We start from the raw sequence: 226,033 nt of genomic DNA, 5'->3' as shown, positions 1-226,033 counted from the left end.
TCCGAAGACCGGCGAGGTGCTCTCGACGATCCCGGCTCCCGGCAATGGCGGCGATTCCGGGCTCGCCTGGGCGGAGGGGACGCTTTGGGTGGGAGAGTATCGTGGCCGGAAGATCCATCAGATCGATCCGGAGACCGGCACGCTTCTTCGCAGCATCGAGTCCAACCGTTTCGTTACCGGGGTGACCTGGGTCGATGGCGAGCTCTGGCACGCTACCTGGGAAAGCGATGAGAGCGATGTCCGACGCATTGACCCCGAATCCGGACGGGTGCTGGAACGCATCGACATGCCGGCGGGCATAGGCGTATCGGGACTTGAGTCCGATGGCGCGGATCGGCTGTATTGTGGCGGTGGCAACAGTGGCAAGGTCCGTGCCATCCGCCGGCCCAGCGCCAGCCGGTGCTGATCTCTCCTTGTCCGGCGCCGGTGAAATTTCGCTGAAACCGTCTAATCCAATGTCCTGCGGAAGCGGCGGACAGCAATCAGCATGGCGACTGCCATCAGGCAGGCGAGGGCGATCGTGTCGTCGGCAAGGATCTCGATACTGGCGCCCTTCAGCATGATCGCCCTGACAATCCGGATATAATGGGTCAGCGGCAGGGCCTCGCCGATCCATTGCGCCCATTTCGGCATGCCGGCGAACGGAAACATGAAACCCGACAGCAGGATGTTCGGCAGGAAGAACATCATCGCCATCTGCATGGCCTGCAACTGATTGGCAGCGATCGTCGAGAAGGTGTAGCCGATCGACAGATTGGTGATGACAAAGAGCGTGGTCGCAGCCGCGAGCGAAGCCGGGTTGCCGAGGATTGGAATGCCGAAGACAAGCAGGCCGGCGGCAATAATAAGCAGCGACTGGACGAGGCCGATCAGCACATAGGGCGCAATCTTGCCCAGCATGATTTCCAGCGGCTTGATTGGCATGGAGAGCAGATTCTCCATTGTGCCGCGCTCGATCTCCCGGGTGACGGAGAGGGCCGTGAAGATCAGCAGCGTCATCGTCAGGATCGTGCCGAGCAGTCCGGGTACGATGTTCAGCGTCGATGAACCGGCCGGATTGTAACGGCGGTGCTGGACGATGGAGAAGGCGGGCTTGGTTGGTTCGGCGAACTCGACCTGCCTGTCGTTGGCGAGCGCCGACGTCACGATGCCGGAAAGCGCACCCAGCGCCGAGTTCGACGCGACCGGATCGGTGGCATCGGCAGCGACCAGCAGGGATGGCGTATCGCCGCGCCGAAGCGAGCGCTCGAAGCCGTTGGGGATCTCCACGACGAACAGGGCCTTGCCGGATTCCAGAAGCGAATCCATGTCTTCGGCTCGGGTGACGACATAACGGATCTGGAAGAAATCGGTATTCTCCAGCGCCGCCAGTATCGACCGGCCGACGTCGGTGTTCTCGCGCATCAGCACTGCGGTCGGCAGATTGTGCGGCGTCGTGTTGATTGCAAATCCGAAAAGGAACAACTGCATGATCGGCAAGGCGACCATCGTCGCCAGCGTTATGCGGTCACGGGTCATCTGGATGAATTCTTTGATGGTCATCGCCCAGAAGCGCCCGAATGAGATCCCGTTGCCGTTGTGATTGCCGTTCGCCGTTGTCGTCGTCATTGGAAATTGTCCTCCGAGCGGCGCATCAGATCGATGAAGGCATCCTCCAGCGTCGCTTCGCCCTCTTGCCACTTGAGATCGGACCGTTCTCGGTATGGCGCGATCGCTTTTTCAAGCGCCTTGGGGTCGCGGCCGGCAACATGCAGGCTGGTCCCGAAGGGCGCGACCATGTCGACACCCGGCTGGTTCTCGAGCTCGGCTTGGAGACGTTGCACGCCCGACCCGGAGGCGGTCCAAGTCACGAGACCGGTGCTCGCGATTACCTCGTCCACCGTTCCCTGCGCCAGCAGTTTGCCGTAGGCGATATAGGCGATCTCATGGCAGCGCTCTGCCTCGTCCATGTAGTGGGTGGAAACCAGCACCGAGAGACCGTCGGCGGCGAGCGCGTGTATCTCGTTCCAGAAATCCCGGCGGGCCTTTGGATCGACACCGGCTGTGGGCTCGTCGAGGAGAAGCAGAGCGGGGTCGGGTAGGATGCAGGCGCCGAGCGCGAGGCGCTGCTTCCAGCCGCCCGAGAGTTCTCCGGCAAGCTGCCCTTCGCGCCCTTTCAGGCCAAGACGCTCAATCGCGGCGCTTGCTTTGCCGCGAGCATCCGCCAAGCCGTAGACGCGGGCGACGAACTCAAGATTCTCCCGGATTGACAGATCCTGATAGAGCGAAAACTTCTGCGTCATGTAGCCGACGCGGCGGCGGATGCGATCGCTTTCGGTCAGAATGTCGAAACCCAGGCATGTGCCGTCGCCACTGTCCGGTGTCAGCAGGCCGCAGAGCATGCGGATCGTCGTCGTCTTGCCGGAGCCGTTCGGACCGAGAAAGCCGTGAATGCGGCCTTTCTTCACGGACATGGACAGATCGTCGACCACCTTTCGGCTTCCGAAACTTTTGGTGAGGTGATGGACGTCGATCACCGTTTCAGGAGTGTCGACCACCGTTGCCGTGTCGCTCATGGACTGGCTCCCGCGCTGACATGCACCGGCTGGCCAGGGCGCAGCGCGTTCGGATCGGTGGGGATCGCCTCGACGCGGTAGACGAGTTTGGCGCGCTCCTCGAGGCTGTAGATGACCGGGGGTGTATATTCGGCGGTCTTTGCGATGAAGCTGATCTTTGCATCGGTGGGCTGGCAGGCATTACAAGCGACGCGGATCGATTGACCCAGCGAGAACAACGCGATCTCGGTCTCGGGCACGAAGAAGCGGATGCGGACGTTTTCTGGCGGCAAGAGCGCGACAATCGGTCGGCCGGCAGGGACGACCTCGCCGGTGCGGTAGTAGATCGTTTCAATGCTGCCCGTTGCCGGAGCCGACACGAAGCGGCGCGCGAGCGCAGCTTCCGCCGAGGCTAGATCGGCCTTCGCCGCGGCGACGGCTTCCCTCGATTGGCGCAGCATTTCAACGCGGGCCGGCAGATTGGCAAGCGTGATCTGGCTGCGGACATTGTCGAGGACGGCGCGGTTGGCGGCTTCCGTGGCCGTCGCCGTATCGAGGGTCGCCTTCGTCGCAGTGCCGCGCTCGACGAGCACACGGGTGCGGTCGAGGTCTTGCGATGCCAGCTCCAGCCGGGCGATCGCCTCACGTTCGCTGGCGCGCAGCATGTCGATCTCTTCCGGCCGCTTTTGCTTGGCTTCGGCGAGCTCCAGTTCGGCCTGCAGGCGGGCCAGTGAAGCGCGTGCGGCGCCGACGGCGGCCTCCTCGCTCTGAGAATCCAGGCTGAAGAGCGGCGCACCGGGCGCAATTGCCTGGCCCTCGGCTACATCGAGCTTGACCACGCGGCCGCTCGTGTCAGCGCCGATGAACAGCGTGTCGGCCTCGATCCACCCCTGGTAGGCGCGCTGGGATCTGTCGGAGAAAAGGAGGGGCAGGGTGGCGAGCGCCACGGCGGCCACGATGACGACGATGAGGATCCGTTTCATATCGTGCCTCCTTCCGGCACGAAGAGCGTGTCAAGGAACGTGTCGAAGAGTTTCTGCGTATCGAGGTGCTCGTAGCCTTCGAAAAGCGTCGCCCAAATGATCGACATCACTGCCGGCGCCATAACCAGTTGCGGGACATCAGCGACAGCGGGATTGCGCAGTTCACCGCGCGCTGCGGCGCGGGCAAGCAGGACGCGTATGATCGCGAGGCCTTTGGTGATGATCTCGCGGTAATAGAATTCGGTCACAACGGGGAACATCGGACCCTCGGCGAGGATCAGCCGCAGCAGATGCCGGCGCTCCGTCTCCAGAACCTGGTGCTTGAAGAGCCCATAGAACATTGACACAGCGGCACGCGCCGGGATGGCCTCGTTCTGGACCATGCCGCCGACTTCACCGAGGAGAGGCGTCGCGATGCCAGACACAAGCTCGATGAAGAGCCGCTCCTTGTCGGGGAAATGCAGATAAACCGTGCCTTTGGCGATGCCGGCGCGGGCCGCGACATCCTCCATGCGGGTCGCGGCGAAACCGCGTTCCGCGAAGCAGGCGAAGGCGGCGGCCAAAATCTCGGCCCGACGCTGCTCCGGATCCCGTCTTTCTCGCTTTTTCTCTGGCATCGTTGCTGTTTTCTATTATGACTGACTGGACAGTCATTATCATTGTGCGTGCTTTTTTGCAAGAGAATATTGAACACGCCAGTGTTCCCGAGCCCACGCGGTTGGAGATTCAGGCGGCCGAGATAATCGGTTTCGGGTGCAAGGATGCTGTTGATCAACGCTGATCCGCACTGGATCGCGTTTTAGTATCGCCCCGAGTAGCGCTTCTCCACGAAATGGGCAGATAAAACGGTGTGTTGCCTTTTTGCGTTCCGAGGCGTCAAGTGCGTCAGGTAAGATGAAAGCAGCGTGGATTTTCCATGATCATTCAAGCTTGCATCAATGGCGCGCGGCCGATCGACTACCATCCAAAATTGCCTCTGACACCTGAGGCGATGGCAAGGGACGCAGCTAGGGCGGTGGCCGCAGGTGCTGCCGAACTCCACATTCATCCGCGGGGGATTGACGGGAGGGAGAGCCTCGCGGCGGTCGATGACACCATCGATGCGGTTCGGCGTGCCTGTCCTGGCTCGCTTCTCGGCGTGTCCACCGGCGCCTGGATTGAAGACGACGACCGGCGAACTCTGGAGGCCATTCGTCGCTGGAGTGTCCTGCCGGACTATGCGTCGGTGAACCTCTCGGAGAGCGACGCGCCGTCCATCATGGCATTGCTGCGTCAAAAAGGGATTGGGATCGAAGCCGGCCTAGCATCGGTTGCGGATGCCGAACGATACATCGGTCTGGAGGGGCATGAGCACGTTTTCCGCATCCTCGTTGAGCTCGATAACGAGGCGGACTTGCAAGCCGCAATCGATGTCGGCGAGGAGATAATCGCCAGGCTGCAGCGAGCCAATGTGCGCCGACCCATCCTTTTGCATGGTTTCGACGCCACGGTGTGGCCGTTCGTCCGGCTGGCGAAGGAGCGATGCTATTCCACACGCGTCGGTCTCGAGGATGGAAAACTTTTGCCAAGCGGGGAAGTGGCAGCAAACAACGCAGAGCTTGTCGCTGCCGCGGTTGCGATCTTTCGTGGTTAAAAGCTTCACCTGAGTTGCAAAATGCCGGCAAATATTAGAAGTTTGTTTTCAATCAGGGTAACAACCAGCCTTTTGTCGGAGGTCGCGGATGCCAACCTCCCAACCAACGGATCCGGCCAGTCACAAGGGTGCCCAAATCTGCCGGGGGTGCTGGGATCAGATGCACGTTCCCATCCCAATCCGCGGCCCGCTTGCACTGCCGTTTCGTATGTTTGGCGTCACCCGCAGCAAGATGAACCCCAATATCTGCACGATTTGCGAGCGGTCGTTTCGCTACGTCAAGAAACAGCGCCATGTTACTGCGACCGCAACCATCTTGTTTGCTGATATCAGAGGGTTCACTGCCCTCTCGGAGCATATCGAGCCGGTCAGGTTGAGTGAGATTGTCAGCCTGTTTCACGATCGATGTGCGCAAGCGATTTGGGCCCACGACGGTATCGTCAACAAGCAAATGGGCGACGGCTTGATGGCGATCTTCAATTTTCCGATCCTGAGAAGGGATCATGCCGCCGCTGCGGTTATGGCCGCGCTCGACATACAGCAACATTGCACAGCTGCGTTCGAAAGCCTCGATCGTGATCACACGTTCGGCGTCGGTGTCGGCATTCACACCGGCGAGGTCGAGATCGGTGAGTTTTCGAGCTTCCGCAGCGATTTCACGGCGATTGGCGGTGCTGTTAATCTTGCGTCGAGGCTGGAATCTCAAGCAGGGGCAGGCGAGATCGTCATGTCGCCGGAGTCCGCCGCTCAGGCCGCGCACCTTACATCCGCAGCGCATGTCCGTGCGCTTTCGCTGAAGGGTATTGAGCTGCCGGTACAGGCGAGCGTGCTGGTTCGGAGCTGATTTTTCGACTGCACAGCGGCAGATGGAGCCTTGCCAATTCGATGCCCAATGACGCCCCGCTCTCGATCAATGAGGAGCGCCAAACCACGAGCACCTGAAGGCAGGAGTTTCTTCCAAACGAAGCGAACGCGGCGAACAAGCCGAGCTTGTTATCGCCGCGGTAGCGATCTTCCGCACTTGACTTGAGCCAGCCTCGCGCTTGCCGCGCCCCGGCGCAATCAGCGTGGGCAGTTGGCGACGTATCGCCGGCCGTACCGATCGCGGTAGTAGCATTGGCCGGGCTGCCCGGCGACATTGCCGATGACGGCACCGGCGGCGCCACCTATGGCTGCGCCCACAGCGGCACCGCGGACGTTGCCGGTCGCCACGCCGCCGATAACCGCGCCCGAGGCTGCACCAATTCCCGCCCCTTGCTGGGTCGGCGTGCATCCGGCCATCATGGCTCCTGCCAGAAGCAGCAAAATCGATACGCGTTTCATTTTGTTTCCTTCCTGCTGAGTTTGTTCGCGCGACGGTAGATAGAGGCATTTCGGAAAAGACAATCGCTACGTTGCGTTCGCTGCTATTGCCGGCTTCTTTCGATCAACCGATGCTGGTGTCTCCATTGCCTATTGGATCGCTTGCGCCAATTAAGACTGGTTTCAACAGGAGCAGGGTCCGTCATGAATGAGCATGAAGAGAACATTCGCCGTCGTGCCTATGAGATCTGGGAGCAGGAGGGACGCCCTCACGGTCAGGATATGAAGCATTGGCTGCAGGCGTTCAAAGAGTTTGGCGAGCGCGTCGATGCGGCGAAGAAGCCGACCGTCAAGGTGAAATCCGCGAAACCGAAAACCGCAACGAAGTCCGCGGGTGAAAAGCCTGCCGCGAAGAAGACGAAAGCGGCCGAGATTGCAATAGCCGCGTCTCCCGCAAGCAAACCTCGTCGCTCACGCTCACCCAAGTCCGTCACGACGCATTAGATTTATCGGCTTTGAGCCAACGTGGTCCACGCGGCGTGTCCATTTATTCGGACATGGCGGTTGGGACCGTCAGCAATGGGCGGACGGCGAAGACGGAGGTGATCGCGCGCCGCCTCCGCCTCGGAACTGATTAGGCCAACACTTTGGCTTCCACAGCAGCTGCGACAAAGGCATCTCTGGCGGCTTCCAGGTGCGCGAGGTGGTTCATGGCCTCCACGCACCGGCGCTTGGCCGCCTCGACGTGCATGCTGCTTTGGAGCGGCCATCTGTGCTCCAGATACTCAACCGCTTCGGCCGGACCATGGATATATTCAGAGGGTCGTGTCCCAATCTGGATTGCCACGGGTGCCGCCCACGTTGGTTCGGTTGCGTGGCTGATCGTGTTCATGACGAACCTCCTCTCTGCCAACGAGCGATAAGCGGGATGTAGGTGTTTGCGTAAAACGATCAACCTGTCATGAGATCATGACTCGGTTGGGATGTTCATTCGCCGATCTGTTCGGGACATCAGTGGACGCTCGGGTATTTGGCCAACACGGCATAGTCCTCTGCCACGAGTTCACTGATCGCAATCAGAACCTCTTCGGCTGAGAAGCCGGAGGCGATTGTTGTTCGAATGAGCTCCTGGAGATCAGGTTCGATCACTTCCCGGCAGTCCTCTAGCCGTTCATCGGAAACCGTCAGGCTGTGCAGTTCTTCCATAGTTGATCCTTTCGCGGGATGGAGCTGCCGTCGAGAACACCCGACAGCAAGTATCTCTGAGAGCCTATCGGCTGGAGGAGCGCCGTCTCGGCGAGGCCAAAAGACCTTCGCGCTGCAGCTTCTTCCTGGCAGCCTTGCGCTGCCTGGCGATTGCCTGCGCTCGCTCGCGCACTCGCCGCTCCGACGGTTTTTCGTAGGATCGGCGTTCCTTCATTTCGCGGAAGAGTCCCTCGCGCTGCATCTTCTTTTTCAGTGCGCGCATGGCTTGTTCGACGTTGTTGTTTCTGACGATGACCTGCATCTTTTTCTCCTTGCAGAGTTGGGGTGCGTCTCAGCCAAGTTGCTGAGCGATCAGTTCCTGCAGTTCACGGCGCGTGAGAAGGCAGGGATAAGGTTTCCAGTTCTTGTCCGGGCGGCGAGCGGCGTCGTCGCGCTCGCGCGGACCCGCCGCTGGGGCGGCGGCGATATCGGTTTTGTTCAGTTGAAGTCCTTTGCCGCTCTTGCGGCATGCTCGACACGGCGCCGGTTTTCGATCACGCAGACCGGAGAAAAACGGCAAGACACGACGCGCGAGGCGTCGACCGTGTCAGGTTCGTATTTTTGGGTGACCGCCATAAGATGGGAACGCGAGCGACCCGTTGCAAGGCTTTGGTCCCGCGGACCTGTCATCCGTCCAGGAGCATCGCGTTTCGTCAACGGTCACATGCTTGATGTCATAGGTGCTGGGGGCTGGATCCGCCGCTCGCGGATTTTTGGCGAGGTCACCGCAAAACAAACGACGTGAGTTTTGCAGTGACCTCTTGATGACTAGGAAATGTAATCATCCAAGCGCATGCTACCTGAAGTGCAGCGATATGGAATTTATCGCATGCGTTAATCCACATATACTTTCGAAGCGGCAGCGAGTTGCGCGTGTAACCGCCATGAGCCTTTCGGGGGAATGTCGGATTTGAACGGTGGTACGGCGATCTGCCAGCAACCCCATTTTGTCTGATGCACCCGTCCGCCGTCATGGCTGCAGATGGTCCACATTCATCGCGGACATCCCAGGGGCGCCCACGCGGTCTATCGCTTAGATCAGTAAAGAATGTTTCCGCCACTCGCACTTGAACACAAAAATCGCATCCGATTAAATCGCAGATATGTTGACGTCGAGATTTGGTTCACGTATTTAAGGCGCATCCGATGTATTCGGACGCGATATAAATTAAGCGGAAAGGATTTCGCTATGTGGCACGGGAACAGGTCCATGCACTCAGCCCAATCGGCCGTCGCTGCCACGAACGTCGACGAACGCTCGATGGCTAGTGATCGTCCAAGCGTTGCCGAGGCCTACAGCGAGTTTTCGCGGGTGCTTGACCCATCCGTCTATGGGGCGTTGCCCGACGATTGGCTGATCGGGATGACCGATGTGGTCGACTCAACATTGGCGATCAAGTCGGGGCGCTACGAAGACGTCAATTATGCTGGTGCATCGGTGATCGCCGCCGTCGGAAACGCCTGGGGCAACTTTGATTTTCCCTTTGTGTTTCGCGGCGACGGGGCCGCGTTTGCACTGCCGCCTGACGGGATCATGACCGCGACTTCGGCGCTGCGGCAGGTGGTTGCCTTTGCCAGCGCCAATCTCAACCTGGCTCTTCGGGCAGGCTTGGTGCGTGTCGGCGAGATACGCGCCAACGGACGTGACGTGCGCATCGCGCACTATGCTGCCTCTGAAAACGCGACCTATGCGATGTTTGCCGGTGGTGGCCTCAAATGGGCGGAGCGTCAGATCAAGAACGGTCGATACCTGGTGAAGCCCGGCAGCTACACGACGAAACCCAATCTGACCGGCCTGACCTGCGATTGGGAGCCGTTCCCCAGCCAGAGGGGTGAGATCCTGTCGCTGCTGGTCGAGCCGGCCGAAGATAGAAGCCCGGAAGCCTTCGCATCATTGGCGAAGCGTGTCCTTTCCGTTCTGGACGCCGGGACGCGGCAAGCTCAACCCGTGTCGCGGGATACTGCCATCCCCAGGGATGGGGCCAGGTCAGTCGATCTCGAAAGCTGGTTGGCCGTCGCCTCCAGCTCGGACTTTCGCAAATATGACGATGGCCTGCGCCTCACGCTGGATTGCACGAGCGAACAAATCGAAGCGGTCGAGGCGATCCTCGTTGCAGCAAGGGCGCGAGGCGAGGTCAACTTCGGCCTGCATCGCCAGTCTCACGCCCTCATGACCTGCTTCGTGCCTTCGGGAAAGCCGGATTCTCATCTGCACTTTCTCGACGGAATGGGGGGTGGGTATGCCAAGGCAGCCGAGATGATGGAAGCAGCCGAGCTTTCGATGGCGTCATCACGGTAGGATAACCACTGCCGGATTGGGTGCAGTGCCTACCACCGAACCTCGCGCAATGCCGCGAACTGAGTGACCACTGCGCCCAATGGTAAAAATGTCTGCGGCCTTCAAGTCTCGTTAGTAACATCTATCACCTGAGCGCCGAACGCATCGACGCTCGCCGGCGGAGAGAATTCAATCCTTCGCATATCCGTCCTGCGTTGCCTTCAGGAGGTTGTTGCGTAGCCGCACCACGGACTTCTGGACGACCGGAAAGTCCTCGCCGAGGCCGGTTGCCTCGACCAGCGGCGCGCCGGGGTCCGCCGCGACGAGATCGCGTCCGGCTGCCGTCAGGCTCAATCTCACCTGCCGCTCGTCGGCGGGATCGCGTCTGCGTTGGATATAGCCCAAGGTTTCAAGTTTCTTGAGCATCGGCGTCAGCGTGTTTGATTCCAGGAAGAGCTTTTCGCCGAGCGTTCCCACGGTCTGGTCGTCCTTCTCGGAGAGGGCGACCATTGCGATGTATTGTGTGTAGGTCAGGTTCAGCTTGTCCAGGATCGGCTTGTATGCGCGGCCAAAGGCCAGATTTGCCGAGTAGACCGCGAAGCACAGAAAGTTCGAAAGCTTGTTGCTCTTGCTGTCGCTCTCGCCGGAAGAGGGCATCCCTGTCTCCGGGTTCTTGGCGGTTTTGGATGCGGACATGGGAGATCCTATTCGATTGTTCGTCATGTCTTTTATATAAATCGCATCCGATTAAATCGCAATGGTATTGACAGCGGGTTTTCATTGGCCTAATTAGATCGCATCCGATTGAAGCGGATACGAGTAGTTAGCGCAACCAGAAAGGATTGTACCATGACCGAGAAGCTCCTCTTTACCGGCAAGACCCACAACAAGGGTGGCCGCGACGGCTTCACACGCAGCAGCGATGGCGAGCTTGACCTTCAGTTGTCACAGCCGCACCCGGCCGCCGAACGCCTCTTCGGCGCTGCATGGTCTGCTTGCTTCATCGGCGCCATTGAGGTCGCTGCAGCGCAAAGAAAGATCAAGCTGCCCGTTGAGCCTGAGATTGACACGGAAATCGATCTGAACGCCGACGGTGGTTCATACTTCCTGCGCGCACGCTTGAACGTGAGCGTACCGGGCATCGAGCGTGATGTCGCGGAGGAACTCATCCACGCAGCGCATGAGATCTGCCCTTACTCCAAGGCAACGCGGGGCAACATCGACGTGGCGCTCACCCTCGTTTGACCAGGTGAGAAGGCTCTCTGCGAGAACCGATCCAAGGTATCGCCAACACCATCATGAAGCAGGATGCGCGCCGCCTTCAGTGAAAATCGTGGCCGCATCCCGAGCAACCTCAAGATGGAGGATGTCATGACAGCTCCAGCATCATCGATCACATGGCATAGCCTGCTTGGCTCCGCGGCGGTTGCCGGTGTCTTTGGCAACGGTAATCCAGCCAAGAGATTTCGAGAATTCACCGGGATTGAAGGAGAACAAGAATGCGTGACATCGTCGAATTGCAGTTCGATCTCACCCCTCCCACTCGGGAACTGATGCAGCAGCTTGTGGCGGACCTCAGCGAGGAGGATCGGCATCTGCTTTTGGAACATGGTGAGGAGGCGCCGTTCTGTGGTGTGTTTCTCCACGAGCGACGCGAGGGGCTTTATACCTGCCGGCTCTGTGGGCTTCCCCTGTTCAAGGCAGTTGCGAAATTCGAAAGTGGTACAGGCTGGCCGAGCTTCACTGCCCCGGCAGCCGACGACCACCTGCGGCGCGTTCGTGACACCCGGTACGGTATGCTCAGGACAGAAATCGTTTGTGCGCGTTGCGGCGCGCATCAGGGACATGTCTTTCCTGACGGCCCACCTCCTACAGGTGAGCGCTTCTGCATAAACTCGGGCTCGCTCGAATTCACCCCGAATGGACAGCCGCTTCCTGACAAGCTTGCACGTGGCCGTCCAGAAGGAGAGCCAGCACGATAGATGCGTGCCGTGCTTGAGCGCAATCGTCGGCGTCGAGACGGCGATTGCTCCGGCAAGCAGAGCACTTTTAACCGTTCATCAACGCTGATGGGCGACTTCCTCGCGATTTGTTGTAAATGGCGTGCAGCCTAGGCTGGAGATGATTGCGCTATGCATCGGTCCGGCTATTTTGGCCGCATCATCTCGGCGCTTGTGGCAACACTTCGCGCGCAATCGGGGCAGGGGTTATGAAGGCGGCGTTCCATATGACGTTGGGGTTTTTCGCAGTCCTTTTGCCGGCGACGGCTTTAGGCCAGTCAGGCGGTTGGCAATCCAACGGCAGTGGTACGAGCACGTGGCATGTGTCGCCATCGGAAGGTACCTGCAACGTCAGTCAGGCGCAGAACCGGGCCCGCCGCGCCGGCATCTACCGCACGGATCTTGTCTATCGCGACGAGAACGTTTTGACGCTGAGGGGATTGACCGAATGGGGCGATCGCCGCGAGATCACCTTCGCCAACATCCGCGGATGTCCTGAAGTCGGGTTTCAGGATATGCAGCAGAGCCAACCCGGACGGGCGCCGACCAACCGCTGACTTGACGTCGCGCCGCTCGCCAGCGTAACTGAGCGCGACGGTTCCCCGAGGACGACTCTGAGGGGATTAATAGGGAACACGGTGAGGACGACCCAAGAGGGACCAAAACCGTGGCTGCCCCCGCAACTGTAAGCGGATTGCCGCTCATCCAAGGGCCCTTGGGCCATGCCACTGCGACGAAGTCGCGGGAAGGCAGATGAAGGCATATATCCGTGAGCCAGGAGACCTGCCGTCAATCACGATCCAATCACCCGGGCGGGGATGCCCGGAAAGGAACAGACATGATTGACCTGCGCCTCCACCGACATAGAGCACACATCCGTCTCGATTGGGTTTTCCGCCGCTAGCGTTAGCGCGGCGTGCCGTCATTCTTAGCGGTTGCGCCGGCAATAAACGCTGGTTCCTTCCTCCCAATCGAGATCCCTATGCGTAAATTTCTTGCAGCCATTGCACTTGCCTTCGGCTTTGCCGGCTTGACAGCGCCAAGTCTCGCCGCCACCCAGTACCCATTGATCATCAACAATTGCGGCCGCGAGGTCGTCTTCGACAAGGCGCCGGCCAAGATCGTATCGATCGGTCAGGGGATGAGCGAAGTTCTTTTCTCGCTCGGGTTGGCGGATAGGATTGCCGGAACGGCAGTTTGGGTCGGCCCGGTCTTGCCGCAATATGCCGAAGTCAACGCCACGATCAAACGGCTTGCCGACAACGATCCGAGCTTTGAATCCGTCGTCGGACGGGAGCCGGATCTGGTTGCCGCCGAGTTTGAATGGCACGTCGGCCAACAGGGGTCTGTCGGCAAGCGAGAGCAATTTGCCGAACTCGGCATCAACACCTACATCGCGCCGGCGGATTGCGTCGCCAAGATCAATGCCGACAGCGGCGACGGCGTTCGCAAGGAACTGTTCACGATGGACCTGATCTATCGGGAGATCGCTGAACTTGCCGAAATCTTCGACATCAAGGAACGCGGCGATGCGCTCATTGCCGAACTGAGGCAGCGCGAAGCGCGGGCGGTCGCATCGGTTGCAGGCGCCGCTGCGAAGAACCTCCCGGTCGTCTTCTGGTTCTCCAGCAAGGAAGTCAACGGAGATGCATTCATCGCCGGAAAGAACAGCGCCCCTGCCTATATTCTGAAGACGCTCGATGCGCAGAATGTGGTTGCGACAGAGGAGGAGTGGCCGCTCGTCGGCTGGGAGACGATTGCGGAGGCCAATCCGGCTGTGATCGTTATCGCGACGATGGATCGGAGACGGTATGCGGCCGATGACCCTGCGGTAAAGCTCGACTTTCTGGCAAAAGATCCGGTCACGAGCCAACTCGATGCCGTCAGGAACAAGCGCTTTGTCATGATGGATGCCCAATCGATGAACCCGACGATCCGGACGATCGACGGCATCGAGATACTGGCGAAGGGCATCAATTCCTTCGGTCTGGCGCAGTGAGCGGCGCCGTTCTCAAGCAGCAGCAATGGTGGGCGCATGCTGCGCTCGTCATTGCTGCATTCTCCTTGCTCGCGCTGATGATCGGTCTTGCTGTTTCGATAGGGGAAATATCGATCCCGCTGGCGACGACCGCGAAGGCCGTGTCGAACCGCCTGTTCGGTTCGGTTTTCGAGCTTAGCCGCATTCATCAAGGCATCATCTGGGACTATAGATTGAGCCGTGCGTTGGTAGCTGCAAGTGCCGGGGCGTCCCTCGCGCTCAGCGGGGCAGTTCTGCAGGCATTGCTGCGCAACCCGCTAGCAGAACCCTATGTGCTCGGTGTTTCCGCAGGAGCCTCGACCGGCGCGGTTTGCGTGATGTTGCTCGGCTTCGGCTATGGTGTTCTGAGCCTGTCAGGTGGCGCGTTCATCGGCGCTGTTGTCGCATTCCTGCTCGTGGCCTTTCTTGCGGCAGGCGCCGGAGGTAGCAGCGAGCGCATCATTCTTTGCGGCGTCGCCGGGTCGCAACTCTTCAACGCAGTCACGTCCTATATCGTCACGACTTCGGCAAATGCCGAGCAGGCAAGGGGCGTCATGTTCTGGTTGCTTGGGTCGCTGAGCGGCGTCCGCTGGCCTGACGTCTATCTGGTCGTGCCGGTGACGATGTTCGGTTTCGCCGTTTCGCTGTTCCATGTGCGATCGTTGGATGCGTTCGTCTTCGGAACGGATGCAGCGGCATCGTTGGGCATTGCGGTCAGGCGCGTGCAGGTGGTGCTTCTTGGAACGACGGCGTTGATGACCGCAACCGTAGTCAGATGGTTGGCGCAATCGGTTTTGTCGGGATGGTCATCCCGCATGCCGCGAGGTTCCTCGTCGGGGCCAGGCATGATCGCCTGCTTCCGGCGACCATGTTCGGCGGCGGGATCTTCCTAATCGGTGCCGACATCATCTCGCGGATCATCATCCCGCAACAGGTCCTGCCGATCGGGGTCGTCACGGCCTTGTTCGGTACACCGGCCTTTGCGGTCATCCTGTATCGCGCTCGGAGGACCGCATGAGCATCAGGCTCGAAGATGTAAGCTTTGCAGCAGGCAACTCGCTGATCGTCAACGGCGTCAGCCTGACGGTGCAGACAGGAAAGGTTCTAGGCCTGCTCGGGCCGAACGGATCCGGCAAGTCGAGTCTGTTGCGGCTGATCTGTCGTTTGCGCAAGGTGCGCAGCGGTATTATCCGCCTGGGCGAGAGCGACGTTACGACCTTGGCGCGGAGCGATCTCGCGCGCCGCATTGCTTTCGTCGAGCAGCAGGCCACAACCGAGACGCAGTTGACGGCAAGGGATGTTGTACGCCTCGGTCGCACGCCACATCGCGGCGTCCTTTCACCCCTGGGAGTAAAGGACGATGCTGCAGTCGATGAGGCGCTGTCCCGCGTCGGCATGGAAGGCCGAGCGACGCAACTTTGGCAGACGCTCTCCGGCGGCGAGCGCCAGCGTGTCCATATCGCGCGTGCCCTTGCGCAGAGCCCGGCTGAACTACTCCTCGATGAACCGACGAACCACCTCGACATCCAGCATCAGCTCGAAATCCTGGGCCTGATTTCCAGGCTCGGCGTCACCTGTGTCATCGCCCTGCACGATCTCAACCTAGCCGCTATGTTCTGCGATCAACTGGCTGTTCTCCAGCAGGGTTCGGTCGTTGCGATCGGGACTCCGCAGCACGTTCTGACGCGGGATCTGATCGGCGACGTGTTCGGCGTGCAGGCGCATGTCGAGACGTCTCCGATTCATGGGCGATGCAACATTCAATACATTATCGCCTGACCGGCTTCTCAAGGAGAGGTGCGCGGCTGGGCTGGTCATCGAGCCTTGTCAGGGCGAGATGGAGCAGGCCTTCGGGCCAAGAGAGCTCGCCGAGAAACCGGCCTTCCCTACATGGGCGCCATTCAAGAACGGCGTATGCTACCGTAAAATACGTTGGGTGCTCCGCCCGATGCGCCTATGCTGCACCTGCTAACAAACATGTGTCTGACAGCGCGAGCTGTTCGTTCACAGAGTGGACGCAGAGCGAGAATACTATCCCGAGCATAGGAACTTGATCCTCGATGAGAGGGTGAACGAGGGAGCTTTGGCATGCGGTACTCTTCCTATCTTCCGGCGGCCGGTTTCGCCGCTCAGTTTGGCCCAGCCGGTCTTGCTTTCGATTATGCCTTGGATGCCGCTCAGCGCAGCGTGCTGTTCTGGGACGTCATGCGCAAGCGCGGCAACCAATACCGGGCTCATGCCGAAGCGACAGCGCCGCATGTTCTAAGCTTCACACCCGAAATTGTGCTCGATGGACGCACGCTTGAGCGGCCGGTCAACTACGCGCTGGTCCGGATTGTCCCGCCTGATGGAATAGAGGTTGACCAGACACGCCGACCGTTTGTTGTCGTCGATCCGAGAGCCGGACATGGGCCGGGCATCGGAGGGTTCAAAGCAGACAGCGAAATCGGCGTCGCGCTGAGAGCTGGGCATCCATGCTATTTCATCGGCTTCCTTCCCCAGCCGGTGCCCGGACAGACGATCGAAGACATTGCTCGAGCGGAAGCGATCTTTCTGGAGAAAGTCATTTCGCTGCATCCGCAGGCCGACGCCAAGCCCTGCGTGATCGGAAATTGCCAGGCGGGCTGGGCCGTCATGATGCTCGCTGCCATGCGCCCGGAACTCTTCGGATCGATTATCATTGCCGGCGCGCCGCTGTCCTATTGGGCTGGTGAGCGCGGCAAGTATCCGATGCGCTATACGGGCGGGTTGCTGGGTGGCAGCTGGCTCACCGCGTTGACAAGCGACCTTGGCCACGGACAGTTCGACGGCGCCTGGCTGGTTCAGAATTTCGAGAACCAGAATCCTGCCAACACGCTCTGGACCAAGCAGTATAATCTCTACTCGAAGATCGACACCGAAGCGCCGCGCTACCTCGGCTTCGAGGAATGGTGGGGCGGACACGTCAACCTGAATGCCGAAGAGATCCAGTTCATCGTCGATGAACTCTTCGTTGGCAACAATCTCGCGGCAGGTCGTATCGAGGCATCCAACGGCGAGGCAATCGATCTTCGCAACATTCGTGCGCCGATCGTGGTCTTCTGCTCCAAGGGGGATAACATCACGCCCCCCGCACAAGCGCTCGGGTGGATCCTGGATCTCTATGATGACGTAAACGAGATACGATCGCACGGGCAGACGATCGTTTACACCGTTCACGAAACCATCGGCCATCTCGGGATCTTCGTGTCCGCGAGCGTTGCCCGCAAGGAGCACGGGGAATTCTCCAGCAACATCGACCTGATCGATGCGTTGCCGCCAGGCCTCTATGAAGCGATTTTCGAAGCTAAGACCGATGAGACCATCGGCGGGGATCTCGTCGAGGGCGATTGGATCATGCGCTGCGAGGCAAGGACGCTCGATGATATCAGAGCGCTCGGCTGCAATAGCGCCGAGGACGACCGCCGCTTTGCGACTGTCGCCAAGGTGTCGGAAATCAACCTCTCGCTCTATCGGACGTTCCTCCAGCCTGTTGTCCGTGCGATGATGCCCGAATGGGCGGCCGATCGGTTGCGCGAAACGCATCCGCTCCGGCTGCAGTACGAGCTGTTTTCTGACGTCAATCCCCTGATGGCGCCGATTGCAGACCTTGCTGTCGATGTGACGGACGAGCGGCGCCCGGTTGCTGCGGACAATCCCTTCCTGGCGTTGGAGCAGGCATTCTCCCGGCAGATTGTTGCGGGGCTGGATGCATGGCGCGAAGGAATGGAGGCGTTGAGTGAGGCGACGTTCCTCTCCGTCTATGGTTCTCCGCTTTTGCAGGCGGCGGTCGGTATCGACCCGTCGGATACGAAGCCACACCGGCGTGCCAGCAAGACCGGACTCCATCGTCAGGTCCTCAGGACGAAGGTGGAGGAACTCAAGGCGCAGATCGGCAATGGCGGGCTTCGCGAAGGCCTAGCGCGCAGCCTGCTTTACGTCGCCATGGCAAGTGGCGCAGCCGATGAGCGTGGATTTGCCGCGATCCGGCGGATGCGGAGCGCCGAGAACGGAATGCCTGCAATGACGCTTTCGGAGTTCAAGGCGTTGATCCGTGATCAGTTCCTCATGCTGCTGATCGACGAGGAAGCTGCCGTGAATGCAATTCCCGGTCTATTGCCGGCAGAGGAGGATGTTCGCCGGGAAGCGCTTTCTTCCCTCCAGCAGGTTTTGAATGCGCGTGGGCCGCTTTCCGAAGAAGCCGAGCGGCGTTGGCAGCGGATCGTCGGGCTCTTTGATCTTTTGTCGGAGCCGCTTGCCGAACCTGCTTCGCCGCCGAAGAAACCAACGCCAGTCAAGGCCGTGAGGCGTGCAAACTAGCCAAAGGTTGCGCAAACGTCGGGGATTTGCCCTCGTCCTTCAACACGGAGCATGTGCAGATGTCGGATTTGGACAGCATTGATGAAGAAGCTGGTCGTCATCAGAAGTATGAGCGGCTGATCGCAAAGGCAAAGCAGGTCCCGCAGATGCGAACGGTCGTCGCCCATCCCTGCGACGAGACATCGCTGCGTGGAGCGGTCGAGGCGGCCGAGGTCGGGTTGATGCGTCCGATTCTTGTCGGGCCAGCAGAGAAGGTGCGCGCGGTCGCCCAGTCACACAACCTCGATATCTCGCCGTTCGAACTGGTCGACGTGCCACATAGCGATGCAGCGGCGGCCAGGGCAGTAGAGATCATCCGGGAGGGCGGTGCCGACCTCCTGATGAAGGGGAGCCTGCACACGGATGAACTCATGCGGGCCGTGACCTCGTCCACCACCGGACTTAGGACGGCGCGCCGGATCAGCCACGTGTTCGTCATGGATGTCCCGCACTATGCGGAAACGCTATTGATCACCGATGCCGCAATCAACATTGCGCCGGATCTCGATGCCAAGCGGGATATCATCCAGAATGCGATCGATCTCTTCACGCAGGTCGGCCTCGGCGTACCGCGGGTGGCGATCCTTTCGGCTGTCGAAACCGTCACGTCGAAGATACCCTCGACCATCGACGCAGCCGCTCTCTGCAAGATGGCCGAGCGCGGGCAGATCACGGGTGGCATTCTCGACGGTCCACTTGCTTTCGACAATGCGATCGACCCGGAAGCGGCAAGGATAAAGGGCATACAGTCGCCGGTTGCCGGACATGCCCAGATCCTGGTCGTGCCCAATCTCGAGGCCGGCAACATGCTGGCGAAGAACTTGACTTTCCTGGCACGGGCGGATGCGGCAGGCATCGTTCTCGGCGCGCGCGTGCCCATCATCCTGACATCCCGCGCGGATTCGGTCCGGGCGCGTCTTGCCTCCTGCGCCGTCGCAGTCTTGCTTGCCGATGCGCGTCGTCGCACCGCGCCGATACAGGGCGGTTGAAGCCATGGATACCATCCTCGTCGTGAATGCCGGTTCATCGAGCCTGAAGTTCGAAGTGTTTTCGGTCGCAAATTCGCTGGTACGGCTGATTAAGGGACAGATGGAAGGGATCGGAACCGCGCCGCACCTCGCCATCAAGAGCGCCGGCGGCGAGCGACTGGCGAACGAAAATTATCCGCTCGAAGCTGTTCCCAACCTGCCGGCGGCGATGCGTCTGGTCGGAGAATGGCTGCGGCAGAGGCAGGAGGGGCGGCTGATTGCCGTCGGTCACCGTGTTGTCCACGGCGGCCCCAACCATTCACGTCCGGCGCGCATCGATACGGAGTTGCTTCGCGAACTTGAGCAGTACGCGCCGCTGGCGCCTTTGCACCAGCCGAACAATCTCGCGCCGATCCGTGTGCTGCTGGAACGCCAGCCAGAGTTTCCGCAAATAGCGTGCTTCGACACGGCCTTTCATCGCGGCCATGACCCGATGACGGACCACTATGCGATTCCCCAACGTTATTTCGAGGAGGGCGTCCGCCGCTATGGCTTTCACGGCCTGTCCTATGAATATGTGGCCGGAAGGTTGACTGAGATCGCGCCCGCTGTCGGCAAGGGACGGGTTGTCGTTGCGCATCTTGGGAGCGGTGCATCGATGTGCGCGTTGCATCAGGGCGTGAGCGTCGAGAGTACCCTCGGCTTTACCGCGCTCGACGGCCTGCCGATGGGCACGCGATGCGGCCAGATCGATCCCGGTGTGCTGCTATACCTCCTCCAGCAGCATGGCATGACGGCACCACAACTGCAGGACCTCCTCTACAAGGAGTCAGGCCTCAAGGGGCTTTCCGGCATCAGCAACGACGTGCGCGACCTGCTTGCCAGCGACGAGGCCAGCGCGAGGCTCGCGCTTGACCATTTCGTCCATCGCATCGGCCTCAATGCTGGTGCATTGGCGGCTGTGCTCGGCGGGCTGGACGCCTTCGTTTTTACCGCTGGCGTCGGGGAAAATTCGCCGGTGATGCGTGCACGGATTGCAATGAAGCTGGAATGGCTTGGCGCCTTCCTCGATCCGGCGCGGAACGACGCCGGTGATTTGCTTGTCTCCAGCGACGACAGCAAGGTCGCCATCTATGTTGTGCCGACAGACGAGGAACTGATGATCGCGCGGCATACGCTCGCGCTTATCGCAGCATAGGTCGCGCCACGTGCAAGTTTTAGGGCTGAAGAGAGGGCTGACATGATTCCCGAGGTAAAAGCCAAGCTTCTCGAAGGAAAACGCGGACTGGTGGTCGGCATCGCGAACGATCAGTCGATCGCGTGGGGCTGTGCCAGAGCGTTTCGCGCCTTGGGCGCGGAGCTCGCGGTGACCTATCTCAACGACAAGGCCAAGCCCTATGTCGAGCCGTTGGCCGAGGCGCTCGAAGCGTCGATCTTCATGCCGCTGGACGTCGCAGTACCGGGACAGCTCGAGGCCGTTTTCGATCGTATTACGGAGCAATGGGGCGAACTCGATTTCGTTGTGCATTCAATCGCCTTCTCACCCAAAGATACGCTGCAGGGACGTGTCGTCGATGTGCCGCATGACGGCTTCCTGAAGACGATGGACGTCTCCTGCTGGTCGTTCATCCGCATGGCCCATCTCGCCGAACCGCTGATGAAACGCGGCGGCACGCTGTTCACGATGACCTACTACGGCAGCCAGATGGTGGTGAAGAACTACAATGTGATGGGTGTCGCCAAGGCGGCTCTCGAAAGCGCCGTTCGCTATATTGCCGCCGAACTTGGGCCTAAGGGCATACGCGTTCACGCCATCTCACCTGGCCCGCTGGCGACGCGTGCGGCGTCCGGCATCCCGGAATTCGACGAACTCCTGAGCAAGGCGCAGGAAACCGCCCCGACTCGCAGCCTCGTCTCCATCGATGACGTTGGTATGGCGACTGCTTTCCTGGCTCATGACGCGGCGAGATTGATGACGGGCGATACGATCTACATCGACGGCGGCTATCACATCATTGACTGATGCGATGCGTGCGGGTTGCTCTTCAAGGCAATGCACAAGCCCCAAGACCCGCCGCCTATGTGGCGACGGGTCCGGCACGGGCGTTCGGCAGCGTCAGGAATTGGCTGCGGCGGCGCGCTGTTTGCGGTATTGCACAGTGGGCAGACCGCCCCAGCCCCAATTGTCGAGATCGACTTCTTCGATGACGACATAGGTGGATTCAAGCGGCTTGTTGAGGACGTCGAGCAGCACTTGGCTGACGCCCTTGATGATCGCGGCCTTTTCCTCGGCCGTTACCGAATTGCGGTCGGGTGTGCTTCCCTCGCGGGTAACCTGTACAGTGACGATAGGCATTGTAGTCTCCAATGAAAGAGAATTGTTTGCGTCTTTGACGGCAGCCGCGCTGCTGCAGCGCAGCTGCTCCGTGGTGTGCTGGCTACCAGCGGCCGGCGTTCGCGCCGCCGTCGACATGCAGGATCTCGCCGGTGATGAAGCCCGCGGTCTCGAGATAGAGGACGGCGTCGACGACGTCGCGAATGTCGCCCATGCGGCCGACCGGATTTAGCCCGGCGAGTGCCGAATGCCTTTCGACCGGATGCATCGGTGTCTTGATAATCCCTGGAGAGACCGCGTTCACACGAACGCCGCTCTTCGAGAACTCCATCGCCAGCGACCGGGTGGCCGCGTTCAGACCCCCCTTGGTCAGGGAAGCAAGCACGGAGGGCACGCCAGCGATCGGCTGGTCGACGAGGCTGGTGGTGATGTTGATGATGTGGCCCGAACCCTGTTTCACCATCTCCGCGGCGACGCGCTGGGTGATGTGGAAGAAGCCGGCCACATTGACACCGAGGTTATGGTCGTAGTCTTCCTGGGTCATTTCGACGAACGGCTTGGCCAGGAAAACGCCGGCATTGTTCACCAGTGTGTCGATACGGCCGAAGCGATGAAGCGCCTCGCGGACAACGCGCTCGGCAGTTTCGGTCTTGCTGATATCGCCGGGGACGGCGAGGATGCCGCTGTCCGAACTGGGCTCGATCGACCGGGAGGTGGCGACGACGTGATAGTTCCGGTCGCGGTAGGCCCGCACCAATTCTGCGCCGATGCCTTGCGATGCGCCTGTTATAATGGCGACCTTCTGTTGCATGCTCATGATGTGATCCTTCCAATTGCCGCGGCCGTTGCATTGGGCCGCCCTACGCCCTCGGCGTTGGTGCAATTGATTTAGATCCGTTCTGTATCTGGGAGAATTGTCGATGATTGGACGACAATCAACCGAATTTCGGCATAATCAGGCGAGAGTGCCTGCAGCTGCCGCCATTTGCGCGAATTCAGAGCGTAGGCGAGGCGTTGCGAAATCCACGAAGGCGCGAACTTTCGGCACCGACATGCGGCCATGCGGCGCAAGCAGATGCACGGGCAGCGGTGGGTATTCGGCGTCGGCGAGGACGATCTTCAACCGTCCGTCGCGCACATAAGATGCGACATGGTAGGAATAGAGCCTCGTCAGGCCGCCGCCAGCAGCAGCGGAAGCGGCGGCGGCACGAACGCTATTGACGATGCACCGCGGCGCGAAGTGAACCGTGCGCGGGATAGAGGAACCTTTCGTCGGCGTGAAGCTCCAGGAATCCAAGCCGAAATTACTGAACGCGACGATCTGGTGCTTCGCCAGGTCTGCGGGTTCGTTGATGCGCGGATGGTCGGCGAGATAGCGAGGGGAGGCGACCACGACGCGTCGCACGTCGCCACCGAGACGGGTGGAGACATGCGAGGAGTCCGACAGGTGGCCGATACGCACTGCGAGGTCGACGCCCTCGTCGACGAGATTGACGAACCGGTCCAGCATCAGAAACCGGACAGAAACCGTCGGGTGAAGGTCAAGGAAGTCGTCCAGTATCGGGCGCAGCACTTCTTCTCCAAGAATCGGCGGCGCCGAAATGGTCAGGGTTCCGCGCGGTGCCGCCCGCTCGCCACCCGCCAGCATGTCGGCTTCCTCAAGATCGACCAGCACGCGCCGACAGGCTGCCGCATAGCGTTGACCTGCCTCGCTCAGCTTCAGCGTCCGGGTCGTCCGGTGTAGTAATTCGACACCGACATGCGCCTCCAGGAAGCTCAGGGCGCGACTGACTGCCGTCGGCGATCGTTTGAGATTGCGGGCTGCTCCGGCGAGACTGCCCTCGTCAATCGCCGTCACAAACACCTTCATTGCGTCGATGCGATCCATTGTGCCGCCTCGCGGAATAGTGATTGTCCGGCGGCGAGTATTCACCCGAAATCGGCAGGAAGTAAATACCGGGAGGTGGGGCAGGACAGGTTGCGCCGCCGCTCTATCTGTTCGGTAAGCCGGCACCTGTTCGGGGGTCGATGACAAGCCCAGCGGGTGAAGTGCTCGCGGGATACGAGAGTGACCGGCCAAACCGCGTCTTGCGTTCGCTCAACAAAGGGAGATTGACGATGAAGATTCTGATGGTTTTGACGTCGCATGATCAACTCGGGAATACCGGCAGGCCAACCGGCTTCTGGCTCGAGGAGTTTGCTGCGCCCTACTATGTGTTCAAGGATGCGGGCGCCGAGATCATCTTGGCGTCGCCGAAGGGTGGGCAGCCGCCGATCGATCCCAAGAGCGACGAGCCGGCCAACCAGTCGGAGGCGATGGCGCGTTTCAAGGGCGATCCTGCCGCGCAAAAGGAACTGGCAAACACGGCAAAACTCAGCGACGTCAAGGCGGAAGGTTTCGACACCGTCTTCTATCCCGGTGGCCACGGTCCGATGTGGGACCTCGTCAACGATAGGAACTCAATCGCCCTGATCGAAAGCTTCTACAATGCGGGCAAGCCGATCGCCTTGGTTTGTCATGCTCCCGGGGTCCTAAAAAAGGTAACCTATCAGGGGCAGCCGCTCGTCAAGGGCAAGCGTGTCACCGGCTTTGCGAACAGCGAGGAGGAGGCTGTCCATCTCACCGAGGTCGTGCCCTTTCTCGTCGAGGATGAGTTGAAGCGTCTAGGTGGACACTATGAGAAGGCCGGCGATTGGATCGATTTTACAATTGTCGACGGACGGCTGATAACGGGGCAGAACCCAGCGTCATCCGGCTCGGCTGCCAAGAAACTGCTGAAGCTCCTGAACTCTTGAGCCAGCGGCTGAGGTTGCGTGCATTCTGATACAAATCGGGTGGAACACGACATATCCAGGATACTTCGGACTGATCCCCTGCAGCCACCGTCAACGACCAGTGCGTAAGCACCGGTCAACTGCAGGGTACGAAAATGATCCTATTTCTCATCGCCTATCTTGCAGGGGCGCTGACCATCGTCAGCCCCTGCATTCTTCCGGTCCTGCCATTCGCCCTGTCACGGGCAGGTCAACCGTTTACAAGAAGCATCCTGCCGATGCTATCAGGCATGATCGTGACCTTCGCCGGTGTCGCAACGCTTTCCGCGGTCGGTGGAAGCTGGGCCGTGCACGCCAACGAAATCGGCCGATATGCCGCCATTGCGTTGATCGCAGGCTTCGGCGTGACGCTGCTTTCACCGCGCATCGCGGCGGTGGCAACGCGGCCGGCCGTCGCACTGGGCAGCCGCCTCTCTCAGCGGGCGAGCGGCAAGAAGGGGAGTGCCGGCACCTCCTTCCTTCTCGGTGTCGCGACCGGTCTTCTCTGGGCACCTTGTGCCGGCCCGATCCTCGGGCTTGTCCTGACCGGTGCCGCGCTGCGGGGGGCGAACGTGCAGACGACGCTCCTCCTGACGGTCTACGCCGCAGGTGCAGCTACCTCGCTTTCAATGGCTGTTCTTGCCGGGGGAAAGGTGTTTGCCGCGATGAAGCGATCGCTCGGGGTTAGTGAGCATCTGCGGCAGGCGCTCGGCATCGCCGTGTTGGCCGGCGTTGCGGCAATTGCTCTTGGACTGGATACTGGTTTGTTGTCGCGCATCTCCTATGCGAGCAGCACCCGCATCGAGCAGTCGCTGCTCGATAGGCTGCATGACGCAAGCGATGTCGCCGGTAAGCCGACCGGCAATGCGATGCAGCTTGCCGCGAACGATGCGCGCAAGGGATACCAGAGCGATTTGCCGGTGCTTGGTCGCTTCGTGTCGCTTGACGGTGCGGTGGAATGGCTGAATTCGAAGCCGCTCACGGCCGAGGAATTGCGCGGCAAGGTCGTTCTGGTCGATTTCTGGACCTACTCCTGCATCAACTGCATTCGGACAATCCCCTACGTGCGGGCCTGGGCCGAAAAATATCGGGATCAGGGCCTCGTCGTGATCGGCGTCCATTCGCCGGAATTTGCCTTCGAGAAGCGGATCGACAATGTCCGTCAGGCGATTGACAAGTTTCAGATCGGCTATCCCGTCGCGATCGACAACGATTTCAAGATCTGGCGGTCATTCGGCAACAACTACTGGCCTGCCCACTACTTCATCGATGCCGAGGGCCAGATCCGTCACACCCAGTTCGGCGAGGGAGACTACGGACAATCCGAACGGGTGATCCAGGATCTGCTGGCGGAAGCCGCGGGCAGCAGGAAGGCCGACGCGGCCACCGTCACGCCGGACGCCAAGGGCGCCGAGGCGGCGCCCGACCTCGCGCAGTTGCAGTCCGGTGAATCCTATATCGGCTACCTCCGCGCCGCCAACTTCATTTCGCCGGAAGGTGTGGGAGCAGATGTCGCGCGTGATTACACGGTGGGAAAACCTAATCTCAACGAATGGGGTTTGACAGGCAAGTGGACCGTCGGCGGTGAGCAGGCCTCGCTGGATCAGGCCGGCGGAGGCATCACCTACCGGTTCAGCGCGCGGGATCTGCATCTCGTGCTTGGACCCGGCACGGACGGCAGGAAGATCCGCTTTCAGGTGAAGGTGGACGGCGCAGCGCCAGGCGCGGACCACGGTTCGGATATTGACGCCGAAGGCAACGGCACTGTTTCGGAAACCCGGCTCCATCAATTGGTGCGCCAGTCGGGAGACGTGCGGGAACGGACGTTCGAGATCCGCTTCTTCGATCCTGGTGTCGAAGCATTCGTCTTCACTTTCGGATGAAAGGACAGAACAATGAAAAATCGACGGGAAAACTCTTCGACCTCTGTCGGTACCTTCGCACGCCTCGGCCTTGTGGTTCTGGCGGTGATGGGTGGCAGCGGCCTTGCGCTGAAATTGAACGGCGGACCGAAATCTGAGGAGGCCAGGCGCGTTCCTCTAGCTCTGCACGACGTGGCCGCAACGCCGGGAACGCAGTCGCTGGTGCTCGCTGGCGGCTGCTTCTGGGGCGTCCAAGGGGTGTTTCAGCACCTTGTCGGCGTCGTGAGCGCCACGGCTGGGTATGCCGGCGGGAGTGCTGCGACTGCGACCTACGAGATGACTGAGACCGGACAGACCGGTCATGCCGAAGCGGTGGAGGTCGTCTTCAATCCGCAGCAAGTCACCTACGCCCAGTTGTTGCAGATCTTTTTCTCTGTGGTTCACGACCCGACGCAGATGGATCAGCAAGGGCCCGATGTCGGGATGCAGTACCGCTCGGCGATCTTTCCACTGAACGACGAGCAGGCAAAGGTCGCCTCCGACTACATCGCGCAACTCGGCAAGGAACACGCGTTTAATCGCCCGATTGTGACTTCGATCGAAGTCGGGAAGACGTTCTATCGCGCGGAGGCCTATCATCAGGACTACGTCTACAACAATCCCAGCCAACCCTATGTCTACATTTACGAGCAGCCGAAAATCGAAGCTCTGAAGCAGCTTTTCTCGGCGCAGTATCGGGAGCGACCAGTGCTCGTCGCGGACTAGGCAGGTTGACCTTGGTCATAGCGATGCCGCGGGCGGATGTATCGCCTGCGGCAGTGGAGGGTCGATATGATTCCGGATCGGGGTCGGTCGAACCGGCTCAATCCGCGCCTACACCGCGATACGGTCTTGATGCATCCGAACACATTCGAGACACGCGCAGCCGTCACGCTGAATTTTACCGCTCCCCTGGAGGGATCCGAGTTCCGGATTGGTCTAAACGGGCCAAGCAATTGAGGAGAAAGCAATGCGCATTCTAGTCACCACCTTCGCAATGCTCGCGTTGGCCGCTGCGCCATGCGCCTGGGATAGTGCTCCGGATGAGCCGCCACCGATCGCGGCACTGTTCCTACCGTTGTCATCGCCGGATGCTGGCTCGAAGGAGCCCGCGCCGATTGCGAAGGCCTCCTTCGTGGCGACGTCGTCCAACAACGTATTCGCAGCGGTCGTCGGCGGACTGCGCTAGATTCCCGCGTTTGCCAACAATGGTCCGGTTCCCCGAACCTGAGTGTCGCTGAGCCGAACACTCAGCTCAGGTCGCTCAATTATCGCCGAATGTATGCCAATGTATCTCTCCACCTGATCCCTACACCTGCATGCAATTCCCGCCATCGGGCACACATTGGGTACACACGCCTGCCGGCTTCTATGAATGTCTTTAACGCAATCGGGAGAACATCGATGGCAGAGGAAATCAATCAACAGAGGCGGCGGTTCATGGGCGTGGCGGCCCTGACTGTCGCTGCCGCGCAACTGGGCGTCATCGGGACGAGCGTTGCGCAGGCGGCGACACCGGGCGCCGCCCGCATTCCCACCATCGCGCCAGGCACCAACACGTCGTTCGGCACAATCAAGCAGATCGATGCCGGTCTGCTGAACGTTGGCTATGCCGAACTTGGAGCGAGCGACGCGCCTCCGGTCATTCTCCTGCACGGCTGGCCCTATGACATCCATACCTATGTCGATGTTGCACCGCTGCTCGCCACAGCCGGCTATCGCGTCATCGTGCCCTATCTGCGTGGCTACGGCACGACGCGTTTCCTCTCCGACCAGACGATGCGCAACGGTCAACAGGCCGCAATCGCTGCTGATATCATCGCGCTCATGGATGCGCTGAAGATCGAAAAGGCGCTGATTGCCGGTTGTGATTGGGGAGCCCGGACCGCCGACATTATCGCGGCTCTTTGGGCTGAGCGTTGCAAGGCGCTGGTTTCCGTCAGCGGCTATCTTATCGGCAGCCAGCAAGCCAACAAGGCGCCGTTGCCGCCGAAGGCAGAGCTCGCGTGGTGGTATCAGTTCTACTTTGCCACCGAACGTGGGCGCGAAGGCTATCAACAATACCGGAGCGAGTTCGCCAGGCTGATCTGGCAGCTTGCGTCACCGAAATGGAATTTCGACGATGCGACCTTCAACCGCAGTGCCGCCGCGCTTGAAAATCCAGATCACGTCGACATCACCATCCACAACTACCGTTGGCGGATCAGCGCGGCCGAGGGCGAGCGCAGGTATGATGAGTTCGAAGCGCGGCTGGCCAAGTTCCCGGTTATCGGTGTGCCGACGATCACCCTGGAAGGCGATGCGAATGGCGCGCCTCATCCGCAGCCGGCGGCCTATGCCAAGAAGTTCTCGGGCAAGTACGAGCACCGGCTGATCACCGGCGGCATTGGTCACAACCTGCCGCAAGAGGCACCGCAAGCCTTTGCGCACGCAGTGATCGACGTCGATCGATTCTGATCGGCTTCCCGGCGGCAGCGCAGCGGTACCAACCGCGGCTTTCGGCGAGTTGGTTCAAGCCATTCATGGGCGGCTCATTCATATGTTCGATATGTGCCACCCAGCATGCTGGATTAACCGTCCCGGTCGGAGCGGCTATTCTACCTATTCGTCGCTCTCTTCCGCCTTGGGCGTGGTGCTAAAGAGGTTCTTGAGCGCATTGGTTTTGGTCTTCTGCGCCTTGCTCATCTTCAGCGCGCGATTGGCGGCCTTGGCCTGTTCCAGCATCATTTCAATCTGGATCTGCTGGATTTCGGTCAGTCGTTCCCACTGCCGGTTCAACAGATGATCGACCTTTTCATGGAGGTGGCGGATTTCCAACTCGGCCTTCAGATTGACCTTATAGTCGTTGAGCGCCCGCAACCGATCCTTTGATTCCTGGCGGCGCTGGCTCATCATGATGATTGGCGCCTGCAGCGCTGCAATGGTCGAAAGGATAAGGTTCAGCAGGATGAAGGGATAGACGTCGAAGGCAGCCTTGTCGCCGAGCATCAGATTGATTCCCATCCAGACGGCAAGGAACAAGCAGAAGGAGATGATAAAGGTCCAGCTTCCGCCGAAGGTTGCGACGACATCGGCGACGCGGTCGCCAATCGAACGGTGTTCCTCGTAGTCCTCTTCGATGTTTTCGGCGAGCGTGTCGTGGCTCTTCAGGCTCTCGACGACTTCGTCCTCCAGGTTGGAGAGTTCGCCTCGTTCGTCGCGCAGAAGCTCGGCAATGTACTGGCCGCGATAGTCATCGACCACCTTGCGGCTGATGTAGTCGTCCGAACGGAGGCCAGGGTGCTTCTGCCGCATGAAATCCGCGAGCGAGGGGCGCATATCGTCAAAATGGATGGCCTCCTTTTTCTTCAATGTGGCACCCGTGATCGCGTCCACCAGCTTGACTGACTTTGCCTTGGCCTGAGCGAGGCTCTTGGTGTAGTCATCCATCTCGACGGTGGCGGCCTCTCCGTGGCCGGCGTCGAAGTCGACGATTTCTCCTGCGAAGTCCAAGGGCTTCTCTTCTGCCATCTGCTGATCCTCGTTCCCGATTTTCGCCCGTCTAGCCATCAATTCGAACAGGATTGTGACATTGATCTCCCCCGCAAACTTAGGGGCTTGATGGCTGCTCTCGCAGGGGTCCCAAGAGACCCGCCGCAGCCTGCTTTAGAGACGTAGGCGGATGTTCTTTTGCCATATTTTCGGTCCCTCGGCACTGGCAGGAATGGCGCCACAACGGCGTTACGAGTAGCGGATGCCACCAATGGCAGCAATCGGCCCCATCACCGCCATTGGAATAGCCTCGACGTGCCTTGGCGGGACTCCCTTTGATACTCGCATGACCGTTTTTCAGCGGCAGCTGTCAAGGGCTGCCGCTCTTTTGTCCATAGTGAGTGATGGTTATCTCGGCCACGAGGCCGCCACCGTCCCGGTTGCGCAGCGTCAGCGACCCGCCGATTGCAGCGGCAAGCTGCACGGCGATAGCCAACCCAAGGCCGGTTCCGCCGGTGTCGCGACTACGCGACTGCTCAAGGCGGAAGAAGGGTTTGAGGACGGCTTCCAACTGGTCATCGGGGATACCGGGCCCACGATCCATCACCCTGACGACGATGGCCTCGTCAGCGCCACGCTGTACCTGGATCTCGGCGCTGCCGCCGAACTTCAGCGCGTTGTCGATGAGATTCGTGAGGACGCGCCTTAAGGCGTGCGGGCGCGTCATGATCGCGCCGCTGCTTATCTGCGTTATTGCAACATCCTTGCCGGTGTCCTGATAATCGTAGACAAGGCTCTCGATGAAGGACGAAAGGTCGATGCGCGACGCTTTCTCGACGTTGCCATGGGCGCTGCGCGCATAGGCGACACCTTCCTTGACGAGCCGTTCGATCTCGCTGAGATCCTGCATCAACTTATCTCGATCGCCGAAATCCTCGGCCATCTCAGCCCTGAGCTTCATACGCGTAATCGGCGTTTGCAAATCATGCGATATGGCCGCGAGTATCTGTACGCGCTCCTCGAGATATTGGGCGATGCGCTCGCGCATTGCGTTGAAGGCGGCTGCGGCGTAGGCGACTTCGCTTGGCCCTGTCTCACTGAGGCGAGGGGCCTTCACGTTCGGATCGAGCGTGTCTGCCGCTTTCGCCAGGTTGACCAGAGGGCGAATGGCCTGACGCACGGCAAACCAGCTGCAGAGCACCAGCAGAGCCAGTTGTGCGACGAGTACATAGGGCAGCCAGTCGGCGAGAGGCATGACGCCGGCCGGGTTGACGTCTATCGTCAACGGCGTGCCGTCGCTGAGAGCAAGATGCGCCTGGAGGCGAAAGTTCGGACCCGGGATTGTTTCGACCGTGATCGGATATTTGGACCCGATCGCCGTCCTCACCTTGGAGGCAATTTCGGTGCCGCGCGCGTCGAGCGCCGGCGTTCCCGGCAGGCCCGGCCCAAGAACAAATCTGTAGCTTCCCCGATCAAGACGATCGAGCCAATCCGCGCGCTCGTCCGGTGGGAGCCGATCGAGGATGGCGATCGAGGTCGAAACATCGTTTTCGAGGGTGTTGAACATCATCGACTTTGCAGCCGTGTAGCGCTCGAAAAACAGCACTGTGAACGACATGGCATGCGCAATCGCCAGACCGGCAAGCAGAATAAGAAATAGCCGCGCTCCGAGGGTGCGTGGCCACAGGCGAAATCCATTCAGCAGGGCGTGCGTCGCCATCAGCGGGCCTCGGTGATCTCGATCGGCATTGAAAAGACATAACCCTCGCTGCGGACGGTCTTGATATAGATCGGCTCTCGGGCGTCGTCTCCGAGACGCTGGCGGACACGGCTGACCAGAAGGTCGATCGACCGATCGAAAAGCTCGGCGTCGCGGCCCTGCGTCAGGTTGAGAAGCTGGTCGCGGTTGAGAACGCGCTGGGGGTGGTCGATGAAGACGCGCAGCAGGCGATATTCGGCGCCGCTAAGGGCGATCACCGTCCCGTCGGAATCGATAAGGTGGCGTGCCGTGGTGTCCAGTTTCCACTTGCCGAAGCTCAGCAACTGACCGGCCTCCGACACCTGCAGATTGGGTGGCAGCATACGGGTACGCCGAAGGACAGCTTTGATGCGGGCCAACAATTCGCGTGCCGAAAACGGTTTGGCGAGGTAGTCGTCCGCACCCATCTCGAGACCGATAATGCGATCCATCTCGTCGGTGCGGGCCGTCAGCATGACGATGGGTATGGCCTTGTGTCGGCCGGCACGCAACTCGCGGCTAAGAACGAGGCCGTCGTCGCCGGGCATCATGACGTCAAGGATGATTAGATCAACCGAGTTCGCTTCGAGAAAGGAGCGCATATGCCGCCCGTCCGGAACGGCGGTGACGCGCAGGCCATTCTTTTTCAGGTAGCTCGATACGAGCTCCCTTATTTCGCGATCGTCATCGACAATCAGGATGTGGTCGATATGTTCCATCGCGTGATCTCCATTATTGCACTGCTACCGACGCCCTTGATGTATCCGGCATATGTTTGCGGCATTCAGGCGTGCATCTCGCTGTATCCTGCGGCTCGTTGGACACATTGCGATACAATCTCTGTACCTTGAATTCTTTTGAAAAGTCATGGAAATCGCTCAAGTCGGCGCGACGGCGGTTGGTCGGTAGCTATCCAGCAAACAGGGTGTCGATCAGTTCGGAGGTCGAGCACCGCCAAAGCTCACCTTCTCCAGTTCCTGCCCACAACGACAGAAGGTCCGCCGAGCCTTTTGCGACCGAGGCGGCTCGCAAATCGCGGGCAAACTTGTTTTGCGCCGGTTGGGCAGGTCCGAGGATTTGGACACCGAGCGTGATTTTCCAGACAAGCGATGTGCTTTCGGGGAGGGGTTCAAACCACGTCAATCTTGAAATCCGCACCTTCCCACCGCTGCGAATCCGTCCAGAAAACCGTAAAGACGATGGCGCCGGGACCGAGCGCCTTCGTCGGCAGGTCGCAGACGTAGGTGCCAAAGCCGGTATCGCGGGCATGGCTGTCGGTGGCAGTTGCCCAACCGTCGGTGGACCAGTGTATCAGGGCGGGCTCAGGCAATTCGATGCGCAGGGCACGGCCGGGCGCCATATGGATGCGCTTGGCGTTTGGCCGCCACGAGAAAGGCGCTGGCGCAGGCTTTGCCGCGACATAGCGAGCAAAGGTCTGCGGCGGCATGTCGAAGATTACGCCGTCGCGGATCGAGCGCAGCAGCTTTATATGTTCCGCATGAGCCCAGACCAGGGGCATGGCACTGCCGGAAGGACGACCGAGGAAGAGCTCGCGTTCCGGCACGTCATCGCTATCCCAGATCTGCTCCGGCAGGAGCCCGCCACCGCTAGCCGAGGCCTCCAGCGCTGCCAGCAGGCGTTGCGCCTCGTCCCGTCGTCCGGCGGCGAGTTCGTAGTGGGCGCGCTCACCGGTCAAAAGTGGCCAAAGCCTCCCGACACCGCGGCCGGCGAACGGGGCGCCACCGATCCGTTCGCCGTAGCCGTCTTCATTGTACCGGTACCAGTAAGATCCGGTCGGCAGGTCACGGCGCAGCTCGGCGTCAATCGCTGCGATCGTGCCTAGGATGCGGGGGTCGTCGGCGGCCCGGAGACCGAACCGTACCAGGGCGAGCGCGTCGGGGCTAAGGAGAAGGTCCGCCTCGAGCACGGCGCCGCCATCGTCGCGGTTGCGGATCGGGATGAAGTCTCGACCGAGCGAAGACGCGCCGTCCGTCGCCGTGGCAATGCGAACATAGTAACCGTCGATGCCAAGACGGCGCGACAACTCCGTATCGGTGGCGTAGGTCCACTCTTCGATGCGCTCGTTCCAGCCATCAGCCACCTCCCGCAGATATTGCGCAGCAGACAACCGCCCGGCCGCTTCCGTCGCATCAGCCGCGGCAAGCAACCCGGCGATCTCGACGGCGAGCGTGAAGGGCGAGTAGCCCGCGTCCTCTTCCCAGCGATCCTGCTGGGTGGCTGGCCCATTCGTGACGATATAGGCCGCGGCGGCCTCGATCATCGGCAGATATCGGCCGGTCTCCGAGAGACCGATCACGCCGGCACGCAAAAGCATGTCGTAAAGCAGGATGGGAAAGGCCGTCTCGTCCATCTGGATGCCGTGCCAGTAGGGCCGACCATCGAGCCAGGCGTTTTGCACCCAATGGCCGTCCGCTTCCTGGATCGCCGAAAGATAATCGAGCACCGAACGCGCATCGGCCTTGGCGCCTGCGGCGAGCAATCCGCCTGCCGTTTCCACCAGATCGCGGGTCCAGACCAGATGATAGCCACCGAGGTCGTCGTCGCTCTTGTTGAAGCCCCACGGGATGGAAAGGCTGGCGATGATGGCGCCGGAAGCATCGTCGCAGTGGGTGGCAAGCACGCTGGTACTGACACGATATCGGTTCAACTGGGTGGGATTATGGGGCTCGTCGAGGGCAAGCAGGCCGGCCTGCCAATCCCGCCAGCCGCTCAGATAACGTCTGAGCGCTGGCTCGATACCCTGTTCCAGGCTGAGGATTGCACGGAATGCAGCCTCTTCCGGCTGCGTTCCGAAGCCTATTGCGACCAGTGCCCGCCCTTCGCCAGCCTGCAGGTCGAGCGTTCCCGATAGCGCAACGTTGCCGGACGCGGCATAGCTGTACTCTTCTTTCAGTCCCTCGCCACGCGACAGCGTCTGCCAGCCATCGGAAAAGCCTACATAGCCGGCCGAACGTGCCAGCCAAGGTACAGAGGCGGCAACCGCGAGCACTCGTCCGGAGCCCTCGGCAAACAGCATCGGTCTGCCCTTGAAATCGGCGCACCAGGCGGTGTTGTCGGCACCCCCATTCACGAGATGCGGCGCTACGAGAGCATGCAGCTGGTAGTCGGAAAGGTTGCCGATCAACGCCTCGAAGCGGACGTCCTGCAGCACGACCTCCCGCTCGGGATCTGAGAAGATGGTCTTGGTGATGCGATAGCGACCATCGCGGGCGGTGTTGATGAGGCGGAAAGCCGGAACGCCATCCTCGATCGCCTGCACCTGATGATCGGCGTCGCGCTTCTCCTCGGAAAAGTAGTCATCGGCCGTCACGATGAAACCGAAATCACGCACGCAGGCCATATCGAGCCGGGGCGCATAGATCTCGTTGAGGATGCCGTGGCTTGCCGTGAACCAAACGGGGCTTGCCGGGCCAATAGCGGTGCCGACCGCGCTCTTATCACTTGATGTCCAGCGAGGCTCAATACCGGGAGCGCCGGGAGGGTCTATGGAACCGGGGGGTAAGATCGGAAAGCTCAAGTGATGATCCTCCGCTTAGTATGCACCCTCTTCAGTGAGCCATCCTTGGGTTGAAATCAAGCAACACCGCATTGCGCGTGGCGCTTGACAGACGGTACCGATCTTGCGCCGATACGCAGCGCGGGAAGGATTGAGTGCACGGATCGGGCAAAGGAGCGTGAAAGAGATGACAGACATAGCTGGAAGCCCTGTGGCGGAGCAGGTGCGGACCTCTGGCAAGCCCGAGGCCGGTGCTGCGCCAGCCGACCGTATCGTGCTTGCCGTCGATGTCGGTGGGTCGCATGTGAAGGTCGAACTCAGCAGCGGCAGCGAGCGGCGTGCGGTCGAATCTGGCGACCAGATGACGGCGACCAAGATGGTGGCGTCGCTGCGCGATCTTACCAGCGACTGGCATTACGATGTCGTCACCGTGGGTTACCCCGGCCCTGTGGTCGGCAACCGGGCTGCGGCCGATCCCTTCAATCTTGGCCCCGGATGGAAGAATTTCGATTTCGAAGTCGCCATCGGCCGGCCGGTGCGGATGGTCAATGACGCCCTGATGCAGGCGATCGGCAGCTATGAGAAGGGCCGGATGCTCTTCCTCGGCCTCGGCACTGGCCTCGGCTCGGCCATGATCGCCGAGAATGTCTGCATGCCTCTGGAACTGGCGCACATGCCTTACCGGAAAGCAACCTTCGAGGACTATGTCGGCGAACGTGGTTTGAAGCGGCGGGGCAAAAGCAAATGGCGGAAATCGGTCTTCGATGTCGTGGATCGTCTAAGCGCGGCGCTACTGCCTGACTACATCGTGATCGGCGGCGGCAATATCGACCGACTCAAGGAGTTGCCGCCGAAGTGTCGACGCGGCAATAACGACAACGCTTTTCGCGGCGGCTTCCGTGTCTGGCTGGACGATAGCCTGCGGATTTGAGCGACAACGCCTCCGGCCGGATCGCGCCAAAGGCCGATATGGAGCCATTCCCCAAAGAGCGGGACCATCGGAAACCAACAGCTGCAGGGAGCGCAGCGATCAGCGTCTAAGCCGTCGCGCGCTACAGCCGCGAGGCGATGTGCGTGCCCGGTGAAGGAGCACGCACACCATCAACGGATCATCAGCGAAAACCGCCGCTTGCGACCAGTCGTTCGCCGGTCAGCCAGCGGGCATCGTCGGAAGCGAGGAAGACGGCGATCCCGGCGATATCGTCCGGCTGGCCAATGCGGCCGAGCGGAGTCTGGGTCACTGCGCTGCGCTCGAAATCCGAGCCGATAAACCCTGCTGTGTGGGTTCCCTCGGTCTCGACGATGCCCGGGAGGATCGCATTGACCCGGATTTTGCGCGGGCCCAGCTCATTGGCAAGCACGCTGGTAATGCTGTCCACTGCGCCCTTTGTCCCGGTGTAGACGCTGGAGGCTGGCGGAGCCAGACTGGTCACCGCCGACGAGATGTTGATGACGCTGCCGCCCTCATCGAGATGCTTGAGCGCTGCTTGGGTGCTCAGCAGAACGCCCAGAACGTTCACGTCGAACATGCGACGATATTGTTCCTCGGTCACCTGCTCGATCGGCGCGAATTCGTAGACGCCAGAGTTGTTGACCAACACGTCGAGCTGACCGAATTCCTTGACTGCAGCGTCCACCAATCCCTGCGCCTGTTCGGCCTTCGAAACGTCGCCTTGGACTGCGATGGCTTTGCCACCGGCCGCCGTAATCGTCTCGACCACTGCGTCTGCTCCCGCCTTGCTCGAAGCGTAGTTCACCACCACCTGTGCGCCTTCGGCTGCGAGTGCCTTGGCGATCGCGGCACCGATCCCTTTGGAGCCTCCCGTCACGACGGCGACTTTTCCAGCGAGCTTGCCCATCCTGCATTCCTTTCTACTCGGAGTGCCGTCGGAACTGACGGCGTTGTTCCGTAGTTCGGAAATTCGGAACTGTTGATCTTGGTTTCAAGCCCCCATATACAAAAATCATGAGACCGCTCTTTCATCCAGCAATAGAGGACGTACGGCCTGAAGCGATCCTGCATGCCCTCTCCGATCCGGAGCGCGCGGCGATATTCGCGCAAATTGCGGGCAGCGGTTCCGGCGGGACGTGCGCTGCGTTTGCCAACATGCGCGAGCGCGTAATCCCCAAGTCATCGCTATCGAACCACATCAAGGTGCTGCGCGAGGCCGGCCTTATCCGCTGCGAGCGTCAGGGTGTCGAAATGCGTAACCATTCGCGCTGTTCGGAATTGGATGAACGCTTTCCAGGTCTCGCTACGGCCATTCTGAGTGCTTACGGATGGTTTCCCCGAGAAGCGAAGGCGGATTGACAGCTATACAACGGGTTGGGCGAGCTGTCTTTGCTGGGCGCCTGTCAATGGCTCATCAGCAGCGGAACAGTGGCATGGGATAGCAGGCGATAGGTAACACGGCCGAGGAGAAGTTCGAGCAGATACCCATGCTTGAACGCGCCAATCAGAATGCACGTGGCGTTCACCGATGTGCCAAAATCGAGGATGGTGTTGCCGACCGAGCGGCCGGTTGATGAGGTGACGACGATCTCGGCATCGAGTCCCAGCTGACGGCAGATTTCCCTCGCGGTGCTCTCGTAATGCCTGTTCGGCTTATCGTCGACACAGAGCACGGTTATACGGTTGGCGGCGAGGAGCCAGCGCCTTGCGGCAACCATTGTGCGGCGCGCGTGCTCATGCGGTTTCCAGCCGATGAGAACGTGGTCCAGCAGATGTCCGCGGTAGCCACTGGCCGGCGGGACGAGCACAAGCTTGCCTTCATGAAAGAGGACATTGTGGAAGACATCACGGGCATCGAGATTGCCCCTGTAGGGCGTGATGACAAGCGACGCGTTCTGACACACGTCGCCGACGCAGCGGCGCAGGTCACCCTGGCAATCGCCGAGCACCAGGCTTTGCCGGTGAGGAGCGCTGAGTTTCCACTCGCCGAAGAGCCGCTTGACGCGCTCGTACCGCTCGTGGGTCGATCCTTCCTCAAGCTCCCGCAGCATCTGCAATTCGATTTCCTCAGCCGACACAAGCATCGCCAGTGGGTCGGCACCGATATGTACGGCGGCGATGCTATCCTGTACGGCATCGGCCGCGTCGTCGGCCAGATCTAGGCAGGACTGTGCCGAGGACGGATCGGGCAGCAGCACGATAACATCGGCATCCTGAGTGAGGTCACGAACGTTGCGCGGCACCGCGCCTGCGTTAGGCGCGTTGAAGCCTTCTGACCAGTTTTGGTGATCGCTGGTTGTCGTGGTCACGCCGGCCCTCCTTCTTTGGATCGGCCTCGCAAAGTTACTCGGTGATAATACGCCAATATAGCCGGTGTTGAAATCGTCTCTGCAGACGAAGGCAACCTATTTTGAGAACTTGTCGACTAGGCGGGCGCCGGCATTCCAGGTTGCGTGATGTCGCTGGCATTGTTCCCGGCGGTCTTGCGCCTTGATCGCGACCTGTTAGAATTTCGGGTGCCAAGCTTTTGTGTTGGCTGCATTTTTGGGTTCCCTCTGGCGATGTGCGGTGCGCGATGGAGATGCCAGCTACCTCTAAGCTCAGTTATGGCGCGGAGCCCGGATTGCGCTTCGCCCTGCTCTTGGATGGGCGGGGTGGCTGTACTCAGCTGGATATTGCCCAAGCGCGACGATGGAAGCCCGAGGACGGGATCATCTGGCTGCATTTCGAACGCAATCATGCGGCGGCGGCCGATTGGATCAACAGGGAAAGCGGCCTCGACAGCTTCGTCACGGAAGCGCTTCTCGAAGAGGAGACGCGGCCACGCGTCGAACCGGTCGACGATGGGCTCTTGATCATCCTTCGCGGCGTGTGCGCGACCGCTCCGGACGAAGAGCCGGAGAAGCAGACCGATATCGATCTCGTGCCACTGCACATGTGGGTCGACGTCAACAAGGTTATCTCGCTACGGGACCGCGGCCACTACATTACCGCGCTTCGCGACATTCGTCTGGCGCTCGAGAAAGGCAAAGGCCCGCATCGCACTGGAGATCTCCTGTCGCTGATCGGCGACAAACTTGTGCGCGATCTGGAGCCCGTGCTCGACTCCATGGATGAAGAGGTGGACGAGCTTGACGAGATGATTTTTCAAGGTGAGGCAAGCGAGGTGCGCGAGCGCTTGAAGCTGTTGCGCCGGCGGTCCGTTCAGCTTCGCCGTTACCTTGCACCGCAACGCGATGCTTTGAACCGTATCGAGCATGACGACGCGCCATGGCTCCTTGAGCGCGACAAGTTGCGGATGCGCGAAGTGATCGACAAGCTGATGCGCTTCATTGAATACCTCGACGCTATTCGCGACCGCACGGGCATTCTGCATGACGACCTTTCGACCGTGATCAGTGAGCGGATTGCGCGCAACTCCAACCGACTGGCGGCGCTGGCGGCCCTGCTACTGCCGCCAAGCGTGGTGGCCGGCCTGTTCGGGATGAACGTTGGAGGCATTCCGGGGGTCAACGACACCTGGGCCTTCATCATCATCGTTGTGTTCGTGACGGTCACATCGGTTGCGACGCTCTGGGTGCTTCGGCGGATCGGCTGGCTCTGACCAGTGACAGTATCACGTGTACAGGCAATGCGTTCCAGCAGTGAGGGCGGCACGCGCCATGTGGGTGGCCACGGCCTTCATCGTCATTTCGCTGCGCGCCGCGTCGCTGATCTCCGCGCCTTACCCGAGGTTTCAGTCACGTCGCCGTGATTTCAACCACGCGTTCTTGACAATGGATTTGCGCGGTAAATATCTGTGATCTCCGGCTTCAGACGTAAGGCCCCAACTCAGCATGATCGACACGCGCTTTTCGACTGCTTTACAGATTGTCATCAGTGTGGCTGTCAACGAAGAGGCAAATCTCCGCACCACGAGCCAATCACTTGCGCAAGGGCTCGATACAAGCGCCAGCTTCGTACGCAAACTGCTGCTGCCGCTCAATGAAGGCGGCATCCTCGCCACCGCTCAGGGTGGCAAGGGTGGTATCAGCTTGGCGCGGCCGCGCAACCAGATATTGCTCAGCCAGATCTATGCTGCCGTAACCGGCGACAAGAAGATCTGGGCGACCCGGCACGACATCCCACATGAGGGCCTTGTGGGCGAGAATATCGGCGATCTCTCGGAGTTTCTTTGCGATCGAGCCGAGCGGGCCGTCGTCGACATGCTTGGTTCGGTGACCATCGAAGACAGCGTGGCGGAGCTACGCCGCCTCGAGGCACAGAAATCGGCCGGCGCCCGGCAGCCGGCGGATGCGAGCTTCGTGAGTGGCCACCACGCCGCCGAGTAGCGTTATCCTTAAAACGAAAGGGGCGGCCGGGCAGGGAACCCGAACCACCCCTCCTAACTGATCGGAGGTCAATCTGATCAGAAACTCTCAAGCGCGGCACCGCGCTGCCTCTCCCCATGACTTTAACCACAGAGAGAGGCAGAAACGCGGCGCCGCTTTTTGATTAGAATGCGCGCTGGAGGCGGAAGAAGCCAGTCGTCACGTCGTCGCCGTTGTCCGGGTCGAGGTAGTTGACGGTTGCCTTGGCGTAGAGGTTGTCGGCGATCTGATAGTCAACCGTCAGGCCGACCTTCCAGGCATCGTTGTTGTCGTTGAAGTCGCCCGCAGTGATGCCGTAGTTGCCGTAGTACTGGACAGCCGGGGTGATCTTCAGCTTGTCGGTCGCCTTGATCGCGTATTCAGCAGCGATTGCCCATTCAGCAGCCTGATAGTAGGAGTTCGGGCCGCTCGAATAGACGCCTGCGAGGCCGAGGGTGCCCGGGCCGATAGCAACCGTACCCATGGCGCGAACAGCGCCTTCTTCGTTATCCGTGTCGTAGCCAGCCGTGACCTGGTAGGTGAATACGCCAGCCTTGCCGCCGATGGCGACTGCTACGCCGACGTTGTTCGGATTTTCGCCGCTGCTGTAGTAGCCGTCTTCCAGCTCGTCAACGCTGATGCCAGCGTAGAAGTTGTCCGCCTCATACTGATAACGGATCGAGTTATGCAGCGTAACCTTGCTGCCGACGTCGTCGGTTTCGCCCGAGAGACCATCGTCCCACCAGCTGTAGAACAGACCGGCGCGGAAGCCAGCGATGTCGATGTAGGCGGAGTCAAGCAGAGCCGCCTGTGAGGAAGCGTTGTCGGCGTTGGTCTGCAGGACGATCACACCAGTGAGCGGGCCGTATTCGGTGTCGCTCTTGGCAGTGAACTGAACCTGGCCACGGGTGTAGGCGTCCCAGTCAGAGTCGTTGGCGACATTGGCGCCGCTGCCCTTGGTCGCGCTGGCGTTCGGGCCGGCGTTGACCTGGAAACGGATGTAACCGCTGATCTTCAGGCAGGTTTCGGTGCCCGGGATGTAGAAGTAGCCGCTGCCGTAAGCGTCGCAAACGCGGACGTATTCAACCGGCTCCGGCTCGGCAGCAACGATGGCGTCAGCAGCCTGTGCGCTCGAGATAGCAGCCAAGGCCGCCGCCGAGCTCATGAGGATCGTCTTAATGTTCATAGTCAGTCCAATCTTCTGTCGATTGGGCACAGGTCATCACTGCCGAAAACCGGCTCTACCTACCCCAAATTGTTTCGTACAAGCCCTTGCGGGAAACGCGGTACGTCCGCAGCGCCAAATTACATTTCCGACCAAATGTATCAATCATAGATACTGTCAAAATTGGGTTTTGCTGCAAGGCGGAATTTGGGTGTTGCGCAAAGGCAACTATCGCTTTCTGCGCAAGAATACGTTTACTACCGCAGGCTATAACCGATTGTTACTCAACACGTTTTTGTAGTTCATGTTATCCGGATAACAATGTTGCATTGCAGTATTTCGTCGCGCGGTCGCGTTCATCCTTTCTTCAGTCGCGTTCCGGAATCATGGTAAAAATACGCCTCGCTGGATGCGCGCCTTATCCGTGAGCGCGGCCGTTACGGAATCGCCGGGATTGAGCCGGAGAGTGCCATGTCCGTCGATCAGGTGTTCCAGCAAATTTGTCAGCCCGCTACTGAAGTGCCGGCTCGCCTCGGCTGCCTCGTCGCTTGCAAGCGTCGTGGAGCCGATGATTCGAACGCCGAAGATGTTGATGGTCTCATTGGCCTTGGTCAGCGCACAATTTCCGCCCCTTTCAGCGGCGAGATCGATGATGACCGTTCCCGGGCTGAGCCGTGAAACCATATCCTCGTCAATCAGCACGGGGGCGGTTTGACCGGGATTCACGACGCTGGTCGTGATCAATTGCATCTTCGACAGGGGACCGGAAAGCTCTTGGCGAAGCCGCGCCAGCTCTTGCTCCGATGACGTGTCGAGAAATTTGGCACCGAGCCGTTCGATCTTCGCTTGCAAATCTTTTCCAAGGCCAAAACCATGGGTCAGTGCGCCGAGGCGGCGTGCGGTCGCCAATGCCTGCAGGCTTGCTGCGTCACTGCCCAAGGCGGCCATTTTGACCGGTCGCACGAAGCTTCCGTCCACCATTAGCATCGGATGCGAAATGCCGAATTGCCTTGCTGCCTCCAAGACGGCGGCGTGACCGGTGATGGCTGCCTGTCTCGAAGAGATATCCGCACCCTTTAGGCCTTGCATCCCGGAAAGCTGGGCGATGTCGAGATGGAGCGGCTGCTGTCCAGCGAGAGGACGGGTGTCCTGGGGTGCATTCGAACCAAGGAAGATAAGAATTGAGGTCGCCGGAAATACCCGCGTGGCTGCCGGCTGTCGCACGCTGACGAACATGTGTGACGAGGATACCATGTCAGCGAACTCGACGGGCTTTGCGCCGGCGGCGATATAGGCGTCGTCCGCATGGCCTGCGCCGACGCCGCATCCGCGCTCGAACCAAATCGACATTCGGCCGGAAAGGCGCCGCACATCCTCCGGCGTCAACGCAACCCGACGCTCACCGGGATGTGTTTCCCGAAGAAGCCCGGCACGGACGCGGACAAGGTTGGACATTCATCGCTCTGGAAAAGGGGTAAATCGAAATGCGGCGCGCGAGCGATATAGGCCGTCTCTTCCATAGTTTTATGACAGTTTCGTAATTTTATTTTGGGCTGCTTTGTGAATTTTCGCATCGTCACAACTGGTGATAAGTCTTTCATTTTAAAGGATACTGGTCGTAGCTTGCATGAGTGATGTCGAATAAGGTCGCTGGCAGTGTGAGATCAGGTTTTGCCTGGCGGCTTTTGGATGTAATGGTCAGGCATAAGACGCGTGGCTGCTGGAGGCATTGGTGAATTTCTATTCGGTTTATGATCAAGGTTTTGTCCGCGTCGCGGCCTGCACGCCGACTTGCGAGATCGGCGATCCCGATTTCAATGCGCAGGCGACGCTGGAGCTGGCGCGACAAGGACATGCCGAGGGCGTTGGCCTCATGGTGTTCCCCGAACTCGGGATCTCCAGCTACTCGATCGATGACCTGCTGGGGCAGGACACGCTTCTCAAGGGCGTGGATGCTGCGATTTCCGAGATTGTCCGGGCAAGTCGCGAGCTCACGCCGGTACTTCTTATCGGCGCGCCGCTGCAGAGCGGCGGGCGGCTCTACAATTGCGCTGTCGCCATTCACGCGGGGCGTGTTCTCGGCGTCGTTCCGAAGATGCACCTCCCAAACTATCGCGAGTTTTACGAGAAGCGCTGGTTTGCCTCTGGACGCAGCGTCCGTGGCGAAAGTATTCGGGTCGCCGGCGAGAGCGTGCCTTTCGGTACGGACCTCATCTTCGCGGCTGAGGATATGGACGATTTCGTCTTCCATATCGAGATCTGCGAGGATCTCTGGGCTCCGGCGCCGCCAAGCGATTTCGGGGCGTTGGCGGGCGCGTTGATCCTCGCCAACCTTTCGGCGAGCAACATAACGGTCGGGAAGGCGGATACCCGCAAGCTTCTCTGCTCGGCGCAGTCGGCACGCAGCCTATCCGCGTACGTCTATTCTGCCGCAGGCCCCGGCGAATCGACGACGGATCTCGCCTGGGATGGTCAGGCTTGCATTTACGAGCTTGGCAGCATGCTTGCCGAAACCGATCGCTTTCCGACGACATCGCAGATGTGCGTGGCGGATATTGATGTTGAACGGCTGCGGCTCGAGCGCTTGCGAACCGGCACGTTCAACGATGCGACCACGCTCAATCTCACCGCCGAACACGAATTCCGGCGGGTCGGGTTCCCGTTCAAGAAGCCGAAGGGTGACATAGGCTTGAAGCGCAATGTTGCACGCTTCCCCTTCGTGCCGGCTGATGAAAGCCGGCTCGATCAGGATTGCTACGAAACGTTCAACATACAGGTGCAGGGGCTGATGAAGCGGCTGCGCTCGACCGGCATCAAGCGGCTTTGCATTGGCATTTCGGGCGGGCTCGATTCCACCCATGCACTACTCGTCGCGGCACGCGCCTTCGACCAGCTGGGCTGGCCGCGGTCGGACATTCTCGGCTTCACCATGCCGGGATTTGCAACGGGCGATGCCACCAAGACGAACGCCTGGGCGCTGATGCGGAGCATGGGCGTCACCGCCGAGGAAGTGGACATCAGGCCGCTGGCGCTGCAATTGTTGAAGGACCTGAAGCATCCATTCGCGGGCGGCAAGCCGGTCTACGATACGACCTTCGAAAACGTCCAGGCTGGCCTACGCACCGACTTCTTGTTCCGTGCTGCAAATCAGCGGAATGCGCTGGTGCTCGGAACCGGAGACCTGTCGGAAATCGGCCTCGGCTGGTCGACCTACGGCGTTGGCGACCAGATGAGCCACTACAACGTCAATGCGTCGGTGCCGAAGACCCTGATCCAGCATCTGATCCGTTGGGTGATCCGCTCCGGGGATTTCAACGCGGAGGCAAATGAGACCCTGGAGAGTGTTCTTGGCACGCTCATTTCGCCCGAACTGGTTCCGGCTGATGAGAACGGCGTCATGCAGAGCACGGAGGATAAGATCGGGCCATATGATCTACACGACTTCGCTCTCTTCTACACGACGCGTTTCGGCCTTCGCCCCTCGAAAATCGCCTTCCTTGCCTACAATGCCTGGCGGGATACCGAGGCAGGCGTCTGGCCGCCGCACTTCCCAGCCGACAAGCGCCGCGGCTTCGATCTGCCTATGATCAAGCACTGGATGGAGGTTTTCTTGTTCCGGTTCTTCACGATCAGCCAGTTCAAGCGGTCGGCATCGCCGAATGGCCCGAAAGTGACGTCGGGCGGTTCGCTGTCTCCGCGCGGCGATTGGCGTGCGCCGTCCGACGGTAACGCACGGATATGGCTGAAGGAATTGAAAGCCAATGTTCCTGATGTAAAGGGTTAAGCCAAAGCCTTGCAAAAGAGAGGCATCGCTGCAGATAAGATCCAGGAGAACACTGAGGGAGCTGTGAAGCGTGACGGATGAACCTTGTCCACCTGAAGTTCTCCCAGATCTCCCCCGCTACGAGATTCGTCAGGACCTACGTGGAAGGTGGGTGATCATCGATACCTTGACGTCCCTGCCGGCGGCTTCGGACGGTAGGGATTTCGTCGGCCTCAGCAAAAGGGATGCAGAGGACATCGCTCGCGAACTGAACCTCAGCGTGGCCCAGGGCCGCGATCCTCTGATCTGATCTCCTGGAACTTGCCGAACACCGGCTGCGTTTCGTTGCCGGAGGTGCAACGATGACAGCCAATGACAACAGGCCGGACGATCACTCGACCGATCGGCACACTGCCTACGAAGCGCAGGAAGAGGCCCTGTCCAGAGAAGGGCGCAGTCTCTCCATCTGGGCGTTGCTGGGTGCCGTCGCCTTCGTGGTGGCGATGGTCGTTTTGGCGTTCAGTGTTTGGACAAGCGGCGGCACAAGCCCCGCACCAAGAGTGCCGGCCGGAGCCAACAGCCCTAACGTCGCGCCACCGCCGACGCAAAACACGAACTGACCGAGGGCCTTACGTCATCCATTTTCGATGCTCCGCGAAGCGCTCCGCGAGCAGATCGATGAACAGGCGAACTTTCGTGGGCAGGTGATTGCGGTTTGGGTAGATGGCGTTGATGCTGAACTCGACGGCACGATAATCAGTCATCATTCGAACGAAACTTCCCGAGGCAACATCGTCGAACACAACGAAACTCGGTGCCAGGAAGACGCCCTGACCGGTCGTTGTGAGGTGCCGTAGGGTCTCGGCGCTATTGGATACGATGTTGCCGCCGATCTTTACGCTCACCTGCGCACCATCTGAACCTTCGAAGCGCCACTCGTCTCCGTAGGGGTAGTAGGCATACTGCAGGCAGTTGTGGTTGGTCAAATCCTCTGGCACCCGCGGCATGGGATGGTTCTCAAGATAGTTTGGCGAACATACGAGGATGTGCCTCCACGGCGTCAGCTTTCTGACGATAAGGCTTGAATCTGGCGGCGGCACGGTGCGGATCACGAGGTCACACCCTTCCTCGATCATATCGATCATCCGTTCCCCCACGCTCAGGTCGAGGGCGACCGAAGGGTAAAGCTCAAGAAATTCGCTGACAACGGGCAGCAGAAAGCGAACGATAGCGGCGCTGGTATAGACCTTGAGCGTGCCGCGCGGTGTCGAACTCATCGCTCCGGCGATGCCGTCGGCTTCCTCGAGGTCAGCCAGGATCTGAGCGGAGCGTTCGTAGTAGTATTTGCCGGTTTCCGTAAGGCTGACCTTGCGCGTCGTGCGGTTGAGCAGTCTGACTCCGAGCCTGTCCTCGAGGGACTGCACGTGGTTGCCAACCATCGTCACCGACATGTTGAGACGGCGTGCGGCTGCTGAAAAGCCGCCACACTCCACGACGCGGCCAAAGACTGTAAGGCTCGTCAGCCGGTCCATTGGGGTTCTCCGATTATCCGCTCTGAGTTGATGATCCTTCCCGATCTAAGCAGATTATCAGAATAGACCTGACGGCGCATTGTCCATCTCATCGAATTTGACCTCGCATGGCGAGGCAAGTCACAGGAGAAGGACAATGGTCGAATTACCCCGCAAGGAAGCCTTCGAGGTCGCCGGCGACCCCGAGGTCGCAAAGGTCGCCGAAGCCCCGGTCGCACCGGCTGCGGATGTCGCACCTGCCGTCGAAGCCAGCGGCAAGAACAGCCGCAAAATCGTCAAGCGAACGATCATTGCTGCTGCGCTTCTTGCCGGTGCCGCCTTTGCGGCCGACTATGGCCATCACTATTGGACGGTTGGCCGCTTCATCGAATCTACCGACGATGCCTATGTGAAGGCCGACTATACGACGGTTGCGCCGAAGGTTTCGGGTTACGTCGCCGAAGTCCTTATCGGCGACAACGATGCGGTCAAGGCTGGGCAGGTGCTTGCCAAGATCGATGATCGCGACCATCAGGCAGCATTGTCCCAGGCCAAAGCCGACGTAAAGGCAGCCACCGCTGCCATCACCAATCTCGATGCTCAGATCGAGCTGCAGCAGTCGATCATCGGCCAGGCGAGGGCGACGATCGATGCGTCACTGGCGACGCTGGATTTTGCCCGTTCCGATGCGGCCCGTTCGCAGCGGTTGATCACCAACGGTGCCGGCACGCAGTCGCGGGCGGAACAGAGCCAATCACTTCGCGATCAGGCGCAGGCGGCACTTGAACGGGATCGGGCCACGCTGGTTGCCGCGGAAAAGAAGGTGCCCGTTCTTCAGACACAGCGCGAGCAGGCTGTCGCGCAGCGTGAGCGCGCCGCCGCCGCCCAGCATCAGGCTGAGCTCAACCTTTCCTACACAAAGATCATCGCTCCGGTCGACGGCACCGTCGGCGCCCGCACCATTCGAGTCGGACAGTTCGTAACCTCGGGGACGCAGTTGATGGCAGTTGTGCCGCTGCATTCCGTCTACGTCGTCGCTAACTTCAAGGAAACACAACTCACCCATGTCCGCGCCGGGCAGCCTGTCGAGGTCAAGGTGGACAGTTTCCCCGACGTGGAAATCAAGGGCCATGTCGACAGCATTTCGCCCGCGAGCGGGCTAGAGTTCTCGCTGCTGCCTCCCGACAATGCAACCGGCAACTTCACCAAGATCGTCCAGCGCATCCCGGTGAAGATCGTCATCGACGACGAGAAAGTGAGCGGTTTGCTTCGCGCCGGAATGTCCGTCGAGCCGGAAATCGATACCAAAGCGGCCGTCAGATAGGTGGTCCCGGGAAGGATTATCCAGTCTGACTGGATGATCCTTCCCTCCTTTCCCGAATTATCAGCCGAACCTCGTCATGAGATTGTTTCCGCATAGCCGGAAGGAGAGACGTCATGGCTACACTTCAGATTGTCGCCAACAATTCGAGTCGGCGTCCTGTGGACGCCGCGGCTCCGGAGCCTGCAGCCGCGATGAGCGCCTTTCGAATGTGGAGCGCAGTCGTCGGTTCGACGCTCGGCGCGTTCATGGCCGTCCTCAATATCCAGATCGTCAACGCTTCGCTCGCGGACATCCAGGGTGCGATCGGCGCGGGTGAGGACGACGGCGGCTGGATTTCGACGTCCTACCTGATTGCGGAGATCGTGGTCATCCCTCTCAGCGGCTGGCTTGCTCAGGTCTTTTCCGTCCGCAAGTATCTCCTGACCAACGCCATTTTGTTCCTGCTATTTTCCGTCGCCTGTGCTTTCGCGGCGAACCTTCAGCAGATGATCGTGCTGCGCGCCGTTCAGGGCTTCGCCGGCGGTGTGCTGATCCCCATGGCCTTCACCATTATCATCACGCTGCTGCCAAAGCCCAAGCAGCCGATCGGTCTGGCGCTCTTTGCCCTTTCGGCGACCTTTGCTCCCGCCATCGGGCCCACCATCGGCGGATATCTGACGGAGAACTACGGCTGGGAGTTCATCTTCTACGTCAATCTGGTTCCCGGTTTGCTGATGGTGGGAATGCTCTGGGCGTCGCTCGATCGCGCTCCGATGAAACTCGGTTTGCTCGCAAAGGGCGATTGGCCGGGTATCATCACCATGGCAATCGGCCTTGCCGCCCTACAGACGGTGTTGGAGGAAGGAAACAAAGAGGATTGGTTCGGATCGGATTTCATCATCCGACTGTCGATCATCGCCGTCGTCTCGTTGACTTTGTTTCTCATTATCGAGCTGAAGACGGCTCATCCGCTGCTAAACCTCAGGCTTCTCGCCCGTCGCAATTTCGGCTTTGGCATTGTGGCGAATGTCCTGCTCGGGATCGCCCTTTATGGCTCTGCCTTCGTTCTTCCGATCTATCTGTCGCGCATCCAGGGATACAACTCCGAGCAAATCGGTATGGTCCTCGCCTGGACGGGCATTCCACAGCTGTTGTTGATCCCGCTGGTGCCCCGTCTGATGAAGCGCTTTGACGTTCGTTTGCTGATCGCCGTCGGTTTTGCGCTGTTTGCCGCTTCGAACTTCATGAATGTCTACATGACCGCCGACTATGCGAGCGACCAGCTCTTCTGGCCGAACGTCATCCGCGCCGTTGGGCAGGCGCTTGTTTTTGCGCCGCTCTCGGCCGTCGCAACGGCAGGCATCGAGCAGGAGAATGCAGGCTCTGCATCCGCGCTGTTCAACATGATGCGAAATCTCGGGGGCGCCGTCGGCATCGCAAGCCTGCAGACCTTTCTGACCAAGCGCGAGCAATTCCATTCCAACATCCTGACGAATTCGGTCTCGGTGTTTGAGGAAGCCACTCGGGATCGTGTCGCAAAGCTGACCGCCTACTTCATGAGCCACGGTGTCAGCGATCAGGCCGTTGCCACCCACAAGGCCGTCGTTGCCATCGCGTTCAAGCTGCGCAAGCAGGCCAACATCATGGCCTTCAGCGACACGTTCTTCGTGCTCGGTGCCGCATTGCTCGTCGCACTGCTCGCAACGTTGCGGCTGAAGAAGCCAGGTCATCTGTCCGGGGGCGACGCTCACTAGCGCCTCACTCCGCGATCAGGGAGAAACGCCATGAACCGCCTCCTCCAAATCGAAACCGAGACGCGCCCTTCAAAGACGGATCGCGTAGCAGCCAGTACAAACTCACTGTTGTCGCTGATCGAGTGGCTCTCCGGCGATGAATGCCATGCGCTCGATGAGCCCGGCCTGCTCTCCACCCTCGGCCGCCGCCTGCTGCTATTAGGACTGCCGATCGATCGCTTGACGCTTCATCTCATGACGCTTCATCCGGAACTGATCGGCCGCACACTCGCCTGGGCTCCCGGCGACCCGGTCGAGATCCACGATCGCGAACATAGCGCGCGCCAGACGTTTGCCAGCAGTCCGTTGCGCAAGGTGATGGACAGCCGCGAGTCGCTCGTCGTCGGGCTGGGCGAGAGTATGCATGGGCGCTGGCAGGATATTGATATCTTTGCTGGCCGTGGGCTCGTGCAATTGATGATCGCGCCTCTTTGCAATGCCGACGGGCCGGTGAGTGCGGCGGCCTTCGGCACACGGCGACCGGGCGGCTTTACGCCTGCCGAAATTCAGGTTCTCGAGCGGATCCTACCAGCGTTGCGCAACACCTGCGAATTGCGGGTGATGCGGCAAGTCGAACTCAGCCTGCTCGATACTTATATCGGTCCGCTGACAGCGCAGCGCATCCTTGCCGGGCGAGTCCGGCAAGGTGAGATCGAATCCATCGAGGCGGCTCTTTTGCTTTGCGATCTGCGTGGTTTCACGGAGATCTCGAACAGGCTGCCAAGCAACAGCGTGCTCGAGCTGCTCAACGCTTATTTCGACAAGGTCATTCCCGCCATCACGCGGGAAGGCGGCGAAGTTTTGAAATTCATGGGTGATGCCGTCCTCGCGTTCTTTCCTGGATATGATCCGGCCCGCAGCAGCGCTTCGGCGTTGATAGCCGCCAAGGGCATTTTGCGTGAGATTGATCGGTTCGAGTTCGAGGATTTTGCTCTCAATGTCGGCATTGCCCTGCACCATGGCGAAGTCAGCTACGGCAATATCGGCTCCGGCCGTCGCCTCGACTTCACCTTGATCGGCCCCGATGTGAACCTCCTCAGCCGCATCCAGACGGCATGCGGAGACTTGCGCGTCCCGCTCTTGATGTCAGGCAGATTTCGGAAAGAGGCGCGCGCCGAAGCCGTTTCGGCCGGGCGGCACGCGTTTAAGGGGTTCTCGGAGAACGTAGAGCTCTTCTGCTTGCCGGAATCGTGAGCCTTTTCAACGATTGCTCGAAAGGACCATCGCGCCATGAAGTCGGGCGCAAGCGCCGATATGTCTACGGGAAAGTGGAAGGCGAATATAAACTATATAAATAATAGCTATTTGTTGTGTGTTCACGGTTTTGGCGTTATTTGCTGAATAATGGGATGGAGAGTACGGGGGCGTAGGGCAACAAGAAATGCTGACGAAAAAAGGAAAGTATGGTTTGAAGGCACTGGTCGACTTGGCGCGGCTTGCACCGGGGGAAACGGCCTTCATTAACGACGTTGCTTCGCGCAACAACATTCCAAAGAAGTTCCTTGATACAATTCTCTTGGAATTGCGAAATGTCGGCATTCTTCGTTCGAAGAAAGGCCCGGGCGGCGGTTATTCATTGTCGCGTCCGGCATCTGAAATTCGCATCGGCCATGTCATCCGTACGCTTGATGGTCCTTTAGCGCCTATCCGCTGTGCCAGCCGTACGGCCTTCGAAGCCTGTGACGACTGTTCGGATCCCGAGACCTGTCAGGTGCGGCGCTCCATGACTGAGGTCCGGGACGCGATCGCCGACATTCTCGACAACATGACGCTCGAGCAATTCGTCGCATCCGGCAACAAACTGGACGATGCCGACGAAGAAGCGGCTCTCTCGGTCGCCAACTAAAGGTCAGCCGCCGAAATAGTGCGTTGCGGCCGCCCGGTACAGCTCGTCAGCGGCCGCATCGTTCGCACGAATGCGTGCATTTCTCCAATATCGATCGAGATTCCGGCCGATGCTTGTCGCGCCGTTGCCCGACAGCTCGAACAGTGCGTTGGCGACATCAAGGGCGGTCCGGCTTGCGGTGACCTTGGCGGTGGAAGCAGAGAAGAACGCGGCATCGATCGTGGTGGCAGACGGCCCGACCTGAGAAAAATCGAGCTTGCCGCCGGCACTTTCCACGAGCGCGGCAGCCGCTTGCACGGAGAAGGCAAGCTTGCCGATATCGGCTGAGCGCGGCAACTCCCGAAGATTGGCGAGAGCGGCCCGGGCAATGCCGAGGTCTGTGCCCGCATGGAGAAGGGCAGCCAGGGCCGAAGCCGTCGTGTGACGGCGCGGCCCATCGTCCGTTGCAGCTTTCGCGTCGCCGGTGACGCCCTGGGCGACCGCTGTCCCGGCACCATTCGTCCTCTGTCCGAAACCATCCCAGTCATCGATGATTTGCAGGCCTTCGCTCTCGCGGGCAAGATAGAAGCGAACCTGCTCGCCCTCGGCATCGATTGCGTCGGCCACGATCCAATCGGCGAAAAGCAGGCCGGGGGACCTCAAGCTCCGCCCCTTCAGTTCATAGGCGACACCGAGCGGACTGGCTGCGCCCGCGGTGTCGAAGGCTGTCGCCGTGAAGTGATCGCCGGCGAGCGCACGAGCGAAGAGCAAGTCTCTTCGCTCTTCGCTCGGGTCGTTCCGGAACTGTTCGAGTACGGTGAAATGATGCTCAAGGCACTCGGCAATCGAAGAATCGCCTTCAGCGATGATGGCGACGATCTCGCCGAGAAGTGCGTTGGCGACATCCAGCCCCTCGTTCTCAGGGGGAACTGTGACGGCTGTCAGTCCCGACTGAAAAAGGGCGTCGAGTTCCGCGCGAGGAAAGACCCGATTGATATCTCGCTCGCTGGCCTGCAGCGCGAAGTTCGCGGCAAGACGGCGTGCGGTCGCTATCGCCTCTTCCTCGCTTTCTATACGGTGCGCGGTGGGTCTTGTCCGGTCATGAAACCGCGATACGGTCGCCATCACTCCTCCCATCAGTTGCGCCTCTAGGATTGATGGATTGCAGGTGCAATGATAAGGCGCGTTTTTCTACGAATGCACGAGCGATTGAATTTTATTGTCGTTTGATTGCGCCAATGCGAATCACTGTGATGCTTCGATGCCTGCAATGAGAGGTTCAACATGCCTTCGACGGTCCGTGAGCGGCTGAAACTGGATCCTGGCGATATTCCGATCTATGCCATCGGCGACATTCACGGCAGACTCGACCTGCTGCAGAAGGCAGAGCAGGCGATCATCGACGATGCCGCCGCGATCCCGGGGCGCAAGTTGATCATCACGCTCGGCGACTACATTGATCGCGGGCCGTCATCGGCACAGGTGATCTCGCACCTGATGGGGCTTCCGCCCGAGAATTTCGACCGTATCTGCCTGACCGGGAACCATGAGACCACGATGCTCGACTATCTTGATGGTCTGGTTTCCTTCTCGGATTGGATGCGAATGGGGTCGGATGCGCTTCTGCGCTCCTACGGGCTCGACCCGGAGCAGCTACCGCTGGTTTTTTCGAGCGCCGCCAAGCTCGATAGCTTCGTCAAGCAGTCGATTCCGAAGCCGCACGTGGATTTTCTGCGTTCCCTGCCGATCTTCGTTGATACACCGAATGTGCTATTCGTGCACGCGGGCATCGATCCAATGCTGCCGATCGATGCGCAAAGCGACGACGACCTCGTTTTCATCCGTCATCGCTTTTTTGAAAGCCGTCAGCCGCTACCGAAGGTGATCGTTCACGGCCACACGCCGAATGAGGAGCCGGAGGTTCTGCCAATGAGGCTCAATCTCGATACCGGCGCCTTCCACAGCGGCAAACTCACCGTTGCCAGGCTATGGAAGGGGCGGGTGCATCTATTCCAGACCTGATCAAGCGCCGGCTTCCGCTGGCTCCCGCTTCTTCGACGTCTCTTCGGTGTAGTAGCTCACATATTTGTGGCGGTAGCGTTCGGTGCCGCCGAAGTTGGTGAACTTGCCGAGTTCGGTCATGTCGGTCTTGTTGAGGATCACACCTAGGATCTTGGACTTGATCTGCGGCTCGGCGTTTAGAAGGTCACGCACGACGCTCGTTGGTGTCGAGCCCCATTCGGTCACGAACAGGAAGCCGTCGACCTGCGGGGCGAATGCCTTGGCGTCGATGACCGGGCCGAGCGGCGCGAGGTCGACAACGATGTAGTCGAACATCTTGCGCGCATTTTCCATCAGATTGAACATGCCCTGCGAAGCCAGCAGTTCGCTCGTGTGCATGAGATGATCGTTTGGTAGAACCGGCAGGATTGCCAGCTTCGTCAGCGGATCGACCTTGACGGCGCTCGCCCACGGAACTTCACCAAGAACGGCCTCGACGAGACCCTGCTGCGGAGGGGTTCTCAGCATGCGCGTCAGGCCGGGGTTGCGAAGATCGGCGTCGATGAGCAGCGTACGCTTGCCGCTGGAGGCGAGAAGCGCCGCGAAATTGGCAGCAGTGGTCGACTTGCCTTCTCCTGGCATCGCGGAAACGACACCGATGACGCGGTCCGATTTGCCCTGGAACATGACGTCGCTCGCAAGCTTCGCATTGCGCAGGGTTTCGGCAAAGACCGACCGCGGCGCTTCCAGCACAACACGCATGATGCGTTCGAAAGTTGCGCCGGAATCGGCAGCCGCTTCCGCCGGGTCAACCGGAGGATTGGCGCGGGGCCGGAAGATCTTGCTCTCCCGGGGTGGCTTGCCGATTAGCGGCAAGTAGCCGAGGAATTTGAGTCCAAGGATCGTCCTGACATCGCCCTCGACGCGGAAGAAACGTTCGCGGAATTCCTGGAATGCCGTGAGCGCACCGCCGGCCATCAGGCCGAGGACGATGGCAAGGCCGAGCGTCATGGTTTTTTTCGGGCTCGACGGCGAAACCGGCACGCCTGCCTCAGAGATCACACGAGCCTTGGCAATGGGGAAGGACTGCTGCTGCGAGGCCTCTTCGTACTTGCCGAGGTAGGATTCGTAAAGTGTCTTCAAGGCCGTTGCCCGCTGCTCGAGATCGTTGAGCTGGACGAGCGACTTGTCGGCTTCCGAGTTCTTGCCCGTCAGGTGTTCGATGTTCTGGCGAAGCGAGGCTTCCCGTGAACGGGCGACCTCGAACTCGTTGCGGTAGCTGGAGGTGAGTTGCTGCAGTTCCTGATAGATCTGCCGGGTCAGGTCCTGCTTTTCGGCGCGCAGTGCGACGGCCTGCGGGTGGTTCTCGCCGAAGTTTGTGGTGACCTCCTGTTCGCGTTTGTTCACCGAGACATAGCGGGTGCGCAGGTCCTGGATCACCGTGTTGTCCGTCTGGCCGGACGAGATTGCCGCGTTATTGACGGCGCTGTCGGGGCCGAGGTCGACGATCGACTTGAACTGGTTGTAACGGGCCGAAGCACTGGCGCTGTCGGCTTGCGCGACGATCAGCTGCTTGTTGAGGTCGGCAAGCTGCTGTTCCGACATCAGTTCACCATTGGCGGACGTCAGGCCATTCTCGGCCTTGAACTTCGCGACATCGAGTGCAGCCTGCTGCGACCGTTCGCGAAGATCCGCGAGGCGCTGCTGCAGCCACACCGAGGCGCTTTCCGTCGCGTCGAAGTTGGCGTTCAGCTGGTCATTGAGGTAGGCAGTGGCGTATGCCTTGGTGATCCGTTGCGCGAGCTGCTTGTCGGTCGAGCGGAAGGAAACTGCGAGAACGGAGCTGCGATTGACCCGCGATACCGCTACAGCCTCTTGCAGCAAGGCGGCTGCCTTCTGACGGCGACCGTTTCGCGCATCGTCTTCCGTTACCGGCGGACCGCCAGGCGCCAAGGCGCTGACGATCAGCTTCACGCCGGACTTGATTAGCTCGACCGGCGACTGTGAAGGGTCAAGAATTGTAGAATTGTCCTGCAGCTTCTCGGCATCAACCACGCGAAGCGCAAGTTGGTTCGATTTCAGGATTTCGACGGCGCTGGCAATCTGCATGTCGACCTGCTGCGAGCTGGCGGCCGGGGTCGGATCCTGCGCATATTTCGCGATGTCGTCGTCGAGGAGGATCTGTGTCATCGACGTATATTGCGGCGTCGCGAAGAGCAGAAAGACGACGGCAAGCGTCACGGTCGCCGCAACGCAGAGCGCGATCGATCCGGAGCGGCGGATGAGAATTGCGATCAGGCGATCGATGTCGATAAAGGAATCGGAATCGTCGGCCGCTTTGGGCAGAGTGCTGTGCAAGGTCAGGTTCCGTTGGTTCATGGCTCTATCCTTTGCGGGAGCGGGTCACGCCATCGATGGCTGTCAGGTCGGTCCGGGGACTTACCAAGTGGCGAAGCGGCGCGAGTGCGCGATGGATCCGAATGGCGATCGGCATCTTGAGATGCGCCACCGCCGACGGATTGCTCCAAGCCGTCTTGATCGCACCGGAGATCGACCGGTCTTTGATGTTCTGTACGAGGATGAGGAATGCGCGGCCTCGGCGGAGGCTTCGTTCGCGAAACTCCTGTGCGGCCGCCGCCTCCGCATCCAGCGTGTGATCTCGAAGGAAAGCCTTATCGCCTTCGATCATGGCATCGATGTGGTGAAGGGCGAGAACGCGAGAAATCGATCCCTCGCGGATCTGATAGTCGTAGCCGGGGATTGGCTCGATCACGCAGCGTCCACCAAGTGCTATAGCCGAGGCGAGGAACAGATAGTCCTCGCCGACTTTGAGGGCCTCGTTGAAGCGAAGTCCATGCTGTTCGATGAAGGCGCGCTGAAAGATTGGCTTGAGATAACCAAAGTTATGCGTTGTCTGAAACAGGGCATTCGATCGTATGAATAGGGGAAGCGTTAGCTCGGGCGTCTCTGCCAGCGATTGTGCGGTAAACATCGTCTCCGGCGGAGTGCCGTCGGCGCGAATGACACGGAGATTGTCGACTGCAATCTGAGCGTCAGCCTTCTCGGCGCGCTCGATCATACGCCGCAGCCGGTCCGGTTCGACGGTATCGTCGGAATCGAGAACGGCAAGCCAACGGCCTGTCGCGGCCGACAGGGCCGCGTTACGCGCTGCCGCAGGCCCGCCGTTGCGGGCGAGGGCCAGCAGCTTGACGTTCCTGTCTGTGTAGCGATCCGCAATGGTTCTTGTCTCGTCCGTCGAGCAGTCATCAGCGACGATCACCTCGACCGAGACGCCTCTTTGTGCAAGCGCGCTATCGATCGCCTTGGCGAGCGTTTCCGCCGCATTATAGGCGGCGACGATGAAGCTGACGTCGGGTTGGGTTTGCGTCATGCGGCCTCCGCCGTTCCATACTGACGAATTTCACGCACGCCCAGCAGACCGCTGACCACGCCGGTATGCATGAGGCCGCGAAGGGCGTAGCGATACCGAGGGATCGGGGAAAAGATGCAGGCAAGCGCCGCGGCATAGCAGAAGACTGCTTTGGCGCCGGCGAGGCCGACCTGCTTTAGCCGCTGCAAGCCGGTGTTCTTTTCCTGGAGTAGCCGCCCGTGTGTCTGGCCGAAGCGGAAGCGGCGTTTGGCGAGCCAAGATAGGCCAGCGCGGCTTTCGGTCACCGGTTCATAAACATAAGCCTCGGGCGCAAAGGCGATCCCGCCGCCATCGGCATGCATGTGGCTGAAAAATTCGGTGTCCTCGCCACCGGTGCGCCCAAGCGCCAGGTTGAAGCGGCGCCCGACAACATGGGGCGAGTCGAGGCGAAGGAGGACGTTACAAGTGTATCCGGTGCGGATTTCGCCGCCGACCCAGACGGGCAGGGTGGAATGGAAGTCGCCCTCGCGCATCCAGTTCGGCGCCGTGGACGAATAGACGCTGCGGACAGGACCAAGGACGGCATCCGCCTTGGTCTTGCTGGCGACAGCAAGCAATTCCACGAGCCATTCTTCGCAGGCGTCCTCATCATCGTCGATGAAGGCGAGGAAGTCACCGGTCGCGTTGTCCAGACATGCATTGCGGGCAATCGAGATGTTCGAGGCGGGGCAGTGCACATAGGTAATTTCATGCGGAATGGTCGGGCGAAGCGCATCGATCCGTTCCTTCGCACTCGGCACCTTGTCGTTGTCCGCCACAATAATCCGCAGCGTTGCGCCATCAGGCACGGCGAGGACCGCCAGCGAAAGCAGCGCTTCGTCAAGCGAGGCGCGGCGATACGTGCAAACGCCGATGTCGATCCGCATGGGTTTCACATCACTCATGAGGAGACCTTTCTGCCGCGGAAGCTCAGAAGCTCCATCCAGAAGCCTGCTGACCAGGCGAAGTGCATCACCATCGCTGAAACGGCGGCGAGCGGGCCGTACGGGTTCCGGTGGCCGATGGCCATCCAGAAGCCATAGCCCACGCATGCAACGGCCCAGAGGCTGAATGGGATGACGGCCGCCCAGTTCAGAACGGCAAGAAAAGCGCCGATAAAGACCGGTACGACGAGAAGCGGAAGCATCTGCCGAAGATTAGGCATGCTGCCATGCTTGAGAATGTTCTTTGCCCGACCTCGACCGTAGCCGAGGTACTGGCGAAACAGCGTCGAGATGGTCGAGCGCGGATAGTAGGTCATCCGGGTCTTGTCGGTCATCCAGATGCCGAAGCCTGCCTGCTTCAGGCGGTAGTCAAGTTCCGCGTCCTCGTTATGGCTGAAGGTCTCGTCATAGCCGCCGACGGCATCGAAGGCTGCGATGCGCATCAGTGCGTGATGGCCGTGATTGGTCCAATGACCCTTGGCGCCCTCGCGATGCTTGGAGCCGCCGTTCCCGAGCTTGGAGTTCTGAGCAAAGGCCGTTGCCTTCTGGAAGACGCCGAAGCCGACGGTTTCCATCGCGACCACGACGGAGTCCGCCTGAGTCAGCACGGCTTCCTGCACAAGGCGACGGCAGTAATCGGCTGGGTAGTCGCCATGCGCGTCGATGCGGATCAGGTAATCGTAGTCTCGGCCAAAGGTCTGCACAGCGAGATTGATTGCTGCGCTCTGGATCCGACGAGGATTGTGCAGCAACACGATCCGCGGATCGGCGGCGCTGATGCGGGCGACGATGTCGCGTGTCGCGTCCTTGCTGCCGCCGTCGGCGACGACGATCCGGGCATTCATGTGATCGAGTTCGAGGCTCAATTTGGCGACCAGAGCCTCGATGTGTTTTTCTTCATTCAGGCAGGGAATGATGATGAGACTGGAGACGCTGGCACCGACATCAGGCTTCATGGTTGTCCACCCTTCTGGAGATACGCTTGTGGGAGTAATTGCGCCGGCGCCGCCCCTCTCTGCGGTGGCCGGAACAAGGCGGGAAAGGCTCGCGACGAGAGCAGAGCAATCGCTGCGGTCGGCAAGCCAGGTCTTGCGATCCTTGGCGGCGACGGCCTCGCTCAATGCGCGGTAACGATCGCCGGTCAGGCTTTCGAACAGATGTTCGAGCTGCGAAACGGTCGCTTCCGAAAGTGCAAGGCCGATGTTGCGGCTCTCAAGGAAACGTGCCGTCTCGGTGCCCCCAAGGGCGATCGGGACAGCGCCGTACAGGCAGCCCTCATAGAGCCGGTTCGGCAGAAGCCAGCTCGAATTGAGGCCTTCCTCGAAAAAGTCGATCGCCCATGAGAAGTGGACGTCATCATAGATCGTCCGCAAATCTTCGGGGTTGCGGTAGGCGCCTTCGAAACGGAGATAGGGCTCGTCACGCACGAACGCGTCGAAATCGTCGAACTCGGAGTAGGCGGGGCGACCGCGCAGAACGATTTCGACCCTGCCTTCCATGCGGCGCGAGAAATCGGCGAGCAGGCCGAGCGATTTGCGGCACCGAAGCGCACCGAACCAGCCAATCTTCCACGACTCCCCCGGTTGCTTCAGGGGGCGGCCGAATGCCGGCCCGACGGCTGCTTCCTCGAGCGAGATAACCTTGTTTTCAATCAGAAGCGTCTCGGCTTTGACGCCGGATCGAGGATTGAAATAGTTCTCTATGAAGGCGGGGGAACTCGTCAGGATCAGCTTTGCATGTTTGCCGAAATGCGCCTCGGCACGGCGGATCGCCTTGCCGATCATGTCGTCGCGCAGCAGAAGGCGATGGATATCCAGGCATTCGTAGACAACGGGAACGCTGCCGCCGAAAAGCGTGTTGGCTTTGTGCGCGACGGCCAGCGCTTCCAGATTGCGTCCGATGATGAGATCGGGCTTCTCCACGTTCCTCAACAGCGCCTTGAGGCCCGCTATCGCCTTTGCGACAGCACTCATGCGCTGCGCAAACTTCGCATCGGCCGTGCGCCCGAGTTCGATCGGCGTGACGCCATGCATTTCGGCAAGCCGGTTCTCTCCACGGCGGAAACCGGCGAGCACGACTTCGGCACCTCCCTCGCGCAGCATCAGCACCCGCCGCCGTACGGCGGGGTCTGACAGATCATGCACGAGGTAGAGCACTTTGAGCATCGACGTTCCTTTTTGTGTGTCGGCCTCTGCGGGGCTGAGTGCCTGCGGGACGCTGGTCAGTTGAGCGTGCATGCGATCGATTTAGGGAACTGGCACTTGTCGCCGAGCGCGGTGAAAGCCACGCGATCGACGCTGAGAACGGCCGGCTTCGTGTAGTCGAAACGACCCATCCAGTTCGAAAGCGTGTCCGAACCCCATAGGCTGAAGAAGATCTTCTGCGGGGTGGACGGTATCTTCGAGGGATCAGTAACGTCCTGAACAAGCTTGCCGTTCAGGTAGTAGCGCAGGCGATCCTTTTCCCAGATGAAGGCATAGTCATTGAAGCCCTCATCGGCTTTACTGCCAACCGGAACGAGCTTCTCGTTGCCGCCCTTGGCCTGCACATACTGGTTCACCTGCACCTCGCCGGTGTTCTTGCCCAGCACTTCGAAGTCGATCTCATCGTGCTTCTGCTTGTCGGCGGGGCCGATGTAGGTGAAGAACGCGGAATTGAGACCAGAGCCAGTGCCGGCCTTGATACGAGCTTCATAGGTGCCATAGCCGTAACGCTTGGTCGTCTGGATCTCGCCACACAGATAGTTCCGGTCCTTGGACTTTCCGTCCGCGAACGAGAGCTGCAGGGCGCCGTTCTCGACCTTAGCGTTGTTCTTCGACCAGGTGCAGTTCTGGTGGGCGCCGTTGTTCCAGCCGTCCGAAACGTACCAGAAGCCACGATTGATCTTGTCGAAGTCATCGACAAAGGACGTTCCGGATGCCTGTTGTGCCAAAGCCGGCAGCGCTGAAACGCAGGCTGCCGTGATGGTCAGAAGGCTGAGGCAAAGTTTTCGCGCATGGGCGATTTGGGTCGTCATGTGTCACCTTTGCTGTGTAACGAGTTTGCGAGAGACGTCCTGGGGCGACGCCGGGGTTGCGGACCGTTTGGTCCGGCCGCCTGTCAGAATTGCGTAGAGACGCGGAAAGTTCCGTCGGCACAGCCCGTTCGACAGTGCGAGAAGCGGAAACAGCAGGGCGAAAGACAGGACGAAAAAGAGCGGATAGAAGCTCATGTTCGTCTTGCCCCAGAGGATCCAGAGAAAAATGAGCAGCGGATAATGAGCACAAAAGATCCAGAAGCTAAGGCTTCCCGTCTTCGCAAGCCGTTGACCTAGCTGCGTCTTGATCAGCGGTGCCGACAATAGCCAGAAGCCGAGCGCGCCGACGATTGCTAGCGCATTGCGGAAGAATTGCACCCAATCGGGCAGGGAAGGGCCTGTGACGAAGATTGCCGTTGCCAGAAGTGCCGAGGCCGCGAGCAACAGGAAGATGCCAACCAGCGCAAAGCGGTCGAGAGCCTTCAGGTCGACCTGCTGCAGGGCAATGAAGATGCCGAGACTGAAGCTAAAGAGGATCGAGCGCTTGAGCACGATATAGATCGACAGCTCCGGAACCAGTGCGATCACCAGCAAGGCGGTCAACGTTAGAATCGGCGCGCGGCTGATCAGCCACGCCAGAATCGGCGAAAGCAGGATGCAGACGAAGAGATCACGGAGGAAATAGAGGGGTACGTTCGCCGGAAAATTCTCCACCGCCAGCACTTGCGTCATGAGATCGCGGCCGGACACGTCTAGCGGGTCAGGCAAATAGCCGTCGCCAACCCCAACGCTGGTGGCGAGAATGATCGCTGCAATGAACGCGCAGTTCCAAAGCAGGAACGGCAGAAACACCGTCTGCACCTTCGTGCGCACGGCTTTCTTGTAGCTGAAGTTTTCCTGCCCGCTACGAAACAGCAGATAGCCGGAGATCGCGCTCAGGCAGGGAACGCCGACGCGAAAAAGCGCCTCCGTCAGGAAAACCCGGATCCAGTCAAATGCGCCGTAGGTCCCGTCATAGGGACTGCTGGCGGCGTCGAACGGTATATGGACGAACACAATGCCCGAAATGAGCACGATGCGCATCAGATTGATCCGTGACGATACATTCGCATCAACATTCACGTTATCAGTCACCCCTTTTGGGCCGCACCTCCCCTTGCGACCGTTTTCAATCAGAGCAGACTCGAGCCCGCACGCCGAAGGTAGGGCGGATTCACGGAAGAAAATATGGCACTGCAGCAAAAAGTGATCGGCGGTCCCACTTCGTAACAATCGTCCTGTGCTGGCTCAGTATGGGAAAAAGCCGACGTGTCGGGCTGCCGAATCGTCCTGAACGTCAACAGGAGCAGTGCATTTTATAACTTGATGATATTCATGAATTTCTGGGTCCTTTCCCCGCCAAAGGGCCCGAAAGTTTTTGTTGGCTGGTGAACGATTGTTACAACGCGAGGCTGACGAACCGTTCTGATCGTGGCCGAATTGCGGCCCGGGACCGAGCAGTCGTTTCGTTTCGATACGGCGTGGCAAGATCCGATCTACTCATCCGCTTTGACAAACTTCGGCCGAATTGAGCGTCATCATTTTGCAGTGCAGCAGACTTGCTATGCCTTCATTCACCCCTAGATGCGCTGGGGCGGAAAACATCACTTCCCGTATCTCAAGGAGAGAGTATGGCGACCTTCACGATCATCATCCCCTTCTACCAGCGTCAGGACGGCATTCTCAGCCGCGCTCTGGCGTCGGTTTTCTCGCAAAGCTTCAAGGATGTTGATGTCATCGTCGTCGACGACCATTCACCATGCTCTCCGGATGCGGACCTCGCGCTCCTGTCGGATGAGGATAGGGCGCGCGTCACTGTGATCGCTCAGCCGAATGCTGGGCCGGGCGGCGCCAGGAACACTGGCCTCGATCATGTGCCGGAGGCAACGCGATACGTCGCCTTTCTCGATTCCGACGATGTCTGGACACCCGATCATCTGGCCAATGCGGCCACGGCGATGGAGGCTTTCGGTGGCGACTGCTATTGGGCGTCCATCGAAGGGGGCGAGGAGTTCGACTACCATTTCGGCATCGTCGCTCTCGAGAGAGAGGAGGGGGCGCGGCGTCTGTTGGACAAGCCGCTGATCCTCGATGTGCCGGATCTCGCCGGTGTCATGCTGAAAAATTGGGCCTTCCTGCACATGTCCTGCATGGTCATTGGCCGCCCGCTGTTCGAGAAGGTTCGTTTCGACGCTGCCCTGCGATTGGCGGCCGAGGATGTGCTGTTCTTCTGCGATTGCATCATCGCGGCGAAACGGGCGCTGCTCTGCGGAGAGCCGGGGGCGTTGCGTGGGGAAGGCATCAACATCTTCCACGGCGTCGACAACGCTTCGCCGGAGTTTCTCAAGCAGCAGTTCATCACCTGGATGGCGCTTGACCAGCTGGAAAGCCGGTTCTCCAGCAGGCCCCAGGAGGTCGAGACGATCAAGGCGCACAAGAACACCGCGCGAAAGCAGGCGATCTGGAGCCAGATCGGCCTACTACGTCGCCGCAAGACGCCGGATTTCAGATTGCTCGCGCGCTGGACAGCGCGCGACCCCCGTTTGCTTCAGAGCGCGCTTGAGCTGGCAGCCGCGAAGTTTTCGAGATAGTCGAACCCCGGCTACTTGGCCGGGGCGCTCAGAAGATATCTCAAGCCATTGCCTTGCGCGGTGACGGAAACGCCACCCGGATTTCGCAGGCGCTCCGTCTTGTCCATTAGGATGCCTGTTGCAACGGGCGGGAAGGCTGCCGGGTGCGTTGCGATGTAGGCGATTGCTGCCAGCGGGCCCGATTGCGATTTGATGTCGAGGAACCGTCGCAACTCATATTTGCCGCGCACATGCCGCTCGTGCCGACGCACGGCCTCGGCGGCTTCCGGCGGCAATCTTGACGATGTCAGGAGCGCACGATCGGCCTCGTAAAGGCGGCGAAGATCTTCGGTGCGGTGGCGACCGCTCAGCGAATTTCCGCGTACGACAGCCCCGTAGCCGCAGCTGTGGATGACCTTATAGCGCGCTCCGAGCGCCAGCGCCCTGATGTAGAGATCGTAATCCTCCCCAAGCCGCATCTCCTCGCGATAGCGCAGGCCATGCTTGTCCAGGAAGGCCCGCCGCATGATCGGCTTGAGGAAGCCGATTTCACCGCGGCGAACGCCACGCTTGGAAATGTTGCCATCGACAAAGGTGGGTAGATCCAGGAACAGCGGGCTCTCGGCAAATTGCTGGAGGCGCTGTGGTGCCTGGCTTGCCGTATCTGCATCGACGAAGGCGATGTTGTCTGCAACGAACTCCCAGTCGTCTTCGGCAAGCATCCGGCGAAAGCGTCCCTCGAAGAAGAAATCGTCCGCGTCGAGGATTGCGATCAGGGGTGCCGAAGAGATGTCGATGGCGTGGTTGCGGGCGGCGGACGGGCCTTTGTTCTGATCGAATCGGACGACATTCAGCCTTCCGCTGGCGTCGTCCGCACGTCTTGCGGTCTCTGCCGTGCCGTCGCTGGAGCCGTCGTCGACGACGACCACTTCGGCCACTTCTGGCTCCAGAAGCGCCGATCTAACGGCGGCTTCGATGGTATCCGCCGCGTTCTTGGCTGCGATGATGACGCAAATGCTTGCCGTTTTTGCCACGCGTAGCCTCCGTTGTTTTTCGCTCCAACAACTAAGACGTCAAAATGTGGCGGACAACGGGTGGCCGTTCAAATGATGTTACGGGCGCCGACACTCACCATGCCGGAGAGGCACGACCGTGGTTCGAATCGCGATGCTTAGCGGTTGAACGGTTCAGAGCCCTTGAAGGGCGTCACGGGCAGCTTTTCCGTTTCTTCGCGCTTCACTGCGGGACGAATCGTACGGCTCTTCGATTCTTTCCAGACAAGGTAAAGCACGCCACCGAAGTAGCCGGCCTGGAGCAGGACGGCGCAAATCGCGGTCTTGATCGCGGTGCCGGCGAGGGAACCGCTCAGCCAATACGTTGCCACAGCAAATACGGCCAGCGCGCCGAGCATGCTGAAGATAACGCGAGGTGCATACATCTGTTGCCTCCTCCATCGGAGCTTCGTTCAACAAACAATCGTTGAAGACGAAACCGCCATCAGGATCCTTCCTAGGATAATGTTTTACAGGACTTCCTGTTTCAACTGAAGCTCTGGAGACGTTTTTTGCGTCTGCGAGATGGGTAGTACAGCGACGATCTTAAAGGTTTCTTCCGGCTATTGGTAAAAATGCCACGTGCTGCCGCTGCTTGGCTGCTTTTGGCAAAGATGATTAAAAATTATTAGGCGCATCTCTGGTTGTGCGCAATTTGGCAATACAAGTTACTATTAGTGCCACAATGTCGACCGTACCGAGCGGGTCAGGATGGTTTTTTGTTCAACTTTTATTACAAAGTTTTAATTTCAAACGTTTAGCTGGTGCAGTGCAAAATGTATGGTGCGATGCAATAAGCAAGCTCTGCGGCAAATAGAAACCGGGGCTTTCCCAGAAGCCGCGAATGCAAACCATCAATTGCCAGTACCGGGCCCGAACGACCTAGACTTCAGTATCTTTGGCCCACACAGCAATGCCCGAGACTTTTATTGATACACGCGGAGATTATTTCGGCATCGCCAAAGAATTGTATAGCTGTTTCAGCAGAACCTTAAAAACAAAAAAGTTGAACGGCGGCCGCAAAAACCCATCGTAAAGCCCCAGTCTTAAAATTGTGGCTTAAAAAAACAAAATCACCTCATACACTTCGAATTCGTCAGGGCTAGCTAAGCGCCTGAGCCTACCCGACCAAACGGCAAACATAAGTGGAGTTACCTCTATGAAGTCTGCGACGAGATCGGACAGTTCGCCATTTTATGGCGCAGTTCATCAGAGCGTGTTTCCGCCGACTGGCGGGATCGCGAAACGGGCATTCGATGTGTCCGCCGCCTGCCTCGGGCTCATCTTTCTGAGCCCGCTTTTTTTGATGGTGATGTTGCTAGTGAAGCTCTCCGACAGGGGGCCGATCTTTTACGGGCATCGCCGCATCGGCCACAATGGCCAGGAGTTCGGTTGCCTGAAGTTTCGGACAATGGTCACCAATGGTGACAAGGTTCTGCAGGAGCACCTGCGCAACAATCCGAAGGCGATGGAAGAGTGGCGTGCAACACGCAAGCTGCAAGACGACCCCCGGGTCACTGCGGTCGGTGCTGTTCTACGCAAATTGAGCCTTGATGAGCTGCCCCAGCTCTTCAATATCATCCGCGGCGAAATGAGCGTCGTCGGTCCGCGTCCAGTCGTTCGAGACGAACTCGAAATGTACGAAAACGCGGCCGTCTATTATCTGCAATCCCGCCCTGGCCTGACGGGCCTCTGGCAGATCAGCGGACGCAATGACGTTTCTTACGCAACCCGCGTCGCTTTCGACACGCACTATGTCGAAAACTGGTCGTTGGTTCGGGATGTCGTGATCATCGCACGCACAATCCCGGCAGTATGCGCTCAACGCGGCAGCTACTAAGCCGCATCTCAAAATCCAAACAGTACTGCGCGGCAACGCCTTGCGGCTTGTCGTGCCGAAATACGGGGAAGGTTCATGGAAAAACGCTTTCTTGACGGCAAGGCCGGAAGACGTCGCACGCTAAGATCCGGTGTGGTTATCGCAGCCGGACTTGGTGCTTTTCTGGCTTCGTCATCGCTTGCCGCTGCCGACGACTACCGTCTCGGTATTATGGACAAGCTGAAGATCCGGGTGGCCGAATGGCAGACCGCGGATGGCAGCATCCGCGACTGGTCGGTCGTCAGTGGGGACTACACCGTCGGGCCCTCAGGAAGCATTTCCCTGCCTTTCGTCGGTGATTTGCCTGCATCCGGCAAAACGACGGATGCGATCGCCCAGGAGATCGGCTCGGCTCTGCAGAAGCAATTTGCCTTGAAGGACCGACCGTCTGCCTCGGTGGAACTTTCGGAATTCCGGCCGGTCTATCTGTCCGGTGACGTTGAAAAGCCCGGCGAATATCCGTTTGCGCCCAATCTCACGATCGTTAAGGCCGTGAGTCTTGCCGGCGGTCTGCGCCGCGCGGACGCCGGTCAACGGTTCGCCCGCGACTTCATCAACGCCAAGGGTGACGCGGTCGTCTACATGGCCGACCGGGCGCGCCTGTTGGTGAAGGAGGCGCGGTTGCGCGCTGAGATCGCGAATCAGGATACGATCGAAATGCCGAAGGAGCTTCAGGACAAACCGGAGGCGAAGCCTCTGCTTGACAGCGAAACGGCTCTCATGAACACCCGCAAGAAACGCTTGACGCTGCAGCTTCAGGCGCTCGCAGATCTCAAGCAACTGCTTCAAAGCGAGGTCGAGACGCTTGCCAAGAAGACCGACACTCAGACCCGTCAGCTGCAATTGGCAACTGAGGATCGCGACAAGGTCGAGGATCTCGCCGAGAGAGGGCTGGCGCTCAGCAACCGCAAGATGGCCGCTGAGCAGCGGGCCGCGGATACCGAGGCGACGCTCCTCGATATCGATACGAATTCGCTGAAGGCCAAGCAGGACATCAGCAAGGCCAATCAGGACGAGATCACGCTTCGGAACGACTGGGATGCGCAGCTTGCCCAGGAACTTCAGAATGCCGAGGCTCAACTCGATGAACTCAATCTCAAGCTCGAAACCAGCAACTCGCTGATGGCGGAGGCGTTGACGCAGTCGACTGATGCTGCCCGCTTTGACACGAGCACCGGGGCCGCGAGCATCGCCTATTCGATCGTCCGCGAAGTTGACGGCAAGGCGAAGGAGATTCCGGTTCAAGAAAATACCGCACTCCAGCCCGGCGACTTGATCAAGGTCACTGCCGGATTGGCGATGAGATAACGAGGCCGCAATGCGGATCGCAAAATCTGTGCTCATTCAGCCAGGCGGGAATGCGGCCTATGCCATCCCCGCCGTGGCGCTGTCACTTTTTTGTTTCGCCTACTCGATCAAGTTCGGGCAGGTGGCGATCCTGCTTTACTATGCGCTGTGGCTGCCGCTGATCGCCGTGGACTACAAGAAGGTCCTCGGTAGCCATGGTCGCTATTTCTGGATCTATGCCTTCGCGGCGCTCGCCTTCCTGTCTGTCTTCTGGTCGGCCGTTCCCAGCATTTCCCTGCGAGCCAGCATCCAGTACCTGACGCAGGTCATCTGCGCCCTGATTGCGGTACGCGTGCTCGACGTCAGAACCCTGACGGTGGGCATGATCGCGGGCGTCGGGATCGTTCTCGTGTACTCGCTGCTGTTCGGCTACTACGAGTATGATCCGCTGGACGGCACCTTCAGTTTCGTGGGTGCCTTCGCCTCGAAGAACCAGCTTGGCTTCTATGCGTCGCTTGGGCTGATCGTCTCCTTCGCGGCTGTCTTCATCTTCGGTGAGCGGCGCCTCTGGATGGCGGCCTCCGGCGTGGTCGGGCTTTTGTCTGCTTACTGCCTCATCGCCTGCCAATCCGCGACATCCGTGCTGACCACCGCCGTCGTGATTGCTTTGATGATGGGGCTGCGTGTCGTCCTCGCACTGACGCCCGATCACCGCAAACTGCTGGTCGTCGGCGGTGGCGTCGCGGTCATCGTTCTCGCCGTTGCGGGTGTTTATCTAGGGGCGGTCGATGCCGTTCTCGGGATCTTCGGAAAGGACTCCACGCTGACCGGACGCACCTATCTCTGGCAGCAGGGGATCGAGGCGGCAAAGCAGAACCCGGCCTTCGGCATCGGCTACCAAGCCTACTGGGTCCAGGGCTTCTCCGAGCCGGAGCGTCTGTGGGAGGAATTTTTTATCGGGTCGCGGAGCGGCTTCCACTTCCACAATACCTATATCGAAACGGCAGTCGAACTGGGGCTCGCCGGCGTCATCACCCTGGCGGCAATGCTGCTGCGGATTTTGTGGGGGCACTTGCGGCGCGTCATCGAGGATTTCAGGAATGTCGAATCCTATCTGCTTTTCTCGATCGCGGTCCTGCTGACGATCCGCTCCTTCGTCGAGATTGATATCCTCACTCCGTACAACGTTGGGACGTTTCTTTTCTACTTTGCGGCCGGAAAGCTGGCGACCGCACGCCGCCAGCCGGCGGTGAGTTCATGGCGAACTGAGAAGTCGCTAGAGCCCATCACTCAATAACGTCATGCACTTTTGACCGGTCTTGATCGGTCTTCCGAGGAAACCGGATGAAGACACTTTACGGCATCCAATATCTGCGCGCCTTCGCGGCACTCGCCGTTGTGGTCTTCCACGCGGCGGAAAGGACCGGCGAGCATTTCGCCATTGGTGCCGCCGGCGTCGACGTTTTCTTCGTCATCAGCGGTTTCATCATGTGGGTCATCAGCGACCGCCGACCGATGACGCCGCAGGGGTTCCTGGTCGATCGCATTCGGCGCATCGCGCCGTCCTACTGGCTGGTGACGAGCGTAATGATTGCCGGTGCCATGGTCGGCCTGTTTCCGAACCTGAAGCTGACCGGCGCCCATATTCTGTCCTCACTCTTCTTTATTCCAGCTCAATCGCCGAGCACCGGTGATATCTGGCCGGTCCTCGTCCAGGGTTGGACGCTCGATTTCGAGATGTTCTTCTATGTGTTGTTTGCCGGGGCGCTTTTCCTGCCGCGTCGCTGGCGGCTGGCGTATCTGACGGCGATCTTCGGTGGCTTTTTCCTGATCGGCCTTCTCTTCGAGCCCGCCTCGCCAGTGCTAAAGACCTATACGCGGCCGATCATTCTCGAATTTCTCGGAGGCGTCTTTCTCGCCGAATTGTGGATCCGGCGGTGGATCGCAGGCACCAGCCTGGGGCTTGCTTGCGTCGGCGCATCGTTGTCCGGCTTTGCCGCGATCTTCCTGATCGGCGCCGACTTCGACGAAACGATTTGCGGGCCGCTCGCCATGGCGCTTGTCTATGGAATGGTATCGCTAGAAGCGGACGGCAGCATCGGCCGTATGCCGCTTCTCACCTATCTCGGCGATGCATCCTATTCGATCTACCTTTGGCACACGCTGGCGATCTCCGTGATCGTCAAGGCTGCCGGCGTGGTCGGGCTGTCGACAACACCGACGATCGCGATCGCCGTTGTCGGCGGGACGATCCTCGGAGCGGCGGCCTACGAGCTCGTCGAGAAGCCGCTTCGTAAGATCCTTTCCTCAGATCTGCTCAAACAGAGCGCCGTCGAGCGGCGCCCTTCATGACGAGGTCTCGGCGGCAGCCTCCTCGGAGGGCGGCGCGGTCTCGGCCTGCACCACATGTTTTCGCCGGCGCGCGCGCAGCACGACGTAGAAAACGGGCGTCAGGAACAGACCGAAGATCGTTACGCCAAGCATCCCTGAGAAAACGGCCGTCCCGAGCGATTGACGCATTTCGGCGCCGGGGCCGGTCGCGATCATTAGGGGCACGACGCCGAAGATGAACGCGAAAGCGGTCATCAGGATCGGCCGCAAACGCAGGTGACTGGCCTCGATTGCGGCCTCGACCGCCGATTTGCCCTCGTCCTGCGCCTGTCTCGCGAATTCCACGATCAAGATCGCATTCTTGGCCGCCAGCCCGATCAGCACGATCAGCCCGATCTGCGTCAGGATGTTGTTGTCCATTCCGCGCAGATGGACGCCGATCAAGGCGGCAAGGATCGCCAGGGGAACGATCAGGATGATGGCGAGCGGCAGGACCCAGCTTTCATACTGTGCCGACAGTGCCAGGAACACGAAGACGACCGAGAGGGCGAAGATGTAGATCGCCGTGTTGCCGGTATTCCGTTCCTGAAAGGCGATTTCGGTCCACTCGAAGGTTGTACCTGCCGGCATTATCTGCTTCGCAAGGCCTTCCATCTTGTCCAATGCGGTGCCCGTCGAAACGCCGGGAGCGGCATTGCCTTGCACGGGTACGGACACGTACATATTGTAATGCTGGACGAGTGAAGGGCCGCTGGTATCGCGGATATCGACCAGCGTGCCAAGCGGGACAAGTGCTCCGGTTGCCGATCTTACTTTGAGCGCGAGGATGTCGTCGCGCTCGACGCGATATTGCTGGTCGGCCTGGGCCCGCACCTGGTAGACGCGCCCGAAGGCATTGAAATCGTTGACGTAGGATGTGCCAAGATTGATCGACAGCGTGTCGAATATGTTGGAGATCGGTACGTTCAGGGTGCGCGCCTTGTCGCGATCGATCTCGAGGAAGTATTGCGGGCTGTTGGCGGAGAACGTCGTAAAGACGCCGGTCAGACCCTCTGTCTGGTTCGCCATGCCCATGAGCTGATAGGCAACACCGAGAACGCGGCGCATGTCCGAACTCTCTCGATCCATGAGCTGCATCTTGAAGCCGCCCGCGTTGCCGATACCGGAGATCGGCGGCGGCGGGATGGCTATGATGAAGGCTTCCTGGATCGCCTGGAGGCTGCCATAGAGCTGCCCGATGATCTTCGTGGCGGTCTGGCCGTGCTCCAGGCGGTTTTCGAAGGTGTCGAAGGCGGCGAAGACAACGCCGGCGTTGGAAGCGTTGGTGAAGGTCGCGCCACTGAAGCCCGAGAAGGCCACCGCATTCTTCACGCCCGGCGTGTTGCGGATGATCTCCGATGCGCGTTCGATAACCGCGTCGGTGCGGGAAAGCGCTGCACCATCCGGCAGCTGCACGACGACGATGGCGTAGCCCTGATCCATGACCGGGACGAAACCACTTGGGACGATCCTACCCATATAATATGTCGCGCCAAGCAGACCGGCGAAGATGAGCAGCGCGACGCAGAGCGCGGCGACCGTCTGCACGGTATGTCGCACAATCCAGGAGTAGCCCGCACTCAGCCCGTCGAAGCCCTTGTTAAACCCGCTCGCGATAGCACTTCCAAAACGCGCGATAGGGTTGCGATGCTTCTCGTGCTCCTCGTGGGGCTTCAGCACCAGTGCGGCAAGGGCTGGCGACAGGGTCAGGGAGTTCAGCGCTGAGATCGCTGTCGCGACCGAGATCGTCACCGCGAACTGACGATAGAATTGACCTGATATGCCCGGGATGAAGGCCGTTGGAGCAAACACGGCGATCAGCACGAGCGAGATTGCGACGACCGCCGTGCCGACCTCGTTCATCGTCACATGCGCGGCCTCTCGCGGCGTCATTCCCTTTGCCAGATTGCGCTCGACGTTTTCGACCACAACGATCGCGTCGTCGACGACGATGCCGATTGCCAGCACGAGACCGAACAGCGTCAGCATGTTGAGCGAGAAGCCGAAGGCAAGCAGGAAGGCGAAAGTACCGATCAGCGAGACCGGGATAGCGACAATGGGGATAATCGCCGTTCGCCAGGACTGCAGGAAGACAAGAACGACGATAGCGACGAGGATGGCCGCTTCAGCGATGGTCTTGTAAACCTCGTTGATGGATTCCGCGATGAATTCGGTCGGGTTGTAGACGATATCGTAGCTGAGACCCTGCGGGAAATCCTGAGAGACGGTTTCCATCGTCTTCTTGATTTCCGCTGCTGCCGCCAGAGCGTTTGTGCCGGGACGCGCGAAAATGCCGAGCGCGACGGCCGGTTTGCCGTTCAGATAGCTGTTTGTGACGTAGTCCTTGGCGCCGAGTTCGATGCGGGCGATATCCTGCAGTTGGACGAGACGCCCTTCCGCGGTCGCTTTGACGATGACGTAGCGGAATTGTCTTGCATCCGAGAAACGCCCTTGGGTCGTCACCGTATACTGGAAGGCGTTGGTGCCGGCCGCCGGTGGTCCGCCGATGGAGCCGCCGGAGACCTGCACGTTCTGCTCGCGCAGCGCATCGACGACGTCGCTGGAGGTCATGCCATAGGCCGACAGTTTTTGCGGATCGAGCCAGATACGCAGCGAATATTCGCGCTCACCGAACAGAATGACGTCGCCAACGCCATCGAGCCGAACAAGCGTGTCGCGGATGCGCGTGCGTGCGTAGTTGGAGACGTAGAGCTGATCATACCGAGAGTTCGGTGACAGCAGATGCACGACCATCATCAGGTCGGGCGAACTCTTCGCCGTCGTGATGCCGATGCGCCGAACTTCCTCGGGAAGGCGTGGTTCGGCGATGGCAACGCGGTTCTGGACAAGCACTTGTGCCTTGTCGAGGTCCGTACCGAGCTTGAAGGTGACGGTCAGTGCCATCGAACCATCGGCAGTAGAATAGGAAGACATGTAAAGCATGTCTTCGACGCCGTTGACCTCCTGCTCGATCGGGGTCGCCACAGTGTTGGCGATCGTCTCGGCGTCAGCGCCGGGATAGGAGGTACGGATAACTATGGTCGGCGGCGCAATCTCCGGGTATTGCGCTACGGGCAGCTGGAAATAAGCGATGCCGCCGACGATCAACAGCACAATGGAGAGCACCGACGCGAAGATCGGCCGGTCGACGAAGAAGTGTGCAAATCTCATCGGCTGAGCTCCAGGCCGGCGGCTTCAGGCGCAATCTCCTCGCGGCTTTGCGGGAGCTCGACCACCTGCGGCGTGACCTTCGAGCCGGGGCGGGCGCGAAGAAGGCCGTTGATGACGATCGTCTCGCTGCCGTCCATGCCTTCGCGGATGACACGATAGCCGTACAGGCGTGGACCCGGACGGACCGGTTTTGCCGTGACCGTTCCATCATCTCCGACGACATAAACGACGCGCTGGTTCTGGTCCGAGCCGATAGCCTCGTCGGGGACGAGGATCGCCTTGTAGACATTCGACGCTTCAACGGAAACGCGACCGAAAAGCCCTGGCTGCAGCACGTAATTCGGATTGTCGAAGCGAGCCCGTATGCGCTTGGTGCCGGTCTCGCTGTCGATGCGGTTTTCAGCGAAGTCGAGCTTGCCCTTGAACGGCTTTTCGTTCGAATCCGTGATCTTGACCTCGACCTCGACGCCGCCACCGCCCTGCTGCAGATCGACCCCGCGGTCGCGGGCCGTCTGTGCGAAGTTGAGAAGGCGGCGTTCATCGACGTCGAAGTAGAAGTCGATCGGATCGACCGAAACGATGGTCGTCAGAATCGATTGGTCAGCCTGAACAAGGTTACCAACGGAGATCAGCCGGCGGTCGATGCGGCCGCTGATCGGAGCTGTGATCTTCGTATATTCGAGGTCGAGTGCCGCGCGATCGGCTGTCGCTTGCGCGCCGCGGACGTTCGCCTGCGCCGAGACCCATTCGCGCCGGCGGTCATCAAGGATCGAAATCGACTGGCTGCCGCTCGTCGCAAGGCTCTCGGCCCGCTTGAACTGTGCTTCCGCGTAGACGAGCGTGGATTTGGCGACTTCCAGCGCCGCGTTCGCTTCGTTCAGCGCGGTGATGAACGGCCTTTGGTCGATCACGAAGAGCAGGTCACCCTGCTTGACGAGCGCGCCGTCGGTGAAGTGCACTTCCTGCAGGTAACCGCCGATACGCGAGCGCACGGATACCTGATCGACCGGTTCGAAGCGGCCAATGAATTCGTCATTGTCGACGACATCGCGCACGACAGGTTTGGCGACAGAAACGGGAGGGGGAGAGCCTGGCTGCTGTGCCATCGCCGCGGTGAACGGCACGAGAGCCAGGGTGCCAATAGTCAGCAGACGTCGAAAGGAGGAAGGCATGGCGGTTTCCTTATCCGGACGGCCGCAAGCGCTGCCGTCGCTTATGCTGATGTGATGCGATTCATGTCTTTGATGTCTCTGAACAAGGGCTCTGGCCCTTATTCACCTATGCTATTGCAAATCATGATCACGGCGGTCGGCCGCGCACTCGTCATCAAGAAAAGGTGATCGACCAAAGACCACGGCATTTCCGATAACCCTCTGGATTTCTACTTTAAACGGCTGCCGGTCGAAATTGCAAATGCCAACCGGTTGCAATTTCGAAAGGCCTTCGAAATCTCCGCGCGTATCCTTATGCGGCATTTTGGCCGCAGAATGCGGAATCTGGAACGGCGCCTATTGTGCCCTGAACACGCTTAATATATCTGAGCATATAATAAGTGCGCTATTGATTATTGACACTGGTTCCCATGAACGGAAATCCTACTCTCGGCTTCTTGTTGCACGACGTCGCACGGCTGCTTCGCAAGCGGTTCGAGCAGCGTGCGCGCTGCCTTGGGCTGACGCGGTCGCAGTGGCAGACGCTTACTTACCTGCGCAGCAATGAGGGGGGTCATCAGGGCGGGCTTGCCGAGATCCTGGAGATAGAGCCGATCACACTTGTCCGCATTCTCGACAAGCTCGCCGATCGCGGTCTTATCGAGCGCCGGCAACATCCGACTGATCGCCGTGTCTGGCTTCTCTATGTGCGCGACGAGGCCCATCCGCTTCTGGCCGAGATGCGCGAGCTTGGTGATCTGACACGCGGCGAAGCATTCGATGGCATCCCTACCAAACAGTGCGATCAGCTGTTCGGCATTCTAACCGCGATGAAAACAAACCTAGTGCAGGCCTGCCGAACCCCGGTAGCCGAAAATGAGACAAAACATGGCTGAGAAGTCCTCCCTGCGCGTCGTTGCAGACGCAAACGCCAAGAACCCAGTTGAAGAAAACGACGCTTCCCCTCGCGAGGAAACGGTAGCTGAGGCGCCTTCATCCAATTCAGCGCCCGCTACTGCAGTGGCTGCGCCCGGCGGCACTCAGGTCCGCCGCCGGCGCAGTCTCACGCGTCCCGTTCTGTTCGCGTTGTTGCCGGTCGCGCTCGTCGTCGGCGGGTACTACTACGTCAACGGCGGTCAGATCATGTCGACCGACAATGCCTATATCCAGGCTGACATGGTGGGGCTGACAACCGACGTTTCCGGTATCGTCGAGCGGATCAACGTGCATGAGAACGAAGCGGTAAAGAAGGGCCAGGTTCTCTTCAGCTTGCGGCAGGACTCTTTCAAGATCGCTCTCGACGGTGCTGAGGCGCAGCTTGGCGCCGTGCGCAACCAGATCCTCAATCTGAAGGCCAGCTATCAGCAGTCGCTTGCCGAGATCACGCAAGCCGAAGCCGATATTCCCTATTATCAGACCGAGTTTGATCGACAGCAGAACCTGCTGAACAGCTCGGCTGCGACGCGCACTGCCTACGATCAGGCCAAGCACAATCTCGATGCTGGCCACCAGAAGGTCGCCGTCGCGAAGGCCGAGGCTGCCGCAACGCTGGCACAGTTGGGTGGCAATGCCGACCAGCCAGTTGAGCAGAACCCGCTCTATCTCGAAGCGAAGGCGAAGGTGGATGATGCAGAGCGCGAACTTGACCACAGCGTCGTCAGGGCGCCCTTCGATGGCATCGCGACGAACGTCAATTCGCTGCAGCCGGGCTCCTACCTGCAGGCGTCCACGCAGGCTTTCTCGCTGGTTTCGGACAACAATCTCTGGATTGCCGCGAGCCCGAAGGAAACGGAACTGACCTCTGTGAAGCCCGGCCAGCCGGTGACGATCTATGTCGACACCTATCCGGGCGTGGAATGGAAGGGCAAGGTCGAGAGCATCAGCCCGGCCTCCGGTTCCAGCTTCTCACTGCTGCCGGCGCAGAACACGACAGGCAACTGGGTCAAGGTCGTGCAGCGCATTCCGATGCGCGTCAGCATCGATGACGCGGCAGGCAAGCCACCGCTTCGTGTCGGCATGAGCACGGTCGTCGACGTCGATACGGGTCGTGCCCGTGGTCTTCCGGATTTCGTTTCCAAGCTTTTGGGCCGCTCCGGCGGCAAGGATCATGAGTAACGCTGCATCATCTCCGGCCACCCCGGTTGCCAACCGCGGTTGGATAACGGCCTGCGTCATCCTGGCGGTGATCATGCAGGCGCTGGACACGACGATTGCAAACGTCGCGCTGCCCTATATCCAGGGCAGCGTCTCGGCGAGCGCCGACCAAATCAACTGGGTGCTGACCTCCTATATCGTGGCGGCTGCAATCATGACGCCGCCGTCCGGTTTTCTGGCCGCCAAGTTCGGGCGCAAGCGCGTGCTTTTGGCGGCAATTGCCGGCTTCGTTGTTGCCTCTGTCCTCTGCGGTCTAGCGCAATCACTCAACCAGATCGTGGCCTTCCGCCTGCTGCAGGGCCTCTTTGGCGCATCTCTGGTTCCACTCTCTCAGGGCATCCTCCTCGACATTTATAGTGCCGAGGAGCGCGGCTCGGCCATGGCCTTATTTGGCGTCTCGGTCATGGTCGGGCCGGTCCTGGGACCCGTCATCGGCGGGTGGCTGACCGATAACATCAGCTGGCGCTGGGTGTTCTACATCAACGTGCCGATCGGCGCGCTGGCGTTTGCCGGCATCGTGATCTACGTCACGGAGACGAAGCTCGATGCGCTGGCGAAGCTCGACTGGTTCGGTTTCGGGATGATGAGTCTCGGCATCGCATCGCTGCAGCTCTTCCTCGATCGCGGCGAACAGCTGAACTGGTTCGCATCCGGCGAGATCATGATCGAAGCGATTGTCTGCGCCGCCGCGTTCTATCTGCTGATCGCGCATACGCTGACGGCGGAGAAGTCCTTCGTGAACCCGAGGCTGTTTCTCGATCGGAACTTCTCGGTCAGCATGCTTTTCATCTTCGTGATCGGCATCACCTATCTCGCCTCACTGGCGCTGATGACGCCATACCTGCAGACGCTGATGGGCTATCCCGTCATCACCGCGGGCATCGTCATGGGGCCACGTGGGCTCGGCACGATGCTCTGCATGTTTATCGTCGGCCGGCTGATCGGCAAGGTCGATACGCGCTTGCTGCTGGTATCGGGCCTCGGCCTGACGGCCTGGGCGATGTACGACATGACCGGCTGGACGCCCGATGTTTCGCAGTGGACAATCGTTTCCGTCGGCTTCGTTCAGGGCGCCGGGCTCGGCTTCCTCTTCGTGCCGTTGACGACGATCGCCTTCTCGACGCTGCCCGCGCACATGCGCGGCGACGGGACCGGCCTCTACAACCTGTCGCGCAACATCGGCTCAAGCGTCGGTATCTCGATCGTATCAGCGCTTCTTGTCGAGAACGCCCAGGTGAATCACGAGAACATCGCTGCCTATGTGACGCCGTTCAACCGGGCCTTCGAGGCGTCGGCGGCGCAGGCAATGAGTCCGTTGACAGCCGCCGGTCGCGCCTCGCTCAACGAGGTGATCACCCTGCAATCGACGATCATTGCCTACATGGACAATTTCAAGCTGTTGATGCTGATGTCGCTCGCGGTCATTCCGCTGGCGCTGCTGCTGCGCAAGCCGAAGGTCGCCCCTGTCATGGATCACAGCGCCGTCATGGAGTGATGCTCAGCGGAACGGTTTGCTGAGATAACGAGAGCCAGAAATGCCGAAGCGCCATGGTGCTTCGGCATTTTTTGTTATGCCGATCCTTTTGCCGGTAACGATTTCGACAGGAGCGGATGGGGCGATCGAGAAGGGTGGGCGATCGAGCAGCTTGTCGTTCAGCGTGAGATCGATACCGAGCGCCTGGCAGAGTTTGCCTGGACCGCTGCAGAGCTGCGTCAGTGCGTCGTTGCGGCGCCGCTCAATCATGGTCGCGATGCCGGCTTCCGGCTCCATTGCGCGGATTAGCACGGCGGAGCCGGGCGTGCAGACGAAATTCAGGCACCAATACATGCCGTAGATGCGGTAAATGTAGACATTGCCTGGCCGACCGAACATCGCACCGTTTCGCGGCGTGGGACCGCGAAAGCTGTGCGAGGCTTCATCATCAGGGAAGTAGGCTTCGGTCTCGGTTATCCGTCCGCCGACATCGCCGACTCGCAGGTGGCAGCCGAGCAAATCCCGGGCGACGGCAACCGTATCACGCGCGAAAAAGCGCGTGAGATCAGGACCGGCGAGGGGAGCGGCGCCGATCGCACCGACGGCATCTGTCATCTGTTTCAGGCTTCCGGTCCGTGAGGTTCTAATGGCCGACCTTCGGGTCATGCGCCGGGATGGAGGAGCCCGTCACCGATACGGGATCGCTTGCCGGGAAAGTATCCTCGAGACCTTCTTCCAGTTCTTCTTCGAGAAGCGCAGCATCCTTGCCGCGTGCGCCATCTGCCTGCGAACTCTGCAGTGTTGTTGCCAGCAACGCCCTTGCACGGGTGATTGCATTGTCGCTCGTCAGGCCGGGAGAGGCAGCGGCATAGAGCGTGACCGATATGTTATTGCCGGACTGATCCGTGAAAATGACGGCGAAAGAGCCTTCCTTCGGGTGCACGGTGACGTCTGTGATAGCCATGGAAAGTCTCCTGGTTCTTACAGTTGCTCCAAGTGAAACGCTTTTCGCTAGGATTGTCGAGCAAAGACCTTCACCAGCCAGTCGATGAAAACGCGAACGCGCGGAGAAAGCTGTCGGTTGCGGGGATAAAGGAGAGAAACCGGCGTCTCCGTCAGTGGGAAATCCGGCAGCACGTGAACGAGCGTGCCATCGGCCAAATCCTCTTCCGCATGATATCGCGGCACTTGTATCAGGCCGAGGCCGAGCCGTGCTGCCGACATGAAGCTCTCGGCGGCGTTGACGGTTACCGTTGCGGGCAGGGTGACGTTGCGGATGCTGCCGCCGACCAGGAATTCCAGAGGCAGAACACCGCCTGTTGCGCTTGAACGGAAGCCTACCATCCGATGACCGTGGAGCCGGTCGGGATGTTCGGGGAGGCCATGTTTCTCGATGTAGCGGGGAGCAGCAAGGGTAACTTCCTCCAACATGGCGACGCGTCGCGCCACCATGTCGCTGTCACCAGGCACGCCGACCCGCAGCACGCAATCGATGCCTTCGCGGACGAGATCGACCAGCCGGTCGCCCTCGCTCATGTAAAACTCGATGTCAGGGTAGGTTTCGAGGAAGGACGGAAGGCTCGGCAGCACGAAGTGGCGGGCAAGCGTACCGTGCACGTCGACGCGCAGCATGCCCTTCGGCTTGGCGCCGGCGAAGGCACCTTCCGCGTCCTCGATGTCGGCGAGTATGGCGAGGCAGCGTTGATAGTAGGCTTCACCATCGAGCGTCGGGCTGACATGGCGCGTGGTTCTCTGCAGCAGGCGCACGCCGAGTCGGGCTTCCAACTGCTTGACCGCATCCGTGACCGTGGAGCGCGGAATGCCGGTATCCTCTGCTGCGAGCGTGAAACTGCGTCTCTCCACAACGCGGGAAAATACCCGCATAGCATCGAATCTGTCCATTTTGTTTGTTCGCCATATCCGGATAGTGATGCCGAATAATGGCTGATTATCCGCGCTTCGAAAAGCGGCATCTTCTTCTCATCGAAAACGCGGCGAGCCGCACAGGATGAAGGAGAAAGGCAATGAGCAACGAGAACAAGGTCGCACTGGTCACTGGTGCATCGAGGGGCATCGGCGCCGCAATCGCGGAACGTTTGGCTAGGGACGGTTTCACCGTCGTCGTCAACTACTCAGGAAACGTGGCGCTCGCCGAGGAGCTTGTGCAGAGGATCGAGCAGAGCGGAGGTAAGGCGCTGACGGCGCAGGCCGATGTCAGCAACCCCGAAGCCGTCCGCCGGATGTTCGATGCTGCGGAAGCAGCCTTCGGCGGCATCGATGTGCTGGTCAACAATGCAGGTATCATGCAGCTCTCGTCGATTGCCGATGCCGACGATGCCAATTTCGACCGTCAGGTCAGCGTCAACCTGAAGGGCACCTTCAACACCCTGCGCGAAGCCGCAAAGCGTCTGCGTAAGGGTGGCCGCATCATCAACTTCTCGACGAGCGTCGTCGGTCTGAAGCTCGAAAACTACGGCGTTTACGCCGCGACCAAGGCTGCCGTCGAAACGCTGACGGCGATCATGTCGAAGGAAATGCGCGGTCGCGAAATCACGGTGAATGCCGTGGCCCCCGGGCCGACAGCAACCGACCTTTTCCTCGATGGGAAATCAGATGAGCTGATCGCCAGCATCGCCAAGATGAACCCACTGGAGCGCCTGGGAACGCCAGAAGATATCGCCGCGTCCGTTTCCTTCCTGGCCGGCCCGGACGGCTCCTGGATCAACGGCCAGGTGCTGCGCGCCAATGGCGGCATGGTCTGATCTCCAACACTAGACGTCAACAGTCACCTTAGAAGGAATAGGACAATGGAAAAGCAGGTCATCGTCATTACCGGAGCATCCAGTGGCTTCGGCGCTCTCACCGCCCGCACACTCGCCAGGGAAGGGCATATCGTCTACGCCGGCATTCGCGATACAGCGGGTCGCAACGCAAAGGCTGTCGCTGATATCGCTGCATTCCGCCGGGACAACAATGCCGACCTCCGTTCGGTCGAACTTGACGTTGTCTCGGAAGCCTCCATTGAAGCCGGCGTTGCCGAAGTCCTCGAAGAGGCGGGCAGGCTCGACGTGATCATCCATAATGCCGGTCATATGTCCTTCGGACCCGCCGAAGCATTCACGCCGGAGCAATACGCGGAGCTGTTCGACATCAATGTGCTGTCGACGCAGCGGGTGAACCGCGCCGTGCTTCCCCATATGCGCAAGCGGGGCAAGGGGCTCGTCGTCTGGGTGTCATCGTCCAGCACGCGGGGCGGCACGCCACTCTATCTCGCCCCCTATTTCGCGGCCAAGGCAGCGATGGACTCGGTTGCGGTCTCCTATGCGTCCGAGCTTGCCCGCTGGGGTATCGAAACCGCGATCATCGTGCCGGGTGCTTTCACCAAAGGCACCAATCACTTCGCACATTCCGGCTCGCCGGCGGATACGGCGCGCGCAGCCGAATACAACGACGGACCCTACAAAGGTGTGCCGGAACAGGCACTGCAGGGACTTGCAGCGCTGGAACCTGTCGACGCGGATGCCGGTTCAGTCGCGACGGCGATCGCGGAGGTCATCGCGATGCCCTTCGGCAAGCGTCCATTCCGTACGCATGTCGATCCGTCGGAAGACGGTGCCGAGGTGGTCAACGGCGTTGCCGATCGGGTTCGCGCCGAAATGTTCCGGCGGATCGGGCTGGAGGATCTCCTCAAGCCGGCTGTTCACTAAACCGTGATGGTTCCCATTGTTCCGTTTTCGCGAACCTGCTGTGCACGAATCAGCACTTAACAAACGGCAAGAAGCAGGATTATATAACTTCAGTAAAGGCGACTGGAAGACCTCCAACTCCTGGCGCCAACCTCAGATACCGGTCGAGCCATTTGCCTGGTGACGCGGCAGGGTCTGAAAGGAATTCGATGACAGACTGTTGCGGCCCGTTGAAGGAACTCCTTCCGGGCCGCGACTGCGTCATGGGTCGTTCAGTTTCGCATCCGAGAGCAGTTTCACCAGCCAGTCGACGAAGACGCGAACCTTATTGCTGAGGTGCCGGTTCGGCGGATAGACGATGTAGAGCGGGAAGGGTTCACGGCTCCATTCCGGCAGGATTTCCACGAGGTCGCCCTTGGCCAAAGCGTCGCGGATCATGAAGCGCGGCAGCTGAGCAATGCCAAGCCCGTTCAATGCCGCATTGACGAAAGTTCGGCTGTCATTGACCGATAGCAGGTAACGAGGATTGATCTCCAGATCTTCATTGTCCTTGCGGAATTCGAAGGGAAGCGTCCGGTTGGTCTGTGCGCGGAAATAACTTACTGAATAATGGTCGTTTTCCAGCTCTTCGGGGCGGGTCGGAATGCCGAATTTTTCGATGTAGAGCGGTGCGGCACAGGTGAGCATTTCTACTTCCGAGACGCGCCTTGCGATCAGCGATTGGTCGGCGGGCGTGCCGCCGCGAAGCGCGCAGTCGACGTTCTCCGCGAGGTAGTCGACGGTGCGGTCGCCGACGCCAAGATCAACCCGGATATCCGGGTATTTCTGGTAGAAGTCGCAGAGCGCGGGCACGACGATCCAGTCGGCGAAGGCGCCCGCCATTTCGACGCGCAAACGGCCGGTCGGCAGGCCCTGCGAGTTCGAAAGGCTGCCATCCAGTTCCTCGAGTTCGGAGACGATCTGTGCCGCTCGTTCATAATAGAGCGCGCCATCGGTCGTCACCATGACGCGGCGCGTGGTGCGGTTAAGAAGCTTGGTGTGCAGATGCGCTTCAAGCCCCTGGATGAGATTGGTCACCGTCGCCTTGGGCATGGCGAGCGTGTCGGCGGCCCGTGTGAAATTGCCCGTCTCTACGACGCGGATGAAAGCGCGCATTGCCGAGAGCTGGTCCATCGGAAATCACCTAAGCAGGTTGCACTGCAGTATTGTTCGAAATTCGGAACAGTGTAATCGCTCTGAAGCTTCTTATTCCGTCAGAGGAATAACAATATCTTTTTTACAGAAATTGCAAGCCGTCGCGGCTCGCAACACGTTATGTCGGTGAAAACGAGAGCCGAAACGATGACGGTGCAGGTGAAAGACATAGTGATGGAGAAGGTGGCCACCGGCCCCGTTTCCGCACGCGTCTATCAGGGCGCCGAGTTTGGCAAGGGTTCGCCGATCGTACTGTTTTTTCACGGCGGCGCTTTTCTGCAGTCGGGTGTCAGGGATAGCCTGGTTGCGGAGAGCTTGGCGAAGGCCGGCGCGATTGTTGCCGTCCCGGATTACAATGCACCGCTGGGCAATGTCTTTCCGAAGCCGCTCGAAGTTGGCTATTCTATCTTTTCTTATCTTGCCAACAAGCGCGCCTCCGGTATCGGCGACCGCAATTCGCTGCTGATCGTCGCCGGTGAAGAGGCTGGTGGGAACATCGCTGCCGGCGTCGCTTTCAAGGCGCGCGACCACTATGCGGATGCGCTCAATGGCCAGGTGCTGATTTCGCCGCTGCTTGATCCATTCATGGGCACGTCGTCCATCCGCAAGGCGGATGGTATCGGCATGCGCCAGCGTTGGGCCGAGGGCTGGAGCCACTATCTCAGTGGCGGCGGCTGTCATCCCTACGCGGCACCTTGCTTGTGTTCGCGTATTGCAGGGGTGGCGCCGGCACTCGTTTTGACGGCCGAGGATGATCCTCTTCGTGACGAGACGCTGGGTTATGCCGACCGCCTGAAGCAGGCAGGCGTTGCAGTTCGCCGGAATGTCCTACCCGCCGGGGCAGGCTGGCCATCGCTTTATGGCGGGAAATGCGAACAGGCACCGAATTGGGGACAGACGATCACGGACCAATTCGAAAGCTTCGTTCGGGATATTAGCAGCCAACCTATTGCATTGAAGACGAACTGATTGAATTCGGCCACTGAGAGAGGGCCGTAAGGAGAGTACCAATGACGTCCAGTAAGAAGCGCTGGGCCCTCGTGGGCGCCGGCTTAGGGCTTGTCGCGTCCGTTTCGGCCGCGGCCATCTTTTTCGAACTGCCGATGAGCACGACCGCCACGGCTGCATCCACACCTGCGCAGGCTCCCTCTGTGCCGGTAACGGTTGCCGTCGTCGCCAGCCGTGATGTAACGACATGGCAGGAGTTTTCGGGGCGGCTCGAGGCCGTCGACCGTGTCCAGATCCGTTCACGCGTCGCCGGGGCGGTCCAATCCGTGCACTTCCGCGAAGGCGCGCTGGTGAAGGCGGGTGACCCGCTCTTCTCCATCGATCCCGAGCCCTATCAGGCGGCTGTTTCCCAGGCCGAAGGCCAGGTTGCTTCCGCCGATGCGAAGGTCAATATCGCTCAGATCGAACTGGAGCGTGGCCGCAGGCTTTCTGACAACAGGACGATTTCGCAAAGTGATCTCGACCAGCGTCAGAATGCCTTCACCGAAGCGCAGGCCGGCCTTCGCACCGCTCAGGCAGCCCTTCGTTCAGCACAGTTGGAGCTCGGCTACACCGAAGTCCGCGCACCGGTTGCCGGTCGTGTCGGCAAGATCGAGATCACCGTCGGTAACCTTGTTGCCGCCGGCTCTACATCACCGGCCTTGACGACGCTCGTGTCGGTCGATCCGATTTACGCGAGCTTCAACGCCAGTGAGGAAACGGTCACCAAGGCGCTCGCTGAGCTGCCGGCGGGTGATGGCGCCGTTCCGGCGGTCGAGCAGATCCCGGTCGAGGTCGGCACACTGGCGGATCAGGGAACCCCGATCAAGGGTAAGCTGCAACTGATCGACAATCAGGTTGACGCGGCAAGCGGCACCATCGGTGTTCGCGCTGTCTTCGACAATCCCGGCGGCAAGCTGATCCCCGGCCAGTTCGTTCGCGTCCGTATGGGCGAGCCGAAGGCCGAGAACAAGATCCTGATCAGTGACCGCGCAATCGGCACGGACCAGGACAAAAAGTTCGTGTTCGTCGTCGATGCCGAAAACAAGGTCAGCTACCGACCGGTCCAGCTCGGCGCGACAGCCGACGGTCAGCGTATCGTCGAACGCGGGCTGACCGTTGGCGACAAGATCGTCGTCAATGGCCTGCAGCGTATCCGTCCCGGCGCCGTGGTTGCACCGCAGGCGGAAGAGAAAGTGGCGACGGCTCAGTAAGCCGAAGCATCCGGGGCGTTTCGGCGCTCCGCGGAAATCCGAAATGACGTGATCCACCGGCGGCCTCCCAACCGCCGGAGAGGGTCGTTGCATCATAGTTTCATCCCGGAGAGGGCTTTGAAATGAATTTCTCCAGATTCTTTGTCGACCGTCCGGTGTTCGCCGGAGTCCTATCGGTCCTCATCGTGGTCGCCGGTCTGCTTGGTCTGCGATCATTGCCGATTTCCGAATATCCGGAGGTCGTTCCGCCATCAATCGTCGTGCGCGCTACCTATCCCGGCGCAAACCCGGAGGTTATCGCGCAGACCGTTGCCACGCCGCTCGAAGAGCAGATCAATGGCGTCGAGGGCATGCTCTACATGTCCAGCCAGGCGACATCGGATGGCGTCATGACGCTGACGGTCACCTTCAAGCTTGGCACCGACCCCGACAAGGCACAGCAGCTCGTTCAGAACCGCGTGTCGCAGGCCGAACCGCGCCTGCCGGAAGAGGTGAAGACTATCGGTATCACGACGGTCAAGAGCTCTCCCGACCTGATGATGGTCGTGAACCTGATCTCGCCTGACAACCGATACGACATCACCTATCTTCGCAACTACGGCGTCCTCAACATCAAGGACCGGCTGGCGCGCATCGATGGTGTCGGCCAGGTACAGGTCTTCGGTTCGGGCGACTATTCGATGCGCGTCTGGATCGACCCGCAGAAGGCTGCCGAACATGGGCTTGCCGCCAGCGACGTCACCAATGCGATCCGCGGCCAGAACGTGCAGGCCGCAGCCGGCACCATCGGCGCTTCGCCAAGCCTGTCGGGTGTAGACCTGCAGCTCAACGTCAATGCGCAGGGCCGTCTTCAGACGCCTGAGCAATTCGGCAACATCATCGTCAAGACCGGCACGAACGGCGAGATCACCCGCCTGCGCGACGTCGCCCGCATCGAACTCGGTGCCGCCGATTACTCGCTGCGCTCGATCCTCGATGGCAAGCCGGCAGTCGCCATCCCGGTCTTCCAGTCTCCGGGTTCGAACGCCATCACCATCTCGGACGAAGTCCAGAAGACGATGGAAGAGCTGAAGACCGCCATGCCTGACGGCGTCAGCTACGAGATCGTCTATGACACGACGAAGTTCGTTCGTTCATCGATCGAGAAGGTCGTCGACACGTTGCTCGAAGCCATCGCGCTCGTCGTTATCGTCGTCATTCTGTTCCTGCAGACATGGCGCGCCTCGATCATCCCGCTGATTGCCGTTCCGGTCTCGATCATCGGCACGTTCGCGGTGATGTATGTCTTCGGCTTCTCCATCAATGCGCTCAGTCTCTTCGGCCTCGTGCTGGCGATTGGTATCGTGGTGGACGACGCGATCGTCGTGGTCGAAAACGTCGAGCGAAACATCGAAAACGGCCTCAGCCCGCGGGCTGCCACCTACAAGGCCATGAAGGAAGTGTCTGGCCCGATCATCGCGATCGCGCTGGTGCTCGTCGCTGTTTTCGTGCCGCTCGCCTTCATTAGTGGTCTCTCCGGACAGTTCTATCGTCAGTTCGCGCTGACGATCGCGATCTCGACGGTCATTTCGGCCTTCAACTCCCTGACGCTGTCTCCTGCTCTGGCTTCGCTGCTATTGCAGGACCATCACGCCAAGCGTGACTGGCTGACACGCGCTATGGACGCGGTTTTCGGCTGGTTCTTCCGTGGCTTCAACAAAGCCTTCGGCGCTGGTTCGCGGGGCTATGGCAAGGGCGTCGGCGGTCTGCTGTCGCGCAAGAGCATCGTCATGCTTGTTTATGTGGTGCTTGCGGGCGCGACCTACGGGCTATTCAATGCGGTGCCGGGTGGCTTCGTGCCGGCGCAGGACAAGCAGTATCTGATCGGCTTTGCCCAGCTGCCGGATGCCGCGAGCCTCGACCGCACCGAAGACGTCATCAAGCGGATGAGCGACATCGCCATGGCCGAGCCTGGTGTTGCCCATGCGATTGCCTTCCCGGGCCTGTCGATCAACGGCTTCACCAATTCGTCGAACGCCGGCATCGTCTTCGTGACGCTGAAGGATTTCGAGGAGCGCAAGTCGCCGGCGCTTTCGGGCGGTGCGATCGCCATGTCCCTGAACCAGAAGTTCGGGGCGATCCAGGATGCCTTCATCGCGATGTTCCCGCCGCCGCCGGTCAACGGTCTCGGCACGACGGGTGGCTTCAAGATGCAGCTCGAAGACCGCGCTGGTCTCGGCTATCAGGTGCTCGACGAGGCCAACAAGGCGATGATCGCCAAGGCCTACCAGACGCCGGAGCTGACGGGCATCTTCTCCGCATACCAGATCAATGTTCCGCAGCTCTATGCCGATCTCGACCGTGAGAAGGCGGAACAGCTGGGCGTCCCGGTAACCGATGTTTTCGAGACGCTGCAGATCTATCTCGGTTCGCTCTATGTCAACGACTTCAACGCCTTCGGCCGTACCTACAGCGTGCGTGTCCAGGCCGATGCCAAGTTCCGGGCCCAGCCCGAGGATATCGGCAAGCTGAAGGTTCGTTCGGCATCGGGCCAGATGATCCCGCTGTCTGCGCTCCTGAAGGTGAACGCGACAACCGGGCCGGAGCGGACCAACCGTTATAACGGTTTCCTCTCCGCCGATATCAACGGCGGTCCAGCTCCGGGCTTCTCCTCCGGCCAGGCTCAGGCAGCGATCGAAAAGATCGCCGACGAGACCTTGCCGAAGGGCATCAGCTTCGAATGGACGGATCTGACCTATCAGCAGATCCTGGCGGGCAACTCCGGCGTGATCGTCTTCCCGCTGGCACTGCTGCTCGTATTCCTGGTGCTCGCTGCACAGTACGAGAGCCTTGCCCTTCCGATCGCGATCATCATGATCGTGCCGATGGGCGTGCTGGCTGCGTTGACAGGCGTCTGGCTGACCGGTGGAGACAACAACATCTTCACGCAGATCGGTCTGGTGGTTCTTGTCGGCCTCTCGGCGAAAAACGCGATCCTGATAGTGGAATTCGCCCGCGAGCTGGAATTCGAAGGACGGACTCCGGTTCAGGCTGCCATCGAGGCAAGTAGGTTGCGTCTGCGTCCGATCCTGATGACTTCCATGGCCTTCATCATGGGTGTCGTGCCGCTGGTCGTCTCAACCGGTGCTGGTGCCGAGATGCGCGCCGCCATGGGTGTCGCGGTGTTCTCGGGCATGATCGGCGTTACCTTCTTCGGCATCTTCATGACGCCTGTCTTCTACGTGCTGGTTCGCAAACTGTCGGGCAACCGCCCGCTGATCCAGCACAAAGAGCACGAGCACGACGCAGAGGAAGCCGAAATCATACGACTCGCTGCCGAATAGCCCCCACTCAGGCGGCGAGACGTGGAAAGGCGGAGCATTGCTCCGCCTTTCCTGTTTTCATGAACCGGCCATGCGGCTATGTCTCGAAGAGCATGCGCGGGCGAGGGGAGTCGCGCGCTGCAAGGACTGATGGAGGCGGCCAATGCATATCGCGATTATCGGTGCAGCGGGAATGATCGGGCGCAAATTGACGGCGCGACTCGTCGCGGACGGGCGTCTCGCAGGCCAGGCCATCACTCGCCTTTCCCTTGTCGACGTCGTCACACCGGCCGCCACGGACGGCTTTGCCGGCCGTGTGGAGACGAGCGCTGCCGACGTTTCTGCCCCAGGGCAGGCCGCGCGAATTGTCGCCTCGCGGCCGGATGTGGTGTTTCATCTGGCTGCGATCGTGTCCGGCGAGGCTGAGCTGGATTTCGAAAAAGGCTACGGAATCAACCTCGAGGGCACGCGTGCTCTTCTTGAGGCGATCCGTGCTGCGCATCTGCAGGACAGTTATCGGCCCTGCGTCGTCTTCACCTCGTCCATTGCGGTCTTCGGAGCGCCTTTCCCCGAGGTAATTCCTGACGATTTCAATCTCACGCCACTGACGAGCTACGGCACCCAGAAGGCGATGGGCGAATTGCTGCTGGCGGACTACACGCGCCGAGGCTTCATCGACGGCATTGGCATCCGGTTGCCGACGATCTGCGTCCGTCCCGGCAAACCGAATAAGGCTGCCTCCGGCTTCTTCTCCGGCATTGTGCGCGAGCCGTTGATCGGGCAGGAGGCGATCCTGCCGGTGCCCGAAACTGTCCGCCATTGGCATGCGTCGCCGCGTTCGGCGGTCGGCTTTCTGATCCATGCCGCCAGCATCGACCTCCAGCCACTCGGCGCACGCCGCAGCCTGACGATGCCAGGTGTCAGCGCTACCGTCGGAGAACAGATTGAGGCGTTGCGCAAGATCGCAGGGGAGAAGGCCGTCGGCCTCATCCGACGCGAACCCGACGAGTTGGTCATGAAGATCGTGTCCGGCTGGCCGCAGGCATTCGAGGCCGAGCGCGCGAAGAAGCTGGGTTTCGTCGCCGATGCTTCGTTCGACGACATTATTCGCGTGCATATCGAGGATGAACTGGGAGGGCGGCTATGACGACCGGAAAATCGCGCAGTATTGCGTTTCTGGGAACCGGGCTGATGGGAGCGCCGATGGCTCGTAGGCTGCTGCGCTCGGGCTTTGCCGTCACGGTCTGGAACCGCAATCGCGCGAAGGCGCAAGACCTTGTTCGCGATGGCGCGGTTGTGGCCGATACGCCCGCTGAAGCTGTCAGAAGGGCATCTGTGGTGCTCACCATGCTGACTGATGGAAAGGCAGTGGAGGACGTACTGTTCAAACAGGGTGCCGCAGAGGCGCTTGACGCAGGCGCGGTCGTCATCGATTCCAGTTCCATTTCCCCGGACGCGGCGCGCGAACATGCGTTGAAGCTCGCCGAGCGTGGCATCAGTCATCTCGATGCGCCGGTCTCGGGCGGCGTGGTTGGGGCGACTGCCGGTACGCTCGCGATCATGGCGGGCGGCGATGCCGCTTTGATCGACGAGCTGGCTGACGTCTTTGCGCCACTTGGCCGGGTTACCCATGTTGGACCCAGCGGTTGCGGCCAGCTTGCAAAGCTCGGGAACCAGCAGATTGTTGCAATAACGATAGGTGCCGTGGCCGAGGCGATGCTGCTCGTTGAGGCGGGTGGCGGTTCGCGCGAGGCGTTCCGCCGGGCGATCCGGGGCGGCTTTGCCGAAAGTCGTATTCTTGATGTCCACGGCCAGCGAATGGTCGATCGTGACTTTGGCACCGCCGGCCCTTCAAAACTGCAGCTGAAGGACCTGAACAACATTATGGCGACGGCAGGAAGTCTCGCTTTGACTCTACCTCTGACGGAAGCGGTCCGTGCCGAGTTTGCCGAGTTTGTCGAGCACGGTGGCGGTGAGACCGATCACAGTGGTCTGTTGTTGCAGCTCGAGGAAAAGAACGGTCGTTCCTCGAAAGGCTGAATTGCCTAGACACTCGGGTCTCTGACAAGATTGGTGACGCATTCGGCCTGCAATTGTTGATGGATTTTTAGTGCGTTCTAATTAATCTCTCGCCAAAAGGTTGGTTCGGCACGCATAATGAACTTCCTCATTGGAGGTCTGACACCATACTGTAACTTGAAGTTACGTGAGGCTAGGACGGCGTTGGTATCGAGCAGTCCCACACGGTCCGAACGAGAGTTCCAGGACATCCTGCGGCGCCTTGAGCTTGCACTCGATGCGTCACAGATTGGCGTATGGGAGCACAACCTCGATCAGAATGAGATCTCCTGGGATGTCCAGATGCATCGACTTTACCAGACCGGAATGCAGAACGGTCCGGTTCCGACCGCCGTCTGGTCAAACGCGATTCACCCCGACGATCGAGAACGCGCCGAGAAAGAGTTCGACGACGCTGCTGCCAGAGGCGGGCAATATAATTCGGAATTCCGGATCGTCTGGCCGAGCGGAGAGATAAGACATATCCGATCGCGCGCTCATTTCTACGTGAACGAGGAAGGGTCTCCCTCCTTCATCGGTGCTGAGTGGGATGTTACCTCTGATGTACTCCTTGCGAACGAGGCGGCGCGGCAGCGCGCGGTCGCCGAGGCACGGGCCCTCGCTTTGGAACAGAGCAGCGCACGCATCGAATATGCGGCGGAGCACGACTATCTGACGGGCCTTCCCAACCGCCGCCTTTTCGACAAGCGCCTGGCGGAACTGGCCGAAGACGCCTCAGTCTCCACACTCGCGGTCCTGCATCTCGACCTCGACGAGTTTAAGCAGATCAACGACAGTCATGGCCATGCGGCGGGCGACACCGTATTGCGTGCCGCAGCCTTGCGGATTGAGGCTGCCATTCCGAAAGCCACAATGGCGGCACGTATCGGTGGCGACGAATTCGTTATTCTGCTCGTCAATTTCGGAGGGTTGACGGAACTGAACCGGATGGCGCGTGACGTGCAGCGGCGCCTGAAGAAGAAGATCCGCTTTGGCCACGAAATGCTGCAATCGGGAGCGTCGATCGGCATTTCCTGGTCGGCAGATCGCTCTGGCTCCAATCTGCTCGCCGAGTCTGATATCGCGCTCTATCAGGCAAAGACATCAGGGCGCGACCGCATCGAGTTCTTCTCGCAGCAGCTCAAAGACGATCTGATGGGCAAGCGGCGCCTTGCCGAAGAGCTGAAGCTTGCGCTGGAACAGGGCGATATCATTCCGTTTTACCAGTTGCAGCTCGATGCCAACACTCGCGATGTCGTGGGCATCGAGGCATTGGCGCGCTGGCATCACAGCGAGCGCGGCACGCTCTCGCCCGGCATATTCCTGAAGATCGCCGACGAGTTCGGCTTGTCGTCCGAGATCGATGCTTCGATCCTGCGACGCGTGCTCGCGGACCGCCTGACGTGGGAGCAGCACGGTACAACCTTGCCTCGGATATCGGTCAATATTTCGGGACAGCGCCTCTATGATCCGCAATTGATCGACGATCTGGAGACGCTCGAGATACCGGAAGGTGCCCTGGTTTTCGAATTGGTCGAGACCATCTTTCTGGATGACTGCGACGATGAACTTCTGCAGACGGTCGACCGCATCAAGCAAATGGGGATCGAGATCGAGATCGATGATTTCGGCTCGGGCCACGCGTCGCTCATCGGCCTCGTGCGGCTGCGCCCGGCTCGGCTCAAGATCGATCGGCAATTGGTCAACGAAGTGGATACTTCCTCCGAGCAGCGTCGCGTCGTCAAGTCGATTGTCGAGATCGGCAAGGCGCTCGGTGTCGACGTGATCGCTGAGGGTGTGGAGACTGAAAACCATGCCGTGACGCTCGCCAAGCTTGGCTGCCAAACGCTGCAGGGCTTCGCGCTCGGTCATCCGCTACCGGCATCAGAGATCGACAGCATTTTCGTTTCGAAAAAGGCGACGCAGGCGGCCAATCTTCGCCGCTAGCCGGTTGCAGTGTCTCTATGGCTCGAGTTCGTCGCGTGCTTCCAGATACCAGTCGACGAAGGCCTTCACGCCGACATCCAGCGTCGTCTCCGGCTTGTATCCAGTCAGGGCCACCAGCAAGTCAGGGCTGGCAAAGGTGCGCGGCACGTCGCCCTTTTGCATTGGCAGCATCTTCCGCTTTGCCGGCTGGCCGACCGCTTTTTCGACGGTTTCGACGAAGGTCATCAGATTCTCCGGCTGACCGCCACCGATGTTCACGACACGGAACGGCGCCTGATGCGAGAGCGTCTCCACCTGTTCGTCGGCCACGCGATTGGCTTCCGACGGGACGACGGACGACAGTCGAACGATCGCCTCCACGAGGTCGTCGATATAGGTGAAGTCGCGGCTCATCTGGCCTTCGCCATAAATCTCGATCGGCTGATCCTCCAGCATGTTCTTGACGAACTTGAAGAGAGCCATGTCAGGACGGCCCCAGGGGCCGTAGACGGTAAAGAAACGGAAGGCTGTTGTCGGGACCTTATGGAGATGGGCATAGCTGTGCGCCATCAGTTCCATCGATTTTTTTGTCGCCGCATAGAAGGTCAGCGGCTCGTCCGCCCGGTCTATCTCGCGGAACGGAATGGACGGGTTGGCACCGTAGATCGATGAGGTCGAAGCCAGCATGAGATGGTTGACCCCGACGTCCTTGGCGATCTCGAGGATATTCCAGGAGCCTTCCAGGTTGGACGTCAGATAGGCTTTCGGATTTTCGAGGCTATAGCGTACGCCGGCCTGGGCTGCGAGATGCACGATGACATCGGGCGCAGCGCTCGCCACGGCCTCTTCCAGGGCCTTGCGATCTTCCAGCATCGCTGTCACCGGGCGAAAGGCCGGAAACTGGGCCAGCGCCGCGTTGCGCATGTGCTTCAGCTTGATATTGTAGTAGTGCGTCATGCCGTCGAAGCCGACGACTTCGTGGCCATCCTGCAGCAAGCGGCGGGCGAGATGAAAGCCGATAAAGCCCGCAGTGCCGGTGATGAAATAACGCATCTCTACTTCTTCTCGTTCTTCTTTCCGACAGCGAAATAGCTGAAGCCGTGCTTTGTGACTTCGGCGACAGGATAGATGTTGCGCAGGTCAACGATCGTTGGTGTCTTGACGAGCGATTTCATCCGCTTGAGATCGAGCGCCCGGAATTCGTCCCATTCCGTCACGATGACGATGGCGTCCGCGCCTTCGGCAATCTCATATGGGTCGTTGCCGTAGGTGATCGGGCCGATGACCTCTTTCGCCATTTCCATGCCTTCCGGATCGTAGGCATGAACGTTGGCGCCGCCGTCCAGCAGCGCCTGGATGACGGTGATCGACGGTGCGTCGCGCATGTCGTCGGTGTTCGGCTTGAAGGTCAGACCGAGGATAGCGATCTTCTTGCCCCGAACATTGCCGTCGCAGGCGGCGATCACCTTGCGGCCCATGGCACGCTTGCGGTTGTCGTTGATCGCAACGGTGGTCTCGATGAGGCGAACCGGGCTGTCGTGATCCTGGGCAGTCTTGACCAGCGCCAGTGTGTCCTTGGGGAAGCAGGAACCGCCGTAGCCGGGGCCGGCATGCAGGAACTTGTCGCCGATGCGCTTGTCCATGCCGATGCCCTTGGCCACCTTCTGTACGTCGGCGCCGATCTGTTCACAAAGGTCAGCGATCTCGTTGATGAAGGTGATCTTCATGGCGAGGAAGGCGTTGGCCGCGTACTTAATCAGCTCGGAGGTGCGGCGTTCGCAGAAATAGAGCGGCGCTTCGTTGAGATAGAGGGGGCGGTAGACCTCGCGCATGATTTCGACTGCGCGCGGCTCCTCGGTGCCGAGAACGATGCGATCAGGGCGCTTAAAGTCGGTGATTGCCGCGCCCTCGCGCAGGAATTCCGGGTTAGAAACGACAGAAATGTCTTTCTCGGGGAATTCCTCGCGGAAGATGCGCTCGATCTCGTCGCCGGTGCCGACAGGAACGGTCGACTTGGTGACGACGACGGTGAACCCGGAGACAGCAGCTGCTATCTCGCGGGCGGCGGCATAGACGTAACTCAGGTCCGCATGGCCATCGCCACGGCGCGACGGTGTGCCGACGGCGATGAAGACGACGTCCGCTTTCGCAACAGATGTCGCCAGCTCTTTCGAAAAATCCAGGCGACCAGCGGTGCGGTTATGCTCAATGATGTTGTCGAGACCGGGTTCGAAAATCGGAACTTTGCCGGCTTCCAGGGCGTCGATCTTCGCGGCGGACTTGTCGACACAAGTGACATGATGGCCGAAATCGGCAAGGCAGGCACCCGAGACGAGGCCGACATAACCCGAGCCAATCATCACAATACGCATGGATTCATTCCCTGAGATAGCGATCGCGGCCCGGCCGGTTGGCGGGACCGCGATCGTGTTACAGGCGGAAGTTTATAAGTTCAAGACAACAGTGATCAGCTGCGTCCGAACTCATCGACGATGCGGATGATATCGTCCTCTCCGAGATAGGACCCGGTCTGGACTTCGATCAGTTCAAGCATGATCTTGCCCGGATTGGCGAGGCGATGGATTTCGCCGAGCGGGATGTAAACGGATTCGTTTTCCCTGAGCATTTGCACGTTTTCGCCGATCGTCACTTCGGCCGTGCCCTTGACGACGATCCAGTGCTCGGAGCGGTGATGGTGCTTTTGTAGCGACAGCTTCTTACCCGGCGTGACGAAGATGCGCTTGACCTGGAAGCGGTCGCCGTTCAGCACCGATGTATAACCGCCCCACGGGCGGTAGGAAGTCGGGTGTGTCTCTGTCAGCTGCGATGTCGACGGGGCGGCAGCGAGCATTTTCACCAGGTTTCCGACGTCCTGGCTATCCTGCAACCGCCCGACATAGACGGCGTCCTCGCTGGCGATGACAGCGATGTCGTCCATGCCCTGGACGGCGAGATGCACGCCATGAGTCATGATGAGCGAGTTCTTCGTGTTGACGACCGTCGTGTTGCCGGCTGCCACATTGCCATATTCGTCGCGGCTGCCGCTCTTCCAGACGGAATCCCAGCTGCCAAGGTCCGACCATTTGAAGGGCGAGGGGACGACGGCGGCGTTGCTCGTCTTCTCCATGATGGCGTAGTCGATCGAAATGTTCGGGCTTGTGGCGAACGTCGCCTTGTCGAGGCGCGTGAAATCGAGATCTGTCTTTGCATTTGCAACGGCCTCTCCGGCAGCGTTGATCGTCTCCGGAGCATGGGTGCGCAACTCATCGAGCAGACATGAAACCGAGAACATGAACATGCCGGAGTTCCAGTAGAAGCCGCCTGCGGCGAGCATCTCTTCCGCATTGGCGAGTGGCGGTTTTTCGATGAAGCGCGCCACAACCCGTGCACCGGTCGCCAACGTTTCTCCGCCTTCGATATAGCCGTAGCCGGTTGCCGGTTCGGTTGGCTGGATGCCGAAGGTCACGAGCTTGCCTTGGGCGGCTGTGGCGGCAGCGATGCGGACGCAGTCAAAATAGCTGTCGTCGGCGACGATCTCATAGTCGGAGCCGAGCACATGCATGATCGTGTCTTCGTTAAAGCGCTTGCTCACGACCGTCGCTGCCGCTGCGACAGCGGCGGCGGTGTTGCGGGCAACCGGCTCGAGCAGGATGGCGGCGAGGTCAATATCCAGTTCACGTGCCTGCTCGGCGACGAGAAAACGGAATTCCTCGTTCGTGAGAACGATGGGCGCCTCGTAAAGCGATGGATCGGACACGCGCAGCAACGTTTCCTGGAAAAGCGTCTTATCGCCGATGAACTGTATGAACTGCTTCGGCGCTGCGGCACGCGACAGAGGCCAGAGGCGAGTCCCCTTGCCGCCGGCCATGATCACGGGAACGATTTTCTGTGTCATTTGGAGTGTCCTTGAATATTTAATTGCTTCGCTAATCAATTCGCCTGCGCCCACCAGCGGATTCGCTCCAGACCGGAACGCAGCAACGTCGCCGCGGCAGCTTCACTTTCCGCCTCGGCGTAGCAGCGCATTTCGGGAGCATTACCCGAGGGGCGGAAATGAATGATGCGCCGATCCGCCAGTGTGATACGAAGCCCGTCAATGTCCCTGACGCTGCCGACCTCACCGATCGGCTGCAGAAACACCGCGAGATTGGCGGGGCCGGCGCGAAGATAGGTCATCAATCGGGCACTGGTCTCCACCGGGAAATTCTCAAGACGGTCGGCCGAGGCAAACGGCAGATTGTACGACGCGGCGATCGTCGAAAGCGGTTGGCGTCTGGATGCGGCAAGAGCGAGCGCCGCCACTATCGGTACGAAGCAATCGCGCGTCGGCAGGGCGCGCAGCACCTGACCATTGACCTCGAAGTCGCTCGCGGTCAGCACGCCTCCGTTTGCTTCGAAGCCGGCGACATGGGTCTGGCCAGCCGCTACTGTGTCCTGCATCCCCGATATGACAAAGGGAGAACCGACGCGGGTGCGAATGACGCTGAAGCGACCAGCAGTTTCTATGCCGGAATTTGAAGTCACGGGCGTCACGATTGATCTTGCACCGAGAAAGTTTGCAGCGATCAGTCCGAGCAGGTCGCCACGCAATGGCATGCCGGTTTCGTCTGCCACCAAAGGACGATCGCCATCACCATCCGCAGAAACAACCGCATCGAGGCCATGCTGTCTTGCGACTTCCTTGAGTTTGACAATCGTCTTGTCCGAAACGGCTTCGGTGTCCACGGGTATGAACATTTCCGAACGGCCAAACGGCACGACCGTTGCGCCGAAATGCTCAAGGAACTCCACCAGCAGGTCACGGGCGACGGTGCTGTGCTGGTAGACGCCGACCTTCAGGCCGACGAGCGCGTCGGCAGGGAGGAGGTTGAAATTTCGCTCGCGGAAAACAGCCAGGCATTCGGCGGAAACGTCCTGTGGTTCTGTCTCGCGAGGCGCAAACGCAAAGCCGGCACGATCGAGTTCCGTTGCCACGGTCGTAATCGCAACCTCGTCTGCCTTGTCGATCTCGCCGTCCGGCCGGTAGAACTTTATGCCATTGCGATCGGCTGGAATGTGTGAGCCCGTGACCATCAGGCAGGCGGCCTTTTCTTGAAGGCCGTAAAGGGCCAGCGCCGGCGTTGGCACGGTGCCGCAGTCGCGGACGTCGAAGCCGAGGCCATCAAGCGCTTCGGCGCAATTTGCTGCGATCTCCGGGCTGGAATCCCTGAAGTCCTGGCCAATCAGGATAATATCGCCTCGGTGGGCTCTCCCACTGTCGAGTAGATAGCGGCCAAAGGCTGTAGCATAAAGCGCCGAAGCCCGGCCCTTGAGGTCGACAGACAGGCCGCGAAGCCCACTCGTTCCGAATTTCATTTTGAATAAGCCCCCGGATGCGCTTGAATTCGCCAACGATTTGACCGCAATCTACTCAGCGTTTGTAAATAGTGAACCCCGGCGAACAATAAAATGTCTGCCAATTCCCGCCTCGTGGCAAGCTGAAAGCGCGTGTGAGCGGGCGAGGACCGTCGATGAATGAACAATCGATCGCATTGGAAGAGAGCTGGCGGAACGCTCTCGCCGGCGAATTCACCAGCCCTTATATGCAGCAACTCAAGGCGTTCCTCCTCGCCCAGAAGCAGGGTGGCAAACGGATATTTCCCAAGGGTTCCGAATATTTCCGTGCTCTCGACCTGACACCACTGGCGGATGTCAAGGTCGTGATCCTGGGGCAGGATCCCTATCACGGGCTAGGGCAGGCGCATGGACTTTGTTTCAGCGTTCGACCCGGCGTTCGCATTCCGCCTTCGCTCGTCAATATCTACAAGGAAATGCAGAGTGATCTGGGGATTACGCCAGCGCGACACGGGTTTCTGGAGCATTGGGCGCGGCAGGGCGTCCTGTTGCTGAACAGCGTGCTGACAGTTGAGGAGGCGCAGGCTGCGTCACATCAGGGCAAAGGCTGGGAGCGTTTTACCGACGCGGTCATTCGTAAGATCAATGACGAATGCGATGCCGTCGTCTTCATGCTCTGGGGCTCCTATGCTCAGCGCAAAGCGGCCTTCGTCGATTCAAGGCGTCACCTCGTGCTAAAGGCGCCGCATCCATCGCCGCTCTCCGCTCACAACGGTTTTTTTGGCTGCAGCCATTTCTCCAAGGCCAATGCCTTTTTGCAGGCGCATGGTCGGGCGTCGATTGACTGGCAATTGCCGGTGAATCCGGGAGACGTCTAATCATCTCTGAACGATTGCGTTTTGTCGTTCACCAAAAAGAGACAATGCGTTCCGGTCGTCGGGGCTATTCCAATCGGTCCCCAGCGATCATCTATACCCCATCCGAAGCCCGCTGGGCGGGCAAGAAAGGGGTCTCAAATGCTTGATCAAATCAAGGGTCTGCACCACGTCACATCAATGGCGGAGGATGCCCGCACAAACAGCCAGTTCTTCACCAACACGCTGGGTCTGCGCCGCGTCAAGAAGACTGTGAACTTCGACGCACCCGATGTCTATCACCTCTATTATGGGGACGAAACCGGTGCACCCGGCACGATCATGACTTACTTCCCATTCCCGAAAATGGCGCAAGGTCGGCCGGGAACCGGCGAAGTCGGCACGACTGTTTTCTCGGTCCCGCAGGGCTCGATCGGCTTCTGGAGCGATCGCCTGAACAAGTTGAATGTCACCGGCCTGAAGACCGAGGAAACATTCGGCGAGAAGCGTCTGAATTTTGCCGGTCCCGATGGTGATGGCTTTGCCCTGGTTGAAGTCAAGGATGACAGTCGTCTGCCCTGGACGCATGGTGGCATCAGCGAGGATCATGCGATCCGCGGGTTCCACTCGGTCGCGATGCGTTTGCGCGATGATGGCGCCACGTCAGAACTACTCAAGTTCATGGGCTACGAAGTTCAGGAAGAACGCGATGGCGTCAAGCGCCTGACCATTCCAGGTGGGAATGGCGCGCATCTCGTCGATCTCGAAACCATGCCAAATGTCTCTCGCGCTCTGCCGGGTGCTGGGTCCGTACATCACGTGGCCTTTGCCGTAGAAAATCGCGAGAAGCAGCTCGAGGTCCGCAAGGCGTTGATGGATACCGGCTACCAAGTCACCCCAGTGATCGACCGTGATTACTTCTGGGCGATTTATTTCCGGACCCCGGGCGGCATCCTGTTCGAGATTGCGACCAACGAGCCTGGCTTCAACCGGGACGAAGACACTGCACATCTCGGCGAGGCACTGAAGCTGCCACAGCAACATCAGCACCTGCGTGCCCTTCTTGAACAGCACTTGCAACCACTGGAAGCTTAAGGGGACGCACAATGACCGATAATAGCTATGTGCACCGGCTGCAGGCCGGTGCACCCGGAAAGCCCATCCTCTTCATGCTGCACGGAACGGGGGGCGACGAAAACCAGTTCTTCGATTTCGGGCGGCGCCTACTGCCGGAAGCGACGATTGTCTCGCCGCGAGGGGACGTCTCGGAGTTTGGTGCCGCACGCTTCTTCAAGCGTACCGGCGAGGGCGTCTACGACATGGCGGACCTTGGCCGGGCAACGGAGAAGTTGGCGTCCTTTGTCGCAACGCTGGCCAAGCAACACGAGGCGAGCGCTGTGCTCGGTCTTGGTTTTTCGAACGGAGCAAACATCCTCGCCAACGTGTCGATCGAGAAGGGGCTATTCGATGCTTCGGTTCTGATGCATCCGCTGATTCCGTTTCAGCCGAAGGCAAATCCCGCCTTGATCGGGCGCAAGATACTGATCACGGCCGGCGAGCGCGACCCGATCAGCCCGGCGCCCGTGACAAAGGCCTTGGCGGACTACTTCGAAGGACAGCGCGCTTCCGTCGCGACGGAATGGCATGCAGGCGGGCACGATATCAGGCAGAACGAGATCGACGCCATTCACAGGTTCTTCGAGCCGTATCAATAAGCGAATCCAGTGGGCTGGTTATTGCCATCCCACTGGCCCCATTCGAATGCGGAGGGTGATAATCCAATAGGCTTATCTCTGGTTGTGAAGCGTTTCTGTTGTGGTAGTTGTTTGCGCGATAAAACCTAAGCGAGTATTCAGCTGTAGCTTGTTGAGGGTTTGCATTCGCATGAACGATGTCGCAGACCTCCGAATACTGATTTGGATTGGCCCACCGGCAAGCTCGGACAATATTGCTAGTGGGACTACCAATCTTCCTGGTGAGCATCACCCTGGTCTTCTCGCTCACGCCTCGCTACACCGCGCAGTCGTGGTTCTTGTCGATACAAGTTCAAAGAATCTCCTCGACCTGGACGCCGCCACCACAAACGGGCTTACCGACAACTCCCGAGTGGAAGGCGAGGTTCGTATCATTCAATCCGATGCGGCGTTGGTGGAGGCGATCAAGGACGGCAATCTGCTTGCTGACCCGGAGTTCGCATCCAACCGCTTCAAGGACCGGCTACTGTCCAGGATTGGATTCGGTGCTAACGCGGCCTCAGGCGACACGGCGGCTGGGGAGGTATTGTCGACTTTCAAGGACGCCGTTCGGGTTCGCGGCGAAGGCTTGACCTACCTCATCGGCGTGGGAGTAGCATCGGACGATGCGGAGAAAGCCGCGCGGCTCGCGAATCTTGTGACGGCCGTTTACATCAAGAAGCAGGTTGAAGCCAAAGTGGCGAGCGCTGTTTCGGCCGGTATCCGCAGTGGCGTCGCGTTGCCATCCTGAAGGCGAGGGGCCCAACCCTCCGTGCCGTTGACGAAACGAGATTTCATCGAGAATGGGGGGCTGTAGGGCGCGATTGTGCCGTCACCGGGTGTGGGCTCCAGCGATGTGCGCAGCGGGCCAGCCTCGAATTGACCGGGGAAAATGCGGAGCTTTATGTCGATGGCGCTGCCGGTCGTGACGCTCAGCAGAAATGTCGATCGAATATAAGTGTGGGTTGTTTCGCCGCTTCCGGACATGCTATTGCGCGTGCCGTCGAGCGGGAAGCTAAAGGATGCAATCTCGTTGAGATATCCTCCGGGTTCGTCCGCCTGAATGAGTGGGAGATTGAAGCCGTTCACGCCGCTGGTCGAGCCGCCGCTGAGTTGAGCCTCGCCCGATATGGTCCAGTGGCTACCTGGTTCGACTTCGCGGTTTGCGGCTATGGAGCCATATATCTGTCGTCCGACATCCGTGAACGTGGCGGTCGCTGTTCCATGAATGCGAACGTCGCCGTAGGGGAGCCCGGCGTCGTCGATGCCCGAGGGCTACCAACTCGTGAGCCAGTCCGTTGATGACACCGGCGTCAAAGGAAGCCATCCAGTCGCGGGTACGCGGAAACAGGTTCTTGGATTCGGGACCCTGCACCGCGAGCAGCAACGGCTTGCCTCCCTGACGAGCGGCGATCTGGGTGGACGTCTGGCCACCCATGCCGCGATTGAGGATAATACGAGGCGGGTCGAACAAAGAGGCCGCCAACGCGGGGTAGGAGTGGTAGGGGGACGATGCGCCGGCGCCCGCTGTCAGGCTATCTCCGAAGGCGACAGCGGAACGTTGTTTCGGCATGGCGCGATGCGCTGGCTGAATTGGACTGACACTGAGACCGAGAAACATGAAAGGCTCCACAGCGATGAATGGGAATGTGATCCTATTTCGATTGGAGCAAGCGGGGAAAATCAGCCGGGTAGCCAAACCCATTTGCCGAAACTAGCCATGGCGGCTTGCGGCAATCGGGCCGCTCAGGCGGTTCGTTCGGAACGGGAGGTGCGGTCGTTGTTCTTGCCCGGCTGTGACCATTGGACGAGATGGTATAAGATCGACTGCAACGGCGACAGCCTAACAACCGGTGTCACGCCATTGCGGAATATGCGTTGTTTCGATCAATCGCGACCCATCGGCTGAGCGTTGCGAAATCAGAGACCAAAGAGCGGAGTTTCGAAATTGAGTGTTGCCTTCGTCAAAGAGGAAAGTGCCGAAGCTGCTTCGGAGACACTTTTGCCTGACCGTCCAATTTCGTCGCATCCGAACCTCGTTACGGAAGCGGGCCTGAAGGCTCTGGAATTGCAACTGCAGCAAGCGCGCGAGGCCTATGATGCCGCGAGCACGATCGAAGATGTAAATGAGCGGCGGCGGCAAGCAGCGAACCCGTTACGGGATCTACGCTACTTTACTACGCGCGTCCGCACGGCGCAGGTTATGCCTGATCCGATTTCATTTGATACCGTTGCCTTTGGAAGCACCGTGACCTTCAGCCGGGACGACGGGCGCGTGCAGACATATCGGGTCGTGGGAGAGGATGAAGCCGATCCCAAAGCCGGATCGATTTCCTTTGTATCTCCGGTGGCGAGAACTCTCATCGGCAAGACGATCGGAGATGTCGTCAGTCTCGGTGGTCAAGAGCTTGAGGTCATCGCCATCGCGTAGATGCGAACATGACGCTCGTACGATTTTCGAGCAGCTTAAGCTTCTCTGAACTCTGAAGCTGGGCGCATCTTCATGTTCTCTTAAGTAATTATCTTGAGATTGTAATCTCCCTGTTCCATGATGGTTGCGATGCGAAGAATTTTCGGGTCGTGCTTCATGACGATCGCTGCAGATCGCCTTAGCCGTGAACATGTTTCTTCGCCGTCGGTTGGTTTACGGCTGTTAGACTTTGATCTTTATTTGTCCCGCAAGTGCGAACTTGCGGTCGATCTGATTTAGGGACGTTGCATGAATTCGGAGTTTGCCGTTCGCCCGATGCGACCCGGTGAGTTAGAGCTAGTGCTCGAGTGGGCACGTCAGGAGGGATGGAATCCCGGCCTCGACGACTCGGTTGCTTTCCACGATGCGGACCCGTCCGGATTTTTCGTTGGCGTGCTAGGGGAGGTGCCGGTCGCCTCGATTTCCGTCGTCAAATATGGCGAAGATTTCGCTTTCCTGGGGCTTTATATCGTCCATCCCGATTTTCGGGGTAAGGGCTATGGCAGGGCCATCTGGAATGCCGGCGTGGCGTCCGCGGAAGGCCGCAGCATTGGGCTGGACGGTGTCCCCGCGCAGCAGGACAATTACCGCAAGGCCGGCTTCGAAGAGGCTTACCGGACGGTTCGCTACGGCGGCGTGATATCGGCCGTGCCTGGGTCAACACTGGCCGCTCAGGCTGTATCGGATAAACTCGACGGATTGCTGCGCTACGACGCAACGATCTTTCCCGCACCGCGGCCGGCGTTTGTGGCGTCATGGTGTGCGGCGCGCAGGGACCGGCATTCGGCGGTGGTGCGCAAGAGCGGCAAGATTCGTGGGTACGGAACTATCCGTCGTTGTTACGACGGCTACAAGATCGGTCCGCTGTTTGCCGCCGACAGGGATAGCGCTGCAGCCTTGCTTTCAGCCCTCACGCCACACGCCAAAGGGGCCAAGGTCTTCATTGACATTCCGACCAGCAATGGCGAGGCGGTTGAGCTTGCCGAGAGCATGGGCTTGGCGCCGGTCTTCGAAACGGCGCGGATGTATCGGGGAACAGCGCCCGTCGTTCCGCTGAAGAATATCTTCGGCGTCACGACGCTGGAACTCGGCTAGTCCATAGGCGAGGCGGGGGCGGTTGAGGCGGCCTTTTGGGGGCGACCTTTTTCGGCGATGGCAATGCCGCCCAAGGCGAGCGAAAGCGCAATCAAATGGAAAGGCTGAAGGCGCTCGCCAAGCAGCGCTACGGATAACAGCGTTCCGAACACCGGCACAAGGTTGATGAAGAGCCCGGCGCGATTTGCGCCGATTGCCTCGACGCCCTTGATATAGAGGATCTGCGCAAGCAAGGAGGCGAAGATTGCTGTGTAGAAGGCAATCAGCCATCCCTTGTTGTCAGGTAGCCGAACAGCGCCCTGTGTGCTCTCCCAAACAAGAAGCGGCACTGCGGTCAGCGTCGCACCGAGCGCGGGGATAGCCATCAGGGTGCGCCAATCGAGCCGCGGCTTCCAGCGCAGGAAGATGGTGTAGACCGAGTAGGCGGCGACAGCGATCAGCATCAGGCCGTCGCCGTGGTTGAGGCCAAGTTGCAGCAGGGTTGTCAGGTCGCCATGCGCTGCGGTCAATGCGACGCCGCCTAGTGTCATGGCGAAGCCGACGATTTGCGCGGCAGAAACGCCTGTGCGGAAGAAGACGAAATTCAAGAGGAAGATCAGCATCGGAATGCCGGCCTGCTCGATCGCAACATTGATCACGGTCGTATACTTGACGGCCGAGTAAAGCATCGCGTTGAAAAGCGTGTAGCCGATGACGCCGTAAAAGAAGAGCAGCGGCAGATTCCTGCGGACGATCGGCCAGTCGCGTTTCAACTGCGGGACCGAAACGGCGGCTATGAGCGCTGTCGCAAGGAACCAGCGCAGAAACGTCAGCATCATCGGGCTAACGTGACCAAGCGCGAGCTTGCCCGCCACCGCGTTTCCGCCCCAGCAGAGTGCTGCGACGACGAGAGAAATATAGGCGGCGACCTGCACAGGCGATTCTTCCAGATGACGGCGATGCGGTTCTCAACCTCAGAGTATGATTGGCCAATAGCCCGATGATGGCTGATTTGTCACGTAAAAAGCCGATTCCGGCGGCACAACAGGGTCGCTTTCCCCGTGACAAAGCTTTATAGATGCGCGGGTTTGAGAAGGGTGCGGTTAAATCCGCCTTTAACAGGAAGACGTGAATGACGAACGTAGTCGTGGTCGGTTCGCAATGGGGTGACGAAGGCAAGGGCAAGATTGTCGATTGGCTTTCGGAACGTGCGGACATCGTTGTGCGCTATCAGGGCGGACACAATGCAGGCCATACGCTGGTTATCGACGGAACCAGCTACAAGCTGTCGCTTTTGCCATCCGGCGTCGTGCGTCCCGGCAAGATGGCCGTGATCGGCAACGGCGTCGTCGTCGATCCGCATGCGCTGATCGCCGAGATCGAGAAGCTGGAGAAGCAGGGCGTAAAAATCTCTCCCGAGAACCTGCGCATTGCCGACAACGCAACGCTTATTCTTTCGCTGCACCGCGAGCTCGACGCCTACCGCGAAGACGCCGCGTCCAACAGCGGTACGAAAATCGGCACCACGCGCCGCGGCATTGGTCCGGCCTATGAAGACAAGGTCGGCCGCCGCGCCATCCGCGTGATGGATCTCGCTGATCTGGACACGCTGCCTGGTAAGGTCGACCGTATTCTGACGCATCACAATGCATTGCGTCGCGGCCTTGGCGTCGTCGAGGTCAGCCACGACACGATCATGACCGAACTGACGTCGATCGCCGATCGCGTGCTTCCCTACCGCGATACCGTTTGGCTTTTCCTTGACAAGGAGCGCCGCAAGGGCGCCCGCATTCTGTTCGAAGGCGCGCAGGGAAGCCTGCTCGACATCGACCATGGCACGTACCCGTTCGTAACATCTTCGAACACGGTTGCCGGTCAGGCTGCGGCCGGTTCGGGCATGGGCCCAGGATCGCTCGGCTATATCCTCGGCATCACAAAGGCCTACACGACGCGCGTTGGCGAGGGGCCGTTCCCGACCGAGCTGCATGATGACATTGGCCAGTTCCTCGGTGAAAAGGGCCACGAATTCGGCACGGTAACCGGCCGTAAGCGTCGCTGCGGCTGGTTCGATGCGGCGCTGGTGCGCCAGTCGGTTGCAACCAACGGCATTACCGGGATCGCGTTGACGAAGCTCGATGTTCTCGACGGCCTGGACGAATTGAAGATCTGCGTCGGCTACAAGCTCGACGGTGAAGAAATCGATCATCTTCCGGCCAGCCAGGGCGCGCAGGCACGCGTTGAGCCGATCTATGTTACACTTGAAGGCTGGAAGGAATCGACTGTCGGCGCGCGCAGCTGGGCCGATCTGCCGGCCCAGGCAATCAAGTATGTCCGCCAGGTCGAAGAGTTGATCGGGGCGCCTGTCGCTCTCTTGTCTACAAGTCCTGAGCGAGACGACACGATACTTGTGACCGATCCGTTTGAGGACTAAGGTCGTGGGTCATTATTTGTGCGGTTCGCAGGGCGAGCCGCACTCTTAGAGAAAGTACGAATGGCGGATTTTATCGCAGTTATCCGGCGGGCGGTTGACGGCCTGTCTGAAAATACTCCCGAGATGCGGGTGAAAGTCTACGAGCGTGCTCGCGGTGCTGTTCAGCGGCAGCTCGAGAATATGAAGCCGCGCCCACCGGAAGCGATGTTGCAACGGCAGCTTGAAAAGCTCGAAGCTGCAATCCGCGAAGTCGAAGCGGAACATGCCGAAGCCGTTCCGGTCGATGGTGCCTCGCTCGCAGATGAGACTGCCGTTGGGTCAAGCGTCGATGCCGCCCCTGAGCCGGAAGCTGCCGCGCCTGAATCGCTTGCCGACGAAGCCGTAGTCGAGGAGCCGTTGCATGCGACGCCGGTCCACGAAGATCACGTGGAAGCCGAAGAATTGGCAGCACCTGGCTACGAAGAGCCGGCCGACGAGCCTGCGCCTCACTATGAGGAACCTGTCGCTGCCGAGCCGGAGCATACGGCGCAGCAGGAGGAACCTTGGGCGAATGAGGAGCAGGCGGCTCCCGTCGAGGAAGCCGAGCCTGTAGAGCATTGGCAGGCTGCTCATTCCGAAGAGGTTGTCTACGAGGATCGGCGCGGTCAAGAAGAGCATGTTGTCGCGCCCGAGGAGCCGCTGCTCGAACCGGTCGAGCCAACCTATGCTGAATCGGCGCAGCCGATTGCGCGTGACTACGATCTGACCAACCGTCTGGTCGAACCGGTCCTTGGGCTGGACCGTCCTCCGGAGGAATTCGTGGATCGCAGCCAGGAGGAGCCGCTCCAGGCAGATGCCGCCGGGCATTTCGATCCGGTGTGGGCAGAGCCCGTGGAGGAAACACCGGCGCCTCCCGCCAAGGATGCGCAGACGGATTGGGCACTCGAGGAACTCAGGCAGTTTTCGGAAGCAGCGCCAGTTGCTCCCGCAAATGAAGCGGCACGTGCGTTCGAAGACGTCATCGCAGGGATCGACCATACGCCAGGCGGCGTGAAGATGCCCGCCGCGAATGAGGGCTTCTCCTGGGAGTCCGCGGCCTTCGACGACTTGCCGCCGATTGAAAGCGGCAAGAAGGTTCCGATCAACGCCCATTTTGACGACGGCGATCTCTTCTCCGAAATTCATGGGGCGCCGGCAGCAAAATCTGCCTCGGAAACCAATCCGGCCTGGCAGGAGGCAAAGCCACTTCGCGGATACGACAATCGTGGCGTCGTTGCCGAGGATGATGACGGCATTCCGGCGGCCGATCTTGACAGTGCGGTTGCTGCCAAGTTCCAGGGCAAAAACCTCCGTATGGAGCCGAAGCGCCGCCGTTTCGGCATCGGCTCCATCGTAACGATTCTCATTGCGCTGGGCGTGGTCGGTGGTGGCGGATATGCCGCCTGGACCAATAAGGACGCGCTGTCGTCAATGGTGAAGAACCTCGTGAGCGCGGCTCCTTCGCAGGGCACGAAGAACGAGCAGACGCCCACCAAGCCCGGTGCGACAACGCCGCAGACCAGCGAGGCAAAGCCGGCTGAGGCAAACAAGGAAGTTGCTTCCTTGAATGATGGCGCTTCCGTCAACAACAAGTTCAACCAGCGGCTTCTTGTCGATGGTACAGAGGTGGACAGCGGCCCCGCTTCCGTTCCGGGAACGCCGACGGCCGAAGGAAAGTCGGTAGCCGAGCAGAACGTTGCAGCGGCGGATACGACCCCGCCAGTGACCTCGACGACGCCCGCAACGAATGCCCCGCCTGCGACTGCGCCAGCGGCGCCTGGAGCTACGCAAGCTGCGCCGGTAGGTTCCACCGAGAAGATGTTCCTCTATGAGGAGCGGATCGGTCAGAGTTCGCCGACCGCCATCCAGGGGTCCGTCGTCTGGAGTCTCCAGCACGAGGCAGGTTCCGACGGCAGGCAGGAAGCGACGGTACAGGCGACTGTAACCGTTCCGGAACGCAATCTGTCGGCACAGCTGACGTTCAAGCGCAACTCCGATCCGTCGCTGCCGGCCAGCCATATCGTCGAGGTGGTCTTCTCGCTGCCGCCGAATTTTGAAGGCGGCGCCATCGAAAGCGTTCAGCGTATTTCGATGAAGCGCACCGAACAGGATCGCGGCGACGCCCTGATTGCTGTGCCTGCAAAGATTACCGACGATTTCCACATGATCGCCCTTAACGACTATCCGGACGCGCGCAAGGCGAACCTCGATCTCCTTTCAAGCCGCGACTGGATCGATATTCCGATCACGTATCGCAACGGTCGCCGTGCACTTCTGACAATGCAGAAGGGCACTACGGGCGCTGAGGCGTTCAACGCCGCGATTAAGGAATGGGCCGCTTTCGGCGATGTATCGACCAGTCAGTAGGCGACTATCGAATCGACAAAAAGAAAGGGCGGGACCAAATGGTCCCGCCCTTTCTGTTTAAACTACGATCGAGCGTTACGCCGTCGCTTCCACCACCCGAACGGCCTTGGCGCGTTCGAGAGCTTCCTTGCGAACGGCGTCCTGAACCTTTTCGAATGCGCGGACTTCGATCTGACGAACGCGCTCGCGGCTGATGTCGAACTCCGACGAGAGGTCTTCCAGCGTTACCGGATCTTCAGCGAGACGACGCGCCTCGAAGATACGGCGTTCACGGTCGTTCAGAACGCTCATCGCCTTCGCCAGCATACGGCGACGGGTGTCGAGTTCGTCCTGCTCGATCAGAACCTCTTCCTGACTGTCATGGTCGTCGACGAGCCAATCCTGCCATTGGCCGGACTCGCCTTCCGAGGCCTTGATCGGTGCGTTCAGCGACGCGTCGCCCGACAGGCGGCGGTTCATCGAGACGACCTCCTCCTCGGAGACGTTCAGCTTGGTGGCAATCTCAGCGACGTGTTCCGGCTTCAAGTCACCGTCGTCAATGGCCTGGATACGGCCCTTGAGGCGACGCAGATTGAAGAACAGTCGCTTCTGATTGGCGGTCGTACCCATCTTCACCAGGGACCAGGAACGCAGGATGTATTCCTGGATCGAGGCCTTGATCCACCACATGGCATAGGTGGCAAGACGGAAACCGCGTTCCGGATCGAACTTCTTGACGGCCTGCATCAGGCCGACGTTCCCTTCGGAGACGACTTCGCCGATCGGCAAGCCATAGCCGCGATAGCCCATCGCGATCTTCGCAACGAGGCGCAGGTGGCTGGTGACGAGTTTGTGTGCGGCTTCGCGATCGCCGTGTTCCGCATAGCGCTTCGCGAGCATATATTCCTGCTGCGGCTCCAGCATCGGGAACTTGCGAATCTCGTCGAGATAACGATTGAGACCGGCTTCGCCGGCGGTAATGGACGGCAAGTTATTTCGGGCCATAAAAGCACCCTCCTATCTGAATTCCGGTTCCCGATGGAACGCGCCCCTGCGTCGAAAGGCAAACCGGGACGTGCGGCTTTATCCAAGCCCGCACTAAGTCAATGTACAGATAAGTATGGCGGAACAGGGGTTCAAGGCCGCACGCCCTTTCACGAAGGCGTTACTCCGGCTAGGCCCTTAGGGCGTTTGCCAGTTCCTCCATGTCCTCTGGCAGTTGCACTTCGAAGTGCATAACCTCGCCGGTGCGCGGGTGCTCGAATTGCAGCAGGTAGGCGTGGAGCGCCTGTCTTCCGAAGGCGTTCACAGTCTTCCTGGCAGCATCCGGAAGCAGGTTTGCCTTGGTTTTGAAACCTGCTCCGTAGACCGTATCGCCGAGCAGCGGGTGGCCGATATGTGCCATGTGCACGCGGATCTGATGGGTGCGGCCGGTTTCGAGGTGGCACTCGACAAGCGAGGCAAGTGATGTCGCGTCGGGGTTCTCATGGAAGCGCTCGAGAACTTCGTAGTGCGTGATTGCCTCGTCGGCATCCTGCGTTTCGGGCCGCTTCACGGCTCGGCGCGTACGGTCGCCGACGGAGCGGCCGAGCGGGGCATTGATGGTTCCGGTCAACGAGCGAGGACGGCCCCAGACGATCGCCTGGTAGGCACGCTCCAGCGGCATGGTCCGCCCGTGATCGGCAAACTGAAGCGACAGGTGGCGATGAGAGATATCGTTCTTGGCGACGACCATTACGCCCGTGGTGTCCTTGTCCAGCCGGTGGACGATGCCCGGACGACGCACGCCGCCGATGCCCGACAGACTGTCCCCGCAATGATAGATTAGCGCGTTGACGAGTGTGCCCGTCCAGTTGCCAGCCGCGGGGTGCACCACCAGGCCAGCCGGTTTGGAGATGACGATGACGTCGTCGTCTTCGTACAGAATATCGAGCGGGATATTCTCACCCTGCGGCGTCGGATCCTCAGGCTCAGGCAGCAGGATCTCAAAGGTATCGCCCGGACGCACCTTTTTCTGCGGATCGGCGACGACCTTACCGGCCACCGAGACCTGGCCTTCCTTGATCAGCACCTTCACGCGGCTGCGCGAAAACTCTTCGCCAAGCTGTGCCGTCATCCACGCGTCCAGACGGCCTTCAGCGTTCTCGTCAGCGGTGAGGACTTTTCTAATGCCGGATGCTTGTTTAAAGGGGTCGCTCAAGACGCTTCTTCTCCGAATGATTTATAGAACGGAACGCCACATATGACGAATATCCAGCCAGACGACGATCAGGACGAAAAGCCCCTTGATCCGGCGATGGAACGTGTCCGGCGCAAGATGATCCGCCTGCAGATCGTCTCAGGCATCATCATGTTCGTGAGCCTTATGGCTGTCTTCGGCGCCGTTGTCTACAAGACGATGCGGGCTCCTGCGAAGGAACCCGTGGCCGCAACATCCACGGCCGTTCCCTCCGATGCGCCGGTGCATGTGACGGCAACGCTGCCGCCGGGTTTTGTCATCCAGTCCTCGTCGCTCTCGGGAGGCCAGATCATGTTCTTCGGGGCCACAGCCAACGGAATTAAGAAGTCGCTTGTCGTCGACATCCTGTCGGGGCACATTGTTGCCGATGTGACGATTAACGGCGGCTAGGGCGATGCCTTCTCGCCTCATAGCCATCGAGAGTGCCGACGATCCGCGCATCACCGACTTTCGTGACATTCGCGAGCGCGATCTCACCGGCCGGCATAACCGCTTCATCGCGGAGGGTACGGTGGTGCTTCGGCTGCTGGCGGAGGCGAGCCGCAGCGGCAGCTTTGCTACTGAAAAAGTGCTGTTGCTCAAGAACCGTGTCGATGGCGTCGCTCCAATCCTCGAGAGGTTACCGGACAATGTGCCGGTTTATGTCGCCGAGGCGGAGGTTCTGGACCGGATCGTCGGATTTCATCTGCATCGCGGCGTGCTGGCGCTCGGCAGGCGCGAGGTGGCTGAATTCGATCTTATCGACCAACTGCCGGCGCGTTCGTTGGTTCTCGTGGGATGCGGCATTTCCAACCATGACAATGCCGGGTCCATGTTCCGCAATGCGGCCGCCTTTAAGGCGGACGGTGTCTTTCTAGACGAGACGTCGTGTGACCCGCTCTACCGGAAGGCACTGCGCGTGTCCGTCGGCTCCGTGCTCAGCGTTCCTTACGAACGGAAGGGCACGGCGCTTGACGTGCTGACACGGCTTGCGGCGAACGGCTTTTCAATCTGGACGCTTTCGCCCCGCGGCGAGACCGACATTCGGGCCATACCACCGGCGGAGCGCATGGCACTGGTTGTGGGTACAGAAGGCGAGGGGTTACCTCCCGCGGTGCTGGAGCGCTTCCGCAGCGCGCGCATCCCACAATCGCAAGGATTGGACAGCTTGAACGTGGCGACGGCAACGGGCATTGCTCTCTTCGCCATGTCATCGGCTGCAGCACTGATCTGATTTCAGCCCGGCTCGGACAAGATCGTGGCCGCGCGCTGCGCGAGGTTGATGCGCTCGCCATCCTGAGCGTCGGTGGCGTCCGGCAGAAGGTCGCGGATCGGCGAGGAGGGGCCTTCGTTGATGGCGGTCAACGCAACCATGCTTGCAGCGATGCCGGCGATCTCCTCGCGTATCGCGCCGTCGTGGCCAGAGTCGGATTTCGCTTTCAGAAGTTGTTCTGAGACGGCGGCACTGCGCTTGCGCACTTCGTCGCTCAGGCGCGCTGCAATCGCTGCGGTATCGAGTTCGGTTGTCATCGTTTCCTCTGTTGCCCGCTCCTGCGAAACCGAATCTGCGATTACAGGCGGGAGGCCTGCGCCGCGGAGCGCGCGGTTTGCTTTGCGCAGTTCAGCGTTCACGGCCTTGACCTGTTCCTTCAGCTTGGCAATTTCCTGCTGGCGGCGTCGGAGGAGTGCATCCTTGTCGGCCACCGATGCCGCATCGCGGTCCGCCTGGTCCTTGAGCCGGATGACTGCGTGCTCGTGCTGGGCGAGCGCCTGCTCCGCATCCTTCGCGCGCTTCTGCAACAGGCTCACGTCCTGGCGAAGATTGTCCCGCTCGACGCGGATCGCGTTTGCTTTGAATGTCACACTCTCGATTTCGGTCTCGCGCGCCGCCAAATCGATCTTGAGATTGTCGGTCTGCTCTGCAAGCTTGTTGAGGCGCATGCGAAGAACGTCTAGCTCGCCTTCCTTGGCGGCGCTTGCCTGCTCGGCAATGTGAAGGCTGGTCTTCAGCTGGCTGATATAGTTCTCGTCCTTGCGCAGGTGCGAGCGCTGTTCCGCAGCTTCGACACTCATGTCGCTGATTTGGGCCTGCAGCCCACCGATCTCGGCGGCAAACCGTCCCGCATCGAGCGCCAGCGCGTCATGCTTCAGTTGCAGCGCCAGCGACTTTTCGCGCTCGCGCACGAGGTCCTGTGTGGTCTTGGCATTTTCCGCGGCATAAAGGGCCCGGACCATATCCTTCTGTGCCCGCACTTCCTGCGGGCTGAGCGGCATCGTCGCGCGCATCCGATTTTCCGTGTACCAGACAATGCGGCGGTGAACAGCAGGCGACACCAGGAAAACGAGGAACGCTGCCGTCAGGAAGCCCAATCCGAACAAGAGAGCATATTCGATCACGGCGTCGCCACGGCTTCCAGGGGTTGATTTGCGTCAGGACCAATGATTAAGCGGACCTGACGCGTAGGGCAAGTGGCGGAAAGGTAACGGCGAGCGAGAGTTCGCTGGCGCGGATGGAAATCAGAAAGGATTCCAGGTTGGGTTCGGCGTCACCTTGAGGTAGCCGACATTCAGTCCGAGGCGCGCGCCGACGCCGGTGCGGATCGGCACGACAAGCACGTTATCGTTCTTGAGAAGAGTCATGCCGAAGCCAGCGATCACGAAGGCCTGACCGCTGACGCCGCCGAAGCGCGCGTATATGGCGTCTGTCGAGGGCAGGTCATAGACCAGCATCATGACTCGCGTGCCCTGACCGCCGTAATCAATGCCGAGCGACGGACCCTGCCAGTAGAGCGGATGTTCGCCAGCATTCTTTGTGTTCAACTGGCCCTCGCCGTATGTGAGGCCGGCGATGAAGGCGCCAGAGCCTTCCTGGCCGAGAATGTAGCCGTTCGGAAGGCCGTATTTCTGAAAGGCCGCTTCGATCACCTTGGCCAGCCCGCCACTCGTCGAGCCGAAAAACGAGTGCCCGGCGTCGACGATTTCCTGCATCGAATACTGGCCACCGTTGGACTGTTGCTGTGCCGTTGCCTTGGTCGGAACAAGGATGAGGGGCGAAAGGGTCAGCGCAACAAAGAGTCGGCAGATGGCGGAAAATCTTCCGAGGAAATGGGAGCGCATGGTGTCATCCGTTCATCATGGTCGGTACGATGAGCCGTTTCCGGCGTTTGATTCATTTTGCGCGTATGGTCTTAACAATCGGTTTACCAAATATGGTGTCATTATGGCGCCGAGTGCGGCCGCAAACTTCGCGCAATTTTGATGATGCAAGATAGACGGCGGAATGATCTTGCCGCCCCTGGAGACGATGATGTCGAAGAATCCAAACCTCACCCTGACCGGCCCGGACCTGGCAGCGCTTCTGTGCAGTCGCGTCTGCCATGACGTTATCTCGCCGGTCGGTGCAATCAACAACGGTCTGGAGCTTCTGGACGAGGGCGGCGCCGATGCCGACGCGATGGATCTTATCAGGACAAGCGCGCTCAACGCCTCTGTCCGTCTGAAGTTCGCCCGGCTCGCCTTTGGTGCTTCCGGATCGGTCGGGGCTTCGATCGATACCGGTGAAGCCGAACGCGCGGCAAAGGACTTCGCAGCCGCCGAGAAGAAGACCGAGGTTGTCTGGACTGGTCCGCGTGCGATCATCGCCAAGAACCGCGTCAAGTTGCTGCTCAATCTCTTCCTGGTGGCCTATTCGTCGATTCCACGCGGCGGCGTCATCGAAGTCACGCTTGAGAACCCCGAGCTTGACGCAAAATTCAAGATCGTCGCGAAGGGCAAGCTGATGCGCCTGCCGCCGAAATTCGTGGAGATTTCGACCGGGGAAATCGAGGAAGCCATCGATGCCCATTCGATCCAGCCGTATTATACGGTGCTGCTCGCTGACGAATGCGGCATGGCGCTCGGCCACGGCGCAACCACGGAAGAGCTGACATTTACCGCTGACGTTGTCGCTGTTTGATGAAGACCTCGGCCCGTTTCGGCTCGTCGAGGTAATAAATCCTTAGCCTAATGTTTCTATCCTTGGCTGGTAAGACGCCAGCCGGGACAGAAGCTGGGGCAAGGAGCAGCCATGCAGAGGTTTATGATCGCCGACTCGTCGGATGTCGTTCGGAAGGTGGGAAAGCGCATCCTTTCCGAGCTCGACTTTATGGTCAGTGAAGCCTCGAGTGCCGTTGAAGCTCTCGCCAGCTGCCAGGTTCAACTCCCCGAATACCTCATCGTCGATTCCGGTATGGACAATGCACTCGAGCTGATTTCGACCATTCGCGGCATGGAAGGCGGCAAGGAGGTCAAGATCTACTATTGCGTGGTCGAGGCCGATCTCAAGAAGCTGATGATGGGCAAGCGGGCAGGGGCGACCGATTTTCTACTCAAGCCGTTCGACCGCAAGATTCTCACGGCCGTTTTCGGCAACCGTGCGATCGCCGCATAGTTTCCAAGATCTCTCAACCGACCGAAGCCGCCTCCGGGCGGCTTCTCCATGTATCCAAAACGGCTTGCATGCCAAAAACAGAAATCCCGCCACAACGGACGGGATTTCTTTAAGCTTGGCAAAGGGGATGAAACGTCAGGCGGTTTCGGCGTACTCGGCACCATCCGGCTCGCGCAGAACGTAGCCGCGGCCCCAGACAGTTTCGATATAATTTGCGCCGCCGGCAGCATTTGCGAGCTTCTTGCGCAGCTTGCAGATAAAGACGTCGATGATCTTCAGTTCCGGCTCGTCCATACCGCCGTAGAGGTGGTTCAGGAACATTTCCTTGGTGAGCGTGGTGCCCTTGCGGAGCGAAAGCAGCTCCAGCATCTGGTATTCCTTGCCCGTCAGGTGGACGCGCTGGCCGCCGACTTCGACGGTCTTTGCATCGAGGTTGACGATCAGCTCGCCGGTCATAATGACGGACTGGGCGTGGCCCTTGGAACGGCGGACAATCGCATGAATGCGCGCGACCAGCTCGTCCTTGTGGAAAGGCTTGGTCATGTAGTCGTCAGCGCCGAAACCAAGGCCGCGAACCTTGTCTTCAATGCCGGCCATGCCGGACAGAATCAGGATCGGTGTCTTGACCTTGGACAGGCGCAGAGTGCGAAGCACTTCATATCCGGACATGTCGGGAAGGTTCAAATCGAGAAGGATGATGTCGTAATCATACAACTTCCCGAGGTCGACGCCTTCTTCACCGAGATCGGTGGTGTAGACGTTAAAACTTTCTGATTTGAGCATCAATTCGATGCTCTGCGCTGTCGCGCTATCATCTTCGATGAGTAGTACCCGCATTCTTATCCCCTTTACCGCCGCCGAAAGGTGGTCTGGCCCCCTACGCGATACCGAATATGTCACTGCGTGATTTGGAAGCTGCCACGAAATGGTTAACAAATTCTGATTCACTCTGGCAAGAGGTAATCAATTTATTAAATAATTTGTCCATTCCGCTGTTTTCCAACGAGAATTCGCAAAGCCAAATCCTTAACTTTTACATTAAGAACGGCTGGTAAGCGATTCATTCGACTCACCAATGAAACGGTATCGGAAATCGCGTAGTTGTGTTTACCGACCCTTAAATCATCGGTACTATCATTAACGATGCCCGTAAACGAAAGGTTACCAGCGGTAGGTTTTTGTTAATACCGACGGAAATTTTTTCGGCAGTCCGTGTCAAAGCGGCCCGCCGGGGCGATTTAAAGTGGAGCAGGGGTCTCGCATCACTGGAGTAATGCGTATGAAGTCGCGTGAGAGCCTAGTTCGCCTGAAGGAATTTCAGGTGAACGAAAAACGTCGCCAACTGCAGCAATTGCAGATGATGATGTCCGAATTTGAGCGGATGACGAAGGATCTGGAGAGCCAGATCGTCGTCGAAGAAAAAAAGTCCGGCATTTCCGACCCGAATCACTTCGCCTATCCGACTTTCGCGAAGGCAGCTCGCCAACGCGCGGATAATCTTCAGGTCTCGATCAAGGAGCTGAAGATGCAGGAAGAGTCGCTGGAACAGGCGCTCGAAGAGATGCAGGCGGAATATGCACGTGCAGCCGCGCTGGAAGAGCGCGACGGCGCAGTCCGGGCAAGAGCCTGAAGGCAGGAAACGGGCGCTACTTGGCGCTTGGGCATCGCCTCGAAAAAAGCCATGCATGATGGGCTGTCGCGTCCGTCATACATGGCTTTTCCTGTTTGCAATGCTAGCCGTTGACGACGTCGCGCCATTCCTCGTGACGTTGTGCTTGCGCCTTGAAGAAAGGGCATAGCGGAAAGATCTTCCATCCGCCTTTGCGTGCTTCCTCGACTGCATGCAGCGCAAGTGCCTGGCCAACGCCTTTGCCGCGCAACGCATCGGGAACGCCGGTGTGGTCAATGATGACGAGTTTGGGCGAAGTCCGGGAGTAGGTCATTTCGGCCTGGTGGCCTTCCACCTCTGCGACGTAGCGGCCGCCGGAAGCATTCTCTTCGTTCTTGATGTCCATTGCCATTGCTCATCAATATTTCGCTATTGGTGGAAATTGGCATGTCGTCTCAGCCGCGCCAAGCCGGCCGACAAGGACACTGTGTTCGATGAGACGCGCGGTAGGGGAGATTGCTGCCGGTACTAGGCCGGCAGCGATTTCTGGTCACCGATCGAGTTCCTGCCGAGTGGTCCATGGGGCAGAAAAGCTATGGTGAGGCTTCTAGCAGCTGATGGAAGCAGGGCATCATCTGGCTGCGTTAATGATTTCGGGCCGTCTGTGGATCCTCCTCAGGAGATCCGATCGGCCCGAAACGTAGAATTCGTTGCCCGGAAGGGCTTGTCAGTGACGATACTGCTGGATGCGCGTTGTGCGCAAACCGGCAAGGCCGTGGCTGTTAATGGAAGACTGCCAGGACAGAAACTCTTCGACAGTCAACGTGTAACGCTCGCAGGCTTCTTCCAAGCTCAACAGGCCACCACGAACCGCCGCTACAACCTCTGCTTTGCGGCGGATAACCCAGCGCCTTGTGTTCGGCGGCGGCAAATCCGCAATCGTCAGCGGGCTGCCATCGGGGCCGATGACATATTTTACTCGGGGACGTATCATTTCGGTCATTGGACTCTCTACACAACTCAAGACCACGGCAGCCACTCTAGCTTGTCACATTTAAGAATTGCCTAAGCGCATCGTAACACTTTGATAAGAAATTTAGGCGTCGACCGGCCAAAAAGCGATTTGCGTCCGTTGCAGACTTCCCCAGCGTAAATTTGTGGTGAGCGCATAGGAGCCATGCGTAATGGTCGGTGGGCAATTGATAATCGCCAATTTATAAGCGCTGCAACATAGTTGTGAGCGCAAGAATTCGTCTCCGTTCTTACTGTAGTGTCCGGAATGACCAAGGCTGTTTGCTTCGTATCCTTTTGATACGGAGGCTTTTGCTTTTCTCGGATGCTGTGCGACCTCTCTAGGGTCGGCAGATGAAGAAGTTGAGCCGAAGGTTGCCGCCGAGGGACAAGAGAATGAAGAGACAAGAACGTGCCGTCCGCGGCGGCGCGGGCGATACTGTTTTTTCGCGGATCGCGTCTGGGCAGAAAATGTCCATGGAACGATTCAGCGACTACGTCGCCGAAATAGCAACAGAGGCTGGATTCAATCACTACTTGCTGGCCGAATTTCCGCGCGGAGACCGCAGCGGCTTCGTCAGCAACTATCTTGTCGGCAATTGGCCACAAGAGCTCGTCAATTTCTATGAGGAAGCAGACCTCTTCTATTGCTGCAAGCTTATCGCTGCTCTCAAAAGGACGGCGATGCCGGTCTTTTGCGATAACCCGCCTTTCGAGAGCGCGGCGGCAAATCAAGAGAACCAGCAGCTGACGACACTCTTCAGGGTGCATGGCCTGAAAAGCACCTTTGCGTTTGCTTTGCATGACATGCATTTGCGGCAGTACGTTTTTGTGTTCTCGGGGGATCGCGTGCGCCTAACCCGTGCGGAGGCGATGGAGCACGTTTTTCGTGCGATGGAATTCCTAGAGTTATACGGACAGCAGAACCCTCCGGAGCAGCCCACGGAAAGCCTCAGCAACCGGGAAGTCGAATGCCTGCGCTGGTCGGCCGCGGGAAAGAGCAGTGAAGAGATCGCGATTATTCTTGATCTCTCCGCCCATACAGTCGTCGGCTATTTGAAGAGTGCGATGCGAAAGCTCGATTCCGTCAATCGCATGCAGGCAATTGCCCGCGCATTCCGCTATCGCCTGCTCTAGGCATCATCGATCTAATTTACAGCATGATTGCTGAGAGTTCGGTCTTCGTGGCTCCAAACTCATATTGCGCACTGCCGTCATGCAGGAGGGCCAGCCGATCCCCTTCAGTCAGTGACACCAGCGCGCACGCAGTATGGCGCGCCGCGCCAGCCGAAGCCGGGCCAACAGCGGATGCAAGTGCCGTTGTGCGGTTTGCTTCTACCACTGCCGCGTGCCCGTAAGAAGATAATGTGCTTGCTGTCAGCAGCAGGATGTAGAGACCGGTCTCCGGAATAAGCAGGCGATCGCCGACGCCGGACGGAACGACCGGGCCGAGGGTGAAGCCGCCCTGCAGCACATGAAAATCGCTGAAACCGGTTCGGCTGCCGGATGCCGGTGTGGATGTTCCTGCGGCCAAGGACACCCGCGCGATCGGCCTTGCTGGAGTTCTCACGGCACCTCGGGGTGAAATTGTCAGAGCAGTCAGCCAATCGCTGCCGTCGCCGCTGACCTTAACGGAAAACTCGTCGCTTCCGGTGAGACCCATTTCCGCCCGACCCGACCATGCAGTCTGAAACAGCAGGGTGCCAGTTTCCGCGGTGGCGGACTTGTTCACCTTCAACTGGTGTCCAGTGCCAGAATGAGTGAAGAGACTTGCGTCCGAACACGCGGTTGACGGCATCGGGCGATGCGTTGACGCCGATCACAGGAACGGAACCGTCGTCATCAAGCGATATCGCCCGCCACGCGTCATTGCTGAGGGCACGGAGTTGGCCTTGCGTCATGAAAAAGGCTCGCCAGCCCGTCTTCGGCTCGATGTAGATTCAGGCGCCGTCCTGGCGCGTCCTTTCCGGACCATGCGCCACCGGCTCCTTCGGCAACGAGATAGCATTGCCCCTCGGAAGCGTCGGACGGTGGAAGGGAGGGCTCGCCCGCGATCGAGAGTTGGACAATGGCATCGAGACGTTGCAGCGCCTCGTTGTGGGTCACGTGCTTTTGTGCCTGGGACGGTAGGATGTAGGGCAGGGCGAGATTGTTCGTCTGGTCAGACACGGCTTGCCGCTCCCGGAATCGCCGGTGCTGTCCGGCGTGGTTTCATTCACCGAGAATCCTAGATGCCGTGAACGGGGCGTGGACCGCGAGGCGCGCGTCCTGCTGATTTTGCTTGGTTTTTCGACGGGGTTACGCCCGCTGCAGCGCGGATTTGGTGCTGCCCCAGGAAATGAAGCTCGGGTTGGCGAAGTCGCTGTCATGCGCCTGTGAGGTCTTGCCGTAGGTCAGCGGCAATCCGTCCAGCGTGACCGTCGAGCCACCCGCGGCGCGCAGCACGGCGTCGCCGGCAGCCGTATCCCACTCCATCGTGCGCGTGAAGCGCGGATAGACGTCAGCCAGCCCTTCGGCCAGCATGCAGAATTTCAGGGAAGAACCGATGTTGGTGCATCGCGAGATGGCGTTTGCCGCAAGAAAGACGTCCGTCTCGGGGCTATTGTGGGATCTGCTTGCCAACGCCGTCCGGTCGGACGGTTGCGAGCGCACCTGGATAGCTGTCCGCCGGCTCACCTGAAAATGCTCATCGACCAAGAGCTTCTCGGCCCTGTCGTTCTCGCCGGCAAAGGCGACGCCAAGGGCAGGGGCGTAGACGATCCCGGCAAGAGGGCGTCCGTCGCTGATGAAGGCGATATTCACGGTGAATTCGGGCCGCTTGTCGATGAATTCCCGAGTGCCGTCCAGCGGGTCCACAAGGAAGAACGACCTGCCGATCACAGGGGTGTTGCCAGCCGCCACCGATTCTTCCGCGATAATCGGCGTGTTGGGGAAGGCTGCTTCAAGCTGTGCGATGATAATGCGCTCGGCCCGCTCGTCGGCGATGGTGACCGGGCTGTTGTCAGCCTTCCTGGCCGACGGGCATCCCTCAAGGTACACCTGCATGATTTCCTTGCCCGCTTCGAGAGCGGCGCGCTCAAATGTTTCGAGCATTGCTCGCCTTCCGGATGTCACATGTCGCGCCTGTGTAAAGCGCTTTGCTCTATATAGGCAATTCTTCCGGCGATGGGAATCGTATCCCGCGTAAGTTCGCCGTGTGCATTTGGTCGCGTTTCAAAAATGCGAAGCGATGCTTCCATGAAGAGAATTCCAGCTACGCTGGCAGCGACTGGCCTCCGGCATCTGTGCCGTTTACAGTCAAAAAGCGCTTTCTTGAGCTCTGCGTGCCAAAAAAAGCGAATTCCTGACCGTAAAAAAGTCATTTTCACTAAAACGGCAAAGAACTTTGGAGCTTTGCGATTTTGCACTTCCCTTTTGGTTTGAAAGCGGTATGAAATCCTAAAACAAGGGCTCATCAAAGGCTCTAATAACAAGAGATGCTGGCTGAAGCGGTCTGCATCCAGGGGAAATGACATATGGAATATTTTGTCCAGCAGCTCGTTAATGGGCTGACTCTTGGATCCATCTATGGCCTTGTGGCTATTGGCTATACGATGGTTTACGGCATTATCGGCATGATCAACTTCGCCCATGGCGATATCTTCATGCTTGGCGGTTTTGCCGGCCTTATTGTCTTTCTCGTCCTCACTTCCATGTTCGCGGGCCTTCCGGTTGCAGTTCTGCTCCTGGTCATGCTGCTCATTGCGATGCTGATGACGAGTTTGTGGAACTGGACGATTGAGCGTGTTGCTTATCGTCCGCTGCGCGGATCCTTCCGTCTCGCGCCGCTGATCACCGCGATTGGCATGTCGATCACGCTGTCGAACTTCATTCAGGTCACGCAGGGTCCGCGCAACAAGCCGATTCCGCCGCTGGTCAGCACCGTCTACAACATTGCCGGCATTTCCATTTCGCTGAAGCAGATCGTCATTATCCTCATTACGGTCGTGCTGCTGACGGTGTTCTGGTATCTTGTCAATCACACGTCTCTCGGCCGTGCCCAGCGCGCAACCGAGCAGGACCGCAAGATGGCGGCTCTTTTGGGCGTCAATGTCGATCAGACGATTTCCATCACCTTCATCATGGGTGCGGCGCTCGCTGCGGTCGCAGGCACGATGTATCTGATGTATTATGGTGTCGTGAACTTCAACGATGGCTTCGTACCGGGTGTGAAGGCGTTCACCGCGGCCGTTCTCGGCGGCATCGGTTCGCTTCCGGGCGCTGTTCTGGGCGGGTTGATGATTGGCCTGATCGAGTCGCTGTGGTCGGCTTACTTCACCATCGCGTACAAGGATGTGGCGACATTCGCCATCCTCGCTTTCGTGCTGATCTTCAAGCCGACGGGTATCCTGGGCCGGCCGGAAGTCGAGAAGGTTTAACGTCATGGAAAATGTTGTACGTTCCGCTGACAAGCCCGCCAAAGCCGGACTTGTCCAGACGGGTATTAAAGAAGCCCTGTTCGCAGCCCTGATCGCGTTCGGCATGTTCGTGCTGTATGTCGGTCTGAAGACCGATCAGAACATCAGCAACGAGCTCATTATCATCCAGCGCTGGGGCCTGCTGGCCATCTTCGTCGCGATTGCTGCCGTCGGCCGCTTCCTGATGGTCGTTTTTGTGAAGCCGCATCTGGATGCCCGCAAGCTGAAAAAGGCACGCAGTGGCGAGCTGGACATCTCGACCGAGAAGGGCTTTTTTCACACGCATTTTCTGAAGATCGCGCTCGTGGCGCTGCTGCTCTATCCCCCGTTCATCTACGCTGTTGCTGGCCCGCAGGGTTCGCTGAAGTGGGTGGATAACTTTGGTATCCAGATCCTGATCTACGTGATGCTGGCCTGGGGGCTGAACATCGTTGTCGGTCTCGCCGGCCTACTCGATCTCGGTTACGTCGCGTTCTACGCAATCGGAGCGTATTCTTACGCGCTTCTATCCAGCTATTTCGGACTGTCGTTCTGGGTGCTGCTGCCTCTGTCCGGTATTTTGGCAGCGCTGTGGGGTGTCATTCTGGGCTTCCCTGTCCTGCGCCTGCGTGGTGACTACCTCGCGATCGTAACGCTGGCCTTCGGTGAAATCATTCGTCTCGTGATTATCAACTGGACGGATCTCACCAAGGGCACGTTCGGCATCTCGGGTATTCCAAAGGCAACGCTTTTCGGCATTCCCTTCGATGCGAGCGCCGGCGGCTTTGCGAAGCTCTTCCATCTGCCGATGTCCTCGGCCTACTACAAGATCTTTCTGTTCTACCTGATCCTGGCCCTTTGCATGCTGACCGCCTATGTGACGATCCGCCTGCGCCGGATGCCGATTGGCCGCGCATGGGAAGCCCTGCGCGAGGATGAAATCGCCTGCCGCTCCCTTGGCATCAACACGACGACGACGAAGCTCACGGCCTTTGCAACAGGCGCCATGTTTGGCGGCTTCGCGGGCTCCTTCTTTGCTGCCCGACAAGGCTTCGTTTCTCCAGAATCGTTTGTCTTTCTGGAATCGGCTGTCATCCTCGCCATCGTCGTTCTCGGCGGCATGGGTTCGCTGACGGGTATTGCGATTGCCGCAATCGTCATGGTCGGCGGCACGGAACTGCTGCGTGAGATGGATTTCCTGAAAGCGATTTTCGGACCGGACTTCACACCTGAGCTCTATCGCATGCTGCTGTTCGGTCTGGCGATGGTCGTCGTGATGCTGATCAAGCCGCGCGGTTTCGTGGGATCGCGTGAACCGACAGCCTTCCTCAAGGAGCGCAAGGCCGTATCCGGAAGCTTCACCAAGGAGGGCCACGGTTGATGAGCTCTCAGGAAATCAATATGACCAGCGATACTCTGCTCAAGGTCGAGCACCTGTCGATGAAGTTCGGCGGCCTGATGGCGATTAACGACTTCTCATTTGAAGCTAAGCGCGGCGACATTACCGCACTCATCGGCCCGAACGGCGCCGGCAAGACGACGGTCTTCAATTGTATCACCGGCTTTTACAAGCCAACGATGGGGATGATCACGCTGAAGCAGAAGGGCGGCAAGGAGTTCTTGCTGGAACGCCTTCCGGACTTCCGAATCACCAAAGAAGCTAAGGTCGCCCGCACGTTCCAGAACATTCGGCTGTTTTCCGGCCTGACGGTTCTCGAAAATCTACTCGTCGCCCAGCACAACAAGCTGATGAAGGCGTCCGGATTCACCGTGATGGGTCTCGTGGGCATCGGGCCGTATCGGACCGAGGCGAAGAACGCCATCGAACTGGCGCGCCACTGGCTTCAGAAGGCTGATCTCATCGATCGCGCCGATGACCCGGCTGGTGATCTGCCTTACGGCGCTCAGCGCCGGCTCGAGATCGCGCGCGCCATGTGTACCGAACCGGAGCTTCTGTGCCTCGACGAGCCCGCCGCTGGCCTCAATCCCCGCGAGTCGGCTGCGCTGAACGCGCTGCTGCGCAGCATCCGTACGGACAGCGGCACGTCGATCCTTCTGATTGAGCACGACATGTCGGTGGTCATGGAAATTTCCGACCATGTCGTCGTGCTGGAATACGGCCAGAAGATTTCCGACGGCACGCCTGAAGAAGTGAAGCACGATCCGCGGGTTATCGCGGCCTATCTCGGTGTCGAGGACGAGGAAGTGGAAGAAGTGATTGCAGCCGTAGAGAACCTCGAAGGAGGCTCGCACTAATGACTGGTCAGCCACTTCTAAACGTTCAGGGCGTTGAAACCTATTACGGCAACATCCGGGCCCTGGCCGGAATCGACGTCGAGGTCCATCGGGGCGAGATCGTCAGCCTGATCGGTGCCAACGGCGCCGGCAAGTCGACGCTGATGATGACGATTTGCGGAAGCCCGCAGGCACGCGTCGGCTCGGTGATCTTCGATGGGCAAAACATCACGCGTTTGCCCACGCACGAGATTGCACGGCTGCGCATCGCCCAGTCGCCGGAGGGGCGGCGCATTTTCCCGCGCATGACCGTCATGGAAAACCTCCAGATGGGTGCCGGCCTCGACAATCTGAAATACTTCAAAGAGGACGTCGAGAAAGTCTTTGCGATGTTTCCGCGCCTTAAGGAGCGGCAGGGCCAGCGCGGCGGCACGCTCTCGGGCGGCGAGCAGCAGATGCTTTCGATCGGTCGTGCGCTGATGGCGCGTCCGAAGCTGCTGCTCCTCGACGAGCCATCGCTTGGTCTTGCTCCGCTGATCGTCAAGGGCATTTTCGAGGCGATCAAGAAGTTGAACAAGGAAGAGGGGCTGACCGTCTTCCTCGTGGAGCAGAACGCTTTTGCAGCACTGCGTTTGTCGGACCGCGCCTATGTCATGGTCAACGGCAAGGTCACTATGAGCGGTTCCGGTACGGAGCTGCTGGCTAATCCGGAAGTTCGTGCCGCCTATCTTGAAGGCGGGCGTCATTGAGCATGACGAAGAGGAGACTTTGATATGCAGGGACTTTTCTTTGAAGGCGATACGGGTGTGCGCAGCGCCATTCGGCTTTTTGTCGTGCTGATCGGGTTCTGGACGGCGTGGCGGGCCGGCAGAGCCGCGGCCGAGAGCTGGAGCGGCTATCCTCTGGTGATCGCCTATACGGTTCTGCTCGCCGGCGCGATGCAATTCCTGCATCACGCACTGTTCGATGGACCGGTCCTCAGCCTCTTTTACTATGTGATCGACTTCGTCCTTCTTTTGATCTTCTCGACGGCTGGCTATCGCTATCGCCGGACCAATCAGATGGTCAATAACTACTACTGGCTATACCAAAAGACGTCCCCCTTCTCCTGGAAGGCAAAACATTGACAGCCGGTTGAATCTAGGGACAGATTGCCCCTTCGAGTGGAACAAGTTTCCTGGCGCAGTAAAGTGGGTAATGCGCTGGGTAGTGGAACAGAACCCGCTAAAAAATTGGGAGTAATAGAATGAAAAAGTCTCTCCTGTCGGCTGTAGCTCTGACGGCGATGGTCGCCTTCAGTGGCAACGCATGGGCCGACATTATCGTTGGCGTTGCTGGTCCGCTGACCGGCCCGAACGCCGCGTTCGGCGCTCAGCTCCAGAAGGGCGCAGAGCAGGCGGCCGCTGACATCAACGCTGCTGGCGGCATCAACGGCGAGCAGGTCAAGATCGTACTCGGCGACGACGTTTCCGACCCGAAGCAGGGCATCTCGGTTGCGAACAAATTCGCTGCTGACGGCGTCAAGTTCGTTATCGGCCACTTCAACTCGGGCGTTTCGATCCCGGCTTCCGAAGTCTACGCTGAAAACGGCATGCTCGAAATCACCCCGGCCGCTACGAACCCGAAGTTCACCGAGCGCGGTCTCTGGAACACGTTCCGTACCTGCGGTCGTGACGACCAGCAGGGTGCAATCGCCGGCAAGTATCTTGCTGACCACTTCAAGGACGCCAAGATCGCTGTCGTTCACGACAAGACGCCTTACGGCCAGGGTCTCGCTGACGAAACCAAGAAGTCTCTGAACGCTGCTGGCGTTACCGAAGCCCTCTACGAAGGCATCAACGTTGGTGACAAGGACTTCTCGGCCCTCATCGCCAAGATGAAGGAAGCCGGCGTGTCGATCATCTATTGGGGTGGTCTCCACACCGAAGCTGGTCTGATCATCCGTCAGGCTGCAGACCAGGGCCTCAAGGCTACGCTGGTTTCCGGTGATGGTATCGTTTCGAACGAACTGGCATCGATCGCTGGCGATGCAGTTGCCGGCACGCTGAACACCTTCGGTCCCGATCCGACGCTTAACCCGGCCAACAAGGACCTCGTTGCGAAGTTCAAGGCCGCCGGCTTCAACCCGGAAGCGTATACGCTCTACTCCTACGCTGCACTCCAGTCGATCGCTGGCGGTGCGAAGGCTGCTGGTTCGACGGATGCAGAAGCCGTTGCCGCTGCACTGAAGGCAAAGGGCCCGTTCCCGACCGTTCTCGGCGACATGTCGTTCGACGAAAAGGGCGACCCGAAGCTTCCCGGCTACATCATGTACGAGTGGAAGAAGGGTCCGGACGGCAAGTACAGCTACTTCCCGCAGGAAGCCAAGTAAGGGTTCATTCCCGCTTGTGCGGATTTTGGAAGCCCGGTCGCAAGACCGGGCTTCTTCCGTTTGGCCCGTCGGTCTTTTTGCGCTACTGGCTAGAAGGCCAATCACAGCATCCGGAACAGGTGACCATGTCCAAGCCACGCATTCTCGTCACACGCCGCTGGCCGTCAGCCGTCGAACGCATTCTTTCGGAACGGTTCGATGCAACATTGAATCTGGACGATCAGGCGATGAGTGTGGAGGCGCTGGCCCGGACGATCGGAGAGTACGATGCAATTCTGCCGACGGTCTCGGACAAGTTGCCCGCAGCTGTTTTTGATGCGGTGACACCGCGCACACGCATACTCGGCAATTTCGGCGTCGGTTACAATCATATCGACACTAATGCCGCCAGGGATCGCGGGATCGTGGTGACAAATACCCCCGGCGTGCTGACCGATTGCACGGCTGACATCGCCATGCTGCTGCTGCTGACGGTTGCCCGGCGGGGCGGCGAGGGAGAGCGTCAGGTCCGCTCCGGCGAGTGGGACGGGTGGTGCCCGACGCATATGATTGGGACGAAGGTCACCGGCAAAACGGTGGGCATCATCGGCTTTGGGCGCATCGGCAAGGCGTTCGCGCAGCGTTGTCATTTCGGCTTCGGCATGGACGTGGTTTTCTACAACAGGTCTCCCGTCGATCGCGCGGAAGCCGCGCGCTATGGCGCCCGTCAATTGCCAACCGTCGAGGACGTATTGGCGCAATCCGATTTCGTGTCCCTGCATTGCCCAGGCGGCGCGGAAAACCGGCACCTGATGAATGCAGAGCGGCTTGCGGCAATGAAGCCCGGTGCTTTCCTGATCAATACGGCACGCGGCGATGTTGTCGACGAGGTCGCTTTGATTTCGGCCCTGAAGGGCGGCGTCATCCGCGGTGCCGGGCTTGACGTGTATGCGGCCGAGCCGCACGTACCAGACGCATTGAGGGCCATGGAGAATGTCGTTCTGCTACCTCATCTCGGCAGCGCGACGGAGGAAACCCGCACGGCCATGGGGATGAGGGTGGTGGACAATGTTACCGCCTTCTTCGAGGGCAAATCGCCACCTGATCGCGTTGTTTGAGCTGTCGGTTTGATCCGCCGGATGGTCGGATCACGTCTCATGCAGGACATGAGCGGCTTTGACCGCCGCGGAGGCGCGGTTTTCGACGCCGAGCTTCACATAGATCTGTTCGAGATGCTTGTTCACCGTGCGCGCCGACAGGCCGAGAATCTCGCCGATATCGCGGTTGGCCTTGCCTTTCGCAATCCATAACAGCACTTCGGACTCTCTCTGCGTCAGCGAGAAATGCCGGCGCAGCACCTCGTCGTCGGCGCGTGCGTTATTTGCTGTCAGGCGAAACAGATACTCGTCAGCACCGATCGCGCCCAGAAAGGCAAGTTGAAGCACGTCCTTGCCGGCATGCGAAAGCGAGATCGCGCCGTCGCGGGCTGAAGCCGGGCGGGTCTTCATCCATTCGGCAATCTTGCTGACCACCGTGTCCATAGCGTCGTCTCTGTCCATTGCAGCGTTGACGAGACGTGTTGCCTGCGGCGTTGACCAGTGAATGTCGCCGTCGCCCTTGACGGCAAGCAAATGCCGACCGGCGGCGTCCAGCGCAACGCGCGCGCTTTGTGTCGAGCGTGCGTTGCGCAAGTGGACACCGATCCGCGCTCGCAGTTCATCGATATTGATCGGCTTCGTCAGGTAGTCGACGCCTCCGGATTCAAGAGCGCGAACGACATGTTCGGTCTCCGTCAGACCGGTCATGAAGATGACTGGTATCTGGCTGATCGCCGGATTGGATTTGAGTTTCCTACAGGTCTCGAAGCCATCCATAGATGGCATGATCGCATCCAGCAGAATGATGTCGGGGGTAATCCGTTCCACGATGTTCAGCGCGGCGGAGCCCGATGTCGCTATCAGTACGGAGAAACCGGACTGCTCCAGAGCATCGGTCAGGAACCCCAACGCCTCGGGCGAGTCATCCACCAACAGAACGATATCGCGCGGGAGCTCAACCAAGGGTCTCTACCTTCTCATGGAAGCGGTGCAGGAAATTCATGAGGCCGTTCAGATCGAATGAGGCCGCATAGGAACGAAGTTCCTCTGTAAATGGCTGATTTGCTTCCACCTTGGCAAGGTCGGCGAGCTTTGCCTCGATGCCTCTGATGTAGCCGATCTCGGCGAGCCGCAACAATTCCTGGATGTGAGCGGGTCCCGGGCTGACCATCGGCCGATCGTGTTTCGTGGGGGCAGGCTGGATCGCCTCCGCATAGATCCACTTCAAGCCCAGATGCAGCGCAAGCTTGTCGCGCAGCTGCTTGATGTCGACCGGCTTGCCGATGGCATCGCTGTGGCTGTCGTCGCTATCGCGGTGAGCGGCGGCGTCACCGATATTGGCGGACAGCATAACGATCGGAGCGGTCTGGCCACTTGCGCGCAGGCGCGAGACGAGTTGCCAGCCATTCATGCCCGGCATCGAGATATCGACGAGAAACAGATCGGGCTGGATGCCTTCAATCAAGGTCAGGCAGTCTGCCCCGCTTGCCGCGGTCAGAACGACGAAGTCGAGAGGAGCAAGCACCTCGCGCATCATTTCGCGATGGTCCTCATTGTCGTCCACGACGACGATCGTGCGTCGTGGACCGTCGTAGCTGACGATCTTCTTTTCCTGCGGCGGAACCGTCATTTCGCGAAGCACAGCGGAAAGCATGAGGCGAACGCGGAAGACTGTTCCGCGATCCTTCTCGCTGCTTACCGAGATTTCGCCCCCGAGGGTGTTAGTCAGCAGCTGCGTGATCGTCAGGCCGAGGCCAAGGCCCGGCATTGGGCGAATGCTCTCGGCCTCGCCACGCTGGAAAGGCTCGTAGATGCGGCTCAAGTCCTTCTCGGCAATGCCACGCCCGGTGTCGGTAACGGCGAAGGTCGCGACCTGACTGCGGTACCCGACGTCGAAGGTGACGCTGCCTTCGTCGGTGAACTTTATGGCATTGGAGAGCAGGTTGACGAGAATCTGGCGCAGCCGCTTTTCGTCGGTGCGTACGAACTGGGGCAGGGCGGGTGAACGGTCGTGATGGAAGGTCAATCCTTTAGCCTGGGCCTGCGGACGGAACATGTCGACGATCTGATCCAGGAAGTCCTGAATGTTGATCTCGTTGGAATAGACTTGGAGGCGCCCGGCTTCGATCTTGGAGATATCGAGGAGACCATCGATGAGGCCGGAGAGATGCTCGGCGCTACGGCGGATGACCTTGATCGACGACTGCCGCGGAGTGGGAATGGTTTCGTCGCGCTCGAGAATCTGCGCGTAGCCGAGCACGGCATTCAGCGGCGTGCGCAATTCGTGACTGAGGCCGACGACATAGCGGCTCTTGGCGCGGTTGGCGGCTTCGGCGGTTTCCTTGGCGGTCTGGAGTGCCGCGTCGGTCTTCTTGTGGGCGGCGATTTCCTTCAGCAGCAGCGTATTCTGGCGCGAGGACTCTTCCTCGGCAACGACCCGGCTGTCATGCGCGAGCACGTAAAACCAGCAAACGACGCCGCCGATGACGGCGAAGACGAAGAAGACGATCAAGATGGTGCGGTTCACCACCTCGGCGGTTTCCGGCGAGGCTGCGGAGACCTGATGGGCGATCATGGCAAGGATCGTGCCGACGGCCGTCAGTGCCAGGACAACGGCGATGCCGTAGCGGCCGAGGCGGGTGGTCAGCTTCTCAACGACCGTGTCCGGTAGGACTGCCTTGGCGACCGCACCGACCTGTGCGTTGAAGCGCGCCTTCGGCTTGCACATGTCGTGACAGCGGCTGTCGAGCGAACAGCAGAGGGAGCAGATCGGCGCCGCATAGGCCGGGCACCAGGCCATGTCCTCCGGTTCGAAGGGATGCTCGCAGACAGAGCAGGTGATGTTTGTCAGGTTCTTCCAGCTGTGGCGCGGCTTGCGCGCGAGGTAGAATTTGCCCTTCGTGCCCCAGGCGATGAGCGGCGACGCGATCAGTGCGACGACGAGTGTGATGTAGGGCGCGAGCGAGGCGGCGATGGAACCGAAAACGCCGAAATGCGCGATGAGCGCAATGCCGGCCGACAGCGTCATGGCGCCGAGGCCGACCGGGTTGATGTCGTAGAGGTGGGCGCGCTTGAACTCGATGCCGGGAGGGGCGAGCCCGAGCGGCTTGTTGATGAAGAGATCGGCCGAGATCGTGCAGAGCCAGGCCATGGCGATGATCGAGAAGATGCCGAGTGTTTCTTCCAGCAGCTTGTAGATCCCGAGCTCCATCAGCAGAAGCGCGATTGCCACATTGAAGACGAGCCAGATGACGCGGCCGGGATGGCTGTGGGTGAGGCGGGAGAAGAAGTTCGACCAGGCGAGCGAGCCGGCATAGGCATTCATCACGTTGATCTTCAGCTGCGAGACCACCACGAAGGCAGCCATCAGCAACAGCGCGGCGTTGTGCCAGGGGATCATGTAGCCGAAGGCTGTCAGGTACATCTGGGCCGGATCGGCGGCACGATCGACCGGCACGCCCGACGCGAAGGTGAGCACGACGAGGAAGGAGCCGGCGAGCAGCTTCGGCGCGCCGATGATCACCCAACCGGGGCCGGCGAGGAAGACGGCGAGGCGGTGGCGCCAGTTGCGTTGCTTCTCCGGCGGCAGAAAGCGCAGGAAGTCGGCCTGTTCGCCGATCTGCGACATCAGCGCCAGAATGACGGCGGAGGCGGCGCCGAACTCGACGAGATCGAAGGGGGCGACGGTGCCGGGCGGGCCGGACGCATGGCGGATACCGGCAAAAGCCCGCCAGAGATCGAACTTCTCCCAATCCATGACGGCGATGAAGAGGAAGGGCAGGACGTTGAGGACGATCCAGAAAGGCTGGGTCAGCAATTGAAACCGGCTGATCAGCCGGACGCCGTGCGTGACCAGCGGAATGACCATGACGGCGCTGATGATGTAGCCGATCCACAGAGGGATACCGAGCGTCAGCTCCAGAGCGCCGGACATGATCGAGGCCTCGATCGCAAACAGCATGAAGGTGAAGCTGGCATAGATCAGGGACGTGACCGTCGAGCCGATATAGCCGAAGCTCGCGCCTCGCGTCAGCAGATCGATATCGACGCCGTGGCGGATCGCATAGCGGCTGATCGGCAGGCCGATGGCAAGCATGGCGATGCTGGCGACGACAATGGCGAAAAAGGCGTTGGTTGTGCCGTAGGAGAGCGTGATCGCGCCGCCGATCGCTTCGAGCGCGAGGAAGGAAATGGCGCCGATCGCGGTTTGCGAGATGCGTTGCGACGAGAACTGCCGGGCGCTCTTTGCGGTAAAGCGCAGCGCGTAGTCTTCCAGCGTCTGGTTCGCCACCCAGCGATTGTATTCGCGCCGGACCGGAATGATGCGTTGCCGCGCTGCCATGCCTTGGTGCCAGCCCCTTTTGTTCCCCTTGTCATGCGTTCGTAACACGGAACGACACGAGGCTTAAGAGTGCGGCGCAGCGCAAAACTGCACATTTCGCCCCGTCCACTACGTCATATTGCGTATACGCTTTCGCGCTGCAGCACCGGATAGTCCCTTAAGCAACAGTTAACTGCCGGTTTCGGCCTGTTGTCGAACAAGAAGAGGGGATCAACCAGATGAATCTCAAGTCCTATATCACGGGCGCCGCACTCGGCGCCATCATGTCGGCCACGGCCGCGTTCCATGGAGCCGTTGCGGCTGACGACACCATCAAGGTCGGCGTTCTGCATTCGCTGTCCGGCACGATGGCAATTTCCGAAACGACGCTGAAAGACGCCATGCTGATGCTCATCGACGAGCAGAACAAGAAGGGCGGTCTCCTCGGCAAGAAGCTCGAAGCGGTCGTCGTCGACCCGGCTTCCGACTGGCCGCTGTTTGCCGAAAAGGCACGCGAGCTGATCGAAAAGGACAAGGTCGCGGCCGTCTTCGGTTGCTGGACGTCCTCGTCGCGCAAGTCGGTGCTGCCGGTTTTCGAAGAACTCAACTCCATTCTGTTCTACCCGGTTCAGTATGAAGGCGAAGAGTCCTCGCGCAACATCTTCTACACGGGTGCTGCTCCGAACCAGCAGGCTATCCCGGCAGTCGACTACCTGATGGAGAAGGAAGGCGTTAAGCGCTTCGTTCTCGAAGGCACCGACTACGTCTACCCGCGTACGACGAACAAGATCCTGGAAGCCTATCTCGAGTCCAAGGGCATTCCGAAGGAAGACATCGTCATCAACTACACGCCGTTCGGCTTCTCCGACTGGCAGACGGAAGTCAAAAAGATCAAGGAATTCGGCGCGGCCGGGAAGAAGACCGCCGTCGTCTCGACCATCAACGGCGACGCGAACGTTCCGTTCTACAAGGAACTCGGCAACCAGGGCATCAAGGCAACCGACATCCCGGTTGTTGCCTTCTCGGTCGGCGAAGAAGAGCTTGCCGGTCTCGACACCAAGCCGCTCGTCGGCCACCTCGCTGCCTGGAACTACTTCGAGTCGGTCGAAGGCCCTGCGAACAAAAAGTTCATCAAGCAGTGGCACGATTTCACCAAGAACGACAAGCGCGTGACCAACGACCCGATGGAAGCCGCCTATATCGGCTTCAATGCCTGGGTTAAGGCGGTTCAGGCCGCCGGCACGACCGACACGGATAAGGTTCTCGATACGATCATCGGCACCACGGTTCCGAATCTTTCGGGCGGCTATGCGACCGTCATGCCGAACCACCACATCACCAAGCCGGTGCTGATCGGTGAAATCCAGGCGAACGGCCAGTTCGAAATCGTTCAGCAGACCCCGGCAGTCGTTGGCGACGAATGGTCCGACTATCTGCCTGACTCAAAAGACCTGATCTCCGATTGGCGCAAGCCGATGAACTGCGGCAACTTCAATGTTGCCTCGGGCAAATGCGGCGGCAAGGGCTCCTGAGTGCGTTCCACCCCGTCACTCTGACGCCTGAAGACTTCCGCCCGGTCTCTCCTGTCCGGGCGGAAGGTCCATCTCACAGAAGTGCAGCCTTCCCATGTCGTGACAAGCGATCGTACGGATCGCACCTGGAGAAGGCAGATTTCCCCGATTGCGCCGGAAGGCCAATGATGACCGAGGCAAGAAAGCCGATGTATCGCGCCATCAAAATCCTGCTCCTCACGCTCTGCCTGGCAATGCCGGCCTTTGCGACCGCCTTGAAAGCGCAGGAAGATATCCACCCTCTGATCGATGCGCTTGGTGTCGGCGATTTCCCCGAGCGCGAAGCCGCGATCAAGGCACTGGTCGCCTCCAAGGACCCGCGTGTCGGCGAGATCCTGCAGCTTTTGAGCGACGGCCAGCTTTATGTGAGTTCCGAGACCGGCGGCCCCGTGCTGGTGCAGGGCGGCACTGAAGATGAGCCGACCTACGCCGACCCGATTTCCGGCGATGTCGTCTCGGACGTCGATCCTGACTATATGTCCAAGGTCAAGATCAACAATTCGCTACGCACGGTAATTGCCACCGTCACCAGCCAGCTAACCCTATTGAGCCCGGATCGCGGCGCCCGGCTTGCGGCGGCCCAAGGACTACTCAAGGACGCCGATCCGGCAAATCTTGATCTCCTTACCTCTGCGCTCGCCGAAGAGAAGGATGCAGAGGTTAAGAATGCGATGGAAGCGGCGCGCGCTGTCATGGTGCTGAAGAGCGACGTCAGCGCTGAAGAGAAGAAGGCCGCCATCGATACAGTTGCGGCGCGCGGTGGGCGCGATGCGCTGACCATCCTGAATTCCGCGATCACGACCGCTCCAGACGAGCTCAAGGGCGCCATCCAGGCACATATCAACGCGATCAACCGCAGCCTGGCGCTCTGGGATATCGGGCAGAATGTCTGGTACGGGCTGTCGCTCGGATCTGTGCTGCTGCTGGCAGCGATCGGCCTTGCCATCACCTTCGGCGTCATGGGCGTCATCAACATGGCGCATGGCGAAATGGTGATGATCGGCGCCTACACGACGTACGTTGTGCAGGAGTACATCAGCTCCGCCTTTCCGGAACTCGGAAACTACTCGCTAGCGTTCTCCGTGCCGGCGGCCTTCCTCTTTACCGGCTTTGTCGGCCTTGTCATCGAGCGCGTCGTCATCCGCTATCTCTATGGTCGTCCACTTGAAACCCTGCTTGCCACCTGGGGTGTGTCGCTGATCCTGCAGCAGGCGGTCCGCACGATCTTCGGACCGACGAACCGCGAGGTCCGCAATCCGAGCTGGATGTCCGGTGCATTCGAACTAGGCGGTCTCTCGATCACCTGGAACCGCCTCTGGATCATCGTCTTCTCGATGGTCGTGTTCTTTGCGTTGCTCGTACTCCTGAAGCGCTCGGCCTTCGGCCTGCAGATGCGCGCCGTCACGCAGAACCGCCGCATGGCGTCCTCGATGGGCATCCGCACCGGCTGGGTCGATGCCTTCACCTTCGCGCTCGGCTCCGGCATTGCCGGTATCGCGGGCGTCGCGCTCTCGCAGATCGACAACGTCTCGCCGAACCTCGGCCAGAGCTACATCATCGACAGCTTCATGGTCGTGGTCTTCGGCGGCGTTGGCAATCTCTGGGGCACGCTGGTTGGTGCCTTGTCGCTCGGGGTCCTCAACAAGTTCCTCGAACCCTTCGCCGGCGCCGTTCTCGGCAAGATCCTGGTGCTCGTGCTCATCATTCTCTTCATCCAGAAGCGTCCGCGTGGGCTCTTCGCACTCAAAGGAAGGGCGGTGGAAGCATGATTACGGCCTTCCTTCTCCGGTCTCTCGATCGCAAGATCATTGCTGCAATCGTCATTCTGTTTGCGGTCGCGGTCTTGGTGCCGGTGCTCAATCTGTTGACCGCGCCGACCAATCCGCTGCACATCCCTACCTACATCATGGCGCTGTTCGGCAAGTACCTCGCCTATGCGCTGCTGGCACTGGCGCTCGATCTCGTCTGGGGCTTCTGCGGCATCCTCTCGCTTGGTCACGGCGCTTTCTTCGCGCTCGGCGGCTATGCGATGGGCATGTACCTCATGCGCCAGATCGGCTCTCGCGGCGTCTATGGTGACCCCATCCTGCCCGACTTCATGGTCTTCCTGAACTGGAAGGAACTGCCCTGGTTCTGGTACGGCTTCGACAAGTTCTGGTTCGCGGCGCTGATGGTTCTGCTGGTGCCAGGGCTCTTGGCCTTCGTCTTTGGCTGGTTCGCCTTCCGCTCGCGCGTCAACGGCGTCTACCTGTCGATCATCACCCAGGCCATGACCTATGCACTGCTGCTCGCCTTCTTCCGAAACGACATGGGTTTCGGCGGCAACAACGGGATGACCGATTTCAAGGAGATCCTCGGTTTCAACGTCCAGGCGGACGGAACGCGCGCCGCGCTCTTTGCCGCGACCGCCATCTTCCTGGCGCTGTCTCTCATGATCGCCTCGGCCATCGTCCGCTCGAAATTCGGCAAGGTGCTGGTCGGCGTGCGCGATGCGGAAAGCCGCACGCGCTTCCTCGGCTACCGCGTGGAACACTTCAAGCTCTTCACCTTCGTCGTTTCGGCGATGATGGCGGGCATTGCCGGTGCGCTGTACGTGCCGCAAGTCGGGATCATCAACCCCGGCGAATTTGCGCCGGCCAACTCGATCGAAGTCGTCATCTGGACGGCCGTCGGCGGTCGCTCGACGCTGATCGGTCCGATCATCGGCGCCATTCTCGTCAACGGCGGCAAGACGATCTTTACCGGTCTCTTCCCCGAGTTCTGGCTGTTCGCGCTTGGCGGTCTCTTCGTGCTCGTCACGCTGTTCCTGCCGAAGGGTATCGTCGGCACGATTGGCCAGTATCTAAGCAGCCGCAAGCCGAAGACCGAGGCCACGCCGCCCGCGCTTCAGGAAGAGGGCGTCGACGCAAAAATTCAGCCGGCGGAGTGAGCGATCATGATCCCTGACGTCAAACCAAATAGCGTTCTCTATCTCAATAACGTCTCGGTTTCCTTCGACGGCTTCAAGGCGCTGAATTCGCTGTCGATCGTCATTGAGCCCGGTGAGCTGCGCGCCATCATCGGCCCGAACGGTGCCGGCAAGACGACGATGATGGATATCATCACTGGCAAGACGCGACCGGACGAGGGCGAGGTCTTCTTCAGCGGCGACGTCGACCTGACGAAGAGAGACGAGGCCGACATCGCCCAACTCGGGATCGGCCGCAAGTTCCAGAAGCCGACGGTCTTCGAAAGCCACACCGTCTGGGACAATCTGGAACTGGCGCTGAACCGCAAGCGTGGGGTCTTTGCGACGCTGTTCTATCGGCTCGCCAGCGAAGATAAGGCGCGTATCGATGAGATCCTTGAGACGGTCCGGCTGACGCATCGGCGCGACGAACTTGCGGCCAATCTCTCGCACGGCCAGAAACAATGGCTGGAAATCGGCATGCTTCTGGCGCAGGAGCCGAAGCTGCTTCTGGTCGACGAGCCGGTCGCCGGCATGACCGACGCCGAAACAGCCGAAACCGCGATCCTCCTCAAAGAGATCGCCAAGACCCGCTCGGTTGTCGTCGTCGAGCATGACATGGGCTTCATCCGCGACCTTGGCGTCAAGGTGACTTGCCTCGCCGAAGGCTCGGTGTTGGCCGAGGGATCGATCGATTTCGTGAGCTCCGATCCGAAGGTGATCGAGAATTATCTGGGGCGGTGAGATGCTGACAGTCGAGAATGCAAATCTTCATTACGGTGCGGCACAGGCGCTGCGCGGCGTCTCCATCAAGGCTGAAATGGGCAAGATCACTTGCGTGCTGGGGCGTAACGGCGTGGGCAAGAGTTCTCTTCTCCGCGCCGTTACCGGCCAGCATCCCTTGTCTGCCGGCAGCGTCAGCTTCAATGACGTGAAGCTCAACGGACTACCACCGTTTGCGCGGGCCAAGCAGGGCATTGGCTACGTGCCGCAGGGCCGTGAGATCTTTCCCTTGCTGACGGTCAAGGAAAACCTCGAGACCGGATTTGCCCCGCTCGGACGTCGGGACCGCTCCATTCCGGATGATATTTTCAGCCTGTTTCCGGTGCTGCAGTCGATGCTGGGGCGGCGCGGCGGGGATTTGTCCGGCGGGCAGCAACAGCAGCTGGCGATTGGCCGGGCGATGGTGACGCGGCCGAAGATCCTGGTGCTCGACGAGCCGACTGAAGGCATCCAGCCGTCGATCATCAAGGATATCGGCCGGGCGATCCGCTATCTGCGTGACAGTACCGGCATGGCGATCCTGCTGGTCGAGCAATATCTCGATTTCTGCCGCGAACTTGCCGACTATGTCTACATCATGGATCGCGGCGAGATCGTTCACGAGGGTCTTGCGGAAACGCTCGATACGCCGGAAGCACGTCGTCATCTGACTGTCTGATCCCATGGTTATCTGTTGGGCAGATGCTGTTTTCCTCGGCAGTCTCTGAGGGATCTCGCTGCCGCCGGTCCGATCGTGGAGAGCGTCTCGGCACGGCACGGGAATTGCTTGATTTCTGCAGGTTAGTGACTTCAATGAAAAACGGCCGGGTCAACCGGCGGTGCATTGGAAAGGGATGGAATGACGAACGCGGCGGCAGCCACGAGACCGCAGAGAGCCGAGGGGCGCGCGCATCTGGCTGCGAAGACGCTTGACGGGCGTACGCGCCTGCAGGAGCTCTATCAGGAAGGAGCGGCCAAGATCCGCCTTCCGGATACGTTCGATTTCTCCATGGAAGCCGTCATCATCAATACCGCGGGTGGCCTCACCGGCGGCGACCGGATGAACTGGAGCGTTGTGGCTGGCCCCGGCGCCCGTATCGACGTCACCACACAGGCCTGCGAGAAGATCTACAAGGCGTCAGCCGGAACAGCCGAGGTCAACACCAGCATTACCGTCGGCGCGAACGCCCGGGTGGACTGGCTTCCGCAGGAAACCATTCTGTTCGATCGCTCGTCGCTGTTTCGTCGGCTCGAAGTCGATATCGAGGATGATGCCGAATTCCTGGCGGTCGAGGCCATCCTGCTTGGCCGCAAGGCGATGGGGGAGGCGGTGGACACCGGCCTCTTTCGCGACCGCTGGCGCATTCGCAAGGCAGGCAGGCTCTGCCACGCAGAGGGCCTGCAGATGCAGGGCAATGTCGCATCGCTTGCTGGCGCCGATGCCGTGCTCGGCGGCAAAGTCGCGTTTGCGACGGTGCTTTATGTCGGGCCGCGGGCGGAAGCCTACCTTGGCGCAGTACGTCCGTTGCTCGACGGCCATATGGGCGGCGCCAGCAGCTGGGCCGGCAAGCTTATCGTGCGCCTTTCGGCGCCTGATGGCTTTGCGCTCAGAAAAATTCTCATCCCGATCATTTCGACCTTGCGCAATGGAGCGCCGGTACCGAAAGTCTGGAATCTCTAGTTCAAGCAGATGGATGCACGATGAACCTCACACCGAGAGAAAAAGACAAGCTGTTGATTTCGATGGCGGCGATGGTCGCGCGGCGGCGGCTGGAGCGGGGCGTCAAGCTCAATCATCCCGAAGCGATCGCGCTGATTACCGATTTCGTCGTCGAGGGCGCGCGTGATGGTCGCCCGGTTGCGGAACTGATGGAAGCCGGCGCTCATGTCATCGGTCGTCACCAGGTCATGGAAGGTATCGCGGAGATGATCCATGACGTGCAGGTCGAGGCGACCTTTCCCGACGGCACCAAGCTTGTGACCGTCCACGAGCCGATCCGCTGAGGTCCTGATGCTGGAGCTACGCCCCAATTGCGAATGCTGCGACAAGGACCTGCCGCCTGACAGTTCCGAGGCTGCTATCTGCACCTTCGAGTGCACATTCTGCGCCGATTGTGCTGCCGACGTCCTCGGCGGCGTCTGCCCGAATTGCGGCGGCGAGCTCGTGCGCCGCCCCGTGCGTCCGGCTGCCAAGCTTGCCAAATACCCCGCGTCGACAAAGCGCGTTCTGAAGGCCGAGGGCTGCCGGCCCATCAAGGCCGCGTGAGGAGAAAATCATGATCCCAGGAGAAATCATTGCCGCAAGTGGCGACATCGAGCTGAACGTCGGTGCGCCGACAACAACACTCGAAGTCTCGAACACCGGCGATCGTCCGGTCCAGGTCGGCAGCCACTATCATTTTGCTGAAACGAATGCCGGCCTCTCCTTCGATCGGGAGAAGGCGCAGGGCATGCGGCTCGATATCCCGGCAGGCACGGCCGTCCGTTTCGAGCCCGGGCAGACGCGTGCGGTAACCCTCATTCCGCTTTCCGGCAAGCGCGAGGTCTATGGCTTCCGCCAACTCGTCATGGGCAAGCTCTAAGTGATCGGGGAGGAGACGATGCGCGCGAGCTTGTATCTTCTGGCGTCCGGCGTTGCCGCGTTCATCGCCTTTGGCGCCAATGCGGAAGATCTGGATTGCAAAAAACCTGTCACACAGGCCGACATGACGGCTTGTGAACAGGCGCGTCAGGAAACCGCCGATAAGGCACTGAACGCGCAATACAAGGTCACCCGTGCCGCGCTTGCTGCGCTCGATAAGGATCTCGGCGCTGATGGCGGTGCCGAGAAGGCGCTCGTGAAAGCCCAGCGCGCGTGGGTGGATTTTCGCGATGCGGAATGCGAGGCGACAGGCTTCCAGGCGCGCGGCGGCACGATGGAACCGATGCTTGTCGCCGGCTGCATCGCCGAGCTGACGGACCAGCGCACCAAACAGCTCAAGGAACTCGCAGAGACGATGGGCAACTGAGGTGGTTGGCAGAATCATGATCATCGGCAACGGAGAGATCGGAGCGCAGGCGGCGGCTGCGGTAGCGGATGCCGCGTTCGTGATCCGCTTTAACGAATGCCGGTCTTACGAGGCGAGCCCGGGCCGTACCGATGTCGTCGCGGTCTGCAATACCGGGCGCCCGGGCAAAGCGATGCTTGCTTCGCAGGCGTGGCGGGAGCATCCCGCGGTGTGTGAAGCTGCGGCGATCTGGAGCGTGCGCGATCCGCGGAAATTTGCGGAACTGCGTGCGCCGCTTGCGGTGACGCATCCCGAGCTGGACGATTTCTGCGACGACTACACGAGTCAATTCAAAGCGTTCTGTGCGGAAGTTGGCAAGGCGCATGTGGTCATTGACAAAGTGATTCATGAATCGGTGGACGAGGCGCTCGCGGCCTACCACCCGGCGCCTTACGTCGTGCCGAGCAGCGGCGTGATCGTGATCGCCGAGGTGATGAACAGATTTCCCGAGGCGGCCATCGATCTCGCGGGCTTCGGCCATGCGGGCTGGGAATGGCATCCCTTCGCTGCCGAGCGGCAGCTTGTCGATAGTTATGTCGCCGCCGGTCGCGTCACGCGGCTGCCGGCGAGCGCATCCCTTTCTTCCTCCCAAGGAGCCTGACATATGCCCTACAAGATTTCCCGCGCCGCCTATGCCGGTATGTTCGGCCCGACCACCGGTGACAAGGTGCGGCTCGCCGATACGGAGCTCTTCATCGAGATCGAGAAGGACTTCACTACCTATGGCGAAGAAGTGAAGTTTGGCGGCGGCAAGGTGATCCGTGACGGCATGGGGCAGAGCCAGGCGACGCGGGCGCAAGGTGCCGTCGACACCGTCGTCACCAATGTGGTGATCATCGACCACACAGGCATCGTGAAGGCCGACATCGGGCTCAAGAACGGCCGTATCGCGGCGATTGGCAAGGCGGGCAATCCCGATACCCAGCCGGGCGTCAATATCATTGTCGGCCCCTCGACCGAGGCGATTGCCGGCGAAGGCAAGATCATCACGGCCGGCGGCATGGACGCGCATATCCACTACATCTGCCCGCAGCAGATCGAGGAAGCGCTGATGTCCGGCGTTACCTGCATGCTGGGCGGCGGCACGGGCCCCGCACATGGCACGCTCGCTACCACCTGCACCGGCGCCTGGCATATTGAGCGGATGATCGAGAGCTTCGACGGCTTCCCGATGAACCTTGCGCTTGCCGGTAAGGGCAACGCCTCGCTGCCGGCGGCGCTCGAGGAAATGGTGCTGGCCGGCGCGTCGTCGCTGAAGCTGCACGAAGATTGGGGCACGACGCCGGCGGCGATTGACTGCTGCCTTTCGGTCGCCGACGAATACGACATCCAGGTGATGATCCATACCGATACGCTGAACGAAAGCGGCTTTGTCGAAGACACCATCGGTGCCATCAAGGGCCGCACGATCCACGCCTTCCATACGGAAGGCGCCGGTGGTGGGCACGCCCCCGATATCATCAAGATCTGCGGCCAGCCGAACGTCATCCCGTCGTCCACCAACCCGACGCGTCCCTACACGGTCAACACGATCGCCGAGCATCTCGACATGCTGATGGTCTGCCATCACCTGTCACCGTCGATCCCCGAGGATATCGCCTTCGCCGAAAGCCGCATCCGCAAGGAGACGATCGCCGCTGAAGATATTCTCCATGATATCGGTGCCTTCTCGATCATCTCGTCCGACAGCCAGGCCATGGGCCGCGTCGGCGAAGTGGCGATCCGCACCTGGCAGACGGCCGATAAGATGAAGCGTCAGCGCGGTCGACTGAAGGAAGAGAAGGGCGAGAACGACAACTTCCGCGTCCGCCGCTACATTGCCAAATACACGATCAATCCGGCGATCGCACAGGGTCTCAGCCATGAGATCGGCTCGATCGAAGTCGGCAAGCGCGCGGATCTCGTGCTGTGGAACCCGGCCTTCTTCGGCGTCAAGCCTGAGATGGTGCTGCTCGGCGGCTCCATCGCGGCGGCACCCATGGGCGATCCGAATGCGTCGATCCCAACGCCGCAGCCGATGCATTACCGGCCGATGTTTGCCGCCCACGGCAAGCTGCGGACAAGTTCATCCGTTACCTTCGTCTCGCAGGCGTCGCTTGACGCCGGCCTGAAGGGCAGGTTGGGTGTGGCCAAGGATCTCGTCGCGGTGAAGAACACCCGCGGCGGTATTTCCAAGGCGTCGATGATCCACAACAGCCTGACGCCTGAAATCGAGGTTGATCCCGAGACGTACGAAGTCCGCGCCGACGGCGAGTTGCTGACCTGCGAGCCCGCGACGGTTCTGCCGATGGCACAGCGTTATTTCCTGTTCTAGTCGATGAGGTGAGGCCGGCGCGAGGTGCCGGTCGCTCTTAAAGCCATACGTTAAATCAGAATCTTCCCAGAGTTGTTTTCTGTTTTTGCCTGTTCCACCTTGAGGCGGTCTGCCCGTAATAGGACATTCCCAGCTGCGAAGTCAGAAAATTCTCATGAAAACAGTAGCTTATTTCCTCTGACTTATTGAGCGATTCATCTCTGAGAACGTCACGTTTTTGAGCAGTTTTCAACCGGCGATCAATTCACCAAACTCGTTCGAATCTTAACAATTCACTTAACAACTCGGCAGCAGTTGGCCTCTAAGCAATGTGCCTAGCGGTGGGCAAGAAGGTCGATTCGCATGAGAATTTCACTCCAGGCGGAGCTTGGCGATTTCCAGGATCGCCACACAATTTACGTGTTCGCTCTCAAGATGAGCTTCCTTGCGGTGACGCTGTCGTCGGTGGTGACTACGCTCGTATTGCCTCTGCTCGACTGGATAGGAATGTTGCCAGTGCCGCTCGCTCATGGCGTTGTCTACGGCGTCTTACTGTCGTGGCTTATAGGCGGCGCGGTTTCGAGTGTATTGTCCCTCGTGGCGGGTCACGCGATGCATCAGCTCAGCGTCTCGCGTGCGGAGTTCGAGCAACTGAGCCGGACCGATGTGCTGTCAGGTCTTCTCAACCGGCGTGCCTTTACCGAGGCATTGGAGCAGGTCGACGGAGACGCCTGCCTCGCAATCTTCGACGTGGACCGTTTCAAGGCTATCAATGATCGCTTCGGCCATGCCAGTGGTGATGCCGTGATCGTGACCGTGTCGGCCATCCTGGCCGCCGCCTTCGACGGGCACTCCGTCGCGGCGAGGCTGGGCGGTGAGGAATTCGGCGTGATCGTTGTCGGCGGCTCGCAGGAGCAGCGGGTCGAGAAAGTGCGGTCGGTCTGCGACCGCTTGGCGGCGCATCCCATCGTTGCCGACGATTGCGTGGTCGCACTTACCGTGTCGGCCGGTATCGCGGAGCTCGAACCGGGGCGGAGCAAGGAGGGCGCCTACTCCTCGGCAGATAAGGCACTCTATCTGGCGAAGGCGCTCGGTCGAAACCGTGTGGTACATGAGAACGAAGGGCTCCATCCGGGTTGGCGCAGGCATCTGCCGGCGGAGGCTGCGGCTGCTCGCGCGATGAATGTGGATTGTGACGAGGCGCGGCTGGCCTGAGGAAAATCGCGCGGCGCTGCCGTCAACGCCTCATTCCTTCTTGCATCGCAAGGGGCTATTTTGCATGGTCGCAATCTCAAGCGAATTGGACATGTCATGCAACGCGTCACTTCCTATCTGCCCGCCGGAACGCCTTCCTCGAACCCGATCGGAAAGGTCGTTCTGCCGCACGACTTGAGGCATTTGCGGCGGAAGCTGCTCCATCTCGAAAACGGCGAGATGGTCATGCTCGATCTCAAGGAGCCGGTGCTCTTTGCAAGTGGTGATATGCTGGTTCTCGAGGACGGCGAGCTCATCGAAATCGTGGCCGCCGACGAGAAGCTCTTCGAGGTGAAGGGCAGGGATCGCCTGCACCTGATCGAACTCGCATGGCATCTCGGCAATCGGCATCTCGGTGCACAGATCGAGGAAGACCGCATTCTCATCCTGCGTGATCATGTGATCCGTGCCATGCTCGAAGGGCTTGGCGCGACGGTTCGGGAAGTCGCCGAGCCGTTCCAGCCTGCTCGCGGCGCCTATCATGCGCATGGTCATGACCACGCGCATCATCATCACTCGCACGACTGAACTGATATGACTGAAGATGCCGAGCTGCAGGCGTTGCTGCGGTTGATGGCGTGGCTTTCGCCAGCCTTCCCCGTTGGGTCCTTCGCGTATTCAGGCGGTCTGGAACGCGCCGTCCACGATGGATTGGTCACCGATGCTCATTCGCTTGCGACGTGGGCAACGAACCTGATGGAGCGTGGCGCTGTGTGGAATGACGCCGTTCTTCTCACCGAGAGCCACCGCTGTCACGGACAACCGGAGCGGCTCGGTGAACTCGCCGAGCTGGCTGAAGCGCTTGCCGGCTCGCGCGAGCGTCATCAGGAAACGATGTTGCTGGGTGACGCGTTCCTGTCTGCGGCCAGTGCATGGCCGGACGAGGTCTTCGATCGATTGCCGAGACACGTAGCGTATCCGGTGGCCATCGGCGCCGTTGCGGGTGCGCATGGGGTTGGGTCGGAGAAGGCGGTTGCGGCATTCCTGCACGCCTATCTGTCGCAGGCGGTTTCCGCAGGCATCCGTCTCGGCGTCGCCGGGCAGAAGGACGGCGTTGCCATCCTGTCGCGGCTCGAGGACGACATAACCTCGGTTGCGAAGCGGGCAACCGTTTCAACATTGGACGATCTCGGATCGGCAACCATCCAGGCCGATATCATGTCGCTGCGCCACGAGACGCAGTCGACGCGGCTTTTTCGGTCATAGCTTGTCCGGGAAGGTTCGGTCACGACCTGCGTCATTTGCCGGTGGTCGCTCTTCGAGCGGGGCGCTATCATCGGCTATTATTGGAGTTCAGAATATGAAATCAGGAAACGGACCCTTGCGCGTAGGCATCGGTGGGCCGGTTGGCTCGGGCAAGACGGCGCTCACCGAGAAACTCTGCAAGGCCATGCGTGACGAATACTCCGTCGCCGTCGTCACGAACGACATCTATACGACCGAGGATGCCGAGGCACTGATGCGCATGCAGGCTTTGCCATCGGATCGGATCGTGGGTGTGGAAACCGGCGGTTGCCCGCATACGGCAATCCGCGAGGACGCGACAATCAATTTGCAGGCTATCGCCGGTCTCAACGAGCGGATTCCCGATCTGGATGTCGTTTTCATTGAGTCAGGTGGCGACAACCTGGCCGCCACCTTCTCTCCTGATCTGGCTGATATCACCATCTACGTCATCTCGGTTTGCCAGGGTGAGGAAATCCCGCGCAAGGGTGGCCCTGGCATTACCAAATCCGACCTTCTCGTCATCAACAAGAAGGATCTGGCCCCCTATGTCGGTGCGGATCTGGAAGTCATGGACCGCGACGCGACACGGATGCGCCAGGCACGCCCCTTCGTTTTTTCCGACATGAAGCGCGGCGATGGTGTCAATTCCATCGTCAGCTTCCTGAAAGAGCATGGCGGTCTCTAGAGGTCAAACCTGCCTGAGCAGATCCACATCCTCGATCGCGATAGCACGGCCGCAAACGCTTACGCCTGATGCGCGCAACGTGGAGAAAGCGCGCGACAGCGCTTCCGGTGCCAGACCCAGCTTTCGCGCCAGGAGGCTCTTCTGGAATGGAAGACGCAAGGAGGCCCGCGTGCCTTCACTGGTGCAGTGCGCTAGCAGATAATGCGCGACGCGCTGGGGGCTCGTCTGCATGCGGTCCTGCGCCAGGCAATCCATGGTCGAAAGCAGATGCTGCGAGAGGCTGCGCGCGATGGCGCCGCCAATGCGCGGCAATTCGTCCAGCAGCGCCTTGACCTGCGCGATGTCGAAGCGAGCGAGGATCGCGTGTTCCATCGCTTGGGCACCGTAATTGTATGCTTCGCCCGCGAGCACGAGGCCTTCTCCGAAGCTCTGGCCCGGCTCGCAGATGCTGATATCCGCTTCGCGGCCTTCAGAGCCGCGATAGAGACGAACATAGCCGCTCAGCACGCAGTAGAAGTACCGTGCCTTCTCGTGCTGACGAAACAGAACATCCTGCGGCTCATAGCGCACCGCCGCCGCGCAAGACAGCAGAGCGCCTCGCTCATGCGGGTCGAGGCTGGACGCGATCAATGCACCACCAAGCATCGCCTGCTGCGCGCTGCTCAGTTTCAAAACTTCGGTCATCTGTTCTCCTGTGGGGCAGCGGATGCCACCCCTAGCTGATATTGGCCAGGGTAACCGGGAGACGCGGTTCAGGACTTGATCTCGATCAAATGTCGGCCAATAAAAAAGCCGGGGTGTTGCCCCGGCTTTAAGTTTGAGCGGCTACTCTGCCGCGAAAGGCGGCAGACGCACGACATTGCCGGATTTAGAGCGCTTGCCTTCCGGCGTCTCGATAGCGGTTACCCGACCTTCGAGGGCGCCGACAGCCTGCGTGAGCTCTTCACGGGACATTGCCAGATCTTCCTTGTCCTTCTTGCCCACGAGGCGACCGAAGATCCAGCCGAGCAGTCGTGACAGATCGTCCATGATCAGGAAGAAGGAGGGCACGACGACCAACGAAAGCACGGTCGACACGATAATGCCGCCGATCACCGCGATCGCCATCGGTGCGCGGAAGGAGCCGCCTTCGCCGACGCCGAGCGCCGACGGCAGCATGCCTGCCGACATCGCGATGGACGTCATGATGATCGGACGGGCGCGTTTGCGGCCCGCCTCGACCATGGCTTCCACGCGTTCCATGCCGCGATGGCGCATCTCGATTGCGAAATCGACGAGCAGGATCGCATTCTTCGTGACGATGCCCATCAGCATCAGGATACCGATCATCACAGGCATCGAGAGCGGGTTCTGGGTGACCAGCAGTCCGACTGCCACGCCGCCGATCGCAAGCGGCAGCGAGAACAGGATGGTGAAGGGCTGGATCACGTCCTTGAAGAGGAGGATCAGTACGGTCAACACCAGCATCAGGCCCATCAACATGGCATTGACGAAGCTCTGCTGCATTTCGGCCTGCACCTTCGTGTCGCCGCTCTCGGCGAGCTGGACCGTCGGAGGAAGATTTGCTTCCTTGACGATCTGGCGGAACCGGGCGGATGCCGTATCGAGTGCGACGCCCTGCGGCAGGTCGGAGCCGATCGCGACGACGCGGTAGCGGTTGTTGCGCTTGATCGAGCTGACGCCTTCCGAATAGTCGATATCGGCGACGGTGGAGAGCGGCACGGTGCCGCCGCTCGCGGTCTGGATCTTCAGTGCCCGGAGAGCGGCAAGATCGCGGCGCATGTTGAGCGACGCCTGTACCCGGATCGGAATCTGGCGATCATCCAGGTTGATCTTGGCGAGGGCCGCATCGATGTCACCGATGGTGGCGACGCGGATGGTCTCGGAGATCTGTTGCGGAGTGATGCCAAGACGGGCAGCCTGGTCCTTGCGAGGACGGACCTGAAGTTCAGGACGGGGCAGGGCGCCCTCGGCGCTGACGTTTGCCAGCAGCGGATCGGCACGCAGCTTTGACTCCAGGATACCGACAGCGTCGTTCAGGTCCTTCTCGTTCTTCGAAAGGAAGTTGAACGACAGGTCGCGCTCTCCGCGGTCGTTGAGTTTCAGAATGCGCACATCAGGGATACGATGAAGTTTGGCGAAGACCTCCTTCTCGATATCCCACTGTGGCCGAACGCGGCCCTTTGGCTCCACCTTGGGCAGATGCGGTCCGATGATCGGGAGACCGCCGAGGAAGTTATCGACCAGTTTCTTCGAAAGCCTCTGGTCAAGCTTATCGAGCGTGAGCGTTACGGTCGCGCGACGCAGTTCGAGGTCGCCCTTCGGCGACGCGCCGCCAAGGACGAAGACGCTTTCAACGCCATCGATATCCTTTACGTCCTTGTAGATCGCATCCGTCGTCGCTTCAGTATCCTCGAGGGTCGCGTTCGGGGGCAGCTCGACGGACAGGACGATGCGCGACGCGTCTTCCGGCGGAAGGAAGCTGCCGGGCACCTGCGCAAGCAGCATGACGGAGCCGATAAGGAAGCCGATCGCCGCGATCAACGTCAGGTAGCGCGTCCACCAACGCCGGGTCGTGGCGCGCACAAGCCGCGTATAGCCGCGGAAGAAGCGGCCATCATTGTCGTGATGATCTTCGATGCCGTCTTCCGCGCGCATGAGATATGCGGCCATCATCGGTGTGATGAGACGGGCTACCATGAGTGAGAAGAAGACCGAGAAAGCAACCGTCAGGCCGAACTGAATGAAGTACTGGCCGGGAATGCCGGGCATGAACGACACTGGCACGAACACTGCAATGATCGTGAAGGTCGTTGCGATAACGGCGAGGCCGATTTCGTCTGCCGCCTCGATTGCCGCGCGATAGGGCGTCTTGCCCATCTTGATGTGGCGGGCAATGTTCTCGATCTCGACAATCGCATCGTCGACGAGGATACCGGTCGCGAGCGTCAGGGCTAGGAAGCTGACGAGGTTCAGCGAGAAGCCCATCAGGTCCATGATCCAGAACGTCGGGATCGCAGACAGCGGCAGCGCGATAGCCGAAATCAGCGTTGCGCGCCAGTTCCGGAGAAACAGGAAGACCACGACGATGGCGAGCAGCGCGCCTTCGATCAGTGTATCGATGGCGGCTTCATAGTTTCCGTAGGTGAAGTAGACGGAGTCACTGATCAGCTCGATGCCGACGTTCGGGTTCTCGGCCCGAACTTTGTCGAGGCTCTTGGCAACAGTCTCCGCCACGCTGACTTCGCTGGCGCCCTTCGAGCGGAACACGCCGAACGTGACGACTGGTGTATCATCGAAGCGCGAGAAGGACTTCGGCTCCTGATAAGTGTCCTTGATGGCGCCAAGGTCGGACAGCTTGACGAAACGACCGTTCGGCAGCGCGATCGTGGTGTTGGCGAGTTCCGCGACATTGCGGGCATCGCCGAGCACGCGGATCGCCTGCTCGCTGCCCGCCACTTGGCCGCGGCCGGAGCCGAGGTCGACGTTGGTGCCCCGCAGCTGTTGGTTCACGCTCGCGGCGGTGATGCCGTGAGCATTAAGCTTATCGGGGTTGAGCTCGATGCGTACCTCGCGCTCGGCACCGCCGTAACGATCCACGCGGCCGATACCGGCCTGCCCCTGAAGGGCTCGCTTGATCGTGTCATCGACGAACCAGGAAAGCTCTTCGAGCGTCATATCGGGCGAGGAGACCGCGAAGGTCTGGATCGCCTGGCCCTCGACGTCGACCTTGGAGACAATCGGCTCCTCGACGTTTGCCGGCAGGTCGCTGCGGATGCGGTCGATCGCATCCTTGGTGTCCTGAACAGCCTGCTCGGTCGGCACTTCCATGCGGAACATGACGACCGTCTGCGACTGGCCATCTGTCACCGTCGACTGGATCTCATCGATGCCGGTTATGCTGGCAACGGCGTCCTCGATCTCCTTCGTCACCTGTGTCTCGAGCTCGGCGGGCGAAGCGCCGCTTTGGGTGACGACGATGGAAACAAGCGGAACGTCGATGTTCGGAAAGCGCGTGATCGGCAGCTTGTTAAAGGACTGAATGCCGACGAAAAGCAGAAGTGCAAACGCCAGAAGCGGCGCGACTGGATTTCGGATAGACCAGGCTGAAAAGTTCATCGGTCGTCTCTCAGTTGGAAGCCGGTGGCTGTTCGTGTACCGGCGTGATGCGGTCGCCATCGCGGACATAGGCGCCCGCTTTGGCTACGACTTCGTCGCCGGCTTTCAATCCCTTTACGATCTCAACATAGGCACCGTCCTGGATGCCGGTCTCCACCTCGGCGAACTTGACGACGCCGTTCTCGACCTTACGGGCGGAGGATCCCTCGTTGCCGCTCAACACGGCCGACACTGGCAATGCCACGTTCTGTGCCGTGCGTATGACAATGTCAGCGCTGCCGTACATCCCGGAACGGGCCTTGCTGCTGTCATCGATCAGGATGTGGACAAGACCGAGGCGAGTGAGCGGATCGACCGTAGGCGAGACCAGGCGCACGGAGCCAGTGATCTTCTCGCGGCTGCCCGAGAGCGAAAGTGTTGCCTTCTGGCCGGGCTCGATCTTGACGATGTCACTTTCGCCGACTTCGGCAACCAGTTCGATCTTGTCGTCACGAATGATCGTGAAGAGCGGATCGCCGGTACCGAGCGCAATCGCGCCAACCTTGGCATTCTTAGCGGCTACCGTGCCGCCGACTGGTGTCTTGACGTCGGTGCGCGCCAGCTTCAGATCCGCATCGGCGATCTGGCTTTCGGTGACCTTGATGTCGGCAATCGCCACTTGGATCGCCTGCTGTGCGGAATCGACGCGCGCGTTGGCAGACGCCGCTGCGGCATCCGCCTGCTCGACAGTTGCCGTGGAAACCGTGCCCTTCTTGCCCATTTCCTGGGCACGCGCCTGCTGTTGGCGCGCCTGCTCTGCATTGGCCTGCGCTTCGATGAGCTGCGCGCGAAGCTGCGCAAGGCTTGCCTCGTTTTTGGCCTTTGTGGCCTGCATCTGGCTCTTCTGCAGGATGAGTGCGTCGTCGTTCAGCGTCGCGAGCTTGCTCTCGGCCTGAACCTTGTCACCAACATCGGCATTCAGGGTACGGATCGACAATCCTTCGACCTGTGGCTGAATGTAGACTTCCTCGACAGGCTTGACCGTACCGGTCGCAACGACGCGGTCTACGAGCGTGCGGGTTGACGCCGTGGTCACTACGATGGCCGGCAGGTTCTGCTGCGGCTTTGTAACCGGCTGTTCCTGGGCAAATGCCGCAGAGGCAACAGCTGCCGCGATCAGCAGGGTGGAGGCGCGAAGTATCTTAACAGGCGTACGTGCCATGCGTCGTTATCCAGTTTGCTCGGCCAGGCTCGCGCGTCGTCCACGTCGCGAATGGCCAGTTCCCGTATTGGTGTTCTCAGAAGTATATCCGCTCTTTTGCCGACACCTACTTAGAAGTCCCTCATCCGGCAAATTCGGCTTTTACGTGGTAGCTATTTGCCCATCGCGCAAGCCCGGCGGAAAATAATTCCTCATTCGAACACAATAATTACCATTGTGATGCAGATCAATCACTGCACGGTTATGCAAGCATTCCGTTAGTTGATCGTGCATCGTCGCTATGACGTGCGAGCCACGCTCGATGCGACATCAATCGCGAAACTTCCTAGTAAAAAATAGCAAAAAAATGAAAAACGCGCGGAAGTTCCGCGCGTTTCGTGTCTTGTCGTTGCAAATTACTTGGATGCAGCGTCCGTGATGTCGTGCGTCCAGGCGCCTGCTGGCTCCTTGTTGATGATCTTCTGGTCGAGGAGTGCCTTGGCCGTGCGATCGTAAAGGGTGGTGTCGAGCTTGCCGGTGCCGTCACCGATCAGCTTGGCGACTTCGCCCATCATGACCTTCTGGTGGTGTTCGTCCTGACCGCCGGCGTCGACGACGATTCCGGCAGCTTCATCAGGGTTCTCGGTTGCGTATTTCCAGCCCTTCATCGAAGCCTTGACGAACTTGACCATCTTCTCCTTGAAGGCCGGGTCTTTCAGCTTGTCTTCCATGGCGTAGAGACCGTCTTCGAGAAGGTCGTTGCCCATGGCGGTATAGTTGAAGACAATGAGGTCTCCAGGCTTGAAGCCAGCGTCGATTGCCTGCCAGTATTCATTGTAGGTCATGACGGAGATGCAGTCGGCCTGCTTCTGCAGCAGCGGCTGCACGTCGAAGCTTTGCTTCAGCACCGTTACGCCATCCTTGCCGCCGTCGGTCTTCAGACCGAGCTTGTTCATCCAGGCGAAGAACGGATATTCGTTACCGAAGAACCAGACGCCCAGCGTATGGCCCTTGAAATCGGCCTCGGTCTTAATCGGGCCGTCCTTGCGGCAGATCATTTCCATGCCCGACTTCTGGTAGGGCTGGGCGATGTTGACGAGCGGAACGCCTTTTTCGCGGGCAACCAGCGCGCCGCCCATCCAGTCGACGATGACGTCGGCGCCACCGCCGGCGATCACCTGTTCCGGCGCGATGTCAGGGCCGCCCGGCTTGATCGTGACATCGAGGCCTTCTTCCTCGTAATAGCCCTTTTCCTTGGCGACGTAATAGCCGGCGAACTGCGACTGCGTCACCCACTTGAGCTGCAGTGTCACCTTGTCGGCAGCCATCGCATGGGCCGCTGCAAGCGACATCGCGCTCGCCATCATCGCAATAATCAGTTTTTTCATTTTCTTTTCCCTCTGAAGTTATGCCCCAATCCCATTCGCGGGAATAAAGCGACGCCTAGCCACCACGGATAGACGGATGCCAGAAAGTCACCGCCCTTTCGGCGAGGGCGACGACGCCATAGAAGATCGAGCCGACCAGCGCCGCAACGGCGATTTCGGCCCAGACCATGTCGACATTCATGCGCCCGATCTCGGTGGAGATACGGAAGCCCATGCCGACGATCGGCGTACCAAAGAACTCCGCGACGATGGCACCGATGAGCGCCAGCGTCGAGTTGATCTTCAATGCATTGAAAATGAAGGGCATCGCCGCCGGAAGCCGAAGCTTCAGCAGTGTCTGCCAATAGTTGGAGGCGTAAGTCTGCATCAGGTCGCGTTCCATCGGACCGGATGTGGCGAGGCCGGCGACCGTGTTCACCAGCATCGGGAAGAAAGTCATGATGATAACGACGGCTGCCTTCGACTGCCAATCGAAGCCGAACCACATCACCATGATCGGAGCCACACCGATGATCGGCAGCGCCGACACCATGTTGCCGATCGGCAAGAGGCCGCGACGCAGGAAAGCAACGCGATCGGCGAGGATCGCGACGACAAAGCCTGCACCACAGCCGATGATGTAACCGGCAAACACTGCCTTGAAGATCGTCTGACGCACGTCGTCTGCCAGGATTGGCAACGAGCCAGCGATTCTTGCGCCGATGGCGCTCGGCGGCGGCAGCAGTACGAAGGGAATGCCGGCGCCGCGTGTCAGCGCTTCCCAAATTATCAGGATCCAGGCGCCGAAGATCGCCGGGATCAGCAGCCGCAGGCCGGAGCGGACGACGCTCGAAGCCGGCGTCATGGCCGAAAGCTCAGTGACGCAGCGCCAGGCGAGCAGCCAGCAGGCGGCCATCAGCAGGAAGAAGGACTTGGTTGCCAGGCCTTCGTTTCCAGTGACATCCGCGAGCAGCGCCCACGCCGCCCAGTGCGCGCCGACAAGCAGAACGGCGGCGACGTATGACTTTGGCAACGGTGCGAAGGAAACGAAGGCGACGGCGACGATCAGCGCAATCGTCAGGCCCACCGTCAGCGGGGACACGGGGTCCGGTGCGCCTTCGGCCATGATCGGCAAGGTGATGATCGCAATCGCTGTCAGCACCAGGGCAAGAACGCCCTGCCAGGAGAAGGACATCTGCTTCATGCCGGCCTCCCGCCCATCGAGCGGTCAACGATCTTCGCAACCAGACCGACGATGGCAACCAGGCTTGCGGCCAGCACCGAGCCCGCGACCAGTGCAGCCCAGATGTCGATCGTCTGGCTATAATAGGAGCCTGCGAGCAGCTTCGAGCCGATGCCGGCGACGGCGCCGGTCGGAAGCTCGCCGACGATGGCGCCGACTAGGCTTGCGGCGATCGCAACCTTCATCGAGGTGAAAAGGAAAGGCACGGAGGCCGGAACGCGCAGCTTCCAGAAGGTTTGCGCGGGCGTCGCGTTATAGGTCCGCATCAGATCGAGAAACATGACCTCTGGCGAACGCAGCCCCTTCACCATGCCGACCGTGACCGGGAAGAAGGAGAGATAGGTCGAGATCAGCGCTTTCGGGATCAGGCCAGTGATGTTGATGGCGCCGAGGACGACGATCACCATCGGCGCGATCGCCAGGATCGGGATGGTCTGCGAGGCGATGACCCAAGGCATCAGGCTGCGGTCAAGCGCCTTGATATGAACGATGCCAACCGCGATCACGATGCCGAGCAGCGTGCCAAAGCCGAAGCCGAGCAGCGTCGACGAGAGCGTGACCCAGCTGTGGTAGACGAGGCTGCGGTTGCTCGAAAGCTTCCGCAGGAACGTGTTTTCGAAGACGTTCTGCGCCACCTGATGCGGCGCCGGCAGCAACGGCTTCGGTTGCGAAAGCGTCTTTTCGATGAATTCGATGGTATCAGGCGTCTGGTTGGCCCGCTGATCCATGTCGCGCTGGAAGGCGGCGTTCATCAGGACCGCCGCGACGTACCAGACCGCGACCAGAACCACGAGGATTGTCAGGACGGGGACGAGCCTGTCTTTCAGCGTATCCGACTTCATGGGCGCCCCCGCGCACCGGTTCTGACGCTTAACGCCTTAGTGCTCATAGCTATGCCCCGCTCTCAAACCATCACGTACACGATGGGCGATTTCGAGGAACTCCGGCGTCTCGCGAATGTCGAGCGGGCGTTCACGCGGAAGCGTTGAATCGATGATATCGGTCACGCGGCCGGGGCGAGGGGACATCACCACGATCTTGGTGGAGAGATAGACCGCCTCGGGGATCGAGTGGGTGACGAAGCAGATCGTCTTGTTGGTACGCGCCCAGAGCTTCAGAAGCTCCTCGTTCAGGTGGTCGCGAACGATTTCGTCGAGGGCGCCGAAGGGTTCGTCCATCAACAGCAGGTCGGCGTCGAAGGCGAGCGCGCGGGCGATCGAGGCGCGCTGCTGCATGCCGCCGGACAGCTGCCAGGGAAACTTCTTCTCGAAGCCGGAGAGGTTCACGAGGTCGAGCGCGTCGCCGATGCGCTTCTTCTGGTCAGCTGACGCGTAGCCCATGATCTCAAGCGGCAGGGCGATGTTCTTCTCAATGGTGCGCCACGGGTAGAGGGCCGGCGCCTGGAAGACATAGCCGTAGGCGCGAGCCTTGCGTGCCTCTTCTGGCGTCATGCCATTGACGGTGATCTCGCCCGATGTTTTCCTCTCCAGATCGGCGATCACGCGCAGGAAAGTCGTCTTCCCGCAGCCTGACGGGCCGATGAAGGAGACGAAGTCGCCCTTGCGAACGTCGAGGTTGACGTTCGTCAGCGCCTGCACCGGAGCATCGTCTGCCGGGTAGGTCAGACAGAGGTCCTTGGCGGATACGACGGAGGCAGCTTGCGTCAATGCTTGTGTATCCTGTTTTGCCCGCGCTTCTGCGGTTTGCGTGATAGTATGAGTAGCGGTTTTCATTGTTCCGGCAAGGTCCATGGAGGATGACGATGGACGCGACATCAAAGCCCACCTGTCACATTGTCCGCCCCAGTCATGCCTATGACGGCAAGCAGGGGCTCAGTTACTTCGAAGGCATCGCGGCCGAGACAGTCGGCGCCAAGGGTATCTGCATGCATTTGCTGACGATTCCGCCCGGCGTTCGGGCCAAGGCGCATCTGCACGAGTCCCATGAAACGGCGATCTACATGCTCTCCGGCGAGGCCCACACTTGGTACGGCGACGAGCTGGAGCATCATGTCGTCGTGCATGCCGGCGAGCTGTTCTACATCCCCGCCGGGGTGCCGCATCTGCCTGCCAATCTCAGCAGTACCCCGTGCACCGCGATCATCGCCCGCACCGATCCGAACGAGCAGGAAAGCGTCGTTCTGCTTCCGGAGCTTGATCGGCTGGTGCAGGAGTGATGCCAAGGATCAGACCCCCGTCGCCGGAATGCCTGAACGTTCGACCTTGCGGGGCGCCACGAGTTCCTTCCATGTCGATAGCGCCTTGTTGACCGCCTGGAACGGCTCGCGCTTGACGAACTGGCCGTGCCCTTCCTTCGTCTTGACGGTGCTTTCCTCAATCGCGACTTCGCCGCGCGTCAGCGTGTAGCGCGGCAGGCCGGTGACCTGCTTGCCTTCGAAGACGTTGTAGTCGATCGACGATTGCTGCGTCTTGGCCGAGATCGTCTTCGAGCGCTTCGGATCCCAGACGACAATATCGGCGTCGGCGCCGACGAGGATGGCGCCCTTCTTCGGATAGACGTTGAGGATCTTGGCGATATTGGTCGAGGTGACGGCAACGAACTCGTTCATCGTCAGACGGCCGGTGTTGACCCCATGGGTCCACAGCATCGGCAACCTGTCCTCCAGGCCGCCGGTGCCGTTGGGGATCTTGGAGAAGTCTTTTACGCCGAAACGCTTCTGCTCGGTGGTGAAGGCGCAATGGTCGGTCGCCACCACGGACAGCGAGCCGGACTGCAGGCCGGCCCAGAGGCTGTCCTGGTGCTGCTTGTTGCGGAAGGGCGGGGACATGACGCGGCGGGCGGCATGGTCCCAGTCCTTGTCGAAATATTCGCTTTCATCGAGCGTCAGATGCTGGATCAGCGGCTCGCCGTAGACGCGCATGCCCTTCTGGCGGGCGCGGCGGATTGCTTCGTGCGCCTGTTCGCAGGAGGTATGCACGACATAGAGCGGCACGCCGGCCATGTCGGCGAGCATGATGGCGCGATTGGTTGCTTCGCCTTCGACTTCTGGCGGGCGGGAGTAGGCGTGGGCCTCAGGGCCGGTGTTGCCTTCGGCGAGCAGCTTTGCAGTCATCGAGGCAACGACGTCGCCATTCTCGGCATGGACGAGCGGCAGCGCGCCGAGCTCGGCGCAACGTTGGAAGGAGGCGAACATCTCGTCATCGTTCACCATCAGCGCGCCCTTGTAGGCCATGAAGTGCTTGAAGGTGTTGATGCCCTTGTCCTTGACCACCGTCTCCATCTCGTTGAAGACGCGCTCGTTCCAGCCGGTGATTGCCATGTGGAACGAGTAGTCGGCGTTGGCGCGGCTCGTCTTGTTGTCCCACATCTGCAGCGCTTCGAGGAGCGACTGTTCCGGCCCCGGCAGGCAGAAATCGACGACCATGGTCGTACCACCGGCGAGGCCCGCGCGCGTGCCGCTTTCGAAGTCGTCGGAGGAATAGGTGCCCATGAACGGCATCTCGAGGTGGACGTGCGGGTCGATACCGCCAGGCATGACATAGCAGCCCGTCGCATCGAGCGTTTCGGAGCCGGAGAGGTTCGGACCGATCTCGACGATCTTGCCGCCTTCAATCTTCACGTCCGCCTTGTAGGTCAGGTCCGCAGTGACGATGGTACCGTTTTTAATGATCTTTGATGTCATGATGAACCTCCGCTTTTCAGGCGCGCATGGTTGCGAGTTTTAGACCGAAGCCGACGAAGACGACGCCTGTTGCCGCCTTGATCCAGCGCTGAACTCTGCCTCCACGGGTCAATGTGGCTAGGCGGGAAAACACGACGACCATGGCGCTAAACCAGACCAGGTTGATCATGGAATGAATGAAAACCAGAAGGAAGATATTGGCTGCGGTCGCTTTTTCCATCGGCACGAATTGGGGGAAGGCCGCGAGATAGAACATCGCAACCTTGGGATTGAGTGCGTTGGTCAGAAAGCCTTCGATATAGGCCGCCAACAGGGTCCGTCGGCGTTTTGAAGGGGCGGCGATCGGCTGCGATGAAAGCGGATTACGCCAAGCCAGCATCAGCGCCTTGACACCAACCCAGCACAGATAGGCGGCACCAAGCATCTTGACCGCGAAAAACAACTCCGCCGAGCGCGCCAGAATGACCGAGACGCCGAAGACGACAAACGCCCCATGCAGATAAAAGGCGGAGACGAAGCCGGCGACATTGGCAAAGCCGGCCAATCGGCCCGAGGCGGGGACGGTCTTGGCGATCAGGACACCGTTTGGGCCGGGGGAGATAACGAGCAAGGTCGTCACTGCGACGAAGGCAAGGATAGTTGTCAGATCCATGGGTGCTTTTCCTATGTCAGCCGCAGGTCTTCTTTAAGAATGTCGTCCGTTGCCGACTGGGCGGTCACGCCACGATCTCCGCCGTCTCGACCACGGCATGAAATAGGACGTCCGCGCCGGCTGTTGCCCATTCCTTCGAGATGTCCTCCGCCTCGTTGTGCGAGAGACCTCCGACGCAGGGGCACATGACCATCGTGGTTGGAGCGACCTTTGCTGCCCAGCAGGCGTCGTGGCCGGCACCCGAGATCAGGTTCATGTGGCTGTAGCCGAGCCGTTCGGCAGCGCCGCGCACGCGGGAAACAAGCGTCGGGTCGAAAGTCACTGGCGCGAAGTGGCCGATCGCCTCGATCGTGCAGCCGACGCCGAGTGCTTCGCAAATCTTTGGCGCTTCCGCTTCGATCCTGGCGCGCATGCCGTCGAGCTTGGCCTGATCCGGCGAGCGGATATCGACAGTGAAGACGACCCTGCCCGGCAGGACGTTGCGCGAATTCGGGGTGAAGAACACCTGACCGACGCCGCCGACGGCACCCGGCTGGTTCTCCATTGCCACGGTCTGCACCATTTCCATGATGCGCGACATGGCAAGCCCCGCGTTGACGCGCATGTTCATCGGCGTGGAGCCAGTGTGAGCCTCCCTGCCGGTCAAGGTGAATTCGAGCCACCACAGGCCCTGACAGTGTGTGACCACGCCGATCTGCTTGTTCTCGACCTCAAGGATCGGACCTTGCTCGATGTGATACTCGAAATAGGCGTGCATCTTGCGCGCGCCGACCTCTTCGTCGCCAACCCAGCCGATGCGCTTCAGTTCGTCGCCAAAGGTCTTGCCTTCGGGATCCTTGCGATCATAGGCATATTCCAGTGTATGGACACCGGCGAAAACGCCGGAGGCGAGCATGGCCGGCGCAAAGCGCGCACCTTCCTCGTTGGTCCAGTTGGTGACGACGATCGGGTGCTTGGTCTTGACGCCGAGGTCGTTCATGCTGCGGACGACTTCCAGTGCGCTGAGGACACCGAGCACGCCGTCGTATTTGCCGCCGGTTGGCTGGGTGTCGAGGTGCGAGCCGACATAAACAGGTAGAGCGTCCGGATCGGTGCCGGGACGGGTCGCGAACATCGTGCCCATCTTGTCGACGCCGAGCGTCAGGCCGGCGCCTTCGCACCATGTCTTGAAGAGGTTGCGCCCTTCGGCATCGGAATCCGTCAACGTCTGGCGATTGTTGCCGCCAGCAATGCCCGGGCCGATCTTTGCCATGTCCATGAGGCTGTCCCAAAGACGGTCCCCGTTGACGCGCATGTTCTCGCCTGGTGCTGCCACCATGTCTAAAGTCCTCACCTGTTTTCTGCGGCCATGCAATTCACATGTCCGCCTGTTCCCGTGGTCAGTATCCGAGCGCTCTTGTTTGTTTTGTTAGCGCCGGAAAATCGCCAGTTGCCTTTGTTTTGCATCTGATCGATAATTTGACCGATTGGTAAACATTACAACTTCCGGCGCTGGGCTCAAGACGAAAATCAGGAAAAATACAGACAAAATTACCGGCATCTGCTCATTTTTGCGGCAAGGTGCCGCACCCGTCCAATCTTGAGTGAAACGGTTGAATTTGAAGGGAAAACAAGATCGATATGGCAATCCCGAGAGCAGCCAAGACCCAGCGGCGCACGCGCATTCAGGAAGAGAAGGAGGAGCAGATTCTTGAAGCCGCGCTCGATGTGTTCTCGGTCAGCGGTTTTCGTGGTTCCACGATCGACCAGATTGCTGAAGTCGCCGGCATGTCGAAGCCCAATTTGCTCTATTATTTCCGCACCAAGGAAGCGATGCATCGGGCGTTGATCGACCGGGTGCTCGATACCTGGCTCGAGCCACTGAGAGCGTTCGATGCCGACGGCAATCCCGAAAGCGAGATCCGCAGCTATATCCGCCGTAAGCTTGAAATGGCCCGCGATTTCCCGCGCGAGAGCCGGCTTTTTGCCAACGAGATGCTTCAAGGGGCGCCGCACGTCGAGGATGAGCTGAAGGGGCCGCTGAAGGAACTCGTGGACGAAAAGGCGGATGTCATCCGCAGCTGGGCGAAGGCGGGGAAGATTGCCAAGTGTGACCCCTATCACCTGATCTTTTCGATCTGGTCAACGACGCAGCATTATGCCGACTTCGACGTTCAGGTGAGGGCGGTGCTTGGGCAGGAGCATGCGGGCCCCGGTCGCTTCGAGGATGCGGCGCGCTTCCTCGAACAGTTGTTCATCGATGGGCTGAAGGTCAAGTCCGTGCCAAACGCGTCCTGATGTCATGGGCGCGCAAGCGTCCGGTATGGTCTTATCATTCCTCTAAATCGAAGAGCGCGTTGACTGCCGCACGAGCCTTGGCGTGGCGGGCGCGGTAAGCCTGGCGGATCACCCCGCGTCTTGCATCCAATTCCAGCCCCGGCGCCATGACGGACAGCCACGCCAATGCCGTTGGCACGAATTCATCGTCGGCGGGGGCAAGCAGATCGTTTTCGTCCAGTTGCTTCCTGATACAGCCACGGTCGGTGGAAATCACCGCGCTTCCGGCCGCCTTCGCCTCGAAAATCACCAGTGGCTGCGCCTCGTTGCCATAGGCCGTGGGGAGGACGAACACGTCGATCTCACGATAGAAGGCGGCTTTCGCGTCGTCATACAACGCACCCCGGTAATCCAGTGCATCGCCCACTTCCATGACGGCGGCGTCAATCGCGGCGCGCTCGCCAGGGCCGGCCGGACCCGCCAGGATCGCCCTGACCGGCAAGCTTTCATGCCGTGCTTGCCTCGTGAGGTCAAGGAAGGTGTCGAGACCTTTCTCGGTGGTGAGATTGCTCAGCATTCCGATCACAAGAGTCGTGCGGTATTGCGGTGCGCCGTTCTGCTCCGTTGGTACCACGAAAGCAGCATTGGAGACGATATTGCTGCGCATGCGGCGCTCGTAGGTATCCGTGAAACTGTCTCGCATGACATCGCACAGGAAGATGTGCCGCAATCGGCTACCGCCGAAAGCCAGGACACATCGCATCAGTAAGCTGGCCCTGCCGATATAGCTGAAACTGTGATGATGCAGATAGATGGGATAGGCCAGCAGTCTCGCGACCAATACGATCAGCGCCGTGTAGAGCAAGCCACGGCCACCTTCACAGGCAAGATAGCAAATCCGGTTGTCATGCTTGCGATCACGGAAGAGCTGGCGGCAGGCGCGGAGGACACGACTGAGCTTGATTGGATGCTTGAGCAACGACAGTTTGCCGAATGGCGGGGAAACGTTGCGGCTGGTGACGCTGTTTCCTTCCTCGAGAAGCGCGATCATGCTTCTGGTCGCGAGCGAGAAGCCGTTGAACGGCGGAGGCAATTGACCGATCGCAACAATATGACGTGCCATGCAGGAGGCTACCCTTTGCGCCTCCCGACTATCGCATCGATGCACGAAAATTCAATCTCCCGCTTGTGTGCTGCAGGTCCTCGCCCGCAGCACACCCGACGCTAGGCTGCAGCGGTTTCCGAGCCGCTATCGAAGGCAAAGCCCTCGTCGGCCCAACCCGTCATTCCGCCAATCATGACCTTCACCTGAAGTCCGAGCCTAGCAAGGCGCAGGGCTGCCTTGTCGGTGCCGTTGCAATGAGGGCCGGCACAATAGACGACGAAAAGCGTGTCGGCGGGCCATTCCGACATTCGGTGGGCCGTCATCTTCCCATGCGGCAGGTTGATCGCGCCCGGAATGTGCAAAGCGGAGTAGTGCGTCGGGGAGCGAACATCGAGCAAGACGAAGTCTCGGTGGCCTGCGGCGAGCGATGCGTGAACATCCCAGCAGTCGGTTTCGAAGGCGAGCTTCCGGGCATAATAGGCGGCGGTGGCTTCAGGAGAGGCGGCGGGGATTTCGGTGACGAAGCTCGGCATGGCGTTTCCTTTCGGTTCAAGTTGCCGTCGACCATCGCTGATGTTATGGCTTTGCGAAATTGGCCATAATGACGGTTAGCGTAAAGATCATGCCAAACGCACTGAAAGGCCCGTATGTTGTGGTGCTTGCCTACGACGGGCTCTGCACCTTCGAATTCGGCATCGCCTACGAGGTCTTCGGCCTGCGTCGGCCGGAAATGGGGGAAGAGTGGTATCGCTACTCGGTATGCGGAGTTGAACCCGGGCCTCTGAGAGCGGGCGGCGGCCTTGCGGTTTCCGTTGACCATGGGTTGGAGGTGCTTGAGGATGCGGACCTGATCGTGGTGCCGGGGTGGCGCTCCATAGATGCCGAGGTTCCGCATGCACTGATCGATGCGTTGTGCGCTGCCCATCAGCGTGGCGCCCGGATCATGTCGCTATGCTCCGGCGTTGCAGTGCTTGCAGCGACCGGGCTTCTTCGCCATCGCCGTGCCACGACGCATTGGCGGTATGTCGCCTCGATCTCGAAGCGTTATCCCGACATCAACTTCGATGCCGATGTGCTTTACATGGACGAAGGTAGTCTGCTGACGGCCGCCGGCAGCGCTGCTGGCATCGATCTCTGCTTGCATGTGGTCCGTCGCGACTTCGGCGCCGAGGCGGTCAACAGCGTCGCGCGGCGTCTGGTTCTGCCGCCGCACCGCGAAGGCGGACAGGCTCAGTTCATCCAGGCGCCCGTGCCGCAGGAGCGCGAAGGCATCCGGCTTGGTCCGCTGATCGACTGGATGCGGCAGCGGCTGGACGAGGAGCAGCCGATTAGCCTGCTCGCGGCGAAGGCCAGGATGAGCCAGCGAACCTTTCAACGCCGGTTCGAAAGCACAACGGGGCAAACCGTGGGCGAATGGCTGCTCAAAGAGCGGCTTCGCCATGCGCGTGAACTCCTGGAACGAGCAAGCAGCGCATCCCTCGACGATATCGCAGAAGCCAGCGGCTTCGGAACGCTGGCGACGATGCGGCACCATTTTCGCAAACGGCTGGGCACGAGCCCTGGGGCATATCGGAAGACGTTTGCGGGTGTGGACGGCTAGACCGCAGGCAAGCGCACGGTTTTTCATGCGCTTGCCGTCCTGGATTTAGTCGCGTTCCCTAAAAGTAGTGGTGGCGATGGATGCCGTCATAGCTGCCGGATTTCAGGCAACAGTTCTTGAAAGCGCCTCCGTGAACCACAGGGGCAGGGGTCATTTCGGCCCAGCTTCTCGACCAGTTCGACATCGCCGTGGACAAACTGTCGGCCGGTTTTGACACGCGTTTCGGATGGATAGGATTTACGCCGCTTGGACGTGACCTCAAAAGCTGAAGTCGGTGAGGTGTTTGCGAGCCATGGCTGCCTCCTCTGGAAAGAGAGCTGCGACAATGCAGCGAGGCATCGATAGCATAAGGCCTTCCATAGGCAACGCCGCGAAAGAAACTCTTCCGCGGCGTTGCAAAGCAGTTACTCCGCGGCCTGGCGAGCCATCGGGTTGTTCGGATGTGTCGTCCAGTTTGCATAGTTCGGATCGACGATCTTGCCGGTGCGCTTGTCGAGGTCGCCGACGGGGAGTTGCTCCATGGTGATGCAGTTCTCGACCGGACAGACGTTGACGCAGAGGTTGCAGCCGACGCATTCCTCTTCCATCACCTCGAAGTGCCTGACGCCATTGACGAACTGGGTAATCGCCTGGTGCGAGGTATCCTCGCAGGCGATGTGACAGCGGCCGCACTTGATGCAGGCGTCCTGGTCGATCTTCGCCTTGGCGATGTAGTTGAGGTTGAGATACTGCCAGTCGGAAACATTCGGCACTGCGCGGCCAGTGATGTCGTCGAGGTTGCGGTGGCCTTTGGCGTCCATCCAGTCGGAGAGACCCGTGATCATCTCCTGGACGATTTTGAAGCCGTAGGTCATCGCCGCCGTGCAGACCTGCACGTTGCCGGCGCCGAGCGCCAGGAACTCGGCCGCATCGCGCCATGTCGTGACGCCGCCGATGCCTGATATCGGCAGGCCGTAGGTTTCCGGGTCGCGGGCGATCTCGGCGACCATGTTGAGTGCGATCGGCTTGACCGCCGGGCCGCAATAGCCGCCGTGGCTGCCGCGCCCGTCGATCGACGGTTCCGGCGAGAAGGTGTCGAGATTGACCGAGGTGATCGAGTTGATCGTGTTGATCAGCGATACGGCATCGGTGCCACCGGCTTTCGCGGCACGGGCCGGCTTGCGGATGTCGGTGATGTTGGGCGTCAGCTTGGTGATGACAGGCATGCGCGTGTATTGCTTGCACCAGCGCACGACCATTTCGATATACTCAGGCACCTGTCCGACCGCGGAGCCCATGCCGCGTTCCGACATACCGTGCGGACAGCCGAAGTTGAGTTCGATGCCATCGGCGCCGGTCTCTTCGACCAGCGGCAGGATCGCCTTCCAGGCGTTCTCCTCGCAGGGAACCATGATCGAGGCGATCAGCGCCCGGTCCGGCCAGTTCATCTTCACCTGCTTCATTTCGCGCAGATTGGTGTAGAGGTCGCGGTCGGTGATGAGCTCGATGTTGTTGAGACCGAGCAGGCGGCGGTCGGCGCCCCAGATCGCGCCGTAGCGCGGGCCGTTGACGTTGACGACCGGGGGGCCTTCCTCGCCAAGCGTCTTCCAGACGACACCGCCCCATCCGGCCTTGAAGGCGCGTTCGACGTTGTAGGCCTTGTCGGTCGGCGGCGCGGAGGCGAGCCAGAACGGGTTGGGCGACTTGATGCCGACGAAATTATTGCGGAGATCAGCCATTGTTCATTCTCCCCTTCACGCGACGGCAACGGCCGGCTGCGCGCCCGCAGCAAGCATACGGTTGATGGATTCAGCGGCGTCGCGCCCCTGTGCGACTGCCGAAACGGTCAGGTCGTCACCGCCGACGACGCAGTCGCCGCCGGCCCAGACGCCGTCGAGCGAAGTCTTGCCATCCGCATCGATGGCGATGCGGCCGGATTCCATGCGCAGCGCACCGAGGCCTGACGCCTCAAAGGTCTGACCGATCGCCTTGAATATTTGATCAGCGGCGATGACGCCGGTTTCGCCCGTCGTCGACAGGCGGCCATCGACCAGCTTGGTGTACTCCACCTCGATCGCGGCGACTTTGCCGTCCTGCGCAAGAATGGATTTCGGCGCCAGCCAATGGCGGATGATGACGCCCTTGGAGGTGGCGAGATCCTGCTCGAATTCGGAGGCGTTCATGTGCTCCTTGCCGCGGCGATAGCAGATCGTTACCTCCTCGGCGCCGAGGAGCTTTGCCTGCACGGCGGCGTCGATGGCGGTCATGCCGCCGCCGAGAACGACGACACGGCGGCCAATCGCTACCTCGCCCTTATCGGTGGCCTGACGCAGGCCGGCGATGAAATCGACAGCGTCATCAACGCCGGGCAGGCTTTCGCCTTCGACGCGCAGCGCATTGACGCCGGCAAGGCCGATGCCGAGGAAGACGGCGTCATACTGCGACTGGAGATCGGCAAGCGAGAAATCACGACCCAGTTGCTGATCGTGGCGCACCTCGATGCCGCCGATCGCGAGGACGTAGTCGACTTCCTTCTGGGCGAAGTCGTCGACCGCCTTGTAGGTAGCGATGCCGTATTCGTTGAGGCCGCCGGACTTTGCCTTGCCATCATAGATGACGACGTCATGGCCGTTCACCGCAAGGCGATGGGCAGCGGCAAGGCCGGCAGGCCCGGCGCCGACCACGGCGATCTTCTTTCCGGTCGAGGCGGCGCGGCTGTAGAACTGCTTGTCCGCCTGCATCGCCGTATCGGTGGCGTAGCGCTGAAGACGACCGATTTCGACAGGGCGTTCCTCTGCCGTGTTGCGCACGCAGGCCTGCTCGCACAGATCTTCGGTGGGACAGACGCGGGCGCACATGCCGCCCAGAATATTCTGGTCGAAGATCGTCTTTGCCGATCCGAGCGGATTGCCGGTGGCGATCTGACGGATGAAGAGCGGAATGTCGATGGAGGTGGGACAGGCCGTCATGCACGGCGCGTCGTAGCAGAAATAACAGCGGTCAGCTGCGACCAGCGCCTCGTGCTTGTCGAGGCGCGGATGAAGATCGGAGAAATTCGACTCGTACTCGGCGGGCGAAAGCCGGCCAGCACGAATCCCAGTTCCCAGTCGTTCCATTGAAGTTCCCTCATTATTGGTAAACGGCCAGTGAGGGAAGCGTAACTCAGCTTCAAAAATTTATCAAACGGTAAATTTTTTAAAGAAACTAATATCTATCTTATTGTTTTAATACCGCTATTTTCACCGTTGGAGAGGGCTGTTTGCTCGTGCTTGCCGCCTGCAAATAAAAAAACAAAGAAATCGAAATTTTTCTGATCTGTGCCGGGAACCATTTGGATACTTGACCGTTACTGCGGTATCCAAACGATGACCGCATCGACCCAACATGCGCGCCCCCAACCCATCGTTTGGACGTACTCACGGTCCCCTCCCGGTGAGTGAAAGAACAGCCGGTGCGCCGCCCTCGCACTGGCTGTTCTTCGTTTAGCGCATTGCCGCTTTTTGAGGGGGGCGCCTAAGAATTTCGAATTCGGCGTCGGGGATTGTCAGGTGATATTCGATGCGTCCAGGTACCAGCGTCAGCTCGGCCTTGCCGTTGACTGAGGAGGGCACGACGCGCTCCAGCACTGTTTTGCCGAAGCTGTTTTCGCTGAACTCGTGAACTTCGGTTGCATCGCAGAGCGTTTCCGCCCACGAAACCTCGATTGCCCTTCGCCCGGCGGAGGCGATTTCGTGGCAGCTGAGGGTAACGGCGGGCGTGCTGCCGGCGATTGCGCCGTAAGTGGCGGAGTTAACGATCAATTCGTGCAACGCCAAGCCGACGTGGACAGCGGCGTTGGGCGTCAGGTGGACGTTGAGCCCTGTGATCGGCATCGGTCCGGCCGTTTCGGGCCAGTAGGGGGCGAACTGCTTTTCAGCGAGTTCGAACAGGAATGCGCCACGCCAACTGGAGTCGGTAATCAAGTCCTGTGAATTCGACAGGGACTGCAGTCGCCCGCGAAACTTCACCAGGAAGCCCTCCAGCGAGATGGTGTTGCGGGCCGTTTGTGTGGCAATGCCCTGAATGATGGCGAGAAGGTTCTTCGAGCGGTGCGATAGCTCGCGAAGAAGGGACTTCAGCACCTTTTCGCGGTGCCGTGCGTCCGTCACCTCGGAAATGACGGAAAGCAGCCCGAGGGTCCGGTCGGTGCCAACACACTCGATCTTCAGCTCGTAGGTGCGCATCTCTCCGTCGACCGAAATTTCGACCTCGGTGGTAGCCGATTTGCCGGTCTCGAAGACCTGCCGCTTCATCTTCTCCAGATTGCGCCCATGTGCCTCACCGAATAGATCGGCGTCTGTACCACCTGGTATCGCAGCCGGCTGAAAATGCGGAGGAAGGTTGTCAGCGTAGATTATCGACAGGCCAGGATCCTGGTAGATCACTGATATTCCGGCACTTCCGAGGGCGCGCTGCAATAGCGCCGCTCTATTCTCCAGCGCGAAGGGCATGCCGGGCACAGGTTCACTCCTATTCACCTAGTCGCCTTTCCCATATTGATCCTCTCTCGGTGCCGCTGAGAGAGATGCCCATTGATCGGGAAGCTCATCCTAGAGGAGGGCGCTGAAAAAAAGCCTAAGGCCGGAAAAGCGTCCCAGTCTCACCGAAACGCCCTTCCGTTCCTATTGTTCCTCAAGGCGCGAACTCCTTCAGGCCGCCGCCTTGGTGGATTCGTTGAAGAAAAGCGCCTGGCTGATCAATGCCTTGACCATATCGGGGTTGAACGGCTTCGTGACCAGGAACGTCGGCTCCGGGCGTTCGCCGGTCAGCAATCGTTCCGGGAAGGCGGTGATGAAGATCACCGGCACGCTTGCTGTCTTGAGAATGTCGTTGACCGCATCGATACCGGAGCTGCCGTCGGCAAGCTGAATATCTGCCAAAACCATGCCTGGACGGGTCTTGTTGTAGAGGGCAACCGCTTCTGCGTGCGTGCGCGCGATCCCGGTGACGCGGTGACCGAGGCTTTCCACCATCTGTTCGATGTCCATTGCGATCAACGGTTCGTCCTCGATGATCATGACGTCCGTGGCAACCTGGCGAGAGATCTCGCGTGACGCGTTGTCGAGCAAGCTGACGACTTCGTCGTCTTCCTCGCCCAGGATTTCGGCGATCTCGGCAACCCGAAAGTTCTCGACGGAGGCGAGGATAAAAGCCTGACGGGCACGGGGCGAAACCTTGGCAAGGTTCAGCGTCGCGCGCTGTTCCCACACGTATGGTGAGGCAGGTTCTGGAATCTGGATCGTGACGGAACCAAACAGCGTGGTGAAAAGTTTGTACAATGCGACGCGGTCATCCGCGGTATCCGGGAAAATGGATATGTCGGTAATGATCGCCTCGAGCACGGCGGCCACATAGGCGTCGCCCGACGTCTGCGTTCCAGTAAGCGCGCGGGAATAACGACGCAAGTAAGGAAGGTGCGGCGCAATTCGAGTCGAAAGTGTCATTTAAAGCTCCCACTAGCGGCCGGTGAACGGCCTCAATGGCGGTTAAAACGCGACGGACTGTAAAAATGTTCCTGGCATATAGGAACTTTTTTTTCTCAGCGGCATTATCGTGCCTACAAACAGAGGGCTCATCGCATTTGTTTCATGACACGCGACGGGATGTTCACTGATCAGCCGGTCTAAGCGGCTGAGTTAGTTATGACAAACTTAAGGCGACGTGGCAGAACGAGTGGATAACAAAGTAAAGTGACGACGATTGATGACGACACGGAAAAATGAAAAGGATCGGCAGCGGCTGGAAATGCGCGCGAGCGATATCCTGGACCCGAACAGCCAGATCGGCGTGAAGTTGCGATCGCTTTATGCTGCCGTGCAGGACGAGGCGATTCCGGACCGCTTTCTCGATTTGCTCGAGAAGCTTGACCAGGCCGAACTCGTGGCGTCGGCCAAGGCTGTGAAGTAAGGTGGCTCCATGGAAAAGCAGCAACCAAGCTTCAAGCGCGAGCTTCTCGCGTCGCTACCCAGCCTCCGAGCCTTTGCGATTTCGTTGATTGGCCGGCACGACCGGGCTGATGATCTCGTTCAGGATACCATCATGAAGGCCTGGGCGAAGCAGGATCATTTCGAGATGGGCACCAACATGAAGGCCTGGCTCTTCACGATCCTGCGCAATGAGCTGTATAGCCAGATGCGCAAGAGTGGACGCGAGATTCAGGACAGCGATGGCCTGTTCACCGAGTCCATGGCGACGCACCCGGCCCAGTATGGGGCGCTCGATCTGCAGGATTTCAAGAAGGCGCTCGATCAATTGCCGCCGGACCAGCGTGAAGCGATCATTCTGGTCGGCGCCTCCGGGTTCTCCTATGAGGAGGCGGCCGAGATCTGCGGGTGCGCAGTCGGTACGATCAAGAGCCGCGTGAACCGCGCTCGTCAGCGTCTGCAGGAGCTCCTTCAGATTTCGGGCGAGGCGGATTTCGGACCAGACGCGACATCATCGCCGCTTACCTCCAAAGCCTTTGCCTTCTGATACCTGTATAGACGACACGAGAAAGGCCGGTTGCCCGCGAGCGCCGGCCTTTCTCGTGTCGTGTATCACGGTAGAGCTGTCTAAGCGTCAGTCGTCTCGCTTCGAGCCCATGAGATTGGCCATGACGATCGCCGCGAGGACCCCGGCCGTCAGCAGGGGCTGGGCCCGTACGAGGCCGATGCCGACTGCGGCAAGTGATTCCAGCGCCTGCTTGCGTTCCTTGGCACGACGCGCCTCCTGCGCATTGATCACCATCATGGCGATGAGAACAACGACAGCAATCAGCAGCGCCGCGGCAGCAAGGAAGAGTGCTGCGCCGATCGGACCGTAAATGCCCGAGAGCCATATCGCGCCAGCCACGACGGCGAGCGCGTAGGCGGTCAACAACAGTACGACGGCAATTGCAACGAAAATACCGTTGCGCTTGGTCCGCGCAACGGTCCGGTGAACACTCGTGCCTACCAGCAGGCTGAGGAGCGGGAAGAGCATCTAGCCTCCTTAACGGCGGGCAAGGAGAGCAAGGACAAGCCCGAAGGCTGCCGCCGCGCCGACGGTTGCGACCGGGTGCCTGCGCACGGTGTTGCGCACTTCGCTCGCGCCGCGAAGGTAGCCTTCCTGCAATTCGTGGATTAGGTCCTCGCTGCGGGCGAGCAGGTCGTCGTAGCTGGCCGCTGCCTGATAGCGGATGCGATCACTCGATTTCCGCGAATGCTTCCCAGCAATCTTCGTCAGTGCTGCGATCTCCTCGCGAAGAGACTCGATCTGCTCTTCGATGGTGGATTCAACGTTGTGCAGCGTGCCGCCGCCATTGCGTCGGCTGCGGATGGGGTGGAGGAGCGAAGAGGCCACGATTTTCTCCATCGGTAAGGCACGCTCGGACGCGGCCTGGTTCAACACAAGGCCGTCGCCGAAGTTTGCATGAAGATTGTCGCCCGGCAATGACCTACATCGTCAATTGCTTAACGCGGGCGCCGGTCAAAAGTTCCGCTACGCTGGATTGCATCAAGTTTGGACCGCACTATGAGCAAGCACGAAAGGCGTGCCATCTTCCGGAACCTGATTGATCCGCAGAGCACAGCCAAAGACGGACTCCATAGTCTCGTCCGTCAGTACCTCGCGGATGCTGCCGCTGGCAGCCACTTGGCCGGATTTCATAAGAATGATCTGGTCGGCAAAAAGCGCGGTCAGGTTGAGGTCGTGCATGACGGCGATGACGCCGCCGCCAGCCTCGCAGAATTTGCGCGCCAAGGTCATGATTGTCAGCTGGTGGCTGATGTCTAGGCTGGATACCGGCTCGTCAAGCAGAAGCCAGCACGGCTTTCCGTCGACAATCGGCTCGGCAATTTGGCAGAGGACGCGGGCGAGTTGCACGCGCTGCTGCTCGCCGCCCGAAAGCTCCTGATAGAAGCGTCCTTCGAAGCCGCCGAGGTCGACGGCGCTCAGCGCTTCCGCGGCGGTCTGCTCCGCTTTCTCGGGATTGCGGTTGACGCCAGTCGTGAGGCCCATGCGGACCACTTCGCGCACCGTGAACGGGAAAGAGATGGTGCTTGCCTGCGGCAGCACGCCACGCATCGTTGCCAGTTGCCATGGCTGCAGCGCGGTCACTTCCTGCTCATTGAGCCGAATGGAGCCGGAGTAGGGGAGTTCGCCGGAGACCGCCTTCATCGTGGTCGTCTTGCCTGATCCGTTTGGGCCGGCAATCGCCGTCAGCTGACCAGCCTGCGCGGCAAAGCCGACCTGGCTAACAATGGTCTTGCCGAAAAGGCGCACGGAAACACCGGATACTTCGATCATTGCTTAATACTCAAATGGCAAGGCGTGCGCGATGGCGCAACAGAATCCAAAGGAAGAACGGGCCGCCGACAGCCGCCGTTATGATACCGATCGGCAATTCGGCCGGCGCGACGATGGTCCTGGCAAGGACATCGGCGAAAATCAGCAGAGAGCCGCCAAGAAGCGCCGAGGCAGGCAGCAGGAAGCGATGATCAGGGCCGATTGACATGCGCAGCACATGCGGAACCACGATGCCGACGAAACCGATGCCTCCACTGACCGCGACCGAAGCACCCGTCGCTGCGGCGACGCTGACGATGGCGATATTCTTCAGCCGTTGAACGGGGACACCCATGTGAAAGGCCGTCGCTTCGCCAAGCGTGATGGCATTCAGACCACTGGCGATGAACGGTATGGCGGCAAAGGAGAGAAGAATGATCGGCCCGGCGGCCGTAATCTTCGCCCATGTCGCCCCGGCAAGTGATCCCATGCCCCAGAAAGTGAGGTCTCTGAGTTGCTGATCGTTGGCCATGTAGATCAGCAGTCCGGTGAGCGCACCAGCAAGCGAGCCAAGCGCGATACCGGCAAGCAGCATCGTGGCGACCGAGGTCTGGCCGTTCCCCGTTGCAATCCGGTAGAGCAGCCACGTACTGGCTAGGCCACCGCCGAACGCGGCGATCGGAAGCGCATAGATGCCCAGCAGCGTGTAAAGTGGCGCGGCAAAGGTGCTGGCGAGCACGATGATCACGACCGCGCCCAGGCTCGCCCCAGAGGAAACGCCGACAAGGCCGGGATCCGCAAGCGGATTTCGAAAAAGACCCTGCATGATCGCACCCGAGACGGCAAGCGAGCCACCGACCAGCAAACCCAGGATCGCTCGGGGCATGCGGATATCGAAGATGATGATCCGGTCTCTGGCGTTCAGCGCATCATCTGAGCCGGCCACGTTGGCGATGACGTCGAGGAACGAGGCGTTGGAAGCACCCGTTGTCACCGAAAACAGCAAGGACAGGACGGAGCCGACTGCAAGCAGAAGGATTGTCAGCAGGGCGAGGCGGCTGCGATCGCCAGCCCGGTGAAGCTCCCGGAGACCTGTCAGCGAAAACATCGCGCGCTTCCGTCGCATAGCATCCTGCAGGGCCATTATTCGCCCCCGAAGATCGCCACGTTCAATTGACGGACGGCGCTTGCGGTGCGGGGGCCGAAACCGAGTAAGTACAGGCCGTCCATGCGGATGATCGCCTTGTTCTGCGCGGCAGGCGTCAGGGCCAGCGCCGGCTGCTTGAGAAGATCTTCATTCTTTATGGCCGACCCGTCGCCACGGTTCATCATCAAAATGACGTCAGGCTTGGCCTCGATGATCGCTTCGTCGGTCAGCGGCTTGTAGCCGGGGAAATTGCCGACAGCATTGACGGAGCCCGACAGCGTGATGATGCCGTCGGCCGCAGTGCCTGTTCCGGAGGCCATGACCTTGCCGCCCTGCATGTTGAGGATGAAGAGGATACGCTTGCGCTCGCCTTCGGGACGTTTGGCGGCGTCGGCGATGGCGGCGTCCAGGTCCGCGCCGACCTTTCCTTCCAATGCCTTTGCCTTTTCGGGCTGGTCGAGCAGCTCGCCGACCCGATCGATTTTCGCAAGTATCCCTTCGCGCGTGTAGGCGTTCGGCACCGTCTCGAATGGGACGCTCGCGTTCTTCAGCACGTTCAGCGCCTCCGGCGGTCCTGATCCCTCGATCGCGATGATCGCTGTCGGGTTCATCGCAAGGATACCTTCGGGCGACAGGGCGCGCATGTAGCCGACATCGGGCAGCTTCATGGCCGCTTCCGGATACATGCTGGTCGAGTCGCGAGCGATCAGCCGATCCTGCTCATCGAGCGCATAGATGATCTCGGTGACATCGCCGCCGACGGCTACGAGACGCGTCGTATCCAGTTTATCGGCTGCTGTACCATTCGAGACGGGAGCCAGCGACAGCACAATAGCTGCCACCGAAAACGCCATCACCTGAAGCCGCTTGCTCTGCGGTTCCTTACGCATCGTCATCCCCTTGCTCAAGCCGCGACGCTGGTTTCTGCGCGCGGCAGGTTTTCCATGATGGCGCGCCAATCGTCGCGCTCGTCGTTGCCTTCTTTGCGCTTGCCGAAGAACTGGATGATCATTTCACCCTCGGCATTGTAGGCCTCGAGCGAGGTTACATGGCCGTCCTTCGTCGGCTTGCGCACGGCCCAGGTCTCGGCAATGTGATCCTGACGAAGGTGCAGGTGGAAGGTCGGATCGAGAACGTTGATCCACGGGCCCATCGGCTGCACGTTGAAGATCGGGCCGGAGTGGATCTGCACGACGCCGTTGTTAGCGACAAAGCACATGATCGGCAGGCCCGCGGTCACCGAAGCGTGCATCATCTCTGTCGTCGCCGTGTTGCCGAGCTGCCATGCATAGTCGTCGCCGACGGTGCGAACGGCAGCCTGGCGGCCAATTTTGAGCTTGCGCAGCATGCCGAAGAATTCATGCGTGTCGGTGAGCTTGCTCCAGTGCTCGCGCAGTTCATCGCGGGTGACTTCGCCGCTTTCATCCAGGGACGAGAGCGTCAGATCCGCGACGAACTCCTGCGACTGGTCTTCAAGCTTCAGATCACGGACGATGGCGTGATAGGCCTCGACGTCAGAGTTCGGGCGGAGATGGATCTTGTGAACGGAGTTTCCGGCCTTGTCGAAGTATTGGAGGCTCAGGCGCTCCTGGTCGCCATCCTTCTTGGAGACGGCGAAAGCATGTGCCCAGCGATTTGGGAAAATGCGCAGGTCGATGTTTTCGCCAAGCACGATCGACGCGTGTGGTCCGGCGGTGATGTTCTCGTAACCGCCGATCTTCTCGTGAACAGCGCTTTCGTTGCGGGAAAGAGCCATGACTTCGCCGAGTTCGGCGACCCGTTCCAGGAGCTTCAAGGCGCTGCCGTCGATCCGGGTTGCGCTGATGCCGACCTCGGCTGCAACAAGCGCTGCTTCCGAAATCTGAAGCTGAGCGGCGATATCGCGCTCGCGCATCTTCGGATTCTCTGCACGGAATGCGCGAATGTCGGCGGGAGCCGGTTTCGTGGTTTCAGTCATGTCCTAGCCCTACTTATTGAGAATGAGTTTGCCCTGACGGGTGATTTTCATGCGGTAGACCACGCCGTCGTGACGGATCATGATCTCGGTCGCTCCGCGAAAAATGTCTGCACTTTCCAGAACGCGCATTTCTGCCGTTGGGTCGCGCTGCAGCGACGCGTGACTAAAGCTATCTGGCTTCTCAACCATCATTTCGGTCGGTTATTTCCGCTCGATCCGCGGCGCCCAACGCCGGGAAAACCCATAATTATCTTGACTTTCATAGTCATCATTTTTTAATGACGCAATAGCGGAGTTTATAAGTCAAGTTTTAGATCCTACTGATGGAGGAATGGCAGTGAGCAAGGTTGCGGCACTTTTGACGAGCGGTCTGATCGTGGTTGCGGGTGCCTCGCAAGTCTTTGCTCAGGATGTAGCAGCAGCGTCGGCGGCCAAGGGCCTTGAAGTTGAGTTGAACGGTCTCGCGCCTTCACAGAAGGGCTGCATGATGACCTTCGTTGCGCTCAACAATCTCGCCGCGCCGATCAACAAGATCTCCTTCGAGCTTGCTTTCTTCAACGACAAGAATGCGGTCGACCGGGTCACCGTGTTGGACTTCCGCGATCTGCCGCAGGCCAAGAAGCGCGTCCGTCAGTTCGACATGCCGAATGTCAAGTGCGAGAGCGTGACGCGCCTGCTGATCAACGATGCGCCGGTCTGTGACGGGCCGGCTGCAGGCGAGTGCATGAAGGGTCTTGTGACCCGTTCTCAGGTTTCGGTTCCCTTCGAGGGTTGATTGTCTCGGCGGCATGACAGCCGGCGATTTTCTGTTTCAACGGGCCGAGGCAGGCACAAATGGCAGTTCCAGCAAAATCCGAATCGAGAATCATTCTCGTTGAGGAACCGGTCGCTGACGGCGAAATGAACGACAACAATCCCGGCATGCATCCGGGGCATGAATTGTCGGACCTTCGCAATGTGCCGCGCCAGCCAGCCGCCGAGGTTACGCTCCACTACGCACGCCTTGCCTTAATCGAGTCCTTCCCACAGGACCCGCAAACCGCGAGCAGCAGCGTCGCTGCCGCGCCGTCGATGGATGCAAGCGTCGAAAAGGAAGAGAGCGCAAGACCACGTCAGCGCAACGTGGTGATGGCTTGTCTGAGCTCCTTCGCGTGTCACGCGGCGGTCATTGCAATCCTAGTCGCCGGGTTTGTCGTCACACCGCAGGATCCGGTCGAAGAGGCCGGCGAAGTGGTGAGTGTCATCATCCTTGGCGATTCGGAGGCGGACCAAGCGGCGGCGGGTGAGAAGGCTGAGGAGCCAAAGCCCGAGCAGATCGTGGCCGAGACCGCGCAAACGCAGACGGTGCAGCCGACCGCGGCGACCCCGACGGAGACGGCGCCTACCGAGCCGGTGGCCGTTGCGCCCGCGCAAGAAGTCACTCGCGTCTCACCGGAGAATATCGTTGCCGCTGAACCGGAGGTTCTGACCTCGTTGTCATCGGCTGAGACGTCCGTCGTGCAGCCTATGGCGACCCAGATAGCACCCGCGGTTCTTGCAGAAACGCCTCCGGTTGCTCAAGCGGCGCCGGAAGAGATCAGGCCGGTTCAACCGGTGGAAACGGCAACGGTTGCTCCCGAGCCGGATAAGCCGACGCCTGAGCCCAAGCCGAAAGTGGAAAAGCCCGTCAAAAGGCCGATCGAGAAGAAGGAGCCGCCGAAGAAGGCTCAACCATCCGCAGGATCCGGCGGTGAAAACAAGCAGGATTCCAAGAGAGGGTCCGCCGACGGGACCGAGACGGCAACATCGAACCAGAATTCGCGTGGGGCTGGTAGCAGTGGCGGTGCGGGAAGTGCGGCTGTCGCCAATTATCCCGGCAAAGTGCAATCCCGGATCCGTCGTTCCGTCAAGGTGCCGTCGGAATACAAGCGCATGAGCACATCCATGAGTGTTCGCGTTCGCCTGACAATCGGGGCCAGCGGCGATCTGAACGGTGTTTCGATCGCGCGTAGCTCAGGCATTCCCGAGCTGGATCAAGCTGTTGTCGAGGGTATCCGCCGCGCCGCGCCGTTCCCTCCACTCCCTGCCGAGTGGGGGAAACCAGTCTGGTCGTTCAGTCAGGACGTTCAGGTGACGGGGCGTTGATAAATATGATTTCTATAATCAACTTTATACTTTACTCTAAAAATCAAGTTTAATAAGGTCCGCTCGCACACGCAGGAATCGTGTGACGATCAACGAGCGAACGGGTGGGAAATGGCTCGAAAGACGAAGAAGGGTTCCAACCGCGAGATCCGCGTCAACGCCGCTGTCGGGTCCGTTCAGGAAACGTCCGGGCAGTCCAAACTTGACGGACGCAGTTTCCTGTATGTCGGCGGACGAGACTGCCAGGTGGCGCATCTTCGCCAAATTGCCAGCAACTTCGGGGCAGAATTGATCCATCACGACGGCGGTTTGCGCGAGGCGGTCTCCCGAATCGATACCGTGCTTCCCTCGGTCGACTGCGTTTTCTGCCCGATCGACTGTATCAGCCACGATGCCTGCCTGCGGGTGAAGACCGGCTGCAAGAAGTTCGGCAAGGCCTTCATCCCGCTTCGAAACGGCAGCAAGTCGAGTCTGGAACGTGCGCTGCAGACAATGAACGAGCGAGACAATTCCCGATGAATGAAGAACGCCCTGACGGGGTCATGATGATCGGCCTGCACAAGCTTGCCGCTCAAAGAGGCGACGGCCTTGTGCCGGAACTTTACGAACTGCTGCTCCGGAATGCCGAGCGACGCAGAGACTATCCCAACGTATCGGAGTTTCCCCTCTGGGAGGCACGGATGCCCGGGCAGAAGCCGCTTGGACTGGAGGCTGCTAACGGCAATAATGTCGTGGCCTTCGCGGCGGCGCGCGCGGGCGCGAAAAACAAAGCTTGAGGGTCATTTTATGTATATCGCGATGAACCGCTTCAGGGTTGCGATCGGGTCCGAGGCAGACTTCGAGAATGTCTGGCGCAATCGCGATTCCAGCCTCTCGCAGGTTCCCGGCTTCGTTGAGTTCCGCCTACTACGGGGCAAGACGAATACGGAGGAGGACTACACCCTGTTTTCCTCGCATACGCTCTGGCAGAGCGAAGAGGACTTCCTGAACTGGACGAAGTCTGAAAACTTCCGCGCCGCGCACCGCGGTGCCGGCGAGCGCAAGGCCATGTACAAAGGGCCGCCAGTTTTCGAAGGTTTCAACGTCGTGCCCGGCATCTGAAGGGGCCGAGTTCGATCTTGGTGGCGGTCGGATTGCCGCGCTCCACGCAGAACATCAAGAGAAGCGGTTGGGCGCGTCTGACCTCCCTGAAGCGACGGCCGGCCGTAGGGCAAAGAGTTCTATGTCCATGACCCGCATGGCAATCTACAGCGGTCTGGACGCACACTCTTCAACTGGTCGATCAGCGTGGGCGGACGAAAGCGCCCGCAGCAATCGCTAGCCAGCCGAACATTATGGCAAATCCGCCGGTGGGCGCGGCCGTCGGAAACAATCCGGAACCCGCATAGCGCAAGGCGACGAGATCACCGGCAAACAGAATTGTGCCGACGCCTATAAGAATGCCGGCGAGCCATGCGGTCCGGAGTTTTTCAGCGCCGATGGCAAGAGCAAGCAGGGCGGGGGCGTGCGCCAGGCACATTGCCGAGGCGGAAGCAACCAGGTGCGCGTCGCCACCACCATGCGCCGCGGCTGCAGCCAGCGCCACGCCGGCAAAACCGAACAGGCCGGCAACCAGATAGAATAGCGGCGCAATACGCGCGTTCAGCGTCATGGTTGGTTCTATTCCTTGTTCTGCATGTGATATGCGAGCCGCTCGATGGGCGGGAGAATGATCTCGCGCAGCTTCGGATTGGCGATGGTTTCCTCAAGTGCCCGACGGAAACAGAGCAGCCACTCCTCGCGCTCCACAGGGCCGATCTCGGCAACGAAATGCCGGCTTCTGAGGCGCGGATGGCCGCGCTTGTCGGTGTAAAGCGGCGGGCCGCCGAGATAGCCGGTCAAGTATTCGTAAAATTTCTCCTCGCTGTCTTCCAGCGTCGGCGGGTGGACGGCGCGAACGTGCCTTGCCTCTGGCAGCGTCTCCATCAGCTCATAGAAGCGGCGCGTCAGCGCACGCACGACCGCATCGCGGCCAATTGCCTCATAAAGCGTAATGACTTTTTCCGTCACGGTTCCATTCCTCGAAATCGAACTCTTAATGCACCGCGAGGAACGGGACTGCAACCGCCTGGAACGCTCCGCGGCAATTCGCCCGTCGTCTGCCTGCCGCTCACAAATCCCTTGACAAAACCGTCTGGACGGTATCTTTTATCGCCATGTCACTCGCTCATCATCGCCGTAAGCAGCCTCTCATCGTACGCCAGCAATTGCTGGACGTAGCCGCTCGGCTGACGATGGAGCAAGGTATCGCGGCTGTGACACTGGATGCCGTGTCCGGCGCATCAGGGGTTAGTAAGGGTGGACTGTTGCACCACTTCCCGACGAAGAATGCGCTCTTGGATGCCCTTTTCGAAAGCCTCCTGGATCGCTTCGACGCCGATATCGATGAGCGCATGCGTGAAGACGCCGTGCCGCATGGTCGCTTCAGCCGCGCCTATCTGCATGCCGTCGCCGATCTCAGGGAAAGCCCCGACGAAGCCGCCCATTGGGCGCAGATCACCGTGGCGCTGCTCGCGGAGCCACGGCTTCGTCAGCGCTGGCGCGCATGGGTGCAGGAGCGGACGGAGGAATATATCGGTACGGATTCGTCCGTCGATGCGCAGATCGTTCGGTTTGCGGCCGATGGCCTCTGGCTTGCCGACATGCTCGGCAGCCATGATAACGGCGGCGATCGGTCTGCGCTGATTGCACGTCTCGTCGAACTGACCAACAAGTAGAGTAGGACTCCCGCTATGGCTCCCGCCGCCGTCTACGCGCTGCTTTTTGCTGCGATCGCGCTTGAGGTAATCGGCACGACGGCGCTGCAGTTGTCGCAGCAGTTCACCCGCGTCGGGCCGGCGGTTGTTGTGGTTGTCTGCTACGCTGCCGCATTCTATTGTCTGTCGATGACGCTAAAGATCATTCCTGTGGGCATCGCCTATGCGATCTGGAGCGCGCTCGGGATCGTGCTGATTTCTGCCGTCGGCCTCGTCTATTTCAAGCAGCGGCTTGATGCGCCTGCCATCATCGGGCTCGGGCTGATCATCGCCGGCGTGCTGGTGGTTAACGTTTTCTCGAAATCCATTTCCCATTGATTTGGGGCGCATCTTGCTAACCACCTTGAGCCGCTGCGATCCCGCGGATGTCGACGCGACATTTGACCGCTTCCGCGCAGGCTTGTGAAAAAATGCTGCCATATCCATATCCTCCTGAGTTTTTCACGGCTTATTCTACGCATTGGACAACCCATGACTGACGGTACCGCCGACGTAGGCCTTTCTGAAAATCCATCCGCAACGGGAGGCCAGTCCTTCAACACCGCCGGCATCGCGCCGATGGATCGAGCGAGCGCGATCACGCGCTTTTTCATGGGGGTCGTTGCGTGGGCGGAAAGGCTGAATTTCAAGTACGCCAAGCTAGGCAATCCGCCGGTTTATGATAACGCAACATTCCCATGGGCCTCTGAGATAGAGAAGGCGTGGCCGCAGATCCGTTCAGAACTGGACCGTGTGCTTGTGCGGCAGAGCGAACTGCCGACATTCCAGGATATCTCGACCGACGTGAAGACAATTTCCAACGATAGCGGCTGGAAGACCTTCTTCCTTGTCGGTTTCGGTGTGAAATCGGAACAGAACATTAAAGCGTGCCCGCAAACCTGGGAGGCGGTGCAAAAGATACCTGGATTGAAAACCGCCATGTTCTCGATTTTCGAGCCCGGCAAGCACCTGCCGGCTCATCGTGGACCTTACAACGGCGTGCTTCGCCTCCATCTTGGCATGATCGTGCCTGAGCCCGCGGACAAGCTGGCCATCCGGGTCAAGGATCAGATCTGCCACTGGCAAGAAGGTAAGGTTCTGATTTTCGACGATGCTTACGAGCACGAGGCCTGGAACCACACCGCTAAGACGCGCGTGGTGCTCTTCGTCGATTTCGTGAAGCCGTTGAAGTTCCCGGCTCGCATCGTCAACTGGGCGCTGATGAACCTTGCGGTGTTTACACCATTCATTCGTGAAGGGTTGGATAACCACAAGGAATGGGAAAAGAAGTTCTACGCGGAAGCGGAGGCCTTCAGAAACAGGCCGCAGAATTGAACACCCGATCGCGCAACCAATAGAGAGGCTCCGTTAGCGCGGGGCTTTTGTCGTCAGATAACGCAAAATGGTCAAGTTCTGAGCCAACGCCGATGGAAGTGAATCGCGCCTGCGGTCGAAGGTTACTCAGTTGTTGTTGGCCGCCATCACCTTGCGTTTCGCTTTGGTGGCCAGATACATGACATAGTTTTCCGCAGCATCCGCGAGATGAAGAGCGATTTCCTCTTCCCGCCATCCCGCCGCTACCGCGCGACGGACAACATCGGTGATTGCCGTTTTGCAGACGGCTTCGCATTCCCGCGAGCGTCCCATGTCTTCGGCGCTGTATTTCGGAGAATTGATGTTCGACATGGCAGCAAGGTGCCACAATCCGCCGTATTTTCAATTGGATGCTAATTTAGTGGTTAGCCGGTATGGTTAAGCGCATGAGGTCGGTTAAGACGCGGCCGCCGCGGTTGCATCAAAAAGGAAATGGCGGCCGCGCATGCACTAATATGGTACTTCCAGCACTGCTAATATGTGCCGTTTTCGTTAAAGAACGCTGAATGGAGTTTTGCGCTCGAATGAGCAAAATTTCGCCCGGCTGTCCTTAGCTCAGTATCTGTTGGAAAGCTGCCAAAAGCTTATCGCACTCAGCATCGGTCCCGATGCTTATACGAAGATAGTTTTCTATCCGTTCCGTCGGAAAATGCCGCACCAGGATCGCTTTGTCCCGTAATCCTGTCGCCAGTTCCGCACCGGATCTTTCCAGATGCCGTGCAAACAGAAAATTGGCGGAGGATCGGAGAACGTCAAAACCAAGCGCTCGCAGAGCGATGGTCAAACGCTCCCGGCTCGCCACAATCAAATCGCGGTGCTGCTGAAACCAGTCTTCGTCTTCCCAGGACGCAATTGCTCCCGCCAAGGCGAGCCTGTCCAGTGGGTAGGAGTTGAAACTATCCTTGACCCTTTCCAGTGCTTCGATCAGCGGTCGTTGTCCGGTCGCAAAGCCAACGCGGAGTCCGGCGAGACCCCGCGATTTTGAGAAAGTCTGGACAACAAGAAGATTCGGATACTCCCTTACGAGCGGGATCGCACTTTCACCGCCGAAATCCACATATGCCTCATCGATAACGACCACTTGATCAGGATGCTCTCCGATCAGGGTCTCTATTTCAGCGAGCGGCCGCGCCACGCCTGTCGGTGCGTTGGGATTCGGCAGGATGATTGCTCCGCAGGATTGCTGGTAGTCCGCAATCCGAACCTGCATGTTCTCATCAAGGGGAACTCGACGAGAGCGTATTCCGTACAAGCGGCAATAGGTTGGATAGAAGCTGTAGGTTATGTCGGGAAAAAGCAGCGGCTGTTCATGATTGAGGAGAGCATGGAAAGTATGCGCCAGAACCTCGTCGGAGCCGTTTCCAACGAAAACCTCGTTCGGATCGAGGTCATAGCGGGCGGCGATCACCTCGCGCAACCGTAAGCCTGTCGGGTCCGGATAGAGCCGGAGAGTATCGTTTGCCGCTTCTGAGATCGCTGCGATGGCGCGTGGCGATGTGCCGTAGGGATTTTCGTTGGTGTTTAGTTTGACCAATCCGCTGATTGTCGGTTGCTCGCCCGCAACGTAAGGCGTCAAACAATGAACAAGCGGACTCCAAAAACGGCTCATTATAACTTCCAATTCGATGCTGTCGCAAATACCGCAATTAAAGCAGCCCTTTAGCCGCTGATTTCGCACCGTCGCAAAATCGGTGGCCGGCGGCAACCAGCGCAACGAAGATATTTTCGGTAGGTGGCTCCCGCTAGAGCAGCCCTATTTTGCAAGCGGTCCGGGCGCTGCTGATGCTCCGGTGCGTGTCGACGCATGGGGTCTTCAACGGGATGCTCGGCGTTTCTCTGAGCTATCACGACCTACGGCAATTTTTGCTTCCTCAATGGGCTTCCACGGTGGTCCAAAGGGAAAGTGCCTACGACAACGAAGGGGAGGTGATCGGTCACGAAAGCGATCAGCAAACCATAATCCCGCGTTCCGGCAAAACATCATTGCATTCTAATCGATAGGATATTATCTAATTTCATGCCAATGAATCTGAAACAAACTTGGGCTGAGTTCGCACCGCTGCTTATGGTCTGTGGGCGCGGGTGGCGTCGGGCGTTGAATGCCGTCCTGACCGAGCACAACCTGTCGGACGCCAGCGCTGCGCCATTGATTGCGCTGCTTCGACATGGCGACAGGATACCGCAGGGTGTTCTGGCTGAAAGGGTCGGTGTTGAAGGGCCGACGCTCGTGCGGGTTCTCGACAGTTTGGAAAATGACGGCTTGATCTGCCGGGTCCCCGATGAAACGGACCGGCGCATCAAGTTGGTGCAACTCACCGGAGGAGGCACAGCGGTCGCCGAGCGCGCCGAAAGTTGTGCGGCGGAGCTGCGAGCACAGATCCTAGGCGACCTTGATCCCGAACAGGTCGAGGCCGCCCTGGAGGTCCTGCGCGCCATCGCGGCGAAAACCGCGGCCCTATCCGGAATACAGGAAAATGACGAGTAGCAAGAATGCGACCGATCCCAGCCTGGGGGACGTCGTTTTTTCCATCAAGACCTTCGCCGCCGCAATGCTGGCGCTTGGTCTTGCGCTTTGCTTCGACCTGACAAACCCATACTGGGCGGTCGGCACGGTTTACATCGTGGCCCATCCGCTATCGGGTGCGAGCACGTCGAAGGCGCTCTACCGACTAATTGGCACCGCACTCGGCGGTACGGTTACGGTGATCCTGATCCCCAACCTCGTCAATTCGCCTGAAATGCTGACGCTTGCGATCGCGCTGTGGATGGCCTTTTGCCTTGGTGTCAGCCTGCTCGACCGGACGCCACGCAGCTACAGCTTCATGCTGGCCGGATATACCACTGCGCTGACCGGGTTCCCGATCGTCGCAAACCCGGATACGGCTTTTACCTATGCAACGGCCCGTGTCGTTGAAATCGCGCTTGGCATTATCTGCGCGGCGATTGTCAATCGTATCTTCTTTCCTCGACACGCCGGGCCGGTTCTGGCGGCGCGCATCAATGCGTGGCTAGGTGATGGCGCCGAGCTTGCGACTGGCACGCTGAAGGGCAGGGGACGCGATCCTTCGCTCCTGGCGGCGGCCCGCCGGCTCGCCGCCGATGCGGTCGATCTCCACAGCTTCACCACCCACGTCGCCTACGATACCTCGGCGCTGCGCGACATCGTCGGCCGCACCAGAATATTGCAACAGCGCATGGTTGCGATGCTGCCGATCGTTTCCGGCCTAGCCGACGTACTGCACGCGCTCGACAAGGCGACAGCTGGCAAACTCACACCTGCGATCACCGCGCTGGCAAGCGAAGTCACAACGCTGCTCGAAAGTGGTGCGCCTCTTGCCGAGGAGAAGCGCCAACAGCTCCTTGCCCTGATGGCGAAGGCCGAGGAGGAGGGGCGCGAGCAACAGGAGTGGAACGGTCTGCTGGCCCATAACTTCACAGCGCGCATCCGCGATCTCGTGCAAATCTGGGGAGACTGTCTCAGCCTCCGCCAGGACATAGAATCCGGGTCTCATCATGATCTTCGTTGGCGCCGTTTCGGCACGTCCTTCGACCGGGCTCCGATCCACAAGGATTACGGAATGGCCATTCACTCCGGCCTGTCCGTAATGCTGGCGACATTCATCGCGACAGCTCTCTGGATCTATACCGGTTGGCCTCAGGGCAGCGCGGCTGCGATGATGGCTGGCGTGCTCTGCTGCATCTTTTCGTCGATGGACGATCCCGCACCGATGATGATCAGGTTCGTCAATGTGGCGATCGTGACCGTCATTGCAGCCTTCGTCTTCGAATACGGTCTGATGCCGCTGATTCACAACTATGTCGAACTCGCCGCCGCACTCGGGTTGATGCTCGTGCCGGCCGGGTTGCTGATGACCAGGCCGGCTCTTGCTCTCTATGGAATGGGTTTCTGCGTGAACCTGCCGAACATGCTGACGCTGCAGGACCGCCTGAATCTCGATCTCGCCTCTTTCGTCAATTCGAATGCGGCCATGATCATCGGAATGGTGATTGCCTGCGGAACGACAGTTCTCGTTCGCTCTGTTGGGGCTGAGTGGACGGCCTACCGCCTGCTCCGGTCCGGCTGGACGGATATCGTCGCTGCGGCGTGCCGACCTGAGGAGGTCGACTTCACGAAGTTGCTATATCGCATGGTCGACCGGCTTGGTTTGGTCGCTCCGCGCCTGGCGATGATCCCGGCCGAATCCGCGGTCGCACAGACCGACATTCTGCGCGACCTGCGCAACGGCCTCAACACGCTGGATCTCCAGCGCCACAAGCAGTTGGTGTCACGCGACAAACGCGAACCGATCGAGAACGTGCTGTCTGGTATCGCGGCCCACTATCAGCAGAAGCAGAGGAGCCGGGACGCGCAGCCTGACGAAAACCTGCTCAAGACGCTGGACCAGTCGCTCGCGGCACTGGTCGAGGCCGGCAAGTCTTCGGCGATCGAAGGCGCGCGCCGCTCCATGACCGCGCTCAGATACACCCTCTACCCCGATGCAGCCTCCCTCCCTGTAGTCGCTGCCGCTGGCGCGAGAGGACGAACCGCAAAGGAATATGCCGCATGAGGCCTGATATCGACATTTACGGGATCTTCATCCCGACGCTCGGCGCAATCGCGCTCGTCGCTTACCTCCTCAACGCCATCCTGCGGCGCGTGCTGGCGTCTGTCGGCTTCTACCGGCTGGTCTGGCATCGACCGCTTTTCGATACGGCCATGTACTTCTGCCTGCTTGGCGCAATCGCGCTGTCTTTGAATAAGGTGTCATTATGAAATCGCTTCTCGCTCATTCCGGTCGCTTCTTGCTCACCGGCGTCATGGTTGCCTTGGCGGGAGTGCTCGGCTGGCATCTGTGGGACTATTACATGGACGAGCCCTGGACGCGGGACGGCAAGGTCCGCGCCGACGTGGTGCGACTTGCGGCCGATGTCTCCGGGATCGTCAGTGCGGTCGATGCCAAGGACAATCAGGCTGTCCACAAGGGCGACGTGATCTTCCGCATCGATCAGGCGCGCTTCACACTTGCCCTGCGCCAAGCCGAAGCCCAAATGGAGAGCAGCAAGGCGGCGCTCGGCATGGCAAGAAGTGATGTCGAGCTCTATCGCAAACTCGGCGAGAGCTCGGTAACGCGGCAGAAGATCCAGCAGGCCGAAACGACCGTTCAACAGGGCGAAGCCGCCTATAACCAGGCACTGATCAGCCGCGACACCGCGCAACTTAATCTGGACCGCTCAGTGGTGCGCGCGCCAGTCAACGGCGTGCTGACGAACTTCTCGATGCAGCCGGGAAACTATGTGACGGCGGGCACCGCCGTTACCGCGTTGATCGACAGCGATTCCTATTATGTCGCGGGCTATTTCGAAGAGAACAAGCTGGACCGCATCAAGGCCGGTGATCCCGCGCTCGTCTATCTGATGGGGAGCAAGACACCTCTGAAGGGGCATGTCGACGGCGTTGCTGGTGGCATCGAAGACCGGGAGCGAAGCGATACCAGCGCACAGCTCGCCAACGTAACGCCCACATTCACGTGGGTTCGGCTTGCTCAGCGCGTTCCCGTGCGGGTGGCGCTCGATACTCTGCCAGACGATACGGCGCTGGTCGCCGGTCGCACGGCAAGCGTCACCATCGTCAAGTGATCGGCGCGCCTCCGAGAGCCGCTTTCGCAAACTGTAAGTTCACCGGTCTGGGCGTCCATCGATGACCGGGTGAAGGGAGCTGTGGCACGGCGAAGGTGCTCGGCTCGAGAAAAACAAATGGACACCCCGGTTCTAGGAGACCGCCGTGGACAACCGCCACGTCATAGAAATCACCGCCTGGCTGATGCAGAGCGGACTGAAGGGCGTGGCGGAAGCGGACCTCCTCGCCGGGTTTTGCGAACGGTGTCGCGCGATCGGACTTCCGATCGAGCGCTCCGTTGCCGTCATGGATACTCTGCACCCGATCTATGAACGCCGAGCGTTCCGCTGGGACAGCAGGGAGCCGATCGAACGGGTCTCGGAATACGGCTTCTCCGATCCTGGCGTGATCGCTGACAACTGGCTTCGCTCCGCCTTCCATCACTTGGAAACAACGGGGTCTGGAGAGGTCCGCAGAAATCTGACCGAGGGCGATCCGACCGAGTTCTATCTGCTCGATGATCTGAAGGCCGCTGATTTCACGGACTTCATCGCCATGGCGCACCGGTTCGGAGACCGTGGAACGATCGGAGACATCGACTGCTTCTTCTCTCACTTCGCCACCCGGTCGACGGGAGGCTTCTCTGAAAGTGACATTGCCGTACTGCGCGATCTGCTTCCCTGTCTGGCGCTGGCTGTTAAATGCGTGACGATCAGCGGTGTGGCCGGCACGATTGCCAAGGTCTACCTGGGGCAGGATGCTGCCAATCAGGTATTGCACGGCAAGATCGGCCGCGGTCAAAGCGACCGTATCTCGGCGGCCCTCTGGTTTTCCGACCTCGCCAATTTCACGCATATATCGGATACGGTCGATCCGGAAGAGATCATTCCGATGCTCAACGACTATGCCGATGCAGTGATCTCGTCGGTCCAGCAGGCCGGAGGCGAGGTACTTAAGCTGATGGGCGACGGCACGCTGGCGATATTCAAGGGCAGGCGGCCCAGCGAGGCCTGTTCTGCGGCGCTGAAGGCGCGGTCGCTGCTCGACAAGCGCCTGCTCGATCTCAATGCGCAACGGCGCATCGAGGGCGGGCCGGTGACCGACGTCTATCTCGGGCTTCATCTCGGCGACGTCTTCTACGGCAACATAGGCAGTGAAGACCGCCTTGATTTCACGGTCATCGGGCCAGCCGTCAACGAGGTTAGCCGCATCGTCTCCCTCTGCCGGTCGCTGCAGAGCCGTTTGCTGATGTCGGCGAGTTTTGCGGCGATCATCCCGCCATCACAGATGGACAGCCTGCATTCGATCGGTCTCCACGTACTGCGCGGTGTCAATCGCGCGCAGGAACTCTTCACACCGGCCATCTAGCCGCGCCCGGTTGCGCCGCGAACATCTGTGTTTCGTTTCCGGCGAGTTTTGGCGTTTCGACTGGACAAGCGGCTCCTTCTGCACCTCAGCTCATTTGTGCGGATGCGCAACGCGCTAATGCCGACGTAACAAGAGCCGGCGGCGTCGATTGATACGCGTTTGTTACCGTTGCGTACTTCCATCGAACAGCCTCGTCGATAACATGCCTCCGACGAAGCCGACCGAACCCGGGGTGGTCTTCATGGGCAAGGAAAACGACGAGGTAAGAACGTCCACAGACGCTGAGCGCCGAGGACTGCGTCGCCTAATGCTGAAGCTGCCCGCCGTGCGTGGACGACTTCACTCGATCGGGGAGAAGTCGGAATCCCTTCGCAGTCTTTGCGAAGCCTATGAAGATGCGAGTTCCACTCTTGACCGGTTGAGAAGTGCTGCCGGAGATGGGAACCGTGCGATGCTCCATGAGTACGAAATCGTCTGCGCGGAGATCGAGGCAGATGTGACGAAGTACTGCCTTGAACACTGAGGCGGCGTGCCGGATTAGGACCAGTGGATAGGCCAGCCCCTATCACGTTTCGGTTTTGTTAGCATTTCATATTGCAACCTCTTGTTTTCTGCGCAACAGCCCCATCTGTTCTACTTGGCATTGAGCATTGCGTAGCAGGGGCGGGGCGGCAGTGATGAGAGCTGAAGAACAGTATGGCGTGGGTCAAGAAGTCCCGTGCCCAGAAGCCCTTGCAGAGCTGGAGCGTCTGCTCGCCGACGAGCGGTTTAGAGCTACCGAACGAAGCCGGAGCATTCTCAGATATATCGTGGAACAGCAATTCGCCGGTTGCGCGGAGGGCGTGAAAGCCTATTCCATCGCCGTCGATGTGCTCGGGCGGCAAAGCAATTTCGATCCCTCGCTCGATCCTATCGTCCGCATCGAACTGAGCCGGCTGCGATCTTCGCTTAGCCAGTACTACGAGGCCTTCGGCACGGAGGGTGGCGTCACGGTTCAACTGCCGAGGGGGCGCTATGTCGCCGTTTTCACGCTGCCGCCGGGAAATTTCCCGCACGTCGATGCGGAAGAGCATTCCGCAGTGGTCGACGTAGACCCTATAGATGTCGTTTCTGCTCAGGTTTCCCCAACCGTTGTTTCCACTGCCCCAAGCTGGTCGTGGCTGGCGGTGGCAACCCTGGGGCTGCTGATGATTGCGGCGGTGGCGGGCGGTGTCGCCGTCTACGCGTCACGCCCGATCATGACCGCCAAGCCGACCGTTGTCATCACCCTGGCCGCCATGGACGAGGCGTTGCGCGGTGAGGCCTCTGTTACGCGGGACATGCTGTTGACCGCCCTGACGCAATTCCAGACTTTGACGGTTTCACAGGTTCCGCGGCGCGAAAGACCGCTTGCCTCGGTGCTTCGCCCGGCAAAATCGAACACCTATGCGATCGATATGAAGTACTATGGTGATGGCCACGATCGCAGCATTTGGTGGCAGATCGTCGACACCGAGACGGGCGACCTTCTGAAATCCGGCCTTGAAAGGGTCGATGCCACCGGGCAAACGGCTGCGGCGGTACGCGGTGAACTGGTTGCGCAGCTTGCACGCCGCTTTGCTACGATACGCGGCGTGATCAACAATATCGAAACCCACAATGCGGCCGAGCGCTCGCTTGGCAACGCATGCGTCCTTCGGGCCGAGTACGAGCTCGACGGCGGCGGGGCATCGGGCATCGGGCAGACGATCAGTTGCCTCGAGCGAACGATCGCGGCTAACAGTTATGATGCCGACGCAACGGCAGCGCTCGCAACGGTGCTGGCGGCGGAACAGGCGGAAGCTGCCGACGACAGCAAGATGGCGCGTGCGCTTGAACTTGCTGGCCGGGCCGTTTCTTTAGCGCCGCTCTCCGATCGGGCTCATATCGCATTGATGTTGGCACAATTCTACAGTGGGCGGATTGACGCGGCACTCGCCGAAGGCAACCGCGCGCTGGCGCTCAATCCCAACAACCCCGATGTGGCAGCAAAGCTTGCCCTTGTCCTGTTCTCGTCTGGCTATTTCGATGCGGGCGTTTCTTTGGCTCGGGATGCCGGCAAGTCGGTTGATGTCGTCCCGCGCGACGCGGTTCTCGTGCTCGCGCTCGACGCTTACCGGCGAAGAGATTGGTCGGAGGCCTCGCTGCTTGCTGAGCAGACGAGCGATAGCGCTTTCCTGATCGGCGTCCTGCGTGTGGCAGCACTGGCACAGCTTGGGTCGGATGGAGCCGCGCCGCGGCTAGCCGAACTCCGGCAACTCGCGCCAGATTTCGAGACGACCTTCGGCGAGAGAATGGCGCAGCGACGGTATCAGCCGGTGTTTTCCGCATCGATTGAGGAAGGGCTTGCGAAAGCGGGCGCCCGCTTCAAGGTTGAGGGCGAGGCTACTGCGTTTTAGGTGTCTTCGTCGCGGATGTTTTGCGCCGGAGCCCCTTCGGCTTCGCTGCAACGCGCCCTAGCGACCGTCTAAGGAGTTCGAATTATCTTCGAGTAGTCGTTCGATGTTGGGGCGGCTTGTGCCCGGCTGCTGATCTCGGCTTGTTTCCTGACCTGGTCGAGGGGGAGGTCGGTACGGATCAGTCCGTGGTCGTAGAGATAGTCCGGCAGGTAACCGGATACGATGATGCGCCAATCTAGCGGGATGCCGGGATTGATCAGCCGAGCGAGCTTGAAGACGATTGTCGTGCAGTTTGCTGTGATCGTTTGGTAAAATTCCGGCTGAGCCGCAAGCGCGTTGGCCTTCTCTAGGTAGGACAGGAAGAGGGCGCGTGCGATCTGAGGAGAGACCCGGAGCGGATAGAGCGACACACTTTCCCGGCGGGTGTTGGTGCGCAGGCGGACGATGTCGCTTTCTTCGGCAGCAATTAGCACCAGTTCGAACTCTTTGAAGAAGCCGCCGATCTCCGAGAATGCCTCGCCTTGCTCCTTTCGGATCTCGGCCGAGAATACGACGTGTCTACCATCTGCAAAACCGAAGCTGACAAGGGTATGGGCAATCGCGGGATTGCTCCAGACGGAGTTCAACAGATCGACCGACTGGAGTGAGGCGAGGTCATATTGCCCGGTTTGCCAAATTGGATCGAAGTCCTCAGTTGTCCGCCATTGAAAGTTGCGGACGTTGTGGAGGGTGATTTGGTCGCCCGCTATTGTTGCGGTGACACCGTGGGCAACGTCGACCGCCCATTCCCGATCGTTGCTCGGCTTGATGCTGCTCCACCAGTAGGAAACGGGGAACATTGCCGCCAACAGAAGTACACCGGCAAGCAGCGGTCGCCGTCTGACAATCAGAATGGCCATGAGTCCGACGAGAAAGCCGGCAGCGATGGTCGGCCATTTCCATGCAGAAGGGGCCTGATAGAATGCGGCGAGCGCAAACCATCCCGCGAAGGCGACAACGGCTAGCCGGAAGACGAAGCGAGCAACAAGTGCGAGAATTCGCCACTTCCGAGGCTTCGCCGCAGTGAAAATGGTTGCCATTGTTTCGCCCTTTGCGAACGCGCCTGCCTGCCAATCGGAAGGGGCAATACCGCGCGGTCTCGCAGGAACCGCAAACCATCAGAAACATGGACGTTCGCTTCAACGGCGGCCCCGGATCACACCAGCGGTGCGAGCGGGGCCGCCCGTCGAATTATGCGGATGCGGCTTCGCTCGGATTGTCCGAGAGCGCCTTGCGCAACCGCTCTTCCTGATCAGGCGCCAGCGACGTTTTCAGGACGCGGCCACGCAGCCCCTGGAGCTCGGCCAGAACCTTCTCCGGTTGCGCCTTGCGCACGAGGACGAAGAGAGCGGAGGAGGAATTCGGTATCGTCCCACCAAGAGACTTGATGAAGTCGTCGTCGATGCCGTAGTCGGCAAGCGAGCCGGAGATCGCGCCGGTGCCTGCACCGACGAGGCCGCCGATCGCAAATCCCGCGAGCGGATTGAGGAAAAGCAGGCCGACGAGACCGCCCCAGAGGGAACCGGACAACAGGCCTGACGTGGCACCGATTGCTGTCAGGTTGAGGCTCTGCTTGAGGTGGACCTTGCCGGCCTCGTCTCGGACCACCACGACTGCATCTTCGAGATCGACGAGGTATTCCTTCTTCAGGCTGTTCAATTTCAGCAGCACCTTGTCTGCTTCATCCATGGCATCGAAGCCGATAACAACGAGTTCCGACATTGTCTGTTCCTTTCGTTTGACAGCGAGCATATGGAGCATGACGGCGGGCAGAACTGTGCCAGCCGGGACTATTGATCGAACGCGTAGATCTTCTTCCAGTCAGCTTTCATGTCGACGAGCAGCCAGTTGCGCGCAATGGCCTCATCAAGTGCCTTGTCGAGCCTTCCGAAGTCGGATTTGCGATCGTATGCGTATTCCCGATCTGCATCGGTATGATGAACGATCATTGCGAAATGAGGCCCCTGACCGGCCATCACCCAGCGCAGCATTTCGTAGTCTCCATCCGAATTGCCGGCAGCAAAGACCGGGCGTCTGCCGATGAACTTGTTGATCCCTACCGGTTTGCCGGGACCATCATCGACGAAATCGATCTTCGGAAGCCGGTTCAGAACCGGCGTATCGCCGACCAGGGCATATTGCGTCGTGATCGTGCTGCCGACGACCTGTTCGGGCGGAATGCCGTATGCCTTCTCCGTGATGGGGCGCATGAACTCGACGCCGCCGCCGGAGACAATGAAGGTCTTGAAGCCATTTGCGCGCAGGTAGTCCAGGAGTTCGCGCATCGGCAGGAATGTCATCTCATTGTAGGGCTTTCCGGTCTTGGGGTGTTTCGCCGTCGCGAACCAGTCGGTGACGATCTTGCGGAAATCGTCGGTCGTCATTCCTGCGTGGGTCTCCATTCCAAGCTCAACGATGCCCCGCTCGCCGCCCTTTGCGACGCCTTTGAGGTCGCCGGCGAGGATCGATTTGAAGGGTTCCTTCTCTTTCCACTCTGGGTGTTGCGGGGCGAGTGTCTTGACCCGATCCAACATGAAACCAAGCTGAAAGTAGAATGGCTGCTCCGTCCACAGCGTTCCGTCATTGTCGAAGACGGCGATACGGTCCTCAGGAGCCACGTAGTCACTACCGCCCTCTGTCGTCACCTTCTTGACGAAGTCGACGATTGCCTGCTTCGACTTGCCCTCATTCCACAAGGGAAGTTCCTGTCCGAACGCGCTCACTGGGAGCAGCAGAAAAAGCAGGAAGACGCGCACACACCGGGACATCGGGATACTCCTGATCAGGTTGCAACGCGCTTGATGCAGCGAAAACCGACATGGCTGGTCGAGGTATCTTCCGGCTCAGCGTGGCGGGCTGCCGGGCGATAACGCCGGCAATAGTTCGGGGCGCAAAGGTGCGAGCCGCCCTTCAGCACGCGCCTTGGGATAAGAATGTTGGCTTGGTTGGGATCATAGCTGGCCTCTTTGCCGCCGCCGCGAGGGTTCTCTGGGATGCAGCAGGCTTTCGCAGCTGGTTCCGGATGGCGGGTCGACCAGTAGTCCGATGTCCACTCCCAGACGTTGCCGATCATGTCATAGGCGCCGTAGCCGTTCGGCGGAAACGAACGCACGGGCGTCGTTCGATCCTTGCCGGCCGCTTTCGTGCTGTGGGTCGGGAACGTGCCTTGCCAGGTGTTGGCCATCGCGACGCCTTCGGGCATGAGTTCGTGGCCCCAGGCAAACTCGGTGTCGTCAAGCCCGCCGCGGGCTGCGAGTTCCCACTCAGCTTCCGTCGGCAGGTCCATTCCCGCCCATTCGGCATACGCCTTCGCATCGGAATAGGCGACATGGACAACCGGATGGTCCAGCTTGCCGCGGAGATCGCTCAAGCCGCCATAGGGCCGCCGCCAGTTGGCGCCGAACTTGAATTTCCACCACTGGGTAATGTCGGTGCCGCTTACCGTTTTCGGTGGGGTGAAAACGAGAGATCCCGCCCGTAGCATGTTCGGCAAGGCGCCGGGGTAATCTCTCGGGTCTGGGGCTTTCTCGGCCAGTGTGACATGGCCGGTTGCCTTGACGAATTCCTGGAACTTACGGTTCGTGACCGACGTTGCCTCGATCCAGAAGCCGTCGACGGTAACGGGATGAGCCGGGGCCTCTTCGGGATAGTGGTCGTTGGAACCCATCACGAAGGTCCGGCCAGGTATCCACACGAGGTCGTCATGGTCGTCGCCCTGACGTTGCGGCCGGTGTTCTGCGTCAAATGCCAGTGCCATCGTCGCCTCCGAAAGCCTGCCCTGAGTATCGCCACGCGTTGCTTCAGCCGTAAGTACGTTACGGTAACATGCCTTCCAGAAAACGTTACATTAGGCGTAAATCTGCTGCTCAGCCCTATGGATTCAACTCGGGCAACAGATTTCCGCGCGTCGTGCGTGGCGCGTGTTGCCGCGCATGCCTGTTTCGCGTGATCGCAGCCGCGAGTGCTGCCCGATCGAGCGTAGCCTCTGATGAGCCGGAACCGTAGAGCAATCGATCGAGTTGCTCGACGTGACAGCAAAGGTCGGTGTCGCCACTAGCGGCTGCCCAGGCCGAAGCCGTCCGGTAACCAACGGCATGGCACCAGTCGTCGAGCGAAGCGTAAATGCCCTGCGGTGGCTCATGCTTGACGGCGTGCAGCATCCGGCGGAAGCGCTCCGGCTCGGATTCGGCGCGCATTTGCCGCCGTTGCGTCAACCATTGCCGGATCGGCGACAGCCAACGGCGGCCCGCTAAAAACACTGCGCTCAGCACGGCGATCAAGAGGGTGGCGACCGCGATCATACGCATGGTTCGCTGACGCGCAGCAGGTGCCGCCGCCTCGCTCGCCTGAACATTCGGCGCAATGCGTTCGGTCGGTGCCTGTGCTTCGGCCACAGTCAGATCGACTGCGGGTAGCGATGCGGTCTTCGTGGTCTTGGTGAGGGTGTCAAACCATTCGAGGCTGATCGACGGGAGCTGGAAGGTGCCGGGCGCCGCCGCAACGTAGGTGATCGTCTCCGTTCGCGAGCTTCCGTCTATCTGATCGCGATTGACACCATCGGCCAACTGCGGTGACTGCGAATATGTCTGCAGGCCCTGCGCCTGACCGATCTCCAGCGGCGGGATCATCATTGCCTGCGTATTGCCAGCGAAGATGGTGACGGTTCTAACCAGGGCTTCGCCTGCCTTGAGCTTGGCGGGATCGCGATCGAACGATTGCGTCAGGCTAACGTCGCGGACCGCGAAAGGAAGAGCAGTCTTGTCGCTGCCGGTTGGAGAAACAGCCGTGAACTGCGTCGGTGGCAACTGCGCGGTGCCTTGAACAAACTTGCCGTCATCGGAGTACTTGAAGTCGATCGTGGCAGGAGGCAGCGTGTACGTGCCTGCGGTCTCGGGAACAATCGCATAGTTACGGCGGATGCCGGAATACTGCACGCCGTCGATCGTTTCCGTCATGTTCTGGGCGCGCTCGTCCGGAAGCGTGACGAGTGCGTTCGGAAGGTCAAATAGAGGAAACTGCGGTGGCGATGTGAAGAAATTCGGCGCAAAGACGTCGACCGTGACCTGCACCTGTTGACCCGGCACGATGCTATCGCTGTCGTTGATGGTCACGCGGGCAAAGGGTTCCGCGGCCAAGGCAGCGCTTGCCATCAAAGCCGTAGTCAGTGCTGCCCAAGCGGCTCTCACGGCTTCCTCTCCTCAGCCTCGATCGCGAATTTTCGCGCCATCAGCTCTGTTGGGCTCACCTGGAGGTTCTTCATCCACATCTCCGACGTCTGTTCGGTGACATCGACCTGTCCGGCCTTGCCCTTCTTTCCCTTGTCGTCGAATTTGACCTGGTCCGGCTTTTGGTTGGGGTCTTGTGGCTGATCCTGTTCGTCTTTCTTCTGGCTGGCCACCAAGGTTTCGGCGATCGCAAGATTGGCGGACGCTTCCGGCCAGTCTTTGCGTTTCTCGAGCGCCCTCCGGTAAGCGGCGACAGCTTCTTCGAACTTCGAGAGAAAAAGCAGCGCATTTCCCTGATTGTACCAGCTTTCGGCGCTGTCGACCGTGGCGAATGCATCGATTGACTCGGCAAGTTTCCCGGCGCGGTAGAGCGCCACGCCACGCCACATCGGGTCGCGAAAATGGGACGCGGCATCGTCATAGTTCCCGCGCGTGAAGGCGAGCCTGCCTTGCTGATCAGGCGTCAGCCATATGTCGGCGAAATTCGCCGCATGGGACGATGTCGGCGCAAGTATAAGCCGCGCCAGAATAAGTACAGCTCCCAGCCGAACGACCCATCCTCTCCGAAAGGTCAGCGCGAAGAGTACAGCGGTCGGCATGAGCAGCAGCCAGCCGGCGTCCTTCCAGCGGTTGCCTTCCTCTGATTTCTTCTGGGCAAAGTTGGTGGCCACCCGCTGTGTGATCCAACGGACGTCCGTGTCGTCGTCGGTGATCGTGGCGACGTCAATGCCCGTCAGTGCGTGCAAGTCTTTCAGCGCGTCGATATCGAGCTTGGCAAAGACACGGTGGCCGCCGGCTCCAGTCAGAAAGCTACCGTCAGGCGTTTTCACGGGACCGCCTTCCGCAGTTCCGACGCCGAGGATCAGGACGCCGTTGTCTGTTTTCCGCTTGAACGCATCGAAGGCGTTCTGTTCGACGCCGTCGGTGATGAAGACAATGGTGCCGGCGGCGTCGCCGTCTGTGAGGGTCTGTTCCGCTGCGGTGAGCGCGGCCGCTGAGTCCTTGCCGGAAACCGGCATGATGCGCGTGGCGAGCGCATCGGTGTAGGTCTCGACAAGCGCCGCATCGTCGGTCAGTGGCAAGACGAGGTGGGCCGATCCGGCGTAGGCGATGACGGCGGTTCTGGCACCCTGCCGCTGAGCAACGATGTCCTTGATCTTCAGCTTGGCACGTTCGAGCCGCGAAGGCGTGAGATCGATCGCGTCCATAGTCGATGACAGGTCGACGGCAAGAACCAAGGGTGCCGTGTCTTCGACGAAGGGTGGAGCCTCGCGCTCCCAGGTCGGGCCTGCCGCGCCGATGGCTGCCAGGACGAGGACTGCTCCAAGCAGCCGCGAAGGGTGCAGGCGCGTACGCCCCGACGCTTCGACGATCAGCCTCTCCAAAAGATGAGGGGCGATCATATCCCTCCAGCGATTGCGGAGATTGCTCGACCGCGAAGCAAGCAACACGATTCCGATCGGCAGGAGGAGTGCCAGAAGCCACCAGGGGCGAAGGAAGTGGAAGTCTTCGATCATGCGGCTGACCTCCGGAGAAGTCCGCCAAGTGCGGCTGCGCAGTAATATAGCGCGAGCACCGTAATCGCCGCACCGAGCGGCCAGTGAAAGAGCTCTATGCGTGGCCGCCAGGACAGGTTTTTCTGATCTTCGGGCGTGATCTTGTCGAGTTCGTCATAGATCGCCGCAAGCTGCGTCTGGTCGCCACCAAAGAAATAGCGGCCACCTGTGTCGCTTGCGATCTTTTGCAAGGCCGCAGTGTCCAGCTTGTCTTCACCGGTTGCCGCCGGGTCGCCTATCCCGACTGCATGGATAACAACGCCCTTCTGCTTGGCTATGTCGGCCGCTTTAGCTGGCGGCATCTTGCTGGCGGTGTCGTTGCCGTCGGTGAGCACGATCAGCACCTTTTCCGGAACGGTGGTCTTCTCGAACATCTTGATTGCAAGGCCAATCGCATCGCCAAGCGCGGTCCGAGGCCCCGCCATTCCGGGCAGTGTTTCGGCAATCATTGTCTGAACAGTACGGTGATCCATCGTGAAGGGGACGAGTGGGTAGGGAGCGTCACCAAAGGCGATCAAGCCAATGCGATCGCCCGGTCTCTTGGTAACGAAATCGGCGACGACCGTGCGAACCGCGTCGACGCGTGGGCGTGTGGTCCCATCCGGAGCACGAAAGTCACGAGTGTCCATTGATTGCGAAAGGTCGAGTGCCAGCATGAGATCACGCTGGGGTTCGACTTTCTCGATCGGCGGCTCGACGAATTGCGGGCGGGCGAGGGCGACCACGATGAGGCACCAAGCAAGGGCTTCGGCAACCAGTTGCGGCCAACTTCGCCGGGCGATCACCGAGCCCGATGTCGGCGTGATGCCGACCGCGCTTGCGACCTGGTCAAAGAAAGGCAAGCGCACCGATGCCGAGGTTTCATGATGGGCAGGCAACAACCACCAGACTATGAGGGGTAGCGGCAGCAACACCAGCAGCCATGGATGATCAAGCTGATACACGATGACGCTCGATCCAGTTGCGCGCACCAGCAATCAATTCGGTTTCCGTATTCGCGCCGCTCCCTTCGCTGGCGTGATATTCGAGATCATCAAGCACGGCTTGTAGCGCACGGCTGGTCGCACGATCACCGTGGACCTCGAGAAACTTCACCCAGGCCGCGCCGGCGAGGGAAGCAACATCGTCGCGAGGCCAGCCGGCAAGAGCGACACGCTTTAGGAGTATCGCGAGGTCACGAACGCCGGACTGCCGTGTCTCGGGATTGCGGATCTTCGCTTCCACGCCAGCAAGCAGCGTCAACGCCTCGCGCCGGTAGGCATTGGCGCGATAGTGGCGAAGCCAGAGCAGAAACGCTGTAGCAAGGATCAGGGTCAGGATCGCGGCTAGGACGGCCCAGCCCCATGTCTGAGGCATCCACGAAACCGGCGGCGGCACGGCGATGTCCTTCAGCGAACGCAGCGCTGTTTCAGTCATCGGGTCCAACGAGGTGCCGGCCGGTTCCATGTCACCGCCGCCTCTGGCGCCAGGCGGGCTGTTCCAGCAATTTGCGGAGCTGTGGCGCCGTTTCTTCCGCTGTGGAGATGGGCAGCATGGGAAGGCCGAGTTCACGCTGCCAGGCGCGCAGTTCCCGGCCGCGTTCTCGGGCGAAGCGGTCTATCGATTGGCGCACGTTGCCTTGCCTCAGCGCCAGCTCAGCCTGGAGGCTGCCGCCGCTGACGACGATGTTTCCCGATTGCGGCAGTTCCAGCATGAAGGGATCATAGACCAACAGGCAGATCACGTCGTTATGGGCGGAAAGGCGCAGCAAACGGTCGCGGGTCGCCGTCGTGTGGCCGTCGAAGTCGCTGATGATAATCACGAGATGATCGTGATGCGCGATATTGGCGACGCGTTCGACGACGGTGTCGAGTGCATCGAGAGACGGTGCGCCGGAATAGCTCGCGCTCAATTTGGCGTTCTGAGTCGCGATCCGGTCGGCAAAGCCGATCACCGCTTCGCGGCTGCGATGTGGGCGTATTTCGTCGATCCTTTCGTCATTAAAGACAAAGCCCCCGACACGGTCGCCGGAGCCGAGAATGCGCCAGGCGCAAAGTATGGCCGCTTCCGCCGCCGTGACCGATTTCATCGAGCGGCGACTGCCGAAGAACATATTGATGCGTTGGTCGACGACGACCAGTGCCGGCCTTTCCTTTTCTTCGGAGTAGACACGGACCGCCGGCTTCGTCGTGCGCGCGGTGACGCGCCAATCGATCGTGCGGATGTCGTCGCCAGGCAGGTAGTCCCGCAGTTCCTCGAATGTCAGTCCGCGGCCACGCATGGAAGACTGCATGCGACCGGCAAGCAGGCGATGGCTCTTGGCTTTCTGCACGAAACTCAGATCGCGGGCGCGACCTTCCAGAGCTACCAGCTGGCTGGTTGAGACGTGAATGCCTTCTGCATCGGGATTTGTCGGCATTGCGCGATCCTCAAGAGACAGCCACGAGCTCGACGATGCGATTGATCACCTGATCAGGCGTCGTATTCGACGCATGTGCTTCGTAAGACAGAATGAGACGATGGCGGAAGACATCGTTCACGACTGCCTTGACGTCATCGGGCGTCACGTAATCCCGCCCCTTGAACCATGCATAGGACCGGGAGACCTTGTCGAGGCCAATCACGCCGCGCGGGCTGATGCCAACCTGCAGAAGCTCCGCCAGATCCTTGTCGTATCTGTCAGGATAGCGGGTGGCGAGCACCAGTGCGACGATGTAGTCCTCGATCGGACTCGAAACGGTAACCGCGCCAATCTCCTTGCGGGCGTCGAAAACGGACTGGGGGTTAAGCTTATGGTCTTCGGCGGGCTTCGTGCCACTATGTGCTGCGTTTTCCTCGTCCCGGTTCAGACGCATGATGGCCGCCTCGGACTTTCCATCGGGATAACCGACCTCGACATGCATGAGGAAGCGGTCGAGCTGAGCTTCGGGAAGAGGGTAGGTACCTTCCTGCTCGATCGGGTTTTGCGTTGCCATGACCATGAAGAGAGGCGGCAAGGCGTATCTCTTTCCGCCGACCGTCACCTGCCGTTCCTCCATCGCCTCGAGAAGCGCTGACTGCACTTTGGCCGGCGCGCGATTGACTTCGTCGGCAAGGATCAGGCTGGCAAAGATCGGTCCCCGCTGGAATTTGAACTCACCCTTGCCGCCTTCGCTGAAGTAGATCTCCGAGCCGGTGATGTCGGCGGGGAGCAGGTCAGGGGTGAACTGGATGCGGGAAGGCTCTGCATCCAGGTTTTTCGCCAGGTTCTTGATAGCGCGCGTCTTGGCAAGCCCCGGCAAGCCCTCGACCAGGAGGTGGCCGTTGGCGAGGAGGCCGAGCAGCAAGCGCTCAACCATCGTCTCCTGGCCGATGATTGACTGCCCGATCCTTTTGCCGAGGTCGAGAATATCGTCGCGTGCAGTCATGGTTCCCCCTAAACAGATGAGCGGGCCGCGCGAGCTGGCCCGCTCATGGCTGTTGCTACTTTCCAGTCGCGGCGCCTTGGTCCATGGAGCGCATCAGGGCCTCGACCATCTGGTCGATACTGAAGCTCGCCGAACGCTGGCTGGGAGGGTAGTCTTTGAACGTCTGCAGGAATGGAGCGACCCGCCAGACGCCGTACTGGATGAGATAGGCATTCTTCGCCAACCAGTCGTAATACTGGTCGGAGACGACATCGGCGCGCTCGTAAGGATCCATGCGCAGATTGAAGACCTTCGGTGCACGCAGGCAGGTGAAAGGGTTTGCCCATACGACGAAGCCGCCCGGCTCCCTCTGTTCGCAGAACACGATCTTCCAGTTGCCATAGCGATAGGCGACGACTTCTCCATCATCGTTGAAATAGTAAAATTCGTCGCGTCCCGACTTCGGCTGCTGTCCCGTCAGATAGGGAAGCTGGTTGTAGCCATCCAGATGGACCTTGAACTGGTTGCCGTTGATGCTGGTGCCATTGAGAAGCCGCTCCTTGATGTCGTTATCGCCAGCGGCCGCAAGCAGGGTCGGGAACCAGTCGAGCCCGGACATTATTTCGTTAGACACGTCGCCGGCCTTGATGTGGCCGGGCCAACGAACCATTGCGGGAACACGGAATGCGCCTTCCCAGTTGGTATCCTTCTCGCTTCGGAAGGAGGTCGTCGCCGCATCGGGCCATGACCATTGGTTGGGACCGTTGTCCGTCGTGTAAACGACGATCGTGTTGTCGGCGATGTTGAGATCGTCCAGCGCTTTCAGGAGCTTGCCGACATCGCCGTCATGCTCGAGCATGCCGTCCGCATATTCGTTGCCGGGCATTCCGCTTTGGCCCTGCATGGAATCGCGCACGTGTGTAAAGGCGTGCATGCGAGTCGTGTTCATCCAGGTGAAGAAGGGCTTTCCTTCCTTGGCCTGCCGCTGGATGAAGTCTATCGCTGCTGCTGTCGTTTCGTCGTCGATCGTTTCCATGCGCTTGCGGTTCAGGGCTCCGGTGTCGTCGACCCTGCCATCGGCAAACGAATGCAGGACGCCGCGCGGCGAGTTGCTCTTCACGAACGCCTGGTCATTCTTTGGGTAGTAGGGACGCTCGGGCTCCTCCTCTGCATTTAGGTGATAGAGGTTGCCGAAGAACTCGTCGAAGCCGTGCTTCGTGGGCAGGAACTCGTCGCGGTCGCCAAGATGGTTCTTGCCGAACTGGCCCGTCGCATAACCGAGCGGCTTCAGCGCCTGTGCAATGGTAATGTCACGCGCCTGCAGGCCTACGGTCGCACCGGGGATACCAACCTTGCAAAGGCCCGTGCGGAGGCAAACCTGGCCTGTGATGAATGTCGAGCGGCCGGCGGTGCAGCTGTTTTCGGCGTAGTAGTCGGTAAACAGCATACCTTCCTTGGCGATCCGGTCAATGTTGGGCGTTTTGTAGCCCATGACCCCCATCGTATAGGCGCTGATGTTCGTCTGGCCGATGTCGTCTCCGAAGATGACCAGGATGTTCGGTTTTGCCGTGTTCTGAGCCGGTGCCGCCTGCTGTGCATGAGCAGCGCCGTAGCTGAGCGAAGTAGAGGCCAGCGAAAGGGCAAGCGCCGCACCGGCATGCCGAAGCCGTTTCGAGAGAGACGCACTCATTGCGATCCCCCTTGTGTATTCAGGTCATCCGACATTTACGCTCTCCTGGTTGTGGGCAGGTCGTCGCATTTTTCGACGAGCCTACGTTCCCACTGAAGAGCGTCACTCGGTAAGTACGTTACGGTAACAAACGAGCGTCAAAACGTAACAACGAGTGGAATGCGCACGCTTACTGCGTGAGCGGCTGCACCTTGAAGTCGCCTTGAAGCGTTTCATCGACCGGACGCTTCTTGGCCCGCGTTGGCTGTTCGAGCACCGTGACAGGCGCCGCGACCGCGGTGGCGGCGACATTGCCGATGGTGGTGACGGTGCCACCGACGACGGCAGTGAGACCTTGACCGAGCGAGACGTTCGAGTCCGTCAGCGTCTGTCCCGTGATGATGCGCTGGCCGATCAGTTGAACGATCTCGGGGCTTTCGGCGAACTTGCCATGGTTCAGACCTTCGCCCTTCACCTTGGTAAGATCGATTGCGGTAATACCGGCGGCTTCGAGTTTCGAACGATAGGGCTCGACAGTCGGGTCGATCGCGCCCAAACGCGAGACCTTCCCCGTGATGAAGCTCGACACCGCAAGCGCCTTGTCATCCTGAGATACGAAGATCGTGAACTTTGGCGTCGGCGTGCCCATCTCCGCGAATTGCTTGGCAAAGACCTGGATGTCGATATCGGGCGAAGCGAGAATGACGTTATGAATCTTGCTGTTCACGTGGCCGTCGCGGATACCCATCTGTCGCAGCGACTCCATGGTGAGCCAGGTACCCATCGAGTGTGCAAGGATCGTGATGTCCTTTACATCAGGATCAGCGGCCAGTGTTCGCAAGGCCTGTTCGAGCGCCGTGCGCGAATAGTTGGTGCTTTCCTTGTCGTATTCGTAGGCCGTGACCTGCGCGCGCGAAGGCCACGTGAAAAGGAGAGGGGTCGCCTGCATGCCGGAATCGTGGACGATCTGGGCGAGCCGGAAAACCGAATCTTCGTATGTGTTATTGAAGCCGTGAACGAAGACCAGTGCTCGCCCATCCTGGATATTCTGGTGGAACCAGGCGCGCCCCTGTGGAATCGTGTCGATTTCCTTCACGCTGGTCACTGCAAAGTCGGTCGCCGGATTGGGCGGCAGTCGCTTCGGCCATTGGACGGTGCCGGGCTCCCGTTTCGGCGGTATGGAGACGTCAACGGCAGTCAGATAGGGCTTCGGGCTGCGTTCGCCGGTGAAGAGCGTTGCAGGGTCGCCGGAGGGTTCGCGCGTGGTCGCGACCAGCATGCTGACCTTGGAGGTGTTCGACGTCGCCGCAACGGGTGCCATGACCCCGCTTGGGTGACCACAACCGGCAAGAAGTGCGGCGACGAGCAGCGGTACAAGTGTCCGAACAGTGCGGGCTGCGATCACGTCTCCGGTTCCCTCATTGAAAACGCAAGCACCTTACGGTGGCCGGGCGAAAGTGAAAGTACATTACGGTAACCAAGCGGATGTTATGTGCAATTCGCGTCAGATGCCTACGTGCCGCGACGAGTTTTGGGCAAGTGTTACCGAACCGCAACGAGCCTTGCGCGCTGTTCCGTCGCTAGCTGCCATCAATCCGCTCCCTGGGACACTCCTTGCTGCACTTCCTTTGCTTTTGTGAATTCAGTTCATATATCCTTGGACCAAGTGACCGCTTATCACTGAAATCCAGTGCCTCCATATGTTCGCCAGTCAACCACGCCGGCTGGCCGGCAGATCATTCGAGGCACATTATGCCAATTGCTCTCTTCGCTTTGACGATCGCAGCCTATGCGATCGGAACCACGGAATTCGTCATCGTCGGCCTGTTGCCGACTGTTGCTTCAGATCTTCACATCAGCCTGCCGTTGGCCGGACTGATCGTGAGCGTTTACGCCTTGGGTGTCACCTTCGGCGCACCGGTGCTGACGGCGTTGACCGGACGTATCGAACGGAAGCCACTGCTTCTGGGCCTGATGGCGCTCTTCGTCATCGGTAACGGGATGGCGGCTATCAGCCCGAGCTACGCGCCGTTGCTGGTCGCGCGCGTGCTTTCGGCCTTTGCGCACGGCGTCTTCTTCTCTGTCGGCTCGACCATCGCAGCCGATCTCGTTCCTGAAAACCGTCGCGCCTCAGCCATCGCCATGATGTTCATGGGCCTGACCGTTGCCATCGTCACCGGCGTTCCGCTCGGAACACTGATTGGACAAGTCTTCGGCTGGCGGGCGACCTTCGCTGCCGTTGCCGGCCTTGGCGCAATCGCTTTCATTGCGATTGCCGTGTTGCTGCCGTCCAACCTGAAGAAGGCGCCGGCCGCCAGCATCGGCGACCAGATTCGCGTGCTCGGCAGCGGCCGTCTGCTTATCGTCTTCGCCATGACCGCGCTCGGCTACGGTGGCACATTCGTTGCCTTCACATTCCTTGCGTCGATCCTGCAGGAGATCACCGGCTTTGCAGCCGGCACCGTCAGCCTCGTTCTCGTGGTCTACGGCATCGCGATCGCCATCGGCAACGTCGCCGGCGGCCGGTTTGCCAATCGCAGCCCGGTACATGCCTTGACCGGATTGTTCGTTGCCCAGGCAATTGTGCTGGTGCTCTTCAGCTTCACGGCGCCGTCGCCCTGGCTGGCCGTTCCGACGCTGGCTGCGCTCGGCTTTCTCTCTTTCGCTAACGTGCCCGGCCTGCAGATCTATGTCGTGCAATTGGCAAAGCAGATACGCCCCGCCGCTGCCGATGTGGCATCGGCCCTGAATATCGCGGCATTCAACCTCGGTATTGCCGCGGGCGCATGGATCGGCGGCCTCGTGGTGGAATCCTCGCTGGGGCTCGGGGCGACGCCCTGGGTTGGAGCAATCCTCGTCGCGGGAGCCCTGGTTCTGACGCTATGGAGCGGCGCTCTGGACGGTCGCTCGGCATCGAACGCCGACAGAGCGAGCCAGCCCGCCTAGTGAGGGCGAAGAGAACGTACACGTCCTAAAAGCGGTGGTCGACGCGAGCCCAATCGCGTTGGCCAACGTGCTTTGGCGCCGCGGAGTATCTCGCCTTAGCCCGGCGCGGAAGACCGGTACTTCGGGGGAGGGGGAGCGTTCGATCTAAGGGTTTCTTTTCCCGGTAGAATTGTGTCGTGGTCGATCACAATTTTCTTGCCTAGTAGCGGCTTGCTGCGACATACTCAGCGCAGTTGATAGCCACTTGTATGCATGCCTCGAGACTCTTCACGCAGTTGGGGTTCGATCAATGGTATATCTGTCGCCTTTTCTCAAAACATCGATTGCAATGCTCGCCACTTGTGGGGCGTCGCTTCTGTCCGGCATGTCTGCGTACGCACAAGATCCCTTTAAGGATTTTCCGCTGGTTATCAGCTGTGAGTACAAGGGCACTTATCACGCATTCTATTTGTCGAGGGTGACCCAGGACGGCACCGCGACTTTTTCAGCCTCCGATCGGATTGCCGGCACGATTACGCTGGACGGCAAGGCAAAGGCCGTGGGCGGATCCGATGGGGGAAGTTGCGTGGGCAAAACCCTCAAGGAACTGCGGGCGTCAGGGCAGGCGCACGACCTCAAATCTTAGCCCCGCAACGTTGCGATTTCTGGGCCATTGGCCTCGAACAGGGGCCAGCATTCGTGTGGGCGGTGGAGAGTTGCCAAGATATCGTTCGAAGTTGAGCTCCCAACTTATGTCGCACGAATAGCCTTCGAGGAGGCGTCGCGGAGACGGGCTTCACCGATAAAGTGAAGCTCAGGCATTGGCGCGACGCGAGGGGAAAAGGCATGGAAGAACTGCGAACTCCTTTCAGGGTAACGGCGGGGCGCTTTCTGCGCTCGGTGCGAATTTTCATGTCCTCGGAGGTCGGCGGCGCGGCAAAGCTTCTGACCGTATGCCTTGTCGCGCTCTTCCTCGCGATCAACGGGCTCAATGTGCTGAACAGCTTCGTGGGCCGGAACTTCATGACGGCGATCGCCGACAGGCAGATCGCGGAGTTCGTCCGGCAAGCCGTATTCTATCTTCTCGTGTTTGCTGGCTCCACGATCGCATCGGTTTTTGCGCGCTTTACCGAGGAGCGGCTAGCACTCACCTGGAGAGACTTTCTGACGCGTCGCGCCGTCAATCTCTATCTTACTGACGGAGCCTTTTACCGTCTCGGTGTTTCGGGAGAACTCTCGTATCCGGATCAGCGAATTTCGGAAGATATCCGCGCATTCACCGTGACTACATTGTCTTTCCTGCTGATGATCTTCAGCAGTGGACTAACGATCCTTTCTTTCTCAGGGGTGCTCTTGTCGATCAACCCCGTCTTGTTCGCTGTGGCGGTCGTTTATGCGGCCTGCGGCTCGCTTCTTACGATCTGGCTGGGGCGCCCGCTCATCAAGCTGAACTACGATCAACTCGATAAAGAGGCGAGTTTCCGTACAGGCCTCATTCAAGCGAGGGAGAACGCGGAGCGGATCATGCTGACGGGCAGCGAGCCGCGCATGAAGTCCTTTCTTGCGGGTCGAATTGATGACTTGGTGACCAACTTTCGCAACATAACATCCGTCAACCGCAATGTCGGCTTCTTCACGACGGGCTACAACTGGCTGATCCAGATCATCCCAGCCTTGATTGTCGCACCGGCCTTCTTCCGCGGTGATATCGAATTTGGGGTGATTACGCAGTCAGCAGCAGCATTTGCGATGCTGGTGGGCGCTTTTTCGCTGATAATCAACCAATTCAATTCGATCTCTAATTTTGCCGCAGTGGTGGCGCGGCTCAGTACGCTCCTAGAGGCGATTGAGAACTCGCAGCGCTGTCGACCAGAGATTCAAATCGATAGCACCCGGGACGAGCTGTCTTACGAGAAGCTCACGATATTGTCCGACCGGGGCGGCTCGCCGTTGTTGCAGGATCTGACCGCAGTTATTCCGGCTCGTGCCCGCGTTCTGGTGACGTGCGCCCGAGAAGACCAGGGGAGTGCGTTTTTCAGGGCCACAGCAGGCATTGCTTATCCCGGCGCTGGCCGAATTTTTCGCCCGGCTGGAGAACGGATACGCTTCCTGCCGCAGCAGCCCTATCTTCCGCCGAGTACACTTCGACAGCTGCTTGTTCCTCCCGCTGCGAACTCAGAAATTTCGGACGAACGGATTTCGTTGCTACTTGCCGAATTCGAGCTCGAGCGCATTTCTAAGGCAGGGGGATTTCAACAAGAAGTGGAGTGGCATACGTTTCTGACGCAAAGAGAGCAGCACTTGCTGATGCTGGCGAGCGTATGCGTTGCGAAGCCGTATGTCATCTTGCTTGAGAGGACCGAGGTTATGGTCGGCTGGGATACATTTTTCCGGATCATGACACGCTTTGCAAATGACGGCATTGCCTGCGTCCACATCGGGAGCGCCGCTAACATATCGGCCTACGATGCCATTCTCGACCTTGGCGATGGTGGCGGATGGCAATGGAGGAAACCCAGATAACCGTGCGGACGCTTCGCGGCGTGCAGCACGGAGATAGAGACGACGAGAAAGTCGATAGGAGGCTGATGATGACGAACACCGCTCTTGCAACCGACGACTATCAGGCAACGGCCACTCCACTTGGAGCAGAGGAACTCCGGTTGATGGACGCCTACTGGCGCGCATCGAACTATCTCTCCGTCGGGCAGATTTATCTGCTCGACAATCCGCTATTGAAGGAACCGCTCAAGCGGGAGCACATCAAGCCAAGGCTGCTCGGCCACTGGGGGACATCGCCCGGCTTGAACATGCTTTATGTGCATTTGAACCGCGTGATCAAGCGCGACGACCTCAACATGATTTACGTGATCGGACCGGGCCATGGCGGGCCGTCGCTGGTCGCGCACGCCTATCTGGAAGGGACCTACAGCGAAGTCTACCCGAATATCGGCCAGGACGCCGAAGGGATGCAGGCGCTGTTCAAGCAGTTCAGCTTTCCCGGCGGCATTCCGAGCCACGTCGCTCCCGAAACGCCGGGAAGCATCCATGAGGGCGGCGAACTGGGCTATGCCTTGAGCCATGCCTATGGCGCGGCGTTCGACAATCCGGATTTGATCGTCGCCTGTGTCGTTGGCGACGGCGAGGCGGAAACGGGTCCGCTTGCGACGGGATGGCATGGCAATAAATTTCTCAATCCCGCCCGTGACGGATGCGTGCTGCCGATCCTGCATCTCAACGGCTACAAGATCGCCAATCCATGCTTCCTCGCCCGCATCCCAAAGGACGAATTGCGGAAGTTCTTCGAGGGGATGGGCTATGCGCCGATCTTCGTGGAAGGGCACGAGCCCGACAAGGTCCAGCAGCAACTGGCTGCCGCAATGGATACAGCCGTTGCGGAGATCAAGCGGATCTGGGGGGAGGCACGCGAGAAGGGCAATCTGAAACGGCCGGCCTGGCCGATGATCGTTTTCCGCACGCCAAAGGGCTGGACCTGCCCGAGCGAAATCGACGGCAAGAAATGCGAGGATTATTGGCGATCGCACCAGGTTCCGATGGGCGAAATGGACAAGCCGGAACACATCGCGATCCTTCAGCAGTGGATGAAGACGTACAAGCCTGAAGAGCTTTTCGACAACGACGGCAAGCTGCGCGCCGAATTTGCGGCGCTCGCTCCGGCTGGGACTCGCCGGATGAGCGACAACCCGCACGCGAACGGTGGTTTGCTGCTGCGTGACCTGAAGATGCCGGATTTTCGTGACTACGCCGTCTCGGTGCCGAGCCCCGGCGCGACGACGACCGAATCCGCCCGGGTGATGGGCAAGTTCCTGCGCGACGTCATGAAGCTGAACATGAACAGCAAGAACTTCCGGCTGTTCAGCCCTGATGAGAACAACTCGAACCGCTGGCAGGACGTGCTTGAGGTTACCAACCGTTGCTACATGGCAGAGATCTACCCCGAGGACGATCACCTGTCGCCCGATGGCCGGGTGATGGAGGTGTTGAGCGAACATCAGTGCCAAGGCTGGCTAGAAGGTTATCTTTTGACCGGACGGCACGGCTTCTTTTCGTGCTACGAGGCCTTCATTCACATCATCGACTCGATGTTCAACCAGCACGCCAAATGGCTGAAGGTGTGCAATCACATACCTTGGAGGCGGCCCATTGGATCGCTCAACTATTTCCTGAGTTCGCATGTCTGGCGACAGGATCATAACGGTTTCAGCCATCAGGATCCGGGGTTTATCGACCATGTGGTCAACAAGAAGGCCGAGGTGATCCGCGTCTATCTGCCAGCGGACGCCAACACCCTGCTTTCCGTCACCGACCATTGCTTGCGTAGCCGCAACTACGTGAACGTTGTCGTTGCCGGCAAGCAACCGGCGCCGCAGTGGCTGACGATGGATGAAGCGATCAAGCATTGCGCTGAGGGTCTCGGCATTTGGGAATGGGCCAGCAATGATAAGGGCAGCGAGCCTGACGTCGTGATGGCGTGCTGTGGCGACGTTCCGACGCTCGAGACGCTGGCGGCGGTTCAAATGATCCGCGAACATTTGCCGGAATTGAAGGTGCGCGTCATCAACGTCGTCAACCTCATGAAGTTGCAGCCGGCAAGCGAACACCCGCACGGGCTTTCGGACCGTGATTTCGATGCGCTCTTCACCAAGGACAAGCCGATTATCTTTGCTTTCCATGGATATCCCTGGCTGATTCACCGGCTAACCTACCGGCGCACCAACCACGGCAATCTGCATGTGCGCGGATACAAGGAGGAGGGCACGACGACGACGCCTTTCGATATGGTCGTTTTGAACCAGCTCGATCGCTTCCACCTTGTCGAAGACGTCATCGATCGGCTGCCGCAGCTCGGTGCCCGTGCCGCCTACTTCAAACAGGCGATCCGCGAGAAGCTGATCGAACACCGGCAGTATATTGAAAAGCATGGCGATGACATGCCCGAAATAACCGGTTGGAAGTGGGGCGTCCAAGGGCGGCCAGCGAGGACGCAAAAGACGTCGACGGAAGGCGACAACATCTAAGCCGTCCAGACGCGACTGAGGCAGGGGAGCAGATACGGTGCGCAGGCCATGACTGCGCATCGCGGTGGACAACGAGGCGCGATTTCGAGGCGGGATAGCGTCGTGTGGGAGGGAGGAAGCCATGATCGAGGTACCCTCAATCGCCCCGGGTCTGGAGGACGCGCCGAGCGACCAGGCCTTCGCACGATTGCAATTCTCGACGCTACTCTACTATCTGCATTGTACGAACCCTGACAACGGGTTGGTTCGCGACAAGACGGAGGAGAGCGCACCGGCCAGCATCGCGGCGATCGGCATGGCGCTCGCCACCATTCCCATCGTCGTGCAGCGCGGCGTCATTATTCGCAAGTTCGCTGCCAAGATTACCAGGCGGCGGCTCGAGTTCCTAATGCAATGTCACCAGGGGCCGGAACCCGACGCGTCCGGCTACAAGGGGTTCTTCTATCATTTCCTCGACATCGAGACCGGGCGGCGGGTCTGGAACTGCGAGCTTTCGACGATCGACTCGGCCTTTCTGTTTGCCGGGGCTTTGACGGTCGCCACGTTCTTCGATGGGGACACAGCCGACGAGATCAGGGTCAGGCAGCTTGCGGCAGCGCTCTATGAGCGAGCGGACTGGAACTGGGCGCGCAACCACGAGGCGACGCTCACACATGGCTGGCGGCCGGAAAGCGGCTTCATCCCATATCGTTGGCGCGGCTATGACGAGGGCCTGCTTCTCTACATACTGGGGCTTGGTTCGCCTAGTCATCCTTTGCCGCCTGAGAGCTACGCGGCCTATACGGAAAGCTACGACTGGCGGAATATCTTCGGGCGCGAACTGCTCTATTCCGGTCCGCTCTTCACGCATCAGCTGTCGCATATGTGGATCGATTTCCGCGGCATCAACGATGAATTCATGCGCGAGCATGGCAGCGACTATTTCGAGAACAGCCGGCAAGCGACCTTTGTCCAGCAGGAGTATGCGATCCGGAATCCGATGCAGTTTGAGGGATACGGCGAGCATTGCTGGGGATTTACCGCGAGCGATGGCCCGGGCTGGGTGAAGGCGGATGTCGGCGGGCTCAGTCGCGAGTTCTTCGACTACATCGCACGCGGCGCGCCATTCGGGCCGGATGACGGGACCGTATCGCCCTGGGTTGTTGTGGCGTCCCTGCCTTTTGCGCCGGAGATCGTTATCCCAACGGTGCGGAATTTCGCTCAGATGAATCTGGGGATGACGCGGCTTTACGGTTTCAAGCCGTCGTTCAACCAGACCTTCAAGGATGCAACCAGCCAGACCGGGTGGTGGATCAGCCCTTACCATTTCGGGATCGATCAGGGGCCGGTGGCGCTGATGATCGAGAATTATCGAACCGGCTTCCTGTGGAATCTGATGCGCAATTGCGAACCGATTGTCAGGGGACTGCGGCGCGCCGGCTTTACTGGCGGATGGCTATAGCCGATCCGTGGGATATCGTGCCGCTTCGACAGTCAAGCCGGATCAGTGGGAGCCTCGGAGCTGATAGTCCTGTAACCAGTTTCGATTGAAGACCCTCTTCGTGCTGTCGGTGAGATGCGACGTATGCACAATATCCTCCCGCAGCCACCAGTCGATCGAGGTGGCGGGCGCCGTTAGTCTTCCCTGTTCGAGGTCTGCAGCGACCAGGATTGATATCGATTGGTTCCGCGCGGATTTGACCGCCGCCGTTTCGGCGGCTGACAAAGCGAAGATCGGCGCAACTATGCCCGTCACCAGGATGGACGCGTAGACTGGTAGTGCTTGCGAGTACGACATGAAATGCATCCCGCTGGAACTGCAGCAATACTACAATGTCGCAAGTCAAGCCTTTAGTCGACCCTGTATTTCCTTGCCCTTGCTTGGCAGCCTGGCGACCATTTCGGAACGCGCCGGCTATACGCTTTCGATTTCATTCGCCATCAGTAAAAGAAGCGGGGCGGCGCTCCGTCATGACAGGGTGGCCGCTATGGCTCTTGCGCTTGGCTATCTTTCATCGACACGCGGTCGCCGGGGGCTAGCGGCCGCAAGGCGGGGGCCAGAAGCCGATCCTAGATTCCTCGGAATGCGACCATAGCGCGCGGCACCTGGATTCGGAGAACGAAGGAGCACTATCTCGATCTGATTGCCATGACCATGGCCGGCATGGCTGCGGAGGAGGTCTTCCTGGGTGGTCACGATGATGGTGTCGCAGGCGCCGATGGATCCGATCTCTTCGAGGCCACGAAGACGGCGATCGCCTTGGAACGATCCTACGGTATGGGCGAGAAGCTTGCCTCTTACGGCGACCTCCGCCGTCGACACATTGAGGGCCTCGGTCACGTTGATCCGGCGCTGCTGGCGCGGGTCGACAGCATTCTGCAGGAGCAGTTCGACAGGGCGAAGAACATCCTCTTGCGATACAGGGAGGCTTGCACGGTGCTTGCCGACGGACTCGCCTCTCGACTGGAGCTGTCAGGACAGGTGGTTCTGGATGCGCTGGATTCCCAAGGATAAAGGAGAGCTGTCGCGATGGTCGGGATAGATTGGTCTAGGAGCACCTGTTGTCAAATTCTCAAGCGAGCTTGTCATATGCCTGCCGAGTGCCGAAGGGGAGGGCGCTTGCCTCCGCTTGACACTCAGGGACTGGGCTGATCGGGCCGTAGCGTGACGAATGTTGAGGGGCCATCGGACCGTCGATCTGCTGCGACCGTTTCAAATTTCGCAATAAAATCGAAACTATTGACGCAATTGTGAGAGTAAGGCGCTCGCGGCATTATCAGTCCGTCAGACGAACTCAGTGTCGCCTGAAGTCCTCAACAAGGAAGCCGCAGGCAGACGAAAATGCCCCAGACCTTTTCTTCCATGACACGCAGGAGCGCACTTCTTTCCGCAGGCGCCGCCGTCGCAGCCATGGCGATCTCACCATCTCTCGATCTCGCAGCCGAGGCTGCATCAGCATCCAGCTCAACCGAAGGAACCAAGACAATGGCATATGTAACCACCAAGGACGGCGTCGAAATCTTCTACAAGGACTGGGGTCCGAAGGACGCGCAGCCGATCGTCTTCCACCACGGCTGGCCGCTGTCGTCGGACGACTGGGACGCACAGATGCTGTTCTTCCTGTCGAAAGGATATCGCGTCGTTGCCCATGACCGCCGTGGACATGGCCGTTCCGCCCAGGTCTCCCATGGTCATGACATGGATCACTACGCCGCGGACGCCTTTGCCGTCGTCGAAGCGCTAGACCTGAAGAATGCTGTCCACATCGGACACTCGACGGGTGGTGGCGAGGTCGCCCGCTATGTCGCCAGGCACGGCCAGCCGAGTGGTCGCGTTGCCAAGGCGGTTCTCGTTTCGGCCGTTCCTCCGCTGATGCTCAAGACCGAAGCGAATCCCGAAGGGCTGCCGATGGAAGTCTTCGATGGTTTCCGTTCGGCGCTCGCCGCCAACCGCGCGCAGTTCTTCCGCGAGGTTCCGGCCGGTCCTTTCTACGGCTTCAACCGCGACGGCGCGGCGGTTCAGGAGGGTGTGATCCAGAACTGGTGGCGTCAGGGCATGATGGGCGGTGCCAAGGCCCATTACGACGGCATCAAGGCCTTCTCCGAAACCGACCAGACGGAAGACCTGAAGGCGATCACGGTTCCGGCGCTCGTGCTGCACGGCGAGGACGACCAGATCGTTCCGATCGCGGACTCGGCGTTGAAGTCGGCCAAGCTTCTGAAGAACGGCTCACTGAAGACCTATCCAGGCTTCTCGCACGGCATGCTGACAGTCAATGCCGACGTGCTGAACGCCGATCTTCTGGCCTTCGTTCAGGCCTGACCAGGTTGTTGGAGCCGCGATGCATGAAGCTACCGGGGCTCCAACATGTGATGCGTGCTCGAGCCGGACATAGATGATGATGATGCTCACCCCCGAACTCGTTGCGTTGACACTCCGGGACGTTCAGGACGATGGCCCGGAACCGGGATGGACACCGCTCTCCGAGACGGAACTCGACTGCCTGGTTGATCGCATTCAAGGCGAGGCGGGTGTCGAGCCTATCTGGGTCTTCGCCTACGGGTCCCTGATCTGGAATCCGGAGTTCAACGTCACTGGCCGGATGCGAGCAACGGCCTATGGGTGGCATCGCTCGTTCTCGCTGAAGATCGAACACTGGCGAGCCACCAGCGAGCAGCCGGGCCTAATGATGGCTCTGGAGCGCGGCGGGACATGTGACGGCATGGTTCTACGTTTGTCAAACGAGAACCGCCGCAATGACCTCCGCGCTCTCGTCGCTCGTGAAATCAAGTACCGCGAGGTCGCCGACATGGTCCGCTGGATACATATCCACACACCTGAAGGGGCCATGACGGCCCTGACATTCTGGGCAAGCACAAGACGGTCCGGCCTGACGAAGCCATTGCCGACAGAGACAACGGCTGCGCTGATCGCCAAAGCCTGCGGGCAGGGTGGATCCTGCGCGCAGTACCTGCGCAACACGATCGTTGATCTTGAAGCCGAGGGATCCGGGATCGGAACCTATGGCATCTACAGGCATTGGTCGCCGCCGAGATCACAGCGCCTCAGCCCTCCTGAGGCGCTTGCAGCCTAGTCCAGCATCACCATCTGGGCGGGCACCTGCTCCTCAAAGAACTTCGAGAAGGATGCAATCCGCGGCGGCAGGGCCTGGTATGGCGGATAGTAGAGGGTCAGCCACAAGTCAGGTGGCGCCCACCCCTTGAAGACATGGACCAGTCGCCCGGTTCGCAGGTGCTCGGAGATATTGAAGCCCGGCAGCATGGCAACGCCTGCGCCATCGGCGGCCATGTCTGCCAATACTTCACCGTTGTTAGCACTGAAGGCCCGGCCAGCCGAAATCGTCATACTCGATCCTCCGTCCGACAGGACCCAGTTCTCACGCCGGCTTTCGCCGCTATACGCGAGGCAGTCATCAGGTGTGAGTTCGTTCGGGTGCTGCATGTCGACGAACCGGCTCCCGGGGGCGGCAACCAGGATGCGCGGCACCGCCCTGATCTTGCGCCAGATCGTGAACTTGTCGGAGGGCTGCGAGGAGATTCGGATTGCCAGGTCGTAGTCGTCGTCGACGATGTTCACCAATCCATCCGACAGCGAGATCTCGAAGCTCATCTTCGGATAGCGCTCCTTGAATCCTGAAAGGATCGGCGGGAGCACGGCCTTGCCGAACCATGTTGGCGCACTGATCCGGAGCCGTCCCTCATCGGCCTTGTGCGCGTTCATCACCTCGCGCCGCGCGTCTTCGAGCGTCTTCACCGCGGGCTGGATCTGCGCGGCAAAGATCGCGCCATCGGTCGTCAGGGAAACCTGCCTCGTGGTGCGCACAAAGAGCTGTACGCCAAGTTCTGCCTCGAGCGCGGCGATGGCACGCGTGACGGCTGCGGGTGTCATGTCCAGTTCGCGGGCTACCTGGGCGAAGTTCCGCTTCTCGGCGGCAAGCAGGAAGGTTCGAAGAGCTTTGTAATCGTTCATCTCATTGTTTCAAATTTTGCAATTCAATCACAAGGAATATTGCAATTCTGCGCGGTGATCAACGGGCCTACATTCATATCAACACTTAAACGCCAACGCTGATTGAAAGGCACTGACATGATCAAAGACATCAAGGGACTTCACCACGTGACTTCGATGGCATCGGACGCGCGGCAGAACAATCGCTTCTTCACCGACACGCTGGGCCTGCGTCGCGTCAAGCAGACGGTCAACTTCGACGATCCGAGCGTCTACCACCTGTACTACGGTGACGAGAATGGTTCCGCAGGCACGGTGATGACCTACTTCCCATTCCCCAACATGATGCTCGGTCGTCCGGGCGTGGGTGAGGTCGGTGAGACGCAGTTCTCGGTTCCAAAGGGCTCGCTGAAGTTCTGGCAGGATCGCTTCGCGGCTCAAGGTGTCGACGGTCTGGAAACGGATACTGTCTTCGGCGCCAACCGTCTTCGCTTCATGGGCCCGGATGGCGACGGTCTTGCGCTGATCGAGTTCACCGACGACAACCGCGCGCCATGGCGGGCGGATGGAATTCCCGACGATGCGGCCATCCGCGGTTTCGCCGGCGCTCGCTTCAGCCTGCATGACACCGCAGCGACGGAAGAGCTTCTCGGCTTCATGGGGTACCAGCGCGCCGAGAAGGAGGGCGACGTGACACGCTTCATCATCCCCAATGGCAACGGAGCGGATACGATCGATCTCGCATCCCTGCCGAAAACGCCCTTCGCGCGTCAGGGGGCGGGATCGGTTCACCACATCGCCTTCGCCGTCGATGACCGCGAGAAGCAGCTCGAGGTGCGCAAAGCTCTGATGGACACCGGGTATCAGGTCACACCCGTCATCGACCGCGACTATTTCTGGGCGATCTACTTCCGCACGCCGGGTGGCGTTCTGTTCGAGGTTGCCACGAACGAGCCGGGCTTCAATCGCGACGAAGACACGGCTCACCTTGGGGAAGCGCTCAAGCTACCGGGCCGATATGAAGCTTTCCGCGATCAGATCCAGGCAAATCTCGAGCCATTGGCTGCCTGACAATACCCCTCAAAACTGATGGCATTTCGAATTTCGGACGCCGCACACATAAATCTCGATGGAGAGATGACAATGGATCAATTGGGAGCGATCAGAGCCTTTGTTCGCGTCGTCGAGGCCGGATCCTTTGCAAAGGCTGCAGACACGATGGGTGCGCCGCGGTCGACCGTGAGTAAGCTTGTTCAGGATCTCGAGGCAAGCTTGAGCCTCAAACTGCTCGAACGCACGACACGTTCAGTCACCGTGACACCTGAGGGAGTTGCTTACTACGAGCGCGCCATTCGCCTGATCGCCGATTTCGACGAAATGAACAATGAGGCGACCCGTGGGCGCCTAGCCACCAGCGGAAAACTTCGGGTTGACGTAGGAGGGACCTTCGCGAACGCGATTCTGATCCCCCGATTGCCAGAGTTTTACGCGCTCTATCCAGAGATCGAGTTGCATCTTGGTGTAACAGAACGTCAGGCCGACATCGTCGAAGAGGGCATAGACTGCGTCATTCGTGCCGGCGATCTGCCCAGCGCATCTCTTGTTGCGAGGAAGTTATGCAGCGTTGAGATAGTGACCTGCGCAACCCCCGGGTACCTCGAAAAACACGGCGTGCCAGCTTCGCCATCGGATCTGCAGCGTGATCATATTTTCGTGCAGTACTTTAATGCACGTAGTCTGAAAGCTGCACCCGTTCGACTGATTAAAGGCGATGAGAAAATCGAGATTTACAGCCCCATCAAGCTCTCCACCAGTGACGCGACGGCGCATTTGCATGGAATATTAGCAGGACTGGGTATCGGGCAGACATTTGAATTCTTGGCACGGCCCCATATCGCTCGTGGCGCCCTGGTCCCAATCATGACCGATTGGGCGCCACCACGTTATCCTGTTCACATAGTAAGGCCAGCGGGCCGGTTTCCGAGCGTTAAGTATCAGGTCTTTGCAGACTGGGTTGCGGGCGTGTTTTCTGCCTACGACCGTGATACCGGCACACCCTAGTGGCTTTGTCCATATCCATGGATGGTTACTCCACAATCACGGGCTTCTCCCATCTCTCCTTTGAAGATATTTCCCCCGGCTGATTTGATTCATCGTCGGACAGACGGCGCGGAGTGGGCAACGGCTGTTGAGAGTAAGCAGAAGACAAAGTAATCGCGATATGGAACCCCTGCGCGTACAGCGTAGTCACCATCTAGTCGCGTCAATGCTCAATGGCAGACTGCCAAGCATTTCGCGGCTCATATGCCGCTCCCCTGTTGTCCACGGGCTGTTTCGCCCCAAGCGAATTCAGCCAAATCGCTCCACGCCGAATAGCGTGAACAGTGACACTGCGAACTACCTCAGGGCCGCCTGTCCGAATGAAATTTTCTTGAGCAAATTTTGGACCGAATGGTCGCGTAGCGCAGCCTCGTGCGACGTCCGCGGGTCAACCGAACGTCAGAGTAATTATTGCGATAAAGGCAATTCATTCGGAATTAATATTCCAATTTCGCACAAGCGCAAATCACACTACGTTTCCATTCAGCAGCCGAGCCAACCAGTGAATGGAAGCATTGATTTCGACCTACTCAGGGCCTTACGAGCCGTGTTCCAGGACATGGTGTCCGACCGACAGGCCCTGCCCAGTTTATAACCCGCCGCATTCGCGGTCCAAACAACCGAAGAGGAAAATCTCATGTCCAAGCTCGAAGTTCTCACTCCCGCCAACAGTCAGTTGATATTCATCGACCTGCAGCCGCAGATGGCCTTTGGCGTCCAGTCGATCGACCGCCAGGTACTGAAGAACAATGTCGTCGGCCTGGCGAAGGCCGCCAAGATCTTCAACGTCCCCACCACGATCACCACGGTCGAGACGCAATCCTTCTCGGGCAACACGTTTCCGGAATTGCTTGCCGTCTACCCGGAGAACGATATTCTCGAGCGCACCTCGATGAACTCCTGGGACGACCAGAACGTCCGTGACGCGCTGGCGAAGAATGCGTCCAACGGCCGCAAGAAGATCGTCGTCTCCGGTCTGTGGACCGAAGTCTGCAACACCACCTTCGCGCTCTCGGCTCTCCACGATGTTCCGGACTACGAAATCTACATGGTTGCCGACGCTTCCGGCGGTACGTCGTCAGACGCGCACAAATACGCGATGGACCGGATGGTTCAGGCAGGCGTGATCCCGGTCACCTGGCAGCAGGTCCTGCTCGAGTGGCAGCGCGACTGGGCACGCAGGGAAACCTACGATGCTGTCACCACCCTCGTGAAGGAGCATTCCGGCGCATACGGCATGGGCATCGACTACGCCTACACGATGGTTCACGGCGCAGAGGAACGCGTCAAGCACGGCAAGCGCATCGGCCCGAACCAAGCCAAGTAACGGCCTGATCAGGCCGCTCCGATAAGCCCGACGGAGCGGCCTTTCTCTAACCGTGGAGGACATCCCATGAAAATCTATCTTCTTTCTCTCGGTGCAGGTCTGCTTGTGGGCATCGTCTACAGCCTCCTGAACGTCCGCTCGCCGGCTCCGCCGGTCATCGCCTTAGTCGGCCTTCTCGGCATTCTCGTCGGTGAACAGATCATCCCTTTCGCAAAGACTTTGTGGAGCAGGGAGCCAGCAGCCGTTTCATGGCTTCATCAGATCAAGCCGCACATGTTCGGCCACCTGCCGAAGGGCGGCGATCTTATCGACCTCGCCCATCAGGCAGAGGCGAAAGCGGGGGAGCGGAGCTGATGACGACTCGTCGATCCTTTCTTGGGGGCGCGTCGAGCCTGGCTTTCTCGAACCTCTTCTCCCCGGCGAAAGCCGCCGATCCCAACCAGACCGGAGTAGACACCATGCATCCCGACCTGATCCTCCGCAACGGCCGCGTGACGACCCTCGACCGAACCAATCCGAACGCCACGGCGATCGCCATCAAGGATGGGCTGTTTCTCGAAGTCGGATCCGACAGCGAGATTATGGCGCTGGCTGGTGCCAACACGAAGATCGTCGACCTCGGGGGCAAGCGCGTCCTGCCGGGTCTGATCGACAACCACACTCACGTCGTTCGCGGTGGCCTGAACTACAACATGGAGCTGCGCTGGGACGGCGTTCGGTCGCTCGCCGATGCGATGGACATGCTGAAGCGCCAGGTGGCGATCACGCCCGCGCCGCAATGGGTTCGCGTCGTCGGCGGCTTCACCGAACACCAGTTCGCGGAAAAGCGCCTCCCGACGATCGAGGAGATCAATGCTGTCGCGCCCGACACACCCGTCTTCCTTCTGCATCTATATGATCGGGCGCTACTCAACGGTGCGGCTCTCCGCGCAGTCGGCTACACCCGGGACACGCCGAACCCACCCGGCGGCGAAATCACGCGCGATGCCAACGGCAACCCGACAGGCATGCTGCTCGCGAAGCCGAATGCGGGCATTCTGTACTCGACGCTCGCCAAGGGGCCGAAGCTTCCTCTGGACTACCAGGTCAACTCGACCCGTCACTTCATGCGCGAACTGAACCGCCTCGGCGTGACAGGCGTGATCGATGCGGGCGGGGGCTTCCAGAACTATCCGGACGACTACGCGGTCATCCAGAAGCTCTCCGATGAGAACCAGATGACGGTGCGTCTGGCCTACAACCTCTTCACCCAGAAGCCCAAGGAAGAGAAGCAGGACTTCCTGAACTGGACGCAGTCGGTCAAATACAAGCAGGGCAACGACTACTTCCGTCACAACGGTGCCGGTGAGATGCTGGTCTTCTCGGCTGCCGACTTCGAGGATTTCCGCCAGCCCCGTCCAGAAATGGCTCCGGAAATGGAAGGCGAGCTGGAAGAGGTCGTCCGCGTACTGGCAGAAAACCGCTGGCCCTGGCGTCTCCACGCCACCTATGACGAGACCATCTCCCGCGCCCTCGATGTTTTCGAGAAGGTCAACAAGGACATTCCGCTCGAAGGACTGAACTGGTTCTTCGACCATGCCGAAACCATCTCGGATCGCTCGATCGACCGCATCGCCGCACTCGGTGGAGGCATCGCCACTCAGCACCGCATGGCCTATCAGGGCGAATATTTCGTTGAGCGCTACGGCCATGGAGTGGCGGAAGCCACGCCGCCGATCAAGCGCATGCTCGACAAGGGCGTGAATGTCTCGGCAGGTACGGATGCCACCCGCGTCGCCTCCTACAATCCGTGGGTCTCGCTCTCCTGGATGGTGACCGGCAAGACAGTCGGCGGAATGCGGCTCTACCCGCGTGCAAACTGCCTCGATCGCGAGACGGCGCTGCGCATGTGGACCGAAAAGGTCACATGGTTCTCGAACGAAGAGGGCAAGAAGGGCCGTATCGAGAAAGGCCAGTTCGCCGACCTCGTGGTTCCCAACAAGGACTTCTTCTCCTGCGCCGAGGATGAGATCTCCTTCCTCGTGTCGGAACTGACCATGGTCGGTGGCAAGATCGTCTACGGCGCGGGCGACTTCAAGACGCTCGACGAGAACGACATACCGCCTGCGATGCCAGACTGGTCTCCTGTCCGCAAGTTCGGCGGTTATGCCGCCTGGGGCGAACCGGAAGGGGCGGGCGCTCGTTCATTGCGCCGTACGGCGATCTCCACATGCGGATGTGCCAGCGATTGCGGCGTGCATGGCCATGACCATGCCGGAGCTTGGTCATCCAAACTTCCGATCGCCGACCTCAAGGGATTCTTCGGCGCTCTCGGCTGCTCCTGCTGGGCGGTCTAAATTCAGCTTTGCGCTCGGGCGGCTACGCCACCGCCCGAGCGACACGCCGGATAATTTCAAAAACCGCAATGAAATCGAAACGATTGCTGCAATTGTTGGCAAGACGGTAACCAGCCAATATCGCTCCATTAAACGCAGCCGCTCGATCAGATCGGCGAACATGCAGGAGCAGATATGACCCACCAATCCCATATGTCGAATCCAGTCCGGAGCAGTCTGGCACGCATCGTCGCTTCTCCGGTCACGCGAACCGTTTCGCTGCTTGCGCTGTGCGCCGCCTACATACAGGGTCCGCTTACCAAGATCTTCGACTTCAACGGCGCGGTGGCTGAGATGGATCATTTCGGTCTTCATCCTGCCGCGTTCTTCGCGGTCGCAGTCATCGTGTTCGAGCTGACGGCTTCTGCCATGGTGGTCTCGGGCTTGTTTCGCTGGATCGGAGCGCTGGCGCTCGCTGGCTTCACGCTCATGGCAACGTTCATCGCCCTCCGTTTCTGGGAGATGGCTCCCGGCATGGACCGCATGATGGCGACCAACGCCTTCTTTGAACATGTTGGCCTCGCTGGCGCATTCCTCTTCGTCGCTGCATCCGACCTCGCCAGGGGAGCAGGCAAATGAGCGCTGCAAAATCATCCGGCGGAACCTTCGCGCCACTCGCACAGCCTGTGTTTGCGGTTCTCTGGATCGCCACCGTCCTTGGCAATACCGGAAGCTTCATGCGCGACGTCGCCAGCTCCTGGCTTATGACGGATCTGTCCGCATCGCCCGCCGCGGTCGCCATGGTCCAGGCGGCCGGAACCCTGCCGATCTTCCTGCTTGCCATCCCGGCGGGTGTTCTCACCGACATCCTTGATCGCCGCAAGTTCCTGATCGCCGTCCAGCTCCTGCTGGCATCCGTCAGCATCTCGCTTATGGTCCTGTCCCAGACGGGCATGCTGTCGGTCAGCGCGCTGATCGGTCTGACCTTCCTCGGCGGCATTGGCGCTGCTCTGATGGGACCGACATGGCAGGCGATTGTTCCCGAACTGGTCAAACGCGAGGATGTCAAGAGCGCCGTGGCGCTCAACTCGCTCGGCATCAACATCGCCCGCTCCATCGGGCCTGCCGCGGGCGGCCTGCTTCTCGCGGCCTTTGGAGCCGGGATCACCTACGGCGCGGATGTCGCAAGCTACGCTGTGGTGATCGCAGCTCTGGTCTGGTGGCCACGGGCGAAGAATGCAAACGACGCGCTTCAGGAGAACTTCTTCGGTGCCTTCCGTGCCGGGCTTCGCTACACTCGCTCCAGCATTCCGCTGCATGTCGTCCTTCTGCGGGCCGCCATCTTCTTCGCCTTCGCCAGCGCCGTCTGGGCGCTCCTCCCGCTCGTCGCCCGGCAACTGCTCGGCGGTGATGCCAGCTTCTACGGCATCCTGCTTGGTGCCGTCGGAGCTGGTGCGATCGGTGGAGCCTTGGTCATGCCGAGGCTTCGCGAACGCCTGAGCTCGGACGGTCTGCTTCTTGGCGCAGCACTGATCACCGCAGTCGTCTTGGGTGTCCTGTCGCTTGCCCCGCCGAAGATCGTCGCCATCATCGTTCTTATGTTCCTCGGGGGCGCATGGATCACTGCTCTGACCACGCTCAACGGCGCGGCCCAGGCTGTTCTTCCGAACTGGGTGCGTGGTCGTGGTCTTGCCGTCTACCTCACTGTCTTCAATGGTGCGATGACTGCCGGGAGCCTTGGTTGGGGCGCGGTCGCCGAGGCTGTCGGCATCCAATCGACCCTCCTCATCGGAGCCGCCGGACTGCTTGTGGCTGGGTTCATCATGCACCGCGTCAAGCTCCCGGCGGGCGATGCCGACATGGTGCCGTCCAACCACTGGCCCGAGCCGCTGGTGGCAGAACCCGTCGCCCATGATCGTGGTCCGGTTCTGATCCTGATCGAGTACAAGGTCGAGAAGCAGCACCGCAGCGCGTTCCTGCATGCCATCGATCATCTTTCCAACGAGCGTCGCCGCGACGGTGCCTACGGATGGGGTGTCACCGAGGACTCGGCTGACCCGGAGAAGATCGTCGAATGGTTCATGGTGGAATCCTGGGCTGAACATCTTCGCCAGCACAAGCGGGTCTCCAATGCCGACGCCGACCTGCAGGGCAAGGTGCTGGCCTACCATGTCGGTTCCGAGAAACCTGTTGTCCGTCACTTCCTGACGATCAATCGGCCTGGTGCCGCATAACGAAAACGTAAAGGGCAGGGCGGCTTCGGCCGCCCTTTCCATTATGTCGCCTGGCGCAATGAATTCGAAACAATTGATGCGATTGTGAGAGCAGACGCTCGGTGGCAAAACTTGCCTACCTCGCGAAACACGACGTCGCGGCAACAGCATCAATCAAGGTCACGATCATGAAAATTCCTTCCCTTCCCACACTCCTGAGCTTTAATGGCGGCTATGTCGACACACTCGGCTTCCTGTCGCTTTCCGGGCTGTTCACCGCCCATGTCACTGGAAACTTCGTGACACTGGGTGCCACGTTGGCGCACGGTCTGGACGGAGCATTGTCAAAACTCCTGGCACTACCGATGTTCTGTCTGGTCGTTTTTGTATCACGTCTGGTCTGCCTGACACTTCAAAGTCGGGATCGCTCACCCATCCGGCCAATGCTGGTCGTCAAGCTGCTGCTGTTTGTGGGAGTTGCTGCCTACGCACTCTATCATGGCCCGTTTCGGGCTGACGAAGGCGCCGTCACGCTGGCGGTCGGCATGGCCCTGGTTTCGGCGATGGCTATTCAGAACGGGCTTCACAAGGCGCATCTGTCGAAAGCGCCGCCTTCCACGCTGATGACCGGCACGACCACGCAGATCATGCTCGATCTCGCGGACATTCTGGCCGATCCGAAAGCCGACGAAGTCGTGACAGCGAAAGCACGGGTTAAAAAGATGGCAGCAGCCGTCGCGACTTTCGCCCTCGGCTGCGGTGTCGGCGCTGTCGGTTACATGTACGCTCCTGCAGCGGCGTTCAGCTTGCCTGCGGTACTTGCCACGGTCGCGCTCTTTGCAAGCAGCGCAGGTGCCGAGTCCTGAAACCCTATAGCCCCTTCGATATTGATCCGTCGAATCTAAAAGGACACGACTATGGACATCGGTAGTGAAGCAGGCGGTGTCGCCAGCCTGATCGCCCCTATTCTGAAACCGCTTGCGACCGGGCTGGAATTCTTTGGCGTTGGCGTGATCTTGGTCGGTGTTCTGATCGCAACCGTCGGCTACGTGCGTGATGTCTTCTCTACCGAGCAACGCGAGGCTTACGAACGCTATCGCGCCAATCTCGGTCGCGGAATATTGCTGGGGCTCGAAATCCTGATCGGTGCGGACATCATCGCCACGATAATCGCTCCCCTTACTTGGGGAAGTGTCGGTCTTCTTGGCCTGATCGTGCTTATCCGGACGTTTCTCAGCTTCTCCCTGGGAGAAGCATCCGCCGGACCAGTCGATCTTCGCCGTGAGGGCAGGGAGTTCAGGATCCGAGCGATCCACACGAACGATTTCGACTGGATCTTTAAGGCGCTGAAGAGCAGTCCGAATTAACCCTAAGCTCGTGCGCGCTTGGCTGCCCGAACGATGAAGCTGATCCGGCATGACATACCGTCGGGATCGGTGCAGGTTGACTACGATGTTCTCGACGCGTCGCGGGCGAGAAGGACTTCCTTCCGAAGCTCCTGGGCATCACGACAAGATTGAATCCTTGATTTACGACCCCCGCGCAACGACAAGCAAGCGACGTTCCTGGCGGGTCGAAGGCGAGAAGAAGGATGACGAAGGACTTGTGAAGTATTAACCAAGAGCACTTCAAACAATTCTGTAAAAAGCGTCGATCTACGCGAAGATACTTCGGCGTTTGAAGACGCTAAAGTACATCATGCGCATCATTTTGACTGCTGTTCTGTTGTATGGTGAGCCTTGGGTAGCCAAAAATGAAGGCATTAACTGTTCGCCAACCATAATCGACATCGAATCCTTGGGTCTGCGGATTCCGGCGAAGATCGAGCGATTTCGATGACTGAGGGCGGTCTTCAGAGCGCGTGAACAAGCCCCCGGCACGACTTCGAGTCCTGTTCCGGAAAGAAGCGCGAGCTCTTTATGGCGGGACCTCAGGAGTTGCCATAGAAGTACGTAGGCGTCCCCAGTCCGCACTTATGGTGGCACAGTCCTCGTTTAGTAGTAGCTAATCCGCACTTATGTGGCGGTCCAGAATGCCCGACCTGAGACATAGGCGACGTTTTGTACCTAAGACATGGGTAACACTTTTCGCTTTTGGCGGGAGGTGTTGATGCCGTGGAAAGAGACTTCGGTGATGGAGGAACGTCTACGTTTTGTCGCCCGGCTGCTTGAGGGCGAAGGCATGAGCGATGTGTGC

215 protein-coding genes, 3 pseudogenes and 1 riboswitch (1 of these 219 cut by a window edge) are annotated in these 226,033 nt (G+C 59.8%); of the genes and pseudogenes, 123 read left to right on the top strand and 95 right to left on the bottom strand.

Annotated elements, in window-relative coordinates; all coding sequences use genetic code 11:
- Window positions 1-406, top strand: the 3' portion of a protein-coding gene (locus tag ATY80_RS26000) for a PQQ-binding-like beta-propeller repeat protein (RefSeq protein ID WP_088695164.1). Its footprint begins 239 nt before the window's first position; only the last 406 of its 645 coding nucleotides appear in the window; the start codon falls outside the window, past its left edge; it ends in the stop codon at window positions 404-406.
- Window positions 407-447: 41 nt separating this feature from the next.
- Here the strand turns inward: ATY80_RS26000 and ATY80_RS25995 are convergent, their stop codons facing one another.
- The 4 genes from ATY80_RS25995 to ATY80_RS25980 are packed head-to-tail and all read right to left on the bottom strand — an operon-like array spanning window position 448 to window position 4,134.
- Window positions 448-1,608: an ABC transporter permease gene (locus ATY80_RS25995; RefSeq protein WP_088695163.1), complete on the bottom strand. Its 1,161-nt coding sequence runs from the start codon at window positions 1,606-1,608 to the stop codon at window positions 448-450.
- The gene (locus ATY80_RS25990; protein WP_088695162.1) at window positions 1,605-2,555 is read right to left on the bottom strand and encodes an ABC transporter ATP-binding protein; all 951 of its coding nucleotides are present in this window, start codon (window positions 2,553-2,555) and stop codon (window positions 1,605-1,607) included. The genes ATY80_RS25995 and ATY80_RS25990 overlap by 4 nt, the downstream gene beginning before the upstream one ends.
- Window positions 2,552-3,517 carry an HlyD family efflux transporter periplasmic adaptor subunit gene (locus ATY80_RS25985; RefSeq protein WP_088695161.1) on the bottom strand — a complete coding sequence of 322 codons (966 nt, stop codon included), beginning with the start codon at window positions 3,515-3,517 and terminating at the stop codon, window positions 2,552-2,554. The genes ATY80_RS25990 and ATY80_RS25985 overlap by 4 nt, the downstream gene beginning before the upstream one ends.
- Window positions 3,514-4,134 carry a TetR/AcrR family transcriptional regulator gene (locus ATY80_RS25980; protein ID WP_088695160.1) on the bottom strand — a complete coding sequence of 207 codons (621 nt, stop codon included), beginning with the start codon at window positions 4,132-4,134 and terminating at the stop codon, window positions 3,514-3,516. The genes ATY80_RS25985 and ATY80_RS25980 overlap by 4 nt, the downstream gene beginning before the upstream one ends.
- Window positions 4,135-4,433: 299 nt before the next feature.
- Here ATY80_RS25980 and ATY80_RS25975 point away from each other — a divergent pair, with 299 nt between their 5' ends.
- Together ATY80_RS25975 and ATY80_RS25970 are read left to right on the top strand one after the other, a co-directional pair.
- Complete coding sequence (locus tag ATY80_RS25975; protein WP_088695159.1) at window positions 4,434-5,150, top strand: 3-keto-5-aminohexanoate cleavage protein; 717 nt, start codon at window positions 4,434-4,436, stop codon at window positions 5,148-5,150.
- Between the two features lie 88 nt (window positions 5,151-5,238).
- Entirely contained in the window at window positions 5,239-5,994 is a 756-nt protein-coding gene (locus ATY80_RS25970; RefSeq protein ID WP_088695158.1) for an adenylate/guanylate cyclase domain-containing protein, read from the top strand.
- A 218-nt stretch (window positions 5,995-6,212) separates the two neighbouring features.
- Here ATY80_RS25970 and ATY80_RS25965 read toward each other — a convergent pair whose 3' ends face one another.
- Window positions 6,213-6,473 (bottom strand): YMGG-like glycine zipper-containing protein, encoded by a 261-nt coding sequence (locus ATY80_RS25965; RefSeq protein WP_088695157.1) that lies wholly within the window; start codon window positions 6,471-6,473, stop codon window positions 6,213-6,215.
- A 183-nt stretch (window positions 6,474-6,656) separates the two neighbouring features.
- Between ATY80_RS25965 and ATY80_RS25960 the strand changes: the two genes are divergently transcribed.
- A complete protein-coding gene (locus ATY80_RS25960) occupies window positions 6,657-6,956 on the top strand; it encodes a DUF2934 domain-containing protein (RefSeq protein WP_088695156.1) in 300 nt (99 codons plus the stop codon).
- 130 nt (window positions 6,957-7,086) lie between these two features.
- Here ATY80_RS25960 and ATY80_RS25955 read toward each other — a convergent pair whose 3' ends face one another.
- The 3 genes from ATY80_RS25955 to rpsU form a co-directional block, all read right to left on the bottom strand.
- The gene (locus tag ATY80_RS25955; protein ID WP_088695155.1) at window positions 7,087-7,344 is read right to left on the bottom strand and encodes a DUF982 domain-containing protein; all 258 of its coding nucleotides are present in this window, start codon (window positions 7,342-7,344) and stop codon (window positions 7,087-7,089) included.
- A gap of 119 nt (window positions 7,345-7,463) precedes the next feature.
- A complete protein-coding gene (locus ATY80_RS25950; RefSeq protein ID WP_088695154.1) occupies window positions 7,464-7,658 on the bottom strand; it encodes a hypothetical protein in 195 nt (64 codons plus the stop codon).
- 64 nt (window positions 7,659-7,722) lie between these two features.
- A complete protein-coding gene (gene rpsU, locus ATY80_RS25945; protein ID WP_088695153.1) occupies window positions 7,723-7,959 on the bottom strand; it encodes a 30S ribosomal protein S21 in 237 nt (78 codons plus the stop codon).
- Between the two features lie 39 nt (window positions 7,960-7,998).
- Here rpsU and ATY80_RS29140 point away from each other — a divergent pair, with 39 nt between their 5' ends.
- The gene (locus ATY80_RS29140; RefSeq protein ID WP_189637269.1) at window positions 7,999-8,442 is read left to right on the top strand and encodes a hypothetical protein; all 444 of its coding nucleotides are present in this window, start codon (window positions 7,999-8,001) and stop codon (window positions 8,440-8,442) included.
- Window positions 8,443-8,958: 516 nt separating this feature from the next.
- Window positions 8,959-9,996, top strand: a complete 1,038-nt coding sequence (locus ATY80_RS25935) for a DUF3095 family protein (RefSeq protein ID WP_088695203.1) — start codon at window positions 8,959-8,961, stop codon at window positions 9,994-9,996.
- A gap of 168 nt (window positions 9,997-10,164) precedes the next feature.
- Here ATY80_RS25935 and ATY80_RS25930 read toward each other — a convergent pair whose 3' ends face one another.
- A complete protein-coding gene (locus ATY80_RS25930) occupies window positions 10,165-10,671 on the bottom strand; it encodes a MarR family transcriptional regulator (RefSeq protein ID WP_088695151.1) in 507 nt (168 codons plus the stop codon).
- A gap of 153 nt (window positions 10,672-10,824) precedes the next feature.
- Here ATY80_RS25930 and ATY80_RS25925 point away from each other — a divergent pair, with 153 nt between their 5' ends.
- The 10 genes and pseudogenes from ATY80_RS25925 to fabI all read left to right on the top strand — a co-directional run bounded on the left by ATY80_RS25925 (window position 10,825) and on the right by fabI (window position 21,360).
- Complete coding sequence (locus ATY80_RS25925; protein WP_088695150.1) at window positions 10,825-11,220, top strand: organic hydroperoxide resistance protein; 396 nt, start codon at window positions 10,825-10,827, stop codon at window positions 11,218-11,220.
- Window positions 11,221-11,474: 254 nt separating this feature from the next.
- Window positions 11,475-11,957 (top strand): peptide-methionine (R)-S-oxide reductase MsrB, encoded by a 483-nt coding sequence (gene msrB / locus ATY80_RS25920; protein WP_088695149.1) that lies wholly within the window; start codon window positions 11,475-11,477, stop codon window positions 11,955-11,957.
- Window positions 11,958-12,184: 227 nt separating this feature from the next.
- Window positions 12,185-12,532: a hypothetical protein gene (locus ATY80_RS25915; protein ID WP_088695148.1), complete on the top strand. Its 348-nt coding sequence runs from the start codon at window positions 12,185-12,187 to the stop codon at window positions 12,530-12,532.
- Window positions 12,533-12,553: 21 nt separating this feature from the next.
- Window positions 12,554-12,781: riboswitch (cobalamin riboswitch) on the top strand.
- Window positions 12,782-12,957: 176 nt separating this feature from the next.
- A complete protein-coding gene (locus ATY80_RS25910; RefSeq protein WP_088695147.1) occupies window positions 12,958-13,974 on the top strand; it encodes an ABC transporter substrate-binding protein in 1,017 nt (338 codons plus the stop codon).
- Window positions 13,971-15,010 (top strand): annotated as a pseudogene (locus ATY80_RS25905) (iron ABC transporter permease). The gene ATY80_RS25910 and the pseudogene ATY80_RS25905 overlap by 4 nt, the downstream one beginning before the upstream one ends.
- On the top strand, window positions 15,007-15,771 hold the full coding sequence (locus ATY80_RS25900; protein ID WP_088695146.1) for an ABC transporter ATP-binding protein: 765 nt from the start codon (window positions 15,007-15,009) through the stop codon (window positions 15,769-15,771). The pseudogene ATY80_RS25905 and the gene ATY80_RS25900 overlap by 4 nt, the downstream one beginning before the upstream one ends.
- A 309-nt stretch (window positions 15,772-16,080) precedes the next feature.
- Window positions 16,081-18,330 (top strand): DUF3141 domain-containing protein, encoded by a 2,250-nt coding sequence (locus ATY80_RS25895; RefSeq protein ID WP_088695145.1) that lies wholly within the window; start codon window positions 16,081-16,083, stop codon window positions 18,328-18,330.
- A 53-nt stretch (window positions 18,331-18,383) separates the two neighbouring features.
- Entirely contained in the window at window positions 18,384-19,358 is a 975-nt protein-coding gene (locus ATY80_RS25890) for a phosphate acetyltransferase (RefSeq protein WP_280950703.1), read from the top strand.
- 4 nt (window positions 19,359-19,362) lie between these two features.
- Window positions 19,363-20,535, top strand: a complete 1,173-nt coding sequence (locus tag ATY80_RS25885) for an acetate/propionate family kinase (RefSeq protein ID WP_088695143.1) — start codon at window positions 19,363-19,365, stop codon at window positions 20,533-20,535.
- 42 nt (window positions 20,536-20,577) lie between these two features.
- Entirely contained in the window at window positions 20,578-21,360 is a 783-nt protein-coding gene (gene fabI / locus ATY80_RS25880) for an enoyl-ACP reductase FabI (protein ID WP_088695142.1), read from the top strand.
- A 93-nt stretch (window positions 21,361-21,453) separates the two neighbouring features.
- Here fabI and ATY80_RS25875 read toward each other — a convergent pair whose 3' ends face one another.
- The 3 genes from ATY80_RS25875 to ATY80_RS25865 form a co-directional block, all read right to left on the bottom strand.
- Window positions 21,454-21,693: a 4-oxalocrotonate tautomerase family protein gene (locus tag ATY80_RS25875; protein ID WP_088695202.1), complete on the bottom strand. Its 240-nt coding sequence runs from the start codon at window positions 21,691-21,693 to the stop codon at window positions 21,454-21,456.
- Between the two features lie 82 nt (window positions 21,694-21,775).
- Window positions 21,776-22,489 carry an SDR family oxidoreductase gene (locus ATY80_RS25870; RefSeq protein ID WP_088695141.1) on the bottom strand — a complete coding sequence of 238 codons (714 nt, stop codon included), beginning with the start codon at window positions 22,487-22,489 and terminating at the stop codon, window positions 21,776-21,778.
- A 138-nt stretch (window positions 22,490-22,627) separates the two neighbouring features.
- On the bottom strand, window positions 22,628-23,560 hold the full coding sequence (locus ATY80_RS25865) for a LysR family transcriptional regulator (protein ID WP_088695140.1): 933 nt from the start codon (window positions 23,558-23,560) through the stop codon (window positions 22,628-22,630).
- A gap of 230 nt (window positions 23,561-23,790) precedes the next feature.
- Here ATY80_RS25865 and ATY80_RS25860 point away from each other — a divergent pair, with 230 nt between their 5' ends.
- The 5 genes from ATY80_RS25860 to ATY80_RS25840 all read left to right on the top strand — a co-directional run bounded on the left by ATY80_RS25860 (window position 23,791) and on the right by ATY80_RS25840 (window position 28,844).
- Window positions 23,791-24,468 (top strand): type 1 glutamine amidotransferase domain-containing protein, encoded by a 678-nt coding sequence (locus ATY80_RS25860; protein ID WP_088695139.1) that lies wholly within the window; start codon window positions 23,791-23,793, stop codon window positions 24,466-24,468.
- Window positions 24,469-24,602: 134 nt separating this feature from the next.
- Window positions 24,603-26,369: a cytochrome c biogenesis protein DipZ gene (locus ATY80_RS25855; RefSeq protein WP_088695138.1), complete on the top strand. Its 1,767-nt coding sequence runs from the start codon at window positions 24,603-24,605 to the stop codon at window positions 26,367-26,369.
- Window positions 26,370-26,381: 12 nt separating this feature from the next.
- Window positions 26,382-27,113 carry a peptide-methionine (S)-S-oxide reductase MsrA gene (gene msrA, locus ATY80_RS25850; RefSeq protein ID WP_088695137.1) on the top strand — a complete coding sequence of 244 codons (732 nt, stop codon included), beginning with the start codon at window positions 26,382-26,384 and terminating at the stop codon, window positions 27,111-27,113.
- Window positions 27,114-27,357: 244 nt separating this feature from the next.
- Window positions 27,358-27,576 (top strand): hypothetical protein, encoded by a 219-nt coding sequence (locus tag ATY80_RS25845; protein ID WP_088695136.1) that lies wholly within the window; start codon window positions 27,358-27,360, stop codon window positions 27,574-27,576.
- A 215-nt stretch (window positions 27,577-27,791) separates the two neighbouring features.
- Complete coding sequence (locus tag ATY80_RS25840) at window positions 27,792-28,844, top strand: alpha/beta hydrolase (protein WP_088695135.1); 1,053 nt, start codon at window positions 27,792-27,794, stop codon at window positions 28,842-28,844.
- 144 nt (window positions 28,845-28,988) lie between these two features.
- Here the strand turns inward: ATY80_RS25840 and ATY80_RS25835 are convergent, their stop codons facing one another.
- From ATY80_RS25835 to ATY80_RS25815, 4 genes are all read right to left on the bottom strand, one after another.
- Window positions 28,989-29,897 (bottom strand): DUF1003 domain-containing protein, encoded by a 909-nt coding sequence (locus ATY80_RS25835; RefSeq protein ID WP_088695201.1) that lies wholly within the window; start codon window positions 29,895-29,897, stop codon window positions 28,989-28,991.
- Window positions 29,898-30,228: 331 nt separating this feature from the next.
- Window positions 30,229-31,578, bottom strand: a complete 1,350-nt coding sequence (locus ATY80_RS25830; protein WP_088695134.1) for a HAMP domain-containing sensor histidine kinase — start codon at window positions 31,576-31,578, stop codon at window positions 30,229-30,231.
- The gene (locus ATY80_RS25825; RefSeq protein WP_088695133.1) at window positions 31,578-32,315 is read right to left on the bottom strand and encodes a response regulator; all 738 of its coding nucleotides are present in this window, start codon (window positions 32,313-32,315) and stop codon (window positions 31,578-31,580) included. The genes ATY80_RS25830 and ATY80_RS25825 overlap by 1 nt, the downstream gene beginning before the upstream one ends.
- 410 nt (window positions 32,316-32,725) lie before the next feature.
- Window positions 32,726-35,134 carry a glucan 1,4-alpha-glucosidase gene (locus tag ATY80_RS25815; protein WP_088695131.1) on the bottom strand — a complete coding sequence of 803 codons (2,409 nt, stop codon included), beginning with the start codon at window positions 35,132-35,134 and terminating at the stop codon, window positions 32,726-32,728.
- Between the two features lie 166 nt (window positions 35,135-35,300).
- On the opposite strand from ATY80_RS25815, the gene ATY80_RS25810 reads away from it, so the two are divergent.
- A complete protein-coding gene (locus tag ATY80_RS25810) occupies window positions 35,301-36,044 on the top strand; it encodes an ROK family protein (RefSeq protein ID WP_245306933.1) in 744 nt (247 codons plus the stop codon).
- Between the two features lie 181 nt (window positions 36,045-36,225).
- Here ATY80_RS25810 and ATY80_RS25805 read toward each other — a convergent pair whose 3' ends face one another.
- On the bottom strand, window positions 36,226-36,972 hold the full coding sequence (locus ATY80_RS25805; RefSeq protein ID WP_088695130.1) for a glucose 1-dehydrogenase: 747 nt from the start codon (window positions 36,970-36,972) through the stop codon (window positions 36,226-36,228).
- Between the two features lie 107 nt (window positions 36,973-37,079).
- Here ATY80_RS25805 and ATY80_RS25800 point away from each other — a divergent pair, with 107 nt between their 5' ends.
- Window positions 37,080-37,424 carry a helix-turn-helix domain-containing protein gene (locus tag ATY80_RS25800; RefSeq protein ID WP_088695129.1) on the top strand — a complete coding sequence of 115 codons (345 nt, stop codon included), beginning with the start codon at window positions 37,080-37,082 and terminating at the stop codon, window positions 37,422-37,424.
- A gap of 44 nt (window positions 37,425-37,468) precedes the next feature.
- On the opposite strand, the gene ATY80_RS25795 is transcribed toward ATY80_RS25800, so the two are convergent.
- A complete protein-coding gene (locus ATY80_RS25795; RefSeq protein ID WP_088695128.1) occupies window positions 37,469-38,374 on the bottom strand; it encodes a universal stress protein in 906 nt (301 codons plus the stop codon).
- Between the two features lie 266 nt (window positions 38,375-38,640).
- Between ATY80_RS25795 and ATY80_RS25790 the strand changes: the two genes are divergently transcribed.
- Both ATY80_RS25790 and ATY80_RS25785 read left to right on the top strand, forming a co-directional pair.
- Window positions 38,641-39,669, top strand: a complete 1,029-nt coding sequence (locus ATY80_RS25790) for a CorA family divalent cation transporter (protein WP_088695127.1) — start codon at window positions 38,641-38,643, stop codon at window positions 39,667-39,669.
- A gap of 232 nt (window positions 39,670-39,901) precedes the next feature.
- Window positions 39,902-40,396, top strand: a complete 495-nt coding sequence (locus tag ATY80_RS25785) for an Rrf2 family transcriptional regulator (protein WP_088695126.1) — start codon at window positions 39,902-39,904, stop codon at window positions 40,394-40,396.
- Window positions 40,397-40,559: 163 nt separating this feature from the next.
- Here ATY80_RS25785 and ATY80_RS25780 read toward each other — a convergent pair whose 3' ends face one another.
- The gene (locus tag ATY80_RS25780; RefSeq protein WP_088695125.1) at window positions 40,560-41,600 is read right to left on the bottom strand and encodes a porin; all 1,041 of its coding nucleotides are present in this window, start codon (window positions 41,598-41,600) and stop codon (window positions 40,560-40,562) included.
- 363 nt (window positions 41,601-41,963) lie between these two features.
- Window positions 41,964-43,034, bottom strand: a complete 1,071-nt coding sequence (locus ATY80_RS25775; RefSeq protein ID WP_088695124.1) for an NAD/NADP transhydrogenase subunit alpha — start codon at window positions 43,032-43,034, stop codon at window positions 41,964-41,966.
- Between the two features lie 277 nt (window positions 43,035-43,311).
- Between ATY80_RS25775 and ATY80_RS25770 the strand changes: the two genes are divergently transcribed.
- From ATY80_RS25770 to ATY80_RS25760, 3 genes are all read left to right on the top strand, one after another.
- On the top strand, window positions 43,312-45,363 hold the full coding sequence (locus ATY80_RS25770; RefSeq protein ID WP_088695123.1) for an NAD(+) synthase: 2,052 nt from the start codon (window positions 43,312-43,314) through the stop codon (window positions 45,361-45,363).
- Window positions 45,364-45,514: 151 nt separating this feature from the next.
- Window positions 45,515-45,652 carry a hypothetical protein gene (locus ATY80_RS29850; RefSeq protein ID WP_245306932.1) on the top strand — a complete coding sequence of 46 codons (138 nt, stop codon included), beginning with the start codon at window positions 45,515-45,517 and terminating at the stop codon, window positions 45,650-45,652.
- A gap of 52 nt (window positions 45,653-45,704) precedes the next feature.
- Window positions 45,705-45,962, top strand: coding sequence for a hypothetical protein (locus ATY80_RS25760; RefSeq protein WP_088695121.1), 258 nt, complete (start codon window positions 45,705-45,707; stop codon window positions 45,960-45,962).
- A 9-nt stretch (window positions 45,963-45,971) separates the two neighbouring features.
- On the opposite strand, the gene ATY80_RS25755 is transcribed toward ATY80_RS25760, so the two are convergent.
- Window positions 45,972-46,874 carry a LysR family transcriptional regulator gene (locus ATY80_RS25755; protein ID WP_088695120.1) on the bottom strand — a complete coding sequence of 301 codons (903 nt, stop codon included), beginning with the start codon at window positions 46,872-46,874 and terminating at the stop codon, window positions 45,972-45,974.
- 136 nt (window positions 46,875-47,010) lie between these two features.
- On the opposite strand from ATY80_RS25755, the gene ATY80_RS25750 reads away from it, so the two are divergent.
- The 4 genes from ATY80_RS25750 to ATY80_RS25735 all read left to right on the top strand — a co-directional run bounded on the left by ATY80_RS25750 (window position 47,011) and on the right by ATY80_RS25735 (window position 51,795).
- Window positions 47,011-48,177 carry an HlyD family secretion protein gene (locus ATY80_RS25750; protein WP_088695119.1) on the top strand — a complete coding sequence of 389 codons (1,167 nt, stop codon included), beginning with the start codon at window positions 47,011-47,013 and terminating at the stop codon, window positions 48,175-48,177.
- A gap of 113 nt (window positions 48,178-48,290) precedes the next feature.
- The gene (locus ATY80_RS25745) at window positions 48,291-49,910 is read left to right on the top strand and encodes an MDR family MFS transporter (protein WP_088695118.1); all 1,620 of its coding nucleotides are present in this window, start codon (window positions 48,291-48,293) and stop codon (window positions 49,908-49,910) included.
- A gap of 30 nt (window positions 49,911-49,940) precedes the next feature.
- A complete protein-coding gene (locus ATY80_RS25740) occupies window positions 49,941-51,143 on the top strand; it encodes an adenylate/guanylate cyclase domain-containing protein (RefSeq protein WP_088695117.1) in 1,203 nt (400 codons plus the stop codon).
- 187 nt (window positions 51,144-51,330) lie between these two features.
- On the top strand, window positions 51,331-51,795 hold the full coding sequence (locus ATY80_RS25735) for an Rrf2 family transcriptional regulator (protein ID WP_088695116.1): 465 nt from the start codon (window positions 51,331-51,333) through the stop codon (window positions 51,793-51,795).
- Window positions 51,796-51,798: 3 nt separating this feature from the next.
- Here the strand turns inward: ATY80_RS25735 and ATY80_RS25730 are convergent, their stop codons facing one another.
- Complete coding sequence (locus ATY80_RS25730; protein WP_088695115.1) at window positions 51,799-52,899, bottom strand: monooxygenase; 1,101 nt, start codon at window positions 52,897-52,899, stop codon at window positions 51,799-51,801.
- 159 nt (window positions 52,900-53,058) lie between these two features.
- Between ATY80_RS25730 and ATY80_RS25725 the strand changes: the two genes are divergently transcribed.
- Window positions 53,059-53,796, top strand: a complete 738-nt coding sequence (locus tag ATY80_RS25725; protein WP_088695114.1) for a metallophosphoesterase family protein — start codon at window positions 53,059-53,061, stop codon at window positions 53,794-53,796.
- On the opposite strand, the gene ATY80_RS25720 is transcribed toward ATY80_RS25725, so the two are convergent.
- The 6 genes from ATY80_RS25720 to ATY80_RS25695 all read right to left on the bottom strand — a co-directional run bounded on the left by ATY80_RS25720 (window position 53,797) and on the right by ATY80_RS25695 (window position 62,266).
- A complete protein-coding gene (locus tag ATY80_RS25720) occupies window positions 53,797-56,154 on the bottom strand; it encodes a polysaccharide biosynthesis tyrosine autokinase (RefSeq protein WP_088695113.1) in 2,358 nt (785 codons plus the stop codon).
- 4 nt (window positions 56,155-56,158) lie between these two features.
- Window positions 56,159-57,166, bottom strand: a complete 1,008-nt coding sequence (locus ATY80_RS25715; RefSeq protein ID WP_088695112.1) for a glycosyltransferase family 2 protein — start codon at window positions 57,164-57,166, stop codon at window positions 56,159-56,161.
- Window positions 57,163-58,089, bottom strand: a complete 927-nt coding sequence (locus ATY80_RS25710; RefSeq protein WP_088695111.1) for a glycosyltransferase family 2 protein — start codon at window positions 58,087-58,089, stop codon at window positions 57,163-57,165. Before ATY80_RS25710 ends, ATY80_RS25715 begins: the two co-directional genes overlap by 4 nt.
- The gene (locus ATY80_RS29135) at window positions 58,086-59,084 is read right to left on the bottom strand and encodes a glycosyltransferase family 2 protein (protein WP_189637275.1); all 999 of its coding nucleotides are present in this window, start codon (window positions 59,082-59,084) and stop codon (window positions 58,086-58,088) included. The genes ATY80_RS25710 and ATY80_RS29135 overlap by 4 nt, the downstream gene beginning before the upstream one ends.
- A 1,265-nt stretch (window positions 59,085-60,349) precedes the next feature.
- Complete coding sequence (locus ATY80_RS25700; RefSeq protein WP_088695109.1) at window positions 60,350-61,144, bottom strand: glycoside hydrolase family 16 protein; 795 nt, start codon at window positions 61,142-61,144, stop codon at window positions 60,350-60,352.
- 3 nt (window positions 61,145-61,147) lie between these two features.
- A complete protein-coding gene (locus ATY80_RS25695) occupies window positions 61,148-62,266 on the bottom strand; it encodes an acyltransferase (protein WP_088695199.1) in 1,119 nt (372 codons plus the stop codon).
- Window positions 62,267-62,814: 548 nt separating this feature from the next.
- Between ATY80_RS25695 and ATY80_RS25690 the strand changes: the two genes are divergently transcribed.
- Window positions 62,815-63,774, top strand: coding sequence for a glycosyltransferase family 2 protein (locus ATY80_RS25690; RefSeq protein ID WP_088695108.1), 960 nt, complete (start codon window positions 62,815-62,817; stop codon window positions 63,772-63,774).
- A gap of 11 nt (window positions 63,775-63,785) precedes the next feature.
- Here ATY80_RS25690 and ATY80_RS25685 read toward each other — a convergent pair whose 3' ends face one another.
- Together ATY80_RS25685 and ATY80_RS25680 are read right to left on the bottom strand one after the other, a co-directional pair.
- A complete protein-coding gene (locus ATY80_RS25685) occupies window positions 63,786-64,787 on the bottom strand; it encodes a glycosyltransferase family 2 protein (RefSeq protein ID WP_088695107.1) in 1,002 nt (333 codons plus the stop codon).
- Between the two features lie 137 nt (window positions 64,788-64,924).
- The gene (locus ATY80_RS25680; RefSeq protein ID WP_088695106.1) at window positions 64,925-65,191 is read right to left on the bottom strand and encodes an exopolysaccharide production repressor protein; all 267 of its coding nucleotides are present in this window, start codon (window positions 65,189-65,191) and stop codon (window positions 64,925-64,927) included.
- Window positions 65,192-65,964: 773 nt separating this feature from the next.
- Here ATY80_RS25680 and ATY80_RS25675 point away from each other — a divergent pair.
- The 4 genes from ATY80_RS25675 to ATY80_RS25660 all read left to right on the top strand — a co-directional run bounded on the left by ATY80_RS25675 (window position 65,965) and on the right by ATY80_RS25660 (window position 70,323).
- Entirely contained in the window at window positions 65,965-66,645 is a 681-nt protein-coding gene (locus tag ATY80_RS25675; RefSeq protein ID WP_088695105.1) for a sugar transferase, read from the top strand.
- 75 nt (window positions 66,646-66,720) lie between these two features.
- Complete coding sequence (locus ATY80_RS25670; RefSeq protein ID WP_088695104.1) at window positions 66,721-67,992, top strand: polysaccharide biosynthesis/export family protein; 1,272 nt, start codon at window positions 66,721-66,723, stop codon at window positions 67,990-67,992.
- 10 nt (window positions 67,993-68,002) lie between these two features.
- Window positions 68,003-69,268 carry an O-antigen ligase gene (locus tag ATY80_RS25665; protein ID WP_088695103.1) on the top strand — a complete coding sequence of 422 codons (1,266 nt, stop codon included), beginning with the start codon at window positions 68,003-68,005 and terminating at the stop codon, window positions 69,266-69,268.
- Window positions 69,269-69,315: 47 nt separating this feature from the next.
- Window positions 69,316-70,323: an acyltransferase gene (locus tag ATY80_RS25660; protein ID WP_088695102.1), complete on the top strand. Its 1,008-nt coding sequence runs from the start codon at window positions 69,316-69,318 to the stop codon at window positions 70,321-70,323.
- On the opposite strand, the gene ATY80_RS25655 is transcribed toward ATY80_RS25660, so the two are convergent.
- Both ATY80_RS25655 and ATY80_RS25650 read right to left on the bottom strand, forming a co-directional pair.
- Window positions 70,318-73,512, bottom strand: a complete 3,195-nt coding sequence (locus tag ATY80_RS25655) for a multidrug efflux RND transporter permease subunit (RefSeq protein WP_088695101.1) — start codon at window positions 73,510-73,512, stop codon at window positions 70,318-70,320. The genes ATY80_RS25660 and ATY80_RS25655 overlap by 6 nt on opposite strands.
- Window positions 73,509-74,684, bottom strand: a complete 1,176-nt coding sequence (locus tag ATY80_RS25650) for an efflux RND transporter periplasmic adaptor subunit (protein ID WP_088695100.1) — start codon at window positions 74,682-74,684, stop codon at window positions 73,509-73,511. The genes ATY80_RS25655 and ATY80_RS25650 overlap by 4 nt, the downstream gene beginning before the upstream one ends.
- 410 nt (window positions 74,685-75,094) lie before the next feature.
- On the opposite strand from ATY80_RS25650, the gene ATY80_RS25645 reads away from it, so the two are divergent.
- The 3 genes from ATY80_RS25645 to ATY80_RS25635 are packed head-to-tail and all read left to right on the top strand — an operon-like array spanning window position 75,095 to window position 78,312.
- Window positions 75,095-75,559: a MarR family transcriptional regulator gene (locus tag ATY80_RS25645; protein ID WP_088695099.1), complete on the top strand. Its 465-nt coding sequence runs from the start codon at window positions 75,095-75,097 to the stop codon at window positions 75,557-75,559.
- On the top strand, window positions 75,552-76,778 hold the full coding sequence (locus tag ATY80_RS25640) for an HlyD family secretion protein (RefSeq protein WP_088695098.1): 1,227 nt from the start codon (window positions 75,552-75,554) through the stop codon (window positions 76,776-76,778). The genes ATY80_RS25645 and ATY80_RS25640 overlap by 8 nt, the downstream gene beginning before the upstream one ends.
- Window positions 76,771-78,312, top strand: coding sequence for a DHA2 family efflux MFS transporter permease subunit (locus ATY80_RS25635; RefSeq protein WP_088695097.1), 1,542 nt, complete (start codon window positions 76,771-76,773; stop codon window positions 78,310-78,312). The genes ATY80_RS25640 and ATY80_RS25635 overlap by 8 nt, the downstream gene beginning before the upstream one ends.
- 3 nt (window positions 78,313-78,315) lie before the next feature.
- On the opposite strand, the gene ATY80_RS25630 is transcribed toward ATY80_RS25635, so the two are convergent.
- The 3 genes from ATY80_RS25630 to ATY80_RS25620 are packed head-to-tail and all read right to left on the bottom strand — an operon-like array spanning window position 78,316 to window position 80,193.
- Entirely contained in the window at window positions 78,316-78,906 is a 591-nt protein-coding gene (locus tag ATY80_RS25630) for a DNA-3-methyladenine glycosylase (protein WP_088695096.1), read from the bottom strand.
- Between the two features lie 28 nt (window positions 78,907-78,934).
- Window positions 78,935-79,255, bottom strand: coding sequence for a hypothetical protein (locus ATY80_RS25625; RefSeq protein ID WP_088695095.1), 321 nt, complete (start codon window positions 79,253-79,255; stop codon window positions 78,935-78,937).
- A 47-nt stretch (window positions 79,256-79,302) separates the two neighbouring features.
- Window positions 79,303-80,193: a LysR family transcriptional regulator gene (locus ATY80_RS25620; protein ID WP_088695094.1), complete on the bottom strand. Its 891-nt coding sequence runs from the start codon at window positions 80,191-80,193 to the stop codon at window positions 79,303-79,305.
- Window positions 80,194-80,315: 122 nt separating this feature from the next.
- Between ATY80_RS25620 and ATY80_RS25615 the strand changes: the two genes are divergently transcribed.
- Both ATY80_RS25615 and ATY80_RS25610 read left to right on the top strand, forming a co-directional pair.
- A complete protein-coding gene (locus tag ATY80_RS25615) occupies window positions 80,316-81,053 on the top strand; it encodes an SDR family oxidoreductase (protein ID WP_088695093.1) in 738 nt (245 codons plus the stop codon).
- 45 nt (window positions 81,054-81,098) lie between these two features.
- A complete protein-coding gene (locus ATY80_RS25610) occupies window positions 81,099-81,998 on the top strand; it encodes an SDR family oxidoreductase (protein WP_088695092.1) in 900 nt (299 codons plus the stop codon).
- Window positions 81,999-82,238: 240 nt separating this feature from the next.
- On the opposite strand, the gene ATY80_RS25605 is transcribed toward ATY80_RS25610, so the two are convergent.
- On the bottom strand, window positions 82,239-83,150 hold the full coding sequence (locus tag ATY80_RS25605; protein ID WP_007790571.1) for a LysR family transcriptional regulator: 912 nt from the start codon (window positions 83,148-83,150) through the stop codon (window positions 82,239-82,241).
- A gap of 168 nt (window positions 83,151-83,318) precedes the next feature.
- Here ATY80_RS25605 and ATY80_RS25600 point away from each other — a divergent pair, with 168 nt between their 5' ends.
- The 6 genes from ATY80_RS25600 to ATY80_RS25575 all read left to right on the top strand — a co-directional run bounded on the left by ATY80_RS25600 (window position 83,319) and on the right by ATY80_RS25575 (window position 92,679).
- On the top strand, window positions 83,319-84,140 hold the full coding sequence (locus ATY80_RS25600) for an alpha/beta hydrolase (RefSeq protein WP_088695198.1): 822 nt from the start codon (window positions 83,319-83,321) through the stop codon (window positions 84,138-84,140).
- Window positions 84,141-84,181: 41 nt separating this feature from the next.
- The gene (locus ATY80_RS25595; protein ID WP_088695091.1) at window positions 84,182-85,372 is read left to right on the top strand and encodes an efflux RND transporter periplasmic adaptor subunit; all 1,191 of its coding nucleotides are present in this window, start codon (window positions 84,182-84,184) and stop codon (window positions 85,370-85,372) included.
- 122 nt (window positions 85,373-85,494) lie between these two features.
- A complete protein-coding gene (locus ATY80_RS25590) occupies window positions 85,495-88,695 on the top strand; it encodes an efflux RND transporter permease subunit (RefSeq protein ID WP_088695090.1) in 3,201 nt (1,066 codons plus the stop codon).
- A gap of 142 nt (window positions 88,696-88,837) precedes the next feature.
- Window positions 88,838-89,821 carry a D-erythronate dehydrogenase gene (gene denD / locus ATY80_RS25585; protein ID WP_088695089.1) on the top strand — a complete coding sequence of 328 codons (984 nt, stop codon included), beginning with the start codon at window positions 88,838-88,840 and terminating at the stop codon, window positions 89,819-89,821.
- Entirely contained in the window at window positions 89,818-90,714 is an 897-nt protein-coding gene (locus ATY80_RS25580) for an NAD(P)-dependent oxidoreductase (protein WP_088695088.1), read from the top strand. The genes denD and ATY80_RS25580 overlap by 4 nt, the downstream gene beginning before the upstream one ends.
- A gap of 183 nt (window positions 90,715-90,897) precedes the next feature.
- Window positions 90,898-92,679 (top strand): GGDEF domain-containing phosphodiesterase, encoded by a 1,782-nt coding sequence (locus tag ATY80_RS25575; protein WP_088695087.1) that lies wholly within the window; start codon window positions 90,898-90,900, stop codon window positions 92,677-92,679.
- A 15-nt stretch (window positions 92,680-92,694) separates the two neighbouring features.
- Here the strand turns inward: ATY80_RS25575 and ATY80_RS25570 are convergent, their stop codons facing one another.
- From ATY80_RS25570 to ATY80_RS25555, 4 genes are all read right to left on the bottom strand, one after another.
- Window positions 92,695-93,711 carry an NAD-dependent epimerase gene (locus ATY80_RS25570; RefSeq protein ID WP_088695086.1) on the bottom strand — a complete coding sequence of 339 codons (1,017 nt, stop codon included), beginning with the start codon at window positions 93,709-93,711 and terminating at the stop codon, window positions 92,695-92,697.
- Between the two features lie 2 nt (window positions 93,712-93,713).
- On the bottom strand, window positions 93,714-95,030 hold the full coding sequence (locus ATY80_RS25565; RefSeq protein ID WP_088695085.1) for a UDP-glucose/GDP-mannose dehydrogenase family protein: 1,317 nt from the start codon (window positions 95,028-95,030) through the stop codon (window positions 93,714-93,716).
- A 95-nt stretch (window positions 95,031-95,125) separates the two neighbouring features.
- The gene (locus ATY80_RS25560) at window positions 95,126-96,553 is read right to left on the bottom strand and encodes a mannose-1-phosphate guanylyltransferase/mannose-6-phosphate isomerase (protein ID WP_088695084.1); all 1,428 of its coding nucleotides are present in this window, start codon (window positions 96,551-96,553) and stop codon (window positions 95,126-95,128) included.
- Between the two features lie 35 nt (window positions 96,554-96,588).
- Window positions 96,589-98,013: a phosphomannomutase gene (locus tag ATY80_RS25555; RefSeq protein WP_088695083.1), complete on the bottom strand. Its 1,425-nt coding sequence runs from the start codon at window positions 98,011-98,013 to the stop codon at window positions 96,589-96,591.
- 155 nt (window positions 98,014-98,168) lie between these two features.
- Between ATY80_RS25555 and ung the strand changes: the two genes are divergently transcribed.
- The 6 genes from ung (at window position 98,169) to ATY80_RS25520 (ending at window position 104,144) form a co-directional block, all read left to right on the top strand.
- A complete protein-coding gene (gene ung / locus ATY80_RS25550) occupies window positions 98,169-98,870 on the top strand; it encodes a uracil-DNA glycosylase (protein ID WP_088695082.1) in 702 nt (233 codons plus the stop codon).
- A 138-nt stretch (window positions 98,871-99,008) separates the two neighbouring features.
- Window positions 99,009-99,941: a VOC family protein gene (locus tag ATY80_RS25545; protein ID WP_088695081.1), complete on the top strand. Its 933-nt coding sequence runs from the start codon at window positions 99,009-99,011 to the stop codon at window positions 99,939-99,941.
- 11 nt (window positions 99,942-99,952) lie between these two features.
- Window positions 99,953-100,561: an alpha/beta hydrolase gene (locus tag ATY80_RS25540; RefSeq protein ID WP_088695080.1), complete on the top strand. Its 609-nt coding sequence runs from the start codon at window positions 99,953-99,955 to the stop codon at window positions 100,559-100,561.
- 169 nt (window positions 100,562-100,730) lie between these two features.
- Window positions 100,731-101,330 (top strand): hypothetical protein, encoded by a 600-nt coding sequence (locus tag ATY80_RS25535; protein WP_088695079.1) that lies wholly within the window; start codon window positions 100,731-100,733, stop codon window positions 101,328-101,330.
- Window positions 101,331-102,527: 1,197 nt separating this feature from the next.
- A complete protein-coding gene (gene greA, locus ATY80_RS25525) occupies window positions 102,528-103,010 on the top strand; it encodes a transcription elongation factor GreA (RefSeq protein WP_088695077.1) in 483 nt (160 codons plus the stop codon).
- A gap of 288 nt (window positions 103,011-103,298) precedes the next feature.
- Window positions 103,299-104,144, top strand: coding sequence for a GNAT family N-acetyltransferase (locus ATY80_RS25520; RefSeq protein ID WP_088695076.1), 846 nt, complete (start codon window positions 103,299-103,301; stop codon window positions 104,142-104,144).
- On the opposite strand, the gene ATY80_RS25515 is transcribed toward ATY80_RS25520, so the two are convergent.
- On the bottom strand, window positions 104,141-105,058 hold the full coding sequence (locus ATY80_RS25515) for a DMT family transporter (RefSeq protein WP_088695075.1): 918 nt from the start codon (window positions 105,056-105,058) through the stop codon (window positions 104,141-104,143). The two genes, ATY80_RS25520 and ATY80_RS25515, sit on opposite strands and share 4 nt — an antisense overlap.
- A gap of 197 nt (window positions 105,059-105,255) precedes the next feature.
- Here ATY80_RS25515 and ATY80_RS25510 point away from each other — a divergent pair, with 197 nt between their 5' ends.
- Both ATY80_RS25510 and ATY80_RS25505 read left to right on the top strand, forming a co-directional pair.
- A complete protein-coding gene (locus ATY80_RS25510; RefSeq protein WP_088695074.1) occupies window positions 105,256-106,554 on the top strand; it encodes an adenylosuccinate synthase in 1,299 nt (432 codons plus the stop codon).
- 60 nt (window positions 106,555-106,614) lie between these two features.
- Window positions 106,615-108,939, top strand: a complete 2,325-nt coding sequence (locus ATY80_RS25505; RefSeq protein ID WP_088695073.1) for a hypothetical protein — start codon at window positions 106,615-106,617, stop codon at window positions 108,937-108,939.
- A 75-nt stretch (window positions 108,940-109,014) separates the two neighbouring features.
- Here ATY80_RS25505 and rpoH read toward each other — a convergent pair whose 3' ends face one another.
- Together rpoH and ATY80_RS25495 are read right to left on the bottom strand one after the other, a co-directional pair.
- Entirely contained in the window at window positions 109,015-109,923 is a 909-nt protein-coding gene (gene rpoH / locus ATY80_RS25500; protein ID WP_088695072.1) for an RNA polymerase sigma factor RpoH, read from the bottom strand.
- 169 nt (window positions 109,924-110,092) lie between these two features.
- A complete protein-coding gene (locus ATY80_RS25495) occupies window positions 110,093-111,118 on the bottom strand; it encodes an RluA family pseudouridine synthase (RefSeq protein ID WP_088695071.1) in 1,026 nt (341 codons plus the stop codon).
- Between the two features lie 42 nt (window positions 111,119-111,160).
- Here ATY80_RS25495 and ATY80_RS25490 point away from each other — a divergent pair, with 42 nt between their 5' ends.
- Together ATY80_RS25490 and ATY80_RS25485 are read left to right on the top strand one after the other, a co-directional pair.
- A complete protein-coding gene (locus ATY80_RS25490) occupies window positions 111,161-111,547 on the top strand; it encodes a hypothetical protein (RefSeq protein WP_088695070.1) in 387 nt (128 codons plus the stop codon).
- Window positions 111,548-111,551: 4 nt separating this feature from the next.
- Window positions 111,552-112,370, top strand: coding sequence for an RNA methyltransferase (locus ATY80_RS25485; RefSeq protein ID WP_088695069.1), 819 nt, complete (start codon window positions 111,552-111,554; stop codon window positions 112,368-112,370).
- Between the two features lie 2 nt (window positions 112,371-112,372).
- Here the strand turns inward: ATY80_RS25485 and ATY80_RS25480 are convergent, their stop codons facing one another.
- Together ATY80_RS25480 and ATY80_RS25475 are read right to left on the bottom strand one after the other, a co-directional pair.
- On the bottom strand, window positions 112,373-113,533 hold the full coding sequence (locus ATY80_RS25480) for a hypothetical protein (protein ID WP_088695068.1): 1,161 nt from the start codon (window positions 113,531-113,533) through the stop codon (window positions 112,373-112,375).
- 120 nt (window positions 113,534-113,653) lie between these two features.
- A complete protein-coding gene (locus ATY80_RS25475) occupies window positions 113,654-114,253 on the bottom strand; it encodes an EipA family protein (protein WP_088695067.1) in 600 nt (199 codons plus the stop codon).
- A gap of 190 nt (window positions 114,254-114,443) precedes the next feature.
- Here ATY80_RS25475 and ATY80_RS25470 point away from each other — a divergent pair, with 190 nt between their 5' ends.
- The gene (locus ATY80_RS25470; protein WP_088695197.1) at window positions 114,444-115,091 is read left to right on the top strand and encodes a histidine phosphotransferase family protein; all 648 of its coding nucleotides are present in this window, start codon (window positions 114,444-114,446) and stop codon (window positions 115,089-115,091) included.
- Between the two features lie 111 nt (window positions 115,092-115,202).
- Complete coding sequence (locus tag ATY80_RS25465) at window positions 115,203-115,565, top strand: response regulator (protein ID WP_088695066.1); 363 nt, start codon at window positions 115,203-115,205, stop codon at window positions 115,563-115,565.
- A gap of 135 nt (window positions 115,566-115,700) precedes the next feature.
- Here ATY80_RS25465 and ctrA read toward each other — a convergent pair whose 3' ends face one another.
- On the bottom strand, window positions 115,701-116,402 hold the full coding sequence (gene ctrA, locus ATY80_RS25460; RefSeq protein ID WP_003542362.1) for a cell cycle two-component system response regulator CtrA: 702 nt from the start codon (window positions 116,400-116,402) through the stop codon (window positions 115,701-115,703).
- A 442-nt stretch (window positions 116,403-116,844) separates the two neighbouring features.
- On the opposite strand from ctrA, the gene ATY80_RS25455 reads away from it, so the two are divergent.
- A complete protein-coding gene (locus ATY80_RS25455) occupies window positions 116,845-117,195 on the top strand; it encodes a hypothetical protein (RefSeq protein WP_007790305.1) in 351 nt (116 codons plus the stop codon).
- A gap of 103 nt (window positions 117,196-117,298) precedes the next feature.
- Here ATY80_RS25455 and ATY80_RS25450 read toward each other — a convergent pair whose 3' ends face one another.
- Window positions 117,299-117,580 (bottom strand): GNAT family N-acetyltransferase, encoded by a 282-nt coding sequence (locus ATY80_RS25450; protein ID WP_088695065.1) that lies wholly within the window; start codon window positions 117,578-117,580, stop codon window positions 117,299-117,301.
- Window positions 117,581-117,901: 321 nt separating this feature from the next.
- Window positions 117,902-118,177 carry a DUF1153 domain-containing protein gene (locus tag ATY80_RS25445; RefSeq protein WP_007533628.1) on the bottom strand — a complete coding sequence of 92 codons (276 nt, stop codon included), beginning with the start codon at window positions 118,175-118,177 and terminating at the stop codon, window positions 117,902-117,904.
- Between the two features lie 404 nt (window positions 118,178-118,581).
- On the opposite strand from ATY80_RS25445, the gene ATY80_RS25440 reads away from it, so the two are divergent.
- Window positions 118,582-119,322, top strand: a complete 741-nt coding sequence (locus ATY80_RS25440) for a LuxR C-terminal-related transcriptional regulator (RefSeq protein ID WP_088695064.1) — start codon at window positions 118,582-118,584, stop codon at window positions 119,320-119,322.
- Between the two features lie 16 nt (window positions 119,323-119,338).
- On the opposite strand, the gene ATY80_RS29845 is transcribed toward ATY80_RS25440, so the two are convergent.
- From ATY80_RS29845 to cysQ, 3 genes are all read right to left on the bottom strand, one after another.
- Window positions 119,339-119,917 carry a hypothetical protein gene (locus tag ATY80_RS29845; protein ID WP_245306931.1) on the bottom strand — a complete coding sequence of 193 codons (579 nt, stop codon included), beginning with the start codon at window positions 119,915-119,917 and terminating at the stop codon, window positions 119,339-119,341.
- Window positions 119,918-120,051: 134 nt separating this feature from the next.
- Window positions 120,052-120,354: a DUF2793 domain-containing protein gene (locus ATY80_RS29840; protein ID WP_245306930.1), complete on the bottom strand. Its 303-nt coding sequence runs from the start codon at window positions 120,352-120,354 to the stop codon at window positions 120,052-120,054.
- Between the two features lie 129 nt (window positions 120,355-120,483).
- Window positions 120,484-121,278, bottom strand: coding sequence for a 3'(2'),5'-bisphosphate nucleotidase CysQ (gene cysQ, locus ATY80_RS25430; RefSeq protein WP_088695063.1), 795 nt, complete (start codon window positions 121,276-121,278; stop codon window positions 120,484-120,486).
- Window positions 121,279-121,700: 422 nt separating this feature from the next.
- On the opposite strand from cysQ, the gene ATY80_RS25425 reads away from it, so the two are divergent.
- The 7 genes from ATY80_RS25425 to ATY80_RS25395 all read left to right on the top strand — a co-directional run bounded on the left by ATY80_RS25425 (window position 121,701) and on the right by ATY80_RS25395 (window position 128,324).
- The gene (locus ATY80_RS25425; protein WP_088695062.1) at window positions 121,701-122,603 is read left to right on the top strand and encodes a branched-chain amino acid ABC transporter permease LivH; all 903 of its coding nucleotides are present in this window, start codon (window positions 121,701-121,703) and stop codon (window positions 122,601-122,603) included.
- A 4-nt stretch (window positions 122,604-122,607) separates the two neighbouring features.
- Window positions 122,608-124,002, top strand: coding sequence for a high-affinity branched-chain amino acid ABC transporter permease LivM (livM, locus tag ATY80_RS25420; protein ID WP_088695061.1), 1,395 nt, complete (start codon window positions 122,608-122,610; stop codon window positions 124,000-124,002).
- Window positions 124,003-124,022: 20 nt separating this feature from the next.
- Entirely contained in the window at window positions 124,023-124,877 is an 855-nt protein-coding gene (locus ATY80_RS25415) for an ABC transporter ATP-binding protein (RefSeq protein WP_007533640.1), read from the top strand.
- The gene (locus tag ATY80_RS25410; RefSeq protein WP_088695059.1) at window positions 124,877-125,605 is read left to right on the top strand and encodes an ABC transporter ATP-binding protein; all 729 of its coding nucleotides are present in this window, start codon (window positions 124,877-124,879) and stop codon (window positions 125,603-125,605) included. The genes ATY80_RS25415 and ATY80_RS25410 overlap by 1 nt, the downstream gene beginning before the upstream one ends.
- Window positions 125,606-125,629: 24 nt before the next feature.
- Window positions 125,630-125,983, top strand: coding sequence for a DUF6867 family protein (locus ATY80_RS25405; RefSeq protein WP_088695058.1), 354 nt, complete (start codon window positions 125,630-125,632; stop codon window positions 125,981-125,983).
- 119 nt (window positions 125,984-126,102) lie between these two features.
- On the top strand, window positions 126,103-127,227 hold the full coding sequence (locus ATY80_RS25400) for a branched-chain amino acid ABC transporter substrate-binding protein (protein WP_088695057.1): 1,125 nt from the start codon (window positions 126,103-126,105) through the stop codon (window positions 127,225-127,227).
- Between the two features lie 125 nt (window positions 127,228-127,352).
- On the top strand, window positions 127,353-128,324 hold the full coding sequence (locus ATY80_RS25395; RefSeq protein WP_189637267.1) for a D-glycerate dehydrogenase: 972 nt from the start codon (window positions 127,353-127,355) through the stop codon (window positions 128,322-128,324).
- A gap of 30 nt (window positions 128,325-128,354) precedes the next feature.
- On the opposite strand, the gene ATY80_RS25390 is transcribed toward ATY80_RS25395, so the two are convergent.
- Both ATY80_RS25390 and ATY80_RS25385 read right to left on the bottom strand, forming a co-directional pair.
- The gene (locus ATY80_RS25390) at window positions 128,355-129,266 is read right to left on the bottom strand and encodes a response regulator transcription factor (protein ID WP_088695056.1); all 912 of its coding nucleotides are present in this window, start codon (window positions 129,264-129,266) and stop codon (window positions 128,355-128,357) included.
- Window positions 129,259-132,645 carry an ATP-binding protein gene (locus tag ATY80_RS25385; RefSeq protein WP_088695055.1) on the bottom strand — a complete coding sequence of 1,129 codons (3,387 nt, stop codon included), beginning with the start codon at window positions 132,643-132,645 and terminating at the stop codon, window positions 129,259-129,261. The genes ATY80_RS25390 and ATY80_RS25385 overlap by 8 nt, the downstream gene beginning before the upstream one ends.
- 218 nt (window positions 132,646-132,863) lie before the next feature.
- Here ATY80_RS25385 and urtA point away from each other — a divergent pair, with 218 nt between their 5' ends.
- The 16 genes and pseudogenes from urtA to ureG all read left to right on the top strand — a co-directional run bounded on the left by urtA (window position 132,864) and on the right by ureG (window position 146,410).
- On the top strand, window positions 132,864-134,156 hold the full coding sequence (urtA, locus tag ATY80_RS25380; RefSeq protein WP_088695054.1) for an urea ABC transporter substrate-binding protein: 1,293 nt from the start codon (window positions 132,864-132,866) through the stop codon (window positions 134,154-134,156).
- A 188-nt stretch (window positions 134,157-134,344) separates the two neighbouring features.
- Window positions 134,345-135,964 carry an urea ABC transporter permease subunit UrtB gene (gene urtB, locus ATY80_RS25375; RefSeq protein WP_088695195.1) on the top strand — a complete coding sequence of 540 codons (1,620 nt, stop codon included), beginning with the start codon at window positions 134,345-134,347 and terminating at the stop codon, window positions 135,962-135,964.
- Window positions 135,961-137,052 (top strand): annotated as a pseudogene (gene urtC, locus ATY80_RS25370) (urea ABC transporter permease subunit UrtC); the annotation flags it as partial. The gene urtB and the pseudogene urtC, both read left to right, overlap by 4 nt.
- Before the next feature lie 78 nt (window positions 137,053-137,130).
- The gene (gene urtD / locus ATY80_RS25365; RefSeq protein ID WP_088695052.1) at window positions 137,131-137,886 is read left to right on the top strand and encodes an urea ABC transporter ATP-binding protein UrtD; all 756 of its coding nucleotides are present in this window, start codon (window positions 137,131-137,133) and stop codon (window positions 137,884-137,886) included.
- 1 nt (window position 137,887) lies between these two features.
- The gene (gene urtE, locus ATY80_RS25360) at window positions 137,888-138,583 is read left to right on the top strand and encodes an urea ABC transporter ATP-binding subunit UrtE (RefSeq protein ID WP_088695051.1); all 696 of its coding nucleotides are present in this window, start codon (window positions 137,888-137,890) and stop codon (window positions 138,581-138,583) included.
- 180 nt (window positions 138,584-138,763) lie between these two features.
- Window positions 138,764-139,585: an urease accessory protein UreD gene (locus ATY80_RS25355; protein WP_088695050.1), complete on the top strand. Its 822-nt coding sequence runs from the start codon at window positions 138,764-138,766 to the stop codon at window positions 139,583-139,585.
- 20 nt (window positions 139,586-139,605) lie between these two features.
- Window positions 139,606-139,908 carry an urease subunit gamma gene (locus tag ATY80_RS25350; RefSeq protein ID WP_007533656.1) on the top strand — a complete coding sequence of 101 codons (303 nt, stop codon included), beginning with the start codon at window positions 139,606-139,608 and terminating at the stop codon, window positions 139,906-139,908.
- A gap of 7 nt (window positions 139,909-139,915) precedes the next feature.
- On the top strand, window positions 139,916-140,170 hold the full coding sequence (locus tag ATY80_RS25345) for a DUF1272 domain-containing protein (RefSeq protein ID WP_088695049.1): 255 nt from the start codon (window positions 139,916-139,918) through the stop codon (window positions 140,168-140,170).
- A gap of 10 nt (window positions 140,171-140,180) precedes the next feature.
- Window positions 140,181-140,486 carry an urease subunit beta gene (locus tag ATY80_RS25340; RefSeq protein ID WP_088695048.1) on the top strand — a complete coding sequence of 102 codons (306 nt, stop codon included), beginning with the start codon at window positions 140,181-140,183 and terminating at the stop codon, window positions 140,484-140,486.
- Between the two features lie 18 nt (window positions 140,487-140,504).
- Complete coding sequence (locus ATY80_RS25335; RefSeq protein ID WP_088695047.1) at window positions 140,505-140,912, top strand: lysozyme inhibitor LprI family protein; 408 nt, start codon at window positions 140,505-140,507, stop codon at window positions 140,910-140,912.
- A gap of 16 nt (window positions 140,913-140,928) precedes the next feature.
- Window positions 140,929-141,552, top strand: a complete 624-nt coding sequence (locus tag ATY80_RS25330; protein ID WP_088695194.1) for a Urease operon accessory protein — start codon at window positions 140,929-140,931, stop codon at window positions 141,550-141,552.
- A gap of 3 nt (window positions 141,553-141,555) precedes the next feature.
- Window positions 141,556-143,265, top strand: coding sequence for an urease subunit alpha (gene ureC, locus ATY80_RS25325; protein ID WP_088695046.1), 1,710 nt, complete (start codon window positions 141,556-141,558; stop codon window positions 143,263-143,265).
- A 342-nt stretch (window positions 143,266-143,607) separates the two neighbouring features.
- Window positions 143,608-144,459 carry a GGDEF domain-containing protein gene (locus ATY80_RS25320; RefSeq protein WP_088695045.1) on the top strand — a complete coding sequence of 284 codons (852 nt, stop codon included), beginning with the start codon at window positions 143,608-143,610 and terminating at the stop codon, window positions 144,457-144,459.
- Window positions 144,460-144,555: 96 nt separating this feature from the next.
- Entirely contained in the window at window positions 144,556-145,026 is a 471-nt protein-coding gene (gene ureE, locus ATY80_RS25315) for an urease accessory protein UreE (RefSeq protein ID WP_088695193.1), read from the top strand.
- A 6-nt stretch (window positions 145,027-145,032) separates the two neighbouring features.
- Window positions 145,033-145,704, top strand: a complete 672-nt coding sequence (locus ATY80_RS25310; RefSeq protein WP_088695044.1) for an urease accessory protein UreF — start codon at window positions 145,033-145,035, stop codon at window positions 145,702-145,704.
- A gap of 94 nt (window positions 145,705-145,798) precedes the next feature.
- A complete protein-coding gene (gene ureG / locus ATY80_RS25305; RefSeq protein ID WP_007790259.1) occupies window positions 145,799-146,410 on the top strand; it encodes an urease accessory protein UreG in 612 nt (203 codons plus the stop codon).
- A 3-nt stretch (window positions 146,411-146,413) separates the two neighbouring features.
- Here ureG and ATY80_RS25300 read toward each other — a convergent pair whose 3' ends face one another.
- From ATY80_RS25300 to ATY80_RS25270, 7 genes are all read right to left on the bottom strand, one after another.
- Complete coding sequence (locus ATY80_RS25300) at window positions 146,414-147,094, bottom strand: Crp/Fnr family transcriptional regulator (protein ID WP_088695043.1); 681 nt, start codon at window positions 147,092-147,094, stop codon at window positions 146,414-146,416.
- A 141-nt stretch (window positions 147,095-147,235) separates the two neighbouring features.
- On the bottom strand, window positions 147,236-150,529 hold the full coding sequence (locus tag ATY80_RS25295) for an efflux RND transporter permease subunit (RefSeq protein WP_088695042.1): 3,294 nt from the start codon (window positions 150,527-150,529) through the stop codon (window positions 147,236-147,238).
- Window positions 150,530-150,539: 10 nt separating this feature from the next.
- On the bottom strand, window positions 150,540-151,730 hold the full coding sequence (locus ATY80_RS25290; protein ID WP_088695041.1) for an efflux RND transporter periplasmic adaptor subunit: 1,191 nt from the start codon (window positions 151,728-151,730) through the stop codon (window positions 150,540-150,542).
- Window positions 151,731-152,125: 395 nt separating this feature from the next.
- Window positions 152,126-153,097, bottom strand: a complete 972-nt coding sequence (locus ATY80_RS25285) for an ABC transporter substrate-binding protein (RefSeq protein ID WP_088695040.1) — start codon at window positions 153,095-153,097, stop codon at window positions 152,126-152,128.
- 55 nt (window positions 153,098-153,152) lie between these two features.
- Window positions 153,153-154,280 (bottom strand): ABC transporter permease, encoded by a 1,128-nt coding sequence (locus ATY80_RS25280; protein ID WP_088695039.1) that lies wholly within the window; start codon window positions 154,278-154,280, stop codon window positions 153,153-153,155.
- Entirely contained in the window at window positions 154,277-155,161 is an 885-nt protein-coding gene (locus ATY80_RS25275; protein ID WP_088695038.1) for an ABC transporter permease, read from the bottom strand. The genes ATY80_RS25280 and ATY80_RS25275 overlap by 4 nt, the downstream gene beginning before the upstream one ends.
- 36 nt (window positions 155,162-155,197) lie before the next feature.
- Window positions 155,198-155,986, bottom strand: coding sequence for an ABC transporter ATP-binding protein (locus tag ATY80_RS25270; protein ID WP_088695037.1), 789 nt, complete (start codon window positions 155,984-155,986; stop codon window positions 155,198-155,200).
- A 95-nt stretch (window positions 155,987-156,081) separates the two neighbouring features.
- On the opposite strand from ATY80_RS25270, the gene ATY80_RS25265 reads away from it, so the two are divergent.
- The gene (locus tag ATY80_RS25265; protein ID WP_088695036.1) at window positions 156,082-156,495 is read left to right on the top strand and encodes a cupin domain-containing protein; all 414 of its coding nucleotides are present in this window, start codon (window positions 156,082-156,084) and stop codon (window positions 156,493-156,495) included.
- 9 nt (window positions 156,496-156,504) lie between these two features.
- On the opposite strand, the gene hydA is transcribed toward ATY80_RS25265, so the two are convergent.
- The 3 genes from hydA to ATY80_RS25250 form a co-directional block, all read right to left on the bottom strand.
- Window positions 156,505-157,962 (bottom strand): dihydropyrimidinase, encoded by a 1,458-nt coding sequence (hydA, locus tag ATY80_RS25260; protein WP_088695035.1) that lies wholly within the window; start codon window positions 157,960-157,962, stop codon window positions 156,505-156,507.
- Window positions 157,963-157,978: 16 nt separating this feature from the next.
- A complete protein-coding gene (locus ATY80_RS25255) occupies window positions 157,979-158,614 on the bottom strand; it encodes a LysE family translocator (protein ID WP_088695034.1) in 636 nt (211 codons plus the stop codon).
- Window positions 158,615-158,678: 64 nt separating this feature from the next.
- Window positions 158,679-159,932 (bottom strand): Zn-dependent hydrolase, encoded by a 1,254-nt coding sequence (locus ATY80_RS25250; RefSeq protein WP_088695033.1) that lies wholly within the window; start codon window positions 159,930-159,932, stop codon window positions 158,679-158,681.
- A gap of 302 nt (window positions 159,933-160,234) precedes the next feature.
- Between ATY80_RS25250 and ATY80_RS25245 the strand changes: the two genes are divergently transcribed.
- Window positions 160,235-160,891 (top strand): TetR family transcriptional regulator C-terminal domain-containing protein, encoded by a 657-nt coding sequence (locus ATY80_RS25245; RefSeq protein ID WP_088695032.1) that lies wholly within the window; start codon window positions 160,235-160,237, stop codon window positions 160,889-160,891.
- 34 nt (window positions 160,892-160,925) lie between these two features.
- Here ATY80_RS25245 and ATY80_RS25240 read toward each other — a convergent pair whose 3' ends face one another.
- Window positions 160,926-161,921, bottom strand: a complete 996-nt coding sequence (locus tag ATY80_RS25240; protein ID WP_245306929.1) for a glycosyltransferase family 4 protein — start codon at window positions 161,919-161,921, stop codon at window positions 160,926-160,928.
- 173 nt (window positions 161,922-162,094) lie between these two features.
- Complete coding sequence (locus ATY80_RS25235) at window positions 162,095-162,508, bottom strand: rhodanese-like domain-containing protein (RefSeq protein WP_088695030.1); 414 nt, start codon at window positions 162,506-162,508, stop codon at window positions 162,095-162,097.
- A gap of 68 nt (window positions 162,509-162,576) precedes the next feature.
- Between ATY80_RS25235 and ftrA the strand changes: the two genes are divergently transcribed.
- On the top strand, window positions 162,577-163,575 hold the full coding sequence (gene ftrA / locus ATY80_RS25230) for a transcriptional regulator FtrA (RefSeq protein ID WP_088695029.1): 999 nt from the start codon (window positions 162,577-162,579) through the stop codon (window positions 163,573-163,575).
- Window positions 163,576-163,661: 86 nt separating this feature from the next.
- Here the strand turns inward: ftrA and ATY80_RS25225 are convergent, their stop codons facing one another.
- The 5 genes from ATY80_RS25225 to ATY80_RS25205 form a co-directional block, all read right to left on the bottom strand.
- A complete protein-coding gene (locus ATY80_RS25225; RefSeq protein WP_088695028.1) occupies window positions 163,662-163,901 on the bottom strand; it encodes an SEC-C metal-binding domain-containing protein in 240 nt (79 codons plus the stop codon).
- Between the two features lie 78 nt (window positions 163,902-163,979).
- Window positions 163,980-165,293: an NAD-dependent dihydropyrimidine dehydrogenase subunit PreA gene (gene preA, locus ATY80_RS25220; protein ID WP_088695027.1), complete on the bottom strand. Its 1,314-nt coding sequence runs from the start codon at window positions 165,291-165,293 to the stop codon at window positions 163,980-163,982.
- Between the two features lie 15 nt (window positions 165,294-165,308).
- Entirely contained in the window at window positions 165,309-166,670 is a 1,362-nt protein-coding gene (locus ATY80_RS25215; RefSeq protein WP_088695026.1) for an NAD(P)-dependent oxidoreductase, read from the bottom strand.
- Between the two features lie 366 nt (window positions 166,671-167,036).
- The gene (locus ATY80_RS25210) at window positions 167,037-168,044 is read right to left on the bottom strand and encodes a sensor histidine kinase (protein ID WP_189637273.1); all 1,008 of its coding nucleotides are present in this window, start codon (window positions 168,042-168,044) and stop codon (window positions 167,037-167,039) included.
- A gap of 198 nt (window positions 168,045-168,242) precedes the next feature.
- Window positions 168,243-169,037 (bottom strand): response regulator, encoded by a 795-nt coding sequence (locus ATY80_RS25205; protein WP_088695024.1) that lies wholly within the window; start codon window positions 169,035-169,037, stop codon window positions 168,243-168,245.
- 301 nt (window positions 169,038-169,338) lie between these two features.
- Here ATY80_RS25205 and ATY80_RS25200 point away from each other — a divergent pair, with 301 nt between their 5' ends.
- Together ATY80_RS25200 and ATY80_RS25195 are read left to right on the top strand one after the other, a co-directional pair.
- Entirely contained in the window at window positions 169,339-169,500 is a 162-nt protein-coding gene (locus tag ATY80_RS25200) for a NepR family anti-sigma factor (RefSeq protein WP_245312480.1), read from the top strand.
- Between the two features lie 9 nt (window positions 169,501-169,509).
- A complete protein-coding gene (locus ATY80_RS25195) occupies window positions 169,510-170,064 on the top strand; it encodes an RNA polymerase sigma factor (protein ID WP_088695022.1) in 555 nt (184 codons plus the stop codon).
- An 87-nt stretch (window positions 170,065-170,151) separates the two neighbouring features.
- On the opposite strand, the gene ATY80_RS25190 is transcribed toward ATY80_RS25195, so the two are convergent.
- The 7 genes from ATY80_RS25190 to ATY80_RS25160 form a co-directional block, all read right to left on the bottom strand.
- The gene (locus ATY80_RS25190) at window positions 170,152-170,553 is read right to left on the bottom strand and encodes a hypothetical protein (protein WP_088695021.1); all 402 of its coding nucleotides are present in this window, start codon (window positions 170,551-170,553) and stop codon (window positions 170,152-170,154) included.
- Window positions 170,554-170,562: 9 nt separating this feature from the next.
- Complete coding sequence (locus ATY80_RS25185) at window positions 170,563-170,925, bottom strand: DUF883 family protein (protein WP_189637266.1); 363 nt, start codon at window positions 170,923-170,925, stop codon at window positions 170,563-170,565.
- Between the two features lie 141 nt (window positions 170,926-171,066).
- The gene (locus tag ATY80_RS25180; RefSeq protein ID WP_088695020.1) at window positions 171,067-171,858 is read right to left on the bottom strand and encodes a heme ABC transporter ATP-binding protein; all 792 of its coding nucleotides are present in this window, start codon (window positions 171,856-171,858) and stop codon (window positions 171,067-171,069) included.
- 10 nt (window positions 171,859-171,868) lie between these two features.
- Entirely contained in the window at window positions 171,869-172,981 is a 1,113-nt protein-coding gene (locus ATY80_RS25175) for an iron ABC transporter permease (RefSeq protein ID WP_088695019.1), read from the bottom strand.
- Window positions 172,981-173,880, bottom strand: a complete 900-nt coding sequence (locus ATY80_RS25170; RefSeq protein WP_088695018.1) for an ABC transporter substrate-binding protein — start codon at window positions 173,878-173,880, stop codon at window positions 172,981-172,983. The genes ATY80_RS25175 and ATY80_RS25170 overlap by 1 nt, the downstream gene beginning before the upstream one ends.
- 8 nt (window positions 173,881-173,888) lie before the next feature.
- Complete coding sequence (locus ATY80_RS25165) at window positions 173,889-174,941, bottom strand: ChuX/HutX family heme-like substrate-binding protein (RefSeq protein ID WP_088695017.1); 1,053 nt, start codon at window positions 174,939-174,941, stop codon at window positions 173,889-173,891.
- A 9-nt stretch (window positions 174,942-174,950) separates the two neighbouring features.
- Window positions 174,951-175,133 (bottom strand): hemin uptake protein HemP, encoded by a 183-nt coding sequence (locus tag ATY80_RS25160; RefSeq protein WP_088695016.1) that lies wholly within the window; start codon window positions 175,131-175,133, stop codon window positions 174,951-174,953.
- 139 nt (window positions 175,134-175,272) lie between these two features.
- On the opposite strand from ATY80_RS25160, the gene ATY80_RS25155 reads away from it, so the two are divergent.
- The 5 genes from ATY80_RS25155 to ATY80_RS25135 all read left to right on the top strand — a co-directional run bounded on the left by ATY80_RS25155 (window position 175,273) and on the right by ATY80_RS25135 (window position 178,166).
- Complete coding sequence (locus ATY80_RS25155; protein WP_088695015.1) at window positions 175,273-175,716, top strand: hypothetical protein; 444 nt, start codon at window positions 175,273-175,275, stop codon at window positions 175,714-175,716.
- 59 nt (window positions 175,717-175,775) lie between these two features.
- Entirely contained in the window at window positions 175,776-177,065 is a 1,290-nt protein-coding gene (locus tag ATY80_RS25150) for an energy transducer TonB (protein ID WP_088695014.1), read from the top strand.
- 111 nt (window positions 177,066-177,176) lie between these two features.
- Window positions 177,177-177,584 (top strand): DUF2325 domain-containing protein, encoded by a 408-nt coding sequence (locus tag ATY80_RS25145; RefSeq protein WP_088695013.1) that lies wholly within the window; start codon window positions 177,177-177,179, stop codon window positions 177,582-177,584.
- A complete protein-coding gene (locus ATY80_RS25140; RefSeq protein ID WP_088695012.1) occupies window positions 177,581-177,841 on the top strand; it encodes a hypothetical protein in 261 nt (86 codons plus the stop codon). The genes ATY80_RS25145 and ATY80_RS25140 overlap by 4 nt, the downstream gene beginning before the upstream one ends.
- Before the next feature lie 10 nt (window positions 177,842-177,851).
- A complete protein-coding gene (locus tag ATY80_RS25135) occupies window positions 177,852-178,166 on the top strand; it encodes an antibiotic biosynthesis monooxygenase (protein WP_088695011.1) in 315 nt (104 codons plus the stop codon).
- Window positions 178,167-178,347: 181 nt separating this feature from the next.
- On the opposite strand, the gene ATY80_RS25130 is transcribed toward ATY80_RS25135, so the two are convergent.
- Complete coding sequence (locus ATY80_RS25130) at window positions 178,348-178,716, bottom strand: DUF423 domain-containing protein (RefSeq protein ID WP_088695010.1); 369 nt, start codon at window positions 178,714-178,716, stop codon at window positions 178,348-178,350.
- Window positions 178,717-178,724: 8 nt separating this feature from the next.
- Window positions 178,725-179,114 (bottom strand): group II truncated hemoglobin, encoded by a 390-nt coding sequence (locus ATY80_RS25125; RefSeq protein ID WP_088695009.1) that lies wholly within the window; start codon window positions 179,112-179,114, stop codon window positions 178,725-178,727.
- A 146-nt stretch (window positions 179,115-179,260) separates the two neighbouring features.
- On the opposite strand from ATY80_RS25125, the gene ATY80_RS25120 reads away from it, so the two are divergent.
- From ATY80_RS25120 to ATY80_RS25110, 3 genes are all read left to right on the top strand, one after another.
- On the top strand, window positions 179,261-179,821 hold the full coding sequence (locus tag ATY80_RS25120) for a TetR/AcrR family transcriptional regulator (protein ID WP_088695008.1): 561 nt from the start codon (window positions 179,261-179,263) through the stop codon (window positions 179,819-179,821).
- Window positions 179,822-179,836: 15 nt separating this feature from the next.
- On the top strand, window positions 179,837-180,178 hold the full coding sequence (locus ATY80_RS25115; RefSeq protein ID WP_088695007.1) for an SMR family transporter: 342 nt from the start codon (window positions 179,837-179,839) through the stop codon (window positions 180,176-180,178).
- Between the two features lie 153 nt (window positions 180,179-180,331).
- Window positions 180,332-181,174, top strand: coding sequence for an aspartyl/asparaginyl beta-hydroxylase domain-containing protein (locus tag ATY80_RS25110; protein WP_088695006.1), 843 nt, complete (start codon window positions 180,332-180,334; stop codon window positions 181,172-181,174).
- A gap of 126 nt (window positions 181,175-181,300) precedes the next feature.
- On the opposite strand, the gene ATY80_RS25105 is transcribed toward ATY80_RS25110, so the two are convergent.
- Together ATY80_RS25105 and hisC are read right to left on the bottom strand one after the other, a co-directional pair.
- Window positions 181,301-181,525 carry a hypothetical protein gene (locus ATY80_RS25105; RefSeq protein ID WP_088695005.1) on the bottom strand — a complete coding sequence of 75 codons (225 nt, stop codon included), beginning with the start codon at window positions 181,523-181,525 and terminating at the stop codon, window positions 181,301-181,303.
- Between the two features lie 238 nt (window positions 181,526-181,763).
- Window positions 181,764-182,822 (bottom strand): histidinol-phosphate transaminase, encoded by a 1,059-nt coding sequence (gene hisC, locus ATY80_RS25100; RefSeq protein WP_088695004.1) that lies wholly within the window; start codon window positions 182,820-182,822, stop codon window positions 181,764-181,766.
- Window positions 182,823-183,230: 408 nt separating this feature from the next.
- On the opposite strand from hisC, the gene ATY80_RS25095 reads away from it, so the two are divergent.
- The 7 genes from ATY80_RS25095 to ATY80_RS25065 all read left to right on the top strand — a co-directional run bounded on the left by ATY80_RS25095 (window position 183,231) and on the right by ATY80_RS25065 (window position 190,615).
- Window positions 183,231-183,698 carry a MarR family transcriptional regulator gene (locus ATY80_RS25095; RefSeq protein ID WP_088695003.1) on the top strand — a complete coding sequence of 156 codons (468 nt, stop codon included), beginning with the start codon at window positions 183,231-183,233 and terminating at the stop codon, window positions 183,696-183,698.
- On the top strand, window positions 183,688-185,781 hold the full coding sequence (locus ATY80_RS25090; RefSeq protein ID WP_088695002.1) for an FUSC family protein: 2,094 nt from the start codon (window positions 183,688-183,690) through the stop codon (window positions 185,779-185,781). The genes ATY80_RS25095 and ATY80_RS25090 overlap by 11 nt, the downstream gene beginning before the upstream one ends.
- Window positions 185,778-185,987, top strand: coding sequence for a DUF1656 domain-containing protein (locus tag ATY80_RS25085; protein ID WP_088695001.1), 210 nt, complete (start codon window positions 185,778-185,780; stop codon window positions 185,985-185,987). Before ATY80_RS25090 ends, ATY80_RS25085 begins: the two co-directional genes overlap by 4 nt.
- The gene (locus tag ATY80_RS25080; protein WP_088695000.1) at window positions 185,984-186,850 is read left to right on the top strand and encodes an HlyD family secretion protein; all 867 of its coding nucleotides are present in this window, start codon (window positions 185,984-185,986) and stop codon (window positions 186,848-186,850) included. Before ATY80_RS25085 ends, ATY80_RS25080 begins: the two co-directional genes overlap by 4 nt.
- Before the next feature lie 145 nt (window positions 186,851-186,995).
- Complete coding sequence (locus ATY80_RS25075; protein WP_088694999.1) at window positions 186,996-188,198, top strand: adenylate/guanylate cyclase domain-containing protein; 1,203 nt, start codon at window positions 186,996-186,998, stop codon at window positions 188,196-188,198.
- 241 nt (window positions 188,199-188,439) lie between these two features.
- Entirely contained in the window at window positions 188,440-188,721 is a 282-nt protein-coding gene (locus ATY80_RS25070) for a hypothetical protein (RefSeq protein WP_189637265.1), read from the top strand.
- 154 nt (window positions 188,722-188,875) lie between these two features.
- Window positions 188,876-190,615, top strand: a complete 1,740-nt coding sequence (locus tag ATY80_RS25065) for a hypothetical protein (RefSeq protein WP_088694998.1) — start codon at window positions 188,876-188,878, stop codon at window positions 190,613-190,615.
- A 68-nt stretch (window positions 190,616-190,683) separates the two neighbouring features.
- On the opposite strand, the gene ATY80_RS25060 is transcribed toward ATY80_RS25065, so the two are convergent.
- From ATY80_RS25060 to ATY80_RS25005, 12 genes are all read right to left on the bottom strand, one after another.
- Window positions 190,684-191,694 carry a DUF4105 domain-containing protein gene (locus tag ATY80_RS25060; RefSeq protein ID WP_088694997.1) on the bottom strand — a complete coding sequence of 337 codons (1,011 nt, stop codon included), beginning with the start codon at window positions 191,692-191,694 and terminating at the stop codon, window positions 190,684-190,686.
- 151 nt (window positions 191,695-191,845) lie between these two features.
- Window positions 191,846-192,376, bottom strand: a complete 531-nt coding sequence (locus ATY80_RS25055; RefSeq protein ID WP_088694996.1) for a DUF1269 domain-containing protein — start codon at window positions 192,374-192,376, stop codon at window positions 191,846-191,848.
- 68 nt (window positions 192,377-192,444) lie between these two features.
- The gene (locus tag ATY80_RS25050; protein WP_088694995.1) at window positions 192,445-193,422 is read right to left on the bottom strand and encodes an HAD family hydrolase; all 978 of its coding nucleotides are present in this window, start codon (window positions 193,420-193,422) and stop codon (window positions 192,445-192,447) included.
- Between the two features lie 14 nt (window positions 193,423-193,436).
- The gene (locus ATY80_RS25045) at window positions 193,437-194,411 is read right to left on the bottom strand and encodes a formylglycine-generating enzyme family protein (protein WP_088694994.1); all 975 of its coding nucleotides are present in this window, start codon (window positions 194,409-194,411) and stop codon (window positions 193,437-193,439) included.
- Between the two features lie 115 nt (window positions 194,412-194,526).
- Window positions 194,527-195,840, bottom strand: coding sequence for a BatD family protein (locus tag ATY80_RS25040; RefSeq protein ID WP_141105593.1), 1,314 nt, complete (start codon window positions 195,838-195,840; stop codon window positions 194,527-194,529).
- Complete coding sequence (locus ATY80_RS25035; RefSeq protein WP_088694992.1) at window positions 195,837-197,396, bottom strand: VWA domain-containing protein; 1,560 nt, start codon at window positions 197,394-197,396, stop codon at window positions 195,837-195,839. The genes ATY80_RS25040 and ATY80_RS25035 overlap by 4 nt, the downstream gene beginning before the upstream one ends.
- The gene (locus ATY80_RS25030; RefSeq protein WP_088694991.1) at window positions 197,393-198,379 is read right to left on the bottom strand and encodes a VWA domain-containing protein; all 987 of its coding nucleotides are present in this window, start codon (window positions 198,377-198,379) and stop codon (window positions 197,393-197,395) included. Before ATY80_RS25030 ends, ATY80_RS25035 begins: the two co-directional genes overlap by 4 nt.
- Window positions 198,366-198,881 carry a DUF4381 domain-containing protein gene (locus tag ATY80_RS25025; RefSeq protein WP_088694990.1) on the bottom strand — a complete coding sequence of 172 codons (516 nt, stop codon included), beginning with the start codon at window positions 198,879-198,881 and terminating at the stop codon, window positions 198,366-198,368. Before ATY80_RS25025 ends, ATY80_RS25030 begins: the two co-directional genes overlap by 14 nt.
- A gap of 1 nt (window position 198,882) precedes the next feature.
- The gene (locus ATY80_RS25020; protein ID WP_088694989.1) at window positions 198,883-199,833 is read right to left on the bottom strand and encodes a DUF58 domain-containing protein; all 951 of its coding nucleotides are present in this window, start codon (window positions 199,831-199,833) and stop codon (window positions 198,883-198,885) included.
- 10 nt (window positions 199,834-199,843) lie between these two features.
- Window positions 199,844-200,821 (bottom strand): MoxR family ATPase, encoded by a 978-nt coding sequence (locus ATY80_RS25015; RefSeq protein ID WP_088694988.1) that lies wholly within the window; start codon window positions 200,819-200,821, stop codon window positions 199,844-199,846.
- A 55-nt stretch (window positions 200,822-200,876) separates the two neighbouring features.
- Window positions 200,877-202,490, bottom strand: coding sequence for an arylsulfatase (locus ATY80_RS25010; RefSeq protein ID WP_088694987.1), 1,614 nt, complete (start codon window positions 202,488-202,490; stop codon window positions 200,877-200,879).
- 169 nt (window positions 202,491-202,659) lie between these two features.
- Window positions 202,660-203,790 carry an alpha/beta hydrolase gene (locus ATY80_RS25005; RefSeq protein ID WP_088695190.1) on the bottom strand — a complete coding sequence of 377 codons (1,131 nt, stop codon included), beginning with the start codon at window positions 203,788-203,790 and terminating at the stop codon, window positions 202,660-202,662.
- Window positions 203,791-204,221: 431 nt separating this feature from the next.
- On the opposite strand from ATY80_RS25005, the gene ATY80_RS25000 reads away from it, so the two are divergent.
- The 5 genes from ATY80_RS25000 to ATY80_RS24980 all read left to right on the top strand — a co-directional run bounded on the left by ATY80_RS25000 (window position 204,222) and on the right by ATY80_RS24980 (window position 211,874).
- Window positions 204,222-205,415 carry an MFS transporter gene (locus tag ATY80_RS25000; protein ID WP_088694986.1) on the top strand — a complete coding sequence of 398 codons (1,194 nt, stop codon included), beginning with the start codon at window positions 204,222-204,224 and terminating at the stop codon, window positions 205,413-205,415.
- A gap of 289 nt (window positions 205,416-205,704) precedes the next feature.
- Window positions 205,705-206,040 carry a hypothetical protein gene (locus ATY80_RS24995; protein WP_189637263.1) on the top strand — a complete coding sequence of 112 codons (336 nt, stop codon included), beginning with the start codon at window positions 205,705-205,707 and terminating at the stop codon, window positions 206,038-206,040.
- Window positions 206,041-206,240: 200 nt separating this feature from the next.
- Window positions 206,241-207,917: an SbmA/BacA-like family transporter gene (locus ATY80_RS24990; RefSeq protein WP_088694984.1), complete on the top strand. Its 1,677-nt coding sequence runs from the start codon at window positions 206,241-206,243 to the stop codon at window positions 207,915-207,917.
- A gap of 68 nt (window positions 207,918-207,985) precedes the next feature.
- Entirely contained in the window at window positions 207,986-210,433 is a 2,448-nt protein-coding gene (locus ATY80_RS24985; protein ID WP_088695189.1) for a phosphoketolase family protein, read from the top strand.
- A 121-nt stretch (window positions 210,434-210,554) separates the two neighbouring features.
- Window positions 210,555-211,874 carry a glucoamylase family protein gene (locus ATY80_RS24980; protein ID WP_088694983.1) on the top strand — a complete coding sequence of 440 codons (1,320 nt, stop codon included), beginning with the start codon at window positions 210,555-210,557 and terminating at the stop codon, window positions 211,872-211,874.
- A 42-nt stretch (window positions 211,875-211,916) separates the two neighbouring features.
- On the opposite strand, the gene ATY80_RS24975 is transcribed toward ATY80_RS24980, so the two are convergent.
- Entirely contained in the window at window positions 211,917-212,210 is a 294-nt protein-coding gene (locus tag ATY80_RS24975) for a hypothetical protein (protein ID WP_088695188.1), read from the bottom strand.
- Between the two features lie 276 nt (window positions 212,211-212,486).
- On the opposite strand from ATY80_RS24975, the gene ATY80_RS24970 reads away from it, so the two are divergent.
- The 3 genes and pseudogenes from ATY80_RS24970 (at window position 212,487) to ATY80_RS24960 (ending at window position 214,991) form a co-directional block, all read left to right on the top strand.
- Window positions 212,487-212,927 carry a hypothetical protein gene (locus tag ATY80_RS24970; protein WP_348626664.1) on the top strand — a complete coding sequence of 147 codons (441 nt, stop codon included), beginning with the start codon at window positions 212,487-212,489 and terminating at the stop codon, window positions 212,925-212,927.
- Between the two features lie 471 nt (window positions 212,928-213,398).
- On the top strand, window positions 213,399-214,235 hold the full coding sequence (locus tag ATY80_RS24965) for an alpha/beta hydrolase (protein ID WP_088695187.1): 837 nt from the start codon (window positions 213,399-213,401) through the stop codon (window positions 214,233-214,235).
- 79 nt (window positions 214,236-214,314) lie between these two features.
- Window positions 214,315-214,991: pseudogene (locus ATY80_RS24960) on the top strand (gamma-glutamylcyclotransferase).
- 12 nt (window positions 214,992-215,003) lie between these two features.
- Here ATY80_RS24960 and ATY80_RS24955 read toward each other — a convergent pair.
- Window positions 215,004-215,903, bottom strand: coding sequence for a LysR family transcriptional regulator (locus ATY80_RS24955; RefSeq protein WP_088694981.1), 900 nt, complete (start codon window positions 215,901-215,903; stop codon window positions 215,004-215,006).
- 117 nt (window positions 215,904-216,020) lie between these two features.
- Between ATY80_RS24955 and ATY80_RS24950 the strand changes: the two genes are divergently transcribed.
- The 9 genes from ATY80_RS24950 (at window position 216,021) to ATY80_RS24910 (ending at window position 225,204) form a co-directional block, all read left to right on the top strand.
- Window positions 216,021-216,953 (top strand): VOC family protein, encoded by a 933-nt coding sequence (locus ATY80_RS24950; RefSeq protein WP_088694980.1) that lies wholly within the window; start codon window positions 216,021-216,023, stop codon window positions 216,951-216,953.
- A gap of 72 nt (window positions 216,954-217,025) precedes the next feature.
- Complete coding sequence (locus ATY80_RS24945; RefSeq protein WP_088695186.1) at window positions 217,026-217,943, top strand: LysR family transcriptional regulator; 918 nt, start codon at window positions 217,026-217,028, stop codon at window positions 217,941-217,943.
- A gap of 676 nt (window positions 217,944-218,619) precedes the next feature.
- Window positions 218,620-219,309 (top strand): hydrolase, encoded by a 690-nt coding sequence (locus tag ATY80_RS24940; RefSeq protein WP_088694979.1) that lies wholly within the window; start codon window positions 218,620-218,622, stop codon window positions 219,307-219,309.
- Window positions 219,310-219,375: 66 nt separating this feature from the next.
- A complete protein-coding gene (locus ATY80_RS24935) occupies window positions 219,376-219,663 on the top strand; it encodes a XapX domain-containing protein (protein WP_088694978.1) in 288 nt (95 codons plus the stop codon).
- On the top strand, window positions 219,663-221,645 hold the full coding sequence (locus tag ATY80_RS24930) for an amidohydrolase (RefSeq protein ID WP_088694977.1): 1,983 nt from the start codon (window positions 219,663-219,665) through the stop codon (window positions 221,643-221,645). The genes ATY80_RS24935 and ATY80_RS24930 overlap by 1 nt, the downstream gene beginning before the upstream one ends.
- A 174-nt stretch (window positions 221,646-221,819) precedes the next feature.
- Window positions 221,820-222,263, top strand: coding sequence for a DoxX family protein (locus tag ATY80_RS24925; RefSeq protein WP_088694976.1), 444 nt, complete (start codon window positions 221,820-221,822; stop codon window positions 222,261-222,263).
- Window positions 222,260-223,858: an MFS transporter gene (locus ATY80_RS24920; RefSeq protein ID WP_088694975.1), complete on the top strand. Its 1,599-nt coding sequence runs from the start codon at window positions 222,260-222,262 to the stop codon at window positions 223,856-223,858. The genes ATY80_RS24925 and ATY80_RS24920 overlap by 4 nt, the downstream gene beginning before the upstream one ends.
- A 167-nt stretch (window positions 223,859-224,025) precedes the next feature.
- Window positions 224,026-224,703: a YoaK family protein gene (locus ATY80_RS24915; RefSeq protein ID WP_088695185.1), complete on the top strand. Its 678-nt coding sequence runs from the start codon at window positions 224,026-224,028 to the stop codon at window positions 224,701-224,703.
- 51 nt (window positions 224,704-224,754) lie between these two features.
- The gene (locus tag ATY80_RS24910) at window positions 224,755-225,204 is read left to right on the top strand and encodes a DUF1622 domain-containing protein (RefSeq protein ID WP_245306928.1); all 450 of its coding nucleotides are present in this window, start codon (window positions 224,755-224,757) and stop codon (window positions 225,202-225,204) included.
- The last annotated feature ends 829 nt before the right edge of the window (window positions 225,205-226,033 follow it).

The sequence above is a fragment of the Rhizobium sp. R711 genome (assembly GCF_002211365.1).
Classification (GTDB): Bacteria; Pseudomonadota; Alphaproteobacteria; order Rhizobiales; family Rhizobiaceae; genus Rhizobium.
This window is presented reverse-complemented; position numbering and strand designations above follow the sequence as displayed.

Coding starts and splice junctions, on each gene's coding strand:
- urtB (WP_088695195.1), top strand. CDS start 134,345: ATGTATCGCGCCATCAAAATCCTGCTCCTCACGCTCTGCCTGGCAATG.
- ATY80_RS25605 (WP_007790571.1), bottom strand. CDS start 83,150: ATGGACCAGCTCTCGGCAATGCGCGCTTTCATCCGCGTCGTAGAGACG.
- ATY80_RS25345 (WP_088695049.1), top strand. CDS start 139,916: ATGCTGGAGCTACGCCCCAATTGCGAATGCTGCGACAAGGACCTGCCG.
- ATY80_RS25630 (WP_088695096.1), bottom strand. CDS start 78,906: ATGACAGATGCCGTCGGTGCGATCGGCGCCGCTCCCCTCGCCGGTCCT.
- ATY80_RS25465 (WP_088695066.1), top strand. CDS start 115,203: ATGCAGAGGTTTATGATCGCCGACTCGTCGGATGTCGTTCGGAAGGTG.
- ATY80_RS25845 (WP_088695136.1), top strand. CDS start 27,358: ATGCGCATTCTAGTCACCACCTTCGCAATGCTCGCGTTGGCCGCTGCG.
- ATY80_RS24920 (WP_088694975.1), top strand. CDS start 222,260: ATGAGCGCTGCAAAATCATCCGGCGGAACCTTCGCGCCACTCGCACAG.
- ATY80_RS25870 (WP_088695141.1), bottom strand. CDS start 22,489: ATGAGCATGCAACAGAAGGTCGCCATTATAACAGGCGCATCGCAAGGC.
- ATY80_RS25925 (WP_088695150.1), top strand. CDS start 10,825: ATGACCGAGAAGCTCCTCTTTACCGGCAAGACCCACAACAAGGGTGGC.
- ATY80_RS25475 (WP_088695067.1), bottom strand. CDS start 114,253: ATGCGCTCCCATTTCCTCGGAAGATTTTCCGCCATCTGCCGACTCTTT.
- ATY80_RS25825 (WP_088695133.1), bottom strand. CDS start 32,315: ATGGAACATATCGACCACATCCTGATTGTCGATGACGATCGCGAAATA.
- ATY80_RS25110 (WP_088695006.1), top strand. CDS start 180,332: ATGACTGACGGTACCGCCGACGTAGGCCTTTCTGAAAATCCATCCGCA.
- ctrA (WP_003542362.1), bottom strand. CDS start 116,402: ATGCGGGTACTACTCATCGAAGATGATAGCGCGACAGCGCAGAGCATC.
- ATY80_RS25900 (WP_088695146.1), top strand. CDS start 15,007: ATGAGCATCAGGCTCGAAGATGTAAGCTTTGCAGCAGGCAACTCGCTG.
- ATY80_RS25245 (WP_088695032.1), top strand. CDS start 160,235: ATGGCAATCCCGAGAGCAGCCAAGACCCAGCGGCGCACGCGCATTCAG.
- ATY80_RS25195 (WP_088695022.1), top strand. CDS start 169,510: ATGGAAAAGCAGCAACCAAGCTTCAAGCGCGAGCTTCTCGCGTCGCTA.
- ATY80_RS25865 (WP_088695140.1), bottom strand. CDS start 23,560: ATGGATCGCATCGACGCAATGAAGGTGTTTGTGACGGCGATTGACGAG.
- ATY80_RS25860 (WP_088695139.1), top strand. CDS start 23,791: ATGAAGATTCTGATGGTTTTGACGTCGCATGATCAACTCGGGAATACC.
- ureE (WP_088695193.1), top strand. CDS start 144,556: ATGCAACGCGTCACTTCCTATCTGCCCGCCGGAACGCCTTCCTCGAAC.
- msrB (WP_088695149.1), top strand. CDS start 11,475: ATGCGTGACATCGTCGAATTGCAGTTCGATCTCACCCCTCCCACTCGG.
- ATY80_RS25135 (WP_088695011.1), top strand. CDS start 177,852: ATGTATATCGCGATGAACCGCTTCAGGGTTGCGATCGGGTCCGAGGCA.
- ATY80_RS25335 (WP_088695047.1), top strand. CDS start 140,505: ATGCGCGCGAGCTTGTATCTTCTGGCGTCCGGCGTTGCCGCGTTCATC.
- ATY80_RS25060 (WP_088694997.1), bottom strand. CDS start 191,694: ATGGCAACCATTTTCACTGCGGCGAAGCCTCGGAAGTGGCGAATTCTC.
- ATY80_RS25185 (WP_189637266.1), bottom strand. CDS start 170,925: ATGGAGAAAATCGTGGCCTCTTCGCTCCTCCACCCCATCCGCAGCCGA.
- ATY80_RS25215 (WP_088695026.1), bottom strand. CDS start 166,670: ATGGAACGACTGGGAACTGGGATTCGTGCTGGCCGGCTTTCGCCCGCC.
- ATY80_RS25035 (WP_088694992.1), bottom strand. CDS start 197,396: ATGATCGAAGACTTCCACTTCCTTCGCCCCTGGTGGCTTCTGGCACTC.
- ATY80_RS25045 (WP_088694994.1), bottom strand. CDS start 194,411: ATGGCACTGGCATTTGACGCAGAACACCGGCCGCAACGTCAGGGCGAC.
- ATY80_RS25995 (WP_088695163.1), bottom strand. CDS start 1,608: ATGACGACGACAACGGCGAACGGCAATCACAACGGCAACGGGATCTCA.
- ATY80_RS25450 (WP_088695065.1), bottom strand. CDS start 117,580: ATGGACATCAAGAACGAAGAGAATGCTTCCGGCGGCCGCTACGTCGCA.
- ATY80_RS25965 (WP_088695157.1), bottom strand. CDS start 6,473: ATGAAACGCGTATCGATTTTGCTGCTTCTGGCAGGAGCCATGATGGCC.
- ATY80_RS25330 (WP_088695194.1), top strand. CDS start 140,929: ATGATCATCGGCAACGGAGAGATCGGAGCGCAGGCGGCGGCTGCGGTA.
- ATY80_RS25950 (WP_088695154.1), bottom strand. CDS start 7,658: ATGGAAGAACTGCACAGCCTGACGGTTTCCGATGAACGGCTAGAGGAC.
- ATY80_RS25440 (WP_088695064.1), top strand. CDS start 118,582: ATGAAGAGACAAGAACGTGCCGTCCGCGGCGGCGCGGGCGATACTGTT.
- ATY80_RS25885 (WP_088695143.1), top strand. CDS start 19,363: ATGGATACCATCCTCGTCGTGAATGCCGGTTCATCGAGCCTGAAGTTC.
- ATY80_RS25080 (WP_088695000.1), top strand. CDS start 185,984: ATGAAATCGCTTCTCGCTCATTCCGGTCGCTTCTTGCTCACCGGCGTC.
- ATY80_RS24990 (WP_088694984.1), top strand. CDS start 206,241: ATGGAAGAACTGCGAACTCCTTTCAGGGTAACGGCGGGGCGCTTTCTG.
- ATY80_RS25180 (WP_088695020.1), bottom strand. CDS start 171,858: ATGATCGAAGTATCCGGTGTTTCCGTGCGCCTTTTCGGCAAGACCATT.
- ATY80_RS24980 (WP_088694983.1), top strand. CDS start 210,555: ATGATCGAGGTACCCTCAATCGCCCCGGGTCTGGAGGACGCGCCGAGC.
- fabI (WP_088695142.1), top strand. CDS start 20,578: ATGATTCCCGAGGTAAAAGCCAAGCTTCTCGAAGGAAAACGCGGACTG.
- hisC (WP_088695004.1), bottom strand. CDS start 182,822: ATGAGCCGTTTTTGGAGTCCGCTTGTTCATTGTTTGACGCCTTACGTT.
- ATY80_RS25555 (WP_088695083.1), bottom strand. CDS start 98,013: ATGAAATTCGGAACGAGTGGGCTTCGCGGCCTGTCTGTCGACCTCAAG.
- ATY80_RS25960 (WP_088695156.1), top strand. CDS start 6,657: ATGAATGAGCATGAAGAGAACATTCGCCGTCGTGCCTATGAGATCTGG.
- ATY80_RS25800 (WP_088695129.1), top strand. CDS start 37,080: ATGAGACCGCTCTTTCATCCAGCAATAGAGGACGTACGGCCTGAAGCG.
- ATY80_RS25595 (WP_088695091.1), top strand. CDS start 84,182: ATGACGTCCAGTAAGAAGCGCTGGGCCCTCGTGGGCGCCGGCTTAGGG.
- ATY80_RS25120 (WP_088695008.1), top strand. CDS start 179,261: ATGTCACTCGCTCATCATCGCCGTAAGCAGCCTCTCATCGTACGCCAG.
- ATY80_RS25985 (WP_088695161.1), bottom strand. CDS start 3,517: ATGAAACGGATCCTCATCGTCGTCATCGTGGCCGCCGTGGCGCTCGCC.
- ATY80_RS25175 (WP_088695019.1), bottom strand. CDS start 172,981: ATGGCCCTGCAGGATGCTATGCGACGGAAGCGCGCGATGTTTTCGCTG.
- ATY80_RS25660 (WP_088695102.1), top strand. CDS start 69,316: ATGAAGACACTTTACGGCATCCAATATCTGCGCGCCTTCGCGGCACTC.
- ATY80_RS25745 (WP_088695118.1), top strand. CDS start 48,291: ATGGCTACACTTCAGATTGTCGCCAACAATTCGAGTCGGCGTCCTGTG.
- urtE (WP_088695051.1), top strand. CDS start 137,888: ATGCTGACAGTCGAGAATGCAAATCTTCATTACGGTGCGGCACAGGCG.
- ATY80_RS24945 (WP_088695186.1), top strand. CDS start 217,026: ATGGATCAATTGGGAGCGATCAGAGCCTTTGTTCGCGTCGTCGAGGCC.
- ATY80_RS25590 (WP_088695090.1), top strand. CDS start 85,495: ATGAATTTCTCCAGATTCTTTGTCGACCGTCCGGTGTTCGCCGGAGTC.
- rpoH (WP_088695072.1), bottom strand. CDS start 109,923: ATGGCCCGAAATAACTTGCCGTCCATTACCGCCGGCGAAGCCGGTCTC.
- ATY80_RS25090 (WP_088695002.1), top strand. CDS start 183,688: ATGACGAGTAGCAAGAATGCGACCGATCCCAGCCTGGGGGACGTCGTT.
- ATY80_RS25205 (WP_088695024.1), bottom strand. CDS start 169,037: ATGACACTTTCGACTCGAATTGCGCCGCACCTTCCTTACTTGCGTCGT.
- ATY80_RS25405 (WP_088695058.1), top strand. CDS start 125,630: ATGCAGGGACTTTTCTTTGAAGGCGATACGGGTGTGCGCAGCGCCATT.
- ATY80_RS25990 (WP_088695162.1), bottom strand. CDS start 2,555: ATGAGCGACACGGCAACGGTGGTCGACACTCCTGAAACGGTGATCGAC.
- ATY80_RS25385 (WP_088695055.1), bottom strand. CDS start 132,645: ATGGCAGCGCGGCAACGCATCATTCCGGTCCGGCGCGAATACAATCGC.
- ATY80_RS25510 (WP_088695074.1), top strand. CDS start 105,256: ATGACGAACGTAGTCGTGGTCGGTTCGCAATGGGGTGACGAAGGCAAG.
- ATY80_RS25915 (WP_088695148.1), top strand. CDS start 12,185: ATGAAGGCGGCGTTCCATATGACGTTGGGGTTTTTCGCAGTCCTTTTG.
- ATY80_RS25295 (WP_088695042.1), bottom strand. CDS start 150,529: ATGAACTTTTCAGCCTGGTCTATCCGAAATCCAGTCGCGCCGCTTCTG.
- ATY80_RS25290 (WP_088695041.1), bottom strand. CDS start 151,730: ATGGCACGTACGCCTGTTAAGATACTTCGCGCCTCCACCCTGCTGATC.
- ATY80_RS25170 (WP_088695018.1), bottom strand. CDS start 173,880: ATGACGATGCGTAAGGAACCGCAGAGCAAGCGGCTTCAGGTGATGGCG.
- ATY80_RS25065 (WP_088694998.1), top strand. CDS start 188,876: ATGAGAGCTGAAGAACAGTATGGCGTGGGTCAAGAAGTCCCGTGCCCA.
- ATY80_RS25710 (WP_088695111.1), bottom strand. CDS start 58,089: ATGAGTGATGTGAAACCCATGCGGATCGACATCGGCGTTTGCACGTAT.
- ATY80_RS25235 (WP_088695030.1), bottom strand. CDS start 162,508: ATGCCGAGCTTCGTCACCGAAATCCCCGCCGCCTCTCCTGAAGCCACC.
- ATY80_RS25025 (WP_088694990.1), bottom strand. CDS start 198,881: ATGGAACCGGCCGGCACCTCGTTGGACCCGATGACTGAAACAGCGCTG.
- ATY80_RS25670 (WP_088695104.1), top strand. CDS start 66,721: ATGGAAAAACGCTTTCTTGACGGCAAGGCCGGAAGACGTCGCACGCTA.
- ATY80_RS25055 (WP_088694996.1), bottom strand. CDS start 192,376: ATGTCGGAACTCGTTGTTATCGGCTTCGATGCCATGGATGAAGCAGAC.
- ATY80_RS25785 (WP_088695126.1), top strand. CDS start 39,902: ATGATCGACACGCGCTTTTCGACTGCTTTACAGATTGTCATCAGTGTG.
- ATY80_RS25545 (WP_088695081.1), top strand. CDS start 99,009: ATGCTTGATCAAATCAAGGGTCTGCACCACGTCACATCAATGGCGGAG.
- ATY80_RS25250 (WP_088695033.1), bottom strand. CDS start 159,932: ATGGTGGCAGCACCAGGCGAGAACATGCGCGTCAACGGGGACCGTCTT.
- ATY80_RS25105 (WP_088695005.1), bottom strand. CDS start 181,525: ATGTCGAACATCAATTCTCCGAAATACAGCGCCGAAGACATGGGACGC.
- ATY80_RS25275 (WP_088695038.1), bottom strand. CDS start 155,161: ATGAAGTCGGATACGCTGAAAGACAGGCTCGTCCCCGTCCTGACAATC.
- ATY80_RS25190 (WP_088695021.1), bottom strand. CDS start 170,553: ATGCTCTTCCCGCTCCTCAGCCTGCTGGTAGGCACGAGTGTTCACCGG.
- ATY80_RS25425 (WP_088695062.1), top strand. CDS start 121,701: ATGGAATATTTTGTCCAGCAGCTCGTTAATGGGCTGACTCTTGGATCC.
- ATY80_RS25930 (WP_088695151.1), bottom strand. CDS start 10,671: ATGTCCGCATCCAAAACCGCCAAGAACCCGGAGACAGGGATGCCCTCT.
- ATY80_RS25570 (WP_088695086.1), bottom strand. CDS start 93,711: ATGCGTTATTTCATCACCGGCACTGCGGGCTTTATCGGCTTTCATCTC.
- ATY80_RS25505 (WP_088695073.1), top strand. CDS start 106,615: ATGGCGGATTTTATCGCAGTTATCCGGCGGGCGGTTGACGGCCTGTCT.
- ATY80_RS25700 (WP_088695109.1), bottom strand. CDS start 61,144: ATGACGACCCAAATCGCCCATGCGCGAAAACTTTGCCTCAGCCTTCTG.
- ATY80_RS24985 (WP_088695189.1), top strand. CDS start 207,986: ATGACGAACACCGCTCTTGCAACCGACGACTATCAGGCAACGGCCACT.
- ATY80_RS25005 (WP_088695190.1), bottom strand. CDS start 203,790: ATGGCACCCGTTGCGGCGACGTCGAACACCTCCAAGGTCAGCATGCTG.
- ATY80_RS25760 (WP_088695121.1), top strand. CDS start 45,705: ATGACAGCCAATGACAACAGGCCGGACGATCACTCGACCGATCGGCAC.
- ATY80_RS24925 (WP_088694976.1), top strand. CDS start 221,820: ATGACCCACCAATCCCATATGTCGAATCCAGTCCGGAGCAGTCTGGCA.
- ATY80_RS24910 (WP_245306928.1), top strand. CDS start 224,755: ATGGACATCGGTAGTGAAGCAGGCGGTGTCGCCAGCCTGATCGCCCCT.
- ATY80_RS25730 (WP_088695115.1), bottom strand. CDS start 52,899: ATGGCGACCGTATCGCGGTTTCATGACCGGACAAGACCCACCGCGCAC.
- ATY80_RS25830 (WP_088695134.1), bottom strand. CDS start 31,578: ATGGCGACGCACGCCCTGCTGAATGGATTTCGCCTGTGGCCACGCACC.
- ATY80_RS25975 (WP_088695159.1), top strand. CDS start 4,434: ATGATCATTCAAGCTTGCATCAATGGCGCGCGGCCGATCGACTACCAT.
- ATY80_RS25200 (WP_245312480.1), top strand. CDS start 169,339: ATGCGCGCGAGCGATATCCTGGACCCGAACAGCCAGATCGGCGTGAAG.
- ATY80_RS25715 (WP_088695112.1), bottom strand. CDS start 57,166: ATGACGCAAACCCAACCCGACGTCAGCTTCATCGTCGCCGCCTATAAT.
- ATY80_RS24955 (WP_088694981.1), bottom strand. CDS start 215,903: ATGAACGATTACAAAGCTCTTCGAACCTTCCTGCTTGCCGCCGAGAAG.
- ATY80_RS25485 (WP_088695069.1), top strand. CDS start 111,552: ATGCCTTCTCGCCTCATAGCCATCGAGAGTGCCGACGATCCGCGCATC.
- ATY80_RS25735 (WP_088695116.1), top strand. CDS start 51,331: ATGCTGACGAAAAAAGGAAAGTATGGTTTGAAGGCACTGGTCGACTTG.
- ATY80_RS25600 (WP_088695198.1), top strand. CDS start 83,319: ATGACGGTGCAGGTGAAAGACATAGTGATGGAGAAGGTGGCCACCGGC.
- ATY80_RS24950 (WP_088694980.1), top strand. CDS start 216,021: ATGATCAAAGACATCAAGGGACTTCACCACGTGACTTCGATGGCATCG.
- ATY80_RS25010 (WP_088694987.1), bottom strand. CDS start 202,490: ATGAGTGCGTCTCTCTCGAAACGGCTTCGGCATGCCGGTGCGGCGCTT.
- ATY80_RS24940 (WP_088694979.1), top strand. CDS start 218,620: ATGTCCAAGCTCGAAGTTCTCACTCCCGCCAACAGTCAGTTGATATTC.
- ATY80_RS25805 (WP_088695130.1), bottom strand. CDS start 36,972: ATGGGCAAGCTCGCTGGAAAAGTCGCCGTCGTGACGGGAGGCTCCAAA.
- ATY80_RS25455 (WP_007790305.1), top strand. CDS start 116,845: ATGAAGTCGCGTGAGAGCCTAGTTCGCCTGAAGGAATTTCAGGTGAAC.
- ATY80_RS24975 (WP_088695188.1), bottom strand. CDS start 212,210: ATGTCGTACTCGCAAGCACTACCAGTCTACGCGTCCATCCTGGTGACG.
- ATY80_RS25070 (WP_189637265.1), top strand. CDS start 188,440: ATGGGCAAGGAAAACGACGAGGTAAGAACGTCCACAGACGCTGAGCGC.
- ATY80_RS25470 (WP_088695197.1), top strand. CDS start 114,444: ATGTCGAAGAATCCAAACCTCACCCTGACCGGCCCGGACCTGGCAGCG.
- ATY80_RS25840 (WP_088695135.1), top strand. CDS start 27,792: ATGGCAGAGGAAATCAATCAACAGAGGCGGCGGTTCATGGGCGTGGCG.
- ATY80_RS25320 (WP_088695045.1), top strand. CDS start 143,608: ATGAGAATTTCACTCCAGGCGGAGCTTGGCGATTTCCAGGATCGCCAC.
- ATY80_RS25740 (WP_088695117.1), top strand. CDS start 49,941: ATGAACCGCCTCCTCCAAATCGAAACCGAGACGCGCCCTTCAAAGACG.
- ATY80_RS25935 (WP_088695203.1), top strand. CDS start 8,959: ATGGCTAGTGATCGTCCAAGCGTTGCCGAGGCCTACAGCGAGTTTTCG.
- ATY80_RS25150 (WP_088695014.1), top strand. CDS start 175,776: ATGGCAGTTCCAGCAAAATCCGAATCGAGAATCATTCTCGTTGAGGAA.
- ATY80_RS25750 (WP_088695119.1), top strand. CDS start 47,011: ATGGTCGAATTACCCCGCAAGGAAGCCTTCGAGGTCGCCGGCGACCCC.
- ftrA (WP_088695029.1), top strand. CDS start 162,577: ATGACGGTTAGCGTAAAGATCATGCCAAACGCACTGAAAGGCCCGTAT.
- ATY80_RS25095 (WP_088695003.1), top strand. CDS start 183,231: ATGCCAATGAATCTGAAACAAACTTGGGCTGAGTTCGCACCGCTGCTT.
- ATY80_RS25615 (WP_088695093.1), top strand. CDS start 80,316: ATGAGCAACGAGAACAAGGTCGCACTGGTCACTGGTGCATCGAGGGGC.
- ureG (WP_007790259.1), top strand. CDS start 145,799: ATGAAATCAGGAAACGGACCCTTGCGCGTAGGCATCGGTGGGCCGGTT.
- ATY80_RS25255 (WP_088695034.1), bottom strand. CDS start 158,614: ATGGATCTGACAACTATCCTTGCCTTCGTCGCAGTGACGACCTTGCTC.
- ATY80_RS25720 (WP_088695113.1), bottom strand. CDS start 56,154: ATGAACCAACGGAACCTGACCTTGCACAGCACTCTGCCCAAAGCGGCC.
- ATY80_RS25140 (WP_088695012.1), top strand. CDS start 177,581: ATGAATGAAGAACGCCCTGACGGGGTCATGATGATCGGCCTGCACAAG.
- msrA (WP_088695137.1), top strand. CDS start 26,382: ATGAAAAATCGACGGGAAAACTCTTCGACCTCTGTCGGTACCTTCGCA.
- ATY80_RS24915 (WP_088695185.1), top strand. CDS start 224,026: ATGAAAATTCCTTCCCTTCCCACACTCCTGAGCTTTAATGGCGGCTAT.
- ATY80_RS25395 (WP_189637267.1), top strand. CDS start 127,353: ATGTCCAAGCCACGCATTCTCGTCACACGCCGCTGGCCGTCAGCCGTC.
- ATY80_RS25875 (WP_088695202.1), bottom strand. CDS start 21,693: ATGCCTATCGTCACTGTACAGGTTACCCGCGAGGGAAGCACACCCGAC.
- ATY80_RS25855 (WP_088695138.1), top strand. CDS start 24,603: ATGATCCTATTTCTCATCGCCTATCTTGCAGGGGCGCTGACCATCGTC.
- ATY80_RS25560 (WP_088695084.1), bottom strand. CDS start 96,553: ATGACACAGAAAATCGTTCCCGTGATCATGGCCGGCGGCAAGGGGACT.
- ATY80_RS25490 (WP_088695070.1), top strand. CDS start 111,161: ATGACGAATATCCAGCCAGACGACGATCAGGACGAAAAGCCCCTTGAT.
- ATY80_RS25400 (WP_088695057.1), top strand. CDS start 126,103: ATGAAAAAGTCTCTCCTGTCGGCTGTAGCTCTGACGGCGATGGTCGCC.
- ATY80_RS25955 (WP_088695155.1), bottom strand. CDS start 7,344: ATGAACACGATCAGCCACGCAACCGAACCAACGTGGGCGGCACCCGTG.
- ATY80_RS25725 (WP_088695114.1), top strand. CDS start 53,059: ATGCCTTCGACGGTCCGTGAGCGGCTGAAACTGGATCCTGGCGATATT.
- ATY80_RS25145 (WP_088695013.1), top strand. CDS start 177,177: ATGGCTCGAAAGACGAAGAAGGGTTCCAACCGCGAGATCCGCGTCAAC.
- ATY80_RS25000 (WP_088694986.1), top strand. CDS start 204,222: ATGCCAATTGCTCTCTTCGCTTTGACGATCGCAGCCTATGCGATCGGA.
- ATY80_RS25410 (WP_088695059.1), top strand. CDS start 124,877: ATGACTGGTCAGCCACTTCTAAACGTTCAGGGCGTTGAAACCTATTAC.
- ATY80_RS25155 (WP_088695015.1), top strand. CDS start 175,273: ATGGCAGTGAGCAAGGTTGCGGCACTTTTGACGAGCGGTCTGATCGTG.
- ATY80_RS25655 (WP_088695101.1), bottom strand. CDS start 73,512: ATGAGATTTGCACACTTCTTCGTCGACCGGCCGATCTTCGCGTCGGTG.
- ATY80_RS25580 (WP_088695088.1), top strand. CDS start 89,818: ATGACGACCGGAAAATCGCGCAGTATTGCGTTTCTGGGAACCGGGCTG.
- ATY80_RS25160 (WP_088695016.1), bottom strand. CDS start 175,133: ATGATGGTTGAGAAGCCAGATAGCTTTAGTCACGCGTCGCTGCAGCGC.
- ATY80_RS24935 (WP_088694978.1), top strand. CDS start 219,376: ATGAAAATCTATCTTCTTTCTCTCGGTGCAGGTCTGCTTGTGGGCATC.
- ATY80_RS25050 (WP_088694995.1), bottom strand. CDS start 193,422: ATGTCCCGGTGTGTGCGCGTCTTCCTGCTTTTTCTGCTGCTCCCAGTG.
- ATY80_RS25810 (WP_245306933.1), top strand. CDS start 35,301: ATGACAGACATAGCTGGAAGCCCTGTGGCGGAGCAGGTGCGGACCTCT.
- ATY80_RS29135 (WP_189637275.1), bottom strand. CDS start 59,084: ATGAAGCCTGATGTCGGTGCCAGCGTCTCCAGTCTCATCATCATTCCC.
- ATY80_RS25980 (WP_088695160.1), bottom strand. CDS start 4,134: ATGCCAGAGAAAAAGCGAGAAAGACGGGATCCGGAGCAGCGTCGGGCC.
- ATY80_RS25650 (WP_088695100.1), bottom strand. CDS start 74,684: ATGCCTTCCTCCTTTCGACGTCTGCTGACTATTGGCACCCTGGCTCTC.
- ATY80_RS25690 (WP_088695108.1), top strand. CDS start 62,815: ATGGCGACCTTCACGATCATCATCCCCTTCTACCAGCGTCAGGACGGC.
- ATY80_RS24930 (WP_088694977.1), top strand. CDS start 219,663: ATGACGACTCGTCGATCCTTTCTTGGGGGCGCGTCGAGCCTGGCTTTC.
- ATY80_RS25910 (WP_088695147.1), top strand. CDS start 12,958: ATGCGTAAATTTCTTGCAGCCATTGCACTTGCCTTCGGCTTTGCCGGC.
- ATY80_RS25130 (WP_088695010.1), bottom strand. CDS start 178,716: ATGACGCTGAACGCGCGTATTGCGCCGCTATTCTATCTGGTTGCCGGC.
- ATY80_RS25355 (WP_088695050.1), top strand. CDS start 138,764: ATGACGAACGCGGCGGCAGCCACGAGACCGCAGAGAGCCGAGGGGCGC.
- ATY80_RS25640 (WP_088695098.1), top strand. CDS start 75,552: ATGGCTGAGAAGTCCTCCCTGCGCGTCGTTGCAGACGCAAACGCCAAG.
- ATY80_RS25535 (WP_088695079.1), top strand. CDS start 100,731: ATGAACGATGTCGCAGACCTCCGAATACTGATTTGGATTGGCCCACCG.
- ATY80_RS25610 (WP_088695092.1), top strand. CDS start 81,099: ATGGAAAAGCAGGTCATCGTCATTACCGGAGCATCCAGTGGCTTCGGC.
- ATY80_RS25115 (WP_088695007.1), top strand. CDS start 179,837: ATGGCTCCCGCCGCCGTCTACGCGCTGCTTTTTGCTGCGATCGCGCTT.
- ATY80_RS25675 (WP_088695105.1), top strand. CDS start 65,965: ATGAAGTCTGCGACGAGATCGGACAGTTCGCCATTTTATGGCGCAGTT.
- ATY80_RS25085 (WP_088695001.1), top strand. CDS start 185,778: ATGAGGCCTGATATCGACATTTACGGGATCTTCATCCCGACGCTCGGC.
- rpsU (WP_088695153.1), bottom strand. CDS start 7,959: ATGCAGGTCATCGTCAGAAACAACAACGTCGAACAAGCCATGCGCGCA.
- ATY80_RS25310 (WP_088695044.1), top strand. CDS start 145,033: ATGACTGAAGATGCCGAGCTGCAGGCGTTGCTGCGGTTGATGGCGTGG.
- ATY80_RS25265 (WP_088695036.1), top strand. CDS start 156,082: ATGGACGCGACATCAAAGCCCACCTGTCACATTGTCCGCCCCAGTCAT.
- ureC (WP_088695046.1), top strand. CDS start 141,556: ATGCCCTACAAGATTTCCCGCGCCGCCTATGCCGGTATGTTCGGCCCG.
- ATY80_RS25520 (WP_088695076.1), top strand. CDS start 103,299: ATGAATTCGGAGTTTGCCGTTCGCCCGATGCGACCCGGTGAGTTAGAG.
- ATY80_RS25620 (WP_088695094.1), bottom strand. CDS start 80,193: ATGGACAGATTCGATGCTATGCGGGTATTTTCCCGCGTTGTGGAGAGA.
- ATY80_RS25645 (WP_088695099.1), top strand. CDS start 75,095: ATGAACGGAAATCCTACTCTCGGCTTCTTGTTGCACGACGTCGCACGG.
- livM (WP_088695061.1), top strand. CDS start 122,608: ATGGAAAATGTTGTACGTTCCGCTGACAAGCCCGCCAAAGCCGGACTT.
- ung (WP_088695082.1), top strand. CDS start 98,169: ATGAATGAACAATCGATCGCATTGGAAGAGAGCTGGCGGAACGCTCTC.
- ATY80_RS25775 (WP_088695124.1), bottom strand. CDS start 43,034: ATGTCCAACCTTGTCCGCGTCCGTGCCGGGCTTCTTCGGGAAACACAT.
- ATY80_RS25015 (WP_088694988.1), bottom strand. CDS start 200,821: ATGACTGCACGCGACGATATTCTCGACCTCGGCAAAAGGATCGGGCAG.
- ATY80_RS25540 (WP_088695080.1), top strand. CDS start 99,953: ATGACCGATAATAGCTATGTGCACCGGCTGCAGGCCGGTGCACCCGGA.
- ATY80_RS25340 (WP_088695048.1), top strand. CDS start 140,181: ATGATCCCAGGAGAAATCATTGCCGCAAGTGGCGACATCGAGCTGAAC.
- ATY80_RS25280 (WP_088695039.1), bottom strand. CDS start 154,280: ATGAAGCAGATGTCCTTCTCCTGGCAGGGCGTTCTTGCCCTGGTGCTG.
- ATY80_RS25665 (WP_088695103.1), top strand. CDS start 68,003: ATGCGGATCGCAAAATCTGTGCTCATTCAGCCAGGCGGGAATGCGGCC.
- ATY80_RS25635 (WP_088695097.1), top strand. CDS start 76,771: ATGAGTAACGCTGCATCATCTCCGGCCACCCCGGTTGCCAACCGCGGT.
- ATY80_RS25790 (WP_088695127.1), top strand. CDS start 38,641: ATGGAGATGCCAGCTACCTCTAAGCTCAGTTATGGCGCGGAGCCCGGA.
- ATY80_RS25565 (WP_088695085.1), bottom strand. CDS start 95,030: ATGCGTATTGTGATGATTGGCTCGGGTTATGTCGGCCTCGTCTCGGGT.
- ATY80_RS25020 (WP_088694989.1), bottom strand. CDS start 199,833: ATGCCGACAAATCCCGATGCAGAAGGCATTCACGTCTCAACCAGCCAG.
- denD (WP_088695089.1), top strand. CDS start 88,838: ATGCATATCGCGATTATCGGTGCAGCGGGAATGATCGGGCGCAAATTG.
- ATY80_RS25445 (WP_007533628.1), bottom strand. CDS start 118,177: ATGACCGAAATGATACGTCCCCGAGTAAAATATGTCATCGGCCCCGAT.
- ATY80_RS25680 (WP_088695106.1), bottom strand. CDS start 65,191: ATGTATGCACCTCGCGTTATCTTCAGCATGCTCGGCGCGCTGGCCGTA.
- urtD (WP_088695052.1), top strand. CDS start 137,131: ATGATCCCTGACGTCAAACCAAATAGCGTTCTCTATCTCAATAACGTC.
- ATY80_RS25625 (WP_088695095.1), bottom strand. CDS start 79,255: ATGGCTATCACAGACGTCACCGTGCACCCGAAGGAAGGCTCTTTCGCC.
- ATY80_RS25240 (WP_245306929.1), bottom strand. CDS start 161,921: ATGATCGCGCTTCTCGAGGAAGGAAACAGCGTCACCAGCCGCAACGTT.
- ATY80_RS25780 (WP_088695125.1), bottom strand. CDS start 41,600: ATGAACATTAAGACGATCCTCATGAGCTCGGCGGCGGCCTTGGCTGCT.
- urtA (WP_088695054.1), top strand. CDS start 132,864: ATGAATCTCAAGTCCTATATCACGGGCGCCGCACTCGGCGCCATCATG.
- ATY80_RS25210 (WP_189637273.1), bottom strand. CDS start 168,044: ATGCCCTTCGCGCTGGAGAATAGAGCGGCGCTATTGCAGCGCGCCCTC.
- ATY80_RS25415 (WP_007533640.1), top strand. CDS start 124,023: ATGACCAGCGATACTCTGCTCAAGGTCGAGCACCTGTCGATGAAGTTC.
- ATY80_RS25300 (WP_088695043.1), bottom strand. CDS start 147,094: ATGACCGAAGTTTTGAAACTGAGCAGCGCGCAGCAGGCGATGCTTGGT.
- cysQ (WP_088695063.1), bottom strand. CDS start 121,278: ATGCTCGAAACATTTGAGCGCGCCGCTCTCGAAGCGGGCAAGGAAATC.
- preA (WP_088695027.1), bottom strand. CDS start 165,293: ATGGCTGATCTCCGCAATAATTTCGTCGGCATCAAGTCGCCCAACCCG.
- ATY80_RS24965 (WP_088695187.1), top strand. CDS start 213,399: ATGGCATATGTAACCACCAAGGACGGCGTCGAAATCTTCTACAAGGAC.
- ATY80_RS25755 (WP_088695120.1), bottom strand. CDS start 46,874: ATGGACCGGCTGACGAGCCTTACAGTCTTTGGCCGCGTCGTGGAGTGT.
- ATY80_RS25350 (WP_007533656.1), top strand. CDS start 139,606: ATGAACCTCACACCGAGAGAAAAAGACAAGCTGTTGATTTCGATGGCG.
- ATY80_RS25835 (WP_088695201.1), bottom strand. CDS start 29,897: ATGGCAGAAGAGAAGCCCTTGGACTTCGCAGGAGAAATCGTCGACTTC.
- hydA (WP_088695035.1), bottom strand. CDS start 157,962: ATGACATCAAAGATCATTAAAAACGGTACCATCGTCACTGCGGACCTG.
- ATY80_RS24995 (WP_189637263.1), top strand. CDS start 205,705: ATGGTATATCTGTCGCCTTTTCTCAAAACATCGATTGCAATGCTCGCC.
- ATY80_RS25285 (WP_088695040.1), bottom strand. CDS start 153,097: ATGAAAAAACTGATTATTGCGATGATGGCGAGCGCGATGTCGCTTGCA.
- ATY80_RS25970 (WP_088695158.1), top strand. CDS start 5,239: ATGCCAACCTCCCAACCAACGGATCCGGCCAGTCACAAGGGTGCCCAA.
- ATY80_RS25895 (WP_088695145.1), top strand. CDS start 16,081: ATGCGGTACTCTTCCTATCTTCCGGCGGCCGGTTTCGCCGCTCAGTTT.
- ATY80_RS25165 (WP_088695017.1), bottom strand. CDS start 174,941: ATGACTGAAACCACGAAACCGGCTCCCGCCGACATTCGCGCATTCCGT.